This is a genomic window from Pseudoalteromonas aquimarina (assembly GCF_049257255.1).
In the GTDB taxonomy this organism is placed as follows: Bacteria; Pseudomonadota; Gammaproteobacteria; order Enterobacterales; family Alteromonadaceae; genus Pseudoalteromonas.
Window position 1 is genome coordinate 1 of record NZ_JBMMUG010000006.1, and the last position, 230,686, is coordinate 230,686.

207 protein-coding genes, 1 tRNA gene and 1 pseudogene (1 of these 209 cut by a window edge) are annotated in these 230,686 nt (G+C 40.5%); 93 read left to right on the forward strand and 116 right to left on the reverse strand.

The window, feature by feature from the left end; translation table 11 throughout:
- Window positions 1-463: 463 nt before the first annotated feature.
- Window positions 464-1,321, reverse strand: coding sequence for a tetratricopeptide repeat protein (locus AAEU29_RS15185; protein ID WP_421974110.1), 858 nt, complete (start codon window positions 1,319-1,321; stop codon window positions 464-466).
- Between the two features lie 80 nt (window positions 1,322-1,401).
- Between AAEU29_RS15185 and AAEU29_RS15190 the strand changes: the two genes are divergently transcribed.
- Together AAEU29_RS15190 and AAEU29_RS15195 are read left to right on the forward strand one after the other, a co-directional pair.
- The gene (locus AAEU29_RS15190) at window positions 1,402-2,709 is read left to right on the forward strand and encodes an amidohydrolase (RefSeq protein WP_421974111.1); all 1,308 of its coding nucleotides are present in this window, start codon (window positions 1,402-1,404) and stop codon (window positions 2,707-2,709) included.
- Between the two features lie 12 nt (window positions 2,710-2,721).
- A complete protein-coding gene (locus AAEU29_RS15195) occupies window positions 2,722-3,096 on the forward strand; it encodes a rhodanese-like domain-containing protein (RefSeq protein WP_421974112.1) in 375 nt (124 codons plus the stop codon).
- A gap of 77 nt (window positions 3,097-3,173) precedes the next feature.
- Here the strand turns inward: AAEU29_RS15195 and AAEU29_RS15200 are convergent, their stop codons facing one another.
- From AAEU29_RS15200 to AAEU29_RS15210, 3 genes are all read right to left on the reverse strand, one after another.
- Window positions 3,174-3,827: a GntR family transcriptional regulator gene (locus AAEU29_RS15200; protein WP_274763102.1), complete on the reverse strand. Its 654-nt coding sequence runs from the start codon at window positions 3,825-3,827 to the stop codon at window positions 3,174-3,176.
- Between the two features lie 116 nt (window positions 3,828-3,943).
- The gene (locus tag AAEU29_RS15205) at window positions 3,944-5,422 is read right to left on the reverse strand and encodes an aldehyde dehydrogenase (NADP(+)) (RefSeq protein ID WP_421974113.1); all 1,479 of its coding nucleotides are present in this window, start codon (window positions 5,420-5,422) and stop codon (window positions 3,944-3,946) included.
- Window positions 5,423-5,433: 11 nt separating this feature from the next.
- Window positions 5,434-6,435 carry a 4-hydroxyproline epimerase gene (locus AAEU29_RS15210; protein ID WP_421974114.1) on the reverse strand — a complete coding sequence of 334 codons (1,002 nt, stop codon included), beginning with the start codon at window positions 6,433-6,435 and terminating at the stop codon, window positions 5,434-5,436.
- A gap of 434 nt (window positions 6,436-6,869) precedes the next feature.
- Here AAEU29_RS15210 and AAEU29_RS15215 point away from each other — a divergent pair, with 434 nt between their 5' ends.
- Window positions 6,870-8,132, forward strand: a complete 1,263-nt coding sequence (locus AAEU29_RS15215) for an NAD(P)/FAD-dependent oxidoreductase (protein WP_421974115.1) — start codon at window positions 6,870-6,872, stop codon at window positions 8,130-8,132.
- On the opposite strand, the gene AAEU29_RS15220 is transcribed toward AAEU29_RS15215, so the two are convergent.
- The 11 genes from AAEU29_RS15220 to AAEU29_RS15270 form a co-directional block, all read right to left on the reverse strand.
- Window positions 8,125-9,423 carry a sensor histidine kinase gene (locus AAEU29_RS15220; RefSeq protein WP_421974116.1) on the reverse strand — a complete coding sequence of 433 codons (1,299 nt, stop codon included), beginning with the start codon at window positions 9,421-9,423 and terminating at the stop codon, window positions 8,125-8,127. The two genes, AAEU29_RS15215 and AAEU29_RS15220, sit on opposite strands and share 8 nt — an antisense overlap.
- 2 nt (window positions 9,424-9,425) lie before the next feature.
- The gene (locus AAEU29_RS15225) at window positions 9,426-10,802 is read right to left on the reverse strand and encodes a sigma-54-dependent transcriptional regulator (RefSeq protein ID WP_421974117.1); all 1,377 of its coding nucleotides are present in this window, start codon (window positions 10,800-10,802) and stop codon (window positions 9,426-9,428) included.
- Between the two features lie 446 nt (window positions 10,803-11,248).
- The gene (locus tag AAEU29_RS15230; protein ID WP_421974118.1) at window positions 11,249-13,672 is read right to left on the reverse strand and encodes an ABC transporter permease; all 2,424 of its coding nucleotides are present in this window, start codon (window positions 13,670-13,672) and stop codon (window positions 11,249-11,251) included.
- A gap of 11 nt (window positions 13,673-13,683) precedes the next feature.
- Complete coding sequence (locus AAEU29_RS15235; RefSeq protein ID WP_421974119.1) at window positions 13,684-14,385, reverse strand: ABC transporter ATP-binding protein; 702 nt, start codon at window positions 14,383-14,385, stop codon at window positions 13,684-13,686.
- A gap of 41 nt (window positions 14,386-14,426) precedes the next feature.
- Entirely contained in the window at window positions 14,427-15,683 is a 1,257-nt protein-coding gene (locus AAEU29_RS15240; RefSeq protein WP_421974120.1) for an efflux RND transporter periplasmic adaptor subunit, read from the reverse strand.
- A gap of 179 nt (window positions 15,684-15,862) precedes the next feature.
- Window positions 15,863-17,773 (reverse strand): DNA topoisomerase III, encoded by a 1,911-nt coding sequence (locus tag AAEU29_RS15245; RefSeq protein WP_421974121.1) that lies wholly within the window; start codon window positions 17,771-17,773, stop codon window positions 15,863-15,865.
- Between the two features lie 69 nt (window positions 17,774-17,842).
- Window positions 17,843-18,325, reverse strand: coding sequence for a hypothetical protein (locus tag AAEU29_RS15250; protein ID WP_421974122.1), 483 nt, complete (start codon window positions 18,323-18,325; stop codon window positions 17,843-17,845).
- A gap of 331 nt (window positions 18,326-18,656) precedes the next feature.
- Entirely contained in the window at window positions 18,657-19,139 is a 483-nt protein-coding gene (locus AAEU29_RS15255; protein WP_421974123.1) for a hypothetical protein, read from the reverse strand.
- Between the two features lie 238 nt (window positions 19,140-19,377).
- Window positions 19,378-20,997 carry a PepSY-associated TM helix domain-containing protein gene (locus AAEU29_RS15260; RefSeq protein ID WP_421974124.1) on the reverse strand — a complete coding sequence of 540 codons (1,620 nt, stop codon included), beginning with the start codon at window positions 20,995-20,997 and terminating at the stop codon, window positions 19,378-19,380.
- Complete coding sequence (locus tag AAEU29_RS15265) at window positions 20,994-21,320, reverse strand: hypothetical protein (RefSeq protein ID WP_421974125.1); 327 nt, start codon at window positions 21,318-21,320, stop codon at window positions 20,994-20,996. Before AAEU29_RS15265 ends, AAEU29_RS15260 begins: the two co-directional genes overlap by 4 nt.
- The gene (locus AAEU29_RS15270; protein ID WP_421974126.1) at window positions 21,313-21,582 is read right to left on the reverse strand and encodes a hypothetical protein; all 270 of its coding nucleotides are present in this window, start codon (window positions 21,580-21,582) and stop codon (window positions 21,313-21,315) included. The genes AAEU29_RS15265 and AAEU29_RS15270 overlap by 8 nt, the downstream gene beginning before the upstream one ends.
- A gap of 120 nt (window positions 21,583-21,702) precedes the next feature.
- On the opposite strand from AAEU29_RS15270, the gene AAEU29_RS15275 reads away from it, so the two are divergent.
- Window positions 21,703-23,757 carry a TonB-dependent receptor gene (locus AAEU29_RS15275; RefSeq protein ID WP_421974127.1) on the forward strand — a complete coding sequence of 685 codons (2,055 nt, stop codon included), beginning with the start codon at window positions 21,703-21,705 and terminating at the stop codon, window positions 23,755-23,757.
- Between the two features lie 89 nt (window positions 23,758-23,846).
- On the opposite strand, the gene AAEU29_RS15280 is transcribed toward AAEU29_RS15275, so the two are convergent.
- On the reverse strand, window positions 23,847-24,758 hold the full coding sequence (locus AAEU29_RS15280; RefSeq protein WP_421974128.1) for a flagellar motor protein MotB: 912 nt from the start codon (window positions 24,756-24,758) through the stop codon (window positions 23,847-23,849).
- A gap of 3 nt (window positions 24,759-24,761) precedes the next feature.
- Window positions 24,762-25,523, reverse strand: coding sequence for a flagellar motor protein PomA (gene pomA, locus AAEU29_RS15285; RefSeq protein WP_421974129.1), 762 nt, complete (start codon window positions 25,521-25,523; stop codon window positions 24,762-24,764).
- A gap of 235 nt (window positions 25,524-25,758) precedes the next feature.
- On the opposite strand from pomA, the gene xseB reads away from it, so the two are divergent.
- The 3 genes from xseB (at window position 25,759) to dxs (ending at window position 28,826) form a co-directional block, all read left to right on the forward strand.
- Window positions 25,759-25,992, forward strand: a complete 234-nt coding sequence (gene xseB / locus AAEU29_RS15290; protein ID WP_421974130.1) for an exodeoxyribonuclease VII small subunit — start codon at window positions 25,759-25,761, stop codon at window positions 25,990-25,992.
- A 26-nt stretch (window positions 25,993-26,018) separates the two neighbouring features.
- Entirely contained in the window at window positions 26,019-26,891 is an 873-nt protein-coding gene (gene ispA / locus AAEU29_RS15295; RefSeq protein ID WP_421974372.1) for a (2E,6E)-farnesyl diphosphate synthase, read from the forward strand.
- Between the two features lie 69 nt (window positions 26,892-26,960).
- Window positions 26,961-28,826 (forward strand): 1-deoxy-D-xylulose-5-phosphate synthase, encoded by a 1,866-nt coding sequence (gene dxs / locus AAEU29_RS15300; protein ID WP_421974131.1) that lies wholly within the window; start codon window positions 26,961-26,963, stop codon window positions 28,824-28,826.
- A gap of 71 nt (window positions 28,827-28,897) precedes the next feature.
- Here the strand turns inward: dxs and AAEU29_RS15305 are convergent, their stop codons facing one another.
- The 11 genes from AAEU29_RS15305 to AAEU29_RS15355 form a co-directional block, all read right to left on the reverse strand.
- On the reverse strand, window positions 28,898-32,017 hold the full coding sequence (locus AAEU29_RS15305) for a diguanylate cyclase domain-containing protein (RefSeq protein ID WP_421974132.1): 3,120 nt from the start codon (window positions 32,015-32,017) through the stop codon (window positions 28,898-28,900).
- 14 nt (window positions 32,018-32,031) lie between these two features.
- Complete coding sequence (locus AAEU29_RS15310; RefSeq protein WP_421974133.1) at window positions 32,032-32,502, reverse strand: phosphatidylglycerophosphatase A family protein; 471 nt, start codon at window positions 32,500-32,502, stop codon at window positions 32,032-32,034.
- A gap of 11 nt (window positions 32,503-32,513) precedes the next feature.
- Complete coding sequence (gene thiL / locus AAEU29_RS15315) at window positions 32,514-33,482, reverse strand: thiamine-phosphate kinase (protein WP_421974134.1); 969 nt, start codon at window positions 33,480-33,482, stop codon at window positions 32,514-32,516.
- A 34-nt stretch (window positions 33,483-33,516) separates the two neighbouring features.
- A complete protein-coding gene (gene nusB, locus AAEU29_RS15320; RefSeq protein ID WP_421974135.1) occupies window positions 33,517-33,930 on the reverse strand; it encodes a transcription antitermination factor NusB in 414 nt (137 codons plus the stop codon).
- Between the two features lie 9 nt (window positions 33,931-33,939).
- A complete protein-coding gene (gene ribH, locus AAEU29_RS15325) occupies window positions 33,940-34,404 on the reverse strand; it encodes a 6,7-dimethyl-8-ribityllumazine synthase (RefSeq protein WP_274762547.1) in 465 nt (154 codons plus the stop codon).
- Between the two features lie 97 nt (window positions 34,405-34,501).
- Window positions 34,502-35,614 carry a bifunctional 3,4-dihydroxy-2-butanone-4-phosphate synthase/GTP cyclohydrolase II gene (ribBA, locus tag AAEU29_RS15330; RefSeq protein ID WP_421974136.1) on the reverse strand — a complete coding sequence of 371 codons (1,113 nt, stop codon included), beginning with the start codon at window positions 35,612-35,614 and terminating at the stop codon, window positions 34,502-34,504.
- A gap of 24 nt (window positions 35,615-35,638) precedes the next feature.
- Window positions 35,639-36,298, reverse strand: a complete 660-nt coding sequence (locus AAEU29_RS15335) for a riboflavin synthase (RefSeq protein ID WP_421974137.1) — start codon at window positions 36,296-36,298, stop codon at window positions 35,639-35,641.
- Between the two features lies 1 nt (window position 36,299).
- Window positions 36,300-37,421 (reverse strand): bifunctional diaminohydroxyphosphoribosylaminopyrimidine deaminase/5-amino-6-(5-phosphoribosylamino)uracil reductase RibD, encoded by a 1,122-nt coding sequence (ribD, locus tag AAEU29_RS15340; protein WP_421974138.1) that lies wholly within the window; start codon window positions 37,419-37,421, stop codon window positions 36,300-36,302.
- A 4-nt stretch (window positions 37,422-37,425) separates the two neighbouring features.
- Window positions 37,426-37,875: a transcriptional regulator NrdR gene (nrdR, locus tag AAEU29_RS15345; RefSeq protein WP_038642469.1), complete on the reverse strand. Its 450-nt coding sequence runs from the start codon at window positions 37,873-37,875 to the stop codon at window positions 37,426-37,428.
- A 70-nt stretch (window positions 37,876-37,945) separates the two neighbouring features.
- Window positions 37,946-39,202, reverse strand: a complete 1,257-nt coding sequence (gene glyA, locus AAEU29_RS15350; protein ID WP_010561692.1) for a serine hydroxymethyltransferase — start codon at window positions 39,200-39,202, stop codon at window positions 37,946-37,948.
- Between the two features lie 199 nt (window positions 39,203-39,401).
- Complete coding sequence (locus tag AAEU29_RS15355; RefSeq protein WP_421974139.1) at window positions 39,402-41,630, reverse strand: patatin-like phospholipase family protein; 2,229 nt, start codon at window positions 41,628-41,630, stop codon at window positions 39,402-39,404.
- Window positions 41,631-41,774: 144 nt separating this feature from the next.
- Between AAEU29_RS15355 and ettA the strand changes: the two genes are divergently transcribed.
- Window positions 41,775-43,448, forward strand: a complete 1,674-nt coding sequence (gene ettA, locus AAEU29_RS15360; protein WP_421974140.1) for an energy-dependent translational throttle protein EttA — start codon at window positions 41,775-41,777, stop codon at window positions 43,446-43,448.
- A 62-nt stretch (window positions 43,449-43,510) separates the two neighbouring features.
- On the opposite strand, the gene AAEU29_RS15365 is transcribed toward ettA, so the two are convergent.
- Window positions 43,511-44,593, reverse strand: a complete 1,083-nt coding sequence (locus AAEU29_RS15365; protein WP_421974141.1) for a rhomboid family intramembrane serine protease — start codon at window positions 44,591-44,593, stop codon at window positions 43,511-43,513.
- 6 nt (window positions 44,594-44,599) lie between these two features.
- Complete coding sequence (locus AAEU29_RS15370; RefSeq protein WP_421974142.1) at window positions 44,600-45,187, reverse strand: hypothetical protein; 588 nt, start codon at window positions 45,185-45,187, stop codon at window positions 44,600-44,602.
- 124 nt (window positions 45,188-45,311) lie between these two features.
- Between AAEU29_RS15370 and AAEU29_RS15375 the strand changes: the two genes are divergently transcribed.
- The 5 genes from AAEU29_RS15375 (at window position 45,312) to AAEU29_RS15395 (ending at window position 48,286) form a co-directional block, all read left to right on the forward strand.
- Window positions 45,312-45,683 (forward strand): PilZ domain-containing protein, encoded by a 372-nt coding sequence (locus AAEU29_RS15375; RefSeq protein ID WP_421974143.1) that lies wholly within the window; start codon window positions 45,312-45,314, stop codon window positions 45,681-45,683.
- Window positions 45,684-45,761: 78 nt separating this feature from the next.
- Complete coding sequence (locus tag AAEU29_RS15380) at window positions 45,762-46,160, forward strand: DUF350 domain-containing protein (protein WP_421974144.1); 399 nt, start codon at window positions 45,762-45,764, stop codon at window positions 46,158-46,160.
- 8 nt (window positions 46,161-46,168) lie between these two features.
- Window positions 46,169-46,756 carry a DUF1190 domain-containing protein gene (locus AAEU29_RS15385; RefSeq protein ID WP_421974145.1) on the forward strand — a complete coding sequence of 196 codons (588 nt, stop codon included), beginning with the start codon at window positions 46,169-46,171 and terminating at the stop codon, window positions 46,754-46,756.
- The gene (locus AAEU29_RS15390; protein WP_421974146.1) at window positions 46,756-47,913 is read left to right on the forward strand and encodes a glutathionylspermidine synthase family protein; all 1,158 of its coding nucleotides are present in this window, start codon (window positions 46,756-46,758) and stop codon (window positions 47,911-47,913) included. The genes AAEU29_RS15385 and AAEU29_RS15390 overlap by 1 nt, the downstream gene beginning before the upstream one ends.
- Window positions 47,914-48,001: 88 nt before the next feature.
- Window positions 48,002-48,286 carry a hypothetical protein gene (locus AAEU29_RS15395; RefSeq protein ID WP_421974147.1) on the forward strand — a complete coding sequence of 95 codons (285 nt, stop codon included), beginning with the start codon at window positions 48,002-48,004 and terminating at the stop codon, window positions 48,284-48,286.
- A 51-nt stretch (window positions 48,287-48,337) separates the two neighbouring features.
- Here AAEU29_RS15395 and rraB read toward each other — a convergent pair whose 3' ends face one another.
- The 8 genes from rraB to AAEU29_RS15435 all read right to left on the reverse strand — a co-directional run bounded on the left by rraB (window position 48,338) and on the right by AAEU29_RS15435 (window position 56,254).
- Window positions 48,338-48,673, reverse strand: coding sequence for a ribonuclease E inhibitor RraB (rraB, locus tag AAEU29_RS15400; RefSeq protein ID WP_010561698.1), 336 nt, complete (start codon window positions 48,671-48,673; stop codon window positions 48,338-48,340).
- On the reverse strand, window positions 48,651-49,385 hold the full coding sequence (locus AAEU29_RS15405; RefSeq protein WP_421974373.1) for a 1-acylglycerol-3-phosphate O-acyltransferase: 735 nt from the start codon (window positions 49,383-49,385) through the stop codon (window positions 48,651-48,653). The genes rraB and AAEU29_RS15405 overlap by 23 nt, the downstream gene beginning before the upstream one ends.
- A 154-nt stretch (window positions 49,386-49,539) precedes the next feature.
- Window positions 49,540-51,846, reverse strand: a complete 2,307-nt coding sequence (gene parC / locus AAEU29_RS15410) for a DNA topoisomerase IV subunit A (RefSeq protein ID WP_421974148.1) — start codon at window positions 51,844-51,846, stop codon at window positions 49,540-49,542.
- 28 nt (window positions 51,847-51,874) lie between these two features.
- Complete coding sequence (gene parE, locus AAEU29_RS15415; RefSeq protein WP_421974149.1) at window positions 51,875-53,773, reverse strand: DNA topoisomerase IV subunit B; 1,899 nt, start codon at window positions 53,771-53,773, stop codon at window positions 51,875-51,877.
- Window positions 53,774-53,873: 100 nt separating this feature from the next.
- Window positions 53,874-54,440, reverse strand: coding sequence for a YqiA/YcfP family alpha/beta fold hydrolase (locus AAEU29_RS15420; RefSeq protein WP_421974150.1), 567 nt, complete (start codon window positions 54,438-54,440; stop codon window positions 53,874-53,876).
- The gene (locus AAEU29_RS15425; RefSeq protein ID WP_421974151.1) at window positions 54,422-55,204 is read right to left on the reverse strand and encodes a metallophosphoesterase; all 783 of its coding nucleotides are present in this window, start codon (window positions 55,202-55,204) and stop codon (window positions 54,422-54,424) included. The genes AAEU29_RS15420 and AAEU29_RS15425 overlap by 19 nt, the downstream gene beginning before the upstream one ends.
- Entirely contained in the window at window positions 55,191-55,637 is a 447-nt protein-coding gene (locus AAEU29_RS15430; RefSeq protein WP_274761629.1) for a DUF1249 domain-containing protein, read from the reverse strand. The genes AAEU29_RS15425 and AAEU29_RS15430 overlap by 14 nt, the downstream gene beginning before the upstream one ends.
- Window positions 55,631-56,254: an NUDIX domain-containing protein gene (locus AAEU29_RS15435; RefSeq protein ID WP_421974152.1), complete on the reverse strand. Its 624-nt coding sequence runs from the start codon at window positions 56,252-56,254 to the stop codon at window positions 55,631-55,633. The genes AAEU29_RS15430 and AAEU29_RS15435 overlap by 7 nt, the downstream gene beginning before the upstream one ends.
- Window positions 56,255-56,447: 193 nt before the next feature.
- Here AAEU29_RS15435 and tolC point away from each other — a divergent pair, with 193 nt between their 5' ends.
- The 3 genes from tolC to AAEU29_RS15450 all read left to right on the forward strand — a co-directional run bounded on the left by tolC (window position 56,448) and on the right by AAEU29_RS15450 (window position 59,543).
- Entirely contained in the window at window positions 56,448-57,728 is a 1,281-nt protein-coding gene (gene tolC, locus AAEU29_RS15440; RefSeq protein WP_421974153.1) for an outer membrane channel protein TolC, read from the forward strand.
- 99 nt (window positions 57,729-57,827) lie between these two features.
- Window positions 57,828-58,754 carry an LpxL/LpxP family Kdo(2)-lipid IV(A) lauroyl/palmitoleoyl acyltransferase gene (gene lpxL / locus AAEU29_RS15445; RefSeq protein ID WP_421974154.1) on the forward strand — a complete coding sequence of 309 codons (927 nt, stop codon included), beginning with the start codon at window positions 57,828-57,830 and terminating at the stop codon, window positions 58,752-58,754.
- A 219-nt stretch (window positions 58,755-58,973) separates the two neighbouring features.
- Window positions 58,974-59,543, forward strand: a complete 570-nt coding sequence (locus tag AAEU29_RS15450) for a TcpQ domain-containing protein (RefSeq protein ID WP_421974155.1) — start codon at window positions 58,974-58,976, stop codon at window positions 59,541-59,543.
- A 23-nt stretch (window positions 59,544-59,566) separates the two neighbouring features.
- Here AAEU29_RS15450 and glnE read toward each other — a convergent pair whose 3' ends face one another.
- Window positions 59,567-62,356, reverse strand: a complete 2,790-nt coding sequence (gene glnE, locus AAEU29_RS15455) for a bifunctional [glutamate--ammonia ligase]-adenylyl-L-tyrosine phosphorylase/[glutamate--ammonia-ligase] adenylyltransferase (protein WP_421974156.1) — start codon at window positions 62,354-62,356, stop codon at window positions 59,567-59,569.
- Window positions 62,357-62,428: 72 nt separating this feature from the next.
- On the opposite strand from glnE, the gene AAEU29_RS15460 reads away from it, so the two are divergent.
- The gene (locus AAEU29_RS15460) at window positions 62,429-63,325 is read left to right on the forward strand and encodes a DUF350 domain-containing protein (protein ID WP_421974157.1); all 897 of its coding nucleotides are present in this window, start codon (window positions 62,429-62,431) and stop codon (window positions 63,323-63,325) included.
- On the opposite strand, the gene AAEU29_RS15465 is transcribed toward AAEU29_RS15460, so the two are convergent.
- The 3 genes from AAEU29_RS15465 to AAEU29_RS15475 form a co-directional block, all read right to left on the reverse strand.
- Entirely contained in the window at window positions 63,322-63,768 is a 447-nt protein-coding gene (locus AAEU29_RS15465; protein WP_274761621.1) for a globin family protein, read from the reverse strand. The two genes, AAEU29_RS15460 and AAEU29_RS15465, sit on opposite strands and share 4 nt — an antisense overlap.
- An 83-nt stretch (window positions 63,769-63,851) precedes the next feature.
- Complete coding sequence (locus tag AAEU29_RS15470) at window positions 63,852-64,868, reverse strand: ABC transporter permease (protein WP_421974158.1); 1,017 nt, start codon at window positions 64,866-64,868, stop codon at window positions 63,852-63,854.
- On the reverse strand, window positions 64,861-65,760 hold the full coding sequence (locus tag AAEU29_RS15475) for an ABC transporter ATP-binding protein (RefSeq protein ID WP_421974159.1): 900 nt from the start codon (window positions 65,758-65,760) through the stop codon (window positions 64,861-64,863). The genes AAEU29_RS15470 and AAEU29_RS15475 overlap by 8 nt, the downstream gene beginning before the upstream one ends.
- 73 nt (window positions 65,761-65,833) lie before the next feature.
- Between AAEU29_RS15475 and rsmE the strand changes: the two genes are divergently transcribed.
- Genes rsmE through ruvX form a run of 4 tightly spaced genes read left to right on the forward strand, consistent with a single transcriptional unit; the run spans window position 65,834 to window position 68,625 of the window.
- Complete coding sequence (gene rsmE, locus AAEU29_RS15480) at window positions 65,834-66,577, forward strand: 16S rRNA (uracil(1498)-N(3))-methyltransferase (RefSeq protein ID WP_421974160.1); 744 nt, start codon at window positions 65,834-65,836, stop codon at window positions 66,575-66,577.
- A 54-nt stretch (window positions 66,578-66,631) separates the two neighbouring features.
- On the forward strand, window positions 66,632-67,591 hold the full coding sequence (gene gshB, locus AAEU29_RS15485) for a glutathione synthase (protein WP_421974161.1): 960 nt from the start codon (window positions 66,632-66,634) through the stop codon (window positions 67,589-67,591).
- A gap of 24 nt (window positions 67,592-67,615) precedes the next feature.
- Window positions 67,616-68,185 carry a YqgE/AlgH family protein gene (locus AAEU29_RS15490; RefSeq protein ID WP_421974162.1) on the forward strand — a complete coding sequence of 190 codons (570 nt, stop codon included), beginning with the start codon at window positions 67,616-67,618 and terminating at the stop codon, window positions 68,183-68,185.
- Complete coding sequence (ruvX, locus tag AAEU29_RS15495; protein ID WP_421974163.1) at window positions 68,185-68,625, forward strand: Holliday junction resolvase RuvX; 441 nt, start codon at window positions 68,185-68,187, stop codon at window positions 68,623-68,625. Before AAEU29_RS15490 ends, ruvX begins: the two co-directional genes overlap by 1 nt.
- Before the next feature lie 8 nt (window positions 68,626-68,633).
- Here ruvX and AAEU29_RS15500 read toward each other — a convergent pair whose 3' ends face one another.
- The 3 genes from AAEU29_RS15500 to AAEU29_RS15510 are packed head-to-tail and all read right to left on the reverse strand — an operon-like array spanning window position 68,634 to window position 71,740.
- Window positions 68,634-69,530, reverse strand: coding sequence for a hypothetical protein (locus AAEU29_RS15500; protein WP_421974164.1), 897 nt, complete (start codon window positions 69,528-69,530; stop codon window positions 68,634-68,636).
- Between the two features lie 14 nt (window positions 69,531-69,544).
- Window positions 69,545-70,675 (reverse strand): PilT/PilU family type 4a pilus ATPase, encoded by a 1,131-nt coding sequence (locus AAEU29_RS15505; RefSeq protein WP_421974165.1) that lies wholly within the window; start codon window positions 70,673-70,675, stop codon window positions 69,545-69,547.
- 15 nt (window positions 70,676-70,690) lie between these two features.
- Window positions 70,691-71,740 (reverse strand): type IV pilus twitching motility protein PilT, encoded by a 1,050-nt coding sequence (locus AAEU29_RS15510; protein ID WP_421974166.1) that lies wholly within the window; start codon window positions 71,738-71,740, stop codon window positions 70,691-70,693.
- 37 nt (window positions 71,741-71,777) lie between these two features.
- Here AAEU29_RS15510 and AAEU29_RS15515 point away from each other — a divergent pair, with 37 nt between their 5' ends.
- From AAEU29_RS15515 to AAEU29_RS15530, 4 genes are all read left to right on the forward strand, one after another.
- On the forward strand, window positions 71,778-72,464 hold the full coding sequence (locus tag AAEU29_RS15515; RefSeq protein WP_421974167.1) for a YggS family pyridoxal phosphate-dependent enzyme: 687 nt from the start codon (window positions 71,778-71,780) through the stop codon (window positions 72,462-72,464).
- A gap of 23 nt (window positions 72,465-72,487) precedes the next feature.
- Window positions 72,488-73,309: a pyrroline-5-carboxylate reductase gene (gene proC, locus AAEU29_RS15520; protein WP_421974168.1), complete on the forward strand. Its 822-nt coding sequence runs from the start codon at window positions 72,488-72,490 to the stop codon at window positions 73,307-73,309.
- Window positions 73,309-73,845, forward strand: coding sequence for a YggT family protein (locus AAEU29_RS15525; RefSeq protein ID WP_421974169.1), 537 nt, complete (start codon window positions 73,309-73,311; stop codon window positions 73,843-73,845). Before proC ends, AAEU29_RS15525 begins: the two co-directional genes overlap by 1 nt.
- A gap of 93 nt (window positions 73,846-73,938) precedes the next feature.
- Window positions 73,939-74,379 (forward strand): DUF4426 domain-containing protein, encoded by a 441-nt coding sequence (locus tag AAEU29_RS15530; RefSeq protein ID WP_421974170.1) that lies wholly within the window; start codon window positions 73,939-73,941, stop codon window positions 74,377-74,379.
- A 68-nt stretch (window positions 74,380-74,447) separates the two neighbouring features.
- On the opposite strand, the gene AAEU29_RS15535 is transcribed toward AAEU29_RS15530, so the two are convergent.
- Window positions 74,448-76,127, reverse strand: coding sequence for an alkaline phosphatase (locus AAEU29_RS15535; protein WP_421974171.1), 1,680 nt, complete (start codon window positions 76,125-76,127; stop codon window positions 74,448-74,450).
- A 196-nt stretch (window positions 76,128-76,323) separates the two neighbouring features.
- On the opposite strand from AAEU29_RS15535, the gene rdgB reads away from it, so the two are divergent.
- The 3 genes from rdgB to AAEU29_RS15550 all read left to right on the forward strand — a co-directional run bounded on the left by rdgB (window position 76,324) and on the right by AAEU29_RS15550 (window position 79,969).
- Entirely contained in the window at window positions 76,324-76,923 is a 600-nt protein-coding gene (rdgB, locus tag AAEU29_RS15540) for an RdgB/HAM1 family non-canonical purine NTP pyrophosphatase (RefSeq protein ID WP_421974172.1), read from the forward strand.
- Window positions 76,923-78,059, forward strand: coding sequence for a radical SAM family heme chaperone HemW (gene hemW, locus AAEU29_RS15545; protein WP_421974173.1), 1,137 nt, complete (start codon window positions 76,923-76,925; stop codon window positions 78,057-78,059). The genes rdgB and hemW overlap by 1 nt, the downstream gene beginning before the upstream one ends.
- Window positions 78,060-78,142: 83 nt before the next feature.
- Window positions 78,143-79,969, forward strand: a complete 1,827-nt coding sequence (locus AAEU29_RS15550) for a DUF885 domain-containing protein (RefSeq protein ID WP_421974174.1) — start codon at window positions 78,143-78,145, stop codon at window positions 79,967-79,969.
- 104 nt (window positions 79,970-80,073) lie between these two features.
- Here the strand turns inward: AAEU29_RS15550 and mdh are convergent, their stop codons facing one another.
- A complete protein-coding gene (mdh, locus tag AAEU29_RS15555; protein ID WP_421974175.1) occupies window positions 80,074-81,012 on the reverse strand; it encodes a malate dehydrogenase in 939 nt (312 codons plus the stop codon).
- A gap of 287 nt (window positions 81,013-81,299) precedes the next feature.
- Here mdh and argR point away from each other — a divergent pair, with 287 nt between their 5' ends.
- Complete coding sequence (gene argR / locus AAEU29_RS15560) at window positions 81,300-81,767, forward strand: transcriptional regulator ArgR (RefSeq protein WP_274761597.1); 468 nt, start codon at window positions 81,300-81,302, stop codon at window positions 81,765-81,767.
- A gap of 55 nt (window positions 81,768-81,822) precedes the next feature.
- Here the strand turns inward: argR and AAEU29_RS15565 are convergent, their stop codons facing one another.
- The 12 genes from AAEU29_RS15565 to ampD all read right to left on the reverse strand — a co-directional run bounded on the left by AAEU29_RS15565 (window position 81,823) and on the right by ampD (window position 98,994).
- Complete coding sequence (locus AAEU29_RS15565; protein ID WP_421974176.1) at window positions 81,823-82,734, reverse strand: Dyp-type peroxidase; 912 nt, start codon at window positions 82,732-82,734, stop codon at window positions 81,823-81,825.
- 15 nt (window positions 82,735-82,749) lie between these two features.
- Entirely contained in the window at window positions 82,750-83,808 is a 1,059-nt protein-coding gene (locus AAEU29_RS15570; protein ID WP_421974177.1) for an ABC transporter ATP-binding protein, read from the reverse strand.
- Window positions 83,801-85,447 carry an ABC transporter permease gene (locus AAEU29_RS15575; protein ID WP_421974178.1) on the reverse strand — a complete coding sequence of 549 codons (1,647 nt, stop codon included), beginning with the start codon at window positions 85,445-85,447 and terminating at the stop codon, window positions 83,801-83,803. Before AAEU29_RS15575 ends, AAEU29_RS15570 begins: the two co-directional genes overlap by 8 nt.
- Window positions 85,447-86,448 carry a Fe(3+) ABC transporter substrate-binding protein gene (locus tag AAEU29_RS15580; RefSeq protein WP_421974179.1) on the reverse strand — a complete coding sequence of 334 codons (1,002 nt, stop codon included), beginning with the start codon at window positions 86,446-86,448 and terminating at the stop codon, window positions 85,447-85,449. The genes AAEU29_RS15575 and AAEU29_RS15580 overlap by 1 nt, the downstream gene beginning before the upstream one ends.
- A 798-nt stretch (window positions 86,449-87,246) precedes the next feature.
- Window positions 87,247-87,918, reverse strand: coding sequence for a tRNA-uridine aminocarboxypropyltransferase (locus AAEU29_RS15585; protein ID WP_421974180.1), 672 nt, complete (start codon window positions 87,916-87,918; stop codon window positions 87,247-87,249).
- Window positions 87,919-87,976: 58 nt separating this feature from the next.
- Window positions 87,977-90,013, reverse strand: coding sequence for a TonB-dependent receptor plug domain-containing protein (locus AAEU29_RS15590; RefSeq protein WP_421974181.1), 2,037 nt, complete (start codon window positions 90,011-90,013; stop codon window positions 87,977-87,979).
- 87 nt (window positions 90,014-90,100) lie between these two features.
- The gene (gene lpdA, locus AAEU29_RS15595) at window positions 90,101-91,525 is read right to left on the reverse strand and encodes a dihydrolipoyl dehydrogenase (RefSeq protein WP_237129875.1); all 1,425 of its coding nucleotides are present in this window, start codon (window positions 91,523-91,525) and stop codon (window positions 90,101-90,103) included.
- Window positions 91,526-91,757: 232 nt separating this feature from the next.
- Window positions 91,758-93,650, reverse strand: a complete 1,893-nt coding sequence (gene aceF, locus AAEU29_RS15600; protein WP_421974182.1) for a pyruvate dehydrogenase complex dihydrolipoyllysine-residue acetyltransferase — start codon at window positions 93,648-93,650, stop codon at window positions 91,758-91,760.
- Between the two features lie 12 nt (window positions 93,651-93,662).
- The gene (gene aceE, locus AAEU29_RS15605; protein WP_421974183.1) at window positions 93,663-96,329 is read right to left on the reverse strand and encodes a pyruvate dehydrogenase (acetyl-transferring), homodimeric type; all 2,667 of its coding nucleotides are present in this window, start codon (window positions 96,327-96,329) and stop codon (window positions 93,663-93,665) included.
- 69 nt (window positions 96,330-96,398) lie between these two features.
- Window positions 96,399-97,145 carry a pyruvate dehydrogenase complex transcriptional repressor PdhR gene (gene pdhR / locus AAEU29_RS15610; RefSeq protein ID WP_274761587.1) on the reverse strand — a complete coding sequence of 249 codons (747 nt, stop codon included), beginning with the start codon at window positions 97,143-97,145 and terminating at the stop codon, window positions 96,399-96,401.
- A 446-nt stretch (window positions 97,146-97,591) separates the two neighbouring features.
- Window positions 97,592-98,440, reverse strand: a complete 849-nt coding sequence (ampE, locus tag AAEU29_RS15615) for a beta-lactamase regulator AmpE (RefSeq protein ID WP_421974184.1) — start codon at window positions 98,438-98,440, stop codon at window positions 97,592-97,594.
- 8 nt (window positions 98,441-98,448) lie between these two features.
- The gene (gene ampD / locus AAEU29_RS15620; RefSeq protein WP_421974185.1) at window positions 98,449-98,994 is read right to left on the reverse strand and encodes a 1,6-anhydro-N-acetylmuramyl-L-alanine amidase AmpD; all 546 of its coding nucleotides are present in this window, start codon (window positions 98,992-98,994) and stop codon (window positions 98,449-98,451) included.
- Between the two features lie 250 nt (window positions 98,995-99,244).
- Here ampD and nadC point away from each other — a divergent pair, with 250 nt between their 5' ends.
- The 8 genes and pseudogenes from nadC (at window position 99,245) to yacG (ending at window position 107,559) form a co-directional block, all read left to right on the forward strand.
- Window positions 99,245-100,099, forward strand: coding sequence for a carboxylating nicotinate-nucleotide diphosphorylase (gene nadC / locus AAEU29_RS15625; protein ID WP_421974186.1), 855 nt, complete (start codon window positions 99,245-99,247; stop codon window positions 100,097-100,099).
- Window positions 100,100-100,497: 398 nt separating this feature from the next.
- Window positions 100,498-100,605: pseudogene (locus tag AAEU29_RS15630) on the forward strand (pilin); the annotation flags it as partial.
- A gap of 346 nt (window positions 100,606-100,951) precedes the next feature.
- A complete protein-coding gene (pilB, locus tag AAEU29_RS15635; RefSeq protein WP_421974187.1) occupies window positions 100,952-102,634 on the forward strand; it encodes a type IV-A pilus assembly ATPase PilB in 1,683 nt (560 codons plus the stop codon).
- A 75-nt stretch (window positions 102,635-102,709) separates the two neighbouring features.
- Entirely contained in the window at window positions 102,710-103,945 is a 1,236-nt protein-coding gene (locus tag AAEU29_RS15640) for a type II secretion system F family protein (protein WP_421974188.1), read from the forward strand.
- A 6-nt stretch (window positions 103,946-103,951) separates the two neighbouring features.
- Window positions 103,952-104,836, forward strand: coding sequence for a prepilin peptidase (locus tag AAEU29_RS15645; protein WP_421974189.1), 885 nt, complete (start codon window positions 103,952-103,954; stop codon window positions 104,834-104,836).
- 1 nt (window position 104,837) lies between these two features.
- Window positions 104,838-105,431: a dephospho-CoA kinase gene (coaE, locus tag AAEU29_RS15650; RefSeq protein ID WP_421974190.1), complete on the forward strand. Its 594-nt coding sequence runs from the start codon at window positions 104,838-104,840 to the stop codon at window positions 105,429-105,431.
- 104 nt (window positions 105,432-105,535) lie between these two features.
- On the forward strand, window positions 105,536-107,218 hold the full coding sequence (pilB, locus tag AAEU29_RS15655) for a type IV-A pilus assembly ATPase PilB (protein WP_421974191.1): 1,683 nt from the start codon (window positions 105,536-105,538) through the stop codon (window positions 107,216-107,218).
- Window positions 107,219-107,325: 107 nt separating this feature from the next.
- Complete coding sequence (gene yacG / locus AAEU29_RS15660; RefSeq protein ID WP_421974192.1) at window positions 107,326-107,559, forward strand: DNA gyrase inhibitor YacG; 234 nt, start codon at window positions 107,326-107,328, stop codon at window positions 107,557-107,559.
- Between the two features lie 45 nt (window positions 107,560-107,604).
- Here the strand turns inward: yacG and AAEU29_RS15665 are convergent, their stop codons facing one another.
- On the reverse strand, window positions 107,605-108,060 hold the full coding sequence (locus AAEU29_RS15665) for a Spy/CpxP family protein refolding chaperone (protein WP_421974193.1): 456 nt from the start codon (window positions 108,058-108,060) through the stop codon (window positions 107,605-107,607).
- 156 nt (window positions 108,061-108,216) lie between these two features.
- Between AAEU29_RS15665 and AAEU29_RS15670 the strand changes: the two genes are divergently transcribed.
- The 3 genes from AAEU29_RS15670 to AAEU29_RS15680 all read left to right on the forward strand — a co-directional run bounded on the left by AAEU29_RS15670 (window position 108,217) and on the right by AAEU29_RS15680 (window position 111,189).
- Complete coding sequence (locus AAEU29_RS15670) at window positions 108,217-108,900, forward strand: response regulator (RefSeq protein WP_421974194.1); 684 nt, start codon at window positions 108,217-108,219, stop codon at window positions 108,898-108,900.
- Between the two features lie 194 nt (window positions 108,901-109,094).
- Complete coding sequence (locus AAEU29_RS15675) at window positions 109,095-110,285, forward strand: ATP-binding protein (protein WP_421974195.1); 1,191 nt, start codon at window positions 109,095-109,097, stop codon at window positions 110,283-110,285.
- Complete coding sequence (locus tag AAEU29_RS15680; RefSeq protein WP_421974196.1) at window positions 110,272-111,189, forward strand: alpha/beta fold hydrolase; 918 nt, start codon at window positions 110,272-110,274, stop codon at window positions 111,187-111,189. The genes AAEU29_RS15675 and AAEU29_RS15680 overlap by 14 nt, the downstream gene beginning before the upstream one ends.
- Here the strand turns inward: AAEU29_RS15680 and AAEU29_RS15685 are convergent.
- Complete coding sequence (locus AAEU29_RS15685; protein WP_421974197.1) at window positions 111,167-112,036, reverse strand: cation diffusion facilitator family transporter; 870 nt, start codon at window positions 112,034-112,036, stop codon at window positions 111,167-111,169. The genes AAEU29_RS15680 and AAEU29_RS15685 overlap by 23 nt on opposite strands.
- 113 nt (window positions 112,037-112,149) lie before the next feature.
- Here AAEU29_RS15685 and trmL point away from each other — a divergent pair, with 113 nt between their 5' ends.
- Together trmL and AAEU29_RS15695 are read left to right on the forward strand one after the other, a co-directional pair.
- A complete protein-coding gene (gene trmL, locus AAEU29_RS15690) occupies window positions 112,150-112,614 on the forward strand; it encodes a tRNA (uridine(34)/cytosine(34)/5-carboxymethylaminomethyluridine(34)-2'-O)-methyltransferase TrmL (RefSeq protein ID WP_421974198.1) in 465 nt (154 codons plus the stop codon).
- Window positions 112,615-112,909: 295 nt separating this feature from the next.
- Entirely contained in the window at window positions 112,910-116,479 is a 3,570-nt protein-coding gene (locus tag AAEU29_RS15695; RefSeq protein WP_421974199.1) for an EAL domain-containing protein, read from the forward strand.
- Window positions 116,480-116,513: 34 nt separating this feature from the next.
- Here AAEU29_RS15695 and gpsA read toward each other — a convergent pair whose 3' ends face one another.
- From gpsA to AAEU29_RS15715, 4 genes are read right to left on the reverse strand one after another with little or no spacing between them, the layout of a single operon-like run.
- Window positions 116,514-117,527, reverse strand: a complete 1,014-nt coding sequence (gene gpsA, locus AAEU29_RS15700; protein WP_421974200.1) for an NAD(P)H-dependent glycerol-3-phosphate dehydrogenase — start codon at window positions 117,525-117,527, stop codon at window positions 116,514-116,516.
- 6 nt (window positions 117,528-117,533) lie between these two features.
- On the reverse strand, window positions 117,534-118,013 hold the full coding sequence (gene secB, locus AAEU29_RS15705) for a protein-export chaperone SecB (protein ID WP_372766515.1): 480 nt from the start codon (window positions 118,011-118,013) through the stop codon (window positions 117,534-117,536).
- A gap of 21 nt (window positions 118,014-118,034) precedes the next feature.
- Entirely contained in the window at window positions 118,035-118,289 is a 255-nt protein-coding gene (gene grxC / locus AAEU29_RS15710; RefSeq protein WP_274761026.1) for a glutaredoxin 3, read from the reverse strand.
- 2 nt (window positions 118,290-118,291) lie between these two features.
- A complete protein-coding gene (locus AAEU29_RS15715; RefSeq protein ID WP_421974201.1) occupies window positions 118,292-118,723 on the reverse strand; it encodes a rhodanese-like domain-containing protein in 432 nt (143 codons plus the stop codon).
- 204 nt (window positions 118,724-118,927) lie between these two features.
- Between AAEU29_RS15715 and gpmM the strand changes: the two genes are divergently transcribed.
- The 4 genes from gpmM (at window position 118,928) to AAEU29_RS15735 (ending at window position 123,644) form a co-directional block, all read left to right on the forward strand.
- Window positions 118,928-120,469: a 2,3-bisphosphoglycerate-independent phosphoglycerate mutase gene (gpmM, locus tag AAEU29_RS15720; protein ID WP_421974202.1), complete on the forward strand. Its 1,542-nt coding sequence runs from the start codon at window positions 118,928-118,930 to the stop codon at window positions 120,467-120,469.
- Between the two features lie 3 nt (window positions 120,470-120,472).
- Window positions 120,473-121,597, forward strand: a complete 1,125-nt coding sequence (locus AAEU29_RS15725; protein WP_421974203.1) for a murein hydrolase activator EnvC family protein — start codon at window positions 120,473-120,475, stop codon at window positions 121,595-121,597.
- Between the two features lie 39 nt (window positions 121,598-121,636).
- On the forward strand, window positions 121,637-122,818 hold the full coding sequence (locus AAEU29_RS15730) for a S41 family peptidase (RefSeq protein WP_421974204.1): 1,182 nt from the start codon (window positions 121,637-121,639) through the stop codon (window positions 122,816-122,818).
- Window positions 122,819-122,930: 112 nt separating this feature from the next.
- Window positions 122,931-123,644, forward strand: a complete 714-nt coding sequence (locus AAEU29_RS15735) for a divergent polysaccharide deacetylase family protein (RefSeq protein ID WP_421974374.1) — start codon at window positions 122,931-122,933, stop codon at window positions 123,642-123,644.
- A 66-nt stretch (window positions 123,645-123,710) separates the two neighbouring features.
- Here the strand turns inward: AAEU29_RS15735 and AAEU29_RS15740 are convergent, their stop codons facing one another.
- Window positions 123,711-124,550 (reverse strand): HDOD domain-containing protein, encoded by an 840-nt coding sequence (locus AAEU29_RS15740; protein WP_421974205.1) that lies wholly within the window; start codon window positions 124,548-124,550, stop codon window positions 123,711-123,713.
- A gap of 177 nt (window positions 124,551-124,727) precedes the next feature.
- Entirely contained in the window at window positions 124,728-125,126 is a 399-nt protein-coding gene (locus tag AAEU29_RS15745; RefSeq protein WP_421974206.1) for an HIT domain-containing protein, read from the reverse strand.
- A 107-nt stretch (window positions 125,127-125,233) separates the two neighbouring features.
- On the opposite strand from AAEU29_RS15745, the gene AAEU29_RS15750 reads away from it, so the two are divergent.
- Window positions 125,234-127,447, forward strand: coding sequence for a S9 family peptidase (locus tag AAEU29_RS15750; RefSeq protein ID WP_421974207.1), 2,214 nt, complete (start codon window positions 125,234-125,236; stop codon window positions 127,445-127,447).
- Window positions 127,448-127,588: 141 nt separating this feature from the next.
- Window positions 127,589-129,226 carry a methyl-accepting chemotaxis protein gene (locus AAEU29_RS15755; RefSeq protein ID WP_421974208.1) on the forward strand — a complete coding sequence of 546 codons (1,638 nt, stop codon included), beginning with the start codon at window positions 127,589-127,591 and terminating at the stop codon, window positions 129,224-129,226.
- A gap of 51 nt (window positions 129,227-129,277) precedes the next feature.
- Here AAEU29_RS15755 and AAEU29_RS15760 read toward each other — a convergent pair whose 3' ends face one another.
- Window positions 129,278-130,804: a M17 family metallopeptidase gene (locus AAEU29_RS15760; protein ID WP_421974209.1), complete on the reverse strand. Its 1,527-nt coding sequence runs from the start codon at window positions 130,802-130,804 to the stop codon at window positions 129,278-129,280.
- A 90-nt stretch (window positions 130,805-130,894) separates the two neighbouring features.
- A complete protein-coding gene (gene dinB / locus AAEU29_RS15765) occupies window positions 130,895-131,950 on the reverse strand; it encodes a DNA polymerase IV (protein WP_421974210.1) in 1,056 nt (351 codons plus the stop codon).
- A 219-nt stretch (window positions 131,951-132,169) separates the two neighbouring features.
- On the opposite strand from dinB, the gene AAEU29_RS15770 reads away from it, so the two are divergent.
- From AAEU29_RS15770 to AAEU29_RS15785, 4 genes are all read left to right on the forward strand, one after another.
- A complete protein-coding gene (locus AAEU29_RS15770; protein WP_274761016.1) occupies window positions 132,170-132,535 on the forward strand; it encodes a DUF3192 domain-containing protein in 366 nt (121 codons plus the stop codon).
- 146 nt (window positions 132,536-132,681) lie between these two features.
- Entirely contained in the window at window positions 132,682-133,434 is a 753-nt protein-coding gene (locus AAEU29_RS15775) for a LytR/AlgR family response regulator transcription factor (RefSeq protein ID WP_421974211.1), read from the forward strand.
- A 54-nt stretch (window positions 133,435-133,488) separates the two neighbouring features.
- The gene (locus AAEU29_RS15780; protein ID WP_274761013.1) at window positions 133,489-133,872 is read left to right on the forward strand and encodes a BlaI/MecI/CopY family transcriptional regulator; all 384 of its coding nucleotides are present in this window, start codon (window positions 133,489-133,491) and stop codon (window positions 133,870-133,872) included.
- A 9-nt stretch (window positions 133,873-133,881) separates the two neighbouring features.
- Window positions 133,882-135,765 carry a M56 family metallopeptidase gene (locus AAEU29_RS15785; RefSeq protein ID WP_421974212.1) on the forward strand — a complete coding sequence of 628 codons (1,884 nt, stop codon included), beginning with the start codon at window positions 133,882-133,884 and terminating at the stop codon, window positions 135,763-135,765.
- A gap of 73 nt (window positions 135,766-135,838) precedes the next feature.
- Here the strand turns inward: AAEU29_RS15785 and nqrM are convergent, their stop codons facing one another.
- The 14 genes from nqrM to AAEU29_RS15855 all read right to left on the reverse strand — a co-directional run bounded on the left by nqrM (window position 135,839) and on the right by AAEU29_RS15855 (window position 148,923).
- Window positions 135,839-136,051 carry a (Na+)-NQR maturation NqrM gene (gene nqrM, locus AAEU29_RS15790; protein WP_010561776.1) on the reverse strand — a complete coding sequence of 71 codons (213 nt, stop codon included), beginning with the start codon at window positions 136,049-136,051 and terminating at the stop codon, window positions 135,839-135,841.
- Between the two features lie 161 nt (window positions 136,052-136,212).
- Window positions 136,213-137,235: an FAD:protein FMN transferase gene (locus tag AAEU29_RS15795; protein WP_421974213.1), complete on the reverse strand. Its 1,023-nt coding sequence runs from the start codon at window positions 137,233-137,235 to the stop codon at window positions 136,213-136,215.
- Window positions 137,236-137,329: 94 nt separating this feature from the next.
- A complete protein-coding gene (gene nqrF, locus AAEU29_RS15800) occupies window positions 137,330-138,556 on the reverse strand; it encodes an NADH:ubiquinone reductase (Na(+)-transporting) subunit F (RefSeq protein ID WP_421974214.1) in 1,227 nt (408 codons plus the stop codon).
- 20 nt (window positions 138,557-138,576) lie between these two features.
- Window positions 138,577-139,185 (reverse strand): NADH:ubiquinone reductase (Na(+)-transporting) subunit E, encoded by a 609-nt coding sequence (gene nqrE, locus AAEU29_RS15805; RefSeq protein WP_010561779.1) that lies wholly within the window; start codon window positions 139,183-139,185, stop codon window positions 138,577-138,579.
- Between the two features lie 10 nt (window positions 139,186-139,195).
- Window positions 139,196-139,825 carry an NADH:ubiquinone reductase (Na(+)-transporting) subunit D gene (locus AAEU29_RS15810; RefSeq protein ID WP_054980658.1) on the reverse strand — a complete coding sequence of 210 codons (630 nt, stop codon included), beginning with the start codon at window positions 139,823-139,825 and terminating at the stop codon, window positions 139,196-139,198.
- Entirely contained in the window at window positions 139,825-140,571 is a 747-nt protein-coding gene (locus tag AAEU29_RS15815) for a Na(+)-translocating NADH-quinone reductase subunit C (RefSeq protein ID WP_421974215.1), read from the reverse strand. Before AAEU29_RS15815 ends, AAEU29_RS15810 begins: the two co-directional genes overlap by 1 nt.
- The gene (locus AAEU29_RS15820; protein WP_372766480.1) at window positions 140,564-141,763 is read right to left on the reverse strand and encodes an NADH:ubiquinone reductase (Na(+)-transporting) subunit B; all 1,200 of its coding nucleotides are present in this window, start codon (window positions 141,761-141,763) and stop codon (window positions 140,564-140,566) included. Before AAEU29_RS15820 ends, AAEU29_RS15815 begins: the two co-directional genes overlap by 8 nt.
- A gap of 4 nt (window positions 141,764-141,767) precedes the next feature.
- Complete coding sequence (locus tag AAEU29_RS15825; RefSeq protein ID WP_421974216.1) at window positions 141,768-143,111, reverse strand: Na(+)-translocating NADH-quinone reductase subunit A; 1,344 nt, start codon at window positions 143,109-143,111, stop codon at window positions 141,768-141,770.
- A gap of 374 nt (window positions 143,112-143,485) precedes the next feature.
- A complete protein-coding gene (gene fabV / locus AAEU29_RS15830; protein WP_421974217.1) occupies window positions 143,486-144,673 on the reverse strand; it encodes an enoyl-ACP reductase FabV in 1,188 nt (395 codons plus the stop codon).
- Between the two features lie 133 nt (window positions 144,674-144,806).
- A complete protein-coding gene (locus AAEU29_RS15835; protein ID WP_421974218.1) occupies window positions 144,807-145,904 on the reverse strand; it encodes a TRAP transporter substrate-binding protein in 1,098 nt (365 codons plus the stop codon).
- 33 nt (window positions 145,905-145,937) lie between these two features.
- Entirely contained in the window at window positions 145,938-147,317 is a 1,380-nt protein-coding gene (locus tag AAEU29_RS15840; RefSeq protein ID WP_421974219.1) for a TRAP transporter large permease, read from the reverse strand.
- A complete protein-coding gene (locus AAEU29_RS15845; RefSeq protein ID WP_274761002.1) occupies window positions 147,317-147,859 on the reverse strand; it encodes a TRAP transporter small permease subunit in 543 nt (180 codons plus the stop codon). Before AAEU29_RS15845 ends, AAEU29_RS15840 begins: the two co-directional genes overlap by 1 nt.
- Window positions 147,860-147,974: 115 nt before the next feature.
- Window positions 147,975-148,283 carry a BolA family protein gene (locus AAEU29_RS15850; protein ID WP_274761001.1) on the reverse strand — a complete coding sequence of 103 codons (309 nt, stop codon included), beginning with the start codon at window positions 148,281-148,283 and terminating at the stop codon, window positions 147,975-147,977.
- 28 nt (window positions 148,284-148,311) lie between these two features.
- A complete protein-coding gene (locus AAEU29_RS15855) occupies window positions 148,312-148,923 on the reverse strand; it encodes an alpha-ketoglutarate-dependent dioxygenase AlkB family protein (protein WP_421974220.1) in 612 nt (203 codons plus the stop codon).
- 41 nt (window positions 148,924-148,964) lie between these two features.
- On the opposite strand from AAEU29_RS15855, the gene AAEU29_RS15860 reads away from it, so the two are divergent.
- From AAEU29_RS15860 to AAEU29_RS15875, 4 genes are read left to right on the forward strand one after another with little or no spacing between them, the layout of a single operon-like run.
- On the forward strand, window positions 148,965-150,134 hold the full coding sequence (locus AAEU29_RS15860; protein ID WP_421974221.1) for a methyltransferase: 1,170 nt from the start codon (window positions 148,965-148,967) through the stop codon (window positions 150,132-150,134).
- Window positions 150,135-150,136: 2 nt separating this feature from the next.
- Window positions 150,137-150,697, forward strand: a complete 561-nt coding sequence (locus AAEU29_RS15865; protein WP_421974222.1) for a YajG family lipoprotein — start codon at window positions 150,137-150,139, stop codon at window positions 150,695-150,697.
- A 12-nt stretch (window positions 150,698-150,709) separates the two neighbouring features.
- Window positions 150,710-151,330, forward strand: coding sequence for a peptidylprolyl isomerase (locus AAEU29_RS15870; RefSeq protein ID WP_421974223.1), 621 nt, complete (start codon window positions 150,710-150,712; stop codon window positions 151,328-151,330).
- Between the two features lie 35 nt (window positions 151,331-151,365).
- Window positions 151,366-152,730: an AmpG family muropeptide MFS transporter gene (locus AAEU29_RS15875; RefSeq protein WP_421974375.1), complete on the forward strand. Its 1,365-nt coding sequence runs from the start codon at window positions 151,366-151,368 to the stop codon at window positions 152,728-152,730.
- A 43-nt stretch (window positions 152,731-152,773) separates the two neighbouring features.
- Here AAEU29_RS15875 and AAEU29_RS15880 read toward each other — a convergent pair whose 3' ends face one another.
- Window positions 152,774-153,013: a helix-turn-helix domain-containing protein gene (locus AAEU29_RS15880; RefSeq protein ID WP_038642742.1), complete on the reverse strand. Its 240-nt coding sequence runs from the start codon at window positions 153,011-153,013 to the stop codon at window positions 152,774-152,776.
- A gap of 747 nt (window positions 153,014-153,760) precedes the next feature.
- Here AAEU29_RS15880 and AAEU29_RS15885 point away from each other — a divergent pair.
- Complete coding sequence (locus AAEU29_RS15885; protein ID WP_421974224.1) at window positions 153,761-153,901, forward strand: hypothetical protein; 141 nt, start codon at window positions 153,761-153,763, stop codon at window positions 153,899-153,901.
- Between the two features lies 1 nt (window position 153,902).
- Here the strand turns inward: AAEU29_RS15885 and AAEU29_RS15890 are convergent, their stop codons facing one another.
- From AAEU29_RS15890 to erpA, 3 genes are all read right to left on the reverse strand, one after another.
- The gene (locus AAEU29_RS15890) at window positions 153,903-157,019 is read right to left on the reverse strand and encodes an efflux RND transporter permease subunit (protein WP_421974225.1); all 3,117 of its coding nucleotides are present in this window, start codon (window positions 157,017-157,019) and stop codon (window positions 153,903-153,905) included.
- Window positions 157,020-157,028: 9 nt separating this feature from the next.
- Complete coding sequence (locus tag AAEU29_RS15895; protein WP_421974226.1) at window positions 157,029-158,117, reverse strand: efflux RND transporter periplasmic adaptor subunit; 1,089 nt, start codon at window positions 158,115-158,117, stop codon at window positions 157,029-157,031.
- Between the two features lie 182 nt (window positions 158,118-158,299).
- Complete coding sequence (gene erpA, locus AAEU29_RS15900) at window positions 158,300-158,638, reverse strand: iron-sulfur cluster insertion protein ErpA (RefSeq protein WP_038642748.1); 339 nt, start codon at window positions 158,636-158,638, stop codon at window positions 158,300-158,302.
- 218 nt (window positions 158,639-158,856) lie between these two features.
- Here erpA and AAEU29_RS15905 point away from each other — a divergent pair, with 218 nt between their 5' ends.
- The 5 genes from AAEU29_RS15905 (at window position 158,857) to AAEU29_RS15925 (ending at window position 165,352) form a co-directional block, all read left to right on the forward strand.
- Window positions 158,857-160,563: a chloride channel protein gene (locus AAEU29_RS15905; protein WP_421974227.1), complete on the forward strand. Its 1,707-nt coding sequence runs from the start codon at window positions 158,857-158,859 to the stop codon at window positions 160,561-160,563.
- 12 nt (window positions 160,564-160,575) lie between these two features.
- A complete protein-coding gene (locus tag AAEU29_RS15910) occupies window positions 160,576-161,010 on the forward strand; it encodes a CopD family protein (RefSeq protein WP_274760992.1) in 435 nt (144 codons plus the stop codon).
- A 48-nt stretch (window positions 161,011-161,058) separates the two neighbouring features.
- Window positions 161,059-162,075, forward strand: coding sequence for an aspartate carbamoyltransferase (locus tag AAEU29_RS15915; protein WP_372770992.1), 1,017 nt, complete (start codon window positions 161,059-161,061; stop codon window positions 162,073-162,075).
- A gap of 19 nt (window positions 162,076-162,094) precedes the next feature.
- Window positions 162,095-163,375 (forward strand): glutamate-1-semialdehyde 2,1-aminomutase, encoded by a 1,281-nt coding sequence (hemL, locus tag AAEU29_RS15920; RefSeq protein ID WP_421974228.1) that lies wholly within the window; start codon window positions 162,095-162,097, stop codon window positions 163,373-163,375.
- Between the two features lie 147 nt (window positions 163,376-163,522).
- Complete coding sequence (locus tag AAEU29_RS15925; RefSeq protein ID WP_421974229.1) at window positions 163,523-165,352, forward strand: methyl-accepting chemotaxis protein; 1,830 nt, start codon at window positions 163,523-163,525, stop codon at window positions 165,350-165,352.
- 31 nt (window positions 165,353-165,383) lie between these two features.
- On the opposite strand, the gene mrcB is transcribed toward AAEU29_RS15925, so the two are convergent.
- Window positions 165,384-167,696 carry a penicillin-binding protein 1B gene (gene mrcB, locus AAEU29_RS15930; RefSeq protein ID WP_421974230.1) on the reverse strand — a complete coding sequence of 771 codons (2,313 nt, stop codon included), beginning with the start codon at window positions 167,694-167,696 and terminating at the stop codon, window positions 165,384-165,386.
- Between the two features lie 215 nt (window positions 167,697-167,911).
- Here mrcB and AAEU29_RS15935 point away from each other — a divergent pair, with 215 nt between their 5' ends.
- Window positions 167,912-168,964 (forward strand): aldo/keto reductase, encoded by a 1,053-nt coding sequence (locus AAEU29_RS15935; protein WP_421974231.1) that lies wholly within the window; start codon window positions 167,912-167,914, stop codon window positions 168,962-168,964.
- A 1-nt stretch (window position 168,965) separates the two neighbouring features.
- Here AAEU29_RS15935 and AAEU29_RS15940 read toward each other — a convergent pair whose 3' ends face one another.
- On the reverse strand, window positions 168,966-169,658 hold the full coding sequence (locus AAEU29_RS15940; protein WP_421974232.1) for a hypothetical protein: 693 nt from the start codon (window positions 169,656-169,658) through the stop codon (window positions 168,966-168,968).
- A 130-nt stretch (window positions 169,659-169,788) separates the two neighbouring features.
- On the opposite strand from AAEU29_RS15940, the gene AAEU29_RS15945 reads away from it, so the two are divergent.
- Window positions 169,789-170,211: a DUF3429 domain-containing protein gene (locus AAEU29_RS15945; RefSeq protein WP_421974233.1), complete on the forward strand. Its 423-nt coding sequence runs from the start codon at window positions 169,789-169,791 to the stop codon at window positions 170,209-170,211.
- A gap of 27 nt (window positions 170,212-170,238) precedes the next feature.
- On the opposite strand, the gene hrpB is transcribed toward AAEU29_RS15945, so the two are convergent.
- The 4 genes from hrpB to AAEU29_RS15965 form a co-directional block, all read right to left on the reverse strand.
- On the reverse strand, window positions 170,239-172,680 hold the full coding sequence (gene hrpB / locus AAEU29_RS15950; protein ID WP_421974234.1) for an ATP-dependent helicase HrpB: 2,442 nt from the start codon (window positions 172,678-172,680) through the stop codon (window positions 170,239-170,241).
- A 30-nt stretch (window positions 172,681-172,710) separates the two neighbouring features.
- Window positions 172,711-173,919 (reverse strand): organoarsenical effux MFS transporter ArsJ, encoded by a 1,209-nt coding sequence (gene arsJ, locus AAEU29_RS15955; RefSeq protein WP_421974235.1) that lies wholly within the window; start codon window positions 173,917-173,919, stop codon window positions 172,711-172,713.
- A 91-nt stretch (window positions 173,920-174,010) separates the two neighbouring features.
- Window positions 174,011-175,009: an ArsJ-associated glyceraldehyde-3-phosphate dehydrogenase gene (locus AAEU29_RS15960; protein WP_421974236.1), complete on the reverse strand. Its 999-nt coding sequence runs from the start codon at window positions 175,007-175,009 to the stop codon at window positions 174,011-174,013.
- A gap of 10 nt (window positions 175,010-175,019) precedes the next feature.
- Complete coding sequence (locus AAEU29_RS15965; RefSeq protein ID WP_421974237.1) at window positions 175,020-175,343, reverse strand: ArsR/SmtB family transcription factor; 324 nt, start codon at window positions 175,341-175,343, stop codon at window positions 175,020-175,022.
- Window positions 175,344-175,385: 42 nt separating this feature from the next.
- Here AAEU29_RS15965 and thpR point away from each other — a divergent pair, with 42 nt between their 5' ends.
- Window positions 175,386-175,925, forward strand: a complete 540-nt coding sequence (gene thpR, locus AAEU29_RS15970) for an RNA 2',3'-cyclic phosphodiesterase (protein ID WP_421974238.1) — start codon at window positions 175,386-175,388, stop codon at window positions 175,923-175,925.
- A gap of 1 nt (window position 175,926) precedes the next feature.
- On the opposite strand, the gene AAEU29_RS15975 is transcribed toward thpR, so the two are convergent.
- The 3 genes from AAEU29_RS15975 to AAEU29_RS15985 form a co-directional block, all read right to left on the reverse strand.
- Entirely contained in the window at window positions 175,927-177,024 is a 1,098-nt protein-coding gene (locus AAEU29_RS15975; RefSeq protein ID WP_421974239.1) for a response regulator, read from the reverse strand.
- Between the two features lie 127 nt (window positions 177,025-177,151).
- Window positions 177,152-178,384: an ammonium transporter gene (locus AAEU29_RS15980; protein ID WP_421974240.1), complete on the reverse strand. Its 1,233-nt coding sequence runs from the start codon at window positions 178,382-178,384 to the stop codon at window positions 177,152-177,154.
- A gap of 10 nt (window positions 178,385-178,394) precedes the next feature.
- Entirely contained in the window at window positions 178,395-178,733 is a 339-nt protein-coding gene (locus AAEU29_RS15985) for a P-II family nitrogen regulator (RefSeq protein ID WP_038642771.1), read from the reverse strand.
- A gap of 299 nt (window positions 178,734-179,032) precedes the next feature.
- On the opposite strand from AAEU29_RS15985, the gene AAEU29_RS15990 reads away from it, so the two are divergent.
- The 4 genes from AAEU29_RS15990 (at window position 179,033) to AAEU29_RS16005 (ending at window position 182,734) form a co-directional block, all read left to right on the forward strand.
- The gene (locus AAEU29_RS15990) at window positions 179,033-180,241 is read left to right on the forward strand and encodes a sensor histidine kinase (protein WP_421974241.1); all 1,209 of its coding nucleotides are present in this window, start codon (window positions 179,033-179,035) and stop codon (window positions 180,239-180,241) included.
- A gap of 20 nt (window positions 180,242-180,261) precedes the next feature.
- Window positions 180,262-181,365 (forward strand): histidine kinase, encoded by a 1,104-nt coding sequence (locus AAEU29_RS15995; protein WP_421974242.1) that lies wholly within the window; start codon window positions 180,262-180,264, stop codon window positions 181,363-181,365.
- Window positions 181,366-181,467: 102 nt separating this feature from the next.
- On the forward strand, window positions 181,468-182,022 hold the full coding sequence (locus AAEU29_RS16000) for a histidine kinase (RefSeq protein ID WP_421974243.1): 555 nt from the start codon (window positions 181,468-181,470) through the stop codon (window positions 182,020-182,022).
- On the forward strand, window positions 182,012-182,734 hold the full coding sequence (locus AAEU29_RS16005; protein ID WP_372768169.1) for a LytR/AlgR family response regulator transcription factor: 723 nt from the start codon (window positions 182,012-182,014) through the stop codon (window positions 182,732-182,734). The genes AAEU29_RS16000 and AAEU29_RS16005 overlap by 11 nt, the downstream gene beginning before the upstream one ends.
- A 104-nt stretch (window positions 182,735-182,838) precedes the next feature.
- On the opposite strand, the gene AAEU29_RS16010 is transcribed toward AAEU29_RS16005, so the two are convergent.
- A complete protein-coding gene (locus AAEU29_RS16010; RefSeq protein WP_421974244.1) occupies window positions 182,839-184,071 on the reverse strand; it encodes a GGDEF domain-containing response regulator in 1,233 nt (410 codons plus the stop codon).
- A gap of 120 nt (window positions 184,072-184,191) precedes the next feature.
- On the reverse strand, window positions 184,192-184,971 hold the full coding sequence (locus AAEU29_RS16015; protein WP_421974245.1) for a DUF2189 domain-containing protein: 780 nt from the start codon (window positions 184,969-184,971) through the stop codon (window positions 184,192-184,194).
- A 314-nt stretch (window positions 184,972-185,285) separates the two neighbouring features.
- Here AAEU29_RS16015 and AAEU29_RS16020 point away from each other — a divergent pair, with 314 nt between their 5' ends.
- From AAEU29_RS16020 to serA, 5 genes are all read left to right on the forward strand, one after another.
- On the forward strand, window positions 185,286-186,785 hold the full coding sequence (locus tag AAEU29_RS16020; protein WP_421974246.1) for a S10 family peptidase: 1,500 nt from the start codon (window positions 185,286-185,288) through the stop codon (window positions 186,783-186,785).
- A 109-nt stretch (window positions 186,786-186,894) separates the two neighbouring features.
- Window positions 186,895-187,428 carry a hypothetical protein gene (locus tag AAEU29_RS16025; protein WP_421974247.1) on the forward strand — a complete coding sequence of 178 codons (534 nt, stop codon included), beginning with the start codon at window positions 186,895-186,897 and terminating at the stop codon, window positions 187,426-187,428.
- A 15-nt stretch (window positions 187,429-187,443) separates the two neighbouring features.
- The gene (locus AAEU29_RS16030) at window positions 187,444-188,025 is read left to right on the forward strand and encodes a 5-formyltetrahydrofolate cyclo-ligase (RefSeq protein WP_421974248.1); all 582 of its coding nucleotides are present in this window, start codon (window positions 187,444-187,446) and stop codon (window positions 188,023-188,025) included.
- A gap of 64 nt (window positions 188,026-188,089) precedes the next feature.
- Window positions 188,090-188,746 (forward strand): ribose-5-phosphate isomerase RpiA, encoded by a 657-nt coding sequence (gene rpiA / locus AAEU29_RS16035; protein ID WP_274762282.1) that lies wholly within the window; start codon window positions 188,090-188,092, stop codon window positions 188,744-188,746.
- Window positions 188,747-188,761: 15 nt separating this feature from the next.
- Complete coding sequence (gene serA, locus AAEU29_RS16040; RefSeq protein ID WP_421974249.1) at window positions 188,762-189,991, forward strand: phosphoglycerate dehydrogenase; 1,230 nt, start codon at window positions 188,762-188,764, stop codon at window positions 189,989-189,991.
- A 62-nt stretch (window positions 189,992-190,053) separates the two neighbouring features.
- Here serA and radA read toward each other — a convergent pair whose 3' ends face one another.
- Window positions 190,054-191,424 carry a DNA repair protein RadA gene (gene radA / locus AAEU29_RS16045; protein WP_274762280.1) on the reverse strand — a complete coding sequence of 457 codons (1,371 nt, stop codon included), beginning with the start codon at window positions 191,422-191,424 and terminating at the stop codon, window positions 190,054-190,056.
- Window positions 191,425-191,629: 205 nt separating this feature from the next.
- Here radA and AAEU29_RS16050 point away from each other — a divergent pair, with 205 nt between their 5' ends.
- The gene (locus AAEU29_RS16050; protein ID WP_421974250.1) at window positions 191,630-194,158 is read left to right on the forward strand and encodes a PilZ domain-containing protein; all 2,529 of its coding nucleotides are present in this window, start codon (window positions 191,630-191,632) and stop codon (window positions 194,156-194,158) included.
- Between the two features lie 80 nt (window positions 194,159-194,238).
- Here the strand turns inward: AAEU29_RS16050 and serB are convergent, their stop codons facing one another.
- The gene (serB, locus tag AAEU29_RS16055) at window positions 194,239-195,213 is read right to left on the reverse strand and encodes a phosphoserine phosphatase SerB (RefSeq protein ID WP_421974251.1); all 975 of its coding nucleotides are present in this window, start codon (window positions 195,211-195,213) and stop codon (window positions 194,239-194,241) included.
- Between the two features lie 83 nt (window positions 195,214-195,296).
- Here serB and AAEU29_RS16060 point away from each other — a divergent pair, with 83 nt between their 5' ends.
- A complete protein-coding gene (locus AAEU29_RS16060) occupies window positions 195,297-195,914 on the forward strand; it encodes an AhpA/YtjB family protein (RefSeq protein WP_421974252.1) in 618 nt (205 codons plus the stop codon).
- On the opposite strand, the gene AAEU29_RS16065 is transcribed toward AAEU29_RS16060, so the two are convergent.
- The 5 genes from AAEU29_RS16065 to prfC all read right to left on the reverse strand — a co-directional run bounded on the left by AAEU29_RS16065 (window position 195,881) and on the right by prfC (window position 202,588).
- Window positions 195,881-196,660, reverse strand: a complete 780-nt coding sequence (locus AAEU29_RS16065) for a TatD family hydrolase (RefSeq protein ID WP_421974253.1) — start codon at window positions 196,658-196,660, stop codon at window positions 195,881-195,883. The genes AAEU29_RS16060 and AAEU29_RS16065 overlap by 34 nt on opposite strands.
- A gap of 1 nt (window position 196,661) precedes the next feature.
- Complete coding sequence (gene pdxH / locus AAEU29_RS16070; RefSeq protein ID WP_421974254.1) at window positions 196,662-197,297, reverse strand: pyridoxamine 5'-phosphate oxidase; 636 nt, start codon at window positions 197,295-197,297, stop codon at window positions 196,662-196,664.
- A gap of 831 nt (window positions 197,298-198,128) precedes the next feature.
- Entirely contained in the window at window positions 198,129-198,569 is a 441-nt protein-coding gene (locus tag AAEU29_RS16075; protein WP_421974255.1) for an energy transducer TonB, read from the reverse strand.
- Window positions 198,570-198,981: 412 nt separating this feature from the next.
- Window positions 198,982-200,724: an arginine--tRNA ligase gene (argS, locus tag AAEU29_RS16080; RefSeq protein WP_421974256.1), complete on the reverse strand. Its 1,743-nt coding sequence runs from the start codon at window positions 200,722-200,724 to the stop codon at window positions 198,982-198,984.
- A 280-nt stretch (window positions 200,725-201,004) separates the two neighbouring features.
- A complete protein-coding gene (gene prfC, locus AAEU29_RS16085) occupies window positions 201,005-202,588 on the reverse strand; it encodes a peptide chain release factor 3 (RefSeq protein ID WP_421974257.1) in 1,584 nt (527 codons plus the stop codon).
- A 280-nt stretch (window positions 202,589-202,868) separates the two neighbouring features.
- Here prfC and AAEU29_RS16090 point away from each other — a divergent pair, with 280 nt between their 5' ends.
- Genes AAEU29_RS16090 through AAEU29_RS16110 form a run of 5 tightly spaced genes read left to right on the forward strand, consistent with a single transcriptional unit; the run spans window position 202,869 to window position 206,877 of the window.
- Window positions 202,869-203,774, forward strand: coding sequence for an ABC transporter ATP-binding protein (locus tag AAEU29_RS16090; protein ID WP_421974258.1), 906 nt, complete (start codon window positions 202,869-202,871; stop codon window positions 203,772-203,774).
- Window positions 203,771-204,922 (forward strand): ABC transporter permease, encoded by a 1,152-nt coding sequence (locus AAEU29_RS16095; RefSeq protein WP_421974259.1) that lies wholly within the window; start codon window positions 203,771-203,773, stop codon window positions 204,920-204,922. The genes AAEU29_RS16090 and AAEU29_RS16095 overlap by 4 nt, the downstream gene beginning before the upstream one ends.
- The gene (locus AAEU29_RS16100; protein ID WP_274762268.1) at window positions 204,913-205,194 is read left to right on the forward strand and encodes a phosphopantetheine-binding protein; all 282 of its coding nucleotides are present in this window, start codon (window positions 204,913-204,915) and stop codon (window positions 205,192-205,194) included. The genes AAEU29_RS16095 and AAEU29_RS16100 overlap by 10 nt, the downstream gene beginning before the upstream one ends.
- Window positions 205,169-206,290, forward strand: a complete 1,122-nt coding sequence (locus tag AAEU29_RS16105) for a beta-ketoacyl synthase N-terminal-like domain-containing protein (protein ID WP_421974260.1) — start codon at window positions 205,169-205,171, stop codon at window positions 206,288-206,290. The genes AAEU29_RS16100 and AAEU29_RS16105 overlap by 26 nt, the downstream gene beginning before the upstream one ends.
- Window positions 206,287-206,877: a hypothetical protein gene (locus AAEU29_RS16110; RefSeq protein ID WP_421974261.1), complete on the forward strand. Its 591-nt coding sequence runs from the start codon at window positions 206,287-206,289 to the stop codon at window positions 206,875-206,877. Before AAEU29_RS16105 ends, AAEU29_RS16110 begins: the two co-directional genes overlap by 4 nt.
- A gap of 28 nt (window positions 206,878-206,905) precedes the next feature.
- Here the strand turns inward: AAEU29_RS16110 and AAEU29_RS16115 are convergent, their stop codons facing one another.
- The gene (locus AAEU29_RS16115; RefSeq protein ID WP_421974262.1) at window positions 206,906-207,358 is read right to left on the reverse strand and encodes a DUF2141 domain-containing protein; all 453 of its coding nucleotides are present in this window, start codon (window positions 207,356-207,358) and stop codon (window positions 206,906-206,908) included.
- Window positions 207,359-207,444: 86 nt separating this feature from the next.
- On the opposite strand from AAEU29_RS16115, the gene AAEU29_RS16120 reads away from it, so the two are divergent.
- The 5 genes from AAEU29_RS16120 to AAEU29_RS16140 all read left to right on the forward strand — a co-directional run bounded on the left by AAEU29_RS16120 (window position 207,445) and on the right by AAEU29_RS16140 (window position 213,361).
- Window positions 207,445-208,359: a flavodoxin family protein gene (locus AAEU29_RS16120; RefSeq protein ID WP_421974263.1), complete on the forward strand. Its 915-nt coding sequence runs from the start codon at window positions 207,445-207,447 to the stop codon at window positions 208,357-208,359.
- A gap of 6 nt (window positions 208,360-208,365) precedes the next feature.
- A complete protein-coding gene (locus tag AAEU29_RS16125; protein ID WP_421974264.1) occupies window positions 208,366-209,514 on the forward strand; it encodes a beta-ketoacyl-ACP synthase III in 1,149 nt (382 codons plus the stop codon).
- Between the two features lie 2 nt (window positions 209,515-209,516).
- Complete coding sequence (locus AAEU29_RS16130) at window positions 209,517-209,948, forward strand: DarG family dialkylresorcinol biosynthesis protein (protein WP_421974265.1); 432 nt, start codon at window positions 209,517-209,519, stop codon at window positions 209,946-209,948.
- A complete protein-coding gene (gene darH / locus AAEU29_RS16135; RefSeq protein ID WP_421974266.1) occupies window positions 209,917-210,927 on the forward strand; it encodes a BtrH-related acyltransferase DarH in 1,011 nt (336 codons plus the stop codon). Before AAEU29_RS16130 ends, darH begins: the two co-directional genes overlap by 32 nt.
- A gap of 163 nt (window positions 210,928-211,090) precedes the next feature.
- On the forward strand, window positions 211,091-213,361 hold the full coding sequence (locus AAEU29_RS16140; RefSeq protein ID WP_421974267.1) for a TonB-dependent receptor plug domain-containing protein: 2,271 nt from the start codon (window positions 211,091-211,093) through the stop codon (window positions 213,359-213,361).
- 57 nt (window positions 213,362-213,418) lie between these two features.
- Here the strand turns inward: AAEU29_RS16140 and AAEU29_RS16145 are convergent, their stop codons facing one another.
- Window positions 213,419-213,937, reverse strand: a complete 519-nt coding sequence (locus AAEU29_RS16145; protein WP_421974268.1) for a YfiR/HmsC family protein — start codon at window positions 213,935-213,937, stop codon at window positions 213,419-213,421.
- Between the two features lie 190 nt (window positions 213,938-214,127).
- Here AAEU29_RS16145 and AAEU29_RS16150 point away from each other — a divergent pair, with 190 nt between their 5' ends.
- Window positions 214,128-216,800, forward strand: a complete 2,673-nt coding sequence (locus AAEU29_RS16150) for a hybrid sensor histidine kinase/response regulator (protein ID WP_421974269.1) — start codon at window positions 214,128-214,130, stop codon at window positions 216,798-216,800.
- Here AAEU29_RS16150 and rimI read toward each other — a convergent pair.
- From rimI to AAEU29_RS16165, 3 genes are all read right to left on the reverse strand, one after another.
- Window positions 216,797-217,255: a ribosomal protein S18-alanine N-acetyltransferase gene (gene rimI / locus AAEU29_RS16155; protein WP_421974270.1), complete on the reverse strand. Its 459-nt coding sequence runs from the start codon at window positions 217,253-217,255 to the stop codon at window positions 216,797-216,799. The two genes, AAEU29_RS16150 and rimI, sit on opposite strands and share 4 nt — an antisense overlap.
- Complete coding sequence (locus AAEU29_RS16160) at window positions 217,225-217,485, reverse strand: hypothetical protein (protein ID WP_421974271.1); 261 nt, start codon at window positions 217,483-217,485, stop codon at window positions 217,225-217,227. Before AAEU29_RS16160 ends, rimI begins: the two co-directional genes overlap by 31 nt.
- Window positions 217,486-217,529: 44 nt before the next feature.
- A tRNA-Trp gene (locus AAEU29_RS16165) sits at window positions 217,530-217,606 on the reverse strand.
- A gap of 179 nt (window positions 217,607-217,785) precedes the next feature.
- Between AAEU29_RS16165 and AAEU29_RS16170 the strand changes: the two genes are divergently transcribed.
- Window positions 217,786-218,805 (forward strand): GGDEF domain-containing protein, encoded by a 1,020-nt coding sequence (locus tag AAEU29_RS16170; RefSeq protein ID WP_421974376.1) that lies wholly within the window; start codon window positions 217,786-217,788, stop codon window positions 218,803-218,805.
- A gap of 56 nt (window positions 218,806-218,861) precedes the next feature.
- Here the strand turns inward: AAEU29_RS16170 and guaA are convergent, their stop codons facing one another.
- Both guaA and guaB read right to left on the reverse strand, forming a co-directional pair.
- Entirely contained in the window at window positions 218,862-220,436 is a 1,575-nt protein-coding gene (guaA, locus tag AAEU29_RS16175; RefSeq protein WP_421974272.1) for a glutamine-hydrolyzing GMP synthase, read from the reverse strand.
- Window positions 220,437-220,549: 113 nt separating this feature from the next.
- Window positions 220,550-222,019: an IMP dehydrogenase gene (gene guaB, locus AAEU29_RS16180; protein WP_421974273.1), complete on the reverse strand. Its 1,470-nt coding sequence runs from the start codon at window positions 222,017-222,019 to the stop codon at window positions 220,550-220,552.
- Between the two features lie 131 nt (window positions 222,020-222,150).
- On the opposite strand from guaB, the gene xseA reads away from it, so the two are divergent.
- From xseA to AAEU29_RS16195, 3 genes are all read left to right on the forward strand, one after another.
- Window positions 222,151-223,503: an exodeoxyribonuclease VII large subunit gene (gene xseA / locus AAEU29_RS16185; RefSeq protein ID WP_421974274.1), complete on the forward strand. Its 1,353-nt coding sequence runs from the start codon at window positions 222,151-222,153 to the stop codon at window positions 223,501-223,503.
- Window positions 223,493-223,969 carry a transcription elongation factor GreAB gene (locus AAEU29_RS16190; protein ID WP_421974275.1) on the forward strand — a complete coding sequence of 159 codons (477 nt, stop codon included), beginning with the start codon at window positions 223,493-223,495 and terminating at the stop codon, window positions 223,967-223,969. The genes xseA and AAEU29_RS16190 overlap by 11 nt, the downstream gene beginning before the upstream one ends.
- A gap of 124 nt (window positions 223,970-224,093) precedes the next feature.
- Complete coding sequence (locus AAEU29_RS16195) at window positions 224,094-224,876, forward strand: substrate-binding periplasmic protein (protein WP_421974276.1); 783 nt, start codon at window positions 224,094-224,096, stop codon at window positions 224,874-224,876.
- Here AAEU29_RS16195 and cysE read toward each other — a convergent pair.
- On the reverse strand, window positions 224,813-225,634 hold the full coding sequence (gene cysE, locus AAEU29_RS16200) for a serine O-acetyltransferase (protein WP_421974277.1): 822 nt from the start codon (window positions 225,632-225,634) through the stop codon (window positions 224,813-224,815). The two genes, AAEU29_RS16195 and cysE, sit on opposite strands and share 64 nt — an antisense overlap.
- A 176-nt stretch (window positions 225,635-225,810) precedes the next feature.
- Between cysE and AAEU29_RS16205 the strand changes: the two genes are divergently transcribed.
- Window positions 225,811-226,992: an MFS transporter gene (locus AAEU29_RS16205; RefSeq protein WP_421974278.1), complete on the forward strand. Its 1,182-nt coding sequence runs from the start codon at window positions 225,811-225,813 to the stop codon at window positions 226,990-226,992.
- Between the two features lie 314 nt (window positions 226,993-227,306).
- Here the strand turns inward: AAEU29_RS16205 and AAEU29_RS16210 are convergent, their stop codons facing one another.
- Window positions 227,307-228,179 carry a LysR family transcriptional regulator gene (locus AAEU29_RS16210; RefSeq protein ID WP_421974279.1) on the reverse strand — a complete coding sequence of 291 codons (873 nt, stop codon included), beginning with the start codon at window positions 228,177-228,179 and terminating at the stop codon, window positions 227,307-227,309.
- Window positions 228,180-228,283: 104 nt separating this feature from the next.
- On the opposite strand from AAEU29_RS16210, the gene AAEU29_RS16215 reads away from it, so the two are divergent.
- The gene (locus AAEU29_RS16215; protein WP_421974280.1) at window positions 228,284-228,757 is read left to right on the forward strand and encodes an OsmC family protein; all 474 of its coding nucleotides are present in this window, start codon (window positions 228,284-228,286) and stop codon (window positions 228,755-228,757) included.
- Between the two features lie 13 nt (window positions 228,758-228,770).
- Here AAEU29_RS16215 and AAEU29_RS16220 read toward each other — a convergent pair whose 3' ends face one another.
- Window positions 228,771-229,151 carry a hypothetical protein gene (locus AAEU29_RS16220; protein ID WP_421974281.1) on the reverse strand — a complete coding sequence of 127 codons (381 nt, stop codon included), beginning with the start codon at window positions 229,149-229,151 and terminating at the stop codon, window positions 228,771-228,773.
- Between the two features lie 288 nt (window positions 229,152-229,439).
- Window positions 229,440-230,686, reverse strand: partial view of a M16 family metallopeptidase gene (locus AAEU29_RS16225; RefSeq protein WP_421974282.1) — the 3' end only. Its footprint extends 1,627 nt past the window's final position; only the last 1,247 of its 2,874 coding nucleotides appear in the window; the start codon falls outside the window, past its right edge; the stop codon is at window positions 229,440-229,442.

Here is a 230,686-nt window from a genome sequence, read left to right on the forward strand (position 1 = left end):
ATTGCTTAAATTTTTAAAGAACAGTGCAAACAACCTTGTGTTTGCCGCGACGCTTTGTCGCTGTTAGGGCTGCGTATGTTACGCTTTCCTATTTTTTTGTCAACACTTAATTTTGATTATTTTTAAAAACTTTCAAAACTGAGTTTTACTTGACTCAACCAACTCGTGATTCGCTGCTATGCTGCGTCGTTCCCCGTGTTGGTGGAGGCGCATTATAGAGAGATCCGAATTTGGATCAACCCTTTTTTTTAAGTTTTTTGTAAAAAATAGCGATTTAATTCTAAATTTAACATCAAGGCTACAAAACCGTATGTTTAACGTACGATTTTGGGCATTTGAACTCAAAAAGAGGAATTTAAGTATCGAACAATCTTTCAGGATTGCAAATTTATATGTCAGATTTTTTAAAACAATATGAAATAAAAAAGGAGCCTTTTGGTTCCTTTCATTAATCAGCTAACTATTAATATAAGATACTGTATAGCTTACGACGGTATCTAGCCGCTAATTCATCACCATCTGGTAAGGTTGCTATTACATCAAGATACATTTTACGCGCATCGCCAAATGCTAAATCTTTTTGTAATACAGAAAACAATGTTTCTAAAGCTTCTTCTTTACGCCCTACTTGATCATATTGAACAGCTAATTTAACTTTTGCGTCAAAGTTAGTTTCGTCGTTGGCAATGTCTGCTTCTAATTGCTTTATCTCTGGCGAGTCTTTTGCCTGCTGAGCTAACTCAACCTTTGCCTTTAAGTTGTTAAAGTAGGCATCTTGGTCAACCATTGGGATCGTTGCAAGTAATGCATCTGCATCATCCACTTTTTGTATATTTAAGCAGATATCAGCAAGAATTAGTTTAACCTTACTATTTTGTGCATTTACATCATAAGCCTGCTTTGCTTTTGTATAGGCTTCTGAGAAATTGCCTTGACTTAAAAGTTGTTGTGCTTGGGTTACTAATAAGTCTTCTGCATTTGGTAAATGCTTTTCAAGTGCAGCATCTAGCATTTCTTGTGTTTGCGGACCTGGCAACATATCAACCGGAGTGCCGCCTTTTAAAAGTAAAATTGCAGGAATACCTTGCAGACCAATTTGCTGCGCAAGTTGAGATGCTAATGCTTGCTCTACATCACAATTAAGCTTAGCTAAAAGTAAGTTCTGTGAGTACTGCACTGCTTTCGCTTCAAGCATTGATGTCATCTCTGCACATTCAGGTGCTTGCTGAGTATAAAAGTATAATGCGATTAATGTTTCTGGAGCGGTCTCTGAAATGACCTGTGAAAAGCTATCTGCTGTTAGTTCAATAATATTGTTCATATTAATTAATTATTAACTTTAATTAGTGTCAATATGGAGGCAATATAATTAAAAAACAATGCTGAATAAGAGAATAGCAAATGAAATTTGTATTACTTAGCGCTTTAATCATCACAAGCAGTGCCGTTACAGCCAATCAATATACACCCGATATCTCCCAGCAAAACGCATTAAACTCACTTTATAAACATCTTCATCAACACCCTGAACTTTCATACCAAGAAAAACAAACTGCAAATAAGCTTGCTAAAGAATTAACTCATCTTGGTTTTAGTGTTACTGAAAATGTTGGCGGTTTTGGCGTAGTTGGTATTTTCAAAAATGGTAATGGACCAACGGTCATGCTACGAGCAGATACCGATGGTCTACCAATAATAGAAGAAACTAATAAAGATTACGCTTCAAAAGTAACCGTGATAAATAAAAGCGGTAATAAAGTAGGTGTGATGCATGGTTGTGGTCATGATATTCATATGACGAGTTTTATAGGTACAGCTCAACAGCTAGTAGAACACAAAGATGATTGGCAAGGTACATTAATGATGGTTGCGCAACCAGCTGAAGAAGTTGGTGGCGGTGCAAAGGCTATGTTAAAAGAAGGCCTTTATTCTAAATTTGCCAAACCTGACTATGTTGTTGGCCTACACGTAAGTGCATCAGCACCTGCAGGTAAAGTCGCTATTGCTCCAGGTTATGCGCTAGCAAATGTTGACTCTGTCGATGTAATTATAAAAGGTCGCGGTGGCCATGGCGCTTATCCTCATACGACTATTGACCCCGTGGTACTTGCCTCACGTACTGTACTTGCATTACAAACCATTGCTAGCCGAGAAATCTCACCGTTAGAACCTAGCGTGATTACTGTGGGTTCGATCCATGGTGGCTCAAAACACAACATCATTTCTAATCAAGTAAAGTTGCAGCTGACATTACGCTCGTATAACCCCGATGTACGTAATCAACAAATTGCAGCAATTAAGCGAATTACTAAAGGGATTGCACTTAGTGCCGGTCTTTCAGAAAACGAGTTACCTGAAGTAATCGTACATGAATCTGAAAGTATTCCGTCTACTTACAATAATCCAGAGCTTGCAACACGTGTCACCGCGAGTATTAAAAAAGCCATTGGTGAAGCCAATATATTAAAAGCTGAACCAGTAATGGCGGGTGAGGATTTTGGTCTGTTTGGCCGCACCGATGAAAATGTGCCAATCACTATTTTTTGGCTTGGCGGAGTTAATCCTACAGAATACGAGAACGCAATGAAAAATGGCGCTAAACTACCTTCACTTCATTCAAGTAAGTTTGCTCCGGATTACCCACTGACCATTAAAACAGGGGTAACCGCCATGAGCCAAGCAGCAGTCGATTTATTTAATAATAACTAAAGGACAACACACATGAAACATATTTTATTTATCGCATCGCTACTATTTAGTGTTGCATGTTTTGCTAATACACCTGTTATTAGCCAACAACAGTTATTAGAAAACCAAATGTCTGACAATGCCTATACGATTATCGATGTTCGCTCAGTTGAAGAATTTAATGACGGGCATGTTAAAGGCGCACTCAATATTCCTCATAATCAAATTGAAGAAAATATGTCGGTATTGGAATCGTTAAAAGACAAAACCCTGGTTGTGTATTGCCGTTCTGGCCGTCGTGCAGGTTTATTTGAAAAGGCATTGTCTGAAAAAGGATTTAAATTAAAACATTTAGAAGGTGACTACCTTGCTTGGAGTGAGAAGCAGTTACCATTAATTAAAAAGTAATTGCTCTGGGCTTTTGCAACTAAGCATTAAAACAAAAAACCAGCCACATCAGGCTGGTTTTTTTAATTCTCTTGATTTTATTCTTCAATCAGTAACGCTTTGATTTCTTCTTTAGCACCAAGAATATGCTGCTTAAGTAATTGGCATGCGTTACTTGTATCACCAGCACGGCAATAGTCAATTAACTGCTTATGCTCGCCACCCGCCTTTTTAATACCACCAGCCAATAATAAATGCATGCGAATATAGCGGTCAGAGTTCTTATTTAAAATATTAACTACTTCTAACGTTTGCGGGCGTTCAGCGGCTTGGTATAAGTAAGTGTGAAAGCTAGTATTAAGATCAGCCCATAAGTTTGCGCTGTCTTCATGAGTTAATGCTTCATCTAACTTTGCCAAAAGCGTTTCTGCATGATCAAAATCTTCAGGATTCATATTTGGAATTGAACGCGCTAGTAAATCGGCTTCTAACATGGCACGCAATTCAAATAATTCATCAACATGTGCTGCATTTAACTCAGTCACAATTGCGCCTTTGTGCGCTTGGAATTTAACTAAGCCTTCAGCTTCAAGTTGTAATAGGGCCTCACGTACAGGAATACGGCTCACATCTAGTTCTTCAGCAAGCGCCGCTTGGCGTAATGGCTGACCGGCTTTTACTTCGCCTTTTAAGATTTTTTCACGAATCGCATCAACCACAAATTCGGTACGTGTTTTATATGCTAGCCCCATTTTATCTCTTTGTATTTTGTATAAACTTGGCAATAGTTTATACAAATTATAAAAAAAGGCCAGCATAGCTGGCCTTTTACCTTAGAACGGGAACACACAATTATTTCATACGAACTCTAAAAGGCATTTTGTATACATAGAGGACGCAAGAATCGTTCTATTGCTTGGCTACCTACAGAAGTACTACGTACATCTGTTGAACTTGGGAATGGACCACCATGCATCATCGCATCGCACACTTCCACACCCGTTGGCATTTGGTTGTATATTAAACGGCCAACCGCATAACTTAACGCATCCACAATGTCAGCGTGTTGCTGAACCAATGCTTCACTACCATGAATGGTTGCAGTTAATTGACCTTCTAGTTCATCAATTAAAGCGACAAGCTCATCGTTTGATGAATACGTTACCATTAACGCAGCAGGCCCGAATACTTCTTCATGTAATGCTTTGTTGTTTCTAAATTCTGTTGCAGTCGTGGCAAATACTTGCGTACTACAACGAAGCTCTTCAGATTGACCACTTGCAACAAGCGTTGCATTATTTGCGAAGTTTTCACATCCTGATTTATACGCTTTTAAAATCGCAGGCGTTAACATGGCTTGCGGAGCAGAAACTTCCACCTCTTTAGCCACAGCTTGTTTGAAACTTTCAGCTTCTTCTTCAGCAATAAGCCATAAACCTGGGTTTGTACAAAATTGGCCTGCGCCCATATTTAGCGATGCAATAAATGTAGCCGCTAGTTTTTCTTCTTGGCCTTTAACAAAACCAGAAAGCAATACTTGCGGATTAGTAGAGCCCAGCTCGCCATAAAATGGAATTTGCTGCTTGCGTTGTTTAATGCTGTCTTGCAGTGCCATACCCACACCAAACGAACCAGTAAAACCAACTGCTTGGATTTTTGGATTTTTCACTAATTCATGACTTACATCGTAGCTTTTCGAATGAAGTAACTGGTAAACACCTTTTGGCATATCGCATTTAGTAATTGCCGCTTCAATCGCACGTACCACAATTTCACTGGTACCAGGGTGTGCCGAGTGAGATTTATAAACCACAGGGCAACCTGCCGCTAATGCCGATGCTGTATCACCACCTGCCGCACTAAAGGCAAGAGGGAAATTACTTGCACCAAAAACCGCTACCGGACCAATAGCAATTTTTGCCATTTTTAATGTTGGACGCGGTAAAGGCTGACGCTCAGGTAATGCTGCATCTTCAGCGATAAACTCAGCGTCTTTTTCTAAATTTGCAGCAAATAAACGTAACTGACCAACAGTACGACCTAGCTCACCTTTAATACGCATTTCAGGTAAACCCGTTTCTAGTGGTGTGCGTGCAACCAGCTCATCTTCTTTGCTTGCAAGCTCATCAGCAATCGTATTTAAAAACGCAGCACGCTGGGCTTTAGTGGTTTTACGATAAATCTTAAATGCAGCATCTGCCACATCACATGCTTGTGCTAACTGCTCAAGGCTACAGTTTTTAAATGCAGGCTCAAGTGGCGTATGGTCAAATGCATTTATTGCGTTAAACGAACCTTCACCTTGTGAAGACCATTCGTTATTAATAAAGCTTAATCCTGTAAACATTTACTCTCCCCTTAAACAAGTTGGAAACCATTTACGTAGGGATCATCATCATCCACTAGTATCTGGTTGTATCCGGTAATTTTTGCCCAACCTTGAATTGATGGCTTAATCGCAGTGATACCACCAATTTCAGTTACGGCTTCGATGGTGCCAACAAACTGGCTACCAATAATACTTTCATGAACAAACTTTTCGCCTGGCTTTAATAAACCTTTGGCATGCAGCTGCGCCATACGTGCTGATGTACCTGTACCACAAGGGCTTCGATCTATGGCTTTATCACCATAAAACACTGCATTAGCAACAGTAGAACCTTCAGTTTTTGGCGCACCTGTCCATAAAACGTGAGAAAGTCCTTTGACATTACGATCTTCTGGGTGAACACACTCCACTGCACGACCCGCAATTTCACGTACCAAAGGACTAAATTTTAAAATATCGCCAGGTGTCCACTTATCAATGCCAGGGAAGTTTTCCTGAGGCTCAACAATCGCGTAAAAATTACCACCGTAGGCAATATCAAGTTTGATTTTGCCAAGTTCTGGCACGTCAATTTCAATATCTCGATGCGCTAAATAAGCAGCAACATTATAAATTTTTACCCAATCAACTTTATTATTCGTCATTTGGTAATCAACATTAATCTGCCCTGCTGGCACATCAATTACTAATTTACCCGGTACTCTTGGTTGGATAAGGCCCGCTTCTAAACCTGCGGTTAAGGTACCAATAGTGCCGTGTCCACACATTGGTAAGCAGCCTGAGGTCTCAATAAATAAAATTGATGCATCAGCATTATCTGAGCAAGGTGGATACAAAAATGCACCCGACATCATGTCATGGCCGCGAGGTTCAAACATCAACGACTGGCGGATCCAGTCATATTCGCGCATGAAGTGCATGCGTTTTTCGCCCATCGTTTTACCTTCAAGCACAGGGTGGCCTGACGTAACTAATCTGACTGGATTGCCACAGGTATGGGCATCAATACAAAAATAGGTCCCTTTTTTCACTTGCTGCACTCCTATTTATTTTTACTTCACTTTATTCGAAATAGGCGCGCAAAAAATTGCGCACCTCGGCTAAAGGGGAAAGCCTAATTTTTTAAAAAACATATTTTGCTATAGCTACATAATTGCAATTGCTTTAAATACGTTTCACCAATGCTTTTTAGCATCCACTTTTGACATAAAAAGAATTGTGGTTGTTAACAACCATAACCGCTAATTTTCTTCAGTATTTGATGCTAAACAAAAAGCTTAAGCACAGTATCTAAAGCTAGTAGAGGTAAGAACCAACGCCAAATTCCAGATGATTCTGTGTAACGGCTGTATTGTGTAATAGCCTATTTGGTTAATTTGTTTTTACTTCGAAAAGTGATACTGTACATTGTATACCGATTAAGTTAATGTATATTGTATGCAAAGTAAAGTTATATTTTTATCAAATGAAAAACATCTCTAGCTCGGTTAATCAAAACGTTGCTGTTATTGGCGCTGGTGTAATCGGTATTTCAACCGCGATTCAACTACAACAACAAGGCTTTCAAGTAACACTGCTTGATAGCAAAGGTATTAGTGAAGGCTGTTCAAAAGGTAATGCCGGGCATTTTGCTACAGAGCAGGTATTTCCACTCGCGCAGGTATCTTTATTACCACAACTACCAAAAATGTTGCTCGACCCAAAAGGCGCTCTGCGAATTAGCCCGAGTTATTTGTTTAAAGCACTGCCTTGGTTTATGCGTTTTTTAGCAAATATGCGTCCGCGTGTATTTAATCGCAATAAAGATGCATTAAAACAGTTAAATCAGTCGGCAATTAACGCATGGCAGCGTTTAACTAAAACAACAAATACCGAGTCACTATTCCATTTAAATGGCAGCTTACTTACCTTCGAGTCAGAGTCTCGTAAAGATGCACTAGCAACACGTGCTCACTATAAAAAAGAAGGCGTAAACGTAAAGTTATTAGAAAGACACGAATTAGATGAGTTGCAACCGGGGTTACACCCAGCAATTACACACGCTCTTTACTTTACCGATGTAGGTCATACTTGTAGCCCGTATAAATTGAACATAGCACTGTTTGACTATGCAAAATCATTAGGCGTTAATTTTAAGCAAGTTGAAGTGACATCGCTTTTTTCAAGCGACTCTGGTGTGACCGTAAATGCCAAAGACGATGCGCTAGTATTCGATAAATTAATAATGTGTACCGGCGCACACTCAAAAGCACTTTGCAAACAGCTTGGTTATAAAGTACCTATCGACACAGAGCGTGGCTACCACTATATGGTATCCAGTGAGAAAATGCCCACCATGCCAGTTGTATCATTTGAGAAGAAATTTATTCTAACCCCAATGCAAGAAGGGCTTCGCCTTGCGGGTACAGTAGAATTTGCAGGTCTTTCAAAAGCACCAACCTACCGCCGTGCCGATATGTTAAAGCAGCTTGGCGAATCTATTTGGCCAAATATGGTAGACGACCACCCTGAGCAAGATAAAAAGTGGATGGGTTTTCGCCCTACACTACCCGACTCACTGCCTGTGATCGGGCGCGCACCTAAACACAACAATGTGTTTTTTAACTTTGGCCACCAGCACCTGGGCTTAACCTTAGCGGCCATTAGTGCTGAACTAATATCAGCAGAAGTACAAGACGCAAAACCGCAAATTGACCTTACGCCTTATTCCATCGCCCGTTTTAACTAAGCGGTAATACTACTTTCGCGACGCAACCACTTTCTGGGTGGTTGCTAAGTGAAATCACCCCATTATGCGCTGATACAATTTGGCGACACAGCGCAAGGCCTGTACCTGTGCCTTGTTTTTTGGTGGTGTATAAAGGCACAAAAAGGTTGTCAGGGTTACTTATCCCTGCGCCTAAATCTCTGATTTCAATTACCACTTGTTGCGCATCTTGTTTAAGTGAGACGTCTATCGTTTGCTGTGGCGCTGCTTCATGGGCATTTTTCAATAAATTAATTAAACACTGCTCTAGTTGGGCGGCATCCACTTCAAGTATGCAGTTGTCAGCTAAATGTAAATTACAGGGATACCCTAGTAACTCTGTACTACTTGAGATTATTTTTACTAAATCATGCGGTTTCTTTTGCGGCTCTGGCAAGGTAGCAAGTTGACGATAACCCTGAATAAAGGATTTTAAGCGGGTTGCACGTTCGCCAATAATGGTTAAGCCACCTTGAATATCTTCTTTGTCTTCGCCGTCAATCGGCAAACTCGATGATATTTTATTTATCGTGTCGGTTAAGCTAATAATGGGTGACAGCGAATTATTAATTTCATGACTTAACACACGCACTAAGTCTTTCCATGCTTTTTGCTCTTGATGGCTCAGTACAGTTTCTAAATCCGATAAAATAAATAAGTTATGCTGCTTACCTGCTTCTCTAAAATTATCACGATATAAGTGCAAGCGAGATGATGCTTGTTTATTGGCAACCATCACTAACTGATTATTTGGCGCATCTACAAGATCAACCAAATTTAAATCCGCAAGTGTATGGTTAATCAACTTGGACTCAGATTTTTCAAAAAAGCGCTCTGCCGCAGGGTTTGCCAAGGTAATTTTTTGATTTTCATCACAGGCGAAAATAATCACACCAATTTGTTTAATCAGTTTCGCTAATAACAACTGACTTTCTTTGTATTCAAAGCGAGTGGTAGATAAGTTATCCGCAAGTCGGTTAATCTGCTGAACTAAATCGCCGAACGCCGATGACTCAGCCGCCCCTTTGGCGCGCAAGGTGTAATCACCTGCATTTAACGCTTCAACTAAATTTGCTAACGATAAAAACTGCTCGTTTAATTTATCAAACAAATAATAAAGATTAATCGCCACCACTAAAATTAGTAACAAACTCACCAGTGCTTGCAAATAAATGCTGAAATCTGCCTGCCATATCATCACCAAGGCAATAAAATTACCCGGAAGCGCTGCCCACAACACTGAACGTTGTAGCTGATTAAAAAAGCTTTTCACGACTAAATACCAAATTTATCGAGGCGACGATAAAACGCACTGCGACTTAAACCAAGCGATTTTGCTGTATCTAGTGCATTACCTTGATATTCCATTAAGCGCTGTTCAATCACAGCTTTTTCAATTTCATCCATTGTGCCTTGGTACTTAGCGGTTATTTGTTCCTGAGCCTGTGGAACTTGAGTTGCAGTCGGCGTTAGCATTAAATGCTCTGGGCTGATTTCGCTTACAGCAAGTAACGTCGCACGCTCTAACGTATGAGAAAGTTCACGTACATTGCCCGGCCAATCGTATGCCAAAAGTGCATCACACGCAGCAGACGATAAACTCGGTGCTGGTTTGTTAAAACGTTTGGCAGCTTTAGCAATAAAGTTATTTGCCATTGGCAAGATGTCATCTTTACGCTCAGCTAAGCTTGGTAAACGCACCACAAACGTGTTTAACCGGTAAAGTAAATCTTGGCGAAACGTAGCATCTTCTACCATCGCATCTAAATTGGCATTGGTTGCTGAAATTAATCGAATGTTCGCTGTTTGCGTTTTACTTGAACCAACTTTTTCAAATTGGTGTTCTTCCAATAAGCGCAGTAATTTTGCTTGTTGTGGCAGTGGAATATTACCAATTTCGTCCATAAACAAGGTGCCTTTTTCGGCAAGCTCAACGCGGCCAATACGATTTTCCTTAGCATCGGTAAAGGCGCCTTTTACATGGCCAAATAGTTCAGACTCAAATAAACTTTCGCTGATTGCGCCCATATTTACCGAAACAAAACGCTCGTTATTGCGGTTACTCAAATTATGAATATGCTGCGCGAGTAAACTTTTACCGGTGCCATTTGGTCCTGTGATCAACACATTGATATCGGCTTTGGCGATTTGTTCTAGTTGTGCCAGCAGGGCTTTCATTGGGGCAGATTCAACAATCAGCTCACCATCACTTTGTGCTAGTTCGCTTTTTAAGTTTTGGTTTTCTTGGTTAAGCACTTGGTTTTGCAGCTTTTGCTCGCGCAGTTTCAGCTGATTGGTGATCACCGTTAATAAGCGTTCGTTTTCCCACGGCTTTTCGACAAAATCGCCCGCTCCGGCTTTCATTACCTCCACGGCGATTTCAACACTTGCCCACCCGGTCATACACACAATTGCCAAGCTTTCATCAAGGCTTGCAAGCTGTTCGGTAAGATTAATACCTTCCTGACCTGAGGTGGTATCAGCGTGATAATTTAAATCGATTAAAGCGAGATCAATGTCGTTTTGTTTTACAAAGAAAACAGCTTCTGCTGGTGAACTTGCTGTAGTGACTTTAAACCCTTCGCTCTTTAAAAATAGGCGAAGTGCGGCAACAATACTGGGATCGTCATCAGCAATTAAAATATGAGACACAATTTATCCTTTACTGCGTTAATTCTTGTTTGCTTATAAGAGCACAAAGGCTACTAGGGTCTGTTGACCTTTGCTGTTCTATTTTTGTTCTCTTTAAGCGTGCTTTTATCGCGGCGCTCGATGTGTGGCCTAGTAATCTAAGCGAATATCGAGCAACAATGATAAAAGTGCGCTCAAAAGAACCATTCGGCAGCGCTTGATTGGCTTTTCTACTGTGTTATCGGCTGACTCACATAGAATAACTATGCCACGCAGCCTCTGCCTTGTATAAAACCCAATCAAACTGCTGCAAAAACGAACTTGAAAGGTCAACAGACCCTAGACATAAGCGGGATAGTGGTTTTAGGGTAAAAGTTAACTTGGGTTAAATCAATAAATAATACCAATCCTTATAAATAATTAGGATTGAAAAAAGCCAGTGCAAGCACTGGCTTTTTAAGTTTTATCTATTCGTGTCTAAGTGCACTTGATGGTTCCATATTAAGTGCGTTACGAACTGGTAGCACAACTGCAAGAACAATTACCAAGCTAATTAACACGGGTACACCAATATAAACAAGCATCGAGCCCTCAGCCATACTGCCTTGCTCTAGCATTTTTATTAATAGCACACCAGCTGGAATACCTAAAATTAAGCCTGCCACTAGCTGCTTTGTCGCTTGCATTAAGTAGTGGTTATACACGTTGCTGTTATCTGCACCAAGCGCTCGGCGAACACCAATTTCTTGTGTTTTTTGCACAATAGAGTTAGCCATAACACCGTAAATTCCACTAAATGCAATCACCATTGACGAGATAGCAAACAAGATAAAGATGTTAGCAATAAAGTTCATACCCGATAAACGGCTATCAATGCCAGCTTGTACATCGGTAATACTGTAAGGTGCAACATCGGCATCTAATTCAACCGCTGCTTTATTTAATAAGCTTACAGGGTTATGCGTTGCAGGAGCTGTTGACGCACTTTTAATTACCGCATTCATATTCAAACGAGGAAACTGCTGATAAGCCAAAAACATCGATGCTTTATCACTATTGTGCTCAAAAGGTTGGCCGAATATGACATTGTTAGTAACACCTACAATTGTGACTACTGCATTATCCATTTCCATTAATTTAATACGCTTGCCAATTGGGTTTTCACCCGCTAAATGTTTTTCAGCAAAGTTTTTAGTAACAACCGCATTTAGACTTGCTCCTGCTGCATCGCTGTTATTGAAAAAGCGCCCTTCCAGTAATGTCATTTCCATTGCTGAAAAATAGTTGTTCATAACAATGCTGACGTTAGAACCTGGATAACTTGGGTTTTTGCCATAATCTATTCCCTCAACCGAGATATTTTGGAAAATACCCCAGGTATGCGGCAATGACTGGCTAAAAGTAACAGTTTCAACTGCAGGGTTTGCAGTTAGCTTTTCTTCAAGTGATTGATAGTACTGTTTTGCTCTTTCAATGTTTTCTTTTCCGTAGCGTTCGCTTGGTAGTGCAATTCGCGCTGCAACACGGTTATCAACCGCAACACCATAATCAGCGTCATTCATTTTGCTTACTAAATTAAGCATCGCCGCTGAAAGCATAATCAGCGCACATGATAAAGTTACTTCTAAACCAACAATGACCTTGCTAAGTAGACCCGCCGTTTTGCTTTGCGCACCGCGTGTACCGTCACGCAATACTGCATTAATATCGGTTTTAGTTGCACGCCATGCTGGTAAGCCACCAGTAATTAGTACTGTGCTTAACACTGTTACCACAGTAATCATTAAGCTTGTTTGCGTAAGCCCTGCTTGCCACCAAAATGGCGGTTCAATTGGCAGTGAATTTAAAAAGTAGTCAAACGTTAAATCTAACCCATAGCCTGCAATTAATACTGCTAAACAGCCAGAAAGCACACTAATAATTAAGCTTTCACACATTAATTGGCGAATAAGTACCGAACGTGGTGCACCAAGCGCTGTACGAATGGCACTTTCTTTGTTGCGTTCAATCGCGCGAGATAACAACAAGTTACCCACGTTCACACACGCAAGAACTAAAATAAACATCACAGCTAACGCCATAGCAAGTACCAGCGCATCGCCGCCTTTACCAATTTTTTCCATTTGGAAAGTCCAAACAAAGCCAATTTTTGTTGAGTTTAGTTCTGGATACTGGCGTGCAAATTCCGCAAAAATGGTCTCCATTTCGCGATTTGCCTGCTGCTCAGAAACACCTTCTTTTAGTACACCGTAAACTGCTACGAAGTTAGAATCTTCTCGTGCAATACCTTGGCTTTCAACTTTAAAAGGCATATACATTTGGGCAAAGTCAGGAAAACGATAACCAGGCTCTGTTACCCCTACCACTGTATGGTTTTTACCATCGATACGAACTTTTTGACCGACGATTGTTGGGTCTGACGCAAACATTTCACGCCACACTAAATCACCTAACACCACCACACGCTCATTGCTAGTAGAGTCAGCTTTTGTTAATAAGCGACCAAGCGCTGGTTTTGCCTCTGATACTTTAAAGAATTCTTCACTTACAAAGTGTGATGAATAGCGAATAGCACGGTCACTGGTTGAAACGGTTACTGTGTAAGTATCGTAAGCATCTAGAAACTCAAAGCTGGTTTGTTGATTTACAATGTCCAAGTATTCTTGGTAACGCACTGAAGTACCATCATACGCCACACCGTTTACTACCGTTGTCACTTTGCGTAAACGCTCGCCATCTTCAAGTGGGATAGTGCCGCTTAGCGTATTGAAAATAAAGCTAAACATATAAATACATAAGCTTAAACCAATGGTCATAACAAAGGTGGTTAGCGCTGCAAAACGTGGGTTTTTAAGCATCCCACGAACAGCATATAAAATATCGTCTAACATGGTATTTCTCCTTATGCTACTGCAACTTGCGCTTGCGTATCGCCAACAATGCGGCCATCAAATACTTCTACAATACGTTCTGCACGTTTTGCACCACGCGGGTCATGAGTAACCATACAAATGGTGGTGCCCTCTGCATGTAACTTGTCTAGCAACGCCATTACTAGCTCTGCATTTTTCGAATCAAGGTTACCGGTTGGTTCATCCGCAAGAATAATTGAAGGGTTACCAACAATGGCACGCGCTACAGCAACACGTTGCTGCTGACCACCTGAAAGTTGCGCTGGGTAATGCTTTGCTCTGTGGCTCATATCAACTTTTTCAAGCGCCGCTAGCGCCATTTGCTTACGCTCTGCTTTACTTAAGTCTTTACGATAAGTTAGTGGCAACGTAACGTTTTCTTCTACCGTTAAATCGCTAATCAGGTTAAACGATTGAAATACAAAACCGATTTCTTTGTTACGAATATATGCGCGCTGTTTGTGATCAAGCCCAGCAACCTGATGACCATTTAATTCAAAGCTGCCACCTGAGCAGGTATCCAGTAAGCCTAAAATTGATAGTAAGGTTGATTTACCACAACCTGAAGGGCCTGAAATTGATACGTACTCGCCTTGTTTAATATCTAAATTAATCTCGCTTAGTGCGTGAGTTTCAACTTCGTCAGTAGCAAATACTTTTTTTAGGTTTGTTAGTTTAATTAATGTATTCATATTATTATTCCTTCAAAATTCGTTATTAATGTGGTTTTGGATTAGTTAAGCGCAACACGTGCATGACGTGAAAATTCGCTTTGCTCAGAGATGACCACCTGATCACCCACGGCTAATCCAGTTACAATTTCAATTTCGGTACTTGATGCTTTACCGTAGGTCACCGCCACTTTTTCAGCGTAACGGCCATTTTCAACCAGTTTAAAAGCACTTAGGGTGCGCTCAGCTTGCGAAAATGCTGGGCGGCGAACATATAAGGTGTTACTTTTTTTAGCGACTATGATGTCGCCATCAACAGAAAGATCTGGACGCGCTTCTTGTGGTAATGGAGTTTCAAGCTCAACATCCACTTGCACTGTACCTTCTACAACTGCAGGGTCGATGCGTTTCACTATGCCCATAATGGTGTTAAAGCGAGTATCAATCGATACACTCTGCCCAAGCGCGATAGCGGATGCTTTAAGCTCTGGGATTTTTAATTCAGCAATTAAATCATCTTGCTTAGCAAATTTAGCAACATTACTACCAAGCGATACTCGCTGACCTAATTCAAGCGGCATTGCCTGTAAAATACCTGAAACTGGCGCCAGTACTTTTAGTGATGCAAGCTGAAATTCGGCACGCTCAATGGTTTTGTTTAGCTTTTCCAAACGCGCTTGCTGCGCGGTAAGGTTGGCCTTTAAATTTTCACCAAGTTGCATTTCACGGCGTTTATCAATCGCAAGGGTTTCTTTTAACTGTGACACAGTTAATTTTGAGCTTTCGTAATCAAGGCGAGACACCGTAGCGTTGCCTTTTTGAATTAATTGCTCTTCTGCTTGCAAACGCATATTGGCTTTATCGTAGGCCATTTTGGTTTGCAGCAAGCTTGCCTGCATATCCAGTAATTTGGTTTGTTGGCTTACTTTTAGTGCAGCTAGCTCTGCTTCAAGCGCTGTGCGCTCCCACTGTAACTCTTCCACTTTTTGCTTTAGTTCAGGGTTAGCAAGTTCAACAATTAAGTCGCCTTGATTAACCGCTGCGCCTGGCTTCATAAGAATTTTTTCTACTTTACCCTCAACATTACTGGCAACCCAGCGCACATCGCGCGGCGCTAATACACCGTGACCCGATACCTTAATTGTAAATTCACCAGCTTTAACTTCTGCTGTAAGAAGGTTTGAACGTTTAACAGTTGCACTTGCAAAATCCACCTTCGCAACGCCATAGACGGCGCCTGCAAAAAGTGCAGCTGCCATTGAAAATACTACTGCTTTCTTTTTGTAAAACGGTGTTTTTTTAGTTTTGATAATGTCCATTTTAAATGCCTAATCTGTTTGCATTGGTAATAGACTTGTATCAAAGAGCGTGCCAAACAATAAAAATAAATATTAACAATAAGTTATAGTTAATTTACGGTTTTAAGTTTTTTACTACATCCCACTTTTGGGATGACTTTTAAAAAACTACATCCCAAAAGTGGGATGTGGTTTTTTACTTAACTGGTTGTTTTTGCTTTGCGTTTATAGCGGCGCTTAAACGGTTTTTGTTTTGGCGGGGGTAAATGATTAAAGCCACTAACAGGTGTTTTACAGGCAAGTTCAATATGCCCTTGTAGCTCATTAAGTAGAGGTGACATAAAACTAGTATAACTACCATGCTTTTCAGCGATTTGCGTTAATTGTGCTTCCCAAAGCGCTGTCATATCGGGCTTTGTTAATTTTTCAGGTAATACATTAATGAGGGCTTTGCCGGTTTCGGTGGCTAATATGTGTTTACCTTGACGCTCTAAAAAACCGCGTTTAAACAGCAATTCAATAATGCCAGCGCGTGTGGCCTCAGTGCCTAGGCCGTCGGTGTCACGCAGGATTTTTTTTATTTCAGCGTCGTCCACATAGCGCGCAATACCCGTCATGGCACTTAACAAGGTGGCATCGTTAAAATGTTGCGGTGGCTCTGTTTGCTTTTCAACTAAGCGCCCTTGTTGGCAGGTAAATCGTTGTCCTTTTGAAAGCGCAGGCAGAGTGACTTCATCTTTTAATTCGCTTTTACCCATCAGCACTTTAAATCCTAGCTGGCTTTCGCGCTTTGCCGTCGCTTTAAATTTACCGCCAGCAATTTCAACCAACACGGTTGTGTCGTGATAAATATAATCAGGGTAAAACAGTGCTAAATATTGGCGGCAAATAAGACCGTAAATTTTTTCTTCTTCAAAGCCTAAGCTCGCACTTTTAAGCTTTTTACTGGTGGGAATAATAGCGTGGTGCGCCTCTACTTTTTTATCATTCCAACACTTATGCTTGAGCGAGGTATCTGCGTTTCCAATCAGCTCGCTTGTTTGCCCTTTGTTATTTTCCATTGCGCTAAGCACTTGTGGCGCTTCAAAAAAATGCTCATTTGGTAAATAGCGATTATCTGAACGTGGGTACGTAATCAACTTGTGCTTTTCATACAAGCTTTGGCAAATATCCAATACTTTTTTGGCTGGCATTTTAAATAGCTTTGCCGCATCAATCTGTAGTGCCGATAAATTATAAGGTAAAGGCGGCGCTTGTTTTTTAGTTTTTTCTTCAACAGATAACACCTGCCCTTGCTGCCCCGTTATCCGGCTAATCACATTTTCACAGAGGCCCTTATGCAACACACGGCCATCTTCATCTTGATATGGCAAGCACGCCTCACTTGGCAGCCATTTAGCTTGAAATTGCTCACCTTGTTCTGTGATATTCTCGGCGATTACTTCAAAAAAAGAGCGGCTAACAAAGTTTTCGATTTCTAAATCGCGACGTACAACTAAGCCTAAAATAGGTGTTTGCACACGACCCACTGATAGCACTCCGCTATAACCGCCTTGTTTACCTTTAATGGTATAAGCACGGGTTAAATTCATGCCAATTAACCAATCGGCACGAGAACGCGCTAACGCAGAAACAGACAGCGGTATAAAATCACGATTCGACTTTAAATTGGCAAGCGATTTTTTAACGGCATTTAAATTAAGGTCGCTAATCAGCAAACGTTCGGTACTATCAAGTTTTGTTTTTGATACTTTTGCCTCACTAATTACTTCATCCACCAGCAATTGTCCTTCTCGGTCAGGGTCGCCTGCATGCACAAGCTGGCTGGCTTGCTTAATTAGCTTTTTGAGCAGGGTAAGTTGTTTGCGAGTTTTGGCTTTGGCTTTTAATTGCCAACTGTCAGGCGCGATAGGTAAATCAGCTAAATTCCACTTTTTATAGCGTTCATGGTATTCGTCGGGTTCTGCAAGTTCCAGTAAATGACCAATACACCACGACACCACATCACCATTACCCACAATAATATGGCCATCCATTTTTTTATGAGGTTTTGGCAGCGCATCTGCGATAGCTCGCCCTAAAGACGGTTTTTCTGCAATATAGAGTTTCAAATCAAAATAAATAACTGTATATAATTACAGTTAACTATATCGCATTACAGAATAAATGCTAATAAAGAATTAAGCAGGTTGTGGTTTTGCAAAGAGTTTGTTTTTTAAATAAACAAAAATCGGTAACCAGCAGAGCGCTACAATCGCTGTTTCAAACACAGGGTATATAAATTGATATGGTACAAGTGAAAAGTTAAAGCTATTAAAGCCCATATCCATCGCTCGAAAAGCATTAAGACAAATAATAGGAATGCAAAAAAGCTGACCAAGCACAGATTGACGCCAAGAGACTTTATCTTTTAACCCTAAATAAGCGATAGTTCCCATCCAAGTTAAATCATGCATTAACCAAACAAAATAACGATATAAATTGCCAGAGTCCCATTCGATTAAATAGGGGAAATAAAAATTAGCGAGTAAAAAGAAAAAAGCGGTAGTTCCAGCAAAGATTGCTCCTTGTTTTTGCTTTAAAATAACAAGAAGTATAAATGAGAGAATAACTAATAAAGTGTGATATCTGCCTAATGAAATAAGCAGCTCGTTAAGTTGCATGCTTTATTCTTTTTTTATCAGTTCCATTACCGCCAGAACCATTATCACCACCCGAGCCACCGGTACCTGGCATATACGAATACTTATCTACTGTTTTCATAATTATCTTCCTGTAGTTGCTTTACCTTAAGGCACTTTACAAATTTCTTTATATGCTCAAAAACACAATTATTTTTAAGAGTGATAAGTTAGTTTCGGGTTTAGGCAGTGTATGCGCAATAGCACGTCCTAAATAAGGTTTTTCTACACTATAGAGTTTCAAGGTTAACAAGTTAACTGTATATAATTACATCTAACTATATCGCATTACAGAATAGATGCTAATAAAGAATTACGCGGGTTGTGGTTTTGTAAAGAGTTTGTTTTTTAAATAAACAAAAATCGGTAGCCAGCATAACAACACAATTGCAACCTCGCATAGAGGGTAAACAATCCTATAAGCAGTTGTTGATATATACATTTGAATAAATTGCATATCCAATGCTCTAAAAAAATTAACTGCAAGTAGAGGTATGCAAAACAGCTGACCAAGAACTGACTGGCGCCAATGTATTTTATCCTTTAGCCCTAGATAAGCTATTAACCCCATCCACAAAGTATCGTGTAAAATCCAAATAGGATATCTGTAAAGTTTATTAGAGTCCCATTCGATCAAAAACGGATAATAAGTTATCCCAATGAAAAAGAATACAAAAGTTACAAAGGCAAATAACGCTGATTCCTTATCTTTAAGCAGAAAAAGAATAATAGCTGCAATAAAAATAATGGAAGTATAATAGTTGCCCGTTATAACGAGCAACTCAACAAGATTCACTTTGAAATCTACTTTTTATCTGGATCACCGCCTGAACCACCGGTACCTGGCATATAAGAATACTTATCTACTGTTTTCATAATTATCTCCTTGTAGTTGTTTTGCCTTAAGGCACCTTACAAATTACTGAATATGCTAAAAAACACAAGTATTTTTTAATGAAAAGTTATTTCATTATATTACAAATACACGCGCAACTAAGTTTGTTAGCGTGTATTTGGTTATAACTACTATTAAGCTACTTTGTGACAGTGAGAGGTACTTCAATAGCCTGTGTTTGTTGGTTTGCCGAAGCCCAAATGCTATTTTGCTCGCCTGAGTAGAAACGTTTTACACATTTTTGATGTGCTTTAAAGTAAATAAAGGCACACAGCAGCGCAAAAAGCTCTATACCAATTTGTGATAACCCGTTTGCAGGCCAAATGCCAAAAGAGGGTATAAATAACGCAATAATCGATGTTAATGGCACCCATAAACACGCCACAATACTGACTTTAATTAAACTTATCGCGGCTTTTGCTGCACCAATTGAATAGCTTAAAGCAAGCGCCCCTATAAAGCAGCTATAGTAAATCCACATGTAGGCATGGTTAATATTTATGCTAGTCATGCTTAGCCATTTAGTGAGGGCAAAACAACTTATGACCCCAAGTAATGAGCCCAAGCACACCCCAATGGTGAGTTTTGCCATAAATTGCACTGACTTCGTTTGTTTACCTTGCTTTTGCCTGCGCTTTTCAAGCCAAAGTAAGTTGCCAGTGTAGAACAAAAATGCGCCGGCAAGCCCCATCACAAAATACAACCAACGGCCAAAGTTACCGCCATAACTGCCAAAATGCAGCGCAAAGTAAGTACTTACCGCATTAACCCAAACACCTTGATCACCACTTGAGATACTGCTGGTTTGAATGTCGAGGGTGTAAGGGTGCATAAAAATAAAATCGGTATTTGGCCCGCGCATTACTTCATTTTCGTTTACTAGTGAAATCGCCGCATTGGCACGCGCACCACTTAGCCCCGACAAACGAATTTCACTCACTTGGTAACCGGGCGCATAAGCTGCAGCTGTTTCAAAATAATCTGACAGCGTTGGTAATTGGTCTAGCGCGTATACCTGTTTGTTAGGTGGATCACTTGGGAACAGTTCATTATCGCCATACACTTGCGAAAGCCCCGCATAGAAGAAATCGTGAAAAGCAAACACCACAGCAGTAAAAGCAATAATGATATGAAATGGCAAACTGGCAATACCCACTAGATTATGACTATCAAGCCAAAAACGATTGGCGCCTTTTGCGCTACGAAGAGCAAAAAATGACTTAGTTAATGTGGGTAATAGGAAAATAACTCCAGACACTAACGCAATAAAATACAAAAGCGCAGCAAAACCCATAATAAATTCACCCAACATATGGTGCCCTGCTACTTCACCTAAAATACCGCCAGTGCGATGCAACATATCAACCAAACCAGAGAGTTCATTTACGGTGGCATCTTGAGTGATAATCTCACCCTGTTCATCAACTGTAGCGTGCACTGTTTGGTCATCAAGCCTCAATCCACGACCACCGCCTTGGCTGTACCAAGTAAAGGGTGATTGCGTATTTTCAAAGCTGATAACTAACTCTTTTTGTGCTTCGGGGTAATTGGCGAGCACTTTCGGTAATGCGGCTTCGATGCTTGCTAAATCAGTTTGTGGCAGCTGATAACTTGGCGGTGTTGCCCAATCATCAATTGCTGAGCGAAACATGGTAATACTGCCAGCAAAAAATCCAATAAACAAAAATAGCCCTGCGACAATACCTGTCCAAGTGTGTACGTTTTGGTATGTCCTTAAAATATCGCTTTTGATTTTCATAGCGCACTCCTTAATACCATCCAAACGCCATAAATAACTAAATTTGCTAAACCCAGTTTGAGCCATGCCTGCTTGCCACTTCTAAACAAGTAAATCAGTGACAATACACACATCCAAATTGGTGCAACCAACCACATATTAAATTGCACTCGCCATAACGCGCGTTCATTTGAAATAGTTTGATTAACATTGTCTGGACCAAACCACGCAAATAGCGCAATTAAGCCATAGCTCAGCAACAGTCCAAGAAAAATACCCGCTAAGGTTTTAGACCACCAATCAGCTTGCATTTTGATTTGTTGCTTACCTGCATAATCACTCATTTGTTTTTCCTTTAGTTAAATGGGCGAACGTGGGAAGCAAAATAATGCTTAACATAATCACCATTAAGCTAATAAATATTGCTGCCGAAAGTGCATATTTAAGTGCCATAGTGGTGATTGCCACGATAATAAGCAGATAGGCAACAGGCCTTAATTGTTTAGGCCAAGTTTTGGCAAACACCATTTGATGTTTATTAGAAAAATACAACAACGCGACTGCTAACAGCATTATTGCTATTGGCAGCACAGAAAAATAATCCATTTTTGCCCCTTCGAGTGTTGTGAATAAGAGATAAGTTATAATTTACATGATAATCATTTGCATTTAGAATAGCGTTTTTTAACTCTACTTTCAATCTCTTATAAAAAGGAATTACCCCAAATGCCTAACGTTAAAACGATTGGTGATTTTAAACTACACACGCTTTCTTTACTTGTTTTAACTTCTTTGTACTCAACGGCTAGCAAAGCCGAAGATGATCAAACTCTCGAATCAATAGAAAAAATTATTGTGATTGGTGAAAAAGCAGACCGCACCTTAAAAGATACAGCTTCGAGTGTGTCAGTCATTGCAGAAGAAACACTGCGTTCATTACAACACATAACCATTAGCCAAGCGGTATCTGAAATTCCTAACGTGGTAACACTTACAGGCTCCGTACCGGATATTCGCGGTGTTACAGGCAATGGTTCTGCAAGTGGATTTAATGGCGTAACTGGTGGTGCTCGTGCGCGTGTTTCAACATCAATTGACGGTGTAACTGAACCCTTTATGGCTGATTTAACAGGCGACAGCGGCATTTGGGATATTGAACAAATCGAGGTGTTTCGCGGACCGCAATCAACAAATAACGGTCGCAATAGTTTAGGTGGTTTAATTTACATAAAAACCAAAGATCCAAGCTACGACTGGGAAGGTGCAGCAAGGTTAGGCTATCGCAATCAAAACCAATATGTTGACAGTTCATTTATGGTATCGGGTCCGTTAATTGATGAGCAACTGGCATTTCGCTTTACTGGGCAACTGCTTGATGGTGAATCATTTGATAACAGTGTTATTTACGATACGCATAAGCCAGATTTTGACTTAAACGAATTAAAAACGACCCGTATAAAAGCAAAATTATTATGGCAGCCAAGCGCTGTTAAAGATTTTTCAGCCTTAGTTACGCTCTCGGATAATCAAGAAAAAGGCGATAGCGGCCGAAAATACTACACTGCGGATGACCCGTGGAATTACATTCCAACTGGTCAACGTTATATGGATACCGACTCAACCACGTTAAGTGTAAAACTCGACTATCAGCTTTCAAATAGCATCGCATTTGATTTATTAGTAGCGGGTATGGATTATCAATGGGGCTTTGACAGCTACGATATGAATATTGCTAACCAGCAAAGCCTAACGGTAGATGAAGACAACCTAACACTTGATGGCAAAATGCGTTTTGGATTAAACAATGCACAATTTTATGGCTTTGTTGGCCTTGCCTACTTTGAACGTGAACAAGATTATCAAAGTATTGGTGGCTCAATTTACCATGGCCACGATGAAAGCGACTCTAAAGCCATTTATGGTGAAGCTAGCTTCGTATTTGCTGACGATTTTACCTTAATTGCAGGTGGCCGTGTTGAGCGTGAGTCACAGTATCGCGATTTTGTGATGGATCAAGCGTCAGTGCTTGACCAAGCAAATACCATTACCTTACCTAAACTGGTTTTACAGTATGCAATTTCAAACAACACAACGGCAACAGTAAGTGCGCGCAAAGGGTATAACGGCGCTGGCGGTGCACTGGATTGGTATGCTGGTGAATATTACTACTACGATTCTGAATCGGTAAATACGTTTGAAGCGGGTGTACGTTCAAGCCTTAACAGTGGCAATATCAACCTAAGTGCAAACCTCTTCTATAACGACTATTCAGACTACCAAGCAACTGACTATAACCGTCGAATTTCTAATATTGATACTGTTACAACATTTGGTTTTGAAGCAGAGGCAAGCGCAATGCTAACTCAAGACTTTAAAGTAAATGCAGGCCTTGGCTTAATGCGCTCTGAAATTAAAGACTCCAGCCCTGAGTACGAACATGTTAACGGCAATGAACTAAGCTCAGCGCCAGGCATTACTGCTAACTTAGGCGCAAGTTACTGGCTAACCGATGCTTTATCGGCGCAAGCATCAATTAATTATGTCGATGAATATTATGGTGAAATCACTAATAGTGAAGAGCGTATGGCGGGTAATTATAGCGTTGCCCGTGTGTCGCTAAATTACGAACTGGAAAACTGGATTATTAATGCGTTTGTTAACAACCTGACAGATAAACAAGCGACAACAGTGTTTGAGCCTGCGGGCAGACGCTACCCTGATGGTTACGCAGCAATTATTGACCCACGCACAGTTGGTGGTTCGGTAACTTATCGCTTCTAATTTAGCTAACTGTCTATCCAAAGTTAATATTAGTTAAGCAAAAGGCCTCATAGTAATGAGGCCTTTTTTGTATCAACTGTGGTTTATGTTTACTGTAAATCGATTGGTGTCGACTCTTTTGCCTTACCTTGCATAATTGAGATTTCAACACGACGATTTCGGCGGCGCGACTCGTCATCTACATTTGGCTCTATCGGCCTTGTATCTGCTCGGCCAATCACCACCATACGGCCTTTATCAAACGACGGTGCTTTTTGCATTTCAGTTGCTACTGCAACCGCTCGTTTTGCTGATAAATCCCAGTTATTGGTATACAGCTCATTACTTACCTGAAAATCGTCAGTATGACCTGATACTGTGATTTCACCTGGTACATCATTAAGTAATACTGCGATTTCTTGAATAATTGGCTTAAATTGCGGTTGTAAAAACGCACTGCCCGATGGGAATGAGCCATTTTCACGAATGCGAATAATAATTTGCTGCCCTAATGATTCAAGTTCAATTGCACCATCAATAATTTGTTGTTCAAGTTGCTGCGCTATTTTCTTCAGCAGCTCATTAGTTTTTTCTTGTTGTGCTTCACTGGCAGTTTCTTTTGAGGTACTTGATGATTCACCACCGCGACGATTACCGCGTTGCTCTTGCCTACCACCGGCACTGTCTTCTTCACCCGCTTGAAACTCCAACATTTGCTGAGTCATTTCAACGGTTTGCTGTTGAATGGTTTCAATTGGTGTAGGGTCAGGCTTACCAGGGCGAAATTCCATAGCGATTACACTGGTACCCTTTGGAATGTCTTTTACTTCGATTTTGTTTTGTACACCAAATGCAAACTTCATCGAGCCAGCAATTTGCTTGAATTTCAACACATCCATTTCTGAAAACGCTAATAATAATACGAAGAAGCACATTAAAAGCGACATCAGATCAGCAAAGGTGCCCATCCAAGCCGGCAGTCCGGGGGGCGGGCATTTACATTCTTCAGCTTCGTCCGACATAACTTACCCCTCGGTATCTACTGCACGTTTAGATTCAGCTAGGTAGTTTTTCAAAATACCTTCAATTACTTTTGGGTTTTGTCCATCTTGAATACCTAAAATCGCATCTAAGATAAGTTTTTGGTTTAATGCTTCTTCATCCTTACGGTTTTCAAGTTTAGCTTGAATAGGAATGGCAATTACGTTGGCAAGGAACGCACCATACAGGGTTGTTAAAAGAGCTACCGCCATCGCAGGACCAATCGCTTTTGGGTCATCCATGTTAGATAACATCGCAACCAGACCAATCAAGGTACCAATCATGCCCATTGCAGGGGCAACGTCACCCAGTGCTTTAAATAAACCAGCGCCGGCTTCGTGCCTTGTGGTAGTAAGGCTGATGTCTTTTTGTAGTGTAGCACGTACCACATCTGCGTCGTGGCCATCTACCAACATATCAATGCCTTTACGCATAAATTGATTGGGAATTTCTGCTTCTTCAAGCGCTAAAAAGCCCCCTTTACGGGCTGCATCTGCAAGCTCTACTGATTTTTCGATTAACTCTTCTGGCGCTTCAATTTTAAACATAAAGGCTTTGCCAGCCACTTTACCTATGCCAAAAAATTGCCCCATCGTGTAGTTTGAAAGCACTACGAATAATGAACCACAAAATACAATTAATACTGATGGCACATCGACAAACATGCCAAGATCACCACCCATTACCATTGCCATCACAATGAAACCGACTGCGCCGACAATGCCTATAACCGTTGCTAAATCCACTTTGACTCCCAGTTGTAATGCTTATAAACCAAGTTTGGGTTTTAAAATTTGAGGCTCAATATGCTTACTCAAAGGTAAGATATCGTAACTATTATAATAATTTACTTTTATTTATCGGCAAGCGCTAGCAAAGTATTAGTGAAATTATTTTGCCTATTTAACAAGTTAAATTGAATTAGCGAGTCAATAACCATAAAATTAGGCCTCTTTATTTTAATTGCGTGACAGGTATCCCATGGCGAGCAAAAAACCCGAGAATTTAAGCTTTGAAGAAGCCATTTCTGAACTTTCTACCATAGTGAATGAAATGGAACGCGGTGACTTGCCACTGGAAACAGCGTTAAAGCACTTTGAACGCGGCATAGCATTAGCTTCTGTCTCATCAAGTAAACTTGAACAAGCGCAACAAAAGGTGCAAATCTTGATGGGCCAAAATGATTCGGCCCAACTCGTCGATTTTAACCAATAGGCTGTCAATTGAACTCTATTGAAACAATTATTTCTGCGTATTTACCACGTATAGAAAAAAATCTCAGCGAACTCACACCAAACACGCTCGAAAGTGACGAAAAACTCGTTGCAGCGTGTCGCTATAGCTTATTAAATGGCGGCAAGCGACTACGCCCAATTTTAGTGTATTTAACCGGTGAGCTATTCGCTGCTAAAGATGAAGATTTAGATCGCATCGCCTCTGCCATTGAATGTATTCATAGCTATTCATTGGTGCATGACGATTTACCCGCAATGGATGATGATGATTTACGCCGCGGCCGCCCCACTTGTCATATTGCATTTGATGAAGCGACCGCTATCTTAGTAGGTGATGCTCTACAATGCCTTGCGTTTGAAACCATAACCGAAGCGCCATTTGTAAGCACATCAGCACAAAACCAATTGAAAATTGTGCATACTTTGGCGAATGCATCTGGCTTAGTAGGCATGTGTGGCGGACAAGCCCTTGATATAGCTGCAACCGATTCAGTGATTTCCCTTGCACAACTGGAACGTGTTCATAAGCTAAAAACAGGGGCACTATTAAAGTCAGCAATTACTATGGGCGCACTTGCAGGTAATGCAAGTGAGATAGAAATTGCGGCGTTAGCGCGTTATGCTGAATCAATTGGCCTTGCCTTCCAAGTGCAAGATGACATTCTTGATATTGAAGGCGATACGCAGACGTTAGGCAAACCGCAAGGTTCAGACCTTGAAGCAAATAAAGCCACATACCCTGCACTACTGGGATTACAAGGCGCAAAAGAAAAAGCGCACTCGCTTGTGAACCAAGCAATTGATGCTTTGTCAGAAATAGACGCCGATACAGGTCGACTCAAAGCCATTGCAGAATATATAATTGCTAGAGATCACTGATCCCTAGTGCGCCAAATAACTTACAACAATAAATTGGCGACTTATTTTTAGGATAGAATTTAAAACATCATGACATTTGATAGTAGCAAGTATCCGTTATTAAGCTTAGCCAATACGCCGGAAGAACTGCGTGATATTCCGCAGCAAAACCTTGCTGAGCTCAGTAACGAACTGAGAGATTACTTACTTAATTCCGTTTCACAAAGCAGCGGCCACTTGGCATCTGGCTTAGGTACTGTTGAATTAACAGTTGCCCTGCATTATGTGTACAACACACCGTTTGACCGTTTAATTTGGGATGTTGGCCATCAGGCTTACCCACATAAAATTTTAACGGGTCGCCGTGAGCAAATGCACACCATTCGTCAAAAAGACGGCCTACACCCGTTCCCTTTCCGTGAAGAAAGCGAATACGACACATTCAGCGTTGGTCACTCAAGTACCTCAATTTCTGCTGCGCTTGGTATGGCACTTGCCGCAGAAAAAGAAGGCCAAGACCGTAAAGTTGTGGCGGTAATTGGTGATGGTGCTATGACTGCTGGTATGGCATTTGAAGCGATGAATCACGCAGGTGACTTAAACCCAGATATGCTGGTTATTTTGAACGACAATGAAATGTCGATTTCAGAAAACGTGGGCGCGCTTAACAACCACTTTGCACGTATTCTTTCAGGTAGTTTTTATACCAATATTCGCGAAGGCGGTAAAAAGTTACTTTCAGGCATGCCACCAGTAAAAGAGCTGGCAAGTCGTATGGAAGAGCACCTTAAAGGTATGGTAATTCCAGGCACCTTCTTTGAAGAGCTTGGCTTTAACTATATTGGCCCGATTGATGGCCACGACGTTGGCATGTTAACTGACACTCTTCGCAATATGCGTAACTTAAAAGGGCCTCAGCTGCTTCATGTTCGTACGCAAAAAGGTAAAGGCTACAAACCAGCGGAAGCTGATCCAATTGGCTACCACGGCGTACCAAAGTTTGACCCAAGTGAAACGAGCTTACCTAAGTCAAAACCAAGTGCACCGACTTTCTCAAAAGTATTTGGGGATTGGTTATGTGATATGGCAGCAAAAGACCCTAAACTAATGGCTATTACACCTGCCATGCGTGAAGGTTCAGGCATGGTACGCTTTTCAAAAGAATTCCCAAATCAGTATTACGATGCAGCAATCGCCGAGCAGCACGCTGTTACGCTTGGTGCAGGTTTAGCGTGTGAAGGGTTAACGCCTGTTGTCGCGATTTATTCGAGCTTTTTACAGCGTGGATACGATCAACTTATTCACGATGTCGCACTGCAAAACTTACCAGTGATGTTTGCCATTGACCGTGCAGGCCTTGTTGGTGCCGATGGTGAAACTCACCAAGGTGCTTACGACTTAAGCTTTATGCGCTGTATTCCAAATATGGTGATTATGGCGCCAAGTGATTTAGATGAATGTCGTCAAATGCTTTACACAGGTCATCTTCATCAAGGGCCAAGTGCCGTGCGCTATCCTCGTGGCAGTGCTGGCGAGTTATTACCAAATGACACCATGACAACACTTGAAATTGGTAAAGCCAAAGTCGTTCGTGAAGGCAAAGACACAGCTATTCTAAGTTTTGGTACTTTACTCGATGAAGCTAAGAAAGTTGCAGAAGAGCTTGATGCAACACTATTAGATATGCGCTTTGTTAAACCGCTTGATGGTGATGCAATTAAGCAACTGACTGAAACTCATAGCACACTAGTTACACTTGAAGATAATGCGCTAATGGGTGGTGCAGGCTCTGCGGTTAATGAATTTGTTATGGCTGAAAAGTTAAATATTCCTGTGCTTAACTTAGGCCTACCAGATGTGTTTATTAAACATGGTACGCAACAAGAGATGCATGCGGAGCTTGGCTTAGATGCCAACGGTATTGCACAAAGTATCAAAGACTACCTTTCTAAGTAGCCTATCTTATTAGAGTTCAGGTTTCAGAAACTTTCTGAAATCTGAATTCTTAATCCTGACACTCAACAATTTTAAATTTCTGAAATATGTAGCTTAGCTTGCTCAGTTTCAAGCAGCATTTCTAGCTGACTCGCAATGCGTTCACTGTCTTCAAATTCAAATGCATCTATATTATCTGAAAAGCTAAAATAGGCCACACTGCCCGGTTTTTTCGCCTTCGCTTTTTGCAGCGCAATGTCCGCAATTTTAATTGAAGTTTCCCAGCTAATAATTTGCCCACCCAGTAATGGAAGTGGATAAAACGCCCAGCCCACAGAGCCTGTTAATTTGGCTTTGCGGCCATCAGGCATCACAAACTCTTGCTCTGCAAGTTGGTGACTAATACTGCGCGCAAACTGATGCACAGCCCCTTTTTGCATGTCTCTGAGTAGAATAAGAAACTCATCGCCACTCCAGCGAACAACATAGTCGGCACCAAGCACTTGCTCAGTTAGCATCGAGGCAATTTGCTGCAAACAGTTATCACCAGCGAAAGAGCCAAACACATCATTCACATGGCTAAATTTATCTAAATTCAAAATCAGTAACGCCATACATTTACCCTGAATTTCAAGGCTTTCGCGGTTACTTTGGAAATGTTCGATATCTTTTGGCAGCTGGTCAAACAAGAAGCGACGGCTGCGAAGACCGGTCAATTCATCTGAGTGACTGACCAGTTTTAACCGATCATTTGCTTCATTAAGCTGCTCGTTCGCTGAGATAAGGGCTTGGGTACGCGTCTCAACTAAACGCTCTAGTTCTTCTTGCTTACGGCGCTCTTGATTGCGATAGAACAGAAACACAATATACAGAGCAAGAATAAACGACATGACTACGATTAAACGAAACACCACGGTTTCATCAAACGCTTTTGGAATGATGAGCGTTTGCGAAATGGTATCGGCGCTACTCCAATCTTGCGCTGGACGCTTTGCTTGTAACTCAAATACAAACTTACCAGCAGGTAAATTCGCATAGTTTGCTTCGCGACTGTTATTTGCTTCACGCCACGCACCATCAAGGCCAACCAAACGATAACGGAAATCGATATTCGACGCCGACTGATAATTTATTGCGGTATAACCGAGCGTTAGATTTCGCTCTTGGGTTTTGAGTGTCAAAGTATCCATTTCTGGCACTGGGTAAACATGTTGTTCACCACTATTATCGGCAGTTACGGTTTCAATAATCGGCCTAATGTCACTTTCGCTAAAAAGGCGGATATTCGTTGGAATTTCAACTAACCCCGATTTACTCGGATACCATAAACTCGAATCTAGTGATGCAATCGCCCCGAGTGCATAACCTGAACAACATTGACTGGTTTTGCCATCAAGTTGTTTATTGTATGGCGAAATAACTTGTTCTACTTGCAGTGAATGGGCGTTCTCTTCAAATTGTTTTACCGGCATACGGTAAACGCCTTTGCTGGTACTGACCCATAAATGTTGTAAAGCCTCGTCAAAATACAAACTTAAAATAGGGCCATACGGTAAACCATTTGAAACATCTAATTGACGCCAAACACGCTTATCACTGCGGTAAAAAAGACCGTTATTCTGGGTTGCAACAAACAATTTATTTTCAACTGGCAAAATAAAACTGATATGCGATTCTGCAAGGGCACTGCCCATTGCTAAACGTTCAATGCCACGCTCATTGAAAAAGTAAGCGCCGCGTGAAGTGCCTAAATAGCCATTACCATTTTGTTCATTGATAAAGGTGATATATTTGCTATCAAGAAACGAGTTATAAACAAACGAGCGAAGGCCATTAAATGCGAGGCGATACAAACCTCTGTCAGTCGCAATCCATAAACCGCCTTGTTCTGCACTTTCGATTGCAAACACCGCTGTAGAACGAAGTGCCGCAGCATCGAGTTTACGAAGCTCTTTATTATCGTAGACAAAAGCACCTCGGTTGGTGGCTATAAATAAACGCCCGCCTTGAAAATGCAAGTCATGTACAGTTAAACCGCCCAATTTGGCAGCAGCGATTTCAAGCGTAAACTTGTCTTTATCATCGAGATAACCAATGCCGCTGCTAGTAGCAAGCCACAGCTGATTATCTTGACCAAACTTTAGTGTGGTGACTGGCTGATTTAATCCTTTGCTGTCACGGTGACGTTTCACTTGGCTTGGACGCGCTTGCCATAAACCTTCCGTTAAACTAGCGAGCCAAATGTTATCGTCTTGGTCACGGAAAATATCTGAAAACCAGATGGTTTGTTCAAGATCAGATGGCTCAATCCATTGCCAAATACCACTGCTATCGCGATACAGCAAGCGTCCTTTGGTTGAGACCCACAGCGACCCATCCGAGTCATACATAAACTTATATACTGTGGCGTTATTTGCATAGGGCAATGAAAAAGGTCTTAACTCTTGGTCAATATCTAAAAAGTAAGCGCCCACTTCCGATGCAATAAACAAATCACCCTCAAGCCAAGCCATATCATACAGTACTGACTGGGCTAAGCGTTGTGGCAGTGAAATACGCTCTGTGATTTCAAAACGGATTTTACCAGTTGTGGCATTTGCCAAACTTTGTAAACGAAGCAAAAAGCGATCGTTAATCAACCAAATACCATCTGGCGAAAGTGCCATTTTGCGCACTTCACCAATCAGTTTTACTAACGCGTTACGTTTATTGCTGAAGTTATTATTGGTGTCGCTCACACCCAGCAGTTGAGAGATGGTATTGAGTTTTTTGTTGGAGTACAGATAAAGGCTGTTTGATGCAATCCAGATACGACCGTTGTTATCTTGTACAATATCGCGAACTGGACCATTTAAGCTAAAGCGTTCAAAGCTAAGCTCACTTGGGCTAAATTTTACGAGCCCATTGTCAGTACCAATCCACAGAAAACCATCGTTGTCGAGCAATAAGCTGTTAATTGCATTACTGGGAAGAAAGTCACTGTTGTTAACATTGAAATTGGTGAAGCGGTTACCGTCAAAACGGCTTAAACCAAACTGAGAGCCAATCCATAAATAGCCCTGCTGGTCTTGTACAATATTTTTAAGTGATTGTGATGCAAGTCCGTGCTGAATATGCCACTGCTTAACCACATAATCATCAAGCGATGCGTAGGCAAATTTAAAGGTACTTAAAAGTACTAAGGTTAATAACAGTATTAAGCGAAACAGCACGGTTTATCTCATTATTAAATTAGCCCGTAATAAAGCACTAACTGTAAGCACCCTAGGGAAAATATTCCAGCTAGAATATCGTCCACCATAATGCCAAAGCCACCTTTTACGTGTTTATCGAGCAACTTGATCGGCCAAGGTTTAACAATATCGAAAAAGCGGAATAAGATAAAGCCAACCAGCAAGGTTTGCCAAGAAATAGCCGCGCCAATCATGGTGATATAAAACCCAGCAACCTCATCCCAGACAATGGAGGGATGATCATGAACGCCAGCATCGCGACTTGCCACATCGCAAAACCAAATACCAATGCCACAAATTGCAACAGCCACAATCAACTGCAACCAAAGAGGCGACATCATCGTTAGTAAAATAAAAGGGATTGCTGCAAACGTACCGAATGTACCTGGTGCTTTAGGTGCAAGGCCTAAACCAAAACCTAGTGCACAAAAATGCGAAAACTTTTTTAAATTAAATTGTGCCACGCACACTCCTATTACTCTGCATTAAAATGCTCAAAACCACCCTGTTCAAGAGCGAAAGGCTTACCATTTAATGTTAATTCTACTTTGCCTGTGTAATTTGTAATTTGGCCAACACAACTTATTGCAACACCATATTGTTTAAGCGTCATTTCAACGGTGGTTCTGTGCTCTTCTGGCACGGTGAACAACAATTGATATTCATCACCATAAGCTAATGCATAATTAAGCGCAGCTTCAAGTGGCAACACTTCTTTAACCGTTGCAGCCAGCGGAATATTTTCAGCAAACAGTTTTGCGCCCACACCTGACATCTGACAAATGTGACCAATATCGGCAATTAAACCATCCGAAATATCAATACAGCTAGTTGCTTTGCCACGTAACATTTGCCCTGCTGCCACTTGTGGCGTTGGGTAATCAAATGCTTTATTGGCATCATTGAATTGCTGCTCAGTAAGCGATACCTTGCCATACTTGCTATCAATGGCAAGCCCTGCATCACCAAGTGTGCCAGTAACAAAAATCCAGTCACCATTTTTTGCACCACTTCGCGTCAGCGCGCAGCCATTTGGCACGAAACCTTTAGCACAAATACTAATCGTCAACGGGCCTTGCGTAGTGTCACCACCAACAATTTGCACATTGTAGTACTCAGCAATTTCATGCATTCCCTGCGTGAATTGCTCAAGCCATTGAGCCTCTGCTTTTGGCAAGGTAAGCGCCACAGAAATCCACGCAGGCTCAGCTCCCATAGCAGCGAGATCACTAAGGTTTACGGCAAGTGCACGATAACCAAGTGCTTTTGGGTCAATATCTTTAAAGAAATGAACCCCTTCAACAAGGGTATCGGTGGTTACTGCCAACTGGCAGTTTTCTGGCACATTAATTAGCGCCGCATCATCACCAATACTTAGTGACACATCCTTGCGTGCGACACCGCGCCCTTTGAAAAAGTGAGAGATTAATTCAAATTCTTGCATGCACAAAAAAGCCGGCCTAAAGCCGGCTCTCCAATTATTTTTTTCTAAGCTGATTTTGGGTCTTGTCTAGCACCCCATTAACAAACTTATGGCTATCTTCAGCGGCAAATAATTTTGCCAGCTCAATACCTTCGTTGATAGCAACTTTGTAAGGTACGTCTTCACGGAACTTAAGTTCATAACAAGATAGACGCAAAATCGCTTTTTCGATTAAATCGATGTCGTCAAAAGGACGATCTAAATGCGGCGTAACAGCCTCATCTAGCGCCTTATGATTTACCGCAACACCACGCGCTAAGTCTTTAAAGTAATCAACGTCAATTTTGCTTACATCGTTTTCAACAAGCATTTGTTGTTCGATATCTGCAACCGGATTACCGCTTACTTGCCATGAATAAATTGCTTGTAACGCCAGTTTACGGGCTTTACGTCTAGCTGCTGGTTTCATTAAGTACCCTTAAATTTGTTCTAACAGGTTAACCATTTCAAGTGCGCCAAGTGCAGCTTCGCCGCCTTTGTTGCCCATTTTGGTGCCTGCACGCTCAATCGCTTGTTCGATGTTTTCAGTTGTTAAAACACCAAACGCTACAGGAATATCATAGTCTAGCGATACACTTGCTAGGCCTTTATTTGACTCGTTAGCAACTAAGTCAAAGTGCGGTGTACCACCGCGGATAATCACACCAAGTGAAATGATTGCATCGAATTCTTTCTTTGCTGCGATGCGCTTTGCTGCTAAAGGAAGCTCTACAGCACCCGGTACATAAACAACGGTAATATCGTCATCGTTTACGTTACCAATACGCTTTAAGGTATCAACTGCACCATCAAGTAAGCTTTTACCAATGAAATCGTTAAAGCGAGAAATAACGATAGCAAACTTTTTCCCTTGAGCGTTTAATTTACCTTCAATCACTTTCATTTTATGCCCTTCTCTTTGGCTAATTCATTTATCGCGCAATCGCAAAGGCGCGGATTTTATCATACTAAATTAAATTTTTTTAGGCTTATTTTTAAGCTTATTTCGGCTCAACGTATTCAACAACTTCAAGACCAAAACCTGAAATTGCATGATACTTTTTCGGCATGCTCATTAAGCGCATTTTATGAATGCCTAAATCAGCCAAAATTTGTGAACCAACACCTACAGTACGCGAGGTGCCTTGGAACTTACGCACACTTGGGCTTTCACCTTTGTCTTGCGCTTCAAACGCTTTAAATAACGCTTCTAAATCTTCTGGATTTTCGTGTCTTGCTAAAATAACTAACACGCCTTCATTTTCGGCAATGTACTTCATCGCGCCTGAAAGCGTCCAGCTGCGATCAGATGCGCGATCTGAAAGCAAGATATCATTAAACGTACTTTGTAAGTGAACACGTACTAAGGTTGCATCGTTCTCTTTAACGTCACCCTTTTTCATCGCATAGTGAAGCTCACCGTCAATAGTGTCTTTGTAGGTGATTAAATCAAACTCACCGTGCTCTGTAGGTAGCTTACATTCAGCAACACGTTCAATAGTGGCTTCATTTAAGTTGCGGTACTCAATTAAATCAGCAATGGTGCCCATTTTTAAACCGTGCTCTTTAGCAAATACTTCTAAGTCTGGACGACGCGCCATGGTGCCATCTGGATTTAGAATTTCGACAATTACTGACGATGGCTCACAACCTGCTAATCGCGCTAAATCACAACCCGCTTCAGTGTGTCCTGCACGGGTTAAAACACCACCTGGCTGCGCCATAATTGGGAAAATATGACCCGGCTGTACAATATCTTCAGGCACTGCACCTTTTGCCACAGCCGCTTGCACTGTGCGTGCGCGATCTGCTGCTGAAATACCCGTTGTTACACCTTTTGCCGCTTCAATCGACATCGTAAAATTAGTCGAAAACTGTGCACCATTATTGCTTACCATCAGCGGTAAATTAAGCTGCTGACAACGCTCTTGTGTAAGCGTTAAACAAATCAAACCACGGCCGTGAGTCGCCATAAAGTTAATTGCATCGGCACTAATGTGCTCAGATGCCATAATTAAATCGCCTTCATTTTCACGGTCTTCGTCATCCATCAGAATGACCATTTTACCTTGGCGGATATCTTCAATAATTTCTGCTGCAGTGTGTAAGCTCATTTTGTTACCTTTGCTTGCGACTGGTTATCGATTCATAAAGCCAGCTTGCGCTAGAAGCTCATGAGTGAGAGTGCTTGTCGGTTTTGATTCTTGTTGTGGCATCAGTAATTGCTCTAAATAACGAGCAAGTTGATCCACTTCTAAATTCACTTTGCTACCTACTTTAAAGCCACGAATAGTGGTTTCGCCTGCAGTGTGAGGCACAATAGTTAGCTTAAATTCATTGCTGTTTATTTCGTTTACAGTAAGGCTAATCCCATCAATACATACAGAACCTTTATACGGGATGTATTTGACTAGATGTGAAGGTGCACTCAGCCAGTACTCAGTAGCACGTGCATTAGGTTCAATACGGGTGACGGTTGCAATACCATCAATGTGACCCGAAACTAAATGCCCGCCCAAACGCGACTGCGGCATTAAGGCTTTTTCAAGGTTAACCGTTTGTCCAACTTGGTAGCTTTCAAAGTTGGTGAGAGATAGGGTTTCTTTTGACACATCAGCAACATAACCTTGCCCGGTTAATGCAATCACGGTTAAACATACGCCGTTAGTTGCGATGCTATCACCTAATTTAACGTCGCCTAAATCCAGTTTGCCTGAGTTAATAGTAACGCGCATATCACCTGCAATCATTTCAATTGCAGCAACAGTACCCGTTGCTTCTATAATGCCTGTAAACATATTAATTTCTTTTTACCAATGCATGCAGGCAAATATCCTGCCCTACATGTTTAAGGGTTTTAATTTCAAGTTCAGGAACTTGAGACATGGCGTCAAACGCAGGCAAATTAATTAAACTTTTGCTGGTATGACCCATTAATTTAGGCGCCATAAATAGCACAAGCTCATCCACTAAATTCGCTTCAAACATTTTGCCTGCCAGTGTCGCACCTGCTTCTAGCAACACTAAGTTAATACTACGCTCAGCTAGCATTGCCATTAATGCGGGTAAATCAACTTTGCTATTGTTATCTTTCACCACAACTTGTTCAACAAAATGCGGCCAAGTGTGTGAATTATCAAGTGTTGTACGTGCAATAATTATTTTAGATTGTTGCTGAAATAACGCGAGGTCGGGTGTTAAACGATTTTGCGAATCAATAATCACGCGTATTGGCTGGCGAGGACTGTGTTTTGCATCATGCTCATCAAGTTCATCAAAGCGCACATTTAATTTCGCGTTATCGATGATCACAGTATCGGCGCCCGACAGCACTGCACAGCTTTCGGCGCGTAATGCTTGTACAACACGGCGCGATTCACTGGAGGTAATCCACTTACTTTCGCCATTATGCAAAGCAGTTTTGCCATCTAGGCTGGCTGCAAGCTTACAGCGCACATACGGCAAGTTAGCACGCATGCGTTTTAAAAAGCCTAAATTGAGTGCTTCTGCTTCATCGTTTAGTAAGCCAAAATCGGTTTCGATTCCGGCATCTTCGAGTATTTTTAAACCACGACCTGCGACTTCTGGGTTTGGATCAACCATAGCAGCAACTACGCGGCTAACACCCGCATTAATTAGGCCTTCAGCACATGGCGGCGTGCGACCATAGTGTGAACACGGCTCAAGCGTAACATACGCGGTTGCGCCTTTGGCATTGTCACCTGCCATTTTAAGCGCATGCACCTCAGCATGAGGGCCACCCGCTTGAATATGGAAACCTTCTCCAATAATCTGGTCATCTTTTACAATCACACATCCCACATTCGGGTTAGGTGTTGTGGTGAAACGACCACGTTTGGCAAGTTCGATAGCACGTGACATAAAAAAATGGTCACGTTCAGAAAAACGACTATCTAACATCTAATTATTCACCCAAACGCGCGATTTCTTCGCCAAATTCTTTAATATCTTCAAATGAGCGATATACGGAAGCAAAGCGCACATAGGCCACTTTATCGAGTTTTTTCAGCGCTTCCATAATAAACTCGCCAACCGTTTTACTGGCGACTTCACGTTCGCCCGTCGCACGCAGTTGTGATTTTATTTGATGCACCACTTCTTCTACTTGTTCGGTGCTAACAGGGCGTTTTTCGAGTGCACGGCGTAAACCATTGCGAAGTTTGTCTTCATTAAAGGGCTCGCGGCTGCCATCTTGCTTAATTACATGGGGCATCACCAGTTCCGCGCCTTCAAAAGTAGTAAAACGTTCGTGACATTCATTGCATTCGCGACGACGACGCACCTGATGACCACCACCCACTAAACGCGAGTCTATTACCTTAGTGTCATTAGCTGTACAAAATGGACAATGCATAAACAATTCCCGAAATAAAAAAGGCCGCAAAAAAGCGGCCTTATCATAACATGTTAACTATGAGAAAACATTATGCGTAAACAGGGTGTTTCGCACAAATTGCTTTAACTTTCTCACGAACTTCGTCTTGTACTTTAGTATCTTCGATGTTGTCTAGAACATCACAGATCCAACCTGTTAACTCTTTCGCTTCTGCTTCTTTAAAGCCACGACGCGTGATAGCAGGTGAACCAATACGTAGACCTGATGTTACAAACGGAGAACGTGGGTCGTTAGGTACTGAGTTTTTGTTAACTGTAATGTATGCATTACCTAGCGCTGCGTCAGCATCTTTACCTGTGATATCTTTGTTGATTAGATCAAGTAAGAATAGGTGGTTGTCTGTTTTACCAGAAACAACGTCGTAGCCGCGTGCTTTGAATACTTCTACCATAGCTTGTGCGTTCTTAACAACTTGTGTTTGGTATGCTTTGAACTCAGGCTCTAGTGCTTCTTTAAATGCAACCGCTTTAGCAGCGATAACGTGACATAGAGGACCACCTTGGCCACCTGGGAATACCGCAGAGTTTAACTTTTTGTAAATCTCTTCGTCGCCACAGTTAGACACGATTAGACCACCACGAGGACCCGCTAATGTTTTGTGCGTAGTTGTAGTAACAACGTGTGCAAATGGTACTGGGCTTGGGTAAACGCCAGCAGCAACAAGGCCTGCAACGTGTGCCATATCAACTAGTAGGTAAGCACCTACTTTGTCAGCGATTTCACGGAACTTAGCCCAATCAACAATACCTGAGTATGCTGAGAAACCACCGATGATCATTTTTGGTTTGTGCTCTAGTGCTAGCGCTTCAACTTGTGCGTAGTCGATTTCGCCTGTTTCTTCATTTAGGCCGTACTGAACTGCGTTGTACGTTTTACCTGAGAAGTTTACGTGTGAACCGTGAGTTAGGTGACCGCCGTGTGCAAGGCTCATACCTAAAACTGTGTCGCCCGGCTGAAGTAACGCTTGGAATACAGCTGCGTTAGCTTGCGAACCTGCGTGCGGTTGTACGTTTGCGTAGTCAGTGCCAAATAATTCGTTTGCGCGATCAATTGCTAATTGCTCAACAACATCAACGTGCTCACAACCACCGTAGTAACGCTTGTAAGGGTAACCTTCCGCGTATTTGTTAGTTAACTGAGAACCTTGTGCTTCAAGTACACGCGGGCTACAGTAGTTTTCAGACGCGATAAGTTCGATGTGCTCTTCTTGACGCTGCTTTTCTTTTTCCATTGCGCCAAATAGTTCTGGATCAAAATCCGAGATATTCATGCTACGTTCTAACATGGTTACTCCTAAATAGAAGATGGTTGTGGGATAAAGGGCGTATTGTACGCTTAAAAAGCGCCCTTGCCTACTTTGTCTATGTGAAGTTATTTAAACAGGGATTGAAAAATTTTCACAGTGTATTTTTAATGATATTTTTAAATCCATACATAAAAATTTAAAATACAAAAAAGAAGTTTCATTTAAATTAATTATAAAACTACCAATGTTTACCTAATGAAACAAAAAAGCTCGACTCGCCATCATCACTAAAACCAAAACCCACGGCTGCAGGGCCAAAACGGGTATCTGTACCGACGAATAAACTGCTGGCAAAAATCAGTTCTGATAAATCAACGCTTTGATTTACATTCCACACATTGCCTGCCTCTGCACTAATGCCCAAGTAAAGTGGCATGCTGGTCATATTGAGCATATCTCGGCCAAGATCATATTGGTAAATTGCCGCACCAAAGGCTTTTTTCGGACCATTTAAAACATTTTTGCCATAGCCCGATAAATTCAAAAATCCGCCAAGACCTTCGGTATTCACTGTAAACAGGCCATCTGAGTGATAGTTCGCAAATGACATAGTCCCGACCAGTGCGTGGTGTTTTATTGAAAATGCACCGCGCCAGTCAATTTTGTATTTTGAGCTGTAACGACTGCTTGCTGGGTCTAACCTGTCATCATAAGCTTCATTAAAACGACCATAATAAACTCGAAATCGATTGCCTTGGGTCGGAAAACTAATGCTGTCTAAACTGTCATACATCAAGGTCGAGAATACCCCCGTTTGATCATAAGGGAATTTATCATTAACAATCGATTTTTGTTCGAGCTCTCCAACATCGCGCAATGTTCCCACTTCAAAGCGCCAAAAATTATTGAGGTTATATCCTGCCGCTAAGTTGGCGCGAAGGTGATTTTTTTCTAAGTCAAAGTAAGCTTGGCTTACAGTTTGTAATTTATAGCGGTCTTGAATAAATGCGATACGGGCGCGAGCATAATAATCATCCTCGGCATTTAATGGTTGATAAAACTCTGTGGCAAAATACTCTTCAAAGCCAAGTGAAACCTCATTTCGCCATAAACCACCCAGCTCATTAATTCCAGTGCGGGTATATGCCATATCAATTGAAAGCACTGAATTAACAGTCACATCACTTTGATAATTGGCACCAAAATCTAAGTAATTTGGCCCCCAAGATTTACCCACGGTTTTTAATACTAACACTCGCCCTTGCTCGGTATCCTTAAACTCGGTCTCAACACGTTCAAACTCATTGAGCGCATATACTCGACCAACAGCTTGCTGTACATCGTGTTCAGAAGGCGTATCACCAGGTTTAATTGAAAAGTGTTTTAAAATTAGCTTGTTATGCACGTTAGAGTGATTATCTAGGGAAATCGCTAATACTGGGTTGTTAATTGGGTTAAACCATTGCTTACTGCGCTCTTGTTTATCTAAAACATAAGCTTGAAATTCACTGTCTGAAACTGATAGCGCCTTAAACCGGTGCACCGCATTTTCTGCGGCTTTAACACCACGATTTAACGATTCAGCTAAATCCGCCCAATCTGTAGTACTTAAATCATCAATGTCTGGACGAATATAAATATCTTTATCGCTCAGTAAACGTTTTTGCCATTGGGTCGATGCGTTAGTTAAAATAGTTGAAAGCTGGCCAAGCACTTCAACCGTTGAGGTAAACTCATTTGAACTGGCAAGTGCTGCACCGATATCAACGGCAATAATAATGTCAGCGCCCATTGCTTTTACAACATCAATTGGCAAATTATTGGCAATACCGCCATCCACTAATAAACGACCATCAATTTCAGTAGGCTGAACTGCACCAGGTACAGACGCAGATGCCTGCATCGCTTCGGCAATGCTGCCAGATGAAATCACCACTGCTTCACTGGTCGAAAGATCAGTAGCGATAGCACGGTATGGAATGGCAAGTTGGTCAAAATCGTCAAACAAATGTACAGTGCGCGTTGAGTTGCGTAGTAAACGACTCATACTTTGACCAACCAAAAGTCCTGTAGATGCGGTTATGGCGCCATTTTGAATACCAAGATTAAGCTTTAAATTATATTTATCTCGCAGTTCTTTATCGCGATAGCGCAAAATTTGCCTTGGAATATCATCAGAGTAACCTTGATCCCAATCTTCATTCAGCATAAATGCTTCAATTTCATCTGCTGAATAACCGAGGGCATACATACCTGCAACATAAGCACCAATGCTGGTGCCCGCAATATAATCAACTTTTACATTATTAGATTCGAGCACGCGCAAAACACCGATATGTGCGCCCCCTTTAGCACCACCACCGCCAAGCACTAAACCAACTTTAGGTTTCGCTTCAGCAAACACGGGCAAGCTTAAAATCAGTGAAGAAACCAATATAAAAACAGGGATTTTGCGAGCAGCCAACATAGTTAAGCAATTTCTATAATTTTTTTAATACCTTACCTTAACTTAATAGAATGTCATTTTAAATACATCACGACATTGAATGACCCCATTTATCGCACTACAATATGCAGCAATTAAATTACTAGAATCACTATAGGATTATTCATGCCTTTACCGGATAAGTTTATCTACACGATGCACCGTGTAAGTAAAGTAGTGCCGCCAAAGCGTACTATTTTAAAAGATATCTCGCTTTCATTTTTCCCTGGCGCAAAAATTGGTGTGCTTGGTTTAAACGGTGCAGGTAAATCTACCTTGCTTCGTATTATGGCGGGCGTTGACACTGAATTTGAAGGTGAAGCGCGCGCGTTCCCTGATACAAAAATTGGTTACCTGCCGCAGGAACCAGTATTAGACGAAAACAAAACTGTTCGCGAAACAGTTGAAGAAGCCGTTTCTGAAGTTAAAAACGCCCTTGCGCGTTTAGACGAAGTTTACGCTGAATACGCAATGGACGGTGCTGATTTTGATGCGCTAGCAAAAGAGCAAGGTGAACTTGAAGCAATTATTCAAGCGCACGATGGTCACAATCTGGATAACGCACTAGAGCGTGCTGCTGATGCACTTCGTTTACCTGAGTGGGACACACCTATTAAAGTACTTTCAGGTGGTGAGCGTCGCCGTGTGGCAATTTGTCGTTTATTACTTGAAAAGCCAGACATGCTATTACTCGACGAACCTACTAACCACTTAGATGCTGAATCAGTAGCATGGTTAGAGCGTTTCTTACACGATTACGAAGGCACTGTTGTAGCGATTACCCACGACCGTTATTTCCTAGATAACGTAGCTGGTTGGATTTTAGAGCTAGACCGCGGTGAAGGTATTCCTTGGGAAGGCAACTACTCATCATGGCTTGAACAAAAAGATGCGCGTTTGAAGCAAGAAGAAAAAGCGGAAAAAGCACGTCAGAAATCAATTGCGCAAGAGCTTGAGTGGGTTCGTTCAAATCCGAAAGGCCGTCAGGCTAAATCAAAAGCGCGTATGGCACAATTCTCAGAGCTACAGCAGTCTGATTATCAAAAACGTAACGAAACTAACGAGTTATTTATTCCACCAGGTCCTCGCCTAGGTGATAAAGTACTTGAAGTAAGTAACATCAAAAAAGGCTACGGTGATCGTGTGCTGATTGATGATTTAAGCTTCTCAGTACCAAAAGGCGCTATCGTTGGTATTATCGGTGCTAACGGTGCAGGTAAATCAACTTTATTCCGTATGCTTAGCGGTCAAGAAACGCCAGATGCAGGTAACTTTGAACTTGGTGAAACGGTTCAGCTTGCAACGGTTGATCAGTTCCGTGACGATTTAGACGGCTCAAAAACGGTATTCCAAGAACTTTCTGAAGGCCAAGATGTACTGAAAATTGGTAACTTTGAAATTGCCAGCCGTGCTTATGTATCGCGCTTTAATTTCAAAGGCAATGACCAACAGAAATACGTTAAAGACTTATCAGGTGGTGAGCGTAACCGTCTTCACTTAGCTAAGCTTCTAAAAGCTGGCGGTAACATGATCTTACTCGATGAGCCTACCAATGACCTCGATGTTGAAACACTACGTGCCCTTGAGAATGCGATTTTAGAATTCCCAGGCTGTGTAATGTGTATCTCGCACGACCGTTGGTTCCTTGACCGTATTGCTACGCATATTCTTGATTACCGTGATGAAGGTCAAGTTAACTTCTTCGAAGGTAACTACACCGAATACGAAGCATGGCTTAAGAAAACGCTTGGTGCAGAAGCTGCGCAACCTAAACGTATTAAGTACAAGAAAATCGGTTAATAGGTTTTCACGCAATACAAAAAAAGCCCGCACATTTGCGGGCTTTTTTAATCCGTTTAATGCTAACGTTTTAATACTGCTTCAGGCTGATTAAGTAGTTTAATCAGCGGATTGTCAGCAAGTACTTTCTCTTTTAAGAAATAACCGATAATTAAGCCCACAACAAATCCACCAATGTGTGCGCCATAATCAACACCGTCTTGTAGCGCAACTAGACCAAAAATATTTATCGCAATCCAAATCGCAAAGAACCAAACCGCGCTAAGCTTTTTCTGATAAATAATAAACATAAAGGTCAGGCTAGCGTGTCTAAACCACATTAAATACATACCGAATAAACCAGCGATTGCACCACTTGCACCAACCGATGGAATATTTGGATTTTGTGATAAAAGCAAACTAAATAACGAAGCGCCTAAGCCACATATAAGGTAATAAGCAAGGTACTTTTTATGGCCTAACGCATCTTCTAAATTGTCACCAATGATATAGAGAAAATACATATTCCCTACCAAATGCATTACCGAGCCATGCAAAAACACACAGGTCAATAATGTCCATACTTCTTGACCATTCATCACATCTTTAGGGGTAAGTGCAAACGTTTCAATAACAAAATTAAAGCTTTCGATATTAAAGAAATAAGCACAAAAAATGATGATATTAAGGGCGATTAACGACCAGTTAACCCAAGGTTTTGATTTCGTTTTTAAGTTATATTCCACTGGCATTTGCGTTAAAAACTGAAACAAATAGGTTTTCCAAGACACCTTTTTATTCAGTTCATCTAACGCGCTACGCAGTTCTGGACTATTTTCTACCGAAGTTAGCTCGTCTTTATCAATCCAACTGCCATCACATTTGCGGCAAACATCAAGCTCGGTTTCATAATCTTTTAATAGATGCACCGCTTCTAAGTGCTCGCCACAATCAGGGCAATTTAACTCTGTTTTACCAAGTAGCTCACCAAAATGATGGCTATAACATTCACCAATCGGGCCATCATTAATCTCTTCAATCATGCGGTTAACTTGGTTTTTCTCAAACCATAATCCACCACATTGACGACACACATCGATTTCTTCACCGCAATAATGTGTCACTTCTAACGCCACATTAATACATTTAGGACAACGTTTGGTCATGGCTCATTACTCTCCTTTTAATACGCCAATTTGTATATCTTCTTTTGCAAGTAATCGTTTAAGGTCATCGGCACTTGCTTTTAATGTGAGCAACGGGCCATTTTTAAAATATTCCGTTTGTTCTAATAATAATTTTGAAGCATGTTTTGAACCAATCGCCCAACGACCCACCTGATCTATCGTCCGATCGGCTTTGCCGTAAAAACGGCGCACTTCCGATAAAATTTCGCTCGGTGTTTCTAGCGTTGTTGGGTTATATTTCATTGTTTGCCAAACATATTTGTCTAGCATTGGGCGCTGCTCAAGAATCACGTTTTTAGGTGGGCTTTTAGCGAGTATTTGTGCGTAGGCTTCTAATTCAATCACCGCATCATTTAATTCATCGTATAACGACATGCGAAGATAATAGTTGTCTTCCATTTTACTTAGCGTATCGAATTTTAGCGCTTGTTCTAAACCGCTTTGCGCGGCCAAAAACACCCCAACAATGGTCGATACAATCATAAATACTTGGTTTAACCAAAAGCCGGTTTTTTTCAATTCACCGTGGTCAATCTTTTGTTTTTCAATGCATTCTGTCACTTGTTCTGACATGATTTTTCCCTGTAAATTTTAATTCCATAATTGGCGCCCGCTATTTAAACATATCAGCATGAAAATATTTAATATTTTTTGTTAATCAGCTATGCTTTAGTGATGACGATAAGGAGCGTACCTAATGCAAGAAAGACGACAGTTCACCCGTATTATTTATCGCACCCCTGCCACCTTAACTTTTCAAGGTGTTGAGTACAGTGCTGAGCTTTTGGACCTTTCACTAAAAGGTGCACTGATTAAAAAACCTGAAAACTGGCCTACGGCGTGTGATCTTGCTAAAAGTGCAACGCTATCGTTTCAGTTATCAAACAGCGATATTATTATTGAAATGATGGTTTCACTTGCGCATGTTGAAAACACACAATTGGGATTACGCTGTGAACAAATTGAAATCGACAGTGTGACCCACTTAAAACGCCTTATCGAATTGAACATGGGAGATGAAGAAGAGCTTTATCGCGAGCTTGAACATTTATCTGTGCTACAAGACTAACCTGCCTCAGTATGCGTAAAACATTAACTTAATCCTCGCATACTGCTATTTGTTTTTTGGAGTATAACAATAATGATTATGGATTCACTTGCGGGCTTTGTTCCGTTTTTGCTTTATTTTGCCCTTGGTTATGTATTAATTCTTGGCTTTATTTTTATCTACACACTGGTTACCCCACACTGTGAATGGACCTTAATGAAGCAAAATAACCGCACAGCTGCAGTTGCCTTTGCCGGTGCGTTTTTAGGTTTTACCCTACCTGTTGCCAGTGCCGCTATAAACTCTGTATCAATTATTGATTTCTCGATTTGGGGTGTTATTGCCTGCGTAATGCAACTAATCACCTTTTTTGCTGTTAAAATTTATATGCCTAAAATTACTGAGCGCATTAATAACGATGAAATCAGCGCTGGTATCTTTTTAGCCGTTGCTTCACTTGCAACTGGAATTTTAAATGCCGCCTGTATGACTTACTAGGAGGCACCATGAAGCGAACTAGTAAACTCAAACTCACACTAATGCTCGGTGCTGGTTTTGGATTGACCGGCTGTGGCGAAAGCGATGAATCCGCGCTGTTATTCAAAGATGTTGATGACTGCGAACAATGGGGTGTTGAACGCTTAGAGTGTGAAGTACAATATCAAGAAGCCCTTGCTAATCATCTTGTTGAAGCACCTAAATACACATCCGAATCTAACTGTGAAAGTGATTTTGGCTTTGACCAATGCGAGCGTGATAACAACAGTATTTGGCGACCTATTATGGCTGGTTTTATGATTGGCCTTGTCGCTGAAGCAGTTGATGAAGCACTGGATTACGCGAAAAAGAAAAAGCGTAAAAAATATGCCTACTTTGGCGGTAGTTCTTATGGTGGCAGTAAGCCGCTGTATCGCTCAAAAGATGACTTTTTTAACTTCCGCAATAGCAATAACCAACTGATTGGCTCGATTAACAACCGTGGCACAGTTATGGTTAAAAAGTCGAAAGTAAAATTTACTTCGAAACCTAAATCGGTGTCGCGTTCTCGCGGAGGATTCGGTAGCCGCGCTTCTTCACGGAGCTATGGCGGTTAATGTTTCGCCGTAATGCACCTATTCGGCCTGATCTTAAACAGCAGGCCGAATACTTTGGCTTTGAATTTTCGACGATTGATGGCGAAGTTTACTGGGATGAATCTGCTTATTATCAGTTTACCCTAGCGCAAATCGAAAACGATATTGAAGATCCAACCAATGAACTTGAGCAAATGTGCTTACAAGCCGTCGAAAAGGTAATTAACGATGAGTATTGGTTAACACAATTTGCCATTCCTGAAGACTTTTGGTCATTGATAAAGCGCAGCTGGCAACAAAAAGAACCAAGCCTATATGGCCGCATGGATTTTTCTTACCATGGTAAGGGCCCTGCAAAACTATTGGAATATAATGCCGACACGCCAACTTCAATTTACGAAGCTGCGTTTTTCCAATGGATGTGGTTAGAGCAACAAGTTGACCGAGCTGTACTTCCCCGTCAGGCTGATCAATTTAACAGCATTCAAGAACGTTTAATTAACCGCTTTAGCGAACTCAATTTAAAGCATCAGCTGAGTTTTTGCTATTCAGAGGGGTCGCTCGAAGATAAAGGCACTGTCAGCTATCTTCAAGATTGCGCATATCAGGCAGGCATTGCAACAGCACGCTTTCCAATTGAAGAAATTGGGGTTGATCATAAAGGGCAATTACTTGATCCCGAAGATACGCCAATCAATCACTTATTTAAGCTCTACCCTTGGGAAGACTTGTTTAAGGACGCGTTTGCCAAACACATAATAACGACCCATACCCGCTTTATTGAGCCTGAGTGGAAAGCAATTCTGTCGAACAAAGCCTTGCTGCCGCTACTGTGGCAAATGTTTCCTAATCATCCCAACTTGTTACCTGCCTATTTTGCAAATAATATCGGTGATGGTTTAGATAATGGTTATGTGCAAAAACCGATTTTTGGCCGTGAAGGTGCTAACATCACTTGGCATCATCCAACCAAAGGTCGAGTGCACAGTGAGGGTTGCTACGGTGAAGAAGGCTATATTGTGCAAGCACTTGCGCCACTACCTGTTTTTGATGGCAATCATACCTTAATCGGCAGTTGGCTGGTGAATCATCAAAGTTGCGGCTTAACTATTCGCGAAGATAGCTCGCCAATCACCCAAGATACCTCCCGATTTATACCTCACATTATCCTAGGTTAAATTTAATTGATAATAGTTATCATTTTTATTGACTTGAAAATCTAAGCAATATACTCTTACTTCCATAAAGCCTTTGCAGGAAATAACCATGGAAGTTTTATTGATTGCTTTTTCATTTGTGACGGTAGTCATCGCAATGTCGTGTTATTGCAAAAGTAACCAGTGTGCTGAAAGTATGCGACTTGATAGTAATAGCCCCATCGGCCTTTATTGGTTATTAGCGGTGGTATCTTCGGCGCTTGCGTTATTTACAGCGGTAACAGCACTGGGCGTTTATGAGGGTACACTTGCTTGGTTATCCATTCATACGCTTATTTTAGTGCCGATTCTATTGTTCTCCCCGTTCAATCTCTCACAAGATGACAGCCAATAAAAATAGCGCCATAAGGCGCTATTTTTTGTATTCGATTGATGATTTCAGTACTTACTCTTGAAAGTAAGTGCCCCAGCCATCGTATTCCACACCCGCTTTTGCAGCGAGGTCGATAAGTTTATCAACATCTTCAAGAATAAGTTCTGCATCAAGTTCGCACTCTACAACAACGTCAAAGCCCCAAATTTTGCTGCCATCTTCTAATTCAAGTTCAGCTGGGTCTTCAACATCAAAGCCAAGTTTAAAAGCAGCAAGCGCAGCTTCTTCTAACTTATCAAAATCTTCACATACAAAGTGGTGTTCTACTTCATATAATTTGTCTGGATTTGAGCCATCTTCTAATAATGACTCAACAATATCTTCACTAATTTCGCGCCAGTTTTCCACAATCGCTCTCTACTTTAGCATCTAGCTGTTCAATCTTATTTTGCATCATAGCATGGATTCGTTTCGCATGCTCTCTTGCTGATACATCCTTATCTAATGAGATTGGATCAAGCAACTCAACATAAATAGTTGGATTTGACCAACGATTTAATTTAATACGGCCTGTTGTGGTGCTCATACACACCGGAACCACTTCCACTTCAGCTTGCATTGCAGTATGAAACGCGCCCGTTTTAAACGGCAATAGTCCTCGGCCATAACTGCGTGTGCCTTCAGGAAATAACCAGACTGAAATTTTATCGTTTTTGATTTTTGATGCCGCTTTATCAATCGTGCCTTTGGCTTTAGATTTGTTATTACGGTCAATTAAAATATTTCCCGAGAGCCAGTAAAGCTGGCCAAAAAACGGAATAAAACGAATGCTTTTTTTGCCAATGCTTACGGTATTCTCTGGTACCGCATTGGTTACGGTGAATAAGTCATAATTATTTTGATGATTCGAGACAAACACGTATGACTTTTCTTTATCTAATTTATCAAGTCCTTTGATATCTACTTTTGCACCCAAAAGTACATGCATACTACCGTACCAAGAAGCAAAACGGTGTACATGGTTTCGGTTGAATGGCATGACTAAACACAACAGCAAACCAAAAATCGCACTGAAAAAGATAAAAATCGCAAGCAGTACTAAGCGAACAGCAAATATCAAAATAACATCTCCAATAACTAAGCGCGCCATTATACGAATTTTAGCTAACATGTGTAAGCTAAAAAACACAGTTTATAAAAAAACCAGTCCCAAATTGAGACTGGTTTTCGCTATTTTAACGTTTTTCGACGCTTTTCGGCACTAAGCTTTGTTACTACTCTCCGGTATTTTCCGGATCAATAGCCTCGTCGATCAGTTCTTGTGCGGTGGTAAACTCAACTTCCATTAAGTCCACACGCTGTAAACCACGCGGTAACTTATTACCTCGTCTGCCACGCTCACCATAGTAATGTTCTAAATCACTCGGTTTAAGTGTGAGTTTACGCTTACCAGCATGTAAAGTAACAGATGCGCCATCAGGCACAATACCCAGCACTTTAACAAACTCTTCACGCGCCTTAACGCGGGCACTAGGAATAGAGATAATCTTATTACCTTTACCTTTGCCTAGTTTTGGTAAATCACGAATTGGGAAGATCAGCATGCGCCCTTCGTTCGAGATTGCTAAACAGCGGTCAGATGTAATATCGTGAATTGGTTGCGGCGTCAGTAAAAGTGCAGCTTCTGGAATACTTACCAGAGCTTTACCATTTTTATTTTTACTGACTAAATCATTAAATTCAGCAATAAAGCCATAGCCCGCATCAGATGCCATTAAGAAGTTTGCTTTTTCTTCACCCATCACAACGTGTTCAAGGTTAGCACCAGGAGCAAGGTTAAAGCGGCCTGTCATAGGTTCGCCTTGGCTTCGCGCCGACGGTAAACTATGGGTTTCAGTTGCAAAAGCACGGCCTGAGCTATCTAAGAATACACTCGGCTGATTGCTGCGACCTTTAGCTAGCGACTTAAAGCTGTCGCCTGCTCTGTAGCTTAAGCCCTCTGCATCAATATCATGGCCTTTAGCAAATCGTGCCCAGCCTTTTTCAGAAAGCACTACTGTTACACTTTCTGACGGCATTAAGTCTTTTTCACTTAGCGCTTTTGCTTCGCCACGCTCAACTACAGGTGAGCGACGCTCATCACCATAAAGCTCAGCTGCTTCTTGAATTTCTTTTTTCAGTAAGGTCGACATACGACGTTCTGAACCAAGTGTTAATTCAAGCTTATCACGCTCTTTGGCAAGCTCATCTTGCTCACCGCGAATTTTCATTTCTTCTAATTTAGCAAGATGGCGAAGTTTAAGTTCTAAAATCGCTTCTGCTTGAGTTTCGGTGATACCAAAACGCGCCATTAGTACTGGCTTTGGTTCATCTTCCGTGCGGATGATTTCAATCACTTCGTCGATATTTAAAAAGGCAATAAGTAAGCCTTCTAAAATATGTAAACGCGCCAACACTTTATCCAAGCGATATTGTAAACGGCGACGCACTGTTTCGCGTCTAAATACTAACCACTCAGATAAAATTGTTTTTAAATCTTTAACTTGCGGGCGGCCATTTAAACCAAGCATATTTAAGTTAACACGGTAACTGCGTTCAAGATCTGTCGTTGCAAACAAGTGCGCCATTAATGGCTCAGCTTTAATGCGATTTGAACGTGGTACAATTACAATACGTGTTGGGTTTTCATGGTCTGATTCATCACGTAAATCAGCTACCATTGGCAATTTTTTCGCACGCATTTGCGCTGCGATTTGCTCAAGCACTTTCGCACCGGAACACTGATGTGGTAAAGCCGTAATTACAATATCGCCCTGCTCTTCGGTATACACCGCGCGCATTTTGATAGAGCCTTTACCAGTTTGATACATTTTGCGAATTTCAGCCTTCGGCGTGATAATTTCTGCATCAGTCGGATAATCAGGGGCAATTACCATATCTAAAATGGTTTCAAGTTCAGTCTTTGGCTGATCCAATAGCGTACAACAGGCATTAGCTACTTCACGCACATTGTGCGGTGGGATGTCTGTTGCCATACCTACTGCAATACCGGTTATCCCGTTAAGTAAAATATGCGGTAATCGTGCAGGTAATACTTCAGGCTCTTTCATAGTGCCATCGAAGTTAGGGATCCAATCAACTGTGCCTTGGCCTAGTTCTTTTAATAAAACCTCAGAGAACTTAGATAAACGCGCTTCGGTGTAACGCATTGCGGCAAATGATTTAGGATCATCTGCCGCACCCCAGTTTCCTTGACCATCCACCAGCGGGTAGCGGTAAGAAAACGGCTGCGCCATCAGTACCATGGCTTCGTAACACGCACTATCACCATGAGGGTGATATTTACCGAGTACATCACCCACGGTACGGGCTGATTTTTTATATTTAGCTGCTGCTGATAAGCCTAGTTCACTCATCGCATACACAATTCGACGCTGTACTGGTTTTAAACCGTCGCCAATATGTGGCAGTGCACGGTCTTTAATTACATACATCGAGTAATTTAAGTAGGCGCTTTGCGTAAACTGCGCCATTGTTTGTTGTTCTATCCCTTGCATTGCGAGGGTATCGAGATCTGACATGCTCGTTTACCTAAATTTTTTATGCTTGTTATGAGTTCCACGAATCCGCTTGGTCACCACTGGTTTCTAGCCATTCACGACGATCGCCTGAGCGCTTTTTGGCAAGTAACATATCCATTACTTCTAGCGTGTCTTCATCGCCGGCTAAGCTTAATTGCACTAAGCGACGGGTATTTGGATCCATTGTCGTCTCACGCAGCTGAATTGGGTTCATTTCACCCAAACCTTTAAAGCGTTGTACATTCACCTTGCCGCGTTTTTTCTCTGCTTCAATGCGGTCTAAGATGCCGACTTTTTCATCTTCATCAAGGGCATAGTAAACCTCTTTACCTACATCGATACGATAAAGTGGCGGCATTGCTACATACACATGACCTTGCTCAACCAAAATAGGGAAATGCTTCACAAACAGCGCACACAATAGTGTTGCGATGTGCAGTCCGTCGGAATCCGCATCCGCTAAAATACAAATCTTGTGATAACGTAAATTTGATAAGTCGCTTGAATCTGGGTCCATACCAATCGCCACCGAAATATCATGTACTTCTTGTGACGCAAGGATTTGGCCTGATTCCACTTCCCAAGTATTAAGAATTTTACCGCGCAGTGGCATCACCGCTTGGAATTCACGGTCGCGGGCTTGTTTTGCCGAACCACCCGCAGAGTCACCCTCTACTAAAAAGAGTTCACTGCGTTCACTTTCTTGCGTACTACAATCGGTTAATTTTCCCGGTAAAGCTGGGCCTGAGGTGACTTTTTTACGCACTACTTTTTTCGCAGCACGCATACGTTTTTGTGCGTTGCTAATACAAATTTCAGCAAGTAATTCGGCAATATCAGTGTGTTCATTTAGCCATAAACTAAATGAGTCTTTCACGACACCAGAGACAAACGCAGAGGTTGAACGCGACGATAGTTTTTCTTTGGTTTGACCTGCAAATTGCGGGTCTTGCATTTTCACAGACAATACATAGCTACAGCGATCCCAAATATCATCAGGGGTTAATTTAACACCGCGAGGCAATAAATTACGGAATTCACAGAATTCACGCATCGCTTCTAGTAGGCCTTGGCGTAATCCATTTACATGAGTACCACCTTGTGCCGTAGGAATAAGGTTTACATAACTTTCAGAAACCCCTTCGCCACCTTCTGGTAACCATAACACAGCCCAATCAACACCTTCGGTGGAGCCCGCAAACTCACCCGTAAATGGCTGTTTAGGCAAGACTTCATATTCTTTTAATGCATCTGCTAAATAGTCTTTTAAGCCATCTTCAAAGAACCATTCAATCGTTTCTTTGCTTTGCTTATTAACAAAACGAATGCGTAATCCAGGGCACAGAACCGCTTTTGCTTTTAATAAATGCTTTAGCTTACTCAGTGAGAAGTTGGCAGAATCAAAGTAACTGGCATCAGGCCAAAAATGAACAGAAGTACCTGTGTTGCGCTTACCCACAGTGCCAACTTCGGTTAAATCTTGTACCTTGTCGCCATTTTCAAAAGCAATTTCATACACTTTGGCATCACGACGAACTGTAACCAACACGCGTGTTGATAAGGCATTTACTACCGAGATACCAACCCCGTGTAAACCACCTGAAAATTGGTAGTTTTTATTAGAGAACTTACCACCGGCGTGTAGTTTAGTAAGGATCAGTTCTACCCCAGGTATACCTTCTTCTGGGTGAATATCAATCGGCATACCACGGCCATCATCGATTACTTCCAGTGAATTATCTTCATGGAGAATGACATCTATTTTTGATGCATGCCCCGCTAAAGCTTCATCCACACTGTTATCGATAACTTCTTGACCAAGGTGGTTAGGACGGGTGGTATCGGTATACATGCCAGGGCGGCGTTTTACCGGTTCAAGTCCATTTAATACCTCAATGGCTTCTGCATTGTAATCTTGTGTCGTCATGAAATGCGGTTCTTTTTATATTAATTATCTTTGGTGACCTAGTTTCCCTTGTGGGTAAAAAATTCTAGGTTTTAGCGCGTTTTTTAAAGTTATAACTGTTTTACGATATTTTCAGGAAATCTACAATATCTGGGAAATAACGTTCGAACCCAATAAAACTGTGATCGCCAGCAAATTCAATACGCTGACGGCAGTTTTTATAATAATCGACCGCCTGTGAAAAATCTAATACTTCATCGCCCATCTGCTGTAAAAGTAAAATCAACTCAGGCTGAGACAAGTTTGCAATGTAAAACTGCTTTAACTGCTCAACATGACGTTCAGTCACATCGTAATAGTAATCTTGATACGGGTTGTACTGCGTACCTAGGTAATCATGCATTAGGTCAAATGGTGCAACAGCCGGATTAACAACCACCGCTGGTAGTTGATAACGCTCGGATAAAATAGTTGCAAAGTATCCGCCCAATGAACTACCTATTAATTTTGTATTAGGTGTTATTAACGCTTCGAGCGTCAGCAAAATTTCTCGTGGTTCGTGGTTTAGTTTTGGTACTAAATACTCAACATCATGATGTTTCGCTAAATACTGACCAAATTGTTGTGCTTTAAATGATTCTGGTGAGCTATTAAAACCATGAATGTAAATTACGCGTTGTTTAGCCATACGACCTGTGTGCTTAAACTGCCATTTTGTTGTAATCGTATCACACGAAACGCCGGACCTAAGTCAACTTGCTGCCAATCTGGGGTATTTTTCTCAAACTGAATTGATGTGGCAGGCGTTGCAAATACCGCAAAACCGTCAAATAACCAGCTGTATTCATTGTGCACATGACCATGAACAAGGCCTTTCACATGACTATGACGTGATAGCAAACTAAGCAGCTCATCGCCATTTTCTAAAATGTGTTTGTCGAGATAACCATTAATGGCAATGGGGTGATGATGTGTAAATACTAAGGTAAATTTTTCGCTATTGTTAAGCTCAGATGCAATTTCAGTGAAGTGCGTTTCACTAATAAGCCCCGCGGGTGTTGGCCCTTTGGAATTTGCCAATAACACTTGCCAATAAGCGTTTTGCAACAACTTGCAACTGACAATACCATACTGCGTAAACACGCGGTTATAGACATCAAGTTCATCATGATTGCCCGGCAGCCAAAAAAACTTGTCAGCAAGCCCCGCTTCCACCACAAGTTGCGCGAACAAGTGATACGATTCTTCGCTGTGATCTTGCGTTAAATCACCACCAAAAATAATCGCATCACAGTCAATAGACTTTATACGCTCGAGAGTTTTACGAAGATAATTTGCCGTATTAACATTAAAATATTCACCCTCGTGATTAGCAAAAACATGGCTATCGGTGATATGAATCAGTGTTAATTGGTTACTCTCAATCTGCGCTTTTTGCTCAAACCACGCCATGGTCGGTATCCCAATGAAATGTACTTCTGCCTTGGTTGATACAGTATTCCAACCAATCTTTTAAAAACGCATTAAGTTGATATTTTTCATCTTTTTGGTGCATATCTGGGTTGGGGTAACCATATGCAGGTTTAACCCGTTTTGGATAATATTTACATACTACTTCAGCGACTTTTGCATCATGATACACACGCACATTTAAGTCGGGACGTGTAAACCCAATTACTTGATTGTCAGTCTGCTTTAACGACACTAGATTTGTATATGGCGATGCTTCTAACACGGTTAAGGTAAATTCAAAACCGCCAACTAATACTTTATTTACAGCGCCTTTATCATTTTGTTTTGGCAACAGGCGGTTTATGCGCGCATAATTTTGCTCACATAAACGAATATATTTCGGTAAATTTTGTCGATAAGCCTGTGCTAACACGTAAGATACTTCTCTCTTATTGCTTCAATATTCAGTTTAAGCCATTGCAAACAAATCACAGTTGCTGCGTTATCCATTTCACCTTCATCAAGTAACTGAAACGCCTGTTTAACCGGTAAAACATGCACTTTAATGTCTTCACCTTCATCAGGCACACCGAAAAGCCCACCCGCTTGTGATAAATCCGCTTCAGCATAATATAAGTATAAACGCTCAGAGGTACCACCGGGGCTTGAAAGGTACGATAACATAAACTCAAGATTACTAAGCTCAATACCCGACTCTTCTTTCGCTTCTTTTTTGACTACGCTTTCGTAATCGGTACTGCCATCTGTCATCCCGGCGATCACTTCCAATAGCCATGGCGATTTCTTGTCACTCAGTGCACCAATGCGAATTTGCTCGATAAGTAATACCGCATCCAATTTTGGGTCATAGGGTAAGACCGCAACCGCATCGCCACGTTCAAAAATTTCACGAACAACAATATCGGACTGGCCGCCAGCAAATAATGCATGACGAAAATGGTATTCGTCTATTTTGAAGAAACCGTTAAATGTGCGCTTTTTAGCGACTATTTCTACATCTGATTGGTTGAATTTTGTAATTTTGGCCATATTAAACGAATCAATTAGTTTAAAATCTATTCGATAATCTATCGATTTTTCGGTATTTTAGCTTAATAAGTCAATAAAACGAATTTTTCATATTCTGTTACACTTGAATACTTTGTTTTACTGTATTGTTTTTCTAATCAATAAAAAAACACGCTAAGATGCTTTCAAAAATTGTCTGGGGATGACAACAACTATGAAAAAGAAACTATTATCTGCGCTTGTTGCATTAACATGTGGCTTTTCAGTAACGCATGCAAATGCAGAAGACTTAATGCAAGTATACGAAATCGCACTTGCTAACGACCCTGTAGTATTAAAAGCGAAAGCAACACGCGACGCTCAAGAATACAGCACTGATATCGCAATGGCTCGTTTACTACCGCAAATCGGTGCAACAATGGGTTATGAAAAAACAGACGGTGACCTGGGTGACTCGGATGTATTTAGCCGCGGTATTAGATTAGACCAAGACCTATTCAATTTAGGCTCGTGGAAATCACTAAATATTGCAGAGAAGCAAGCACTTCAAGCAGATGCAAGCTATCAGCTAGCACAGCAAAATCTCATTGTTCGTGTTTCAAATGCCTATTTTAACGTGCTTGCACGCCAAGACGATTTAGAGTTTGTTCGTGCAGAAAAACGTGCAATTGAACGCCAGCTTGAGCAAACAAAACAGCGCCATGCGGTAGGTCTTACAGCAATTACTGACGTACATGAAGCACAAGCTCAATACGATAACGCTGTAGCACGTGAAATTGTTGCAATTAACGATGTTGAAACAGCGCGTGAAAACCTTGGTGAAATCACTGGTAAGTATCACGAAAAGCTAAATGCACTTAACACAGATAAATTTTCAACAGTAAAACCTGCTCGTAAGAGTGCTGAATTTGTTGAATCTGCAAAAGAAAATAATATTTCCCTGCAAGTATCTCGCGTATCTGTGGACATTGCGAAAGAGCAAATTGAACAAGCTAAAGCTGGCCACTACCCAAAGCTGACACTATCAGCTTCTTATGGTGATAGTCTTGGCGAAACTGGCCCTCGTAAAGATCAAACTAAAGTAGGTTTAGGTTTCTCTGTGCCAATTTACCAAGGTGGTGGTACACAAGCTGCGGTAAACCAAGCAACTGAATACTTTGTTGCTGCTAGCCAAGAATTTGAAAGTGCATACCGTAATGTTAACAAGCAGGTACGCACATCTTACAACCAAGTAGTATCAGATATCGCAACTTACCGTGCACTTGAGCAAGCAGTAGTATCTGCAGAAAGTGCGCTGCAAGCAACAGAAGCGGGTTTTGAAGTGGGTACACGTACTATTGTTGACGTATTACTTAGTACTCGTAACTTATACGATGCAAGCCGTAATTTATCAGCGGTGCGTTACCGTTATGTAGTATCAACTTTAGGCTTAAAGCTTGCAGAAGGTACCCTGTCTCGCAGTGATATTGAAGCAATTAACCGCGGTTTAAACTAAGCTCGGTAATGTAATTTTTCGTGGGAATAAATCTATTCCCACGTTTTCCTTTCTTTTTGATATACTCGCGCTAATTTTTTACTTTTTGCAAATGATATTGTGATCACTAAAGCGCCTTTTTCATACTCTTTTCTCGCTCCTAAATATTGGCTCACTTGGTTAAGTGTACTTATTCTCTATTTGCTTTCGTGGTTACCATACAAGCTACAAATTGGCCTTGGTAAATTACTTGGTCGTTTAGTTTATCGTTTTGTCAAAAAACGCCGCAAAATTGCCGAGGTCAACATTGCACTGGCATTTCCTGAATTAGATAAAACGGCACAAGCCAAACTTGTAAAAGAAAATCTAGAAAATACCGGCATTGCCATTTTTGAATCGGGTATGGCGTGGTGGTGGCCCCAGTGGCGCGCCAATAAACACTTTGGCGGCATTACCGGTTACCATCATATTGAAAATGCGATTAACAGTGGCAAAGGTGTATTGATGTTAGTGCCACATATGATGCACCTCGAAGTTGCAGGTCGTATGATGGGCATTCAAAATACCGGTGTAGGTTTTTATCGCCCCCATAATAACCCGTTAATGGAATACATCATTGTTAATGGTCGCCTGCGTTTTAGTGAGGCGTTAGTTACCAAACGTGATGTAAAGAACTTATTAAAGGCACTCAGCAAACAAAAACTTTGTTACTACTTGCCGGACCAAGACTATGGCCGAAAACGTTCTGAATTTGTGCCATTTTTTGCAGTAGAAGAAACCTGCACCACAACGGGCACCCTAATTTTTGCCAGCAGTAAAAACAGTGAAACAGTCGCACTTTCAACTTATCGTAAAGACGGTAAATACTTCTTAGATGTCAGCCCAGTATTTGAAAACTTCCCAACGGGCAATGATATTGATGACGTTACCCGTGTAAACAAAGCAATGGAAGACGCGATTCGTAAAGCGCCTGAGCAGTACTTGTGGTTGCACCGCCGCTTTAAAACACAAAAAGATCCAAACGCTGAATCTCATTATAAAAAGTAACCTTTATTAGTTTGCCCAAATAGCAATACTGTTTACTATTTGGGCACAACTTATCTCACATATACCAGTAAAAATGCTTTTTAGCTGCTGCTAATAACCAACTAAGCTCTTATATTAATTTAAATTTCAACTTAAAATACGAAATTAGTATTATGCAAATTAGTATTAGGTTAAAGCTATTATTGACCTGCTTTAATTTTAAACATTGTGAGTGTTGTTGTGTGGTTTTGGCTTAAACATTTATCCCTAGGTATTATCTTAGTTGCAGCTGCACTGTACTTACTGCTGGGTAAAGGCCCGGTTTTTGATACAAATACAAAATCCAATCCCGCGGCTGAAGGCCTTTCAAATTTTTATAATAGTTTTCGCAGCACACTTAACTCGATGACCGAGCGGGAAAAGTACGTAATCCTTTTAGGTGAACCAGAAGTATCACTGGCTGAAAAACTAAAACAACGCAGCACTTCAAATAAAATCCCAGCTAACTGGCGTGGCGAAATTAAAGCGCGCCGCTTTGCTAAAGGTGAAACCCTTAAAGAGGTACTTTCTGAATTTGCTGAGCAAGAAGGTATTGAGTTTTTATGGTATCTCGATAAAGACTACATCATTAAAGACAACTTCCGTGTCGACGAAACGTTTATCACCACACTTTACCAAGTATCAAAAGCCATCGACAGTGACTTTGAAAATGATGTCTTTGGCTTCTTTTGTTATAAACATGGTACTGCGGTAATCACCGAAAATCCTACCCGATATGTGCGTGATAACTGTGTAAAAGCAACGCTTTAACACAATTATCACTTACCATAAACTCACGCTAAGTACTTTTGCCAAATAGCAATTATTGCTTGAGTTTTATCTTGAACAGTTGCCACGCTAACAAGTTTAGCCTCTTGGCGTAAACTTACTTGATGGTATAACTCGCGTAGCTCACAATAAGCTGATGTAAGCGACAACTTTTCATTTTGCTCAATTAAACCAAGTTCCGCTGCGCGCTCAAAAATACGAATGTTATCCGAATACTCAGAGATCAACGGCTGTTGATGGGCATTTGCTAGTACAAAATATTGGGCTAAAAATTCAATATCAGCCATACCACCTAGCCCCTGTTTAATATCAAAAAATACCTCATCCCCTTTCATAAGGTGATCGCGCATTTTTTGTCTCATATTAACAACGTCATCTTTTAGCTTTTGTTGTTCACGTGTCAGCGACAAGACTTCTTTTCGAATAGCATTAAAGCGTTCTTGTAATTGAGTTTGACCATAGGTCATTCTGGCACGCACTAAGGCCTGATGCTCCCAAGTCCATGCTTGTTTCAGTTGATACTCTCGGAAGGTTTCAATATTAATTGCTAATAAGCCAGACGCTCCTTCTGGGCGTAAACGGGTATCAAGTTCATAAAGAATGCCTGAAGCTGTGCGTGTATTAAATAAATGCAGTAAGCGCTGAGCAAGCTTTAAATAAAACTGGCGAGCATCAATTTGCTTGTCGCCATTGGTTTGACCATTACCGTCACTATTATGCACAAAGACTAAATCAAGGTCTGAATCATAACCTAGCTCAATGCCACCAGCTTTGCCATAAGCTATCACTGCAAAGCCTTTTTCATCGTCATTTGCAGCAGGCGGATAACCAAAACGTGCTACCATTTGCTGCCATGCTAAGTTAACGCACTGACTTACAATGGCTTCTGAAAGCGCTGTTAAGTGGTCACTTACTTTCATAACATCAAGTACACCTGTGGCATCAGCTGCCGCAATTTTTAATTGATGTGTTTGTTTAAATTGACGCAACGCCTCCATTTGCATTTCAAGGTCATTTTCGTCAATTCTTAAGAAATACTGACGGATTTCTTGTTCATAACCACTCAGTGGCAGCGTGCGATAAAGCTGCGCTGGGTCGATTAATTCATCAAGCAAAATTGGATAGCAGGCTAAATGATCGCCAATCCATTTACTATGTGCACACAGTTTAAATAGTTGATTCAGAGCACCTGGGTTTTCTAGCAATAATTCTAGATAGGCAGTACGTGAAATTACCTTCTCGATTACCGCTAGAACTCGTTTCAAAATGCTTGGCTGACAGCCGCATTTATCCGCTTGCTGCAATAATTTAGGCAGTAGTTTATCAAGCACATCGCGGCCGCGACCGCCGAGTTTTCGTTTACTGCTAAGCACTTTAAAATCATGCAAAACACTATAAAAATCAGTATCTCCAGCAAATAATTGGTGCGATGAAATCACCTCAATGCTGGGTTTTTCCCAAAGTAATTCATAGCGCGAATCAACTTCTTGCTCATCATCCTCTTCTGAACCAATCATGGCGTTAAATTCAGTATGAATAATTGCCATTTGAGCGTTTATCTCAGCGATGGTATCAGCATACTGCTGCTTACCTAGTAAGGCACTTAAGCGTTGCTGGCCAAGTTCATCTTGTGGCAAGGTTTGCGTTTGCTTATCATCAAATTGCTGTAAATATTGTTCAATTCGGCGTAAAAACAGATAACCATCGGTCAGTGTAGCGGCAACATCTTCTGGTACTTCATTAAGCTTAGCAAGTGCTTCCAGTGCACTGCAAAACGATTGCACTTGTAGACTTGGCTCACGCCCACCTCGGATCATTTGTAGCGCTTGCACCACAAACTCTGCTTCGCGTATTCCACCAGCACCAAGCTTAATATTTTCCGTTAACCCCTTGCGTCTCACATCTTGAGCAATCAATGCTTTCATTTTTCTAAGTGATTCAATCACCGAAAAATCAATATACTTACGATATACAAACGGCCTTAAAAGGTCATAAAATTGCTGCCAATAGGATGATTCACTTCCCAATAACCTCGCCTTCAACATGGCGTAGCGCTCCCAGTCGCGGCCCTGCTCTTGGTAATACTCTTCCATGGCGTTAAAGCTCATAACTAAAGGACCACTGTCGCCAAATGGACGCAAACGCATATCCACCCGAAATACTTGCCCTTCAGGCGTTACTTGATTAAGTGCAGCAATGGTTTTTTGTGCAACCTTAGTAAAGAAAACCTGTGCTTCGCACGACTTTCGCCCGCCTTGTGTTTCAACTTGGTAGGGATAGGTAAAGATCAAATCAATATCAGATGAATAATTCAGTTCAAACCCGCCAAGTTTACCCATGCCGAGGATCAACATAGGCATTGCTAGCCCGTCACTATCGATGGGGTTTCCCCAAACACTCGCTACTTGCGCATAGGCCCAGCGATAGGCTGAATCAATCAGGGTTTCACTTAACTGAGAGGTATAACTGATGCTGTCGCGAATATCGTTGCCATCAACCAAGTCTAAGTAGGCTAATTTAAGCCAGTATAAGTTGCGGTATTCTCTTAAGGCTTGAAAAGCTGCACCTTCATCGATTGTCTCAAGTGATTGTTGAAAAACCTCTGGCGTATGTCGCGTTGCAAGCCAAGTTTGGTCTTGTAAGTAATTAATAAAGTTTGGGTGCTGCTCTAAAATACGAAAAGCAAAATCACTTAATGACAATAGCGTCACAATTTTAGGATCTACCTTGTCTTCACCAAACAGTTCAGCAAAACGCTGCTGCCCGAGCTGTTGTAAACCTTGTGCTAACTCCATAACTTACTTACACTCTTAACAATTAATTTTTCATGCTAGGTTAGTATCTTAGCAAAAAAGAACGCTATTTTTATGTCTTATATCACGCTCTCGAACGATCTTTTAGTCGCATTTGCCATTACCGGCTTATTAGTATTATTAGTGCTTATGGTGGTAAAGAAGCAATTACGCGCTTCAAGCTCTGATTACGACTTAATGAATGAACTCGCCAAGAAAGACAACTTTGCGATGGGCATCAGCTATGCCTCATCAATTTTCAGTATTATTTTAGTAGTGGGGTTTATCGCAAGAGAATTTAACCTTGCACAGTGGCAAGAAAGCCTACCTCATCTTGCCTTAGCACTCGCATTAGCATTGAGTTTTATCTGGCTAGGTAAGTGGATCCATAACAAACTTATTTTGGCAGACTTCAATGAAGCTAGAGCAATTGAAAAACGAAATATGTGCGCTGCATTAATAGATACTGGCGTATTACTGGCAAATTCAATCGTGGTATTAGGTTTATACAAATGGTCAAAAGCAACCAATTTAAATACCTTTCTTACCGATATTATTGCTTTTAGCGCGATTCAAATTGTTATCTTACTGCACACTCGTTGGCAAGAGCGAGGCTTTTCAGCAACTAACCAAGGTGCATCACTGCAAACCTATTTTGCCTATGATAATACCTCGCTAGGGCTTCGCTTTGCAGCCCGTATGATTGCGTTATCACTGGCGATATTTGCTGCATTGTCGAGCATTGAATTTATTCCAGGCAACTTTATCGACAACATCATTATGATTTTGCTGAATGTAATTGTATTTGTTGCACTGCATCAGATTACTGCATTTTTGGTACTTAAATTAGCGCTGCCAAAAGTGCAAACCAATATAGAGGTTGAGCAACAAGATAATATCGGCATTGCAAATATTGAACTTGCAGTGCATCTTGCAATTGGTATTTTGCTTATACGCTTATTCTCAATTTAGCCTTGTTCTGCTTTCCAAAGCGAAAAATTCGCATAGGGATAATCGGCGCCAGCCTGCATTACACTTGCAAGTAATGTGTAGGCGCCAACCCAAGCTTCTTTTGTTTGCACAGTGAAATCTGCACCTAAGCCCTGCTCTAGTGTCCAAAGCAGCGCTTCAGCAACGGGCTGGTAGTCGGGCATCGAGACGCCATAGGCAATATGACGTCGTCCTAATTGCCATACAGCCATCTCTAACTTATCAAGTTGCTTAAGCCCTCGCACCACAGTGGTTAAAATGGTGGCAAGCTTCTTTCCCTGCTCTTCAATATCGCCTTTAAACAAGGGTTTTAAGTGTGGCGCTATGGTAAATAAGCGCTGATAGAACATGGTGGTTGCGTCACTGGCAATCGGCACGACTTTTTCCCAAGACGATTGCACGAGTTCGATTTGTTGTGGCGTCATAGCATTATTATTTTGTTTTTGATAACAAAAGCCTAGTCCAGTTAGCTAAGAATACCAACTTGTACTGGGCGAAAATAAATAAGCTAACGTGTTTGCCCTTTCCAACGGAACAACAGCGAACCTAACAGCAAAAATAAGATACTCTGGCCAACTAAAATAAAAATTTGCGGTGCAATTTCAACAAAGCCTGCGCCTTCAAGCATGACCGCTCGTGCCCCAATCAACATTTGCGTAAGCGGGAAGATTTGCGAAATTGCTTGTACAAATGCGGGGCTACCTTCTAGGGAAAACCACACCCCAGATAACATCATCATCGGCCACGATACTAAATTTAAAATACCCCCCGTAAATTCTTCAGACTCCGAGCGACAGGCAATCAATAATGAAAGTGAAATAAGTGCAAAAGCACCTAATATGCAAAGCAGCAATAACCACCACATATTACCCAACAAATAAAAATCAAAGATAAAATTACAAGCGACAAAAATGCCTGAGGTGAGCGCAACCACTATCAGTAAGCGCGACACAATTTGCGCCGCTAAAAACTCAACAGGTTTTAATGGTGTTGCACTTAAACGCTTTAACACCGCATTTTTACGATAGCGTACAATCACATAACCTACACCATACAAGCATGAGAACATCATATTCATTGCTAAAATTCCGGGCACTACCCAATCTAAATAACGAATTTCCTGCCCTTCGATGGTCTCTTTGATAAACTCACTAGTGTGATGTTGTGTAGTTTCTGCAAGCAGCAGTTTTTCGGCAATATAGCCATTAGCTGAGCTTGCATTAACCCAATATTGGCTATCATGAAAACTCACTAATAAATCCAGTTTATGCTGCCTAAGCTTATCAATCGCATTTGATTTATCGCTATATTCAATAAATTCTAAATGTTTATACTGACTAATACTGTGCTGTTGCAAATCGCCTAAATAACCAATTTTAAACAAGGTTGGATTATCATTTTTAAAAATAAACGCAAAGCCAACCACTAACAAAATTGGGAAAGCAAGGTTCCAACCGAGCGCTGAGCGATCGCGGAAAAACTCGTAGTTTCGCGCCACAAGCACCGCTAAAAATCGTTTAAACATGTTGCGGCTCTCCTTCATTTTGTAGCGCATGCCCCGTTAATTTGAGGAACAAATCATCCAAATTAGCCGATTTAATTTGCAGCCCTTGCAATGAAATTTGCTGCGCTAACAAGCTCGCAATTGTGGTTTCGGTATCGTCGGTATGAATAAGCGCACTGTCTTGACTAAACTGCACATTGCTTATCTGATGTGATGGCGGCAGGTTCTCTTTCGGTAAAGAAATAAGCGCACCTTTAAAGTGTTCGCGTAATAGGTTTTCTGGGCTATTCATCGCTATCACTTTTCCCTTATCCATAATCGCGATTTGATCACATAAATACTCAGCTTCATCCATATAATGCGTCGTGAGTAAAATCGTTTTACCTTGTGCTTTTATGTCATTTACTAAATCCCAAAATAAGCGACGACTGTGGGGGTCAAGCCCCGTTGTCGGTTCATCTAAAAAGATAAGTTCTGGATCATTAATTAGTGCCAGTGCCAGCAATAAACGCTGTTTTTGCCCTCCAGAAAGTTTACGGTGATCTACATTAATAAAATCACTCAGCTGACATTGAGCTATTAAGGTTTCAAGAGGTACAGTTTTGCTATAAAAAGAGGAAAATAAATTAAGTGTCTCGCGCACCGTTAAATAATCTTGCAGCGCGGTATGTTGAAACTGAATACCTAATTTCTGAAAATCGTCACGGGTGATCTGCTCACCATTAAATAAAATTTCACCTGAGCTCGGGGTTAATATCCCTTCCAGCATTTCGATTGTGGTGGTTTTGCCTGCACCATTTGGTCCAAGTAACCCAAAGCAAGACCCTTTTGCCACTTTAAAATCGATTTTATCGACCGCATAAAAATCAGAAAACTGTTTGCTGAGCTGCTTTACTTCAAGAATTGTTGTCATAAGCGCCTTTAATACTTGCCTTTATTGATTGGCTTTTCATACCATATAAGCATATTAATCTTCGAGAGTCATTATGCGCATTCCCCATATTTATCAAGATGGTCCAATTGTTGTCGGCACAGAACTGCAACTTGGCGACGATGCCGCTGGACATATAGGCCGCGTTTTAAGAATGCAGCAAGGGCAACAGGTTAGCCTATTTAATGGCGAAGGCGGTGAATACCTTTGTACCATCTCACAAGCGAATAAGAAAAATGTGTTTGTGACGGTAGATGAATTTCACGATGTAAGCAGTGAATCACCGCTAAAAATCCATTTAGGCCAAGGGATTTCTCGCGGTGAAAAAATGGATTTTACCATTCAAAAATCGGTTGAATTGGGCATTACAGAAATCACCCCGCTTTTTAGCGAACGCTGTGGTGTTAAACTGCAAGGTGAGCGCCTTGATAAAAAGCACCAGCAATGGCAAAAAATTGCAATTGCTGCAGCAGAGCAGTCTGGCCGTAATTTTGTGCCAGTTGTTCATCCTCCTATTAAACTGGAGCAATGGCTTGCACAACTAACAGATGAAACCAAACTGACGTTACACCCGCGTGCCGAGCACAGCATTAAAACCATTGATAGCATCAGCAACTTCAATCGTCAGAACATGCGTTTTGTGGTTGGGCCTGAGGGAGGTTTTACCGATGGCGAAATCCAAGCAACGAAAGCTGCCAATTTTATCGACATTAAACTTGGGCCACGTGTACTTCGTACTGAAACCGCAGCGCTCACTGTTTTATCAGCATTGCAACTTGCTTATGGGGATTTAGCTTGATTTAAACCTTAAGCATCCCCATAACATAGAGAGTTGAAAATAAAGGAAACTAACATGACGATTAAGCTTGGCATTATTTCAGATCCCATTTCAGGATTTAATATTAAAAAAGACACCGGCTTCGCCATGATGCTCGAAGCGCAAAAACGTGGTTTTGAAATTCATTATATGGAAATGAATGACCTGTTTTTACGTGGTGGGCAAAGTTTCGCAACGTCGTCAGTTGCTACTGTGTTTGATAATACAGAAAAATGGTATGAACTTGAAGAGAAGCAAACAATCGCCCTTGCTGATTTAGACGTTATTTTAATGCGTAAAGATCCACCATTTGATACCGAATATATTTATGCTACTTATCTATTAGAGCGTGCAGAGCAAGCAGGTACGCTGGTTATTAATAAACCGCAAAGCTTACGTGATGCTAACGAAAAGTTATTTACTGCGTGGTTTAGTGAACATACCCCAGATACATTAGTAACGCGTGAGCAATCACATATCCGTGCATTTCTAGAAGAGCACAAAGACATTATTCTTAAACCGCTCGATGGCATGGGTGGTGCATCAATTTTCCGAGTTAAACAAGACGACCCAAACATTGGTGTTATTTGCGAAACACTTACTGCACACGGCAGCCAATATGCGATGGCGCAAAACTTTATTCCAGCAATTAAAGACGGTGACAAACGTGTGCTTGTGGTCAATGGCGAGGTAATTCCCTACTGCTTAGCACGTATTCCACAAGGCGGTGAAACACGTGGCAACCTTGCTGCCGGTGGCCGTGGTGAAGCACGTCCAATCACCGAAGTTGAGCGTAAAATTGCCGAAGCTGTTGCGCCAACATTAATTGAAAAAGGCCTTATTTTTGTTGGTCTAGACATTATTGGTGACAAACTCACCGAAATTAATGTAACAGCACCCACTTGTGTGAAAGAAATTGAAGCAGCTTATGATATTTCAATTACTGGTAAGCTATTCGACGCAATTGAGCAAAAACTAGCGCATACTAAAAGCTAAAGATAAGGCAAAAGGTGCTAATCGATGAGTAAGCAAACCGAGTCATTACAAAATACCTTTTTAGTTGCAATGCCAAACATGCCCGACCCACGCTTTAAACACAGTGTGACTTACATTTGTGAGCACAACGAAGATGGCGCAATGGGGCTTGTTATCAATCAACCAACCAATTTAACCGTTGGTGAATTACTCGACCAGATTGATATTGAAAATAACAAAATGGCAAGTAATAGCAGTATTGCGGTAATGTCTGGAGGACCGGTTCATACCGACCGCGGTTTTGTATTACACAGCAGCAAGCCTGGTTACAGCTCAAGCTCTGCCATCAGCTCTGAAATCATGATAACCACATCAAAAGATGTATTACATGAGTTAACAAGCCATGATGCACCTGATCAATTTCTCATTACGTTAGGCTATGCTGGCTGGGATCCCGGTCAGCTTGAGCGTGAGTTAATTGAAAATACCTGGCTTACTGTGCCAGCTGACCCAGAAATAATTTTTAACACCCCAGCGCATTTACGTTGGCAAAAAGCGATAGAAAGTTTAGGTATTGATGTAAATAAACTTTCGCTTTATTCAGGACACGCTTAATGAGTAAAAATCCAATAGGTCAACGCACCTTTATGGGCTTTGATTTTGGTACTAAAAGTATTGGTATTGCTGTAGGGCAAGAGGTATCGGGAACTGCAACGGCACTCAATGCATTGCCTGCGAAAGACGGTATTCCTAACTGGGATAATTTAAAGAAGATACTTGATGAATGGCAACCCGATCTATTAATTGTTGGCCTACCACTGAATATGGACGGCACCAATCAAGAGGTAACATTTAAAGCGAAAAAGTTTGCTAAACGTTTACATGGCATGTTTGGTTACAACGTTGAAGTGCAAGACGAACGTTTAACCACAGCAGATGCAAAGGCGCGCTTATTTGACCATGGCGGTTATCGCAATCTCGCCAAAGGCAAAGTAGACAGTATGTCGGCACAAATTATTTTAGAAAGCTATTTTGAAAGCCTTTATGGAGACTAAGCACTTGCTTAGTCTTTATTTATCAACTCACTATTTAACACTTTCACACTCCCTTCTTCAGGAATAAAACCCGCCTCAATATACGCAGATTTAATACGCTTTTGCTCGGCAAGAATAGCCAAACCTTTTTGCAGTGCAGCAAACGCCACTTCGCCATCAGGGTGGTTTTTACTCACTACAAAATGACGACTGTCGTTAAATGTAAGCGCGATACCAGGTACTGCTAGTAATTCAAGAGAATGCAATTTATAGCGATTATTTACTGCTGGCATAAAAGGCAGTAAAACAAAATCAGCCCACTTTTTATCAACTGCGCGAATTTGCTGCAACCACTCATCATCTTGGTATAGTTTTTTAAGCTTCAAGCTCTTAAGAGTTTCCCAATCTGCATGCCAGCGTGGTGTTGAAATTGACGAGAATTTTCTGAAGTCGTCAAGGCTATCAATAGCAAATACCTTACGGTTTTCAGGATGCGCAAATACGCCTGCTAGATATTCGCCTTTGCGAAACACAGGTTCTGAGATATAAGCATATTCAGCAATTTTTTCAGCATCAGCATACCAATAAGTATCAAAACTAAGCAGCTGTTTGCCACGCTCTAAAATATTGGTATTTCTGAGCGTGACTTTACCAACTTGGTAGTTAAACTCTTTGTTAAAGCCGCCAAGTTTAAGTGCTTGCAAAGCAAGCACCATATCCACTACATCACGGCGCATGCGATAACCTGTAAAAGAGGTAATTTCATGCACATCACGACCTGCAACAAACGCCTGAAAATCAACATACACATCATCTCTGATATACATATCAATCTCATTGGGTGCTTTTGCAGCATATGCAGCAAAACCTGTTAACAGATTAAATAAAATGAATACTAAAACTTTAAAACGGCATAACTTCAACATAGACGCTTCACTTACTACTGATTTTTATCTCCATCAAGACCATCAACAGTTACACCTTGTAAGAAGCCGGCACCCTGCTGTTCATTATTACGCAGCTTGATCATCAAACGTAAATCATTTGGCGAATCAGCATGATGCAGTGCATCCGCGTAATTAATACGGTGTTGCTGATAAAGATCAAAGAGCGCTTGGTCAAATGTTTGCATACCCATATCACGTGATTTAGACATGGTTTCTTTGATTGCACCTACCTCACCACGTTTAATAAGCTCTGCCACCATTGGCGAATTAAGTAATATTTCAATGGCAGCTGCACGGCCATGGCCGTCACTGGTAGGTACTAATTGCTGCGCCACAATAGCGCGTAAATTAAGTGCTAAATCGTATTTTAACTTGTCGTGTTTTTCTTTAGGTACTAAGTGCATAATACGGTCAATTGCTTGGTTCGCGTTATTGGCGTGCAGTGTTGCCACACATAAGTGACCTGTTTCAGCAAATGACAATGCATATTCCATGGTTTCTTGCGAGCGGATCTCACCAATCAAGATAACATCAGGCGCCTGACGAAGAGAACTTTTCAGCGCAGATTCAAAACTATCAGTATCAAGCCCCACTTCTCGCTGAGTTACAATGCTCTTTTGGTGTTCGTGTACGAATTCAATTGGGTCTTCAATAGTTAAAATATGCCCACGTTGATTACGGTTACGATAGCCTAAAAGCGCTGCTAGTGATGTAGACTTACCGGTACCTGTACCACCCACAAATAGCACTAAACCACGTTTTGACATAATCACGTCTGTTAGTACTGTCGGTAAACCAAGGTCTTGTACCTCAGGAATAGTGGTTACAATACGACGAATAACCATACCCGCATTATCACGTTGCCAAAAAGCGGATACACGGAAACGACCTGAATCACGTGCAATCGCGAAGTTACACTCTTTAGTTTCGTGGAACTCTTTAATTTGCTTTTCCGTCATAGCCGATTCAACCATAGCAAGTGCTTCATCTTCAGATAAATCAGCTTGGCCAATTGGACGTAATTCACCATTTACTTTGGCACTTACCGGTAGATGTGTTGAAACGAATAAATCCGATGCTTCGTTCTCTACCATTTGTCTTAAAAAATGATCAAGATTGTACATAAATACCTCTACAAACTATCGAGCACCTGCCCCGAAGTTATTCTTATCATGCGCTTTTGCATAAGCATCTTGCTGTGTAATTAAACCGCGGTTAAGTAGATTAGCTAAACACTGATCCATCGTTTGCATACCATGCGATGCACCCGTTTGAAGCGACGAATACATTTGCGCGATTTTGTCTTCACGAATAAGGTTACGAATCGCAGGGGTACCAATCATAATTTCGTGCGCCGCAATACGTCCGCCACCTACTTTTTTCACAAGGGTTTGTGAGATTACTGCGCGTAATGATTCAGAGAGCATTGAACGTACCATGTCTTTCTCTTCACCTGGAAATACGTCAATAATACGGTCGATGGTTTTTGGCGCAGAGGTGGTGTGAAGTGTGCCAAACACTAAGTGACCCGTTTCTGCTGCCGTCATTGCAAGGCGAATGGTTTCAAGGTCACGTAATTCACCAACCAGAATAACATCGGGGTCTTCACGCAGCGCTGAGCGAAGCGCATTGCTAAAGCTGTGCGTATCTCGGTGTACCTCACGCTGGTTAATTAAGCTTTGTTTGTTGTTGTGTACGAATTCGATTGGATCTTCGATAGTTAAAACGTGGTGATGCTTGTGCGCATTAATGTAATCGATCATTGCAGCAAGTGTGGTTGACTTACCCGAACCTGTAGGCCCTGTTACCAACACTAAACCACGCGGGTTGTTTGAAATATCTTTAAAAATCTCAGGGCATCCTAAGTCTTCAAGGGTTAAAACCGTGCTTGGGATAGTACGAAATACAGCTGCTGGACCACGGTTTGAATTAAAGGCATTAACACGGAAGCGCGCTAGGTTAGGAACTTCGAAAGAAAAGTCACATTCTAGGTTTTCTTCGTATTCTTTTCGCTGCTTATCATTCATAATATCATACACTAAGCCGTTTACGTCTTTTGGTCCAAGTGCGGGGATATTAATTCGTCTTACGTCGCCATCAACGCGGATCATAGGTGAAACACCTGATGATAAGTGTAAATCTGATGCATTATGTTGCACACTGAATGCCAGTAATTCAGTAATGTCCATTGGATTGCTCCACTAAGTTACTTATTTGAATAATTATATGATTACAATAGCAGAACGACTTAAAATAGCCTATGACAGAATCGCAAAAGCGATAAAAAATTCTCACATTTCAGGGCAAAAAGTGGCTTTATTGGCGGTCAGTAAAACAAAGCCTAGTACTTTAATCCGAGAAGCCTACCATGCAGGTCAGCGTCAATTTGGCGAATCATATGTGCAAGAAGCCGTGGATAAAATCAATGAGTTATCTGAATTAAACGATATTGAATGGCATTTTATCGGCCCTATCCAATCAAATAAAAGTGCACTTGTAGCAACTCATTTTGATTGGGTACAAAGTGTTGACCGTATCAAAATCGCCAGACGACTTAATGAGCAACGCCCGCAAAATAGCGCCAAATTAAATATCCTTATCCAAATTAACATTGATGATGAAGACACAAAATCAGGTTGCACAATTGACGAATTACCCGAAATTGCCGCCTTTGTTGCCAATGCAGAGAATTTAGTACTGCGTGGTGTAATGGCAATACCAAAGAAAAGCGAAGCAACCAGCGAGCAACAAGCCAGCTTTGCCAAACTTCACGGTTGTTTTACAGAGTTAAAATCCCAATATCCAACTATAGATACGCTTTCAATGGGCATGAGCAACGATGTTGAAGCTGCCATCAGTCAAGGCAGTACCATGGTGCGAATTGGCACAGATATCTTCGGCCCAAGAAACTAACTTAACACTAAAAGAGAGTCCTTATGTCACAAAAAACCATTGCATTTATTGGTACCGGAAATATGAGTTACGCCATTATTGGCGGTCTTGTTAACAGTGGCTTCAGCCCAGATCATATTATCGCAACCAACCGCAATGCAGAGAAATTGGCTAAAGTTGGCGATGACTTTGGTATTCAAGTTACTAGCGATAATATTCAAGCCATTAATCAAGCAGATTTTGTTGTGCTCTCGGTTAAACCACAGATGATGGAAGCGTTATGTCAAACAATTAAAGATTCTGGCATCGCTTACCAAGACAAAGTGTTTATCTCCGTTGCTGCGGGTATTAAAGTTGCACGTTTACAAGAGATGTTAGATCACCCAGTTAAAATGATACGCTGCATGCCAAATACGCCAAGCCTTCAAGGAAAAGGCGTTAGCGGGTTATTTAGTAACAATACGAGCGATGAAGAAAGACTGTTTGCAACTGAAGTATTCAGTGCAACCGGTATTGTCATGTGGCTTGATAAAGAAGAGCAAATTAACGATATCATTGCAGTAACAGGCTCATCACCTGCTTATGTTTTCTTATTTTTAGAAGCGTTAGAGCAAAAAGCTATGTCACTTGGTTTTGATGCCGAGCAAGCCCGCCAATTAGTACAACAGGTAGCAGTGGGTGCTAGCGATATGGTGGCAAAATCTCCTGACTTATCAATCAGTCAGTTACGTGCTAATGTTACTTCAAAAGGTGGCACAACGGCCGCGGCCATTGCGCATTTAGAGCAGCAAAACTTAGCACAAACAGTTGCAGATGCGATGGATGCGTGTATCGCTCGCGCACAACAAATGGAGCTAGAATTCTAATGAATGATGCATTTCGATTTTTAGTCGAAGTCATTTTTGACTTGTATTTAATGGTAGTTTTACTGCGTTTTTGGCTGCAAACAGCACGCGCCGATTTTTATAATCCGCTCAGTCAATTTGTAGTAAAAGCCACCAGCCCGTTATTAAACCCTATTCGTAAAGTAATACCTGGACTTGGCGGTTTCGACCTTGCATCCTTGGTACTTGCTTTTATTATTGCCGGTTTAAAAATCACCACGATTTCACTGCTTTTCTTCTCGGTGTTTGAGCCGGTAACTGTGCTTATTGGTAGCGTGATTACAGTAATAAAAGAAGGCTTAAATTTAGTATTTTGGGTATTAATTATCCGCGCTATTTTAAGCTGGGTAAGCCAAGGCTATAATCCAATTGAAGCTATTTTCCACCAGCTAACAGAGCCAATGCTTCGTCCAATTCGCAAAATTATTCCGCCAATTGGCGGGTTAGATTTATCGATTCTTATTTTAATTATCGGATTACAGTTCTTACAAATCCTATTCCTTGATTTATTTAGATAAAAACGAATAAATTCAGGTAGAATAAAAAAGCCGCAGAGTGCGGCTTTTTTGTCATCTATACTAATATTAATTTTTCCATTTAAGGGGCGAATTATGAAAACCCTCATTTCACTTTGTTTAGCATGTTGTGCATTTATAACCACAACTGTTTTCGCCAATACCGAACAAGGTGGTCAATATAAAGAGCTTGGCAATTGGCAAGTACATTACATTGCGTTTCCATCAACTGTTTTACAACCTAAAATAGCTCAGCACTACGGTATTGAACGAAGCAATTATAATGCTGTTATCAATATTTCAGTGCTCGATAAAAAAAGCAAAGAAGCGCAAAAAGTAAGTATTTCTGGCACTGCAAAAAATTTATTGGGGCACACAGAAAAGCTCTCTTTTAAAGAGATTGTTGATGGTGAAGCCATTTATTACATTGCCGAGCTTGGCTATAGCAATGAAGAGCTTTATCGCTTCAACCTTGATATTAAAGGACAAAACAAAACTGAAGTATTGAAGTTTCAACAAAAATTCTATGTTGACTAAAACTTTAGTAAACACCTTAGTTTAAACATTAAAAAAGCGCCTTTCGGCGCTTTTTTAATTAGCAATACTTACAAGCCAAGTGCTGCCATCATTTTCTGACCAATATCAACATGGTGCTGCATTGTTGAAAATTGCTTAGTTACACCTTCAGGACCAAATGCGTATACCGGCACTGGCGCAGCTGTATGCGTACCTGTACCCCACACCACATTTTGGTGATGCGCTAAAGCACGACCAATTTTTGCAGTGTGATCTTCGTCTGCATAAACATAAAACTCGTTAAAGTCTTCAAATTTAGGTGTTACGTCAGCACTTTGATAAGAATGACCTGGTGTGTAGTAAGGGTTATTTTCACGCTCACCTACTTTTTCAGCTTCTTGCAACGTTACCTTATAAGCACTGTAATTATTGATTGCAGTCATCCAATCATTGGCTGTTGCCGCATCAAAGTTCCAATCTGCATTTGCCATATCTAGCATGTCAAAGAATGTACCCGACTGCTTGTACAGCATTTCTAAATGGCTTAAATCACCAAAGTTAAAGTTTGGCTTATAGTCACGACCTTGCATACCGTCACCAGGCAGTGTTGTTGCCTCTGGCATATTGTAACGCGAGTAACTAAAACCAAAACTACCCGTTTCATGGTCAGCGGTAACAACTACTAATGTGTCATTACGGTCTTTCACCCATTCATGAACAGCTTCAACAGCTTCATCGAACTTAAGTAGCTCATGTAGCATCCAACCTGCATCATTAGCGTGACCTGCCCAGTCAATTTGACCACCTTCAATCATTAAGAAGAAGCCATCTTCATCTTTTGATAGCACATCCAATGCTTTCATTGTCATTTCTTTTAAAGAAGGCTGAGAGCAATTATCAGCTTCTTTACACGCAGAATATGCAATACCGTCTGCCATACCTGAGTTAGCGAATAAACCAAGTAGTTTTGTTGTTTCAGTTGCGTTTAGCTGCGCTTTATCAAATGCAAGCTCATAACCAAACTGCTCTTTCGCTTCAACAACAAGGTTGCGGTCATCACTACGCTTTGATTTTTTATAAACTGATTCTGGTGCGCCTAATGCCTTCATTACGTCACGATCTGCCGCATCTGTTTTAATATCTGATGGTAAAAATACACGAGCACCACCTGAAAGTAATACATCGACATTGCCACTTGCAATTAGCTCTTCAGCAATTTCAGGTTCTAATGAGCGGTGCGGTTGGTGCGCAGCAAATGCAGCGGGTGTAGCGTGAGTAATACGTGTATCAGATACTAAACCCGTTGCTTTACCTGCTTTTTTCGCTTTTTCTAAAATAGTCTCAACAATATTACCTTGTTCATCTAGACCAACCATTTCTGAACCGGCAGCAAGGCCTGTTGCCAATTGTGTTGCAGAACATGCTGAGTCAACAACTAGTTTGCCATTAGCACCGTGTGGGGCATTTAGAGATAATCCCATAACACCTTGATTAGCAAATTTCGAAAGCGCTGTTACACCATTTTTACTTTGGTATGTTGAGTTTGGTGCGCGGCGTGCATATTCTTCTAAAAGACCAACTTGTTGAGGACCCATGCCATCGCCAATCATTAAAATCACATTTTTTACTTCAGTGATTACGGCCGGTGGTACTTCAACCTCTTTAATCACTTCAACTTCTTTGATTACTTCAACAATTTCCTTGTCGTCTGAACCACAACCCGTCATGAATAAGCTAGCAATTGCTAGGGCGACACATGTTTTTTTCATTATTTTGTACCCATTTGAATTAAATTTTGCGATAGCCTACTCACCAATTGTTAAACTAAGATTTCATATTTATGGCATTTAGAATAATCACTCAGCACTTAACTCATTGAAAAGTAACTATATAACATTTCAAAAATCTACTAAGCATTCACTCTTTGCAATTGATATAATAAGCAAATAGTCACCCTATACAGATATGAATATGACATTTGAAAAAATTGTGTTGGCAACAGGCAACAAAGGTAAAGTAGCTGAACTTGCCGACAAACTTGCAAGCTTAAATATTGACGTTATTGCACAGTCAGAGTTTTATGTACCCGAAGTTGCAGAGACTGGCACAACCTTCATTGAAAACGCGATTATTAAAGCAAGGCATGCCGCAAAAGTAACTGGCCTACCAGCAATTGCTGATGATTCAGGTCTTGAAGTAGAAGCCCTAGGCGGTGCACCCGGTATTTATTCCGCACGTTTTGCCGGTGTTAATGCCAATGACTCCGACAATATCGACAAACTATTAGCCGAACTTGGTGACAACCCAAACCGCACTGCGCGTTTTTGGTGTGTACTAGTGCTTATGCGCCACGCTGATGACCCAACCCCTATTATTTGCCAAGGTGTATGGCAAGGAGAGATTTTAACTGAGCGTCAAGGCGAGCAAGGCTTTGGCTATGACCCTGTGTTTTTTAGTAAAGAAATGAACTGCAGCGCTGCAATGCTAGATAAAGCTACCAAAAATAGCTTAAGTCATCGTGGAAAAGCACTTAGTCTATTACTTGAACAATTAAAGGCGTTGTAATGAAACTGCCACCGCTTAGCCTTTACGTCCATATTCCTTGGTGTGTGCAAAAATGCCCCTACTGCGACTTTAATAGTCATGGTTTAAAATCGGATATTCCCGAATCTGCCTATGTACAGCACCTACTTGATGATTTAAAAACTGACTTAAGTTATGTGCAAGGGCGCAAGCTGACAAGTATTTTTATCGGTGGGGGCACTCCCAGTTTATTTACTGAACAAGCGATTTCAGATTTACTTACTGGCATCGAACGCCTTATCCCTTTTGCCAACAATATTGAAATTACCTTAGAAGCCAACCCTGGTACCGTAGAGGCCGAGCGATTTATTGGCTATCGTGCTGCTGGCGTAAACCGTATTTCAATTGGCGTGCAATCACTGCAGCAAGACAAACTGAAAAGCCTTGGTCGAATTCATGATGCTGATGAAGCTATTAACGCTGCCAAACTTGCTAAAACAATTGGTTTAAATAGTTTCAATATGGACTTAATGCACGGTTTGCCCGATCAATCCATTGATGATGCACTTAGTGATTTAAAGCAAGTGATTGCACTAAATCCTCCCCATATTTCTTGGTATCAACTCACCTTAGAGCCAAATACGCAATTTGCCTCGAAACCACCGGTGCTGCCAGAAGATGAAACTTTATGGCAAATTCAAGAGCAAGGTCATCAATTACTAAGCGATGCCGGTTACCAGCAATATGAAATATCAGGTTATGCCAAACCAGGGTTTCAATGTCAGCATAACTTGAATTATTGGCGCTTTGGCGACTATTTAGGTATTGGCTGTGGTGCTCATGGCAAAATAACCGACTTAGCCAGCAATCAAATTACTCGTACCGTAAAGGTTAAGCACCCTAAAGGTTATATGGATTTAACCCGCCCGTATCTGTTTGATAGTTGGCAAGTTGACGCTGACGAACTGCCTTTTGAATATTTTATGAATCGTCTGCGTTTGCAAGAGGCATTCAATATCAATGAATTTGTTGAGTTAACAGGCTTGCCTATTGAGCAGGTGCGTTCTAATTTAAATCAAGCAATAAATGCAGGATTAATGCAACAAAACGACAATATCTGGCAAGTTACCGCAAAAGGTCACCGCTTTTTAAATGACTTGTTACAATTATTTGTGTAACGTCGTTGCAGCGACCCATGCAAAACAGTAACGTTTGTTTAATCACTTCGTTATAAACTTCATAACTATAAAGGTAAAACACAATGCTTAAGCGCTCATTAATTGCAGCAGCAATCAGCTCTGTTTTTTTAGTTGGTTGTCAATCACCAGCAACAACACAAGATACAACTGCTGAAGTAGTTAAACAACAATCTGAAAGTGAACGTGCTAACGCGTTCTTTGAAGAAGTATTTATGCGTGGTGTAATGCGCAGCCCAGTTTATCAAACCTATATGGGCATCAAAAAAGACTACGATAAATGGGATGATGGCTCTGAAGCACGTGCACTAGAAAATTTAGCCCTTGCTAAGCAAGACCTTATCACGCTTCGTGCATTTGACCGCAGCAAACTAGATGCGACAACACAAGTAAGCTACGACCTAATGGAACAAGGCTTAGAGCAAACTATTAGCGACTTTAAGTGGCGCCATCACACCTACCCTGTTAATCAAATGTACGGCACACATTCGATGATCCCGGCATTTTTAATTAACCAACATCAAATTACCGATGTATCTGATGCTAAAGCGTATATTTCACGTTTAAATGGTGTGCCAACGGTATTTACACAGCTTGAAAAAGACTTAGAAACACGTGCTGAAAAAGGCATTATTGCACCTAAGTTTGTATTCCCACATGTAATTGACTCAAGCAAAAACATCTTAAAAGGCGCACCATTTACCACAGGTGAAGACTCAACTTTACTTGCTGACTTTAAACGTAAAGTGGCAAAGCTTGAAATCGCACAAGATGAAAAAGATGCACTTGTTACAGATGCGACAAAAGCACTTAAAGCATCTGTAGGCCCTGCTTATGAATCGCTGATTAGCTATTTAATTGGTTTAGAATCTCGCGCAGATAATCGCGATGGTGCATGGAAGTTCCCAGAAGGCGAAGCTTACTACAACAACGCATTAGCGCGCACAACAACCACTGAATTAACAGCTAAAGAGATCCATGCAATTGGTTTATCTGAAGTTGCACGTATTCATGATGAAATGCGTGAAATTAAAGATAAAGTTGGCTTTAAAGGCGACTTAAAAGCATTCATGGAATTCATGAAAACGGATAAGCAGTTCTACTTGCCAAACACTGAAGAAGGTAAAGCAAAGTACCTTGCTGATGCTACAGCGATGATCGACAACATGAAGTCGCGTCTTGATGAGTTATTTATCGTTAAGCCAAAAGCAGACATGATTGTTAAACGTGTAGAAGCATTCCGTGAAAAAGCAGCGGGTAAAGCATTTTATCAACAACCTGCACCAGATGGTTCGCGCCCTGGTATTTACTATGCCAACCTATACGATATGGAAGCGATGCCAACTTACCAAATGGAAGCACTTGCTTACCATGAAGGTATTCCAGGTCACCATATGCAAATTGCTATCGCACAAGAATTAGAAGGCATTCCTAAGTTCCGTAAATTTGGCGGTTACACAGCATACGTTGAAGGCTGGGGCTTATACTCAGAGTTAGTACCAAAAGAAATGGGCTTGTATGAAGACCCTTATTCAGATTTTGGTCGTCTTGCGATGGAATTATGGCGTGCATGTCGTTTAGTTGTGGATACAGGTATTCACGCAATGAAATGGACACGCCAACAAGGTATCGACTACTACGTAAATAATACGCCAAATGCAACATCAGACGGCGTTAAAATGGTAGAACGTCACATTGTAATGCCTTCACAAGCAACGGCATACAAAATCGGTATGATCAAGATTGTTGAACTACGTGAAAACGCGAAGAAACAGCTTGGCGAAAAGTTCGATATTCGTGAATTCCACGATGTTGTGCTTAAGAGTGGTCCAGTACCACTTAACACTCTTGAAGGCTTTGTAAACGAGTGGGTAGCAAGCAAACAAGGTTAATAAGCGATAAAAATAAAAGGCGTATAAAACGCCTTTTATTTGTTATCAATTAAGATACAAAAAAGGCCGCAATTGCGGCCTTTTTTAATCTTTTCTCAACGCGATTAACCGTTGATGAAGTCGATACCTTCTTGAATGTCTTTGTTAAGCGTTTCAAGCATGTCGTTCTTCGCTTTCTCTTCGAATGCGCTAAGCTCACCGTAAGAAAGAATTTCTTCAACACCGTTTTTACCTAAACGTACTGGGTGTGCGAAGTAAGCAGCATCACCCCCTTCAACAGCAACGTATGCGTAATCGATAACACCTTCTTCACCTTGTAAGCCTTTAACTAAAGACTGAGTGAAACGTGCAGCTGCTGCACCCATTGAAAGTGTTGCTGAACCGCCACCCGCTTTTGCGTTAACAACTTCAGTACCTGCGTTTTGAATACGTGGAGTAAGTGCTTCAACTTCTTCTGCTGTAAACTCAACACCTTCAACTTGTGAAAGAAGTGGAAGAATAGTTGTACCTGAGTGGCCACCGATTACTGGCACTTTAACTGTTGCAACGTCTACGCCTTTAAGTTCAGCAATGAACGCTTCTGAACGGATAACGTCTAGTGTCGTTACACCGAATACACGGTTAGCTTCGTAAGTACCTGCTTTTTTGAATACTTCAGCAACGATTGGTACAGTGCCGTTTACAGGGTTAGTGATAACACCTACAAGCGCCTTAGGACAGTTTTTAACAATGCCTTCAGCAAGAGTTTTAATAATGCTTGCATTAACATTGAATAAGTCAGCACGGTCCATACCTGGCTTACGAGGCATACCCGCTGGAATGATTACGATATCAGCATCAACTAACGCTGCGTCTAAATCGTCTTTACCAAAACCTTCAACTTTAACTGCAGTTGGGATATGTGATAGGTCAACAGCAACACCTGGAACAACTGGTGCAACATCGTATAACGATAGTTCAGAACCAGCTGGTAATTGTGTTTTAAGTAATAAAGAAAGGGCCTGGCCGATACCACCAGCTGCGCCTAAAACTGCAACTTTCATGTGAATTCTCCGTGATTAGAGGTAGGTATTTAAAAAAGTGCCATAAAGATAATGAAAAGTGCGCATAAAAACAAATAAAACAGCCATTTTTTATATAAATAGCGACCATAGTTGTAAACTTTATACGGCCCGATTAGTTGACAACGCTATCAATTAAAAAAATCCGGTTTTTCTTGAGATTTATTCAACCCTAATTAAATTAAGATTACGATTTTATTAATGCAATTCACCTTAACTTGTGTAGAATTTAGCATAACGTCCATCAATTGGTTAAACAGCCCGTTCACATGCAAATACAAGACAAACAAGAAGCGCTGGTTAAAGCGTTCAAAGCCCTTTTAAAAGAAGAAAATTTTGGTTCACAAGGTGAAATTGTTGATGCCTTAAAAGACATGGGTTTTGACAATATTAGTCAGAGTAAAGTGTCTCGCATGTTGAGCAAATTTGGAGCTGTGCGCACTCGTAATGCTAAGCAAGAGATGGTGTATTGTTTACCTGCTGAAATGGGCGTACCAACCGCGAAAAGCCCTCTACGCCAACTGGTAATCGATATTATGCATAATGAAATGATGATCATCATTCGTACCAGCCCAGGTGCGGCGCAGCTTATTGCCCGTTTACTTGATTCACTCGGTAAAGCAGACGGCGTACTTGGCACTATTGCAGGTGATGACACTATTTTTATCGCACCAGCGAAAATATCAGAAATTGACGTTACGCTTGAGAAAGTTAAAAACTTATTTGAAACGGTATAACAGTCAATTAAGAGAGTTTTGTAAAACAAAACTCTCAAACCCCACTTTGTTATACCTACCGCGCTAACTCTCTTAACATATTCACCGAAGGTGCAAAAAACGCCGCGCCAAAATCACTTTTAGCAAACTCCAGCCACATATCAGGACCATTATCATCAATGTAGCCTAATCGATGCTTTAATAGCGTTTGAAAGGCGTAACCGTTATTAGCGCAACTAATAAATAAAAACCCTTGCTGGTTAATATCAGCAAACGGCATACCTTGATTTAAAAACAGCGCATTGCCATGCTCGTCATAAAGCTCTGTACGTTCACTGTGGCTGTTTTCAGGGGCACAACTCACCTTTTGATTAGCACTTGCAGTACGTCCCATTACCACTTCTTGCTCTGCTTTAGAAATTTCTTGCCACGCTTTTAAATCGTATCGATAACGCTGCACATGAATATAACTTCCTGCAGCAAACGCTAAATCTTCATCACCTACCAGCGCCACGGTTTGTTTTTTACGGCCATGGGGATTAGCAATACCATAAATAAAACCATTTAAGTCACGACCATCTAAGTAATGAAAACACTTAACTTGCTCAATCAGTTCAATATCGCCACTGAGTAGCTCAATCACTTCCATTACAAATAGATGCACTACATCAAGGCGGTCAGCACGAATTTGGATCATTAAATCAATCGGCCTTGATGGCGTGGCGTGTTCAAGGTGTTCAAATTGGGGAAAGCCAGCGAGCGTTTTAGGCATTTTACTCGGGTAAATATGCGGCCAAAATTGCGAGCCTATTGCTACAACACATGAAACAAGTGCTTCAGAAAACTCATGATCAAAGCGTTCTTGAATATCAAGAATACGTGCGAGTTTGCCTGAAATACTGAGTTCTTGCCCATCTAATACATTTAAAAACAGATGAACACCATGCAAGTTAGCTTCAGCACAAACTCCTGATTGCGCTTGTGGCATACTTAGCTTCCTATTTTAATTTTTATTAGTATAGGCGAAATAATTAACTAAATGTGGCTTAACATCAATAGCTAATCGTTGACCAGGCTGATAACTTTGATGTTCCGCACACGGTACCTCAAGCTCTTGCTGATCTAATTTCACACGGCACAAGTAGCGATTGCCTACAAAACGGCTAGCAACAAATTCGCCCTGCCCTTGGTCATCGGCACTAAGAGATAGGTACTGAGGTTTTAAATAAATACAGCCTTTACCTGAAACAGGCCCCTGCCCGTTCATCACAGGCTCCAGTGAATTAATAGTACCGAAATTGGTATTAAACTCCGTGCCCGACTGTGCATCAGCGTCAATAAAAATACCTGCACTTAAGAAGGCCGCTACGCCTTTGGTTGCAGGTTTTCGATAAAGTGCCTCTGGCGTGCCTAATTGAGCAATTTTACCTTCTTCCATAATTGCTAATTTATCAGCAAAAGCGAAGGCTTCTTCTTTGGAATGGGTAACGAAAATAGCAGAGACTTGCTGATCTTTAATGATACGGCGAATATCATCAATTAATTGAAAGCGAACTTGATGGTCAATATTTGAAAATGGCTCATCGAGTAATAACAAACTTGGCTTGTATGCAAGAGCGCGGGCAATCGCAACGCGCTGCTGCTGACCACCAGATAGTTGATGCGGGTAACGCTCTGCAAATTCATCCAGTTTAATTAACGAAAGCATCTCTTTAACACGTTCTTTTCGAACGGCAGCACTTTCTTGATGAAGGCCAAAGGCAATATTTTGCTCAACAGTTAAGTGCGGAAACAGCGCATAATCTTGAAACATCATACCAATATTGCGCTTTTGTGGAGGCACATACAGCCCTTCAGCATTAACCGCAACTTGTGCAATTGAAATATCCCCTTTGCTAGGTTTTAAAAGCCCAGCAATAGCTTTAAGTGTGGTTGTTTTACCGCAACCACTAGCACCCAGTAAGCACACAATTTCATTGTCTTTCACCTGCAATGACAAATCCTTCAAAATAGGTTTGCCATTGTAGCTATATTCCAAATTGTTAATCGACAAATTACTCATGAGACGCTTTGGTTTCCATTGTGTTATTAACTAAATATAAAGGGATTAACCCAACTAAAACAATAAATAATGCCGACACTGAGGCCAACTCTAATTGTTCGTCACTGACATATTGATAGACGTAAGTTGCCAGTGTTTCAAAGTCAAATGGGCGAAGTAACAGTGCCGCTGGCAACTCTTTCATGCATTCGATAAATACGATTAAGCCCGCAGTTAACATCCCTCGTTTAAGCAGCGGTAAGTGTACAAGTCTTAATGTTTTTCCTTCACTGACCCCCATCGAGTGGCTCGCCATATCAAGCGATGGCGAAATGCGCGCATAACTCGATTCTATTGCACCTTGTGAGATTGCGTAAAAACGCACAACATAGGCAAACATGAGCGCAAACAGCGTACCACTGAAAATTAAACCTGGCTCTTCAAACCACCCCGTTGACTCAGCAAATATATTTAATTTTTCATCAAACACAGTAAGCGGTAACAACACGGCAATGGCAAGTACTGTGCCGGGTAATGCATAGCCTGTACTCGAAATTTTACCTGGGAATACTGCCCAACGAGAATTTGAAATGCGCTGATAAAAATTAATAAGTACACTTAAGGCAACGCAAATTACACTGACAATTAGCGCTATTTTAAGGCTTTGCCATGCATACAAAAATGCATCACTATTCCATGCTTGGCTAAAGTAACTCACAGCATAATTAGCGAGAATTAAGATAGGTAACAAAAATCCAGCAAATAAAACTAAACAACAATAAAGTGTTGCAGCCCAAGCCGATGTGCCTGAAAGGTAATATAATGGCCCAGTATTTTCACTTGCAGAACGCTCAAAGACAGCTTGATTACGACGACTAAACTTTTCTACGCCAATTACAACAAATAAAAACAGTAACATTATGCCAGAAATTTTAGCCGCAGCGGTTAATGAGTAGTAACCAAGCCAAGTATCGTAAACGGCTGTTGTGAGGGTGCTTACAGCAAAATAATTAACGGTCGCAAAATCAGCCATAGTTTCCATACTGATTAAAGCGAGCGCAGCCGCTATAGCCCCTCGACCAAGCGGTATAGACACCTTAAAAAAGCTCTTTACGGGCGAATAACCCATCACCTGGCTAGCTTGCACAAGTTTATATGATTGTTCTTTTAACGCGGTTTTAAAGATTAGAAAGAGATATGGGTATAACACCAACGCAATCATCACCATTGCACCGCCCAGTGTGCGAATATCGAAAAACCAATAATCGTCTGGTGATTGCCAGCCAAATACCGCACGCAGCCATGATTGCACAGGGCCTGCATAATCAAATAAATCAGTATAAACGTAGGCAATAATGTAGGTAGGCATAGCTAGTGGCAACATCAGCGCCCATTCGAAATGCTTTTTACCCGGAAAATCACTATAGGCACAAAGCCACGCAAGCGGCAGTGCAATTATGCTACTGAGCAGACAAACGCCAAAAATAAGCACCACGGTATTGTAGGTATAGTCCCACAAAACGGTCTGTTTTAAATGCTCAAATACCTCGGTATCAGGTTGAAACGATTCAAAAATCAGGAACAATAACGGAAGCGACAGGCAAAAGCCTGTCGCATAAGCAATTAACTGCCATTTAGACAGTGAGAAGTTAAAGCGCATTAAAGATCAAATTTTACCTCGTCGATCAGCTTCAATGCCAATGGACGGTATTCACTTACCTTTGTTAATGGCAGCGCATCTTCCTTAAATTTGCCCCAAGACGCCACTAACTCAGAAACTTCAACATCCGGTTTTACCGGATATTCCATATTCACAGAAGCATACATATTCTGAGCTTTATTGTCAGTCATAAATTCGATTAATTTTAACGCGTTAGCCGTGTTTTTACCGTGTTTGGTTAAAACCGCACCAGAAACGTTAATATGTGAACCGCGATTCGTCTGATTCGGGAAGTTAATGTATACAGATTCAGCCCATGGCACCTGTTTTGGGTCATTCAGCATTTTGCCAAAATAGTAGCTGTTACCTAGTGCAATATCACAAAGACCTTCTTTAACGGCTTTTACTTGTGCGCGGTCATTACCTTGTGGCTTACGTGCTAAGTTAGCTTTTAACCCTTTTAGCCATTCACGCGCCTCGGCTTCGCCGTGGTGAGCGATCATAGAAGCTACCAGCCCTAAGTTATAAGGGTGCTTACCTGAGCGCATGCAGATTTTGCCTTTGTATTCTGGTTTTGCTAAGTCTTCGTATGTTAGAGAGTCCAGCTTGCCCACACGGTCTTTAGACGAGTAAACATTGCGAACACGTTTAGTTAACGCAACCCAGCTGCCTTCATCATCTCTAAATTGTGCTGGAACATTCTTTTCAACAACGTTACTTTCAATTGGTTGCACTAAGCCTTCATCTTCTAATTGCAGTAACGCACTAAAGTTAGATGTAAGGACCATATCAGCTTTAGTGTACTTACCCTCTTTTTTAAGCTTTTCAATTAAGCCTTTTTTGGCAAATACAACTTTGGTTTCAATACCGGTTTGTTTTGTGAACTCTTGTAGTATCGGCTCAATTAAAAAACCCTGACGATACGAGTAAATATTAACAACATCTTTTGCTGCAACTTCACCAGCTGCAAGTAACGCGAGTAATGCGATTGCTTTTTTCATATTGAAGAACCATAAATAAGAAGTATTATCACTTGAATTGTATCTATCTGATGTTGAATGTACAGTAATAAATTGAGCTGATTTAAAATTAGGTCAATTAACTAAAACAAAATACCAAAAACGACATCGCCTAATTTTTTCGTGAGATATATCTCACAGAACTCTCATCCTTTTCTCAAAAACATCTCTGCACCACCCCACACAAAAACACCAAGCGTTTGTTTTATATAGATTAAACCTCTAAATTCAGTGTATTTCAGTAATAAAACAAATTCCTTAAGTGATTTATCTAGTTTTCTTCAACAACGAATTCTCTAAAATTAACACTGTCAAAAGGAAATGGACTGAATTGACCTTACTTAGGATTAGTAAGCGGCAGGAGCTGGTAGGATTTACTAGATGGAATTTGGGCTAGGATGCCAAGGGAATTGATGGTTTACAGGATGTGAACCTTAAAAGGATTTTCTTACAGGACTGTAATTTGGATTGATGGACTGAGCAAGGAATTAGCTCATTGACGAGTCACGTCAAAATAAGGATATCAAGGATTGCAATTATACAAACAACGCATATTTGCATAGCAGGATGCTAAAAAGATTCCGTTAAGGCGCAGCTTCAAGCTGCGCTTTTTATTTGCCTAAAATTTATCTCACAAAAACTCAACAAGCTGATGTTGCTAATTTAAGGCATTACTTAACTCACTTCCCTTTTAAGAAATTACTCATTTCTAAAATCAGCAAAATAACATGCTAGGTTCTGCAATGGCCCAAGTTTATCACGCAAGTTTTAATCGTGTTATTACGGCACTAATTTACTGCGCTTACCTTTTAAATACGCATTTCTAAAATCTATAAAATGACGCTCTAGTTTTTGTGATGCATCAAGCTCACCTGCAAGCTCTAACACCATTATTGCAACCTCAGCAGTACCAAGTTGATGTTCAAAGGCAGCAACACGCAAATGATATTCTGAAAGCTTTTCAGGGCTTATAGATAATATTGGGAAACCGTCAAGATAAGGACTCTTTCGGATCATTTTCTTGGCTTCACGCCAAGTACCATCAAGAAAAACAAATAATGGCTTTTTGCCTGCGACTCGTTCAACCTGTTTTACAACCCGCTCGGCAGGCATATTTTCTTCAGGAAAAACAATAAAAGGCTGGTAAATATCACTTTGTAATAAACTTAAAAGTGCATCGTCCGGTTCGGTTCTATCCCAGCGAAACGCATAGTTTTCTGGCACAATATCCGCAATTAAACGGCCGGTATTTGATGGCTTGAAACTCTCATTGTGATACATCAACAAACAAACAGCTGCATCGCAATTTGCCTTTTCAATACCATGGCAAATACATAAGGTTTCAGATAACAAACAATGCTCACAACGCGATAATTTTGAACCACGCGCCTTATATTCACGCTTCGCTGCGGCAATTTGTTTCTGTCTTAAAGCTAAAACGGAGTTATTCAAACCAATACCATTGAAAATAAAAAGCGGCAGTCTATAGGCAATTTCAATTAAACTCTAGTTAAAAGTTAAAATTGAAATTCACAGAAAAAGATCTTTGCATCATAGGTATTTTAGCTACCCCCGACACAGGATAAAATGTTTCTTCATCAAGTAAATTAGTCGCCTTAAATGTGATAGAACTATCACTGCTTAACTGCGCCTTTAATGCATAATCTAATTGTGCGTTGTTGAATTCACTGTGTTCATAATCCGACTGGTTACGATAAATAATTACAGAATTAAATACACCCAAAGACCAATTTGCATTAATTTGCCATGTCCTTTTTGGTAAATCCTGAATTATTTCCTGCGGCGTATCTGAAGAAAATAATTGAGTCGCGTACGCTGAAAGTAAGACGTTTTCAAATAGATGATAGGAAAAATTCAACTCCACACCATTTACTCTTAACTCATCGGAACGATTACTAAATAAATTCCGCCTAACTATCTCCCCCTCAGTATTTTGATATTCAACTGGCTTCCCGTCTAACGCTTTCTCAGTTAAGTTTGAAAATAGGTTCGCACCTACTTGCCATGTATCTTGCTGATAATTGAGAGCAAGCTCAATTGAGCTAAATTCTTCGGGAGATAAACTTGCTGAAATCTCTGATAGCACCCCCTCAACATCGAATGCTTGCGCTGCTACAAAGCTACGGGTCTCATCATTTAATAAATACTCTTTTAGTCCCGGCGCACGCAATGCCGTGTTGTAGAGTAGTTTGCTTGTTAATCGCTCAGAAATAGACCACACCCAACTTGCCCGTGGTGAAAACACCGCAAAGCTATCTTCTTTGTATTCGCCACTGTCGTATCGCCCACCCAGTGTAAAATAATTGTTTTTCAGTGCTTTAAGCGTAAATTGATACTGCGCTAAATAACTTAAGAGTTTTACATCATCGGAGGCTTCTCGCGCTTTCTTAAATGCACTCTCATCTACATTTGAAAGGGCGATATTTGAGGCAAAATAGCCACCTCTATCAACTCGCCAATCCGAGTTAACTCCAACAATTAAGTTATCACTATTATTGATTTGCCAATTAAGATTTAACTCCACCTTTTTTGATTTAACATCAACATGATACTGATCAAATGTATCTGAACTGCCCGCAATTTTTTGTGCTCGACTGAGATTGACAGCCAAACCAGATTCCAGCGATTTATTTTCACTATAATTCAGGTCCAGATTTAATTGCTCATTAATTGGCAGTACCCATTGTAAGTAGTTGACTTGAGTGCGCCATTTAATTTGGTTCTCAGGAACAGAATAATCATTTTGCCAATGTTCGCCTAAACCAGAATCTCTTGCTAACCTTATGAATGCATAACGTAATTTTCCAATTTTTTCATCATTCACCTGATGACGAAAATAAACCATACTGGCTGATTGCTCATCATAATAACGCTGTAATTCAGAAAAGTTAGGCCCGACATATTGTTCTGACGATTCTTTATGAGAGCGACTAACGGTGATACTTGATTGCCCTAATTTGGAATCTGTTGCTGCCTGAAACCCTGCTAAAACGCCATCTTGGCTATCATGGCGTAACAGCACATCTACTGAGTTACTTTTGGGCTTAGAGACTAGCGATACAACACCGTAAAACGCACCATCTCCGTATAATGAGGATGCAGGCCCTGTGAGCATTTCAACTTGGTCAACAAAGAAAAGTGGCAGCTCATATTCTATAGGCGCCTTATTTGCTCTAGCATGATTAATCTCAATGCCATCCAATAGCATTAAGTGCTTATTATTTTCAAAACTTCCTGCTTTTTGCCCGCGCGTAGTGAGTATTCGCTCGCCATATAAACTATAAGTAGAATAACTAGGTGAAATATCAGCTAGCTCAGCAATTGTTGGTACAGCTAATGCGCTGATGTCTTGCTGGTTAAACACATTAACAGTGCCTGGAGCCAAATAGAGAGGTGTTTCAGTTTTTGTTGCGGATGTAACTTTAACAACTAATAGCTCATCGATACTTAAATCATATAAATCAATTTCATCCCCATGCGCTACAGAACAAAAAAGTAGTAACGATAAACCAGATATGCCTCGCATACTAATACCCGAATTAAGCGCTTTTAGTTAATTATAGACAATAAAAAACCCAGCACAGTGGCTGGGTTTTTCTAAAGAAGAATTAGATTACTTCTTTTTAACTGCTTTTTTGTTTGGAAGGTCAGTGATTGAACCTTCGAAAATTTCAGCAGCAAGACCGATTGACTCGTTCAGTGTTGGGTGAGCGTGAATTGTTAACGCTAGGTCTTCACCATCTGCGCCCATTTCAACCGCTAGGCCGATTTCACCAAGCATTTCACCTGCGTTGATACCAACCATTGCACCACCGATAACGCGACCTGAGTCTTTATCGAAGATAAGTTTAGTTGAACCTTCAGTACGTGCTGAAGCGATTGCACGGCCAGATGCAGCCCACGGGAATACCGCAGTTTCAATGTTAAGGCCTTGCTCTTTTGCTTCTTTCTCAGTTACACCAACCCATGCGATTTCTGGATCTGTGTATGCGATTGAAGGAATACACTTAGGATCGAAGTAATGCTTCTTACCAGAGATAACTTCAGCAGCAACGTGTGCTTCGTGAACAGCTTTGTGTGCAAGCATTGGTTGACCAACGATATCACCAATCGCGAAGATGTGGTTTACGTTTGTCTTCATTTGCTTGTCAGTGTTGATAAAGCCACGCTCATCAACTGCAACGCCTGCTTTTTCAGCGTCAAGTAGTTTACCGTTCGGTGTACGGCCAACAGCAACAAGTACTTTGTCGTAACGAACAGCTTCAGCTGGTGCGTTTTTACCTTCAAATGAAACGTATAGACCGTCTTCTTTCGCTTCAACAGCAACCACTTTCGTAGAAAGCATGACGTTGAACTTGTTCTTAACGTACTTTTGGTAAATCTTGATAACGTCTTTATCAGCTGCTGGTACTAGTTGGTCAGCAAATTCAACAACGTCGATTTGTGAACCTAGTGCACGGTAAACAGTACCCATCTCAAGACCGATGATACCACCACCAAGTACTAATAACTTTTCAGGAACATCTTTAAGTTCAAGCGCGCCTGTTGAGTCAATTACACGATCATCTTCTGGGATGAAAGGTAAGTTAACTGGCTGAGAGCCTGCAGCAATAATTGCGTTGTCAAAAGTAACAGTAGTAGTACCGTTTTCGCCTTCAACAGCAATTGTGTTAGAGCCTGTGAATTTGCCGTAACCGTTAACTACGTTAACTTTACGCATTTTCGCCATACCGTCTAGGCCGCCAGTAAGTTGACCAATTACAGACTCTTTCCATGAACGGATTTTGTCTAGGTCGATTTGAGGAGCACCGAAAGTAACACCGTGAGACGCCATTTCAGCTGCGTCATCAATAACTTTAGCTACGTGTAAAAGTGCTTTTGAAGGAATACAACCTACGTTTAAGCACACACCACCTAAAGTATTGCGTGATTCGATTAATGTTACATCTAAACCTAAATCAGCAGCACGGAATGCTGCAGAGTAACCACCAGGACCACCGCCTAGTACAACAACTTGAGTTTTGATTTCGTTGCTCATGTTATTACCTTAACTGTTATTCGAACGGGATAATACGAGAATTGTATCACCCAAACTCCTGCCTATTTATCTCAATTAACAAGACTTTGGGCAGATAAATTAATATTGCGCGAAATTCTAGCATTGCCGTTTACATATGTCGTGCAATTTTCAAGAGATTTCGTTCAATTAATACTATTTGCTATAAACAAAACGCATAACCGAAGTTATGCGTTTAAGTTCGCTGCAATTTTTACATTACTAACTGGCGAATGTCGCTCAGGTAAGCTGCAAGTGTTGCAGTAAAGCGTGCTGCTAACGCACCGTCAATTACACGGTGGTCGTATGAACAGCTTAGCGGCACCATTAAGCGCGGCTCAAATTCTTTACCATTCCACTTCGGCTTCATGTCTGACTTAGATACACCTAAAATAGCAACTTCTGGTGCATTTACGATAGGCGTAAACGCAGTACCACCGATGCCACCCAGGCTAGAAATAGTGAAACAACCGCCCTGCATATCTGATGCAGTTAACTTGCCATCACGTGCTTTAGCAGAGATTTCCATCAATTCGCGTGAAAGCTCAATGATGCCTTTTTTGTTCACGTCACGTACAACAGGAACAACTAGACCATTTGGCGTGTCAACCGCGATACCAATGTTTACATACTTCTTAAGAATTAAGCTTTCGCCATCTTCAGACAGTGATGAGTTAAACGTTGGGAACTCTTCTAGTGCTTTAGCCGCTGCTTTCATTACGAATACTAATGGAGTGATCTTCACACCCATTTTCTTCTTTTCAGCCAGTACATTCTGCTCTTTACGGAATGCTTCTAGCGTGGTGATGTCTGCTTCGTCAAACTGTGTAACGTGTGGGATCTGTACCCAGTTACGGTGAAGGTTTGCACCAGAAAGCTTTTGAATACGAGAAAGTTTCTTCTCTTCAACTTCACCAAACTTGCTGAAGTCTACTTTCGGCCAAGGAATTAGGTTTAGCTCGCCACCACCGGTGTTGCCACTTTTAGATAGTTGACCTGATTCAACTTGCTTCACTAACTCTTTCACATAGTTTTGTACGTCTTCTTTAAGTACACGATTCTTACGACCCGTACCTTTAACGCGTGCTAGGTTTACACCAAACTCACGTGCTAGACGACGAACAACAGGTGACGCGTGTGCGTATTGGTCGTTCGCTACAAACTCATCTTTTTGTGCTGATGCTGCAGGTGCCGTTGCTGGCGCTGATTTTGCCGCAGGTGCTGCCGGAGCCGCTTGTGCAGGTGCTGCCGCTACAGGAGCTGCAGCAGATGCAGAGCCTTGCGTTTCAAATACAAATACCAGTGAGCCAGTCGATACTTTACCGCCAACTGCAACCTTAATTTCTTTAACCGTACCTGCAAATGGTGCTGGTACTTCCATAGAAGCCTTGTCGCCTTCTACGTTTAAGATTGATTGGTCAGCTTCAACCACATCGCCTACTGCAACCATAATCTCAGTGACTTCAACTTCGTCGCCGCCAATGTCAGGTACGTGAACTTCTTTAAGTTCTGCCGCAGCTGGTGCTGCTGGAGCAGGCGCCGCTGCAACTGGTGCTGCAGGTGCTGATGCACCTGTCTCAAATACGAATACTAGCGAGCCCGTTGACACTTTGCCGCCAACCGCAACCTTAATTTCTCTAACCGTACCTGCAAATGGCGCTGGTACTTCCATAGAAGCCTTATCGCCTTCTACGTTTAAGATTGATTGGTCAGTTTCAACCACGTCGCCTACTGCAACTAAGATTTCAGTAACTTCAACCTCGTCACCACCAATATCTGGTACGTGAACTTCAACTAATTCAGATGCCGCTGCTGGAGCAGGCGCAGCCGCTGGGGCTGTTGATGCTTCAGGCTCGGCCTCTGCAGGTGCATCACCCGCAGCATCAAAAATCATAATTAAAGAGCCAGTTGCAACTTTGTCGCCTTCAGCTACTTTAATTTCTTTTACTGTACCCGCTTGTGCAGCTGGCACTTCCATTGAAGCTTTATCACCTTCAACTGAAATAAGAGATTGATCAACTTCAACTGTGTCACCTACTTTAACTAGGATCTCAGTTACTTCAACCTCATCTGCACCAATGTCTGGAACATGAATTTCGATTGCCATTCTATCTGCCTCTTATGCGTATAGTGGGTTAGTTTTGGTTGCGTCGATATCAAATTTCTTGATAGCGTCAGCCACAACTGTTGCGTCAACTTTGCCTTGCTTAACAAGTTCAGTTAACGCAGCTACAACAACGTAACCTGCGTTCACTTCGAAGTGACGACGTAAGTTTTCACGGCTGTCTGAACGACCGTAACCATCCGTACCAAGTACTTTGTAAGATGCGCTTGGCATAAATGCACGTACTTGATCAGCGTAGTTCTTCATGTAGTCAGTTGCCGCAATCGCTGGCGAATCACCTAGTACAGATGTGATGTACGGTACTTTTTGCTCTGATGTTGGGTTAAGCATGTTGAAACGTTCAACATCTTGACCGTCACGCGCAAGCTCATTGAATGAAGTTACCGAGAATACATCTGAACCAATGCCATACTCTTCGCTTAAGATCTGACCTGCTTTACGTACTTCGTTTAAGATAGTACCTGAACCCATTAGCTGAACGTGTGCTTTGTCGCCTGCATTTTCTTCAAGCTTGTAGATACCCTTACGAATACCTTCTTCTGCACCTTCAGGCATTGCAGGTTGAGCGTAGTTTTCGTTCATTAGCGTTAGGTAGTAGAACACATTCTCTTGCTCAGGACCGTACATACGGCGAATACCATCTTGTAAGATAACCGCTACTTCAAATACGAATGTTGGGTCGTAAGAAATACAGTTAGGAATAGTACCCGCTTGAATGTGCGAGTGACCGTCTTCGTGCTGTAGACCTTCACCGTTAAGCGTTGTACGACCAGCCGTTGCACCTAGTAAGAAACCACGTGCCTGTTGGTCACCTGCCATCCATGCCATATCGCCAACACGTTGGAAACCAAACATAGAGTAGTAGATGTAGAATGGGATCATCGGCAGGTCATTCGTTGAGTATGACGTTGCAGCAGCAACCCATGAAGACATTGCACCTAACTCGTTGATACCTTCTTGTAATACCTGACCTGATGTTGCTTCTTTATAGTAAGAAACGATGTCACGGTCTTGAGGCGTGTAGTTTTGGCCATGTGGGTTGTAAATACCGATTTGACGGAATAAACCTTCCATACCAAAGGTACGCGCTTCGTCAGCAATAATAGGAACGATGTTTTTACCTACGCCTTTATCTTTTAATAAGATATTTAGCGCACGTACATAACCCATTGTTGTTGAGATATCACGTTTTTGCTCTTCAAGTAGCGGCTGGAACTGTTCAAGTGTTGGCAGTTCAAGGGCTTGCGTGAAGTTAGGTAAACGCTGTGGCGTGTAACCGTGTAATGCTTTACGACGCGCATGTAAGTATTCGTACTCAGCTGAACCTTCTTCAAGTTTCAGATAAGGAAGCTCAACTAATTGCTCGTCAGATACCAAGTCTTCAAGACCAAGACGTGAACGCAGGTGGGCAACGTGCGTCATGTCCATTTTCTTAACTTGGTGCGCGATGTTTTTACCTTCAGCCGCTTCACCCATGCCGTAACCTTTAACAGTCTTAGCTAGGATAACTGTTGGACGACCTTTCGTTTCTTGCGCTGCTTTAAATGCTGCGAACAGTTTTGAAGGTTCATGACCACCACGCTTAAGTGCGAAGATCTCTTCGTCAGTCATATCAGCAACTAATGCTGCTGTTTCTGGGTAACGACCGAAGAAATGTTCACGTACGTATGCACCATCTTTTGACTTGTAAGTCTGATAGTCACCGTCGATTGTTTCGTTCATAAGCTGTAACAGCTTACCAGTGGTGTCTTTCGCAAGTAGTAGATCCCAACCAGAACCCCAAACTACTTTGATAACGTTCCAGCCAGCACCTTTAAATAGACCTTCAAGCTCTTGAATGATCTTACCGTTACCCATTACAGGGCCATCTAGGCGCTGTAGGTTACAGTTGATTAGGTAACATAAGTTATCTAGCTTCTCACGCGCAGCGAAAGAAATGGCACCACGTGATTCTGGCTCATCCATCTCACCGTCACCTAAGAACGCGTATACGCGCTGCTCGTTCGTCTCTTTAAGACCACGACCTTCTAAGTATTTAAGGAAACGCGCTTGATAGATTGACGCGATTGGGCCAAGACCCATAGATACCGTTGGGAACTGCCAGAATTCAGGCATTAATTTAGGGTGCGGGTATGAAGAAATACCGTTGCCATCAACTTCTTGACGGAAGTTATCAAGCTGCGCTTCTGTTAGACGACCTTCTAAGAAAGCACGTGCGTAGATACCCGGTGAGATGTGACCTTGGTAATAAACTAAATCACCACCGTCTTTCTCGTTTGGTGCACGGAAGAAGTGGTTAAAACACATTTCGTAGAATGCAGCTGAAGACTGGTAAGACGCCATGTGGCCGCCTAACTCTAGGTCTTTTTTAGATGCACGTAATACGATCATGATTGCATTCCAGCGCACGATTGAACGAATACGACGTTCAATTGTAGTGTCACCTGGGTATGCAGGTTCTTGATCTGCAGGGATAGTATTCACATAGTTAGTTGTGATACCAGTTGGCATATCTACGCCATCAAGACGAGCTTGCTCTAGAACTTGTTCAAGTAAAAATTGTGCGCGTTCAACGCCTTCTTCTTTTACTACTGACTCAAGCGCTTGCAACCACTCTTGGGTTTCTAACGCGTCAACGTCAATTTTATTGACTTCAGACATATGGAGTGTTCCTTATGTTTAAATTCAAATTTATCCCTAACAGATAAATCGAGTTATGTTTCAAATCGTTTAATTTTTTTGCGAACGGCGTAAACTGCGCTCAATACGAGAGTGCTCTTTACCCGCTTGCAATAAAGCTTCTTCAATAAAGGCCAAGTGAGCATTACTTGCATCACGTGCTTTATCTGGTTCACCTGTAATCACAGCATCAAATAAGGCTTTTCGGTGTTCTGCCAGCTGCGTTTTAACATCTGATTTTTGCACTAACACCATTAAATTCTGCTGAATATTTTGCTCAAGTAATGATTTCATACCGCGGATCAAATGCAATAACACCACGTTATGTGATGCCTCTGCTACGGCAAAATGAAAGGCATTGATCATTTTAGCTTGTGTTTCAATATCATCTGCTGTTGCAATGGCATCAAAACATTTAGAAATATATTCAAAATCTGTGTCTGTTCCGCGCAGTGCCGCATAGTATGCAGCAATCCCTTCTAAAGCATGACGAAACTCAAGCAGATCAAATTGTGATTCAGGGTGTTTCGAAATCAAATCAAAGAGCGGATCTGTCATGCCACCTTCGAGCTGATTTTTTACATAAGTACCACCGCCTTGACGACGGGTAACTAAGCCCCTTGCTTCAAGCTTTTGAATTGCTTCACGTAAAGAAGGACGAGAGACTTCGAATTGCTTTGCTAATTCGCGTTCAGGCGGTAGCTTTTGACCAGGCGCAAGCGAGCCCTCAAGAATCATATTCTCAAGTTGCTCTAAAATAACATCCGACAGCTTAGCTGCTTTTATCTTAAATGACATAGGCTTATAAGGTAACCTTCTGTTTTCCTGTTCCTAATCAAACAAATATAGTGTTAAATTTGCGAAAGGTAAATTGGTCATACCAAAATTAGCGATTAAATTATCAGAAATACGGTGAATAGTCAAAATTATCAAGATTAATGGCATAACTATTCAAAGCCACAATTTTGACTAAGTTTTTAATTGTTAATGTAAGGTAAAAAGCGTTACTGGCCATCGTATTAATGGCAAAACAAATATAAAGGTAGACAAAATTTACCAGAAGAAAGGGTAAAAGAATAAAAAAGTAAAATGGTCAGACCAGATGAAAATAAGGTTCAGGGTTCAGGGTTCAGGGTTCAGGGTTCAGGGTTCAGGGTTCAGGGTTCAGGGTTCAGGGTTCAGGGTTCAGGGTTCAGGGTTCAGCAAAAATTCTGAAACCTAAACTCTGAAATCTCAATTCTTTTTTAACCAACCGAACCAAGCAAGGTCAAAATTGCTATCGCAGCTAGCATCAAAAGCATATTTCGTTTAACAAGGCGCACCATACATTTCGCTTCAAAACTACAGCCAATAAACTCTTTTTCTACGCGCTCTGCGGCAAGAGCAATATCACCTATTACACGTCTATTGGGCACCGAAAAGTTAAATACGTATTTAAGGTAGGTGGATGTACCTTGTGAAAAGTTACCAATAATCAAGTAGCCAAAACTTACGATTCGTGCTGGCATCCAATCTAACCAGTAAAGTGTTTTATGCAGAATTTTTTTGTGAGCTTTAAAAGCCGAATCTGATTCATTTCGTGTTATATCAGCAAAGCTTCGAATTAATGAATAAGCAAGTGCACCACACACACCGAATACCACAAACCAAAATATCACCGCGCCGTAATAACGGAAATTAATCCACGCAATTGTTTGCCCTAAAGTTTCACCGCCTTGTTGCTCAGTACGTTTTTGGCCTAATTGCATTGCATATAAGGTAGCTGCTTCTGTGTCTTGCCTTTGTAACGCATTTAAATAGCCTTTATATTTAGCACGTAAGTAAGCACAGCCAAAGCACACTAAAAGCACAACCACATTAATTGCCAGTTCAAGAAGCACAAAATCAAATGTTTCGCTTACAGCAAAAAGTAATAAAACAGGAAGCAGCAACCAAACGAAAAAATCAGCGCGCCTTTTATAGATACCTTTAAATAAGCTATTTGATTCACTCACGCTAATGTAATGCTTTATATAGGTGCTCAATTGCCATGCATCTTCTTTCGCGGCAAGTCGCTCTATAATAAGTGCCAAAATTATCGAAATTAAAATCATTATTTGCTCTACAAACTAATTGAAGCGCGAAAGCGCTGCCAGTCAAAATAAGGGCCAGGGTCAGTTTTACGCCCTGGCGCAATATCACTATGACCAGTTATATTATGCTCACTCAACGTAGGATAATGTTTTATAAGCGTTTTGACTAGTTGTTCTAAACTAGCATACTGCACATTTGTGAAAGGAACATGATCGCTTCCTTCAAGCTCAATACCAATACTAAAATCATTACACCCTTGCCTACCCTCATATTCCGACACACCCGCATGCCATGCGCGTTTATTAAACGGCACATATTGAATAATTTCCCCATCACGACGAATCAAACAATGCGCTGATACTTCAAGGCCTTGAAGTTCTTTAAAGCTTGCATCAGCAGTACAGTCCAAGCAACCTAAAAATAAGTCTGTAATGTAAGGTAACCCGAATTGCCCTGCTGGTAAGGAAATATTGTGAAGAACAATTAAAGAAATATTTTGTTCATCAGGACGCTCATTAAAATGAGGAGAAGGCAAAAAGCAAATACCTTGCAATACGTGTTGTTCTATTTTCATGTTTTTAGAGAGAGTTCAGATTTTAGTGCCCAGATTAACAGGTCTTAACATTGGCTGAAAGAAATCTACATGCTAAAACCCTGAAATCTGAAATCTGAAATCTGAAATCTGAAATCTGAAATCTGAAATCTGAAATCTGAAATCTGAAATCTGAAATCTGAAATCTGAAATCTGAAATCCAATAAAATCATAGCCAACTTAAAATCAACACGATAAAATTATTGCAACATTCATTATTTGTAATTTCACTATGGCTCTCTCTCAACAATTAATTTCTCAACTTGTTAAATCTGCACTCGACGAAGACTTAAACTACCAAAGTGCTGATGGCGATATCACTGCACAGCTTATTCCGGCAACACAACAAGCAAACGCAAAAGTAATCACCCGAGAAGCAGGTGTATTTTGTGGCAAGCAACTTATTTTAGAAGTGTTTGAACAAGTTGACTCGAGTGTTGAAGTAAACGTACTTGTTGAAGATGGCGATACCATCGAAGAAAAGCAAACATTATTTACTGCCGTTGGTAATGCACGTGCAATTTTAACTGCTGAACGCACCGCACTTAACTTTGTACAAACCCTTTCAGGCACGGCAACCACTACTGCCCACTATGTAAAAGAGCTAGCTGGTACAGGCACACAACTACTGGATACTCGCAAGACCATTCCGGGCTTACGCTTACTACAGAAGTATGCCGTAAAATGTGGTGGTGGCGAAAATCACCGCATTGGCTTATTTGATGCCTTCCTTATAAAAGAAAACCATATTGCCGCTTGTGGCGGTATTGAAAATGCGGTTTCACAAGCAAAAGCCAACCACCCAGATAAAAAAGTCGAAGTGGAAGTAGAAAACCTTGAAGAACTGCAGTTAGCGCTAGATGCTGGCGCAGACATCATCATGCTAGATAATTTCACTGTTGAGATGATTAACAAAGCAGTTACAATTACTGATAAACGCGCCAAATTAGAGGTGTCGGGCAATATGACATTAGAGACCTTACGCACCTTTTCACAAGCTGGCGTCGACTTTATTTCATCAGGCGCTTTGACAAAACATGTAAAAGCGCTTGATTTATCAATGCGTTTTGAAAATAATGGCGTTTAATTAGCGAGTTGAAACTTTTTCATACTTTAAAACATCATGCTTAAGTATGATTTTAGGAACATGTAAGCTAATTGTAAAAAAAGAAGCTACACAAGCGCAAAGTCTCGTGCTAGCATCTAATTAGAAATAGCGAGTACAGGATGTACAGGCTAACAATAAGGAATTAGTTTTGTGCTTAATTAACCAACTAAGCAATACCTTTGAGTGGTTTTTTAGGGCAAATTAATAATTTTTTATGGTTTTGTATTAATCGCTTAGGGAAAAGTTACTAATACTTACTTTCTCATTTGAGAAAGTTAACTATACTAATGATGGAATGAGTAAATTCAGGCTTACTGCATTGCTCTTTTATATAACTTAGCCCCATAAACACTCGTTAGAGGTACATTATGAAAAACATGAAACAAACAGCCCAGAAGGGTTTTACACTTATCGAATTAATGATCGTTGTTGCAATTATCGGTATTCTTGCAGCAGTAGCACTTCCTGCTTATAACGACTACACACGCGACAGTGCAAACAAAGCATGTTTAGCTGAAGCTTCAGCTTTTGTTCGCGCAGGTATTGTTCATACATCAAACACTGGTACAGCATGGGCAAACGGTACTGCAGAGCGTTGTGTAGGTCTGACAGGTTTTGCTCCAGCAGCTTCAGGTGCAGCTCAATTTGACGCAAAAGCTCCTGGTGAAGCTGCTTCAGTTGAGTGTGAACTATCTTCAGGTAGCTGTAAGCTTCTTAAATAATTATATTTTATATTATAAAACTCGGCTTTCGCCGAGTTTTTTTTTATAGACACTCAGCATTACCTTATTTATAGTAATTTAGCATTTCCATGATTTTGAATTAAACAGCATGCAACTCTCTTCACCTCTAATAAGAAAACTTTCAAGCTATGGTTTCCTTGATATTAAGAAGCTATCATCTGATTATTCAGGTTCTTTAGCTGAACATATTTGCCAGATTAGTAATATTTCACCTCACGAGCTAGCTAAGAAAGCGGCAGCGCTATTTCAAACGCCATTTTTATCAATAAAATGTATTGATTTGGACATGCTTCCAGATGGTAAAGAGCGCAATGAAAAACTTATTAAAAAGCATCGCGTTTTACCAATTTCAAAAAAAGGCAAAACTCTTTATTTAGCAAGCGCAGATCCCACCAATTTTGATGCCTTTGAGGATTATGAATTTAATACAGGGTTGCAAACTGAAGTCGTTGTCGTTGCTCATGATGAATTAGAAAGTGTTATTGATTCTCTATTCGAAAAAAATGACGGAATTGAATTAAATGATGAACAACTAAATGAACTTAGTGGCGTTAGCGCTGATATTGATACACATGCTCAAGAAGAGAATGATATCAATAACAAAGAAGAAGATGCTCCGATTATTGTTTACATTAATAAAATTTTAATGGATGCAATTAAACGAGGGGCTTCCGACTTACACTTTGAACCTTATGAGCATGTTTACCGTATTCGCTTTCGGGTTGACGGAGTATTACATGAAGTGGCTAACCCACCTATTGGGTTAGAAAGTCGAATTTCTGCTCGTATCAAGGTAATGTCTCAACTGGACCTTGCAGAAAAACGAAAGCCTCAAGATGGACGCATAAAATTAAAAATTACCGCGAAAAAAAGTATCGATTTTCGTGTATCTACTCTACCAACCCTTTGGGGTGAGAAAATTGTAATGCGTATTCTTGATTCATCAAGCGCTATGTTAGGCATTGATGTACTGGGATATGAGCCAGAACAAAAAGAACTCTATTTAAATGCCCTTGCACAACCTCAAGGCATGATACTCGTAACAGGTCCAACGGGTTCTGGTAAAACAGTATCTCTTTATACCGGCCTTAATATATTAAACAAACCTGAGCGAAATATTTCAACAGCTGAAGATCCAGTTGAAATCAATTTAATGGGTATAAACCAAGTACAAATAAACCCAAGAGCGGATATGACCTTCGCTAATGCGTTACGCGCATTTTTACGTCAAGACCCCGATATTGTAATGGTTGGTGAGATACGTGATTTAGAAACTGCTGAGATTTCCATAAAAGCCGCGCAAACGGGTCACTTAGTGTTAAGTACGCTGCATACCAACTCAGCTCCTGAAACACTAACCCGTTTAATGAATATGGGTGTGCCATCATATAACATTGCTAGTTCAGTTAGTTTAATTATTGCCCAGCGCCTTGCTAGACGTCTCTGCCCAGTTTGTAAAGAACCAGAAACTCTTCCTGAGCAAGAACTTTTAAAATTAGGTTTTGATTCAGAACAAATATCATCGATGCAACTATATAAAGCCGTAGGTTGTGATAAATGTACTGAAGGATATAAAGGCCGAGTTGGTATATATGAAGTGATGCCAATTACACCAAGAATTGCTGAAGTAATAATGCAAGGTGGGAATTCATTGCAAATTGCACAAATTGCAGAGCAAGAAGGCATTAATAATTTAAGAAAATCAGGTTTAGTTAAAGCAGCTTCAGGTGTTACGAGTATTGTCGAAATAAATCGTGTTACTAGTTATTAAACTAGATCCTCTCGTTTAATAACGCTAAACTGATGAGTTATAATCGTCCTGCAGGTGGTTAATTAAGGATAAACAATGGCAAAAAAAGATAAAAAAAATAGCCTTACTACATTCGCTTGGGTTGGTGTGAATGCGCGAGGCAAAAAAATGGAAGGTGAATTAAATGGGCCAAGTGTGGCTATTGTAAAAGCCCAGCTGCGAAAACAAGGCATTATTCCTTCTAAAGTTAAGAAAAAAGCTCAACCTCTTTTCGGCTTAAATAATGAAAAGCCAATTAAACCAAAAGATATTGCTGTTTTCACTCGACAACTCGCGACAATGCTACTTGCTGGTGTTTCATTAATTCAAGCATTGGATATGATTGCTAATGGCTCTGAAAACAAATCACTACAAAAATTGATTACTAAAATTGCAGATGAAGTGAAAGCCGGTGACCCTTTGAGTAATGCTCTTAGAGCGCATCCTAAGTATTTTGATGATCTTTATTGTGACCTTGTTGAGTCTGGTGAACAATCGGGTGCTCTTGATAGAATATTTGACCGAGTTGCACTTTACAAAGAAAAGGCTGAAGCCCTTAAGTCAAAAATTAAAAAAGCAATGTTTTATCCAATAGCAGTTCTTACAATTGCATTTATTGTTACTGTGATTCTATTAATATTCGTTGTTCCTCAGTTTGAACAAGTATTTGCTGGCTTTGGTGCAGAGTTACCAGCATTTACTCAGTTTGTTATAGGAATATCTGAATTTATGCAAGCTTATTGGTGGATAGTTTTTGGAGTGTTATTCATCGGAATAATGCTCTTTAAAAGAGCCCATCAATCAAGTAAAAAAGTCCGTGATAATACAGACAAAGCTGTTTTAAAGTTTCCAGTTGTAGGAACAATTCTGCACAAGGCTGCTGTGGCCCGTTATGCACGAACATTATCGACTACATTTGCAGCAGGTGTACCTTTAGTTGATGCACTAGATTCAGCCGCTGGAGCCTCTGGCAATGCATTATATCGTGATGCGATTCTAGACATAAAAAATGAAGTAAGTTCAGGTAATCAAATGAACTTTGCTATGAAAAACTCAGGGGTTTTTCCTGATATGGTTGTTCAGATGGTTGCCATTGGTGAGGAATCAGGGTCATTAGATGAAATGCTTGGTAAAGTTGCTAGTATTTATGAATCAGAAGTTGATGATGCTGTTGACGGCCTTTCAAGCTTACTCGAACCACTGATTATGGCTGTTTTGGGTGTTCTTGTTGGCGGTTTGATTGTTGCAATGTATCTACCTATCTTCCAATTAGGTAAGATTGTAGGTGGTTAAGTTCTAATGAGCAGTATCTTAGAGACTTTTACAAACACAGCTTGGTTTTATTATTCGACAGTATTTTTTGTAAGTATTTGCATTGGCAGCTTTCTAAATGTTGTTATCTATCGTTTACCTAAAATGATGGAAAACGAGTGGAAAGCTGAATGCAGTTTATTGCTTGCTGACAACTTAAAAACGCCTTATGAAGCTAGTTCAAAGGCATTTAACTTGATAACGCCAAGCTCTACTTGCCCGCACTGTAATACGCAAATTAAACCTTGGTTCAATTTGCCAGTATTTGGTTGGTTATTTTTACGTGGTAAAGCCGCCTGCTGTGGTAACAAAATATCGGTTAGATATCCGAGCATTGAGCTTTTAACGGGTCTTGCTGGCCTTGTTATTGCTTACAATTACGGCGTGACTGAGCAAGCTGGTTTGTATTTAATTCTTACTTACGCATTAATAGCACTTATATTCATTGATATTGACCATATGCTATTGCCCGACCAAATTACTTTACCGCTACTTTGGTTGGTGTTGCTAGCGTCAGTAGTGGGGCTAACCATCGATCCAGCTCAGGCGATTATTGGGGCTGCTGTTGGTTACTTAGTTTTCTGGTCTGTCTATTGGGTATTTAAACTACTGACAGGTAAGGAAGGTATGGGCTATGGCGACTTTAAGCTCATGGCTGTCTTTGGTGCATTGTTAGGTTGGCAGTATCTACCTATGATAGTGTTAATGTCGAGTTTAGTTGGTGCTGTAATTGGCATCACACTGCTTTCAATGCAAGGTAAAGACAAAGCTACCCCTATTCCATTTGGCCCTTACATTGCCATTGCTGGGTGGATATCACTAATATGGGGCGAATCAATTCAATCGGCATATTTAAATTTGCTTGCTGGTTAATATGGCTATTCCTATTTTAGGGCTTACCGGTGGCATCGCTACTGGTAAGTCGACTGTTTCGAACTTTTTCAAAAATTTGGGTATTACAATTGTTGATGCTGATTTAATCGCCCGTGAAGTAGTTGCCCCGGATACTCCAGCCCTTAAAGAAATTGCAAAGCAGTTTGGTCCAGAAATATTGCTTGATAATAGTGAACTCAATCGCACTAAGTTACGCCAAATTATTTTTAAAAACGAGTCAGATAAATCATGGCTAAATAATTTGCTGCATCCCATTATTCGCCAAGAAATTATAAAACAATTAAGTGAAGCAAAAGGGCCATATGTTATTTTAGATGCCCCACTGCTGTTAGAAAATGGCTTAGACCAACTCTGTGTTAAAACCATCGTAGTGGATATTCCAACAGAGCAGCAAATTGAACGCGCAACATCTAGAGATAATGTAACTAAAGAGCAAATTATAAAGATAATTGAGTCTCAAATGCCTCGAGCTGAAAAACTCGAAAAAGCTGATTTAATCATTGATAATTCAGGTTCGATTGAAAATACTCAAAACCAAGTATTAACTATTCATAATTCATTACTACCGAATTAACTTTTCCCTGCAACAAACTTACTTTTAAAACATCTTACCAACCAAAACTTGCAATCTTCATTTTCTCAACAACACTTAAGTATATGAAAAATTGGGGGCAAGTTATGAATGTAAACTCTCCGCTTATTCGTAAGTGTGTTGCACTTGGCTTTATTCCAAGTGATAAAGTATCTGTTGCATCAACGGCTAATATTCACACAAGTGAGTTTATTCTCAATAACAGTAACCTTTCATCCAAAGAGTTAGCCAAACATTGCGCGTTATGGTTCAACCTACCAAGTCTTGATCTGACAAAAGTAGATCCAAGCAATGTACCACTCGATAATATCAGTGAGGAGCTTGTAAAAAAGCATCACCTAATCCCTTTATCGAAAAGAGGTAGAACCCTCTTTTTAGCAACTTCAGACCCAACTGATTTTGATGCCTTTGAAGATTTTGAATTTAATACTGGCCTGCAAACAGAAGCCATCGTTGTTGATTACAATTCTCTAGAACAATTTATTGAATCTATTTTTAGTAAAGCTGATGCGCTAGATCTTTCAGAAGATGAGTTTGAACAATTTGGCGATATTGAGGTATCAGATACAGAGGCTAACTTATCAGAAGATAGCTCAACTGATAAAGATGATGCGCCCATCATTGTTTATATAAATAAAATATTGATGGATGCCATTCGTAAAGGTGCATCGGATTTGCACTTTGAACCTTACGAAAAAACCTATCGTATCCGTTTTCGCATCGATGGCATTTTGCATGAAGTGGCAACACCACCACAAATGCTTTCATCACGAATATCCGCACGTGTAAAAGTTATGTCACGATTGGACATTGCAGAAAAGCGTAAACCGCAAGATGGCCGCATTAAGCTAAAAATAACAGCGAAAAAAAGCATTGATTTCCGTGTATCAACATTACCAACCCTCTGGGGTGAAAAAATTGTAATGCGGATTTTAGACTCCAGCAGCGCTATGCTCGGCATTGATGTTTTAGGTTATGAGCCAAACCAAAAAGCAATGTATCTCGATGCTTTATCACAACCTCAGGGCATGATTTTAGTAACGGGTCCTACAGGTTCCGGTAAAACGGTATCGCTTTACACCGGCCTTAATATTTTAAATAAACCCGAGGTAAATATTTCTACCGCAGAAGATCCTGTAGAGATTAACTTGGTAGGCGTTAATCAAGTGCAAATTAACCCAAAAGCCGATATGACTTTTGCTAACGCACTCCGAGCTTTTTTACGTCAGGATCCTGATATTGTCATGGTGGGCGAAATACGTGATTTAGAAACAGCTGAAATCGCAATTAAAGCAGCGCAAACTGGTCACTTAGTTTTAAGTACACTGCATACTAATTCAGCTCCAGAAACCCTTACTCGCTTACTAAATATGGGCGTACCTGCTTATAATGTTGCAAGTTCAATCAGCCTCATTATTGCGCAGAGACTTGCTAGGCGCTTATGCAACAACTGTAAAGAACCTGAATCTCTACCATTTGAGGAATTAAAATCACAAGGGTTTTCTGACGAGCAAATAGCTTCTATAACCCTTTATAAAGCCGTTGGTTGTGAGCATTGCACTGAGGGTTACAAAGGTCGTGTGGGTGTTTATGAGGTAATGAAGATAACACCTGAAATATCACAAATTATAATGTCAGGTGGGAACTCACTGGATATAGCAAAAGCATCATTGGAGAGCGGTTTTAATAGCTTAAGAATATCAGGCTTAGAGAAAGCGGCAAAAGGGGTTACCAGTCTTGCTGAAATTAACCGAGTAACAAGTTATTAAAATGCGTTTTGATATTTCGTATTAATAGCAAAGCTCTTTTATCTAAACTTTACTCTAGTAAGTTTATTCTCTAACATTCTTTTAAAATAATACATCGGATAACTGTAGTGCCAACATCTGTAAACTGCCCAACATGTAAAAAAGAAGTTTTATGGCAAGCTTCATCTGAATTTCGCCCTTTTTGCTCAAAGCGCTGTCAACTGATTGATTTAGGCGAATGGTCTGAAGAAAATCACAAAATTTCAACACCACTTACCCCTGAGCAAGCATTTACACCAGAAAACATTGAAGATATCGAGGCTATGCTTGCAGCTAATCAAGAAGGTTTTTTCAAAGAATAACACAGTTAAAAAAGTGCAACCCTAGGATTGCACTTTTTCGTATTCTTAACTTTCTTTCTTGTGCTGTTTTGCCATTTTTGTTTTGCGCTTTTTCATCATCTTTTCAAATTTTTCTTGCTGCTCTGAAGTAAGCGTATTCCAAACCGCGTTTTTATTTTTCGCCTTTAACACAGCCATTTCCACTCTTTCGCTTTGACCTTTGGCAAACGCTTGACGAAAAGCAGTTTCATCAAAAATTTCAGCATGAACAAGCGCTTTAATCTCGCTGCGCTTGTTTGGATGTGCTTTTTTAAACCCTTCCATTGCTGCTTTTTCAGATTCAGCAATCGTTTTAATTTTCTCTTGCTGAGTGGTTGTCAAGTCAAGGCGTTCAACTGCTCGCTCAGATAGCAACATTCGATAAATATTCATACCTGCATTATGAGGTTTCGCTTCTAGGGCTGTACTTGCAAACGCTGCAATTGAAATTGCCGCAGCTGATATTAAAAGTTTTAAGTTCATAACATTCTCCAGTTAGGTCTCGTTTAATGTTATGGTTACTTTAACAAGCCCAATGAAAAGCAACGCAAAGCAATGTAAAGGTTATGTAAATTGCTTTTTGCCGTGTAAAAATGCACTTAAAATACACTTATTAGCTGTACATAATTAGGTATTAACATGAAAGTACTCTTAATAGATGATGATATAGAACTTGTTGAGTTATTAACTGAATACCTTTCATCGCACGGATTTTCAATCACCGCTTATCATCGGGGTGACACCGGCTTATCACACGCACAAACACATGATTATGACGTGATATTATTAGACGTGATGCTTCCAGGCATTGATGGCTTTGAAGTGCTAAAACAGCTGCGCCAAACCAAATTAACGCCGGTTATCATGCTAACAGCTAAGGGCGAAGATTTTGACCGAATTTTTGGCCTAGAACTCGGCGCCGACGATTATCTAGCAAAACCGTTTAACCACCGAGAGCTATTGGCGCGTGTAAAAGCCATTACACGACGAATCGAAAATATCCAGCAACTTCAAGCCAATAATTCGTTAGAAGAAAATGGTATACGCCTTACGCCGCATACACGAGAAGCTTTCGTTGCTGAGAATAAAATTGAATTAACAGGTACTGAGTTTGAAATCTTGTTTTTATTACTGAACAATCAAGGCGAAATTGTAAGTAAAGAAGCAATTAGCGAACAAGTACTTGGCAGAAAATTAGCCCCTTTTGACCGCTCAATTGATATGCATGTAAGTAATATTCGCAAAAAGATTGCGGAGCACATTGAACAAGAAAAAATAAAAACAGTCCGCGGTGCTGGCTATATTTTACTTGGGAGCGCCTAATGCTAAAGCTTTTTAATCCCAGGAATTATCTATTTTTTAAGATATTTGGTTGGTTTTGGCTCACTATTTTATGCACTTTTTCAGTGCTTTTCTTGCTTAGTCAGTTAACTGAGACTAGCGTTGATAGTCATACACTTCACGGGCCTAAGCTATTAAACCTCAAACGTCTAGCAAGCGGCTTAGAAAGAGCGCAATTGAAAAAGCCCGAAAAAACACTAGAACAATTGGCATCTCAGCCACGCATCTCACGTCATCGCTTACTTTATTTTATGCTGCCTGACAGCAATATTGCTTTTTTTAATCAACAAGCTAAAGAGCAACCTGATGTCAGCTTATTGGCATTCACCCAGCAACTTGCGCCACAAATCATAACAACAGCGCAGTATCGCGCTATGGGGCCTATTAAGGTGAATTATCAAAACCAAGACTACCTTATGTACGATATCGAGCCTTGGCGTTCACCTCCTTTAGGTATTCGCATCGTGTTAATGCCGTTATGGCTAAAACTACTCGTTGTTATTGGCGCAACTCTGTTACTCAGCTTGTTCTTTAGCCGAGTTCTAATTAAACCAATAAATGCGTTAAAACATGCGACCTCACAATTAGCAAATGGGCAACTCGATACTCGCGTAGAGATTACTAATAAGTCAGGAGATGAGCTTACAACGTTAGCAAAAGACTTTAACCAAATGGCACAGCGACTTGAGTCTTTAGTTACTAGCCAAAAACGGCTTATGGCAGATATCTCTCATGAATTACGTTCACCACTTACACGGCTTCAAATGGCAACGGGGCTTGCTCAACTAAAGCAATCAAGTGAACAAGAAAGTTATTTGGCCCGCATTGAAAAAGAGGCAAATAATTTAGATAAAATGATATCTGATGTATTAAAGCTATCACGGTTAGAAGCGAATAATCAGTATATTGAAAAAGAGCTGCAACCTTTACAATCTATTTTACAACAGGTGCTTAAAGATGCTGAATTCGAGTCTGAACAACAACAAAAAACACTCACAATTAGCGGTGCTAGTCAAAAACAGCTACCACTAGATGCTGCATTAATCGCCAGTGCTTTTGAGAACATATTAAGAAATGCAATTAAGTATGCTAAGTCTGCTATTCACTGCACTATTGATGACAGCGAAAATAACACCATTATTACCATCTGTGACGATGGTGATGGCGTAAGTGACGCAGATTTACCTTATTTACTAGAACCGTTTTACCGGGTTTCACAATCACGTGAAAGGCAAAGCGGCGGCGCAGGGCTTGGTTTGGCAATCGCCAAACAGGCAATTGAATTACATCAAGGTACTATCTCATTAGCAAATCAACCAAACTCTGGGTTAAAAGTAACCATAACGCTAAACAATGAAACAAAATAATATTGACCAATTTTGGCAAAATGTAACGCATGCAAAATTTAGCTTTCATGGTAACCAACTTAGTTACGCATTTATTATTCCAGAAAACGCCAAAGCGGCCATAACAATCGTTAATGGCCGCTGCGAGAGCTATCTAAAATACCAAGAGGTCGCATACGATTTTTATCGCCAAGGATTTGCCATTTTTATGTTTGATCATTTGGGCCAAGGCCTTTCTAGCCGTTTACTTCCAGTAGCTGATAAAGGTTATATTCATCACTTTAATGATTATATTGAAGGTTTAGCGCTCTTTGTAAACCAAGTTGTAAAAGCAAACTGGCAAGGCACTCATTTTTTACTGGCGCACTCTATGGGCGCTGCTATTAGCTACCTATATCTTGCAAATCACCCTCACCCTTTCAAAAAAGCGGCGCTTAGTGCCCCAATGTTTGGTATTCCAACCCAAGGCTTGCCCTATTCAATTGCAAAATTTTTAGTAAAATTATTAAATGCGATTGGATTCAACACTCGTTATTTTTTTGGTCAAGCGGGTTACCAAGAAAAGCCATTTTTAAATAACCAACTGATGAAAAGTGAGCCGCGTTACGCAGCATTTAGAAGACTTTATAAAGAAAACCCTGGCTTAAAATTAGGTGGTGTAACTGTAGGCTGGTTAGCACAAGCCTTTAGCGCAATTGATCAAATAAGCAAAACGCCAGCCGCTTTACCAATCTTATTACTGCAAGCAGAAAAAGACTCCATTGTAGAAAATAGCGCCCAAGATGAAGTGGTGCATAACAACTCCCTCATCCTAAAGAAAGTATATTCAAATAGCTGGCACGAAATTCTGTTTGAGCAAGACCACATACGCAGCCTTGCCTTAAATGATATTTGTGATTTTTTTAAAACGGATCTTTGTGAATAAGTACGTCGACTTCACCTTCAATTATTTTATGAATAGCGGCTTCAACCTCTTCAGATATTCGATGAGCATGCGCTAAAGTTAAATTGCTATCTAGCTCTAAATGCATCTGAATAAACTTAGTTGGACCACTTTGACGCGTTCTGAGCTCATGAAAGCCCAATACTTCTGTATGCGCTAAAATAGCTTGTTCAATCTCAGTTTTAACGTCATCATCCAGCTCTTTATCCATCAGGTAGTCTGTCGCCTCGCGAGCAACATCATAGGCATTATAAAAAAGGTAACCTGAAATAAGCAGGGTAAAAATACCATCACTATAAACCCAGCCGATGTTAGCCAGTACAAGCGCCACAATGACACTCAGGTTTAACAGTAAATCCCCTTTGTAATGTACCGAATCAGCTTTAATCGCAACTGATTTAGTTTGCCTTAGCGCCCAATGCTGAATAGTGATTATTAACAAAGTACAAAACAGTGCATAAACACTCACTGCTACACCCGTCATTACCGATTCACTAACAACTGGGTTTAACAAACGCTCCACACCGTAAAAGGCAAGTAAACACGCACTACCAGCAATAAACGCAGCTTGCCCCAATCCTACTAAAGATTCAGCTTTGCCATGACCGAAACGGTGGTCATCATCGGCCGGAACTAAAGCAATTCTAAGTACCCAAAAATTAATTGCCGATGCAGTTATATCGAGTAAAGAATCCGTCAAAGAACCAAGCATGGTCGTAGAACCAGTACTAAGCCACGCCCAAAACTTTGCAGCAACCATGGTGCTTGCTAACACTAACGTTAGGCTACTAGAGAGCTTAACCCAATATGCGTAATCTTTTTCTTTCATTATAAACTGTGTTGCCCCTGTGAAATTTGAGCAAAGAACTATTGCTATTACTTATAGTATCGAACCTGAAAGCTTTGATAAACTAGTATAAAACACTTAATCGTAGGTTAAACATGTTAGATATCGTGCTGTACCAGCCAGAAATACCACCAAACACAGGTAACATTATTCGCTTATGTGCAAATACCGGCTTTAAACTACATTTGATCGAGCCGTTGGGTTTTGATTGGGATGATAAGCGCGTGCGTCGTGCGGGTTTAGATTACCATGAATTTAGTCATGTAGAACGCCACGCCAACTTAGAAGCTTTTTTAGAAAAAACCCAACCTAAACGAGTGTTTGCTTGTACCACCAAAGGTTCTGGGCACTATCATAAAGCACAATTTGAACGCGGTGATTGCCTTTTATTTGGTCCAGAAACACGCGGATTACCAAATGACCTCATTGAATCATTACCAAATGAGCAACGTTTACGCATCCCAATGATGCCAGACAGCCGCAGTATGAACTTATCAAATGCCGTAGCTGTTTTCGTGTATGAAGCTTGGCGACAGTTTGATTTTGAGGGCGCTATTTAATAAAAAATTAATTTCACATCTCAATAAGGCGCTTTTAACTCGCACTTTGCAAAAATTAAACTAAGCTCAATTTAAAAACACTTGCTAGACAGTTTAATTGAAGCGCCCTACTCTTTTTCATTGTTGCTTAACGTTATTTATATGCCTATTTGTCATATTCAAAAGCGATGCAGATGATATTTCATCACAAAGATTAATAGCGTTAACCGATTTTAAGCAACAGAATATTACTATCAATGATATTGCATCATTAAAAAATGGTGCATCGTTAATTGCGAGCTCGCAAGGCTTGTACATGTTCACGCCTAATAAGCTAGTAAAAGTCAGTGATGACACCTTAAAACACTTAAGTAAGTCCTCATTCCATCAAATTGAGCGTGTAAATAACCTCCTATTTTTAGCGACTGATAATCAACTTTTAGAATACAACCTTGAAAATCCAGCACTTGAAACACGCTATAGTGAACATGTTTCAAAGCTAGCTAGTGCACATAATCAATTGTTTTTTATTAGTAAAGGGCGACTATTAAACTACCAATCAGGATGGCAGAAACCTGAAAATCTCACCGCAGCACTTAGTGAATTCGTACTTGATTACCAAATCGTTAATGACCATACATTTTGGCTTACAACAAGTTCAAATAAATTACTCTATTTTGAAAAAACAAAAAATATTAAGAAAACATTTAACTTATCAAACCCAATAAAATCACTTTTTATCGACAGAAAGAACAGACTTTGGTTTACCCAAAATAAGGCTCTTTATTTTATTAGCCCTAGCACATTAGAGATTGAAACCACTGAAGTTAATATTGAAATTGATGCCATTTATTCTATTGGCGGATCTTCCTTATTGCTTGAAAGTAAGGGAGATATTTATCAATATCATTTTGACATTGGCAAAGTGAATGCTTTGAACCTTTCCCTAGTTAGTAACATTTATCCTCTCTTAAATGGCGATATTTTATTAAAACATCAAAACACCAATTGGTATTTAACTTCACTAAACGCACTCAATATCACACCATCAAAATTAGAAAATGTGTTTCGGGAGCAATTCTCAGATTACAATTTTGAACAAATTCAGTGGCATGGAGAGTATTTTTACTTACAGAACAAATTTGGTTTATGGCGCTACCACATTGCCAGCAATCAGCTTTCACATCTTATACAACAGCAAAACATTGAGCATTTTTACTTAAACAATCAAGGTGAGTTATGGTTTTCAGATGCGCAATATATTTACACTTTTGATCTTAAAAGCCACCAACAGCAAACTAAATTCCCTTTTACCCATTCGGTTGCCCTGATTGGTGATGGAAAAAGCCCACCCTTCGTTGTCACCACAAAGGGCATTTACCGAAACACGGGCGATGTTACATTTGCGTTTTTTAATACGCCTCAACACGTTGGCGAAATCGTATCTGCTAGTTTTTATAATGGCCTGTTTTTCTTAGCAACAAATAACGGTTTTTGGCAAATCAAAAAAACGGCAAATGAATGGCATTATGAGCTTTTATTTAAAAACACTGTGCACAGCTTTACGCATCAACAAGAGCGCTTTATCTGGCTTCATACAGATGAACAAGTGCTGTTGTTTGATATCGAGTTAAAGCAAGTTGCTGCCAGGTTCGATACCACAGCGTTTTTGCATAGCAGTTTTAACTTTTACTACGATAAGCAGCATTTTGTTAAAGATAATCAAATTTTCTCTTACCCAGTTACAAATTCAGCTGCTATCTATCCACTTACTGGGTTAGCAGTTAGAGAAATCAATTTAAATCAGCAAAGCAGTCATTTAAGCACCGATACGCTTGTCCTTACACAGCAAGAAACAAATATCGTCATTTCGCTTTTTGATAATGATATACCAGCTAACGCGATTGCCCTCAGCTATCGGTTTTCAGTGGATATGCCTTGGGTAAACTTACCACAAGGACAAGATACGATTGCACTCCTTGTGAATAATAAAGCATTGCAACAAATCTCAATTTATAACCGTAATGGTTTAACTCAGCAGCCCATATCAATTAATTTTTCACATAATTATTTTCAACTTAATGCTTGGCAAGCTGCTACACTATTGCTGCTTTTTAGCCTGTTTATCATCTCGTTTCTTTGGTGGTTTAAACACCGCAAAGATGCTCAATATGGGCTAACATCTGCCCTTCTTGCTCAAACCCAAGAAGCTGTTTGGATCAGTGATGAAGCGCTCAAAGTACTTAATGTAAACAAAACGTTTTACACCATTACCGGTTTTAGCCAAGCGGATGTTAAAGGAAAGCAACTCAAAGTATTTGATGGCGAATCCCGTAACACAAAACTTGAGCAAATTATTAAACACGCAATTAAAGATAAAGGCTCATGGTCTGGTGAGATTTGGAGCAAACGTAAAAATGCTGAGTTAATTGCCATTTCATTGAACATTACCAAAATCAAGCTGCCAAGTAAGTTAGGTCTTGATACCGAAATTCATTATGTTGGCATGTTCAAAGATATCACTCAGCAAAAACAACAAGAAAAACAACTAAGGGACTTAGCCACACGGGATCGAATTACCGGGCTACTAAACCGCACAGTGTTTATTGAACAACTTAACTTGGCAATTAATGCAAGTTCAAGTAACCAACCTGAATTCTGCGTCTTGATTATCAATCTAGATAACTTTTATAAGATAAATGATGCACTTGGCCATAGTTACGGCGATAGAGTTTTAAAAATGGCCGCCCAGCGACTTGAACAAACAATTTCGCCAAATTTCACACTTGCGAGCTTAGGTGGTGATGAGTTTGGTATTTTATTGCCACCTCATGTTTTCACACCATTGAATATTTTTAATATTAAGCGACTTTGTGAAAAGCTTCTTTCTGAGCTGTCGCGCACCATGTTATTAGATGATTTGGACTTATGTTTATCTGCCAGTATAGGCGCTGCAATTTACCCCGATAATGGCTATGATAGTGAATCAATATTACGTAGCGCTGACTCGGCACTGCAGCATGCAAAATCTAACGGCAAAAATACTTTTCAAATATTTAATCGTGCTGTAAAAACCCATTCGCCTGCATCACTTTCAATCGAAAATGAAATTAATCGCGCTATTGTTGAGAAAGAATTTATCTTGTATTACCAACCTAAATTTAATACCCGAACCAATCAAATTTGTGGTGTAGAAGCGCTTGCTCGCTGGCCTGATGGCAATCAAGAGATCCGCAGCCCCGCTCAGTTTATCTCCGTTGCAGAAGCCAATAACGCCATTATTCCATTAACTCGAGTATTGATTGAGGTGTGCTGCCAACAAATAAAACAATGGCAACAAAAAGGGGTAAAGCTCAACGGTCGTGTGGCATTAAATTTATCAGCTATTCATTTTCAGCGCTCAGATTTAATTGAGGACTTAACAAATTACCTGCAAAAATACCAAATATCAGGGGACACCATGGAGCTTGAGATTACCGAAAGTGTCATGATGAATGACCCTGAATTTGCACTGCAGCAAATGCTCAAGTTAAAGCGTTTGGGATTTACCATAGCCCTTGATGATTTTGGCACTGGCCATTCGTCATTAAGTTATCTTAAACAGTTCCCGATTGATCGCCTTAAAATAGACCGTTCATTTGTGATTGATATCGAAAAGTCAGAACAAGATAGAAATATCACCGCAACCATTATCCGTTTAGCGAAATATTTGAATATTGATGTTGTTGCCGAAGGGGTTGAAACCGAAGCGCAATCTTATTTCTTGCATGTAATGGGATGTGATGTTGTGCAAGGTTACTTTTTTAGTAAACCGCTACCCTGCGATCAGTTAGAAAAGTTTATCGAACAAACTAAGGTACTAATAAATCATCCTAAATCAAATTAAAAAGGCTTTAACCTAAGTTAAAGCCTTTTTTAAATTAAGCTTCTGCTTTTTTCTGTCGACCAAGCAAATTCATAGCGGCCAGTTTTACATCCTGCCCTTTATAAAGCACATTGTAAATCTGTTCACAAATTGGCATTTCAATGCCTGTTCGCTCAGCAAGCAAAAACACTTCTTTGGTATTGCGGTAACCTTCTACCACTTGACCAATTTCTTGTTGTGCTTGCTCAACAGTTTGACCTTTACCAAGTGCTAAACCAAATCGACGGTTACGCGATTGATTGTCGGTACAAGTTAGGATTAAATCACCGAGGCCCGCCATACCCATAAAGGTTTCTTGTTTTGCTCCTAGAGCAACGCCAAGACGTGTCATTTCCGCAAGACCGCGCGTAATTAACGCAGTACGTGCATTAGCGCCAAAGCCAAAGCCGTCAGAAATACCCGCGCCAATTGCAATCACATTTTTAATTGCACCACCGAGTTGCACACCAACCAAGTCATCATTGGAATACACGCGGAAAGAACGACCACAGTGCAGCATTTCAGAAACATCTTCAACTAACTTAGTATCCGCTGAAGAAAGAGAAATCGCTGTTGGTAATCCAATAGCCATCTCTTTGGCAAATGTTGGCCCAGATAACACACCGAGGCTAACATCATCGCCTAGTACTTCTGCAGCTAATTGCTGCAATAAACGACCAGTGTTAGGCTCAAGCCCTTTGGTTGCCCATAAAACTCGTGCTGTCGGTCTTAAATGCGGTTTAATTGCCGTTAATGTTTCGGCAAATGCATGGCTAGGTACAACCACCAGCACCACATCTGATGATGAAACTGTCTTAGCAAGATCATCATTTAATGCCAAGGTATCTGGAAACGCTGCACCAGGTAAATAACGCTGGTTTTCACGCGCTGTTGCGAGCTCTTCAATTTGTGCCTTATTGCGTCCCCATAGAACCACATCATGTCCATTTCGGGCAAAACAAATAGCAAGGGCGGTCCCGTAAGAGCCCGCCCCTAGTACTGCAACAGCATTATCTGCTGAAGTAGTCATAACAAATTATGCGTCAGCAGCTTGTGATGCTTGTTGTTGCACGTATTGCGCAAATAATGCATCAAAGTTAACTGGAGCAAGGTTTAACTGTGGGAACGTACCACGGTTAACCATGTTTGAAACGGCTTCACGTGCGTATGGGAATAATACGTTAGGACAGAAAGCACCTAGCATGTGTGCAAGTTGACCTTCGTTAGCAACGCCAATTGCGAAAATACCCGCCTGCTGTACTTCACATAAGAACGCAGTTTCTTCACCAATTGTAGCGTGAACAGTTACAGAAAGAACTACTTCAAAAACACCGTCGTCAAGTTTGTTTGAGCGTGTATCTAGGTCTAATTTAACTTCTGGCGCCCACTCTTTTTGGAAAATAGCTGGTGAGTTTGGCGTTTCAAATGATACGTCTTTTACATAAATACGTTGAACTGCAAACTGAGGACCTTCTGCTTGTTGTTCTGCGCCTAAGTTTTGATTCTCTTCTGTCATTTTAATTTCCTAAAATTTATTTTATACAAGCAAACTGTCAAGACGACCAGACTGTTCTAACGCCATCATATCATCACAACCACCAATGTGTTGATTGTTAATGAAAATTTGCGGAACAGTGTAACCACCGTTTGCTTTTTCAATCATTTCATCGCGAAGTTCAGGCTGAGCTGCAATATCAAACTCAGTAAACTCAACACCTTTTTGCGTTAAAAGCATTTTCGCTCTTACACAAAATGGGCATGTTGGTTTTGTGTAGATAACAATATTCGCCATGATTATTTTCCGGTTGTAAGCGGTAAGTTAGCGCTTTGCCAAGAAGTAATACCACCTGATAAAACATTTACCTGCTCATAACCTGCTTTAACCAGTCCATTTGCAATAGACTGTGCAGTCATACCTGAAACACATACCAAGATAATTGGGTCAGATTTAAACTTTTCAAGGCCTACAAACTCACCTTGTTTTGCTTTTTCTGCTGCAAGGTGAACACTGCCCGCAATATGACCTTGGTTAAAGTCTTTTAAGGCACGAATATCAACAACATGGCCGTTTTCACGGTTGACTAAATGCGTCAGTTGTTGAGGGCTAACCTGTTTCACAGCTGAAAAGCGAGATTTAAACCACCCAAGTACAATGGCGCCCAATAAGCCAACCCAAATTAAACATAAAATCAGGTTGTTAGTAACAAATTCGACAAATTGTGCCATCACTTTCTCAATTTTTCTTTACATTAAAAGTGGCCAAGTATACACGGATGATATGAATAAATTCTAGCTCTGCTAGGGTTTCAATTGAAAATTTTAAAAGCACATAGCTTAACTGCTGAATCTGTGGTGAAAAAATGATATAAAAGACGCGCTATTTTGTGCGCTGTGCTTATACGCGCAATTCTATTTGAATGAGGAATGAGAATGTCGTTACAGAAAAAACCATTAGTACTGATTATCTTAGATGGTTGGGGATACAGTGAAAAAACCGAGAGCAATGCTATTTTAGCAGCAAACACCCCGGTAATGGATCGTTTGTGGAAAGAATACCCAAGCACACTTATTTCAGGTTCTGGTTTAGATGTAGGCTTACCTCATGGTCAAATGGGTAATTCTGAAGTGGGCCATGTGAATTTAGGTGCTGGCCGCATTGTTTACCAAGACTTTACACGTATTACTAAAGCAATTGACGATGGCGAGTTTGCCGAAAACCCTGCCATTGTAAATGCGATTGATAAAGCCGTTGCTAACGACAAAGCAGTTCACCTATTAGGCCTTTTAAGCCCAGGTGGCGTGCACTCTCATCATGAACATATTATTGCTGCTATTGAAGTTGCAGCAAAACGTGGCGCTAAGAAAATCTACGTTCACGGCTTTTTAGACGGCCGTGATACAGCACCGCGCAGCGCAGAACAACCAATTAAAGATATCATAGCAAAATGTGAAGCACTTGGCGTTGGTCAAATTGCCAGCTTAGTTGGCCGTTATTTCGCAATGGATCGTGATAACCGCTGGGATCGCGTCGAAAAAGCCTATAACTTAATGACACAAGGTAGCGCTGAATACAGTTTCAACTGCCCATTAGTCGCATTAAATGCAGCTTATGAACGCAACGAAAATGATGAATTTGTATCTGCTTCAGCTATTTTAGATGGCGACAAGGCTGCAACCATCAATGATGGCGACGCAGTGTTATTTATGAACTTCCGTGCTGACCGCGCTCGTCAAATGACACGTGCATTTGTTGATGCTGACTTTGCTGGTTTTGCCAAACAAAAAACTCCTGCTCTTGCTGATTTTGTTATGCTGACTGAATACGCCGCAGATATCAAAACTAGCGTTGCTTTCCCACCAGAAAAACTCGCAAATGTGTTTGGTGAATGGTTAGAAAAACACAACAAAACCCAACTTCGTATTTCTGAAACAGAAAAATACGCACACGTTACGTTTTTCTTCAGTGGCGGTCGTGAAGCGGAGTTTGAAGGTGAGGAGCGTGTTTTAATTCCATCACCTCAAGTTGCAACGTACGATCTGCAACCAGAAATGAACTCGGCAATGCTAACCGACAAATTAGTTGAAGCAATCGAGTCTGGTAAATACGATGCAATTATTTGTAACTACCCGAACGGTGATATGGTTGGTCACTCAGGAGTATTTGATGCTGCAGTTAGAGCGTGTGAAGCTGTAGATAGTTGTATTGGTCGTGTAGTTGACGCGTTAGAAAAAACAGGTGCAGAAGCACTTATCACTGCCGACCACGGTAATGCTGAGCAAATGGTTAACCCTACAACGGGTCAAGCGCACACAGCACACACCAGTGAGCCTGTACCTTTTATTTATGTTGGACGAAATGCGACACCACTTGAAGGCAAAAAACTAAGTGATGTAGCGCCAACAATGCTTCACCTGATGGGCATGGAGCAACCAAGCGAAATGACTGGCGAAACCATTATGAAGTTGAACTAAACCATGCGCGGCTCTGTTTTATTAGCTGTTATATTTGTATTAGCTTGCCAAGTGCAAGCTAATACCGAGCGTACTAAAGACGACCTCAACCAAGTTCAGCAGCAACTTAAAGACACCAATAAAACATTTAAAGAGCAGCAAATTCTGCTTAGTCAAATCGAACAAGATCTCAAAAGTGCAGATGCAGCTATTGCTGCCAGTTCAAAAAAACTAAAACAACTTAAATTTGATGTTGAATTAAATCTCACCGAGCAGGCAACCTTAAAAGACAAAATAAAATCACTAGAAAACGATAAAACAAATCAGCAAGCAGCTCTTGCGGCACAGCTTAAAAGTGCGTTTATGACGGGTAATCATGACTATGGCAAATTATTACTCAGCCAAGACCAAGTTCAACATGTAGAACGCACATTAAATTACTATCAATACCTTAATAATGCGCGCATAAAAGAGCTTGAAAAATTAAAAGCAACACTCATTGAACTAGAAAATAGCCGCCAACTGCTTGCACAAAATCAATCACAACTCGAAGCCTTGCTAAAAACGCAAGAAGAGCAGCAAAACGCGCTGCTAGCAGCCAAAAAAGAACAAAAAGAAAAATACCAAACATTAAAAAATACGTTGCAAAAAACCCAATCACAATTGGTTTATCTCAAACAAAATGAGCAAGTTTTAAAACAAACTCTAGAGCAGCTCAGCCGAGATTTAGCGCAAAGTGAAGTTAAACTTGATGGCTTACAAGCGCGTAAAGGCAAACTCGATTGGCCCTCTCGCGGTAAACTTACCCACCGTTTTGGCCAGAATAAGCATGGTAGCCTGAAATGGAAAGGCGTTTTAATGAGCGGCAAAGAAGGAGCGCCGGTTAAAACTATTGCTGATGGTCAGGTTCTTTTTGCTGACTGGTTAAAAGGGTTTGGCTGGGTTATTGTGGTTGATCATGGTAAAGGATTTATGAGCCTTTATGGCCATAGCCAAGCACTTTTAAAAGAAGTTGGTGACAAAGTGAAAGCCGGTGAACAAATTGCTTTAGTAGGACAAAGCGGTGGACAATCAAATCCTAGTCTATACTTTGAAATACGGCATAAGGGAAGAGCGGTAAACCCTGTTAAATGGTGTAGACGAATTTAGGATTCAAAATTGGCTACACCTCATTTGAGGAGTGAGCCAATGACTTTTTTTCTTAACACATTAAAAATAAGCATATTGGTTTGTGTTATTTCGATAACACCTGCATGGGCTGAATCAAAAGCAGCCGCACAAGTTTCAATTGCTGAAGTTTTAGCAAATATCCAACATTTTTATGTTGATGATATTGATGCTCAAAAACTCAATCAACATGCAATTGAGTCAATTTTCAAACAGCTCGACCCACATTCTGAATTTCTCGATCAAAACGAACTTGAAGCGTTATTCAATGTTGCCAATGGCCGCTACACCGGTCTTGGTATTGAAGTTGAACAGCGTGAAGAGCACATTGTTATTGTTGCAGCAGTGGAAAACTCGCCAGCCCATACTGCTGGATTAACCAAAGGTGACATTCTGTTAAAAGTGAATGGCACTTCGGTAATTAATCAAACCATTAAACACGTTTCACAGTTAATCAATCAAAAACAGCAGCCACAAGTCACCCTGACAATCGCACGAAGTGGACACGTGGACCCGCTGTTTTTTGAGGTAGAACGTAAAAAAATCGACCTTAAAAGTGTGCGCGGTAGCATCAATAATCAAGGTATCGCTTACCTTCGCATTATAAACTTTAACAACCACACACTTTACGATGTTGCAAAAGAATTGGCACATTTGTCGCAAATTGTGGCGGGAGATATAAACGGCCTCATTATTGATTTACGTGACAACCCAGGTGGCATATTAGACAGCGCTATAGAAGTATCTGATTTATTTTTAGAAAGTGGCGTAATTGTTAGTACTAAAGGACGTTTTGCTGAAGCCAATCAGGAATATTATGCACAAGAAGGTGACGTATTAAGTGGCGCACCAATCATTGTTTTAATTAATGAAGGCTCTGCATCCGCTGCTGAAATATTAGCGGGCGCACTGCAAGACAACCAGAGAGCGCAATTAGTTGGTACTCGTTCTTATGGTAAGGGTTCGGTGCAATCACTTATCCCGCTTGGCGATGGTCAGACAGCATTGAAACTAACCACGGCTAAATATTATACGCCTAGTGGTCGTTCAATCGAGGGCACGGGCATTTTGCCGGATTACCCAGTTTTACAAAATGAATTAGCGCGAAATGAACGTTTTTCTGCGCTTAAGGCCGACACCTTCGTTAATGCGAAAGTGCATGATCTTCAACTTGAAAAAGCATGGCAATTATTGGAAAAATAAGTCATCATAAATTAGGTTTCGAGAGGGGCTCATGATGAGCCCACACTAAAATATAAGAATAATAAGAATACGTGTGCGCCCATTTATTTACTTCGTTTTACTAATATTAAACATATATAGTGTGCAATGCTTTGCTGCCCGTGTTGCCATTCTCATTGACGATATCGGCAATCATGCGAATGATCTGACTGCATTAGATATATCAGGGCAATTGTCATACGCTATTTTACCTTTCACGCCGTATGCGAATTCATTTTCAAAACGTGCCGCCACACTCTCTCGCGATGTAATACTGCACGTTCCGATGGAAGCTATAAGCGGAAAAGCACTCGGTCCTGGCGCTTTAACTTCTAATATGGACAAAGATGCACTGCAAAAACAGTTAAATGCCGCTCTAGATAACTACCCTCAAGTGATTGGCGTAAATAACCATATGGGTTCGTTTTTAACGCAGAAAGTTGTGCCTATGGCATGGACCATGGAAGTGCTTCGCGACCGCTCTTTATTTTTTATTGACAGCAAAACATCAAAAGATAGCCAAGCACAAAATATGGCAAAGCTTTTTGGAGTTGCTAATGCCTCTCGTCAGGTGTTTTTGGATAATATTCCGAACGAAAAGCAGATGATGTTTAGACTTAGGCAATTAATTCATATTGCTAAAAAGTCAGGTTCAGGCATCGCTATTGCACACCCCTACCCTGAAACAATCAAGTTTTTACCCAATGCCATCACGGCATTAAAAGAAGAAGGTATTGAATTAGTACCAGTGTCGGATTTGATTGTGGACAAACCGATTAGACTGGCTAATCAGTCAAATGCTGATTAATTAACCGATTAACAAGAAGATAAAGCAATAAGTGTTTATCTTATTGCTTTATTTGAAAATTAAACCTTACGCAAACATTGTTTTCGCGTCACTGAGTAACTCTTTGTACACATCGCTTTCTAAAACACTGATATCTGCAAGTACACCTTTATCAACATACGTTTGAAGTGCAGCTTCTTGGTCCTTCACATTGAGTAAACCTTCGCTGATTGCCGCAATACGAATAAAATCGACATAACACGGTTTTTCAGGCTTGTACTCTGGGCTTGCCCAAAGTTCTGCGACTTCAACAAAGTCATCTGTAAAATCCCAAGCGCGCATAATCTGACCACCAATCCTGCCACCCAGCTTTTGAATGGCTTGTGCTAAAAACTGTGGGTTAGCAAATACATCCTGATGACGCTCAGCTTCGGTAAGAATTGGTAAAATACCAATGTTGTATACAAGCGATGCCAATGTGATTGTGTCGATATTAAGCGAGCTGTGTTTATTTTCTTTTAAATGTAAGTTCAACAAAGTGATTGCTGATGAAGCAACATCAACTGTTTTTTGCCAACTTTTAGAAAGGTACTCTTTTACAATTTTATTTTTAGAAACAAACAGTTGCTCCATCGCCATTGCTGTTGCAATGTTTTTAATTTGTCTTAAACCAATACGTGTTACAGCTTGATTTAGTGTTGATACCTTAACAGCGCGTCCTAAAAATGCACTGTTGGCTACTTTTATCATGCGTGCCGATAATGCAGGATCATGAGCGATAACATCGCTCATTTCCATTAAATTAATCTCGGGGTTGTCTGCAGCTTCTCTTACCTTAACTGCAACTTCAGGAAGGGTTGGTAACACGAGCGTATCGTTGTTAATTTTCTCAACTAAAATGGTAAGTAATGCGTTTTCTGTAGACATATAAAAATCGTCCTTTTTATAATTTTCTGTTTGCCCGAGCGAACTCGTTGCACCAAGTAACCAACAGGTTTCAACCAACATATTTAATATTTAAGCAAATTTTGATTATAGTTTTATGTTATATTTCAAAGCTCTTCAAAATAAGCTTAGCCTAAATATCGCACTGCGTTAAACAATTTATTCGGTTAAATTAAATTGTTCAATTAATGCGAGTAATTGCTCGTTACTATATGGTTTCGCTGGAAAAGTTCCCCAGACCGGTTTTGGCCATGCAACATCATTTTGGTAACGCGCAATATGATGAATATGTAATTGTTCAACAACGTTACCAAGTGCAGCAACGTTTAATTTATAAGGTGAGAATACATCACGGATCAAATGCTGTAATTGACGTGACTCATGTTGCAGGTCATCTTGTTGAGCATCATTTAAATCAATAATATCTCGCGCACCTTCAACCTTAGGTACCAAAATAAACCAAGGATATTGACTATCATTCATTAAGAGCACTTTACAAAGTGACCAATCAGCTATTTCAATACAGTCTCTTTGTAACTCTTTTGCTAACTCAAACATTACATTACCTTTTTGAATATTTACGTCGTTTATAGCAATTAGTTGCCATTAGATCTATATCTTCATACCATTTGGCAATCACACATAACTGTAACTAAGAGTAAATAATGAATAAGACATTGATTGCTTTAGCAGGGGCAAGTTTAATAAGCGCTTCAGCTTACGCTGAGCCACTAACCCTTGAGCGCATATTTTCTGACCCAAGTTTGGCAGGTAAAGCCCCTGTAAAACTAAAGTTTTCCCCTGATGGAAGCCGTGTTACTTACCTACAAGGTAAAAAAGAAGACTATAACCGTTACGATCTTTGGGAATACAATTTAAAAGACAAAACCAATCGTTTATTAGTTGATTCAAACAGTATTTTCTCTGGCCCTGAAACTTTATCAGATGAAGAAAAAGCACGCCGTGAACGCATGCGTGTATTTGGTAAAGGCATCATGGAATACATCTGGTCTAAAGATGGCAAAGCACTTCTTTTCCCATTAAACGGTGATATTTATTACTACGATCTTGCAAAACAGCAATCTCGTAAACTGACTAACACACCTGAATTTGAAACAGACGCTAAAATTTCACCTAAAGGCAATTTTGTTTCATACATTCGAGCGCAAAACCTATTTGTACAAAACTTAGCTACAGGACAAGAAATTCAATTAACCAAAGATGGCGCTGATACCATTAAAAATGGTATGGCTGAGTTTGTTGCGCAAGAAGAAATGAGCCGAATGACAGGCTATTGGTGGAGCGGCAATGAAGAAAAAATTGCATTTACACGTATTGATGAATCACCTGTAGCGGAAGCTATTCGTAACGAAATTTACGCTGATGAAGTAAAGCTATTTAACCAACGTTACCCATTTACCGGCACTAATAACGTCGATATTCAACTGGGAGTTGTTAGCCTTAACTCACAGCAAATTGATTGGGTTGATATGGGTGAGGATAAAGACATTTATCTTGCCAGAGCACAATGGCTAAAAGATGATAAAACACTGTCTTACCAATGGCAAAATCGCTCGCAACAACGTTTAGAACTGCGTTTTTATAACAGTGATAGCAAAAAACAAAAAACAGCACTGACAGAAACAAGTAACACTTGGATTAACCTGCATTTTGATTTGCGTTTTCTTGATGACAAAAAGCACTTTGTTTGGGCATCTGAGCGTGATGGCTTTAAACACCTTTATCTATACAAAGTAGATGGCACCTTAGTACGCCAAATTACACAAGGTGATTGGATTGTTGAGAGTATCAAAAGCATTGATGAAAAAAATGGCTTAGTTTACTTCTCAGGCCGCGCAGATACACCGCTTGAAAGTCACTTATATTCAGTAAAACTATTTGAAAAATCAAAACCTCGTCGTTTAACTGAAACAGGTAAATTCCATTCAGTTGTCATGGCTAAAGATAACCAAACCTTTATTGACCGAAGCTCTAGTGTAAACCAGCCTGCACAAGTATCACTGCGCGATAATTTAGGTAACTTTATTACTTGGTTAGAACCAAATCGCCTTGATAATAATCACCCATTAACACCTTATCTAAATGATTTAGTAGAGCCAGAATACGGCACATTAAAAGCTGATGACGGCCAACAAATGCATTATCGTTTATTTAAGCCTAAAGCGCTTGAGGCTGGTAAAAAGTATCCTGTAATGGTGAATGTCTATGGCGGACCTCATGCGCAACGTGTTACCAACAGCTGGCGTAGTAAAAACCTCTATTTCCAATATATGGTGCAGCAAGGTTACATTGTATTCCAACTAGATAATCGTGGTTCATATAATCGTGGTAAAAAGTTTGAAGATCCTATCTACAAACACTTAGGTGAAATTGAAGTACAAGACCAAATTAAAGGTGTTGAATTCTTACGCACTCTTGATTACGTAGATGCTGAACGAATTGGTATTTATGGCCATAGCTATGGTGGCTATATGGCACTAATGACAATGTTTAAAGCGGGTGACTACTTTAAAGCTGGCGTATCCGGTGCACCGGTAACAGATTGGGCACTTTACGACACTCATTACACTGAGCGCTACTTAGGTCACCCAGACACAAATGCACAAGGTTACGAAAAGAGTGCTGTATTCCCTTATGCAGAGGGCTTATCTGGTCCATTAATGATTTATCATGGCATGGCCGACGATAACGTATTGTTTACCCATGCAACTAAGTTATTTAAACAATTACAAGATAACGCTCAACAGTTTGAAATGATGACTTACCCAGGCTCTAAGCACAGCCTGCGAGGCAAAAAAGTGCAAACACATTTGCATCAGACAATTACTGATTTCTTTAATCGTCACTTCCAAAAATAACGACTAAACAATTAGTCTTATCAATAAAAAGCGGGCTTGCCCGCTTTTTCTCTTTCTTTTATAAAATAATGTCTTAGGTCAAATTATATTTCGAAAAATATAGTCTAATATTAAAACAACAAATCAAATAAGGGTGGCATTATGACAACACTTCGCCGCATCACTATTCAACAACGTTTAGCCATTCTGGTTGGCTTAATTGTACTCGGCTTGGCATTATTAAGCGCCGCCACATTAAACTCTCAATATCATTTATTAAAAGATGAGTCATATCAAAAAACTCAAAGCATAGTGGAGGCTGCGCACAGTATTATTACTGCTTTTCATAACAAGCAAATAAATGGCGAATTAACTGAAGAACAAGCCAAACAAGCAGCAAAATCTGCTATTAGTGAAATGCGTTATGAAGGAAACAATTATTATTGGATCAATGATACGTCGCCTACCATGATCATGCATCCAATGAAGCCAGAATTAAATGGCAAGTCATTAGCGAATGTTAAAGATCCAAATGGTGTAGCCCTATTTGTTGAAATGGCCAATATCGTTAGGCAAAAAGGAGAAGGCTTTGTACCTTACCAATGGCCGATGCCTGGCGCTAAAGATCCTGTTGATAAAATATCATATGTAAAAGGGTTTAAACCTTGGGGATGGATCATTGGTTCAGGCATTTACTTGGATAATCTCGATGAACTTTTTGCCGAGCAAGCAACCAAATTGTTAATACAAACTATCGTTATCATTTTACTTGTTGGCGCATTAGCTTATTTTATTGGCAAAAGCATCATCGCTCCAACTATCCAAGCTACCAAGTTAATGAAAGATGTAGCGCAAGGTGAAGGTGATTTAACGCGTAAACTCTCAACCGATGGTAACGATGAAATCGCCCGTTTATCAGCATACTTTAATGAGTTCTCAGATAAAATGAGGGATTCCCTGAAGCAAGTCGCTAATGCATCACAACAAGTGTTACACCAAGCAAATATGGTGGCACAAACGAGCGATAACAGCCAAGAATATATCCAAATGCAGTCAGACAATACCACACAAGTTGCTACTGCTATGGAACAAATGACCGCACAAATAAGAGAAGTAAGCGATAATGCGAACGCAGCGGAACAAGCTGCAAATCAAGCTCGAGAAAACACCCAGGCCGGTAAAGATGTTGTAACTCAAACAATTGGTCAGATTGAATCACTCTCAAATAACATAGACCATGTAAGTGAAGTAGTAGCATCACTGGCCGCTGAAAGTGACAACATTGGTGCCGTGCTTGATGTTATTAGAGGAATTGCGGAACAAACTAATTTACTGGCGTTAAATGCTGCAATTGAAGCTGCTCGCGCCGGTGAGCAAGGACGTGGTTTTGCTGTTGTAGCAGATGAGGTGAGAACACTTGCAAGTCGAACTGGGCAAAGCACAGAAGAAATTCAACAGATGATTCAAAAACTGCAACACGGTGCTCAAGAAGCGGTTTCCGCGGTAACAGCTTCACAATCAACATCAAAAGAAACGGTGACTCAAGCAAGTCAGGCAGATGAAGTACTCAATCAAATTGATGAACTAATGAATGTTATTTCAGAAATGAACAGTCAAATTGCTCGCGCCACAGATGAACAAAGCCAAGCAGCAAGTGAAGCTAATATGCGCATAAACGAATTAGCGGGTATGGCCGATGAATCATTAAATAACACCCATCAACTCAACGCTGCAAGTAGTGAATTAATTGCAAGCAGTGAAGAAATGAGTTCGGTTGTAAATCGCTTTAAATTGGATTAAACAAAAAAGGCCAAACTGAATTTGGCCTTTTTTATTGCGCTTCTAATTTAATTAAGCACAGAATGTCGCATAAATACTCGCTAGTGATGCAGCGGTTGGTTTACCATGTTGCCAATCGCCACCTTCAACGCCACTTCCAGCAATGTCCACATGTATATATGGAATAGGTAATTCTGAGCTTGCACCGTGTTTATCTAAACCAGAAGCCACAGCTAAAAATGCCATTGGGAACTGGTGGCCACGTGCAGTAATTGCTGATGGTGCATTGTTACTTGAAAGTACATCATCTGCTAATGTTTTAGGTGCGATAAAGCTGTAGTCTTCACGGCGCTCACGCGAAACTTCTGAGCCATCTGCCCATAAATCACCTTGCGCTGCGATGTTATGCGATAAGTTAAGTGCTCTTGATGCACCATTTTCAACCAGCGCAGTATAAGGCCCCATAGCGCGTGCGGCGTGACCTGTTAGTGTTGCAACAGTAAATACAACCGGATTCACTTCACCTTTTGCAACATCTTTAATTTCACTTAGCAAATCACCCATTGCTAAACGACCTTCAGCATCGGTGTTACCAATACGTACGCGTACACCTTCACGGCTAGTTATAATTTCATCTGGTACAAAACAGTCAGAACCGATTGAATTACGAACAACAGCTAAGTACGCGATTACTTTAACGCCTTTAGGTTGATGTTCTGCTAGACTTTTCATAAAGCCCGCAACAGATGCTGCACCACCTTTATCTCGACTCATACCAGCCATTGCGCCACCTACTTTTAAGTCAGCACCACCGGTATCATATACAAGGCCTTTACCTACAAATAAAAGTGTTCTTTCAATATCACCTTGCGGTACATATTCAAGTTTAATTACTCTTGGATGGTGGCGTTCAACCGCATATGAAGCACGCGCAACGGTGCTAAGCATCGGGTAATTCTTATCTATAAATTGTGTATCTGAAATCACCTCTACCGAAACCGAGGTATTTTCAAATAAGGCTTCACAATACTCAGCAAATCTAGGCGGAGCCATACGCTCTGGCTCTGTACCACATAGATCGCGAGCAGCATACTGACCCATTGCAATGGCATGAGCATAATGACTATCAAACTCACCAATCATAGTAATTGACTGAATTGGTTCAATTTCAGCACCATGAAATTCTCGTGCTTCAAGTGGTTGCCATAATGCTTGGCAGGCACCTAAATAAGATACAGTTATTGCTTGCTGATAGCGCGCATCATGATTGCCAAGCACTAGAATCGCGGGGTTTGTTGAGCCGGCTTGTTTTGCTTCTAAAATCCCTTGTTTTGCTGCATCAAAATAACGACGCACATCATCATAGTCACGGTTTAATGGACCTGTTGGCGCTAAAATTAGACGCTTACCAGGCGCTTCATCATTTACCAATAAAAGTGATTTTTGCCCAATACGTCTGTCGTACTGAGCCGTCTTTAAAACACTTTCTTTAAATTCATCTGGTAAAAGAGATAAGTCTGGCGAGATAATAATTAAGCCATCAACGTATTGAGGTAAATCTGAAATAGATGTCGCTTGAAGCGCCTTAGGTGAAGTCATTTTTAAACCTTACTGAACGAATTATAACGCTGTTTAATATCGCGTTAGTTTAGAAAAGATGGCTTAAATATGGGGTTAAATTTATAAAATTCAAGTTTCAAACATAGCAAGCTGCTCATGAGCACATTGACTATCAGCAATGCCAACGCCTATACCCAATAATCTCACTCCTTTATTTGCCCCGCGCTGGTAGGCTTTTTCAATTAAGCTAGCAAAAATTCCGTCGTCTAATTGATTACAACTATAATCAGCTGTGGTGCTCACAAAATCATTAAATTTAACTTTAACTGACAACTTAGATACTTTATTTATCAAACCTTTAGCCTCAAGTCGCTTATTAAGCTCAGCACGAAGTTTTGGCAGTTCTTGCAAACACTGCTCAAGAGATGTTTTGTCGTATTCATAAGTATGTTCAACTGAAAGTGATTTTCTAATTCGAGACATATTAATACTGCCAATCACTTCCCCATTACACTTTTTAAAAAGCTCAGCCCCCCAATTGCCAAACTTAACCTGCATTTGGTTTAATCCCAAATTAAGCACGTCTTCCCCAACAAATAAGCCAGATGCATTTAATTTCTCCAGAGTCACTTTTCCTACCCCTGGAATTTTTTTGAGGTTGAGCGACTTCAGAAATGTATTTACGCGGTGAGGTGGAATTAAGCAATAACCGTTAGGTTTATTTTCATCACTGGCGATTTTAGCTACGAACTTAATTGGCGCAATTCCAGCAGAGGCTGTTAACCCCGTTGTTTGATAAATTTCGTCTCGAATAGCATTGGCAATTAACGTTGCGCTACCAGAATGAAGTTTGCAATCTGTTACATCAAGATAAGCCTCATCTAATGACAGTGGCTCTATTAAATCCGTGTATTTAGCAAAAATCTCGCGCACTTGGCATGAAACTTCTTTATAAACCGACATTCGACCTGGCACAATCAGTAAGTCTGGGCACAATTGCAATGCTTTATAGTTAGACATAGCAGAACGAACACCATACTGGCGCGCAATATAATTTGCAGTAGCCAACACCCCTCTTCGGTGTTTACCACCTATAGCGATGGGCTTATCTCTTAAATCGGGATTGTCACGCATTTCAACAGCGGCATAAAAACAATCCATATCGATATGTATAAATTTTTTCAAAATAAAAACACTGTTTATATATACAGTTCTATTATGAACTATTTAAATAACTTTCAGCAAGCCTATATTTTTAGTCAAAATCCCTAACATTTAGCTTTAAACACTAAACACATCACATAATTAAAAATCAAACTATTGATAAATATGACAATAATTTATGGCACCGTTTCTGCTTTAGAAATGAAAATTATAATATTTGAAATTTATTCAAGGATTTTTATGAAATACTTAGTTTTAGCATCAGCACTTACTCTTCCATTACTAACAGGTTGCGTTGTCGCTGTTGGTGGAGATGGCAAAACCAGCCATACTTCTAGCTGGGAAAGAACCCATGAGAACAATCGTAAAGCAATCGCAAATATGGAACTTGGTAAAGAGTACCAACAAGTAATAAATAAATTGGGAACACCAAGTTTTTCTGAATTAGTTAAACAAGGCGATACTGAATTTCGTGTACTTTATTACGCAACAAACTCAATTCATTCTGATGGAAAAACCACTAAGGACGAATGTACACCGCTTGTTTTTAAAAATAATCAGTTAACTGGTTGGGGCGAAAATGCGTTAAACCAACTTAAAAACTAGTCAATTCAAAGGAGCAACTAAGTTTGCTCCTTCCTTCTAAAAACTCCAAAAAACTATTCATTTATAAGCATTTACAATTAACCATTGACTATTACGATAAGTTTCGTAATATTAAATACGAAAGGCATCGTAATTAGGTGGATAAAATGGATAGATTTAATCTGGTAATTGGTCATAACGACCCAGCATTCAAAGACATTATCTCAAAACAAATTGATAACTCGCTTTTTGCATTAAGTAATGTTGAATCTTGTTTTACGAATTTAATAAAAGCCTGTAAAGAAACAAGCGCCAAAGTACTCTTTATTCAAAATGAGCTAATCAAAGAAAACGATTGGATTACATTACAATCGTTGGCAAGTTCAACTGAAATAGTACTGTTATCTAATAATCGAATTGATGCCGCTAAGGCATTTGAGTTTGATTTATTTGATTTTATATTGGAGCCTATTGCGAGTTCTCGTCTTGGCAAAACATTTGATAAATTAGCTCGCTTGCTTTCCCCTGAGAAAAAGCAGTTTGACCTTGTGAGTTCATTAATGCAAAAGCTTACCCCAAATAAGCCAGATGATCGTCAAATTGTTCTAAAAGACGCTGGTCGCATTAAATTTTTAACACCTGATGAAATTTCATGGGTTGGCGGTGCTGGCAACTACGTTGAACTGCATTTAAGTGAAAACGAACGCACTATTCTTCATCGTCAAACATTGTCTTCAATGGAACAACAGCTATTGCCTTACGGGTTTATACGAATTCACCGCTCTGCAATTATTAAGAAGCAAGCTATTCGCGAAATACGCCCAACTGACAACGGTGACTATATTGTAACGCTTAAAAATGGGGCTAATCTCAACCTGTCTCGACGTTACAAACAAAATATGCACGAGTTAATTTGTTGACAAATTAACTCAATCACTTAGAGTAAAGATTAATCTACGAAAAGTGACGTAATTATGAATAAAAATAAACGCGTACCTACCAGTGCTGAGCTAAATATTTTAAATGTGCTTTGGCGTATTCAGCCTGCTACGGTACGAACGTTACATGAACATATCAGTGAAACGCAAAAAATTGGTTACACCACTGTTCTAAAAATGCTGCAAATTATGCATGAAAAAGGGCTTGTCACCCGTGATGAATCAACCCGAGCTCATGTTTATTCTGCAGCTAACTCTGTGGAGCAAACACAATCTTCTTTGCTGTCTGATATTGTCAATAAAGCATTTGGTGGTTCACGTTTTGATCTTGTTATGCGCGCACTTGGCGACAAAGCAAGTTCAGAAGAAATCAGTGAAATTCGTACTCTTTTAGACTCTCTTGAAAAAAATAATAAGTAAGCAAACACTATGGATATATTGCCCTCATTATTAGAAAGTGACCTTCTGCATTCTATTTCTCTAACTCTTTTACACTTTTTATGGCAAGGTTTAGCAATTGCTGGCATTCTTTTGTGTGTTAAAAAACTCACAAGCAATAAACACAGCGAGCTTCGTTATTTAGTTTCGTTATTAAGTTTAACACTGTGCGTTATTGCCCCTACAATTACCTTCTTGCTTATATCACAACCAGAGCAGACAAGTTTAGCAGCTCCCGCCCTTGCAAGTTCAAGCGTGATTTCCGTTGCAACTCAAGCTGATGTCATAGGTCAATTGTACCTATCCGATTTCACACCGCTGATTGCTGTCGCTTGGATGTGTGGTGTTGCCTTGCTAAGTGTGCGACTTGGCTGGCAAATGTTGCAAGTTCATAAATTGACTACAACTAACATCGTGCAGCCTTCAGACAAACTGGAACAGATCTTTAATCAACTTAAGCTGCAACTATCTGTTGCTAAACGCTCGCGCTTAGTTATTTCATTAACAGCACAAGTTCCTATGGCTATTGGTTGGATTAAACCTGTCGTACTTTTACCCGCGAATTTAGCGAGTGGACTTACTATTGCCCAACTAGAAATGTTAATGGCACATGAGCTTGCTCATATTAAGCGCTACGACTACTTGGTAAATTTGATTCAAACGTTTGTCGAATTAGTATTATTTTTCCACCCCGCAGTAAAATGGATCTCAAAACAAATTCGTATTGAACGTGAATATTGTTGTGATGATATTGCGCTACATCATTGTGGTAATCACTTACACTACGCACGCGCGCTTACTGAAGCCGAAGTACTGAGACAAAACATTCCAGAACTTGCCATGGCTGCTACTGGCGGTGATCTGAAGTCACGTATTCACCGTGCAGTTGGTCAACATAGTTGTGCACCGCGTTATGGTAATCAGTGGCTTGCAGCTTTAGCTGCTGTACTTGTGATCCCAAGTATTTTCACTGCTTCAAAAGTAATTGCAATGACTCAAGCTGAGCCTATCAAGACAACCCCGCTTGAGAATCAACATGTGATGGTACTCGATGCAAAACCTGTTGAAACTAAAAAAGTCGAAGCATCAAAACCTTTAACTAAAAATGAACAAGTTTCGAGCAATACCGTTTTAGATAGTGCAAATAATAAAACCGAATTGAAAGAAACCGTTTCTTCGCAAGTAAGTCAATCTGCTTCATACGAACTGCCAGAATCTGAATCTGCCGCCCCAATTGCACAAGCAGACATAGTAAATAAACAAACTGCCTACGAACAATTAGCTGAAGTTGTTGAAGCGCCAGAAATCGTTTCACTTGCCACTAAGGATGCTGTTAACACAGAAGTTGAATTTGTAGAGAACCAAGAGCTTGCTATTGAAACTCAAGATTCAAAAGAAGAAGTACAAACGTCAGTTAACTTAGAGATGACTAATGTAACTACACGTGCCTTTGAGCAATCCCAGCCTGTAATTGTTGAAGAGCAAACATTAACATCATCTGAAATTACTGAAACAGAAGTGCTAACTGAGGCTGTTTCAACTCCTATTGAGAAAACAAAATTTGTCGAGGCAAAACTGCTTGAGTCAGTAATGCCTGAGTACCCAAGAGTTTTTTCTAACTTACAAGGCCAAGAAGATATCTCTGTTACATTTACAGTTGATGTAAACGGTAAAATTACAGACATAGAATATCAATCTGGTGTACCTAGAAACTTTAAGCGTACAATTTCTAGAGCGTTACAAAAATGGCGTTTTGAACCTGCATTACAAGGTAATACAAAGGTTGAATCTAAAGTTAGCAAAGTCTTCAGTTTTAATGACCCAAGCCAATTCTTGAGACCAGTTACCGGAAGTAGAATTGCTAGAAGATTTTAATAAAACACTTCAATAACATAATAAAAAGGCCATCATATGATGGCCTTTTTATTCATTAAAATTTTTTAGTCTTCTAAATAATACGGTCTTTATTCCAGCGACGCTCTTTTGCTAAGCGCTGTTTACGTGCTTCGCACGGATCGTCACAGTCACATACCTTGTCTATACCCATTGCACCTAAACCACCACAGCTACTCGCCATTGATTTCTTTTGCACAATAACACCTACAGCCATTGCAAGTGCGATAATAACTAATAATCCAAATGTAAGAAAAAAGATAGACATAGTTGGCCCCTTAAAAAAGTGGTGCAATTATACGACTTAATAGTAAAAAATGTAATAACGAATTGGTGAATAGTTAAGCCAAAGCAAGCTCTGACAACACCTAGCATAAAAGAAGAAAAGTTGGGTAGTTTAAAAATCTAAACTACCCAACAGAAAAAAACTTATAGGTATGGCTCAAAAGCCTTACTTGCGAAAGTGACAAGGCCTTCAGGGGTCTTACTAATTAAGTAAACAGGAAGGTTATGCTGTTCAGCATAGAGTTTAGCTTGCTCTGTACCCATCACTGTGAGCGCTGTAGCAAGTCCATCAGCCGTCATTGCAGATGAGTGTAGTACAGTAACCGAAACTAAATCTTGGCGCACTGGCTTGCCTGTTTCAGGGTGAATTAAATGAGAATAATGCACACCATCAACATCATAAAAAATGCGATAATCGCCAGATGTTGCCATCGCAATATCATTTACTCTAATTAACTTATGAAACTCACGAGTACCCGGCGCTGCATCCGGTTGTTCAATTGCTAACACCCAAGGAGAGTGATTTGGTTTATGGCCTGATGTACGAATTTCACCGCCAATTTCAACCATATAATTAGTGAGAGAAAGTGAATCTAAATACTCTGCAACTTTATCAATGCCATACCCTTTCGCTGTCGCAGAGTAACTAACTTCAAGTCCATCTACAGTTTTCATAAGGCCATTAGGTGTCAGTTTTAGTTTATCAACACCAATACGCTGCTTAATTTCAGCAATTACAGCATCACTTGGAATCGTTTCAGGGCGATTATCAGGACCAAAGCCCCACAAATCAATTAAAGGGCCCATAGTTACATCTAGCGTGCCTGTACTTACCCCTAAGCGAATAGACTCTGCTGTTACACGGCGAAAATCTTCAGAAATAACAAAGTTCTGGCCGGCAGGTAAGCGATTGAACTGATTGATTTCCGAATCTGGGATATAAGTAGACATTGATTGATTAACGTCTTTTAAAATCTTAGTAACATCACTAAATAAGCTTAGCTCAGTTACTTTTTCTTCAGGCACAAACACCTTAATTGTAAAGGTGGTACCCATAGTTTTTCCTTGAAGTAATACTTCTTGCATCTTGGATTGACTAGGTGCCTGGTCACAGCCTATCAATAAAAAAAGAAATAAGAAAAAAACTGAGTAATAAAATCGTTTCATAAATTTTCAATCTTGCATAAAAAAGCTCCTAAACCATTATAGCTGATTTAGGAGCCTGAACTGTATCGTAAAAATTTATCTTTTTACGTTAAAATTAACCACCGAAGTCATCAAGTAGGATGTTTTCATCTTCAACACCCAAGTCTTTCAGCATGTTAATTACTGCCGCGTTCATCATCGGCGGACCACACATGTAGTATTCACAGTCTTCCGGTGCTTCATGATCACGTAAGTAGTTCTCATAAAGTACATTGTGGATAAAGCCTGTGTAACCTTCCCAGTTATCTTCTGGTTGTGGATCTGATAATGCACAGTGCCATACGAAGTTATCATTTTCAGCTTGTAGGCCGTCAAAATCTTCAACGTAGAACATTTCACGCTTAGAACGCGCACCGTACCAGAAGCTCATCTTACGGTCAGAGTTAAGACGCTTAAGTTGGTCGAAAATATGCGAACGCATTGGCGCCATACCAGCACCACCACCAACGAATACCATTTCTGCGTCTGTGTCTTTCGCAAAGAACTCACCGAACGGACCAGAAATTGTCACCTTGTCACCTTCTTTAAGTGACCAAATGTAAGATGACATCTTACCGCAAGGTAAGCTTAAATCACGCGGTGGCGGCGTAGCGATACGCACGTTAAGCATGATAATGCCTTCTTCTTCTGGGTAGTTAGCCATTGAGTATGCACGGATAGTTTCTTCGTCAACTTTTGACTCAAGTGCAAAGAAGCCGAAGTGTTCCCAATCACCACGATACTCTTCTGGAATATCATAGTCTGCATATTTAACGTGGTGAGCTGGCGCTTCAATCTGGATGTAACCACCTGCACGGAAAGGTACAGATTCGCCATCAGGAATTGCAAGCTTAAGCTCTTTGATGAATGTTGCTTTGTTATCGTTAGAGATAACTGTACATTCCCACTTTTTAACACCGAAAATTGACTCTTCTAGTTCAATTTCCATGTCGCCTTTAACAGCAACCTGACATGCTAAACGACAACCTTCACGCGCTTCACCTTTAGTAATATGGTCAAGCTCAGTTGGTAGAATATCACCACCACCTGAATGAACGTCTACGCGACACTGGCCACATGAACCACCGCCACCACATGCTGAAGATACGAAAATGCCCGCATCAGCAAGTGCGCCTAATAGCTTAGAGCCAGGCTGAGTAACGATCGCTTTTTCAGGATCGCCATTAATTCCAATTGTTACGTTGCCGCTTGGTACTAGCTTAGATTTAGCTGCAATAATCACTAAAACTAACACTACAACAATAGCGACGAACATGCTTACGCCTAATACAACAGTTTCCATCGTATAGTTTCCTCGCTACCTTAAAGTGAAATACCAGAGAATGACATAAAGCCAAGACCCATAAGACCTACAGTGATGAAGGTAATACCTAAACCACGTAAACCATCAGGAATATCAGCATACTTCATCTTCTCACGAATACCTGCTAATGCAACAATCGCAAGCGCCCAACCCACACCAGAACCGATACCAAATACCACTGATTCTGTGAAGTTATAGTTACGCTCAACCATGAATGCTACTGCACCAAAAATCGCACAGTTAACAGTAATTAGCGGTAAGAAGATACCCAGCGCGTTGTATAGCGGTGGGAAAAACTTATCTAATGCCATTTCAAGGATCTGAACAAGTGCAGCAATAACACCGATGAATGTTAGGAACTTAAGGAAGCTTAAGTCAGCTTCTGGGTAACCTAACCACTCAAGCGCACCTGGAGCAAGCAAGTTGTGGTAAACCAAGTTGTTTACTGGTACTGCAACACCAAGAACGAAGATTACAGCAACACCAAGACCTAAAGAGGTAGTAACTTTCTTTGATACAGCTAGGAATGTACACATACCTAGGAAGAAAGAAAGCGCTAAGTTTTCAATGAAAACCGCTTTGATAAATAGATTAATATAATGTTCCATCTCTTACCTCTTACGCTTTCTCTACTTGGTCTTTCTTATAAGTACGAAGTACCCAAATGAATAAACCAATAATGAAGAAAGAACTTGGTGGAAGAATTAGAAGACCCATTGGCTGATAGAAACCACCTTCAGAAACTAAAGGTAAGATTTCAACATCAAACAGCGTACCTTTACCGAATAGTTCACGAATGAAACCAACTGTAAGTAGTACTACTGAGTAACCAAGACCATTACCAATACCGTCTAGGAAAGACATCATTGGTGGTGACTTCATTGCATATGCTTCCGCACGGCCCATTACAATACAGTTAGTAATGATTAGACCAACGAATACCGAAAGCTCTTTCGCTGTTGCGTAAACAAACGCTTGTAGAGTTTGGTCAACAACGATTACTAATGATGCAATAATCGTCATCTGTACGATAATACGTACGCTTGATGGAATATGGTTACGGATCATCGAGATGAATAAGCTCGAGAAAGCCGTTACTAATGTCAATGCGATTGACATGATAAGCGCATTTTTAAGGCTTGAAGTTACTGCTAGTGCAGAACAAATACCCAGTACTTGAAGTGCAATTGGGTTGTTCGCAAAAACAGGACCAAACAAGACTTCTTTCATTTCTTTAGAATTAGCCATTAGTTCAATGCTCCTTCACGTACTTTCGCAAGGAATGGACCAAACGCTTTTTCGCTTGTCCAGAACTTGAATGTGTTATCAACACCAACCGAAGTAAGCGTCGCACCTGATAAACCATCCACTTTATGCACGTCAGAACCTGCTGTACCTTTAACGATATCAACTGGTAACTGCTTTTCTTTCCACTGAGCAGTCCACTTAGGGTTTTGGATTTCACCACCAAGACCTGGAGTTTCGTTGTGCTTGTAGAAGTTAATCGCTTTAACTGTTTTAGTGTCAGTATCTAACGCTAAGAAACCATACATAATACCCCAAAGGCCGTAACCTTGAACTGGTAGAATAATAGTTTCAACTTTACCGCTGTCATTTTTTGCAAAATAAACTGGCGATTCAGTTGTCATACGCTGAACACCTGCTTTGTCATCTTTCTTGTCTAATTTAACGCTGCGTTTAGCGTCAAACTTAGTCATTTCAAAATCAAAGCTGTTTGGATCTGTGTCAACAAACTCACCTGTTTTCATATCAACAACGCGAGCTTCAATGTTTGCATTGAACGTAGCAGACACATCTTTCACGTCAGCAAAACCAGCAGCAGCTAGAATATTACGCTGAACGTCTTGTGTTTTGTTTGCTTGCTGTAGAGGACGAAGTTGAACAGCTGCCATAGATACAACAACCGCACACACTAAACATAGGCCAACTACAACACCAAGTGTTTTGCCGATAGATTCGTTATTACTAGCCACGAGCCAATCTCCTCTTGATGTTCGACTGAACTACAAAGTGGTCGAATAACGGCGCAAACAAGTTAGCAAATAGAATCGCTAGCATCATACCTTCTGGGTATGCAGGGTTTACTACACGGATTAAAACAACCATTACACCAATAAGAATACCGTAAGCCCACTTACCTTTATCTGTGAAAGATGCAGAAACTGGGTCGGTCGCCATGAAGAACATACCAAATGCGAAGCCACCTAGGACAAGGTGCCAATGCCAAGGCATTGCAAACATGTTATTGGTTTCAGAACCGATACCATTTAGTAGGAATGACGTAGCAACCATACCAGCAAACACACCTAGTACGATGCGCCATGAAGCGATACGGAAATAGATTAGTGCTAAACCACCAATCATAAGCGCTAGCGTTGATGTCTCACCCACAGAACCTTGAATAAAGCCGTAGAATGCATTTAACCATAGTTCCATGTTGTTGTAGTCGATGCTACCAACAACAGCTTGACCTAGGTAAGTTGCACCTGAGAAACCATCTACCGCAGTCCACACAGTATCACCTGAGATTTGTGCTGGATATGCAAAGAATAAGAACGCACGACCTGCTAATGCTGGGTTTAAGAAGTTACGGCCTGTACCACCAAATACTTCTTTCGCCATTACTACACCAAAGGTAATACCTAGTGCCACTTGCCAAAGCGGAATTGTCGCAGGCAAGATAAGAGCGAATAGTACTGATGTTACGAAGAAGCCTTCGTTAACTTCGTGCTTACGAACTGATGCAAATAGTACTTCCCAGAAACCACCTACCGCAAACACAGTTGCGTAGATTGGTAGGAAGAAACAGGCACCATAGAACATTTTCGCGCCCCAACCAGAAGTAGCGGTTAAATCACCACCAAAAAGTTGGAATAACGCAACCTGCCATGAATCACCTAAAGCAAAACCATTAGCAAGCGCGATTGACGCTTGATGACCAATGTTAAACATACCAAAGAACATAGCTGGGAATGTTGCCATCCATACTAAGATCATAATACGTTTAAGGTCGATATTATCACGTACGTGAGAGCCAGTTTTTGTTACATGACCTGGTGTATAGAAAATTGTCGCAGCTGCTTCATACAGTGCATACCATTTTTCGTGTTTACCACCTGGTTCAAAATGCGGCTCGATATCTTCAAGAAACTTCTTTAAGCCCATGGGATTAACCTTCCTTCTCAATAGTAGTCAGGCGTTCACGAAGGATTGGACCATACTCGTATTTACCTGGACAAACGAAGGTACATAGCGCTAAATCTTCTTCATCTAGCTCAAGTGCACCTAGCGAAATCGCACCATCTAAATCACCCGCGATTAAATCACGAAGTAATAATGTAGGAAGGATATCTAAAGGCATAATGCGCTCATAGTTGCCGATTGGCACCATAGAACGGCTTGAGCCACCTGTTGATGTCGTCATTTTAAATAAACGACTAGGCGCTAAATGCGATAGGAAAGTACGTGTTACTGAGAACTTCTTCGCACCTGGAGCGATCCAGCCAAATAGTTCTTTTTCACGACCTTCTAACAATGCAGTGATCTGGTTGTGGTAACGACCTAAGAAAGCATGAGGACCGCTAGCCGTAGTACCCGAAAGTACAGAACCTGAAATCACACGGTTTTCGCCATCTTCTAACTCACCTGCAACGATGTCATCAGTAGATGCACCTAGTTGAGTTTTGATTAAACGTGGGTTTTTAACTGTAGGACCAGCTAAAGACACAACACGATCAGTGAAGATTTCACCTGTTAGAAATAGCTTACCGAATGCAATCACATCTTGGTAACCTAAGTGCCATACTTGCTTGTTAGCAGAAACAGCATCTAAGAAGTGAATGTGAGTACCAACTAGACCTGCGGGGTGCTTACCACCGAACTCATGTACTTCTACTTGAGCTACAGATGAAGAAGGAACTGTTGCACCAGGCGCTTTACAAACAAACACTTTACCGTCAGTTAAGCGAGAAACAACCGCAAGGCCTGCTTCAAATGCTTCAGCTTGCTCAGCAATAACAATTGCTGGATCCGCTGCTAATGGGTTTGTGTCAATTGCAGTAACAAAAATCGAGCTTGGCGTTGCATCCAAAGCTGGAACTTTGCTAAATGGACGGGTACGAAGCGCCGGCCATTGACCTGATTCAACCAGTACTTCTTGCACTTTTGCACGGTCAAGGTTCGCTAGCTCACCTGCCGAGAAAGACGCAAACGTCACTTGCTCACTGCCGTTAACTTCAATAACAACAGATTGCAAAACACGCTTAGCACCGCGGTTGATTTCCTTAACAACACCAGAAGCTGGTGCAGTATATTTAACGCCAGGAGTCTTTTTGTCTTCAAAAAGAACTTGGCCTTTTTTGACTTGGTCATCCACACGAACATGCATGGTAGGACGCATACCAATAAATTCTTCACCTAGCACAGCGACTCGTTTAACGGCAGAACCGTCATGAATCACCTGCGAAGGTGCGCCTTCAATTGGCAAGTCCAGACCTTTTTTTATGTTGATCATACGCACTTGCATTACATTAATGAAAAGAAACTGAAAAATCTAACCATGTACCACCAAACATTCACAAAAGTGCAAATATTAGGCAATACAATCGAATCTATACATATTCCCCGAATTTTAACATTAATTCGGTTGACTATGCGAGTCTAAATTGAAATTTATGCTTACAAATTAAAGCCTAAAATTTGTACTTTACAAGTATCTAAACGCACTAATCTTCTGGGTCGATCACCAATTTAAGGAAATCAATTAGCCAAAAGTGTTACGTGAGAATTTTTCAGCAGGGATAAGATAAATAGAAATGAGAATTAAGAGTCCAGAATATCGGCGCTCTACACACCAACCTTCTGAACTCTAAATAAGAGAATCTGAGTTTACACTAACTCGATATCTGCAACTGGGTTTACATCAGCGTCATAATCTACGCTATCAATACCAAAACCGAATAACTTTAAAAACTCATTGTGATAGCTCACGTAGTCAGTTAATTCGTCAATTGTATCTGTATCTACTGTATCCCAAATTGTTTGAACGCGTGCTTGAACATCATCTTCCAATTCTTTGTAGTTTTGGAATAAATGACCACCATCATCAAAACGCGGATTGTCACCGTAAAGGTTCTCACGGAATAAGCCATCAATTTGTTCAATTGTGCCTTCGTAAGTGCCATCTTCTTTCATTACTTTGAAAAGACCTGAAATGTAAAGTGGCATAATCGGAATTGCAGAGCTTGCTTGGGTTACAACAGCATTTAAAGAAGAAACATACGCTTCCCCTTTAAGGTTAGCTGTTTTCTCTTTAATCGCTGCTGCTGCACGGTCTAAATCTTCTTTCGCTTTACCAATTGTTGCATGACCGTAAATTGGCCATGTTAATTCTTTACCAATGTAGGTATAAGCAGATGTTTTAAAGCCATCAGCAAGAACGTCAGCCTGTTGTAGCGCATCAAGCCACATTTCCCAGTCTTCACCGCCCATTACTTTTACAGTATTTGCGATTTCTTCTTCGTTTGCTGCTTCAACCGTCACTTCATCAATAACACGCTTAGAAGTATTTAAGTTTTTGGTTGTTACAGAGTTACCAATTGGCTTAAGTACTGATGAATACGTTTCACCCGTATTAGGATCGGTACGACGCGGCGACGCTAAGCTGTAAATTATAAGGTCTACTTTGCCAATCTCTTCTTTAATGGTTGCAATCGTTTTTTCTTTTAATTCATTAGAAAATGCATCGCCATTAATATTTTTTGACCAAAGACCAGCCGCTTCAGCTTCAGCCTGAAACGCAGCAGTGTTATACCAACCCGCTGAGCCTGTTTTTTTCTCTGTACCTTCTTTTTCAAAAAAGATACCTAACGTCTTCGCACCAGCACCAAATGCTGCTGTAATACGAGATGCAAGGCCGTAACCTGTTGATGCACCGATCACAAGTACATTTTTAGGACCGTTTTCTAACTGGCCTTGTGACTTCACATATTCAATCTGTTCTTTTACATGAGCAGCACAGCCAACAGGGTGTGCATTTGTACAAATAAAACCACGAATTTTAGGCTTGATAACCATAAGTTAATTCCACTTTTACCTAATAAAATCTTTTAAAATTGTTGCTAGTTTAAAGCAAAGCACTGATAAACAGGTCTGATCAGCAAATAATTTTCATAAAAAAGGGGCTTACGCCCCCTAACATCTTATCTTGTTATCGATTCGAATAATATTCCATTTCCGAAATCTGATGGTACGCCTTAACTTGCTGAAGAAACTCAGAGTAAGAACGCCATACTTTGGCAACCGCTTCATCATTGCGCGCTTGCTCGCTAATTACTTCCATAGTGGCTGCTTTTAGCGCCTGCATTACTTCTGGCGAGAATTTACGCAGCTTAACATTGTGCTTGTTTTTCAGCTGATCAAGCGCTGTGTTATTGCGTGCAGTGTATTCATCAAGCATATCTTGATTAGCAGTACGCATCGCTGAGGTGACAATAGCTTGTAAATCACTTGGTAATGAAGCAAACGCCTCTTTGTTAATTAAAAACTCTAAATTTGCGCCAGGTTCGTGCCAGCCAGAATAGTAATAAAACTCTGCTGCTTTATTTAAACCAAATGCTAAGTCATTGTATGGACCAACCCATTCCGTCGCATCAATAGCACCAGTTTGCAGCGCAGTGAAAATCTCTCCGCCTGTCAGCGATAATGGCACGCCACCGAGTTTTTCAAGCACTTCACCGCCTAAACCTGGAATACGCATTTTTAGGCCTTTTAAATCCTCAACGCTATTTACTTCTTTTTTAAACCAGCCTGCCATTTGCACACCAGTATTACCACCAGCCGCAGGAATTAAGTTATAAGGTGCATAAAGCTCTTTCCATAATTCCATACCACCACCGTGGTGTAGCCAACCGTTAACTTCTTGCGCGTTCATACCAAATGGGATTGCCGTAAAAAATTGTGCAGCAGGAATTTTACCTTTCCAATAATAAGCAGCACTATGACCCATCTCAGCGGTACCACTTGAAACCGTATCAAATACTTCAAACCCAGGCACTAACTCGCCCGCGCCATAGACTTTAATTTTTAAGCGGCCATTACTCATCGCTTCTACATTTTCTGCAAAACGCTCTGGCGCTGTACCGAGCCCAGGGTAATTTTTTGGCCAACTGGTTACCAACTTCCATTTAAAGTTTTGTTGAACTTCAGCTGTATTTGTTGTTGCATTACTTGTTTGTTGTTCTTGACCACAACCACTTAAACCAATTGCCAAGGCAATCGAAGTGATTAATGTACTGAGTTTTTTCATGCTTCCTCCGTGCGTTTTATTTCAACCGATAAGCTAAGCGTAGAGTTTGCCTGGTAACCAAGTTACTAAGCTTGGATATGCAGCCATTAACGCCAATAAAATCAATTGAATAATAATAAAAGGTATCACGCCTTTGTAAATTTGCGAGGTCAACACTGATTTTGGTGCAACACCGCGTAAATAAAATAGTGCAAAGCCAAATGGCGGGGTTAAAAACGAGGTTTGTAGATTCACCGCTATCATAATGCCAAGCCAAATAGGATCAGCCCCCATCATTAATAAAATTGGCGCAACGATTGGCACAACCACAAAGGTGATTTCAATAAAATCCAAAATAAAGCCAAGTAAAAACATCACCAACATTACAACAAACATCGCGCCAAATAAGCCACCGGGTAATGCTTCAAACATTTCTGCAATCAGCTCTTCGCCACCAAATCCTCTAAAAACCAGTGAAAACAGTGATGCACCGATTAAAATCATAAACACCATGGCGGTGACTTTGGTGGTGCTTTGCATTACCGCGTTTAGATTTGTGAGGTTAAACTGCTTTTGCCAAATGGCTAAAATAATCGCACCAAATGCCCCCACTCCAGCGGCTTCTGTTGGTGTAGCAATACCAAACAAAATGGAGCCAAGTACAATAAAAATCAGCATAAGTGGCGGCACAAGCGCTACAAATAGCGATACTTGCTTACGCTTTTTAATATGCTCAATGTCTTCATCAAGTAATGCTGGAACTTGTTCGGGTTTAAATATCGCAACAAACACTGAGTACAGAATATAAAGCCCTACTAAAATCATGCCGGGGATCACAGCACCTGCGAACAAATCCCCTACACTGACATTTTCAGGTGAAAAAATTCCCATATTAAGTTGTGCTTGCTGATAGCTACTCGATAGCACATCACCTAACAATACCAGGGCAATTGAAGGCGGAATGATCTGACCTAGTGTGCCGGTTGCAGTGATAATACCGCAGCTATATTGCTCGCTATATCCGCGCTTTAACATCGTCGGTAGTGCAAGTAATCCCATGGTAACAACTGTTGCGCCTACAATGCCGGTACTTGCAGCGAGTAACATTCCAACTAAGGTTACCGCTATGCCCATGCCCGCTTTGCGTTTACCCATAACCACGGCCATGGCATCTAGTAAATTTTCAGCAACTTTCGATTTTTCCAGCATCACGCCCATAAATACAAATAACGGCACGGCAATTAAGGTGCTATTAGTGACTATGCCAAATAAGCGATTTGGTAGAGCGTGTAAAAACGCGCCATCAAAAATACCAAAAAGACTGCCAATTCCGGCAAAGATAAGTGCAGTACCGGCAAGTGAAAATGCCACAGGGAAGCCTAACAATAAGACTAAACAAACACACACAAAGAGAAGAATAGCCATGTATTCCATTAGCTTTCTCCTTTTTTAAGCAGCACATTTAAACTTTTACAAAGCTCACTCACACTTTGTATCAGTAATAAAATACTCATCGCTGGAATTAAGCTTTTAAGAAGATAGACAAAAGGTAAACCGCCAGCCTCTTGAGACTGCTCTTTAATTTGCCAAGACACAGCGACATAATCAAAACTCACTAGCAAAATAAAAATAGCCACAGGCCACAGCAAAATTAAATGACCAAGTAGATTCACCAGGGCTTTTTTAAAGGGGGAAAAACGGCGGTAAAACACATCAACACGCACATGCTCATCATGTTTAAGTGCATAGCTACAGCCGAGCATAAACAAATAAGCATGGAGATAAAGAACAGACTCTTGCAGTGCAATCCAGCCAAGGCTAAAACCATAGCGTAAAAGCACAATGGCAAACATTAATATCACCATGGCAAAACTAAACCAAGCAATACTTCGCCCGATAAATTCAATAAAATTATCGAGCTTATTGGCTATTTTAAGTAAGTTTGACGAAGGCGAATTGGAACTGACTGCATCCATGTTAATTATTGTTATCGTTTCAAAAGGGAAAATGTAACACTTAATTAACAGGGTTAAAAGTCCAACCTGTTGAGCATACACGGCTGGACACAAGCATATTGATAGTATTGTTTAGTTACATATCAAATTTAGAGCCACCTAAACATTTTGGCGAATTGGGAATATCAGCATTTTGCCACTGTGTTGGCGTGTAAGTATGAATTGCTAACGCATGGATATGATTTGCTAATTCATCCGCCAATACGTCATTGATCATACGATGACATTGCAGTAGTCGCTTACCTTCAAAATCATTGCTGACAAGAATCACCTTAAAATGAGATTCAGTGCCACGGCTGTGCATATGGCTTTCATTAATTACCTCTAGGTGATCATACGTAAACGCATTTTTCAGTTTTGATTCGATTTGCTCTAACATCGACATAAGTGTGCCTCTTAAATATTTTTCGCCATTATACGCCACAAACATTGCGAAAAGTCAGGTTTATTCGTCCATCAACAACCCGTTTTTGCACGGGTAACGAATGCTGATAATTCTCCTGACTACGTCCGGTCATTAATAAGCAGCTACCATTAGCAAGCGGTAAGTCAGTTACTTGTTTTGTGTTATTTTCTCGTATCTTAAACTTGCGCACAGCACCAAGTGAGACAGACGCAATAATTGGTGAAAAGCCAAGTTCAGCTTCATCATCTGCATGCCAACCCATTTTATCTTCACCACAGCGATACCAATTAAGTAACACAGCATTAAATTGTGTACCAAACCAATTATTTAAGGTGTTTTTTAAATTAAGCACACTGGCATGCCAAGGTTCTGGTAAAAACAACTGGTGAGAATAGCGATATCCAGTGCCTTTATCCCCCATATAAACTTGCTTGCGAGGAATCGTATGCGCTTTATTAAATATGGTTAATGTTGGTTGCTGCCAATTGAGTGATAGTAATTGTTGATATAGCGCATTTGCTTTGGGCTCAGCAATAAAGTGCTCAAAATAGTAAAAATCTGGCAATACGCACTTTGCCTTTTTTATTCGCTCAATGCTGTTAGGATCATTCCAAGCCATGATAAACTATGCACCTTTACAACTAAATTAATAACGTCGTTATGTCGCAATACCCTTCAGACCAGCAGGTAAATGAAATCGCACAGCTTGGCGAAAAAACCTTTACTCTTTCTCGCTTTCCGCTAAAACAAAAAAATGCGAGCCTTCAAGCATGGGACGCTGCAGACGAATATTTAGTTAATTATATTGAAGAACACCATCAGGTCACAAGTAACACAAAAGTACTTGTTATAAATGATGGGTTTGGCGCGCTCGCTTGTGCATTTAATAATGCATTTATTTACCATTTGAATGATTCGTTTGTTGCAGAGCAAGCTGCCCAATACAACTTAGAGCAAAATCAGCTTGATAGCGACAATACCGTTTTTCTAAAAAGTTTAGACACTCTGCCAAGTGACATTGATTTAGTACTGATAAAAGTGCCAAAAAACGCGGGATACCTTACCTTTTTACTCAGTCAGTTAAGCAAAGTATTACGCCAAGACACGCCAATTATTGCAGCGGGTAAAGTAAAAGACATTCACTCTTCGACAATTCAATTATTTGAGCGTTTTTCTGGGCCAAGTTCAACGACCTTAGCGGTAAAAAAAGCCCGTTTAATTTTAACTAAGCAACATAACAAAGCCCAAGATTGTAAATTCCCTGTAGTTTGGCCACTGGAAAAATCACCTTTCACTATTACGAATCACGCGAATGTATTTAGCCGTGACTCGCTAGATATTGGTGCTCGCTTTTTTATTAATTACTTACCCCAAGGGAACAAAAAGCAGCGTATCGTTGATTTAGGCTGTGGTAATGGTGTAATTGGGTTAACAACTCTTGAGCGCTGCCCTAACGCACTGGTGACCTTTGTTGATGAATCAGCTATGGCGGTTGCTTCAGCTAAGCACAATGTCACAACAAATCTGCCAGAACAGCTAGAAAACTGCACTTTTTTACACAATGACTGTCTGACAGGCTTAGAAAGTAACAGTGCCGATTTAATTTTATGTAATCCACCATTTCACCAACAACAAGCCGTTACAGACCATATTGCATGGCAAATGTTTGTTGATAGCTTCCGCTGTTTACGTGAAGGTGGCGAATTACGTATTGTTGGCAACCGTCATTTAAATTACCATGAAAAGTTAAAACGCCTATTTGGTGGCTACAAACTATTAGGCTCAAATAAGAAATTTGTCGTTTTAAGCGCTAAAAAGAGAGCATTATAACTATGAACTCAAAATATAAAATTACCCTATTCGCCCTAACAATGGGTTTAATGGCTGGCTGTAGCTCAACTTCACAGCAATTTATTTTCAGCCCGAATTACACGCAAACACACCAAAAATCAGCACAGCAAGATGTGAGCTTATCAGTCAATGATAAACGTGCCAGCTTTACTACGGTGACTATCAAAAACAGCGATGGTACAAAAGCACTTGCAGATAAATACCTTGCAGATTCAATTACACCTGCTGTAGAACAAGCATTAGCCCAAGTTGGCGCTAATAACAGCGGTATGGGCAAAGCGCTCGACGTTAATATTCAGCAACTTAATACTGTCATTAATCAGCAGTTGCACAAGCACACAACTACCACAAAAGCTGAATTAGAGGTGGTTATCGAAACCACTGAACACCGTTTTGCAAAACGCTATAAAGGTAACAAACAAAGCGAAGCACCGCTTGGCTTTGATAAAGCCAAAGTAGAGCAACAAGTAAATCGCTTACTTGAAGAGATGATCACTCGCATTGTGACCGACCCTGAATTTATTAACGCAATCAACCGCTAGGAGTAAAGGTTAATGAAATACTTAATATCACTACTGATTGCGCTAACAAGTTTTGCCAGCAGCGCCAACCTTGTTAAGAAAGGCGAATTTGTTCAAAAAGATAACGCTTATCCAATGGTAAAACTCACTACCACTATGGGTGATATTGTGGTTGAGCTAAACCGCCGTAAAGCGCCTATCACAGTGAATAACTTTTTAGGTTATGTGGTAGATGGAGGTTACGAAGATACCGTTTTCCATCGTGTTGAACATGATGCCGAACAAGAGCGCGACTTTGTTATTCAAGGTGGTGGCTATGATAAAAAATACGACGGCGCTTATATGGGTCCTGAAATTCCCAACGAAAGCGGTAACGGTCTTAAAAATGACATGTATACCATCGCGATGGCTTACCAAGACCGAAAACCACATTCAGCTACACGCCAATTCTTTTTTAATATGAATGACAATGATCATTTAAACCCTGGTCGTGAATGGGGTTTTGCAGTATTTGGTTATGTTACTGAAGGCGCTGAAACGCTTGATAAAATAATGCGTGTAGAAACAGGATGCCACGATAAACTTGGCTGGTGTTTTGTACCAAAAGAGCCCGTTGTTATTTTAAAAGCGCAAGTACTTGAACCAGCTCAATAAGCACGTAATTTAATAATAAGAATAACAGGTTAAACATAACAACTATGGTTACAGTGTCAGAGTATCTTGGCTATTTTAAAGACCGCCGATTAATCAATATTTTTGCCTTTGGCATTACCAGTGGATTTCCTTGGGTATTAATCGGCTCAGTTATGTCTGCCTGGCTGAAAGATGAAGGCCTTTCACGCTCAATGATTGGCCTTTTTGGTATTGTATTTGTTTGTTATAGCGTTAACTTTTTGTGGTCACCTTTAGTCGATCGCGTAAAGCTCCCTTTGTTACACAAACAGCTCGGTCAACGCCGCAGTTGGATTTTACTAAGCCAAGTATGCATCTTGTTTGCAACGCTGTGGCTAAGCCAAGTAGATATTCAAAGTCAGTTGTATTCTGTGGCACTGTGCTGCTTTGTTATTGCGCTGGCAGGTGCGACACAAGATATTGCTATCGATGCTTTTCGGATTGATACCCTTGATGAAAATGAAACCCACAAAACCACAGCGGCCGCCACGATGGCGACCTCCGGTTGGTGGACAGGTTATGCATTATTAGGCGCTTTACCATTTTATATTGCTGATTTACCAAATTGGCAATGGACACAAGTTTACTTGGTTTTAGCCTTGGTTATGTTGATGTTGATGCTAGGTGTATTTTTCGCAAAAGAACCAAAGTCCAATCGTGAATACGTACATAAAGCACTTGAAGCAGAGTTTATTCAAAACGATTCCTCTCTAGTTAAACGTATTGGTGCCTGGCTTTGGGTGACCGTTGCTGCACCAATCAGTTCATTCTTCAATCGAAACGGCATTAAAACTGCCCTTGCCCTGCTGGCGTTTATTTTTCTTTTTAAAATTGGTGAGGCCTTTTTAGGGCGCATGTCGATTGTATTTTACAAAGAAGTTGGTTTTTCTAATTCTCAAATTGCCACTTATTCAAAGCTTGGCACCGGCTTAATTACGATAATTTTTGCCTTTCTTGGCAGTTTATTTAACTCTCGCTATGGCATTGTGAAAGGCTTATTTATTAGTGGCATTGCTATGGCTGCATCGAATCTGATGTTCTCATTAATAGCCATGGTTGGACCAAAAGAAAGTCTTTATGCTATGGCTATTTTGGTAGATGGCTTTACTCAAGCTTGGTCACTGGTTGCTATGGTCGCGTTTATTTCAATGCTATGTGATCGTGCCTTTAGTGCTACACATTATGCATTATTAGCATCACTGGGAAATTTAGGCAGAACGTTATTGTCGGGTTCTTCAGGGTATCTGGTCGATTTTCTTGAGGGTAATTGGGCGCTGTTTTTCTTAATTACAGCCTTGATGGTGATCCCATCATTGATATTTTTATATTTGATAAAAGATCGCTTAATGGCATTAGAAGTTGACTTCTACAAAAAGCAATAATGCATCCATGCATCATTAAAATCTATTTTATTAAAGTGAATGATTATTCACTTTTTAAAATAGTTAAGCCTTCAATTGGGTCAATTTCAAGCGCTTGGCAGTAACGAATAAATTCAACTACGTCTAATCGACGCTCTTGATTTTCAATTTTACCAACAAATGAATGCGGTGTACCAAGTACCTGTGCAAGGCTGCGCATAGTGTGGCCTTTCTCTTGGCGTTTGACTTTAAGCCATTGTGTTAGGCGCGAATTCTCTTCAGATGCAACCGTTTTCCCCATCATGATTACTTCTCCTATTGATGATTGGAAATACTTTTTTTATCTACCAAACAAAACCACACTTAGAATATTGATTAAAATATACAATATCTAGTATAAATTTTAGTTAAGGCATTCTACCTATTTTGAGTAATTGCCCTATAAAGTTTGCGGTTAATCCACAAAGAATAGCGACTAAATGCAAAAAACAGAAATATTTAATATAAGTAATTATTAAAAGTGCATAAAAATTTAGTATTAATATTTTTCTATATAACCCTTATTAACTAGCTTTTAGTAAGCAACAATTTCCCCTACTGGCAGCATTGAGTTTTTTGCTATACCCTATTAAAACAATAACTAAGTATTCATCTATATGATTAGACTGTTTTTTATACTCCCTATTCTATTGTGCTTTGCGTGGTATTACTTTTTAAAAGTGAACAACATCCCTTTAAAACAAGGCAAGAAAGGGTTTTTCTATATTTTGGCCTTAAGTTGCATCATTTTAGGCTTTTTCACCTTAATGCTACATATCACAAAAACGAACTGACAAAAAAAGAGCATCAAATGATGCTCTTTTTTAGTTATATACCCAAGCCACCTGAAGATGCATGCTTCAGAGCTATCACAGCGCTTTCAAGTCAAGGCGTGTTAATGAAGGAATGTAGGTACCTTTCAAATTAACACAACGTAGGATTGAATGTGCTGTGAAGCTCCTAAAGGGCAAGGTTAAAAAGCATTTATACCGCGTTGCCCTACAAGGTGACAATGCAGGAGCACATTGTCTTTATTGATCTTGAAAAGGGAACACCATTCCCTGCAATCAATGCCTTGTCTAAATGCTTTTTATCTCTTGCTGAAATAAAGTATCTTCAGGTGACTTGGGTATATGTATTTTCAATTCGCTAAATTAGCTTGCTAGTTTGTGCTCCACAATTTCAGCTTCGTGGTATTTAACAGGCTTTTTTCGAAGTGCTAATAAACAAGGTGTTAAAACCAAAGTAAGCACAGTAGCAAACGCCAACCCTCCTGCAACAGCAGTTGAGAGTTGCACCCACCATTGCGTAGATGGTGCACCAAATGCAATCTCACGGTTAAATAAGTCTATATTGACCTGAAGCACCATAGGCATTAAACCCAAAATAGTGGTTACCGTTGTAAGTAACACAGGTCTTAAACGCTGTGCCCCTGTACGAAGTATTGCTTCATGTTGCGCCATGCCCTGCTTGCGAAGTACATTATAGGTATCAATTAATACAATATTATTGTTCACCACAATTCCCGCTAGTGAAATAACACCGATACCTGACATCACAATACCAAAAGGTTGCTGCAGAATGATAAGCCCCAAGAACACACCTACGGTTGAGAAAAGAACCGCACTTAAAATAAGCATGGCTTGATAGAAGCTATTAAACTGGGTAACTAAAATAATGCCCATCACAAAAAGCGCCACTAAAAAGGCTTTTTCTAAGAACACCATCGATTCATCTTGCTCTTCATTTTCACCGCGCACTTTAAGTTTTACACGCGGATCTAAGCCTTGCGCTTCTAATTGCGCCTGCAAACGAGGTAACGCCTTAGAAAGCTGCTCCCCCGCTTTAACATCTGCATTTACCGTTACAACGCGATGACTATCAACACGGTTGATAGTATCGACTTTTTGCACCGCTTTTCGCTCAATGAAATGAGTTATGGGCACTTGGCCATGTTGTGTTTTAACACGCAATGTTTCAAGTCTGCCTAAATCACGTTTATCTGCTGGAAAGCGAACGCGAATATCAATTTCATCGTCCACATCATCAGGGCGGTATTCACCAAGTTTAAGGCCATTTGTCACCATTTGAACATTGGCACCAAGCATGGTTGCATCCGCACCAAAACGCGCAGCATCTGCACGGTTAAGTTTCAATTGCCACTCAATGCCTGGTTTTGAACCTGAATCATCGACATTAATAAACGCACCATCATTTTCTATCGCATTACGAATTCGACGCGCTTCTTCATTAAGTGCATCTGGGAATTTAGAACTGAGTTCAATTGATAAATCCTTACCCCCTCCAGGGCCGTTTTCATCCTTGCGAATTTCAATTTCGACGCCAGCTAAATCTGATGTATTACCTAACACTTCTTCAATAATTTGATCAGCCGGACGGCGCTCATCCCAGTCTTTTAGATTCATACGAAGTGAACCTACAATGTCCTTGCCGCCAGAGCGAGAATAGAGCGTTTTAATGCCTTCAACAGGTAAAATACGTTGCTCAATATCTTTCATGATTTGGTCTTTTTCATAAATCGACAAATCACCGTAACTGCGTACTTTTAAATTAATACCATTAGGTTCAACATCTGGGAAGAATTCCATACCCAAACCTGAAAAACCGTAAGCAATAAATACCAATATTGAAAAACCGATTGCAGCAAATAAACTTAGTAATGGGCGTTTAATTGCACGGTCTAGTAAACGTACATAACGCCCTGTCACACCTTGCAACTGTGTTAAATTGCCTTCTTCTGCTACCAATAAATTTTGCTTTTGCTCAGCTGTAAGCGGGCGCACTTTCCCAATCAGGCTACCAATAGTCGGTACAAACACTAACGCCATCACAAGTGATGCAGACAATGTCGCTATTAGAGTGATTGGTAAGTATTTCATAAACTCACCCATCATACCCGGCCAGAAAATTAGCGGCGCGAATGCAGCTAAGGTAGTGGCGGTTGAAGCAATAATTGGCCATGCCATGCGTTTAGCAGCAACCGCATAGGCTTTTTTACGCGGCATGCCTTCACTCATCATGCGATCAGCAAATTCACTCACTACGATGGCACCATCTACCAACATGCCCACAGCCATAATTAAAGCAAAAAGCACAACGATGTTGACGGTTAAGCCAAAAATCGCAATCACTAAAATACCCGTTAAGAAAGAGCCTGGAATTGCTACACCCACTAAAAATGCTGAGCGCGTGCCAAGAATCGCAATAATCACAATCACCACTAAAAGTACGGCAGAAAGTACATTATTTTGTAAGTCTGAAAGCATGTCTTTTACGTCTTTACTCATATCACCGGTGTAAGTCACCTTAATATGATTCGGCCAAATTGCTTTGCTTTCTTCTACTTTGGCTTTTACTTGATCAACCGTGTCGATAATATTTTCACCAGCACGTTTTTTAACTTCCAGTGATACGGCTTGTTGACCATTAATACGAGCAATTGAGTTTGGATCTTTATAAGAACGCCTAATTTGCGCTACATCCATAAAGCGCACAACTTTATCGCCCGACACTTTAACCGGTTGTTCCATAACATCTTGAATGGTTTCAAAAACGGAAGGGATTTTTACCGCAAAACGGCCTTTACCTGTATCGAGTGTGCCCGCTGCCACTAAGCGGTTATTATTTGTTAATAAGCTATAAATATCATTTTGGTCAAGGCCATACGATTCCATTAGAAGTGGATCGACAACAATCTCAACCATATCTTCTCGCTCACCACCAATTTCCACTTCAAGCACGCTCGAAATTGATTCAAGTTCGTCTTTTAAATTACGTGCAATGGTCAGTAATCCGCGTTCAGGAATATCGCCTGACAGTGTTAAAGTAATCGTTGGCTGCTGATCTTCCATCAGCACTTCGTGTACTTCTGGCTCTTCAGTTTCTGAAGGCAACTTAGCTTTTGCCAGTGACACTTTATCGCGCACATCGGCAAGTGCCTCTTTGGGATCAGTACCAGCAAAAAATTCAAGCGTAACAGAAGCATGACCCTCGCTTGCCACAGCGGTCATTTCCTTCACACCTTCTATAGCACGCAGTTCAATTTCCATGGGACGAACCAATAGACGCTCGGCATCTTCAGGCGAAATACCATCGTGCACTATCGACACATAAATAAACGGAATGGTTACATCTGGATTTGCTTCTTTTGGAATGTTTTTATAAGTCACCCAGCCAGAAATAATTAACAATATAAAAATTGATAATACCGTACGGGTACGACTTAATGAGGCATCAATCAGGGTACGCATAGATAACCTCTACTCTTGCTCTGTAGCAAAAACCGGCTCAACGGTGTCACCAATGCGCACAAATCCTTGCCCTAAAGTAATCACATTTGCTTTGTCGCCAAGCCCTGCCATCCACACACCGGATGCTTCTGATTTAACAACATCAATTTGGGAGAACACAACACGGTTTTCACTATCAACCGTTTTTACGCCGATATTGCCATCTTCATCAAGCGCCATAAATGCAGGACTTAAATGAATCGCCTTCACTTCATCATAGGTAATATCAAGTTGGGTTGAAAATCCTGCACGATATTGCATATTTGGGTTTTCAAATGCGGCTTCAATTTTAAATGTATTCGTATTGTCATCAGCGACAGATGCAATATAACGAATTTTACCTGAGTACGTTTTATTATTAATAAATAAACCAGAGACGTCTTGCCCTACTTTTAGCCCCATCACTTCTTTTTGCGTAACGTTAGCGCGCACAATTAAAGGGTTTAAATCTGCTAGCTCTAAAATTGGGTCGCCACGGCCTAAGTAATCACCTAGTTCAACTAAACGCTGGTTAATTACTCCTGAAAATGGTGCACGAATTTCGGTGCGTGCTAACGAAAGCTCTAAATTAGCTAAGTTAGCTTTTGCTTGCTCAAGACTCGCTTTTGCTCTTGCTAATGCTGATTGATCATTTAAGCCTTTTTGCTTGAGTTTTAACGCACCTTGATATTCAACTTCACTTTGCGCTAAAGAGGCTTTAGCAGCTGTGATCTGTTGGTCTAAATCAGATTTATCCAATTTAAGAATCACCGTACCACGCTCAACGAATTGGCCTTCTTTTACCAAAATTTCAATTACTTCACCTTCTTGGCGTGCAGCAACACGGGCAACTTTATTTGGTTCAGTGCGACCATAAAGTTGAAGCGAGCGATTAATTGGCTTGGCATAAAGGGTTTCTACTTTCACCTTAGCAATGCGTTGCTCTTTTTTTTCTGTCGATTGTTCGCTTGCGTTTGAGCCACCCGACATCATCCACAAAATAATAAAAATCGTTATAAACACAGCAATAATGTAAGGTTTTTCGTTGAGCTGAGTACTCAGTTTTTTGAATAGGTGCATTCCCTTCTCCAGCACATATAGGCAGCAATTTCTCAATAGATGATAATCTTTCTCAACAGTATATGTAAGTTAAAAAATGTAACATCTTCAACATATTTACTTCATTTTATTGCCCAGAGCCTAAAAACAAAAATGCCACTGTAAAAGTGGCATTTTTAAATTTAGTTTGTAAACCCATTTAGTTAAACACTAAACGATGCTCCACAACCACATGTAGTTGTTGCATTAGGGTTATTTACGAAGAAACGAGAACCTTCTAAACCTTCGGTATAGTCAACTTCACCGTCAACTAAGTACTGCAAACTCATAGGATCAACCACAAGAGTTACACCGCTTTTCTCTATTTCTAGGTCACCCGGATTGGTTTTCTCATCAAATGTAAAACCATATTGGAAACCTGAACACCCACCACCTGTTACATATACACGTAATTTTAATGCTGGGTTTTCTTCTTCCTCGATAAGCTGCTTAACTTTATCTGCAGCTTTGTCGCTAAATTTAATTGGTAATTGATCAGACATACTTCGACCCATCTATATGAATGGGCGAATTATCTAATACCTGACCAATTTAATCAAGTTTAGCGCTATCGCCTTTTGTACTAATTAAGTCGTTATGTATCTAAACCATTTTATTGCGTTAGATCATTAACTATTGGGTAAATTATCTTATTTTTTATTACTATTATGCTGTTATAATTAGAGCACTATTAACCCACTGAATTTCCGACAACAAGCGCATGACATTTAGCCAAAAAGTAACTAATAATTTGGCGACCTTACGTAGGGTCGTGGCTCGTCCTAAATCGAGTATTCAATTAGCGTTACTTGGTGTTCTTGCCGGTCTTGTTGCTGCGATGTTGATTATTATGTTTCGCTTAGTGGTATTAATTGGCCAAAGCGGCTTTATTAGCGAATACGATAACTTCACTCAACTTCCTGAAACTGAAAGATTAATATTACCAATTCTCGCCGCAGTATTTATTGCAACTTTCGCTTACCTAACTGGTTTTAAGCATTATCGCCTAGGTATTCCCTACGTTATTCACCGCATTAAACAAAATTATGGGCAAATGCCGATTTGGAATGCGGTAAACCAATTTGTTGGTGGTGCGATTGCATTAATTAGTGGCTTTTCGGTTGGGCGAGAAGGTCCTTCCGTTCACATGGGTGCCGCAGGTGCCAGTGTTATTGCCAGTTATTTACACCTACCTTATAACGCAATGCGTACCTTAACTGGTTGTGGTGTAGCAGCTGGTATATCCGCTTCATTTAATACGCCGCTTGCCGCGGTTATTTTTGTAATGGAAGTCGTGCTTAGAGAATATAAAGTACATATTTTCGTGCCGGTTATTCTTGCATCGGTAACAGGTGCGATTACTACGCAGTTTGTATTTGGCTCAGACTCTGAGCTGGCGCTGATTCAAGTTGAGTCTATTCCGCCTTGGCATTACCCATATTTAATTGTTTGTGGCATTGTGCTCGGTGCAGTCGCTTATGGTTTTAACAAAAACTTGATGCTAATAATTCGCACGTTTAAATCGGTAAATATGTTCCCGCGTTTAATCTTGGCAGGCATTATTACTGGCGCGATTGGCTACTTAGTGCCACAAGCAATGGGTTCTGGCATGAGCGCCATTGATATTGCCGTGAGTTCACCTGAACAAGTGCAACTACTGACCACCATTTTAATTGCTAAGCTATTAGCAACCTTATTTGCATTAGGTTTAGGTATCCCAGGCGGAATTATTGGCCCCGTCATTGGATTAGGCGTTATCTTGGGCTCATTAATGAGTTATTTTGCGCACTTTATAAATCCTGAAGTAAATATTACTGGCACCTACGCTGTACTTGGCATGGCGGGTTTATTGGCAGCCACTTTAAATGCGCCACTTGCAGCACTGATGACAGTAATGGAGCTAACCGCGAGTCCGACTATTATCGTGCCAGCCATGTTAGTGATTGTGTCTGCTTATTTAACAGCACTTCAAGGTTTTGGAAACCGCTCTATCTTTTTGCAACAGCTGGATTTCCAGGGTTTAAAATATCAAGTATCACCAGCGGTTGAAGCACTGCAAAAAGTTGGGGTGTTGGTTGAGATGAGTGATAAATTCAATTTACTTTACAGCGATGATAAATCGCTTATCGCAGAATCTTTAGATGCGGCTGATGCCCAAACTCCATTAATTGTCTTTGACGAAGAAAATGGCTATCGCCTAGCTGAATATGACTTGAACTTAACCGCAGAAGAAAGCGTTACTATTCGCTACATTGAAATGCAAGGCGTATCGAGTCAAGCCACTTTAGGTGATGCCTTTGAAATACTCAGAGACAACCGTTCTGGTGTTATCTACGTATATGATCAGCTAAAAGACAATGATATTTTAGGCATTATTCGCTGGGACGATATTCGCCAGATTTTAATGATCCGCAATGCACTGCTTTAGGACCTAACAATAATGAATACCCTTTTACTAATAAAAGCACTACATATCTTTTTTATGGTGGCTTGGTTTGCAGGCATATTTTACCTTCCCCGTTTATTTGTTTATCACGCAATGACAGAGGAACGCAGCAATAGCGCCATGCTTAAAATTATGGAACGTCGTCTGCTGTTTTTTGTTACCCCATTTGCTGTTTTAACAGGTGTGTTTGGTATTGCCCTTATGCATATGTACGGTATGGAGTGGGTAAAATTAAGTATTTGGCTTCACATTAAACTGAAGCTGGTACTACTGCTTTATATCTATCATGGCTATTGCTTTAAATTACTTGCTGATTTTAAGCATGATAGAAACAAACGAAGCGATAGGTTTTATCGCATTTTCAATGAATTACCTGTTTTAATATTGCTAGCGATTGTGATCTTAGCAGTAATGAAACCAAGTTTTTAAAAAATCTGCTATATTAGCGCCCGAAAACAACTGCTCAGGACCTAAATCATGTCAAACTTTGTTGGCCAACATATTCTGTCTGTAAATGAGTTAAACCGCGATGCGATTGAAACCATTTTCGATGTTGCTCGAAAAATGGAACCGTATGCGAAAAAGCAAAAACGCACAAAGGTACTTGAAGGTGCCATTCTTGCGAATTTATTTTTCGAGCCAAGCACGCGAACTCGTGTAAGTTTTGGTACAGCATTTAATTTACTCGGCGGACTCGTTCGTGAAACAACGGGAATGCAATCTTCTGCGCTAGCAAAAGGTGAGTCACTTTATGATACTGCTCGCGTAATTTCATCATACGCTGATGCCGTTGCAATGCGTCACCCAGATGCGCACTCAGTTTCTGAGTTTGCTAGCGGTTCGACAGTACCTGTTCTTAATGGTGGCGACGGTCCGAATGAACACCCAACACAAGCGTTACTTGATTTATTAACGATTGATAAAGAACTTGCCCGTTTTGACCGTAAAGTTGACGGCATGCACATTGCCCTTGTAGGTGATTTAAAATACGGCCGTACCGTACATTCGCTATCAAAGCTTTTATGTCACTACAAGGATATCAAGTTTTCACTTGTTGCCCCTGATGGTCTGCAAATGCCAGATTACATTGTTGATGCAGTCACTAATGCTGGTCACCAAGTTGATATCGTGAGCCAAATGGAAGGCAACCTTGCTGCTGATATCGTGTATCAAACACGTATTCAAGAAGAGCGCTTCCCATCGCAAGAAGAAGCAAATAAATACCGCGGTGGTTTCCGTATCAGCCAAGCAATTTATGACGCCCACTGCAAACCTAACTCAGTATTGATGCACCCACTACCGCGTGACAGCCGTGGTGATGCCAATGAGCTTGATAACGACTTAAACAGTAACGATAACCTAGCGATTTTCCGTCAAGTACAAAATGGTGTACTGGTACGTATGGCGCTGTTTGCATTAACGCTAGGTGTTGACGGTCTCGTCGACAAATATGAAACCGAAGTGCCATGGTTTAGCCGTAAGCAAAATACCTAACCCTTAGCTGGAACAAATTATGACAATTAGCCAAGATTTATTTGATAGAGCACAAGCCTCTATCCCAGGTGGTGTTAACTCACCAGTGCGCGCATTTAATGGTGTAGGTGGCACACCACGCTTTATCACTAAAGCTGAAGGTGCATTTACGTATGACGCCGACAATAACAAGTACATTGACTATGTTGGCTCTTGGGGCCCAATGATTTTAGGCCATAATCACAGTGAAATTAAGCAAGCAGTGCTTGAAGCCGTTGAAAACGGTTTAAGCTACGGCGCGCCTACTGAAGCTGAAATTTTAATGGCCGAAAAAGTAAAAGCACTAGTACCATCAATCGAAAAAGTACGCATGGTTAGCTCAGGAACTGAAGCCACCATGAGTGCTATTCGCCTAGCACGTGGTTTTACCGGCAAAGATAAAATCTTAAAGTTTGAAGGTTGCTACCACGGTCACGCTGATTCACTCTTGGTAAAAGCGGGTTCTGGCGCACTGACTATGGGCGTACCAAATTCACCGGGTATTCCTGAAGACTTTGCCAAGCACACGCTTACTGTCTCGTTCAACAAACTTGATGAAGTAAAAGAAATCTTCGCAAAATTTGGTGATGATATCGCGTGTATCATCGTTGAGCCTGTTGCAGGTAATATGAACTGTATCCCACCAGTTGAAGGCTTCTTAGAAGGATTACGCGCCGTTTGTGACGAATACAAATCAGTACTTATTTTTGATGAAGTAATGACTGGCTTCCGCGTTGCAAAAGGTGGTGCACAAGCATATTACAACATCACGCCAGACCTAACTTGTTTAGGTAAAGTAATCGGCGGCGGCATGCCAGTAGGTGCTTTTGGTGGTAAAACTGAAATCATGGATTACATCGCACCAATTGGCCCTGTTTATCAAGCGGGTACGCTTTCAGGTAACCCAATTGCTATGGCTGCTGGTTTAAAAGCTCTTGAGCTATTAGATGTTGACGGTCTTCACGACGAGCTTGAAGCGAAAAGTAAGCGTATTTGTGAAGGCTTTAAAGCAGCGGCTGAAAAAGCCGGTATTGAGCTCACTACTAACTACGCTGGCGGCATGTACGGCTTCTTCTTTACATCTGAAGAAACAGTAACCACTTACCAGCAAGCAACAGAATGTGATTTAGAACGCTTTAAAAAGTTCTTCCACTTAATGCTTGATGAAGGTGTTTATCTTGCACCAAGTGCGTTTGAAGCAGGCTTTGTTTCAACAGCACACGGTGATGCTGAAATTGAAGCAACTATCGCAGCTGCAGAGCGTGCATTTGCTAAACTTTAAGCAAAACCTAATTCATTAATTTTAAAACCACGCAAAAGCGTGGTTTTTTTTTGAATAAAAAACAGCAAAAACTCGTTCTTCTTATAGACTTAAAACTAATTAACTTGAGCTCAGGTTAACTTCCCCAACGCTAAAGGATGCGAGTTTATGTCTCAGCCTAATCGCTTTATTCTTCCTGCCATTAATTTGATGGGAAAACTGAATTACTCAACCAAAATTATTACTGTCGTCTGCGTATTAATAATTCCACTTGCGATTAGTTTGCTATTCCTAAATTTACAACTTAATCATCAAATTTCTCAGCACCAAAAAGAACTAACAGGAGTTAAAAATTACATCCCTTTACTGAATGCAATCATAAACAATGAGCTTAGTTATTCGGCGAAAAACGACTTTAATGTTCGTGCAAATAGTCCATCTGAAGCCCTTACTGAAATATCAATCCAAAGCCAACTTGCAACCGATAACAACTTAGCAAGTAACTTTCTAAACCGTGCCATAGTTGAGGATTTCCCACTACTGGTAACCAATGTTTATGCAGTAAAACAAGCTACTCAAACAGTATTAAATGAGGGAAGTTTTACACCTGATACGTTTATCCAATTATCAAATCAAACCAAAGCGCTACCGCGCTTAGTTACCAATTTAGAAAATAAAGTGTTAGTTGCGATGCGCCATAACAAAGAAACAAAAACAGCATTGCAAAACTCTTTAGAAAACACAAAAAAAGCGCTTTCTAAATATCAGCAAACCATAAAAACTCAAGTACTCGACCCTGATAGCATCGCACTATCAACAATTGCGTTTAACTCTTTAAACCAACAAACCATTTCAGCACTAAAAGAGTTTACCGATACGCTACTGCCACAACTAAAAGACACTGTGACAAAGCAGATGTCGAGTGCGCAACTGATCCGTACTAGTGTTTTGATTGCTTCTGTTAGCTTTATTGCATTAGCGCTTTACTTAGTAACTGGATTCTACTTTGCTGTTGTGCGCACATTAAGCAAGCTTTCAACGACAGTAGAGCAAGCCGCTAATGGCGCACTAAACATCAAAATTGACCTTGAAAGCGAAGATGAATTAGCTGACATAGGCCATCAAATTAACTTTATGCTGACACAATTTTCAGCACTTGTTGAACAATCGCAGCAAGCTGCACTTGAACTCAATCAAGCAACATCACTTTTAGCAAATGCCAGTGATGCAAGCCAACAAGATGCGATGCAACAAGAACAAAAAATTGCGGAAATTGCCCATCAACTCAATGAAATGAGCAATTCAGCACAAGCTGTTGAGCAACAAGCCACGGATGCCCAAACACTTGCTAAAGAAGCCAGTGTTCATGTGCAACAAGGCAGTCACAACACCTTAAATTTGAGCCAGCATATGGCAGAGTTACAACTCGATTTTAAAGAAAGCCAAGCCGCACTTAACAAACTCGCGGAAGATACGCAAAACATTAGTAATGTAAGTGTCGCAATCAGTGAAATTGCAGATCAAACCAACTTACTGGCACTTAATGCCGCAATTGAAGCAGCGCGCGCTGGAGAGCAAGGTCGAGGCTTTGCCGTTGTGGCTGACGAAGTTAGAACGCTTGCTGCGCGCACTCAACAACAAACGCAAGAAATTCACACCATAGTTAGTACCTTGCAAATAGCAGCGAAAGATACCCAACAAAAAATGCAAAACAGTGTTGATAAGATGGAACAAGGAGTATCGCAAGCTAATCAAACTCGCGATATTTTAGCCAATGCCGAACATGATATGACATCAATAGATCATTCTGGTGCAGCCATTATGGAACAAGCTAGTTTACAAACCAGTAATACACTTAATGTCGTTGCACATAGTGAAGAAATCAGCCAACTTGCCAAGCACAGTTTAGGCTCAGCTCAAAGCACTGCGGCAGAAGCCAATCACATAGTGCAGATTACCGAAAAGTTAAAACTCGCCCTAGGGCAATTTAAATTATAACCATTGCAACTGTAAAAGCAGCCGAGCTGTATTAATTACAGCGCGGCCTCGCATTAAATTGCTCTGCAGGAATTGGTAATTTTAAAACCGTGCCACAGCCTGGTGGTGCTTGCTTACCTGTTTCTGTATTTACAAACGCCCATTTTATTGAAGGAGGGCGTGCCGTCGCAATTGACTCTGGATTGAGCTTTCTTAAATAGCGAATATACAATTCAAGCGCCCCTACACTTCCGGTAAGCTTAGTTGGTTTGTTGTCATCACGACCCACCCAAGTAACCGTTACCGTGTTTTGATCAAAACCTGCGTACCAACTATCTCGTAAGTTGTTGGTTGACCCTGTTTTACCCGCTAGCTGAATAGTTGGGAAATGCTGTTTTAAACGTTTCGCTGTGCCTTCACGCGTCACTTTCTGCATTGCATACTTGGTCATATAGCTAGTAGCTGGTGAAAAACGTCTTATCGGAGTGCTTTGATGCTGATAAATCAACTCACCAACCGCATTCGTAATTGCTGCAACTGAGGTGATTTTGCGGTAGTCACCATCAAACGCAATGGTTGAATACATCTGTGCAACATCAATAGGCGAAAGCTCTTGTGCGCCTAGTAATAACGACGGGTATTGATTAATAGACTGCTCAACCCCTAAGCGTTTAATCGACTCAGTGACAGCTGGTAAGCCAAGATCTAAACCAACCGCCACTGCTGGCATATTAATACTTTGACTAAACGCCTGATAAAGTGGCATTTTACCGCGGAATTTTTGGTCAAAATTAGACGGTGACCAAGTATGACCGGCTTCATCACCAATTTCCATTGGCTCATCGTCAACCAAACTGCCTAAGGTATATTTACCTGACTCAAATGCCGTCATATAGATGGCTGGCTTAACTAATGAGCCTATATTACGTTTGGTATCTAACGCGCGATTAAAACCATTAAAATCACTGTCCCTAGCGCCCACTAATGCTGAAACACCGCCATATTTGATGTTTACCGATAACATCGCAGCTTCTAAATTTGACGTTGATTTTAAACGTTCTAAATAAGGTAAGCCACTTTCAAACGAGCTTTCCATTGCAGCTTGTTTTTGTAAATCGAAATACGTAAATACCCGTACCCCAGCATCAATAGTGTCTTTCGAATCAAGAATATCCTGTAGTTCGCGGCGCACTAAATCCATATAACCTGGATGCTGATTAATATCAAAACGCGACAGCGGCTCTATTTTAATGTCACGCGCAAGTGCCAGTTTGTAGCTTTTCGTTGAGATTAAACCGTTTTCAACCATTAAACGCAGCACTAAATCACGCCTTTCCATCGTACGCTCTTTAAAACGACGCGGATTGTAGTAACTCGGCCCTTTGACCATCGCTACTAATAAAGCAACTTGGTCGTATTCAATTTCATTTAGCGGTTTACCAAAGTAAAACTCACTGGCAAGACCAAACCCGTGTACTCCTTGTGAGCGCGACTGACCAAGGTATACCTCATTCAAATAGGCTTCTAAAATCTCATCTTTGCTGTATCTAAAGTCTAGAATTAAGGCAATTAGCGCTTCGTTAATTTTACGCGTTAGGGTGCGGTCACGACTTAAATAAAAGTTCTTAGCTAATTGTTGCGTCAGCGTGCTACCACCTTGTACTGTGCGACCAGCACGGATATTAGCCACAAGGGCACGGACAATTGACCATACTGAAACACCATGGTGTTGATAAAAGTCGCGGTCTTCAACCAAAAGTAAGGTTTCTTGCACTACTTTAGGAATATGACTGAGCGGCACAAACTCACGATCTTGTTTGGTTTCGTTAGCAAGACGCGCCAGTTGCACTGGCTCTAATCGCGCCATAGACAAGCTTTCCCCTTGCTCACCTTTAATCGCTGCAAGCTTTTTAGGGCCAAAAATTAAATCAAACCCCAGTTGCTGCTCAGCACCATCATAAAACTCAAAAGCGCGGCGATAAATGCGGATGGAGTTGCCTTTAATAACATATTGCCCAGTATTATTAATACGATTAACTTCAGAGTAATTTAAACGCTGCAATTCCCAAATTACTTCATCTTTTGATAAATACTGGCCGGGATAGAATGTCATCGCACGCGCGTAAATCTGCGCTGGCAACTGCCATTTGTTGCCTTCAAATTTGTGGCTTATTTTGCTATCTAAGTAAATCAAATAAAGGGCAAGTGCCAAACATAGGCCAATACCAAGCTTAAATGAAAAAACAGCAATACGTTTAATCCAACTCGGTTGATTACGTGTTGGAGCTTGCTTTTTAGCGCGAGGTTTCTTTTTGCTGGCCGTTTTTGCTGTTGTGGCTTTAGCTGGTTTCTTTTTATCTGTCATTGCACTTAGAATTGAGAAAAATCGTGTTAATCATACCGATTTTTGTATCGCATTTCATTGCCAATACCACTTTAAACCCCCATTATAACTTTCAAATGATTCTTTGTTGTACATTAAATAAACTGCGCTTGGTAACAGGCTCATACAAAATCATCAGAATTAATAACAGCAAAGCGTTACTCTAAAAACTCATTCTAAAAATCAGAAGGCTAGCTATGAAATACGCAAAATTAGGCAGTTCCAATCTTGATGTTTCTCGTATTTGTTTAGGCACCATGACATGGGGTGTGCAAAACAACCAACAAGATGCCGATCAGCAAATTGATTTTGCCAGTGAATGTGGTATCAACTTTATGGATACAGCTGAAATGTATGCTGTGCCCCCCACACCAGAAACTTACGGTAAAACAGAAGAGATCATTGGTAATTACTTTGCTAAAAACCCACAGAAACGAAATGACTGGGTGATTGCAACCAAAATTGCAGGCAATGGCTTACCTTGGGTAAGAAATGGTTCAGACATCACTGGTCAAGCGGTTATTGACGCTGTTGATGCATCTTTAAAACGCCTACAAATCGATACCATCGACGTATATCAGTTACATTGGCCAAATCGTACTTCACCGCATTTCGCAAAGCATAGACCAAATCAGATTAGTTTTACTGATGTCGATACAAAGGCACATAAAGCACAAATGCTCGATATTTTGCAGGGGCTTAACCACTGTATTAAAGCTGGGAAAATCCGCCATTTTGGTCTGTCAGATGACACCACTTGGGGTATTCATACGTTTATTGAGCTTGCCAAAGAGCATAATTTGCCAAGACCGGTATCGATTCAGAATGAGTTTAATTTACTGCACGCAAAAGATTGGCCGTATTTAATTGAGCACTGCGTGCACGAAGACATTGCCTATTTACCTTGGTCGCCACTGGCAACTGGCATGCTAAGCGGTAAATACCTCAATAATGCACGCCCTGAAGGCAGCCGCTGGACACTTATTCAGCGTCAAGGGTTATTTAGAGATACAGAGTTTTCACAGCAAGCCGTTGCTGAATATTGTCAACTTGCCAAAAAGTTAGGCATTACACCTAGCCAACTGGCACTGGCATGGTGCGATAAAGTTGATGGCGTAACATCGACCATCATTGGCGCAACGACACTTAAACAATTGCAAGAAAACGTGGCAGCATTTGAACTCGACTTGCCAGCTGACTTTATGGCACAAGTGGATGAAATTTGGCGTAAATACCCGCTGCCTTACTAGTCTACTTAAAAAGTGTAAGCACTAACTGCTTTAGGTTTACGGGAATAATAACAAACAACGCAATCCCAGATGTAAAATCTGGGTTTGCATTACAATAAAAGGTAATTTCAGGTTTATCACTTGAAAAAAAGGCGTCTAGCTCTTGTGCATTGTAATTACTGCTGCGCCCTGTTTTCACTAAACACGTGGTTTTTGTATAGCTACTCTCTATGCCTGAAGCGTTAAACAACGCAAACAAAGATTGCCCAGCGTTTAAAAACTGCTTGCTGGGATAAACAATTGCCACACGTTTAGCTATTGCGCGATACATTGCTGGGCTGAGCATAGTATCGGCATAATAAATTTGCTGCCAAGGATGCGTTAACCAGTATTTAAATGCCTGCTGGATTGAAAATGAAAGGGTATTGCCACCTTGTCGGAATTTAGGATAAAACCCCGCAGATGCACGAATTAAAACCTTTTTATTTGAGCGTTCAAAGGTAAGTAAGCAATAACCGACAATACGCTCATCAGCATAATACAGTCGCAGCACGCGCTTAAACGCTTTGCTATCTTCAAAGTACTTTAAATAATACTCATCGCATGAAATGCCTTTAAAACAACTAGCAAAAATTAATTTTAGTTCGCTAATATGTGCATCATTAAGCCAGTTATTAGGCCAGCTAAAATCTTGCGTTTGTTGAAGAGTACCCACTTAACCGCCAAAATAGAGCTTAAACTCTAAACAGCATAACAAAGCTAGTTTATCCAAATCCATAATAAACTAAACAAATTTGACTATTCTCGCGTACAATCACTATTAATCTCAATTGCGAAGTATGCTTATGTCTAAATACAACAATCAAACATTTTTGGGCTATCTTGGCTTAGTGCCATTTTTATTGTTAGTAGGTGCCCACTTTTTATTTGAACACCCATTATTAAGCCAAGCGTTTTTATTTTACAGCATTAGCATTATGAGTTTTGTGGCTGGCAGCCTATGGCGTACATCAAATAGCAATAAGTTTAATTGGCTGGTAGTGTTACCGACAATTCCAACGCTGGCACTTGCCCTCTTCGATACAAAACTTGCCCTACTCTATTTAGGTGCATGCTATGTGTTTATACTGGCATTGCAAAAGCGCACAGAGGATTGGCCGATTTTAGCGCCTGATTATCAGCGCATGCGTGAACGCATTACTGGGGTAGTATTAGTGTGTCATTTATTCTTTGCAGCACAACTGCATCATAACGTGACCCAAATTTAACTTATACCGCAAAAAAGCAGAGTGAAATTACATTCTGCTTTTTACTTTGTTAGTTGCCTTGGCATTAGCGGGATCATCCGGCCAGAAATGTTTAGGGTAGCGTCCTTTCATTTCTTTTTGCACTTCGCGATAGCTCGATGCCCAAAAACCTGCTAAGTCCTGAGTAATTTGCAGTGGCCTCATGGCGGGTGACAGTAGCTCGATAGCAAGCGCTAAATGACCACTAGCAAGGGTTGGCGTAGTGGCAACACCATACATCTCCTGCATTTTCACAGCGAGCTTTGCTGGTCCATCAACTTGATACTGAATTTTTAGTTTTGACCCGGTTGGTACAGCAAGACGTTCGGGCAACAGCTCATCTAAACGCGTTTGCTGTTGCCAATCAATTAGGTTTTTGAGCGCAGGTAAAATCGCTACTTTTTTTAGGGCGTTCAGGCTATTTACGTCGCGTAGATAAGGTGCCAACCAGCTTGCCAAGCTCTCAAATAAACACTGTTTATTGATGGCTGGAAATTCATTTGGCAAATATTTATGCGCAAGCGTTAGTCTCACTATATATTGCTCAGCATCTTCATCTAAGGTAATTAATTGCCACCCTTTTTTAGCGATAATGCTGCACCACGCAGTGGCTTTTTCATCCGCACTTAAGGTTTTACAGCTTGGTTTTCGCGAAAGCACGAGTTGCCCTAAACAGTAATGGGTTTCAGCAATAAAGCGCCCAGCATTTTCATCATACTGCGCAATCTCTTTATTGGTAAACAAATAAGGCAATACACTTTCAATCAGTGTTAAATCACATTTACAGGCATTAAATATATGCTGCCCAGTGGCACCGCCCATATCGCCTATACAAAGCAAAGGGTCTTGCAGCGGGAAATCGGAATGTAACGTGGCACCTGCACCGTTAGCTAAACGCAGGCCATTTCCGCGCTTTTGTGCAATTCTATCGGGAAATGCAAGCGCCATAACGAGCGATAAATACTCAAGGGAAAGGGTTCGAACCGCTTTTAACTTTAAGCGTTTAAGCCAAAGTGTCAGCTCTTTTTCAAAACTCCCATGCGGCGTATTAAGTTGCAGGGTCAGACCTGTAGCAATATCACTGCTGCGATTCGTTTGACTGGTAAAAAGTGCGACCAAGTAGACAGCTAAATGATAAATACCAGAGTAATTCGCATCGAGCTGCTCAGCTTTAATCAGCATATGGGCAAAGCGAAGTTCAGTACCATAACTTAACATTTTTCTGCCAAGCGTAGTGATTTTGCCATCAGCATCTATCGCCTCAAGCATCAGCAATAACTCGGTTGCTGCAGATATTTGTTTTGCGCTTGGTTTATCAAGCAAGACTAAATCGTTGATGTGCGTGCCCCAATTAGCGCACTCTAAAACAAGTTGGCTAATATCGCTTCGCAATATTTCTGGGGTTGCATGATTAGCACGGCGTTCAAACAGCTCTTTACTACCAAGGCGATAAACAACACCCGCTTCGATTCGACCCGCACGACCCGCACGCTGAATCGCTGACGACTTTGCAATATTCACAGTAAGTAATTGGCTGATGCCATTTTTAACATTGTATTGGGTAATTTTCTCTTTCCCAGAGTCCACCACAATTCGAATGCCATCAATGGTCAAACTGGTTTCAGCAACATTCGTGGTAAGCACGATTTTGCGTTTGTCACCGTCACATGGTTTTAATGCTGCTTGCTGCGTTTTTTTATCTTGCTTGCCAAAAAGCGCATAAATAGCCGTATTTTGCTCAATAAGCCCTGCATTTTTAGCATCAAGTAAGGCGCTTTCAACGGCTTTAATTTCTTTCACACCCGGTAAAAAAACTAAAGCACTGCCCGTTTGCTCAGCCATGGCTTTAAGTGTAAGCGGCGCAATGTGTGACAGCCAATCAGCTTCATTAGTAAGCGGCGTATAAACTTCAGAAATTGGAAACTGACGGCCTTCACTTTGTACTAAAGGCGCATCAAACTCTGCTGATAGCCGCTCGCCATCTAAGGTTGCAGACATGATCAGCAATTTTAAATCGTCGCGATACGCCAGTTGCACCTCAAATGCCAGTGCCAATGCTGTTTCAGCCTGAATTGAGCGCTCGTGAAACTCATCGAAAATAACTAAATCGACCCCGTTTAACTCAGGATCGTCTTGTAACATGCGAGTGAGCATGCCTTCGGTGACAATTTCTAGGCGTGTTTGTTTGCTAACAATACTTTCACCTCGAATGCGTAAACCAATGATTTGCCCTAATGGTTCATCTAAGCATTCAGCCAGAAAGCTTGCGATATTACGCGCAGCGAGCCTACGTGGCTCAAGCATAATAATACGTTTAAAGTGGTTATCTTTGATTAGCTGTAATGGCAACCAAGTTGATTTACCGGCACCCGGTGGTGCCTGCAATACAACTCGCTCGTTATTTGATAATTCAGTAACTAGTGTGTGATAAACACTTTGAATGGGTAGCAAAACTAACGTCCAACAATTTTTTGCTGAAGTTTAACTGTTTTGCGTTAATTTCGCAGTAATCGGCAAGCAAATCGCTATAAATAAGCCGCTAACAATCAAACAAGCCACTAGCCCAAACTGCTGATAAATCACTCCTGAAAGCACAGTCCCAAATAACCTGCCGCAAGCATTCGCCATATAATAAAGCCCCACATCCATTGATGCGCCTTCATCACGGGCATAATGCACAATCAAAAAAGAATGAATAGCAGAGTTAATGGCAAAAATAATTGCAAAGAGTATCAGTCCTAAAATAGCGATATCAACTAATGGCACTCTTAGGTAAGAAGCTAACAGCATTAGTAATATCACCATTAACAGCGCGATTGCAGCAATCAACGCAGCGCGCGCATTGGCTTGCTTATTCAATAGCTTAAACGCTTTTGGCGTAGTTGACTGAAAGATGCCATAAATAATAACCCAAGCTGCCATCATGGTGCCCACTTCTGTACTTGTCCAACCGGCTTGCATGGTTAAAAAAACGGGTAATGCAACAACAAACCATACATCGCGACTGGCAAATAAAAAACAGCGGGCAAACGAGAGTAAGTTTACTTTGTTGCTTGATGAAAATATTTGACTGAATTTGGGTTTAAACGCTTTTGCTTCTAAGCTCCCTTTTAATTGCAAAGCCACCAGCAATGTAATTACGCCAAGCCCTGATGCTAAAATATATAAACTGTGTTGATAACCAAATACCGCTAACAACAACCCACCTAAAAAGAAACCGCAGCCTTTTAACGTATTCTTTGATCCAGTTAGCAGTGCAACCCATTTAAATAGCGTGCTATTTTCATTTTTAGGTACCAACTGTTTAATTGCGGTTTTAGCACTCATTTTATTGAGGTCTTTAGCAATACCCGATATGGCCTGCAATGCCATGACATAAGCAACACTCAACCACTGAATTTGCGCCAGTAACACCAGCGCACTTATTTGCAAAAACAGTCCACTAAACAAAGTGATCTTCAAACCAAAGCGCGCACCTAACCAACCGCCAAAAAGGTTTGTCACAATGCCAAAAAATTCGTAAAACAAAAACAGCATGGCAACTTCAATCGGTGAATAACCAAGTGTATGAAAGTAAAGCACCACCAACATGCGCAGCGCGCCATCGGTTAACGTAAACCCCCAATAAGCAAAGGTGATTTGAATATAGTCTTTGATACCCTGATTAACTGTTTTTGTTGCTGCTAACATAGTTTTAAGTTTGAGATATAAGAGAGTTTTAGCGCCTAAACCAAGGCGTTTTCACGCCAAGGTTTAGCAGAAGGTGTCAATATGAGGCAATTTAAGAAGCCGCAATCATATTCACAATATCGTTCATACGCGATACATAGTTTATTTCGTTGTCGTACCATGCAAGCACCTTAACAAGGTGACTATCAATTACTTGTGTTGATAATCCATCAACAATTGCACTATGGCTATCACCGACAAAATCAACAGAAACAAGCGGACGCATTTCAATATCTAAAATTCCTTTTAGTTCACCGTTTTTAGCTTCTTCAAAAGCATTATTAATTGCTTCAACGCTGGTCGGCTTTTCCGTTTCAATAACTAAGTCTACTAACGAGCCGCTTAATAAAGGTACGCGAACTGCTAAACCATCAAGCTTACCTTGCAGCTCAGGAAAAATCGTCATAATTGCCGTTGTTGAGCCAGAACTTGTTGGAATAAGCGACTCACCACAGGCACGAGCACGGCGTAAATCTTTATGCGCTTTATCAACAATCGTCTGCGTATTGGTAATGTCGTGAATGGTGGTCATAGAACCACGTTTAATACCCACCGTTTCTTTTAGCACTTTAATCACAGGGGCTAAGCAGTTGGTGGTACATGATGCTGCCGTTACTACTTGATGCTTATCCGCTTGGTATAAATCGTGATTTACGCCATAGACTAAATTAATCGCGCCTTCGTCTTTAACTGGGCACGATACCAACACACGCTCTAATCCTTTATCAAGTAACGGCTGAAACAGTGTTGATTGACGATATAAACCAGAACAGTCAATCAGTAAGTCGATATTGTCTACCGGTAATGCGGTTAACTCTTTTTCATGTAATAACGCTATTTTATGCTCTTCAACATAAAGAAACGCGTCATCAGCATGAATTGCATTGTCTTTAAAACGCCCTTGAACCGAATCAAACGCTAATAAATGTGCAATCGCTTCATTGCTGGCAGCTGGGTCGTTAATATAAACCAGCTGATGATTTCCCTCTGCAAGCACAATACGTGCTAACAACTTACCCATACGGCCAAAGCCATTAATCGCAATTTTCATAATAATCAGCCTAACAATTTGAAGATTTAAAAGACGTTAAGTCGCGCTGCACTTGGCAATCGCTTTTGAGTGAATCGAGCGTAAGCTTTAATATCGTTAATAATGGCTCTGTCATCGCTTGATTAAGTTGATAAAAACGCCACGTACCGCGAGTAACTGACTCAACTAACCCTGATTTTTTTAGATAACTTAAATGACGACTTACCGATCCTTGTGGCATTTCAAGTACAGTAACGAGATCACAGACACACACTTCGTTATGTTCTAAAATTAACGCCATAATTCTGAGGCGTGTTTGCTCACTGAGCGCTTTGTGAAATTGTGCAACAGCCATAAATTCGCTTAGCCATATATACGCATAAGCAAATATTAAAAGATGATAGATAAAAATCAAGAAAATAAACGGTTATTTTTTGGCTTAGATTTTAGCCAAGAAAACAAAGCGCACATATTCAATTGGTTATCACACCAAGTTGATGATAAACGTAAGTCTGTGTTGCAAAGCAACTTACATTTAACCCTAGCATTTTTACCAAATGTGTCGCCTGCAAATGAATTGCTACTTATTGAATATGCAAAAAGCCTAACATTTTCCTCATTTAAATTACGCTTTGCAGAGACGGGCTATTGGCCAAATACGGGGATTTTCTTTTTAAAGCCATGCGAATTAGTCACACCGCTGAATGTGCTTGCAACCTCACTGCGCACTGAGGGAGAGCGTTTGGGTATTTATCAAAATCCGTTTGATTTTCATCCCCATGTAACGCTTAAAAGAAATTGCAAACAGCAACCTGAAATAAAAAAGGCTATAACGCCCTTCGAAGTAGAATTTAAAGAGTTTAAGTTATTTCACTCAACACGGGTAAATAACCAGTTACGTTACCTACCCATGAAAAGCTTTAAACTAACGTGCTGAATTAAGAAAGCTGACGTTTAAAATCTTTAATGACGTTATTTAACGTGTTGATGATTTTTACATGACTAAATGCAAGCTCTTCAAACTTTAAAAGTGTTTCATCTGTTACTTTTGTCAGTTTTGCTTCTTCATCGTTAGTGAGTTCTAATTGACTAAAAATCTCAAAAAAAGCCAATGATTGGTTGCTTTGAATTTTTTGAGTCTGCTCGGTAAAGTGCCCCATTTTTTGTTGAAGATCATCCAATTCAAAGGCTATTTTCTTAAAATAAAGCTGCTTTACATACTCTTGATTAAGGGTATTAATTTGATGATTAGCACACTCAATATAGGCTGCTACCACATCTAAAATTTGACCTTTGCGAACCTCATCTTCAGGCATATTTTTTATCAAAATACAGATATTATTGTCTTTGAAGAAGTATCTGCGCCCAGCATTGATGATGCGGTCATCACGTTGCATTACCAATTTAAAGAGATCTTCTTCCATACCGCTGGCACGTGCTGAAGGACTGTCCCAATAGCTGATTTTGGTGTTTTCACTGTATGCAACAGAAGCCGTTAGCTCTAAGCTCTGTAAATAAGAAAAGATCTGCAGTAAAAATTCATCATAATTAGTACATGATAAGCACGCTTGAATAGCTCTTGCGGTGTTACCCCACATAAATGAATCAGACATAGCTGAAAACACCGCTGTGTTGGCATTTTGTTCTGCTATTTTAAGGGCATCGAACTCTTGCTGGTTGGCTAACGCTTTTTTAATTTTAATCATTAACAGTGGCGGAATAAACGTACGTTTATCAATCCAATCTGCGGCACCTGCATCAAAAGCAGCCATTTTTACCTCAAGCTCTTCAGAGGCACTTAAAAAAATAATTATCGGGGGATTGGTTTGTTTTTTAACGTACTTAATTAACTCAACACCATTACCATCAGGAAAGTAATAATCTAATACAATGACACTAAAATCCGATTGTTCACATAATGATTTCGCCTGCTCTAAGCTATACGCTTGTGATACTTGGTATTCTTCTGTGAGACTTGAAGCAACGAGGTCATTTAAACAGACATCATCTTCGGCGATTAATAAGTTAATTTTCATAATCTAAGCACGTTTTTAACTACAACTTTAAGCATAGGATAATATCACAAATTAAAAAGCCCAATAGCAATAAGCATTGGGCTTTTAAAGAACTTTGTAACTTAACGTTACGCTTTTAATTTACGACTTAGATATTGCCTCTTACAGTCACAAATTCAGGGTATGCATCTACACCACAATCATGTTGGTCCATACCGTTAATTTCTTCTTCTTCGCCAACACGAATACCCATGGTTTTCTTAAGTACTGCCCAAACAATATAAGAGCTAACAAAAACAAAGCCAAAGATAACAAGTGCACCAATAAGTTGATTAACAAAGGTTGCATCGCTATTGGAAAACGGCACTAACATAAGACCTAAGAAACCACACACACCGTGTACAGAAATTGCACCAACTGGGTCGTCAATTTTCGCCTTATCAAGTGCTACAATGCTAAATACAACTAAGCTACCACCTAAAGCACCGCCTAATACCGCAAGTAATGGGCTTGGTGATGCAGGCTCTGCTGTGATTACCACAAGACCTGCTAATGCACCGTTTAACACCATGGTTAAATCAGCCTTGCGCCATAACACTTTACAAAGTAGTAAAGCGGCAATTGCACCAGCTGCAGCTGCTGCGTTGGTATTCAGTAAAATTTGGCTTACTGCAGTTGCATTTTCTTTGTCTGAAAGTAGTAATTGAGAACCACCGTTAAAACCAAACCAACCCATCCACAAAATAAACGTACCAAGCGTTGCTAATGGCAAGTTAGAGCCTGGAATTGGATAGATCTCACCGTTTTTGCCGTATTTACCTTTACGTGCACCTAAAAGTAATACACCTGCAAGCGCAGCTGCTGCACCCGCCATATGTACGATGCCTGAACCTGCAAAATCAACAAAACCCATCGCAGATAAGAAACCACCACCCCATGTCCAGTAGCCTTCAAGTGGATAAATAAAGCCTGTTAAAACAACACAAAATACTAAGAAAGACCATAACTTCATGCGCTCAGCAACAGCACCAGAGACAATTGACATTGCCGTTGCAACAAACACTACTTGGAAGAAGAAGTCTGATTGTAATGAGTGATTTGCATCCGAAGCTTCAGTACCAATTAGTGCACCTAGTGAAGGTAAAAAACCGCCTTCAGCGTTGTCCACATACATAATGTTGTAGCCAACAATTAAATATACGGTACATGCAATTGCATAAAGTGCCACGTTTTTCGTTAAGATTTCAGTGGTGTTTTTAGAGCGAACTAAACCAGCCTCTAACATGGCAAAACCTGCTGCCATCCACATTACTAATACGCCCGACATTAAAAAGTAAAAAGTATCGAGTGCAAATTTCAATTCAACTACTGTATTTTCCATGACATTCCCCTTAAATTGCTGCTTCGTCTAGTTCGCCCGTACGAATACGAACAATTTGTTCTAGGTCGTATACAAAAATTTTGCCATCACCAATTTTACCGGTTTGTGCCACGTTGCTAATTGCTTCAATAACACGGTCTACATTGTCACTTTGTGTTGCAATTTCCACTTTGATCTTTGGAATAAAATCAACTTGGTATTCTGCACCACGATATAATTCAGTATGCCCACGTTGACGGCCAAAACCTTTAACATCAACTACTGTCATGCCCTCAATGCCAAGATCTGACATTGCCTCTCTCACATCATCAAGCTTAAATGGCTTAATAATCGCACTGATCATTTTCATAAGATGTACCTGTTGTCGTTTTTTTAATTTGTACAAGTTAAATCCAACCTTTGTGCCAATAATATTTTTTTATCTAATTCATAAGGTTAAGTAATTTACAATGTGTTACAAGAAAGTTAACGCACCACAAGGGTGCATAAACATTGGCTTTATGAACGTTTTGGTGCAAAAAGAGAAATATTGAAAACTTGCTTTAGTAGCCGTTTTTGACACAATATGAACCAACGGAGTTGGTATATAACCCTGAACTTTACCAACTCAATGGAATTAAAAATCAATAACAAAGGATATATAAGCACATGGCTTATTGGGTTATCCAAGCGCTTATCGCGGTCATTCTGCTAGTTGGTGGTTTGTCAGATATTGACACTGACAAAGACATGCATGGCATAGCGAACATACTTGCTTATACAGGTGTGAGAATCTGCATTTTTTTTATCATCACTCACTTTTTAATTCGAGCCCCTCTACAATTCCTGCGTGAAAAAGACACAGGAATATTAAAAAGATTATTATGTGGTTTCGTACTTGTTTTAATTGGTAGCATTATTGGCACCAATGTACGTGAAGTAAGTCGCAATTATTTTGTGCCAATTCATAACGAAATCGCTTACTACCAAGCTAACCCTGATAAAGATCCGCTAAATCAACCCATAGAAGAAAAAGAAGAAACTGAAGACACTCAAAGCAAAGAGCAACCTGATGCCGATACATCTGCTAAAGCTGAATTTAAAAAAGGCTTTAAAGAGGGTTTTGATCAAGCACACATCAATGCACGAAAAGAGCTCGATAAAATTCATCAGGGCGACCAAGAAGCGATTGACCGCGCTTATTCAAAGCGATTTAAATCTCAGCTTGGCTTCTTTTCTCTATGGTTACTTTTTTATTTCCCACTCTCTGCATTGAAACGTGGTTTTCAAGTTAAAAACCAACTAAAACAAAGCCAAATTGCCTTATTAATGAGTCAGCTTAATCCGCATTTTCTGTTTAATTCACTTAACAGTATTCGTGGCATGATTTTCGAAGATAAGCAACTCGCCAAAGAGCTGATAGATAAACTTAATGAGCTGTTTCGCTACAATTTAACTGCAAATAAACATCCCACTGTAAAATTAAAAGAAGAACTGCGTATTTGTGAGTTTTACCTCGATATTGAGCATATCCGCTTGGAAGAACGTTTGTTAATTGAAATGCACGTAGATGAAACCTGCTTAAACATTAAAGTGCCTACCATGGGCATTCTAACCTTGATAGAAAACTCTATTAAACATGGTATTGCACCAAGGCAAGAGCAAAGCTTGTTGGTTGTTGATATTTCAAAGCATAAAAACCAATTAGTGGTTACCGTAAGCAACCCCACTTACACCGGTAACTACAAAGTAGAAAGTACAGGTACTGGCCAAGAAAACCTGATTAAACGCTTACAGCTAATGTACAACGAAAACGCTTCACTAAACGCCGCGTTAAAAGACGATAAATACGTTGCGTGTTTAACGTTACCACTTTAATAAAAGGTCCTAATACGGTTATGAATTTCAGTTATATTCGAAATACCAGCCCTAATTATTGGCGTTATCAAGGGCCTATTTTAGTTATTTCATTCTTAGTAAGTTATTTAGGTATCTGGGGTGTGTTTCACGAGCCTGATGCTGAATCAATGCCAATTATTCAACTTGGTTTAGTTGGCGCGTTGATACTCACCACATATCAATTAATCATGATCTTTGCAGTATTTCATATTGTGCTGCGCGGTATTTATAAGCATTACAAAAACTTTGCAACAACCAAGTGGAAGTCGTTTTTACTCATTTTGGCGAGCTCTACTGTGACCGCTTTGGTGATTATTGCTTTAGACTTTTTACCAATTTTAGTCTCGCTTACACCCTACTCTTTAGAAGAGTATGTGAATAGCATTATGCACCTAGACACTTTAGGTGAATCGCTAGTTGCTTATGTAATTTACAATGTTGTTTTTATTGTTGTTTGGGCTTACTTTTATGTTTTTGCCGCCGGCATTTCTAACTACAAACAACTTGCTCTGTTGTTAAAGAAACAAAAACTGCAAATTTTAACTAATCGCGTTAATCCGGAGTTTTTGTTTGATACCATGGAAGCGATTAAGCAACAAATTGATATTGATGAAGAAAAGGCGGCAGAGCTGGTTACTAAGGCGTCTGATTTGTTTCGTTACAACTTAATGTCCAGTAAAGCTGCTGATGCAAAACTAAATGATGAAGTCACCAGTTTAGTTAATTACCTTGATTTATTAAAAGAGCAAAAACGTGCGCCCGTAAGCCATAATATAAAACTTCATGACGAAGCGGTTGGACCAAATGTGCCAAGCATGTCATTAATTTTTATCTGTTCGTTTTTACTCAATACCGCGCGCCAACGTGATGGTGAGCTCAGTATTGTTGGATTTATTAAACACAATAAATATCGATTAGAAATAGCCCACCAAAGTCATGGTAAATTCTTTTTAGATACAGAACATTACGATAATGTAAAAAGCCGCTTAGAGCATATGTATGCGCAAGAAGCGAGCATGGTAATGGTGAAAAAAGGTAAACATAGAAAAGTGATTATTGAGTTGCCGATTGATTGGCAACAGCAACTCGAAAAAACAGCGTAACCACTCATCTTACTTTTTTGCCGTTTATCATTTTAATTGGCGAGATAATTATAAAATCGATAGACTCAAAATAGTCTGTCAAAAAAGAGACTTTCTTTTTATATGTTTGAAAAAAATGCGGAAGCACCATTAAATCCACACTTCTTGTTTAATAGCATGAATGCTATCCGCTATATGATTTTCGAAAATCAAGATTTAGCGAGCGACTTACTAGGCAAATTAGCCGAGCTAATTCGTTATCAACTGAATGATGGTGTAACAAATACAAGCTTTAGCGATGATTTAACACAGCTTGAACATTTGCTTGAGCTCGAAGCGCTGCGCTTAGAAGAAAGGTTTACCCTGACAAAACATTTATGCAAACTGGTAAGCCCTCACCCATTGCCTTGCTCAGTACTTTTACCCTTAGTTGAGTATGTGTTTATCAAAAAAGATATTTACAGCGTTAGTCACAACGAACTCATTATCACAACAAAAGAAGTTGGCAGCGCTGTTGTTTTTACACTTAACTTAACACAATCACCCAGAATCAAGTCAGGCGATTTACCGCTAGATAACCTAATTACCCAATTAGGCATGGGCAATATTTGCAGTGCAACACAAACATGTGATGCAAACACTTACACGATGGAGTTAACTTTTAACAATGAGTATTAGAATAATAATTGTTGATGACGAACGTCTTGCACGCAGTGAATTAAAGCGCCTGCTGTCAAAGCACAGCCAAATTGAAATTGTTGATGAAGCCAAAAATGCTGAAGAAGCAAGTGAAAAGATTGCAGAGCATAAACCAGACGCTATCTTCCTAGACATTCACATGCCTGGCGCTACGGGTTTAGAGTTAGCCGAATCTCTTGGTGATGATGTAAACATTATTTTCTGTACTGCGTATGACCAATTTGCTGTTGAAGCATTTTCGTTAAATGCCATGGATTACTTAGTAAAACCTGTAAACCCAGCGCGATTAGCCGAAAGCATTGAAAAACTCGAAAAGCGTATTGAACAAAATGCATCCAACACGGGTTTACCTGATGACCATAAATTAATGGTAAAATATGGCGAAACCATGCGCATTATCGAACTTCGTGAAATTATTCGTTTTGAGTCAATTGGTAACCATGCAGCAATTTACACACCACATGGTAAAGCATACCTACACAGCTCATTAAACAAAATTGAAGCTAAATTAGACGAAAGACATTACTTTAGAGCAAGCCGTTCAGATATTATTCGACTTGACGCTATCGAAAGCATGGAACAAGCTATTAGCTACGGTTTAACTGCAACTTTAAGCAATGGTCAAACTGTGGAAATTTCTCGCAGACAGGCAACAAAATTAAGACAACTGCTTGAGTTTACGCAGCTGTAAAAGATTTCAGATTTCAGATTTCAGATTTCAGATTTCAGATTTCAGCATATTAAAAGCTAAGAGCGTCGATTATGGGCTCTTAGCTTTACGCTTAAAACGTTTCTTTATTGGTGGATCACCACCTGATTACGCCCACCACCTTTAGCATCATAAAGCGCAACATCGGCGCGATTAATAAGCTCTGTAAGCTCTTCATCTTGTTGCAACTGTGCAACACCAGCACTGATTGAGAAACTAATAAACTGACCAGCTGCTTCAACTTGCATATTGGCAAGTGAAAAACGCAATTCATCGAGCTTTTCAAATGCGCTGTCTTGATCTTCGTTATTAAACAAAACGGCAAATTCTTCACCGCCTAGACGCGCCATCAATACATTGCCAAATTGCTCAGCCATTTTGTTTGATAAAAAGCTCAGCACTTCATCACCGGCTTGATGACCATAGGTATCATTAATTTGTTTAAAGTGATCAATATCTATTACCGCTATACTTAGTACAGATTGCTCAGCGACTTTTTGCTCTGCTGCTTGATAGAAATAACGGCGGTTATATAACCCAGTTAAATAATCTTTATTTGCAGCATCTTTAATGGTTTCAATTAAGTTTAGTTGCTCCATTGTCATCATTACACGGCAATGAAACTCTTCTGGCGCAAAAGGTTTTGTTAAGAAATCATTTGCACCATGCTTAATAAACTTTGCAGATAAGCTTTGGCTGCCAGAGCCCGAAATTCCGATAATACCTAAACTGTCACGCCCACGTTTGGCTCGAATACTTTTAACCAGCTCAAAACCATCTTTCTTTGGCATCGCATAATCAGTTAGTAAAAGCTTTATCGTCTCATCAGCTAATAATTTTTGATACGCCTGCTCGCCGTCTTCTGCCTCTTCGACATGATAAAGCAAACGTTCAAGGTTTTGGCGCATCATAGTTCGGCTAGTTTGCGAGTCATCCGCCACCAACACCTTAGTTCCTTGATTCCCAAGCAACTGAGCGAGTTGCTTTACCGCATAAGTATAAGAGTCACGGTTTTCTTTTAACACATAGTCAACAACACCCATTTCAAGCATTTGCTGGCGTTTAAATTCATCGATACTGCCAGTAAGTACAAGTGTTGGAATACCACAACGTAAGGTTAACGTTGCAACTTCACCATTACTGGCGTCAGGTAGGTTTAAATCAACAAGAGCAAGGGTATATTTGTTGTTTTTAATCAGTCCCGCAGACTCACGTAATGATGCGGCAAAATCTACCGGCACTGATAAATATTGTGATACCAAGTGACGCAGCACTTGCTGCACCATTTTGCTGTCTTCAACGATTAAAATACGTTGCATAGTTACACTCCAACTAAGCTTAGCTGCCTTTATATAGGCTTATTATTTTCACACCCTTATACCATAGAACCATTAAAAAAAGGGTAACAAACGTCACCCTTTTTATTAAAATCCATGAGATTATTCGTAACCACGAGGGCCTTTATGTTTAATTATGGCGATATAACCGTGCCAACTGGCGTAGCTAAGTAGCGGCATAATTACAATAAATCCGGTTGCACCGGTTACAAAGCCAAGAGCAACTAATGCAACAATACAAAATGCCCAAACAATCATTGCACCTATATTTTCTTTCACTGCATTAATAGATGACACCACGGCTGTCATTATATCGACTCGGCGCTCCATCATAATTTGTGGGGTAAATGCTGAAATGGCAAATACACTACCAAGCATTATTGCACCTATAAATGACCCTAGGGTAAGAAAAGCTGATAGTTCTTCTAACGTTGGATTTACACTATTTGGATAAAGCGCATGCACTAAGGCCGCTAAACGCATCCAAATAATCATCACCACCATAAGTAAAATTGCAAACCCCCACTCCCCAACAGGGTTACGGAACATCGATTTTAAACTGTGACTCAAGGTGGGTTTATGTTGTTTTTCAAGCTCCCATGCAATGTCATATAAACCAACAGCAAAGGCTGGGCCAATCAAGGCAAATGCTACGGTTGCAGGTAAAATCACTAAGTGCGTGCCAGATTGATAAACAAAATACAAAATAGCAATGGGAATAATACTAAATATTACCCCGTAAAACAGGCTTAAAATGGGTGCACTTGCCATATCTTTAAAGCCAAGCGCGAGCCAATGCAGGGGGGCAAAAAGTCCAACTTTATTACATTCTAAACATCTGGCAAAAGTCGTATGCTTATCTGCTACTGGAGTTTGAGGCATAACTTTCTCCTTATTTGAATCAGTTAGCTGAGACAGAATTTATCGTTTTAATATACGTAACTGGGAGCTTTATAAGTTCAGCTTTATTTTCAGTGTGTTCTCAACTGCAAAAGCAACCATTAACTTCGCTTTAAGTGACTAAATAACCTTACAGATAATTACTCACAGTTTTTAAGCGCTATTAACCAGTATAGGGTAGTTTTAGTAATTCAACGAAAAAATGCCTATATTGGTCTCACTCTCTTTGACCTAGTAAGTTGAAATTAAGTAGTCTGTTTATTAACTCAACAAACTATTTTATAGGCAGTGCCAACATGAAAAGACTTTTCCAGTTATTTGTTTTTTCTGCACTTGTGATAAGTAGCCAATCACACGCGACAGAAAGAAAAATAACCATAGACGATAAGCAAACTTCCAACCATCAAGCTAAAATCTTAGGTAAAAAGATCAAATACAGCGCAACGGTTGGCACGCAGCCAGTGTGGGATAAACAAGGCAACCCTATTGCCAGTTTGCATTATACCTACTACCAAAAATCAGATGTTGAAGACTACAGCAAACGCCCTTTATTGATTTCATTTAATGGCGGGCCAGGCTCTGCATCAGTATGGATGCACTTAGCCTACACAGGGCCAAAAATTCTAAATATTGATGATGAAGGTTACCCAGTCCAACCATATGGTGTAAAAAGCAACCCTTATTCAGTACTTGATGTTGCCGATATTGTTTACGTAAACCCTGTAAACACAGGCTACTCTCGCATACTTGAAAACGACAAAGGTGAGCTGCCAAGCAAAGACAAACAAAAAGAGCTATTTTTTGGTGTTAATGCCGATATCGAATACCTTGCTGAATGGATCAATACCTTTGTAACGCGCAATAATCGCTGGTTATCACCAAAGTTTTTAATTGGTGAAAGCTACGGTACAACCCGTGTTTCAGGCCTTGCCCTTGAACTGCAAAACCGCCAATGGATGTATTTGAACGGGGTGATTTTAGTATCACCAACGGAAATCGGCATTAAACGTGAAGGCCCGGTTGAAGCTGCTAACCGTATTCCTTATTTTGCCGCAACGGCTTGGTATCACAACAAGCTAGATGCCAAATATCAAAACATGCCACTAACAACGTTTTTAGCCGAAGTTGAAGATTTCACTATCAATAAAGCCATTCCTGCTATTAGCAAAGGTGGCTTTATCGATACAAACGAAAAGCAGCAAATTGCCGCAACAATTGCTAACTACACCGCATTAAGCGAAACCTTTGTACTACGTAATAACTTGGATATTCCAAATGATGCATTCTGGAAAGAGTTATTGCGTGAAGAAGGTTTTACGGTAGGTCGTTTAGATTCTCGTTATAAAGGCATTGATAAACGTGATGCAGGAAGCCGCCCTGATTACTGGGCTGAATTAACGTCTTGGCTACACTCATTCACCCCAGCAATTAACTATTATTTACAGCAAGAACTGGGCTACAAAACTGACCTTAAATACAACATGTTTGGCTCTGTTCATCCATGGGATCGCACAAATAATAAAACCGGTGAAAACCTGCGTTTAGCTATGGCGCAAAACCCTTATCTTAAAGTGATGGTGCAGTCTGGTTATTTTGACGGTGCAACGAACTACTTTGATGCCAAATACACCATGTGGCAGTTAGACCCAAGTGGCAAGATGCGTGAACGCTTAAGCTTTAAAGGCTACGAGAGCGGCCATATGATGTACCTTCGCCGCGCTGATTTAGAAACTTCCAACCAAGATGTACGTGAATTTATTTTAAACGCGCTGCCTACAGGTGCCGCTAAATACTAAAAGAATTCTCAACTCAACCACCAAAGCGGCATCTAATGCCGCTTTTTAACTTTGCAAAAAAGCTTTTAACAACTATATACTTAGCAAAACAATAAAATTTGCCTTGTATATGAGCTATCGCATTCAATTCGCACAATTAAATAACGGTGTATCAGCCGAGCAAGCGAAGTCTATTTTAACCACAAAACTTAAGCTTTCAGACGCGAAGGCAAGTCAGTTTCTTGCGGGCAAGCAAATATTCAGCCCCATAGCTCATGAAAAAGCGGTTAAACAGCAAAAAACGTTTGCGGCATTAGGTATTCAAGTAGACATTATCAGCACCAGCAAATCAAACGCGCAAGAACGCACAAATGATGTAGATGAACGCATCTTAGCTGCGCTTGACTACATCACCACTTCGATAATTCGCTTAGAAGAAAAAGTAGATGATTTAGCTCGTTTACAACAACTGCAAAATGGTGAAACGGATCTTGAGCTTGAAGTTGAAAACACAAATAGCTGGGGCGACGATTTAGAATTTGATGAAACGCTCGAAACCACTAGCAAATCAAAGAATATCAATTGGTTATTCATTATTTTGATTGTTATTCTGCTTTCTCTTTTAGGCGTAGTAATCGCATTCCCAGACTTACTCCCTTTTTAAATACTGATAAACACCATGGATCGTCAAAATATTCGCAAGTTAATGCGAGAACGTCGTACTGCGCTTTCAGAAAATGAACAACTGGAAGCCGCGAAAAAAATTAAAGTGAACATTTTTCAACACTTAAAAAACCCGAATATCAACCGTGTTGGCATTTATTTATCAAACGACAGCGAAATCGATACTTCCTTGATAATTGAGGAGTTATGGCAAAGAAACATTGCTGTTTACCTGCCTGTACTTCACCCCTTTTGTAGCGGTTACCTACTCTTTCAAAGGTATGAGAAAAATTCACCCATGGCGCCAAATCGCTATGGTATCTTGGAACCCAAGTTAAATTGTAGTCAGGTTTGTCCGGTTGAAGACTTAGATGTGCTATGCACACCACTTGTTGCTTTCGACCTACAAGGTAACCGCCTTGGAATGGGTGGCGGCTATTATGATCGCACCCTCGCAAAATATTACCGCGAGACGCTAAGCAAGCCAGAAATAGTTGGTCTTGCCCATAATTGCCAACAAGTTGACCAGTTACCAATTGAAAGTTGGGATGTACCACTTAAAACCATCGTAACACCAAAAAAGTGTTATTTATGGTAAGCATGTAACAGCCAACTAGGTATAATAACAACTCTATTTCCGTTCAAAAATTAGGCCTTTATCTATGACTCAAGATGAAATGAAAAAAGCAGCTGCATGGGCTGCACTCGAATACGTTGAAAAAGACAGCATTGTTGGTGTTGGTACAGGTTCAACGGTAAACCACTTTATTGATGCACTGGCGACGATGAAAGATGATATCCGCGGTGCCGTTTCGAGTTCAGAAGCGTCAACTGAAAAGTTAAAAGCGCTTGGTATTGAAATTTTCGAACTCAACGATGTTGATAGCTTAAGTGTGTATGTTGATGGCGCAGATGAAATCAACACTCTTAACGAAATGATCAAAGGTGGTGGTGCAGCTTTAACACGTGAAAAAATCGTGGCAGCAGTAGCAAAACAGTTTGTATGTATTGTTGATGAGACAAAGCTTGTCGACGTACTTGGTAAGTTTCCGTTACCTGTTGAAGTGATTCCAATGGCACGCAGCTATGTCGCCAGAGAATTAGTAGAGCTTGGCGGTGATCCTGTTTATCGCGAAGGGGTTGTAACGGATAACGGCAATGTCATTTTAGATGTGCACAATATGCATATCGACAATGCCAAACAGTTTGAAGAAAAAATAAATCAAATTGTTGGTGTAGTAACCAACGGTTTATTTGCCCACCGCGGCGCAAACACAGTGATTGTAGGCACTCCAGAGGGTCCTAAAACACTGAAGTAATTTTTAGGAAAGGTTATGAGCAAGGTATCGTTAGCAAAAGACAAAATTAAAATTTTACTGCTTGAAGGCGTGCACCAAAGTGCCGTTGAAACGCTTAAGCGTAATGGTTACACCAACATTGATTATGTTAAAACGTCCTTGCCAGAGCCAGAACTAATTGAGCGCTTACGCGATGCCCACTTTGTTGGTATTCGCTCGCGCACTCACCTAACAGAAGCAGTACTTGAGCAAGCAGACAAGCTGGTTGCAATCGGCTGCTTTTGTATTGGTACCAACCAAGTATCACTCGATGCTGCACAAAAATTTGGTATTCCAGTTTTTAATGCACCATTTTCAAACACACGTTCAGTAGCTGAGCTAGTTTTAGGTGAAATCCTATTGCTATTACGCGGTATTCCTGAGAAGAACGCAAAAGCGCACCGTGGCGAGTGGGATAAATCAGCCGCAGGTTCATTTGAAGCGCGTGGCAAAACCTTAGGTATTATTGGTTACGGCCATATCGGTACACAGCTCAGCATCATGGCTGAAAACATTGGTATGAAAGTACAATTCTTTGATATTGAAGATAAGCTTGTACTTGGTAACGCAACGCAAGTGGCTAACCTAACCCAATTATTACAAACTTCAGATGTTATCAGTTTGCATGTACCTGAAACTGCGCAAACCAAAAACCTAATTGGCGCTGCAGAATTAGAAATTATGAAGCAAGGCGCGATTTTAATAAACGCATCACGTGGTACCGTAGTGGATATTGATGCACTTGCCAGCAGCCTGCAAGAAAAGCGACTTTCCGGTGCTGCAATCGATGTATTCCCGGTTGAGCCAAAAGGCAATAACGAAGAATTTGTCTCACCACTGCGTGAATTCGACAATGTAATCTTAACGCCGCACATCGGCGGTTCTACACAAGAAGCGCAAGAAAACATTGGTGTTGAAGTTGCTGGTAAGATGGCAAAATACTCAGATAACGGTTCAACTGTTTCAGCGGTTAACTTCCCTGAAGTATCTTTACCTGAGCTTGCAAACCGCAGTCGTTTACTACACATCCACCACAACCGCCCAGGTGTATTAACGCAAATTAACCAAGCGTTTACCCAGCACGGCATTAACATTGCAGCGCAGTACTTACAAACCAATGAAAATATTGGTTACGTGGTAATTGATGTAGAGACAGATCATTCAGAAATTGCACTTAAAGAATTACGCGCCATTGACGGTACTATCCGTGCCCGTATTCTTCACTAACTGCAGTATTAAAACAGCATAAAAAAGCAGCATTACGCTGCTTTTTTTATGCCAAAGCAAATTTAGAAAAGCGCTTCCAGTGCTTGTGACAATGAACTTACACCAATGACTTCCATGCCTTCAATTTGCTCTTTTGGTTTATTGGCTATTGGTACAATGGCGCGTTTAAAACCATGTTTAGCCGCTTCTTTTAAACGTTCTACACCGCTTGGCACAGGGCGAATTTCACCGCCTAAACCCACTTCACCGAAAACCACAAGCTCACGAGCCAATGAGGCATTTTTAAAACTTGATACAAGTGCCGTGATCAAGGCTAAATCGGCACTGGTTTCAGTGACCTTTACACCACCTACTACATTAACAAAGACATCTTGATCAGACACTTGTAGACCGCCATGACGGTGAAGCACCGCCAATAACATCGCCAAACGATTTTGCTCAAGACCAACAGTAACACGCCTTGGATTGCCGAGCTGCGAATAATCCACCAGCGCTTGCACCTCAACTAATAATGGGCGCGTACCTTCCCAAATAACCATTACCAGCGAGCCCGGAGTTTGTTCATCAGAGCGGTTTAAGAAAATAGCCGATGGGTTACTTACTTCTTTTAAGCCTTGTCCCGTCATGGCAAATACGCCCAGCTCATTCACTGCACCAAAGCGGTTTTTATTGCCACGCAACGTTCTAAAGCGGCTATCACTACTGCCTTCAAGTAAAATAGAGCAGTCGATACAGTGTTCTAACACTTTAGGACCGGCAAGAGTGCCATCTTTAGTCACGTGGCCGACCATAATAATCGCCACTTGGTTTTGCTTAGCAAAACGCGTTAAGTAAGCCGCACCTTCGCGCACTTGAGATACACTGCCCGGCGCCGACTGAATATCGGCCATATGCATGACTTGAATAGAGTCAATAACCATAATTTGTGGCTTTTCTCTAAGCGCTAATTGGCAAATTGTTTCGACGTTAGTTTCGGCAAGTGTCTTAAGCTTATCTGTTGGTAAACCAAGGCGTTTTGCACGCATAGCAACTTGCTGTAATGATTCTTCACCAGTGACATACAAGGTATTCATGGTTTGCGCGAGTAAACACATGGTTTGCAGTAATAAAGTACTTTTACCCGCCCCCGGTGAGCCGCCAATCAATATTGCACTGCCAGGGACCACACCACCACCAAGTACACGATCAAACTCGGTAAAGCCAGTGGTAAAACGCGGTAACTGTTCTAAGTTAACTTCATCCAGTGTTTGTACTTTTGCTTCAATGGCACCAGCATAACCTGATGTAGCACCTGCTCGTGGCGTTTGCTTTATCGAAGGTACTCGAAATTCAGTCACCGTATTCCACGATTTACACTCACCACATTGCCCTTGCCAACGCGCGAATTCTGCGCCACACTCACTGCAAACAAACGCTGTTTTATTTTTACCCATAAAAACCGACTCTTATAAGTTTGAACGCAATTGCTGCCAACCACGTATAGATCAACATAAGTTGCTAGGATACTGGTATAGTAATTGCTTTACTTATTTAATGATGCTTAACCGCATTGTGCGACAAGCTAAAATAAAAATTGTCTGGTATCTTAACCTATTCACGCAGGCAGAATAATAAAAAAATAAGGAACGCTTCTTTTTTATGGCTGAAGATGTATTGATAAAGTATCAATCGCTTATCGAAGAACTAAAGCGGGATTTAGGCCGCCCAAATTTCGATGCGGTTTTTGCTAAAAAGACCAAAACATTAAGCAGTTCAGACAGATTCCTCATTAAAATGGAGATGAATCGTCTTCTCCAGCCTATCAATCGCTTTATTGATTTACGTGGCCAAGTTACCGGCGAAGTGCGTGCTTATACCTATAACGGCAAGCAACACTTTATGGATGAAACCGCCATCAATGTATTTGAGGCAGGAATTCGCCGCTATAAGCGATATACCCTTGCCGTTTATGAAGCGGTTATGAATACCGAAAATAATCACAAAGTGATGCAGCGTAAAGCGCAAGAACGCGGTGAGCTTGCACCTCAACCAACCACAGCCAAAACAAAAGAAGAAAAGCCAAGCATTAACTGGGTGTCGTTTGCCTCTTATGAGTCGCGCTCTGAAGAGCGTATGAATTACTCTATTAAAGTAAAACTCTATTTAAGTTCTGGCAGCGAAATAGAAGCGTCGACGTCAGATATTTCTGTCAGCGGCTGTAAAGTAAAACTACATTCGCGTTACCAGCTTGCTAAAGGCGAAACACTCAGAATGCGCTTAGTTGGGTTGGAGCAAGATTTTGAGCTTGGTATTAAAAACGGCCTCGAGTACGAAGTTGTCGCGGTAGAAAAAATCAATGCGGACCACAATTATGTGCGTATGAAGCGTACTTTCAATAACGAAAGTAAAACCATTGATGATTTTCTAAAAAGCTTTATTCATGGCAACAAACGCCGCTACAAAGTTAACCTCGATAACACCCTTGATGCAGTGATCGTTAAAGGTTACGAGCAGTATTACCTGCCGCGCGTTTCGTCATTATTTTTATTTTTAAGCGTTAAAGATGCGCGCGTTAGTCCCTCTTTAGTTCTGACAAATGAAAACAACCTTAATGTGGCGCGCTATTTTAACGACGAAAACCGAAATTCGGTGCTGCCGCAAGTACTTAATCCTGCGCGTATTAATCAGCTAATTAAGTCACCGGGCGATGTAAAGCAACTCAACTTATTTTGTTTTACCCACACCAATAGTGGAAAACTATTTTTTTATTCCGCTAGTGAGCAAGAGCTCAATAACACCCCTAACTTACGCAATTTATTTTGGGGTTTTGCCAGCCAAAAACCTAGTTTTCGTATTTTTAATGTGCAGTTAATGCCGTGCTCAAGTGAAGATAGTTATATACCGCTCTCATTACCCGATAGTGCCAGTAGCGAAATAGCTAAGCTCAACAAACCTCCCTCACCACGAGTGCAAGGTATTGTTAAAGATGCAAAATATTTAGCTCTGATCACAGATATTACGAGTACGTCTTCAACTGAACAATTTAAACAAATTACCTTTGATAAAAGCCATGTAAATCATTTAAAACAGTATGGCCATCAAAAACTGCGCAGCTATCCAAGCCTTGAATTTGTTGCTCTTGATTATATTAATTTACGTAACGAAACCCGTTATTTGTATAAAACGCCAATTCAATTAGAGCAAGAAGAAAAAGGCGACTTAACAGGGCATACCCTTGATTTTTCAATTAATGGCTTACAACTTGAGCTTGCCTCTCCAACCGATTATGAAAAAGGGGATTTGCTGCTGGTAGCATTACCAGAATTGCAAAAGCTCACCAAAAAGTTTCAGCTAAGCAAGTTACCCTATGAAGTGATGGCGGTTAGTAAAACAAAAACCATTGTTAATTTACGTAGCTATAAACCAACGACAGATACAGATCACCAAGGTGTTCGCTTTTTTAATCAGCTCATTGCTAATAATAAATCTAAGCTGGTTGCATCAGAAGAATCACCAAAAACGCCAGGGCTTTCAACCGCACTGCGAAATATGGTGACTAAAAACGTTTGTCAGTTCCCGTTTTATCTACACAAACGTGGCACGCAAATCAAAGTGGGCGCAATTGCTAAAGGGGTTTATCCAAACACCTGTCATTTACTGTTAAGCCATATCGCAGGGCTAAATAAGCCATTTGAGTTTAAACAGCTGATAAAACACGATGATTTTGAAAATATGATTGCACTACCATTAAAAGAAATGGCACGTCATGATGCGCCATTACAATTTGATTTGTATGTGCGTTTACAACCAAAAGAGCGCGATGCGGATAAAGCATTTATCACTGAGCTACTTGATTTCAAAGCACTAAACGACCGTAGTAACTTTGTTAAAGCGAGCGTAGCAGAAGAGCTGTTTTTTGCTTTCCGTTTATATATTTCGCGTACCGGTCGCCCCGACACTGACTATATAGCCAAAGAGCTTAGCTATATCAGCCAATATGCCCAGCATAAAGCTAAAGATTTAGAGGAAGAGCTGTGGTCGGTTATTGGTGTTGGTGACGCGGTGGATATCACCCAAGAAGTATTAACCCGTTATGGCGTTTCTGCTGATGTGCAAGAAAGCCTTAATAAACGCAAGGCGCTTTGGTCAAAAACAGCGCAGTACCAGTTAAGCAATTTGTTTGAGTAGGTTTAACTAATTAGATTTAAAGCGCTGCGATGTTATTCAGCCTGAGTTAGTAAGCCTAATTCAGGCCGAAGTTCACTTACCTATTCAGGCAAAGAAATAAAATACAGCACCTGTAGAAGGCTGCCAAAATTGACTGCCACATCAGCTGTTTCAGCAACAAGCGGCTTGCCATGAACCGCCACACCAAGGCCACTTGCCGCCATCATCACTAAATCATTTGCACCATCGCCCATCGCAATCGTTTGTGAAATAGGCAAATTTAGCTCATTTGCATAGTGAGTTAAAAAACGCGCTTTTTCGTCAGCGTCGACAATCGTACCCAGCACTTTACCTGTAAGCTCTGCGCCGTTGTCTTCTAAGGTATTCGCGTGAATTGCATCTAGCTGCAGAAGTGTTTGTACGCGCTCAGCAAATGGCACAAAACCACCTGATGCAATGGCAAGTTTCCAGCCTTTTTCCTTCAGGTGCTGACACAGTGCCTTAACCCCAGGCATTAATGGCAAGTTATCTTTAAGCTCTGCCATTAACTCAAGCGATACCCCCTCAAGCTTGGCAACACGCTTTCGCAAACTTTCAGAAAACGGTAATGCCCCTTGCATTGCTTGGCGTGTCACACTGGCCACTTCCTCATAGACATTTGCTAAACGGGCTATTTCATCAATACACTCAATTTGAATGGCCGTTGAATCCATATCCATCACAAGCAAGCCTGGTTGATTTATAGAAGGCGCATTTGCAAATACATTAACTTCCACCACTTCACTTGGCGCTAAAAACGCTTTAAGCACCTCTTTTGTGTTTTGTAGCGATGCCTGAACATGCAACGCAAGTGCATTTGGCAACTCTGGATGAGGCGCAACTTTTGCGATTTTAGCAACCGATAAACTCGCAAGAGCCGCTAATAATTCATCGCTTATAGCAAGGTTTGACTGGGTTGTTGAAAGTAACACGTAACAAGTCGCGTTTTCTTGATTATTAAATTCAGCAACTTGATGCCATTGATTGGTGTGAATATGCGAGAAAAATTGCTCAAATTCCGCCATACTTTCAAACATAAGAGACTCTCTTACAGCTAGACTTTGGTGTTGTTGCAATTTAACCAAGAAAACAGCACACTGTCCAAAAGGCATTGAGCAATATGAAAAAAAACCAAGACCGCAATCCGGCTTTCGCCTCCACATATCAGAGAATATCGCGCTTAATGATAGCTGCGATATGCCTTATTGCGCTCACCCATATTGGTTTTAATACTAGCTTTAAAGGCCACCAAATCCTCGATAAACAAAGCAAAACCACTGCGCAAGGGCTTGCTCAGCAACTCGCTTTAGGTGCGCGCTTTGCAATTCAAGAAGAAAACAACAAATCACTTAATCGCTTAGTAAATAATTTTGCCCAAGATGAATTTATTCAAACTGCCGCAGTTTTCGATAAGTACGGTAATTTACTTGCTCAAAGTAACTTTGCAGCGTCGTATCAAGATTTACTAAAAACCCCTAATGCCTTGCCTGGGTTATCAAAATTAGCAACCCCTGTGATAAGTGACGTATTCGTGCAAGGCAAACGCGTTGGTTTTGTTAGGCTCACTTATACTTTTCCAGCAGCAATTCGCGAAGGTCATGACTACCTTCACGAAGTAAGTAAGCAAATTGCCCTTATGTTGATTTTAAGTGTGGTACTTACTTGGGTGTTAGCGCGTAAGATCAAGCGCTGGCAAGTTAAACGTTATATACGCAATACCGAGCAAGAAGAAGCATAAAGCTGCTCGGCAACAAGGTGTCGCGCACTTTGCGTTTCAACACCTTTTAATTCACACAGCATATCAAATACACGAATAATCTGCGTTGGCACATTACGCTGCCCCTGAAAACCATAAAGCGGCATTGATGGCGCATCAGTTTCAAGCACTAAGTGCTCAATTGGCATATTAGCAATTACATCGCGGGTTTTCTCGGCACGTGAATAAGTGATTGTGCCTCCAACACCTAACTTAAACCCTTGCTCAACGTAGTAATTAGCAACCTGAGCTGAACCACTAAACGCATGGATGATGCCACCAAACTTTGGTTTTAGTGTTTTAAATGCTTCAGCAATTAAATCATGACTTTTTCGGTGATGCACCACCAGCGGCAATGACAACTGATTTGCAAGTTCAATATGCTGTAGAAAAAGCTGCTGTTGGTCATCGAGCTTTTCGATACTACGGTCGATACCGCACTCACCTATTGCCACCAATGACTCGCGATGACTTTTGGCAAGCGTTGCAAGGCGTTCGAAATCGCCTTCTTCATACTCATTTAAAAAATACGGGTGCAACCCAAGGGCTTTGTAAAACGTAATGCCCTGGGTATTTTCAAAGGAAAGTAGCTTGTCGCTTTGTGCAAACGTTACGCCCGGCACCAGCATGTGCGACACATTAAAGTGTGCCGCATCTGCTAACACCTTGTCACGGTCATTTTCAAACTCGTCAAAGTCGATATGACAGTGCGTATCAAAAAACGCCATATTATGGATTTAAGCGCTGTTTAGTCCACACGCCACCTTCAAGTTTATACATAAAGCGGTCGTGCAAACGGTTTGCACCGCCTTGCCAAAACTCAATTTGATGCGGCTCAATGCAGTAGCCACCCCAAAATGACGGCAATGGTACTTCGCCTTCACTAAACTTATTTTTAATTTGCTGGAATTTTTCCATCAGCACTTTACGCGATGAAACCGGGCGACTTTGCGCCGATGCCCACGCAGCAAGTTGACTCTCTTTAGGACGTGATAAAAAGTACTTAGTCACCGCCAAATTTGATAATGGCTTTGCCGTACCATAAACAATCACCTGACGCTCCAAGCTGTGCCAAGGAAAATGCAAACTCACCTTGTTATTGCCCGCAATTTCCTGCGCCTTACGCGACTCAGTATTGGTAAAAAAGACAAACCCATTTGGATTTACATCTTTTAATAACACAATACGCTGCGACGGCTGACCATTGCTATCTACCGTTGCCACAACCATGGCTGTTGGGTCATCTAGCTTAGCGTCTACCGCTAATTGCAACCACGATTCAAACTGCTCAATTGGATTGTCTAACAACTTCTCTTCAGACAAACCATCCTTTAAATACTCACGGCGAATATCATCAATTTTCATCATCTTTTCCAAAAGATATTGTATAAGCTTATGGTAAACAGATACGTGTGAAATACCAATAAAGATTGGTTATATAGTTGATTTAAAATAAAGGATTGGGGTTAGATAGTTACCAAAGTGTTCAGCATCTTCATCTCAACAGCAGTGTAGTTTGACAGCATATTTGTCGCGCTGGCGACGACAGCCAAAGGGCGGCATGCGCCGGCCTCCCTTTGGAATCCCTCGGCGCCCCAAAATCAAACTAATTCTTCAAATACAATTTAAAAGTGAACATAAACGCCATGAAGCAACGCGCTAAACATCCTTGTACGCTTTCCAGCTCGAAGTCCTTTTCTCGCGTTCATAGCTAGCCGAACTTCGTTCGTCTCAAGACGCTATTCACCCATGCCTACATGGCTTGCTCGACCGCTTCGCTCCCTGTCTCGCATTATTCATTTAAATTGTATTTTCAGGTTTGATTTAATGGATGACGAAAGACCGAAGCAACGCTTCGCAGCTTGAGGAAGTGAGGCGTGTGGCCTACAAGGACGTAGGGCATTAGAATAATGCAGGAGCGATTATCGAGATGACCGATGGAACCAAACTTCATGGATTAATTATTAACTCAAGTCTATAAATTGTTAGTTATTCTAAAATAACCAATTACCGTAACTGTGGGATACAACGTACTGCACAATTAACGACTCAAATCCATTAATTTAGCGACCTAGCCTATTTATGAATTTTCGCTGCTATTGAAGACAGTAAAAAACAAAGCTTTGCTTCTAATAAAACATAATAATCAAGAAGCCAATGCCATTACTGTCATCGGCTTTGACTTACTATTTGATGTTATGAAGCACTGCAATTATATTGTGATTGTTTAAGACAAATTGCTTCAGCCTCTTCAACTGACTCACCGCCTAAACAATAATCAAGGCGAATTAACTTTTCTTCAGCGACAGCGTTACCATTTTGAGCCTGCACCCAATTCCATTTTCTAATGATTTTCTTACTTGGTTTATATATTACTTTTTCAGGAACGCTTTGAATAAGTTCGACAGAGTCTGTTTTACCTTGCTCATTAACAACCACCTTAAAAATCCCACAACCCGCGATGCCTTTTTTCGCTAATGATATCGGATATTTTGGCGTTACTTGTTTTTCCCTAATCCAGTTTGCTTTTTCTTGCGTAGGCTCCAAGTGTGTCAATTTAACATCAGCAAAAAGTGTTTTTGCATTTAAAGTAAAACACTGTACAGACAACATAATGAGTAAAATCGCTTTTTTCACACTTATTCCTTGCTTATTTAGCTTCCTTTGAATGAACTTATAAATTACACACTTTTATTAAGCTTTTCAATAAACTAAGCATAGTTGTATTGAAGCCCATAATAACACCTAGCAAGAAAGCAAGAAAGCAAGAAAGCAAGAAAGCAAGAAAGCAAGAAAGCAAGAAAGCAAGAAAGCAAGAAAGCAAGAAAGCAAGAAACTCATAAAATCTTATTTAGAGAGAAGATTCAAGCAGCTAAGCATACTTTAATATGTGATTCGGAAATTATTGAAGAAGAAAATTGATGCCATTTGCAAACTAGTTCGCATTTAAACAAGAAAGGTTTTTAATCTAGCCCCATGAGCATAGCCTGCTATGTGATTGGGGTAGATTAAAAACCTGACGCAGTATTAATGCGAAGTAGGAAGCAAATTACATTTGCTCCATTACTTCGATGCCTAGCAGATCCAAACCTTTTGCCAATGTCTTCGCCACTAAATTACACAGCATTAAGCGGCTTTCTTTAGTTGCTGTCTCTACACCCTCTTTTAGTACCGGACATGCTTCGTAGAAGCTCATATATAGGCTTGCTAGTTCATATAAGTAGCTACATAGAACGTGCGGCGTCGCGTCACCAATCATTTGATCTAGCACTTCTTCAAACTGGATTAGTTTGATTGCTAGCGCCTTTTCTTGCGCTTCAACAATTGAAATTGGTGCATTTAAGCTTGCAGCATCAATACCTGCTTTACGGAAGATACTGCGCACACGCGTGTATGCATACTGTAAGTAAGGCGCTGTTGCACCTTCAAAGCTCAGCATGGTATCCCAGTTGAAGATATAATCGCTGGTACGGTTCTTCGAAAGATCCGCGTATTTCACAGCACCAATACCTACTTTACGAGCGATTTCAGCGCGTTCTTCTGCGCTTAGGTCTGATTCACGTTCTGCTAGTTTGTCAGTTGCGCGACTTACTGCTTCTTCTAATAGTTCAGCTAGTTTAACTGTGCCACCAGTGCGGGTTTTAAATGGTTTACCATCTTCACCCATCATAGTGCCGAATGGGCAGAACTCATACGTGGTTTCATCACGTAACAGGCCTGCTTTACGTGCAGTTAATTCAACTTGATTGAAGTGTAAGCTTTGACGCGCATCTACAAAGATTAAAATACGATCTGCGCCTAGTTTGTTAGAACGGTAATCACACGCTGCTAAGTCGGTAGTTGCATATAGGAAGCCGCCACCTGATTTTTGCACGATAAATACAGATGGTTCACCGTCTTTATTTGCAAGCTCATCAAGGAATACTACTTGTGCACCTTGGTCTTCAACGGCAATGCCTTTTTCTTTAAGTAATGCAATCACACCTTGCAGCGCATCGTTATAAGCACTTTCAGCTTTAATATCTTCAGGCTTAAGCGTAACGTTTAGCTTTGCGTACACTTCTTCAGAGTGTTTTACTGACGTATCAATAAATAGTTTCCACAGCTTTTCACAGTGTGCATCGCCACCTTGTAGTTTAACTACGTAGTCACGTGCTTTATCAGCAAAACCGTCTTCATCGTCAAAACGTTTTTTCGCATCGCGGTAGAAAGTTTCTAAATCAGCTAAAGCTACTGATTCAAGATCAACACCTTGGTTAAGTAAGTCTTCTAAGTGCGCAATCAACATACCAAATTGCGTACCCCAGTCACCTACGTGGTTTTGACGTGTAACTTTGTCGCCGCGAAACTCAAGTGCACGTACTACCGCATCACCAATAATGGTTGAGCGTAAATGACCAACGTGCATTTCTTTTGCAAGGTTTGGTGATGAGTAATCTACTACCACGTTTTGTGCGCTAGCGTGCTCAGCTACACCTAGTTTTTCATCTTGGTTTGCAGATACAAGCGTTTCGGCTAAAAACTCTGGCTTTAAGTGAATATTAATAAAACCTGGGCCGGCAATTTCAGTGTGAGAAGCAATATCGCTCACGTCTAGATTGTCGATAATTTTTTGCGCTAGCTCACGTGGGTTAACACCTAGCTTTTTAGCCGCACCCATAGCACCATTAATTTGGTAATCACCAAACTGCGGGCGGGTACTTTGCGTTACCGCTGGATTGGTATCTTCTGGCAAGCCTGCTGCAACAAGTGCTGCAACGGCCTTTTCTACTAATATCTGACGAATATTCATTCTCTATTTCCTGTTACACACCGCTTAGGAGTAATCTCAACCAAGCCATGTCATTTTTATTCGTTTTAAAACTGATAACTACACACATCAGGTTATCAATGTAACTTAACTTTTTTACTAAATAAATGCTTCTAAAGCCAAGTACTTAACCTTTCCATCGGTAATTTATCAATTGTTGTAACGCAGCCGCCGAAGTTTTGGGCGTTAGGAGTTTAGTCCGCTAAATGACTAATGCCAAAACTGACGGCAATAAAGTTACAACACTTTGATAATAAGCCGATTAGTGTTCACGCGTCTGATGGAACACTACTTCCGGATAACGCTCTTGCGACAAGTTTAAGTTAACACGTGTTGGCGCGATGTACGTTAGGTTATCACCACCATCGAGTGCTAAGTTTACTTCGCACTTACGGCGGAATTCTTCTAACTTTTTCGCATCATCACAGGTTACCCAGCGCGCTGTTGCAACACTTACACCTTCGTACATGGCGTCTACGTTGTATTCCGCTTTTAAGCGCGCTACAACTACATCAAACTGAAGCACACCTACCGCACCTACGATTAAGTCGTTATTTTGCAGCGGTCTAAATACCTGTACTGCACCTTCTTCCGAAAGCTGGATAAGGCCCTTAAGTAGCTGTTTTTGCTTAAGCGGGTCGCGTAAGCGAATACGACGGAATAATTCTGGCGCAAAGTTTGGAATACCACTGAACTTAAGCTTTTCACCTTGCGTGAAGGTATCACCAATTTGAATTGTACCGTGGTTGTGAAGACCAATAATATCCCCTGCGTATGCTTCAGCTGCGCGCTCACGGTCGCCAGCCATAAAGGTTACCGCATCAGAAATGCTGACCTTTTTACCAATACGCACATGGTCCATCTTCATACCTTGCTCATATTTGCCCGATACAATACGCATAAAGGCAATACGGTCACGGTGTTTCGGATCCATGTTTGCTTGAATTTTAAATACAAAGCCTGAGAACTTTTCTTCTTCAGCAGTAACAACGCGATCATCTGTTTGACGCGGCAGTGGTGATGGTGCCCACTCGGTTAAACCGTCAAGCATATGGTCAACACCAAAATTACCAAGTGCAGTACCAAAGAATACCGGCGTTAATTCACCTGCAAGGAAAAGCTCTTTATCAAATTCGTGCGATGCACCCACAACAAGCTCAAGCTCTTCACGCAGTAACTCTGCTAACTCTTCGCCAACTGCTGCATCAAGCTCAGGGTTGTCTAACCCTTTAACAATACGTACTTCTTGAATTGTATGGCCTTGACCTGTTTGATATAAAATTGTTTCATCGCGGTGAAGATGGTAAACACCTTTAAACTCTTTACCACAACCAATTGGCCATGTGATTGGTGCACAGGCAATGTTAAGTTCGCTTTCAACTTCGTCCATTACTTCCATTGGGTCACGGATATCACGGTCAAGTTTGTTCATAAAGGTAACAATTGGCGTATCGCGCAGGCGCGTAACTTCCATTAGCTTACGGGTACGGTCTTCTACACCTTTCGCGGCATCAATTACCATTAGGCACGAGTCAACCGCGGTAAGTGTACGGTAAGTATCTTCCGAGAAGTCTTCGTGTCCTGGGGTATCAAGTAGGTTTACCAAACAGTTATTGTACGGGAATTGCATTACAGACGTAGTAACCGAGATACCACGCTCTTTTTCCATTTCCATCCAGTCTGATTTAGCATGTTGATTCGAACCACGACCTTTTACTGTACCTGCTTTTTGCAGAGCTTGTCCGAAAAGAAGTACCTTTTCGGTAATGGTTGTTTTACCCGCATCCGGGTGGGAGATAATCGCAAAGGTGCGACGTTTGCCAACTTCAGTTGAAATACTGGACATGAATACCCGCCAATCGCTTAAAATTCAAGGTTAAAAATGGGGCGAAATTATACCTGTTTACCCACTTAGAGTGCAATTAAAGCGTAGCCAATATGTGTGTTTTTTCGCTGAAATTAGGTTTTTAATTTTATATCCAACTTAAAGCCATAAAATTTCAATTAAATTCCTCTGAAAAAATTACCGTGTTGAATTTTATTGCCCGTGTTAGAATCATTTTTGGTACGCATATTATTGGTTTAATTAATTTTTGCACCAAAACATAATCGCCAGGGAGGTTTAGGTGACAAGCAAAGACGTGTTAATACAGCTCGCAAATTTACGCTTTCGATATCAAAGCAATGACTTTGATACATTGCATAACATCTCGCTGACCATCTCTGCTGGTGAATGTATTGGCTTAATTGGACCAAATGGTGCCGGCAAATCAACGCTTATTTCGTTAATTACTGGGTTACTGCAACCTTCTGCGGGTTCACTTTTTTACCAACAAAGCGAAGCTCAACAAGCCTTTATTAAACAGTACTTAGCCCTTGTACCGCAGGAATACGCGTTTTATGAAAAGCTTACCGTTATGCAAAACCTTCATTTCTTTGCTAGTTTACTGACAAATATTGATGAAAAATCAATTCTTGAAGAAGCACTCATTAAATGCCAATTAGACGCTGTTGCTACAAAAAAAGCACAGCATTTATCAGGTGGTTATAAACGCCGCTTAAATTTAGCGATTGCACTGCTTAAACATCCTAAAGTACTCATTCTTGATGAACCAACGGTGGGTATCGATCCCATTTCCCGCGAGTTAATTTTGACTTTATTGGCAGATTTAAAGCAGCAAGGTACCACCATTATTTATACCTCACACTTATTGTCAGAGGTGGAGCAAATCTGCGATCGCATATATGGTTTAAAGCGCGGCGAATTAATCAATATTAATGCCATTGGTGATAATGCACCGCTGCAAATCAGTTTTGCTGAAACTATCAGCAATAGCACCTTTTCTGAAATTTCTGCGCTTATCCCAAATGTAGTTAAAACAGGTGACAGTCAATTAACCATTGAACGATGCAAAGAGCCGCTATTTATACTGGCGCAACTTAATCAACTTTCGCTGCCAACCATCTGCGAGATAAATTTCTCAACGCTGCATTTAGAAAACTATTACAAAGAGTTATTTACAGAACAATGATTAAAGCCAGCATCACCAAAGAATTTAGGCTGATTTTTAGCGACTTACATAGTTTAGCTGTGCTTTTTTTAATGCCTATCAGCTTTATGTTGATAATGACATTTGCGCTCAGTAACAAAGCGCAAGACATCACGCAATCGGTCACTATCAATATTAGCAGCAATAGCACAAATCAAGCCGAAGCCTTACTTAACGTGTATTTAGATAATGCCGGGTTTAAGCTTAATGAAGCAACTAAGCCTGATGTCAGCTTGATTTTATCAGCGCAATTTGAACAAGCCCTGTTTCAAGATGAGCCTGAAAAAGTGGTGTTGTTTAGTAAAAAAAATTCGCTTTCTCCCCAAATTGCAAGCTTGGTAGAGCAGCACCTACAAATTGCGCTAGCCAAAGTGAAACTGCATTTGTACTTACTTGATACTGGACAAATATCAGAGTCACAGCCACTTAGCGAACAAATAGCTAGCGTGACATCACAAACAGATCAACTCAAGTTAGTTGAGTTTAGTCATCAAGTGAGTTATCAAGCCGTGCAACACAGCATTCCCTCATGGCTTGTGTTTGGCGTGTTTTTTATTGTGTTACCTATTTCAATCACGCTTATCAGTGAAACACACAACGGCACTTTAATCCGAGTAACGACTTTTCCTATTTCAAATAAGCACTATTTTGCGGCCAAATTACTCGCTTTTTATCTAGTAAGCCTAGCGCAAGGTTTAGTGTTACTGGTTATTGGTTTTTGCTTTATTCCGCTCCTTGTTGATGTGCCAAGCGTCAGTATCGGACATTTAATTTATGCTCTGCCCTTTTTAGCTATTACCTGTGCCAGCGCAGTGACATTTGGTGCGCTTATCGCAAGCCAAATTCAAACTCACGAACAAGCTATTGTGGTAGGTGGTGGCACCAATATTTTACTTGCAGCAATAAGCGGCTTAATGGTGCCACTAGACATTATGCCTAAGGCCATGCAATCTATTGCGCAGCTTTCGCCGATGCATTACGCATCAACCGGACTTAAGAATTTATTTATCTCTCACTCAGAGTTACTCACATTTAATACTAGCCTGCCTTTGATTGTGTTTTCAGTGGTTTGCGGCGTGTTTGCATTGTGGTTATTTGAGTTAAAAGTTAGGAAGTTAAAATGGAAATAGAAGAATTAAAAAACAAACTAAAACAACTTATTGTTGAAGAATGTGACAAGGAAGACGAGATAGAATGGCACGAAATTGAAGACGATGCGCCACTTTTTGGTAATGACTCTAAAGTGGGTTTAGACTCGCTTGATGCACTGCAACTTGCGCTTATTATCAAACAGCACTTTGGCATTCGTGTCGAAAGCTCAAAAGAAAGCCGTAAAGATCTGCATTCAATCAATAGCATTGTTGCTTTAATTCAACGTGAAAAAAGTAAAGAACTTGCCTAGTTACATCATTGCAGCTGATTCGTGGTCGGCATGTGGCCGCGGTGATGCTATCACCTTTTCAACGTCACAGTATCAAACCGTATTAACGGCTGAACAAATAAGTGTGCCGTTTTTTGCGATGCAAGATTTAGCGGTAGATACCGATGAAGCTCGTATTTTTGAAGCGCTTCATACGGTTGTTGCAAGTGCCATAGCAAAGGCCGAGCTTACGCCATCGCAACTAGCAAATACAGCGGTTGTGCTTGGCTCAACGAGCTTAGATGTTAGCAGCGTAAAGGCAAAACCTGAGCAAACTATTTGGCTTACCGACACCGACAGGTTAAGTGGTTATTTAAAAGCACAATTTGCCACCTCAGATCTGCACTTAACCATAAATACGGCATGTACCGCAGGTACAAACGCGGTTATTTTAGCCGACCAGCTGTTAACGCATAACAGAGCTGAATTTGTTATTGTGGTTGGTTGTGAGTTTTATAACCCACTCACCGTCGAAGGTTTTTATTCACTTGATTTACAAAGTGCAAACGGCCTCAAAACCTTTAGTGAAGCGCGCTCAGGTTTAGTGCTTGGCGAAGGTGTAGCTGCGCTGGTTATGGCTAAAACCGCCAGTAAACAGAAACAAATGAAAGTACTTGGTTATGGCACAGGTTGTGATCATTACAGCTTAACCATGACACAAGAGTCGGGTGAGCATATAAACACAATTATTGATCAGGCGCTCAACAAGGCACAGTTAAACGCTGAAAACATTGACCTGATAAAAGTGCACGGTACCGCCACATTAAATAACGACCAAGCAGAGCTTAACGCATTTAACCAAGGCTTAACCCACGCTCCTATTTTTGCTTTTAAGCCTTTTACAGGTCATACCTTGGGGGCATGTGGCGTTTTAGAATTAGCATTAATGGATCATTTACTAAAAACACAAAGCGTTATTCCACTGCCAGATTATGTGCATAAAGAGACGGTTTTAAAACCATTTAGCCAAGATAAAACGCTAAGTGATTATCAGCATATTTTGTTAAACCACTGTGGTTTTGGTGGTAATAATGCCGCCATTATTGTTGAGGTCAATAATTGTGGAGGTCAATTATGACCATTAAAATTATCGACTACGCAGTAATCACTGAGCCTCGTGAAAAAACCAATAAGCAACTTCGCCAAGAGCTAAAAAGTGAATTTGGCATTAGTGGCCGCCGCTTAGATAATTTTACGTTAACTGCGATGAAAGCCTTGGCAAACGTACAAACCAGTTTAAAACCAGAGTGTAAATATTCATTATTCAGTGCCGCACAGTATTTTTCTTTGGAATTATTGCAAAGTTTATTACTCGACTTAGCCAAAGATATAGCACTAAAACCACTCGACTTTGTTGCCACTGTTGGTAATGCAGCTAACTACTATTTAGCGAAAGAATTTAAATTACATGGCAGCAATTTATTTTTGGGCTGTAGCGAGCAAAAACTGGCTAAAACCTTACTCACTGCTGAGCTTGATTTACTCGAAAAGAATTCAGATGCTGCGGTATTATTACTCTGGCATGAAACTGAAACAACTCGCCGCTGCGATTGTTTAATCATTGAGTTAACAGATGAAGCGCACGCTTCAGCATTGATAACTGATATTAACGAGTTAACAGAGTTAATAGCTAAAGGCGTAAAACCACCCTTTAATTATCGCTAATGTGCAGACAAACCCTATAAAAGTAATTTTATTTACGTTTGTCTTTAACTAAACGAATATCACTTTGCTGGTTGTTTGTTAGCTGAAAACTGGTTTTATTAATGGCTGGTTTGCCACGAAAAAGCATTGGGTTATTTGAAAAACCTACCGCTTCTTTAGGAATGCCTGCACGTGAGAGGTCGAGCGTTTGATTGGCGTTTTCATCGACATATAAACGCACTGCGTACCATGCGTTCGGTAATTGCGTAAATTCAACACTGATATTTTGACCATTTATAGGCAAATGTTTTTCAGCAAGTGCGCTAAGTTTACTCCAATCTTTAAGCTCGTTTGCAAATGGCGTTTCTGATTGGAAAAGTTGAACATGTAAGGTACCTATTGCAGCAACTTCATTTTCAATATTCAGTGACAAAGTGTTGGCCATTGCAGCGGAATTAAACCAGCCGGCTAATAAAAAAGCAGTACACTTTAACACTCTCATACAAATCATCGCTCAAATAAGATTCACTTAAATATTAATGTTTTATATAATAACTTCTTTTTAATGGAATAAATACTGTCTTAACAATGCGCAAAGTTCTTACTGTTAACTTCTCTCAAACTGGACAACTCTCGAGCATTTTGCAATCAGTTGTTGGGCCTATCAAGGAAAATAAAGACATTACTGTTGACCACTTGGTGATCAAACCTAAAGTAAACTTTCCTTTTCCTTGGCCGTTTGGTCAGTTCTTTCGTGTATTTCCTGAAACTGTCGCAATGGACCCGATTGAGTTAGAACCCTTTACCACTCAGTTTGAACAGTACGACTTAATCATTCTTAGCTACCAAGTGTGGTTTTTAACGCCCTCGCTGCCTATTTCATCATTTATGCAACTGCCACAAACCAAAAAGCTATTTAACAACACTCCTGTTGTTACTGTAATTGGCTGCCGTGGTATGTGGTTATCAGCACAAGAAAAAATGAAGAAATTATTAGCGGATGCCAATGCAAAACTGGTTGATAACGTTGTACTGAGTGATGACTGTGGCGCGGCGTTTAGCTTTTTAGCAACACCGCTATGGATGATGACAGGTAAGAAAAAACCGCTTAGCTGGGTACCTGCTGCTGGGGTATCTGAAAGTGACATTACAAATGCTCGACGTTTTGGCGTAGCGATAAATCAACGTTTAATGTATGACGAAAGCGCTATTACAAGCCCAATGTTAAGTGGTTTAAACGCTGTTAAGATAAATGAAAAATTAATTGCAAGTGAAAGAGTTGGCAATCACAGCTTTTCTATTTGGTCGAAAATTTTAAAAAAATTTGGCTCTCAGCAAAGTATTGGTCGCGCCATCGGTTTAAGTATCTATGTGGTGTTTTTAGTTACACTTATTCTTACCGTTGTACCTATCACTGCAATTATCAAAAAGCTAATAGCGCCTTTAACTCGCAATAAAATTGCAAAACAAAAAGCCTATTTCGCTGAACCCTCAGGAGAGTAGTATCATATGGGAAGCCCTGTTTATATTACAGCGATGGCTGATGCTTTACCGAATAAGCCAGTCTCAAATAAAGAAATGGAAAATCTGCTCGGAATGGCTGGTAACAGACCTTCAAGAGCACGCGCAGTGATTTTGCGCAGTAATAAAATTAAGCAACGATATTACGCGATTGACCCAGAAACAAACGAATTTACACATACCAATGCCGCCCTTGCAGCTGAAGCAGTACGCGGACTTTTTCAACATGAAGATGAGCTTAAGCAAATTCAAAGTTTAATTGCCAGCACCAGCCAAGCGGATCAAACTCTGCCTAATCATGGCGTAATGGTACACGGAGAGCTTAACAATCCTCCTTGTGAAGTTGTTTCAACTTCGGGTATTTGTTTGTGTGGTGTAACTGCGCTTAAATATGCTTACCTCAATATAAAGGCACAAGAAGTCGAAAACAGTGTGGTCGTTGCCAGTGAAATTGCCTCTAGCATGATGACGGCTAAAAACTTTGAACAAGAGTGCCAACACAAAGTAGACACCCTAGAGCAAAACCCTGAAGTAGCCTTTGAAAAAGACTTTTTACGTTGGATGCTATCTGATGGTGCAGGCGCAGCATTTTTACAAAATAAACCTGTTGCGGGGCAGCTAAACCTACGCATTGATTGGATTGATATTATTTCATATGCCAATGAATTAGAAACCTGCATGTATGCAGGTGCGGTGAAAAATGACGATGGAAAGCTCACCAGTTGGACGCGCTTTTCAGCGGAAGAAGTTGCACAGCAATCAATGATGACTGTAAAGCAAGATGTGCGTTTACTCAATGACAATATCGTTAAATATACCGTTGAAGATGCCCTTAGCCGCATTATTCAAAAACGTAAACTGATTGCCAGCGATTACGCGTTATTTGTACCGCACTACTCATCAGGTTATTTCCGTGAGCGCTTATATGCTGGGCTTGAAAATATTGACTTCGCTATCCCTTATGAAAAATGGTACACCAACCTAACAGAGCGCGGTAATACCGGTTCTGCATCAATATTTATTATGCTGTCAGAACTCTTGCGTTCGGATAAATTAGTCAAAGGGCAACAACTGCTTTGCTACATTCCTGAAAGCGGTCGTTTTTCCAGTGGCTTTATGCAATTAACGGTTGAATAGCGGTGAAAAAAGAGCACGTCCCACAGGACAATTCGAAAATTTACCAAGGCCAGTCAAAACTGGTTTATGCAGTTGATGAAAGTGGGCACTACGCAGGCGTAAAATCATCAGGTTGGGAAATTGAATCGTTCGCTACGCAATATGCTGTGGACGACTTAAATGAACAAGCTGTAAGTGCACTTTTGGATGCACAGCAAGATAAAGTTTCTCCTTTGAAATACCATATGCTGTGCGCAAGACACGACGTGTTATCGTTATCGCAAGTGACGGGCTTGTTCCAATGGCGCATTAAACGCCACTTTAAACCCAAAGTGTTTAACACACTTTCAGCTAACATTCTCTCACGCTATTGCGAAGCACTTGCTATTAGCGAACAGCAATTAAAGGATTTACCAGAGCATCATGATGCCAGTTTTAAACAACCTAGTGCATAAGCAATCGTCACATTGTGAAAGCGGTGTAGTGTCGAACATGTTGTCGACGAATGGCCTTACTATTTCAGAGCCTATGGCATTTGGTATTGCATCCGCAATGAGCTTTGCCTATTTACCTTTTGTAAAAGTTGCTGGTATGCCGTTAATTGCGTATCGCATGCCGCCAAAAACGATCATTAACACGGTCAGTAAAAAACTGGGTATTAAGTTACACCGTGAAAAGTTTTCGAGCGCCGAAAAAGGCATGAAAAAACTAGATGAGGTTTTAGCCGAGGGAAAAGTTGTCGGCCTACAAACGTCTGTGTACTGGTTGCCTTATTTTCCTGATGAAATGCGTTTTCATTTTAATGCTCACAATTTAATGGTGTACGGCATTGATGAACACAATAATTACCAAATCAGCGATCCGGTGTTTGAAAATACCGTAACCTGTCCTAAACGCGATTTGGAAAAAGCCCGTTTTAGTAAGGGCGCGCTTGCACCAAAAGGGTTAATGTATTGGGTTGATAATGTACCCAGTGAAGTCGATTTAACACCACATATTTACTCTGGCATTAAAAAAACAGCAAAAATGATGGCTGGTTTGCCTGTACCCGGCATTAACTTGTTTGGTACCCAAGGCATGGAAAAGCTTGCAAAAGATATTGAGCGATTAGATCGAAAACCGAAAAAATATCGCCATTTATTTCTAGCACATATTGTGCGCATGCAAGAAGAAATTGGCACCGGTGGTGCGGGCTTTCGCTTTATGTTTGCCAGCTTTTTAGATGAGGCTGCAGCCTATACAAACAACCAAGCAATGTTTGAAGCGTCACAAATGGCGACAGATATTGGCGATAATTGGCGTAACTTAGCCTCACTTGCAGTAAACCATTGCCGCAGCAAAACACCTGTGCCACTGAGTGATATTGCAGCGCAATTACGTGATTGTGCAAAGCAAGAAACAGCGCTTAGAACTCGCCTACTGGCAATTAAATAACCGCTTAATTGCTCTCAAATTTTGACCTATGTGCTTGGTTGTTTACAACCTATCACATAGGCTTTTCGCATAAATACCTATTGCAATTAAACTGTGCTATGGTTGAGCTATAAATCTAATAAATGTCGAACCAAATTTCGCAATTATGGCTAGCCGAATTAATTTGCTTACGTCTGCAATCCTGTTATCAGTTTCTGCACCTGCAGCATTTGCTTCAAATGCTGATTATGATCTTGATGCCTTACAAGCGCTTAGCTTAAAAGATTTACTAAATGTACAAGTGCAAACTGCTAGCCTTAAACATCAGTCTTTATTAGATGCCCCTGCCAATATAAAAATCGTCACTGCTGAGCAAATAAAACAACGTGGCTATCAAAACTTAATTGATATTTTACGCGACGTACCGGGGTTTGATTTTGCCAATCACCAAGATGCGGCTGGGGAATACACCAGTCATAGTATCAACCGCGGTATTGGTGGTACTCCTGGTAATGTTCAATTACTAATTATGATTGATGGCATTGTGCAAAATCACATTGCCTTTAATTGGTCTCAACCTTGGGGAAATCAGCAAATTTTAGCTGATATTGAGCGTATTGAAATAGTGCAAGGCCCTGGCTCTGCAAGCTATGGTGCCAATGCTTATTCTGGTGTAATCCACTTTATTACCAAAAAAGCGCAGCAATCATCTGGACAACGCTTAAGCGTGCTTGCAGGTGAACATGGTGAGCGTTCAATGCAGTTTATGCTTAACCAAAATATCTCTGAATTTAGCTTACAATTAGCTGGGCGTTATTTCACCCGTGATGGTGACTCTGGTTTAGAAAGTTATGATCCAGCTGGTTATTTTACCAATCACCTATACCCTAATTATTTAACGCAGCAGTATGTTAACGGTAATTATATTGCTGATGGTTTAAACCCACTGGCGGGGCAATATCAACAGGCTGGATTTAATAACCAAAGTGATGATTCTGCACTAAGAGGTAAGCTCGTATGGCAAAACCCTGCAAGGCATAACGCGGGGATTAGTCATTTTGAAATCGGTTTTAATAGTTGGGAACAGGAACAAGGACTTGCGAGTTATGTTACTGGATTTGAATACCAAACACGCGATGCTTCCTACAAAAAACACCACAGTGCACAACATTATTATATTGATTTAGACTATCAGTTTTCACATCAGCTCGAACTTTCTAGCCGCCTATGGCAAAGAGAAAATAAACAAGAGCCCGATACCGGCTTTAAGTACAGCTATCGCTTTGTTGATTTAGTTAAAAGTTATCATAGCCTGAGCAAACAAAGAGCGTTTGAACAACAGCTTAATATTTCAAAATGGCACGATATTGACTGGCAACTCGGTTACCGTTTAATGCGCTCAGAAAAAATGGGGCAAATAGTCTCACTGGGTGATTATCAAATTGGTAAACAAGCTTCAACCTCATCAGATTGGTTGCTAGCAGAAGCAGGACTTGGTCTTGGTAATTATACCGAATCCCCAGTTGAGCAAATAGACGAAGAAGCGCTTTACGCTGAGGCACAAGGCTATATTACCGATAAACTTAACTACACCCTTGGTTTTAGATACGACCGAAGCGATGCATTTGGCACAACCACTAATCCTCGTGCAGCAATTAACTTTAATGCCAGTCAAAACCTTGTATTTAAACTACTTTATGGCGAAGCGTTTCGTGAACCAAGCGTATTTGAGTTAAATGACGAATTTCGCGGTAATGCAAATTTAAAACCAGAACAAATAAAAACGACCGAGTTAGTTAGTCATTACTTTTATGAACAATCAAAGCATCAATTAGATTTTAAAACTGCATTATTTTATAGCCAAGAAGATAACCGTATCACCCTTGATGTGCATGATGCTGATGCTAGTTTCCGCTTTGCAACAGCAAGCACAGTAAGCTATGAAAATGCAAAAAACAGTGATTATTGGGGCGTCACATTAGATACCAGCTATAGCTATAATCAATTGGTATCAGCTTATTTTAATTATCATTATTCAGATGGTGATCAGGATTTAGCTGCAAATGCACTTAACCACACGACAGATCATAAAATTAACTGGGGAATTAACTACCGTTTAATGCCGCATTTAACCATTGATTTTAGAGCAAATCATTTGTTCGGCCGTAACGCCCCTCTTAGCAATGCCTATTTTTCAAATAATGTGGAAAACCTTTCACTTTATAATTTAGTACTTTCTGCGCCTAATTTAAGCTTTTCTGGTGTAACGCTTACTCCACAACTTATTGTTAAAAACCTCTTTGATAAACAGTATGTGTTAGTTGGCAGACAAGACGGTGCAAGTGATGTAAACGCATATGATATTAACAATAATGCAGACCCAAATGGCTTTACACCTGCATATCATCCGCAACTTGGTCGTACACTTGCATTTCAGTTGTTAGTTAGTTTTTAAAAGAAAATAAAGAGTTAGCAGTTAGCAGTTAGCAGTTAGCAGTTAGCACACAAAGCTTTAATTATAGAGCGTTGCAATATCAAGTACTGTTTTATCCCAACTGAGTCCGGTAGCATCACTGCTTTTTTTATTTAGATAAAACATGGGACGGCCATTTTTCACACTTAGACCTAAAGTAATACCCTGCTTAACCATATCGATATCATTGGTCACTAATAAGCTTGAATGTTTAAGGCTGTAAATAAGCGCATCACTTAAATTGATCTGCTCATCAAGATAAACAATATCATATCCTTCTGATGGTAGTTCTGTGCCATATTTGATGGCACCAAGCTGCTGATTACGCTGTTTTGCTTTTAGCAAATTAAACGCTTGATATACATCTTGGTTATTCACGACAAAAATTGACAGTTTTGGCTTTTCAGAAAGGGCCTTTTCATAAGGCATTAATTTAGAAAGCAGTACAACCTGCAAGTTCGCAGGTAGCTCATTGGCAATAATTTGCCAAGATAAGCTGAGCAGCATCAAAAAAGAGGCTACAAATAAGCTATTTTTCCATTTTAAGTTTAGCAACACAGTTCTATTGTCACCTAGCTGTAAACCTTATACATACGCTTATTTAAACTCTCCCTATCAATAAGCTATCGCACTCCAAAACGACCATGCAACATACACGCAAATTATTGTACTGATTGTAATTATATTCTTATACTAGTACAAAAATATGCTAGATTATAGAAGAACTTTTGTTGAAAAATGGAAAACGATGAATAACAACAAGTTGAGCGTAAGGCTGCTGTGGTATATTACCCCGCTTGTGATTATTCCAATGGCAATACAAGGGATTTTTTCCCTGACGAATGTAACAAGCTCTTCTGAAAAACAAGCAGAAGCTATTGTTACACGCTTTGTTGAGCAGCAAGTTAATAAGAGCCAAAATTTTACCCAATTTTATAACTCAATAATTGAGTTACTTTCTGCCTCGCCTGTTTTAAACAATTACCTTATCTATAGCTATGATGAAAATGACAAACCATCAAAAGAGCGCACTAAACTTGTATCATCATTAGTTGACGAATTTGGTAACTACGTTGACTCATTTCCACATATATTAAGTATCGGGGTAATTAACCCGCAAGGCGATGTACTTAGTTATTATCCTAAAGCTGTATTAGAAACCCGCGATAGCTACCCATTTAGCAATCAACTGACAAATAACCGTAAGCAGCAAAATATTTTCTTTATTTCTGAGAACGATGAAACGTCAATTTACCTCACTTATCGCTTATTTGATTCACGCTTTACGCTCGACTCACCAAAAGTACTAGGCTATTTAATTTTCCATATAGATAGCGATGAAATCGCCAGAAGTGTTGCCAATGATTACTTTTCTGACACAGTCAATTTTATTATGGACAATTCAGGTAAGATCCTGTTTTGCAATCAAACTGACCTCAACAATAACTATGTGTCAGAATACGAATTACAACTGCTAAAGAAAACTGCCAACACTGAAGAGTTTAATCAGCTTTCGCTACATACACTTGCTGACGATACCCGCATGATTTTAGCTAACTCAATGGGTAATGATCTGTACTTTGTGACCGCACTTAATAAAAATTCGCTCTATAAAGCTGGTCAAACAATCACCATGTATACTGCCCTGCTCATTTTATCTACTGCGATATTTTTACCAGGTATTATCTTCTTAGTTGTACGCCGCATGCTGCTTAAGCCCATCGAATCTCTTGCTGAAGCCAGCCATAAAGTGGGAGATGGCAATTTAAATGTGAAGTTACCGCAAGATCGAAAAGACGAACTTGGTATGCTATTTCGTGATTTTAATCACATGGTTAATCAAATTAAACAATACCAAACTGAGCTTCTTGATTACCGTGAGCACCTCGAAGAAAAAGTGGTTACCCGTACCCAAGCAATTGCAAAAATTAATAAAAAGTTAGAAAAAGCAATTGTTGAAGCGGAGCAAGCAAACCACCTAAAAAGTCGTTTTCTTGCCAATATGAGCCATGAAATTCGCACGCCACTTACAGCAATCATGGGCTTCACTGAAACCATTTTAGGGCAAGAATCTAACAATAAAAAAGCAAAATACTTAAGCACGGTTTTACGTAACTCTAAACACCTGCTTGAACTAATAAACAACATTCTCGACTTATCAAAAATTGAAGCCGATAAACTGGAAGTTGAAACGCGTGTGGTTGAGCTTGTGCCATTTATCAATGACATAAAAAGCATCATTGAACCAATGGCCCTTGATAAAGAGCTCGCTCTCTCGCTGAATATTGACTACCCGCTGCCAAGCATTATTCACAGTGATGAAACCCGTCTAAAGCAAGTTCTACTTAACATTTGTACCAATGCGGTTAAGTTTACTGAGAAAGGCGAAGTAGCCATTAATGTGCGCTATTCACCTTCAACAGAAAAGTTGATTTTCACTGTCACCGATAGCGGTATCGGCATGTCACAACAAGAACAAGAAAGAGCTTTTAAACCGTTCGAGCAAGCAGATATTAGCACCACTCGTAAGTTTGGTGGTACAGGGCTTGGGTTGTGTATAGCGAAAAACCTAGCGCAAATTTTAGGTGGTGACATAACTGTAACCAGTAAGCTTAGCGAAGGTAGTAAGTTTGAAATAATCGTTGCTACCAATAACCAAAACCATAAAGTTGAAATGGTTAGTAGTGCGCATTCAGCAAAAGCAATGCTTAAAGAAGAATCGATTGCGCATGCTCAGCAGTTTGAGGGCAATATTTTGGTTGCTGAAGATAACAAAGATAACCAAGATTTGATCCGCTTATTACTAAGCCAATGGGGCATTTCGCCAGATTTTGCCAACAACGGTGCTGAAGCCGTAGAGCAAGCGCTCACCAATGACTACGACTTAATCCTAATGGATATGCAAATGCCTGTAATGGGTGGTTTAGAAGCCACGCAAATGCTTCGTAATGCGGCATATGATGGCCCAATAGTGGCACTTACCGCTAATGTGATGAAAAACGATGTAGATGCCTACCTTGAAGCAGGTTGTGATAAAGCACTAGCAAAACCAATTGATAAAGTTCAGCTTGAACAAACGTTACAACAATACTTATCACTTGAACGAGATAGTCAGCAAAATTGGGAAGAGTTATTCCAAGGCGAGCGTTTTAAACAAATCAGTGAGAACTATAAATCGAAGCTGCCAAATTTATTAAAACAAATTGCTCAACTTAATGAACAGCAAGACCTTAACGAGCTATTAGCCCTTGCACACAGTATTAAAGGCAGTGCAGGTTGTTTCGGCTTTAATCACATTAGTGATGCAGCTGCTGAGTTAGAGTCTTGTATACGAGAGCATAACGAAGAAGGTCTTGATTACCACATTCTAAAATTAGAGCAGGCGATAATTTTTATATTAAATCTAAACGAAGACGACTAAACGGTAAGTGCCATTAAAATAGCGTCTTCGCGACCATTCTGGCTTGGGTAGTAACCCTTACGAATACCTACCTCGACAAAACCCATACAATTATACAAGCCAATGGCACTTTGGTTTGATTCGCGCACTTCTAAGAAAATATTCTCGCCTTGTGCATTACTCACACTTGCCAATAAATGATTGAGCATTTGTTTAGCAAGGCCTGTTCCTTGATAATTTGGGCTTACACAAATATCCGTTAAGGTATAATCAGGCCCTACTTGCTCCACAATATAAAAAGCAATTAGCTCATCGTTATTAAAACAGCCATAAGCACTGTAACGCCCAGATAAACACGACAGCATTAACTTTTCTGACATCGGGAATTGATGACATTGTGTCTCTATCGTCATCAGATGTGAGATATGAGTGTGATCTAATTTAATTAAGGTAGTTGCTGCCATAGTGTTTGCCATAACGCTCTTTTTTGTGAGCTTGTCAGTCCTTGATTATTCACTTTGAGTCGCTTACTTTCAACTTCAAATGGAACAGGTAATGTGCAAAATTCGAGTTTAATGTTATGCGACGTTAACACTAATTGTAAGTCTTTTTGCAGCTGGATTAACTCAGGTTTTAGTGATTTATTCTTTTGCTTTAATTGCAGCAATTCAATATCTAAAAGTGAACAAAGCCAATCAATGTGCATAAAGTGATTAATTTTTTGGAACAAAAGAATATTTAGAAAGGAAGTGGCAGGGGCGACAGGACTCGAACCCGTAACCGTCGGTTTTGGAGACCGCTGTTCTACCAATTGGAACTACGCCCCTGCAATGACGTCGCATTATAAGGACTCTTTGCTAAAGGTAAAGAAAAAAATTCAGAAAAAAACTCACTTGCTCAATTTACAAGCAAATATTACAATTCACGATTGACCTTGCTCATAGTTTGTCCGAAAATTAGGTAAGTGCTTAATCAATTCGGAATGGAATCTGAAGCAGAGGTAATTTTGCAAAAAGATCTCTTAAACTCCGTAGTAAAAATAACAAAACATCGCGATGTAGACTCTTTAGAATTAAGTCTACTGTCAACCATAAGTGAGTTTTTATCCCCCACTGAAGCCGCCCTTTATAAAGATCTATCGCGCTTTAATAGCGCTGGCATTGAGAAAAGCGCATCCATTGAGCTCGATAAAACTGGCGCACTGAAGTGGTCATCTCGAAAGATTATTTCAAACCCAAGCAAAGAGCTTAGTTGCTGTATTGAGTCTGCTTGCACTATTAGTTTACAAGACAAGCAAGGCAATGAAAGACGCTGGATCCCCGTCATTATTGATGACCAAGTTTTGGGGGCTGTTTATTTAGTTGTTAAGCATTTAACGTCAACAGAACAAGTTACACTCAACGCCCTTTGCCGCATCTATGAAAATTATTTAACCATTTTAAATGAAAGTGAGCGCGACAAGTTAACGGGTCTTTTAAACCGTCAAACGTTTGATAGAAAAATTAAACTGTTGCTTGAAGACCAACTACATTCGCATAATTCGCCTGTAGAAAAAGGTATTCGCAATAAACACTATGATGAATCTTCTTGGTTAGCAATTCTTGATATCGACCATTTTAAACAAGTGAATGATACTTATGGCCATGTATGTGGTGATGAAGTTTTACTAACCTTATCACAAAAAATGCAGCAATTTTTCCGCGCGAGTGATCTTATTTTCCGCTTTGGTGGTGAAGAGTTTGTAATTGTATTTGAACCGACTACTTTACTTCATATCGCTACTAAACTCGCTCATTTTCAAGACTTCATTAGCGATCAAAAATTTCCTTTTGTTGAAGAGCTCACGTTAAGTATTGGTTTCGCGCGAATGAGTCCTTATGACTTTCCTATTTCAGTTATCGAAAATGCCGATAAAGCTCTTTATGTGGCCAAAAATAACGGTCGCAATCAGTGTATTTATTACGGTGATATTATTAAATCAGAAAACGAAAATAACCCTCCAACTCACGATATTGAATTGTTTTAATCAAATAAAAAACGCCAGCATTAAGCTGGCGTTTTTTATTATCTTTTATGTAGGGTTTATTCCCACTCAATTGTCGCTGGCGGCTTACCAGAAATATCGTAAACCACACGCGAAATACCATCGATTTCGTTGATGATACGGTTTGATACTAAACCCAAGAAATCATACGGTAAGTGTGACCAACGCGCTGTCATAAAGTCGATTGTTTCTACACAACGAAGTGATACAACCCAATCATATTTACGCGCATCACCCATTACACCTACTGACTTAACCGGTAGGAAAACGGTAAATGCTTGTGACACTTTATGATAAAGATCTGCTTTATGAAGCTCTTCAATAAAGATAGCATCAGCACGACGAAGTAAGTCACAGTATTCTTTCTTAATTTCACCAAGAACACGTACACCTAGGCCAGGACCTGGGAATGGGTGACGGTATAGCATGTCGTATGGCAGACCTAATTCAAGACCAATCTTACGTACTTCATCTTTAAATAGCTCACGCAGTGGCTCAACAAGGCCCATTTCCATATCTTCAGGTAAACCACCTACGTTATGGTGAGACTTAATTACGTGCGCTTTACCTGTTGCTGATGCAGCAGATTCAATTACGTCTGGGTAAATTGTACCTTGCGCTAACCATTTAGCATTTTGGCGTTTGCCAGCTTCTTCATCGAATACTTCAATGAAAGTATGACCAATTGATTTACGCTTAGCTTCTGGCTCATCAATACCTGCAAGGTTCGCTAAGAAACGATCTTCAGCGTCTACCTTAATGATGTTTAAGCCAAACTTATCGCCAAACATATCCATTACTTGCTGACCTTCGTTTAAACGAAGTAAACCGTTATCAACAAATACACAGGTTAGCTTGTCACCGATAGCACGGTTAATTAGCATCGCTACAACCGATGAATCAACACCGCCAGATAGGCCAAGAATAACTTCATCATCACCTACTTTTTCTTTAATACGCGCAACGGCATCTTCAATAATTGATGCTGGTGTCCATAATTTTTCACAGCCACAGATATCAATTACGAAACGCTCTAATAAACGTAAACCTTGATGCGTATGTGTTACTTCTGGGTGGAATTGCACACCGTAGAACTTTTTCTCTTCCCAAGACATTGCTGCATGTGGGCACGTATCAGTTTTAGCAGTTGTGGTAAACGTCTCTGGGATTTCTACCACCTTGTCACCGTGGCTCATCCAAACGTCAAGTTTGCCAATGCCATCTTCGATGTGATCTTCAATTGCATCAAATAATGCGCAGTTGCCTACTTTTTCAACTTTCGCGTAACCAAACTCTTTTTTATCAGAGCTGTGTACTTGACCACCAAGTTGCATTGCCATTGTTTGCATGCCGTAACAAATACCAAGTACAGGTACGCCAGCATTAAATACATACTCAGGAGCACGCGGGCTGTTTTCTTCAGTAGTGGACTCTGGGCCACCCGATAAAATAATACCTTGTGGGTTAAATTCGCGGATTTGCTCTTCGGTTACATCCCATGCCCATAGTTCACAGTAAACACCGATTTCACGGATGCGACGGGCGATAAGCTGAGTGTATTGCGAACCGAAATCTAAAATCAGAACGCGAGAATCATGAATATTTTTGCTCATTAGTTGTCTCTTTCTAAAAATCCAACAACTCGATTGAAAACGGCAATTTCAATCGGGATACAATTAACTAAGGCTAGCAAAAAGCTAGCCTTATCGATAAATAAAAGCGCGAATTAACCTAAACGGTAGTTAGGAGCTTCTTTTGTGATTTGTACGTCGTGAACGTGCGATTCACCCATACCTGCTGCGGTAACACGTACAAATTGCGGCTTAGTATTAAGCTCTTCAATTGTTGCACAGCCAGTAAGACCCATAGCGCTGCGAATACCACCAACCTGTTGGTGAATAATGTTTGCAATAGGACCTTTATAAGCAACGCGACCTTCAATACCTTCTGGCACTAGCTTCTCTTCAGATTTTGCATCTTGGAAATAACGGTCAGATGAACCTTCTTTTTGGTTCATTGCACCTAAGCTACCCATACCACGGTAAGACTTGTAGTAACGGCCTTGATAAAGCTCTACTTCACCTGGTGCTTCTTCAGTACCTGCTAGCATTGAACCAACCATTACCAGTGATGCACCAGCAACAAGTGCTTTAGCAATATCACCAGAGAAACGAATACCACCGTCAGCAATAACTGGAATATCACGACCTTTTAAGCCTTCAACTGCATCTGAAATCGCGGTAATTTGAGGCACACCACAACCCGTTACAATACGTGTTGTACAAATTGAACCTGGGCCGATACCTACTTTAACAGCATTCGCACCAGCATCAGCAAGTGCTACCGCACCTTCTGCTGTTGCAACATTACCCGCAACGATTTGTAAGTCTGGGTATGCTTCACGTGTTGCTTTAACGCGGTCGATAACACCTTGTGAGTGACCATGCGAAGTATCGATAAGTAGAATATCAACACCTGCTTCAACTAACGCAGCAATACGCTCATCAGTGCCAGCGCCAACGCCAACAGCTGCACCTACGCGTAAACGACCTTGTTCATCTTTACACGCATTTGGTTTTTCTTGTGCTTTTTGGTAATCCTTAACTGTGATCATGCCTTTAAGTTTAAAGTCATCATTCACAACTAAGATTTTTTCGATACGGTGCTCATGCATAAGACCTAAAATAGTTTCACGGTCAGCACCTTCTTTAACAGTTACTAGCTGATCTTTTTTCGTCATTACAGTCGAAATAGGCTGGTCTAGTTTTGTTTCAAAACGCATATCGCGGCTTGTTACAATACCAACTAGATTGTTATCAGTATCAACTACAGGGAAACCTGAGAAACCTTTATCGTGTGCTAATTGAAGTGCACCTGCGATAGTCAGGTCAGCAGTAACAGTAACAGGATGAGAAACAATGCCCGCCTCATACGTTTTAACTTTACGTACGTTGGCAGCTTGCTCAGCAATTGTCATATTTTTGTGGATAAAACCAAGACCACCTTCTTGCGCTAACGCAATCGCTAAACGCGCTTCAGTAACTGTATCCATAGATGCAGAAACGATTGGCAGATTTAGTTCAATTGTTTTCGTTAGACGAGTTTTAAGGTTAGCTGTATGTGGTAATACAGTTGAGTGGCCTGGTACTAATAGTACGTCATCAAAGGTTAAAGCTTCTTTAGCGATCCTAAGCATTTGCAACTTCTCATGATATATGTGGGTATAGGGAGTTGCGGGTGGATTTTATCAGCGAATCTCGTTCTAGTAAAATAAAATTTGATATTTTGTGTTAGAATATTTTCCATTCAGCGCTAAATCAAACTGTTATGTTGCAAAATCAGATACAAAAAATTTATACCGTTTCCCTGTTAAACAAAGAGATCCGCTATTTACTTGAGCAAAATTTCTTTTCATTGCAACTGACAGGTGAAATTTCAAATTTTATTGCGCCAAGTTCGGGCCATTGGTATTTCAGTTTAAAAGACGATAATGCACAAATTCGCGCTGCCATGTGGCGCGGCAATAACCGTAGCGCAACTTTCAAACCAAAAAACGGTGACCAAGTTTTAGTTCGCGCACGTGTATCACTTTACGAGCCCCGTGGTGATTATCAATTAATAGTTGAACATATTGAGCCAGCAGGTGAAGGCCAGCTAAAGCAAGAGTTTGATGCGCTTAAAATCAAACTGGCTGGTGAAGGTTTATTTGCCAGTGAATTTAAAAAGCCACTACCCAATAACATTCGCCGTTTAGGTGTCATCACTTCGCCTACTGGCGCTGCGATTAAAGATATCCTTACGGTACTGGAAAAACGCGCCCCCCAACTAGAGGTGGTAATTTACCCTACGCTAGTGCAAGGAAATGAAGCACATTTACAGTTAATTGAACAATTACAGCTTGCTAATCAGCGCAATGAAGTGGATGTTATTATTATTGGCCGCGGTGGTGGCTCAATGGAAGATTTATGGTGTTTTAACCACGAAATGCTTGCACGTGCAATTTTCGCATCTCAGCTACCAGTTGTAAGTGCTGTTGGTCATGAAATTGATACTACTATTTCTGATTATGTTGCCGACTTACGTGCAGCAACACCATCACAAGCAGCGGAAATTGTAAGCCCAGACAAAAACCATTTAACTCAGCACATTGATGTACTGCAAAGCCAATTACATCAACACATGGTTAAGCATTTACAAGTTGCATCGCATAATTACCAAGTACTTGAACAACGCCTATTACGATATCACCCTAACAACCGTTTAAACCAACAAGCACAGCTACGAGATGAGCTTGAAATTCGTTTACTGAACAGTATTAGCCGCCAACTTGAATCCGCTAAATATAATCAGCACGCATTAAAAGCAAGATTAGAAAAAGCGACGCCTCAAACCAAGCTTACTCATGCGTCGCAAAATCTACAAAACCTTGTAACACGGCTGCATTCAAGCCAAGCCAAGCAATTAGAGTTTTCTGAAAAACAACTTGCGGTATTGGCTGCAAAATTAAATGCCACCAGCCCACTTGCAGTATTAGCGCGCGGCTACTCAATGACGCAAAAAGACAATAAGGTTGTTAACTCTGTTGAACAACTAAACGAAGGTGATCACCTTATAACTCAATTTGCCGATGGCCATATCCAAAGCACTGTTACACAGGTATCAAAGCGCGATGATAAATAAACAACAGGTGATTGAAACGCTGATATCACAACTTGAAAATAGCCTAGAAATTGCTGTGCAGTCGGCAAAACACGCTCACCAAGATGCCACTCATGAGCAAAGCAAGGCTGAAACGCAATACGACAGTTTAGGCATAGAAATGGCGTACCTTGCTGAAGGACAAAGTAAACGTATAGAGTCACTTAGACAAGATATTCATGTACTTAAAGAAACGCAGTTTCCAAATCAACACGAGCAAGTAAAGCTCGGCCATCTTGTTCACCTCGTTGATTGCCAAGCAGACACGCCATTATGGGTGTTCATTTTACCCGTTGCTGGCGGCAATAAAGTAGTACTAGATGATGTCGTGTGCCAAATTGTGACACCGAATGCGCCAATTGCAAAAAAGCTATTAAAGCAATTTGTTGGTGATGAAGTTCGTTTTGATTGGTTAACTAAAGAGTACGAAATTTACGAACTTATTTGAGTATAAAATCAGAATGTGCTTTTATTAATAAATATTAATGTTTAAGTGTAACCTGATGTATCGCTTATCTTTTTTGTTTTTTCTGATATTCAGCAGCAGCCTTGCCTTTAGCTGTGAAATTATTATGGGTTACCGCACAAGTGCACGCTTACCTTTAATAGATGCCATGCCCTCAGATAACGGACTTTACAACGCAATTTTTAAACGTGCAGCAGAAAGTATTAACTGCACATTAAAAGTTAAAAGAGCCCCCAAAAAACGCATTATCAAATTACTCAAAGAAGGGCATGTCGATTTTTACCCAGGTTATGGGTTTAGCAAAGAGCGCAGTAACGATATTTATTTTTTTGAAAATGGCTTAACCAGCCATAGCGTTATACTGACACACAAGGATATACCCGAGGTAAAATCGCTCGATGACCTAAATAATAAAGTGTTACTAAAACCCTATGGTGGTAGAAAGTTAGAAGTTGAGCAACAAGATATTTTAGTGCGTTACGGGCAAGATTTAAGTATAAGCGATGCTGTTAAAGTGCTTGAGAAAAAGCAGGCTGATTTTTTTATCTACAACAAAGCATCGATAACCTATTACTTAGCAAACAACACTAAAGCACAAGTAAAAATTCATGAATGCTGTTCTGACGCAAAACCGATGTATTTAGGATTTTCCAAAAAATCAAAGCACTTCAATGCAATAAAAAATGAAAATTACCAAGCGGATAAAGCCACTTCAATCGATAATTTACCTTATAAAATGGATGAACGTTCAAAAGCCAGCGCATTTGCTAAAGCAATTAATGCGCTGTCTGAAAGTGGAGAGATTGCGAAATTAGAAAAGCAGTATTACAGTGCAGCACTCGATAGCGAGCAAACGGCTTCATCCGACATATCTGATACAAAGCACTGATCCATTGTCTCTGCTGGGCACTCTGTAGTTGGCTTACCAACCACTTTCGCAGGCACACCTACAACAGTTGTGTGCTCTGCTACATCAGCCACGACAACAGAGCCTGCGCCAATTTTAGCGCCTTCGCCTACTTCAAGATTACCTAGCACTTTGGCACCTGCACCAATCATCACACCGTGGCGAATTTTCGGGTGACGGTCGCCCTGCTCGTTACCAGTACCACCTAACGTAACCCCTTGTAAAATTGATACGTTATCTTCAATAACTGCTGTTTCACCTACAACAATACCCGTTGCATGGTCAAACATGATGCCTTTACCCACTTTACATGCAGGGTGAATATCAACACCGAACACTTCTGAATTACGACTTTGAATAAATTGCGCAAGTTCTTTTCGGTCTTGACGCCATAAGCAGTGTGCTAAACGATGTACCTGAATCGACTGAAAACCTTTAAGGTTTAAAAGCACCGTTAAGTAATTATCAACCGCAGGGTCGCGGTCTCGCACCGCTTTAATATCGTGCGCAACGTTATCAAGCATGGTGTCGCAATTAACAAACGCTTGGTCAAATAGCTCACGGAAAGTAAAGGCTGACACCACGGCATCTGATAACTTATTCGCCACAATAAAGCTTAACGCAGAACCTAAACACTCGTGATTTAATACGCACGAATAAACGTGGCTCGCCAGTAACGGCTCTTTTCTCACTAAGGCTTCTGCTTCTTTACGTAATTCTTGCCAAATATTATGACGCATAACAACACCAATCACTTTAACTACTTTTAGCTCTATAGCTTAATTTTAAACGAGTTTAACGCTTTTTGTTAACTTGGGTAAGTAATTAAAGATAAGTTGTTAGACTGATTTATTTGCCTTTAGATAAATGTGTGCTAGAAATGGTGCCCCCTAATCAAAAATAACCGAATACTTAAATGAATAAGAATGTTGTACTTTTGGCCTTTTGCCAAGGACTTATAACCACAGGAAATATTTTACTTGTCACCATTTCCGCGTTGGTTGGCCAAGCATTAAGTCCAAGTACAACCTTTATTACGTTTCCTGTGGCAATGCAAATGCTCGGGCTTTTAGTGACCACCATCCCAGCATCATTAATTATGGCCAAAACAGGCAGAAAACTTGGATTTAGCCTTGGTAATAGCATAGGCATTTGCGGTGCTGTGCTTGGTTATTTTAGTTTGATGCAAAGCCAGTTTTGGCTATTTAGTTTTGCCACATTTTTAATCGGTATTGGAATTGGCTTTGCCACGCTTTATCGCTTTGCTGCAATTGAAGCAAGCGACAAACCAGCCGTGGCAATCTCAACCGTAATGGCAAGTGGTGTGGTAGCTGCAATACTTGGCCCTAATCTAGCCGTTTGGGTAAACCATCACTACCCTACGCTCAATTATGCTAATGCATTTATTGCACTCGCATTTTTATATTCCATCGCGCTAATGCTACTACAGCTAGTTAAATTTAATGAGGTTTCACATAGCCAAAATAATGGGGAAAGCCGACCATTAAAAACCATTATTACAGCACCTAAATTTATGACCGCTGTTTTTATTGCCATGGTAAGTTATACGGTTATGAACTTACTCATGACAGCAACACCATTGGCGATGCATCGCCATGGCTTTGACTTAGCACAGTCGGCACTGGTGATTGAATGGCATGTACTAGGCATGTTTTTACCTTCATTTTTTAGCGGTAAATTAATTGAGCGTTTTGGCCAAGTCACCATGATGTATGCAGGAATTGTATTAATAGCGCTCTGCTGCTTAGTAAATTTACTGAGTTTAAGCCATTGGCACTTTTTAGCAGCATTATTTTTACTCGGTGTCGGTTGGAATTTTATGTTTATCAGTGCGACTCAAATGGTAAGCCAAACATATTTACCCCATGAACGGGCTAAAGCCCAAGCGACTAACGAGTTTTTAGTGTTTAGCATGGTGACGCTTTCTGCGTTAAGCGCAGGTTGGTTAGAAGCCACTGTAGGTTGGCAAACATTAAACCTAGTTACCTTACCTATTTTAGTAGTAACAATGACTTGGTTAACTGTTTATAAAATAAAGCAAAAAGCGCAGCTAAAGGTTAATTTAACGACAAGCTAATACCCTTTTTAGCTAGGGCCTGTTGACCTTTCAAGTTCGTTTTTGCAGCAGTTTGATTGGGGTTTATACAAGGCAGAGGCTGCGTGGCATAGTTATTCTATGTGAGTCAGCCGATAACACAGTAGAAAACCCAATCAAGCGCTGCCGAACGGTTCTTTTGAGCGCACTTTTCTCATTGTTGCCTGCATGGATGCAGGTAAGGGGCGTTAGCAGGACGCGGAAGCTTTGCTCGATATTCGCTTAGATTGCTAGGCCACACATCAAGCGCCGCGATAAAAGCACGCTCAAAAAGAACAAAAATAGAACAGCAAAGATCAACAGGCCCTAGTAAATTGTGCTTGCAACCATTGATATAAAATCGTGAGTTCAGCTCGCTGGGTATGGCATTTAGGTGTGACAAAGTAATAACTAAATGGCAATGTGATTTGCGCTTCACCAATGCGTTTTAGTTGCTTATCGTTAATTAAAGGTTTTACTAGCTGATGCCAAGCGAGTGCTTTACCTACACCATTTTTAGCCGCATTTAATGTAAGGCCTACTTCATCAAACACAAATTGGGCTGGCATTGAGGGTAGCTGAAAATGCTTTTGCCAATGCTGCCAACTTATGCCACCGGGCTTGTCTTCCATTCCTGCAGCATAATGAATCAAAGGCAATTCATGCTGCATTTCATAAACATTTGGCGCACATACCGGATAAACCACTTCATTTGCCAGTTTTTCAGCAACACCATTCGCATATTTGCCATTACCAAAATGAATATGACAGTCAATATTTTGCTGCTCAAAATTAACGATTTGATGTTGGCTAATAAAATGAATTTGAAAATCAGGTAGTAAAGTTTGCAGCTCAGCTAAGTTATTTACTAATACACAAGAAACAACACTTGGGATTGCCGCTATAACCAGCTTTTTTACTTTCGGAGCTTGCGCTTTCTCAATACCAAATTCTAGCTCTGAAAAGGCTTTTTTAACTGAGCTATAAAGCTGTTTAGCTTCGCTGGTAAGCGCTACACCTTTTGATTGGCGAATAAACAATTTTACATCTAAATGCGTTTCTAGCTGCTTCATTTGATGGCTTACGGCGCTTGGTGTCAGATGTAGTAAATCACTGGCCCGGCTAAAATTAAGTTGCTCAGCAACAACAATAAAGGTGTATAAATTGGGTAATTGGCTGCTAATCGACATTTATGATTCAAATTTAATTCATATCACTTAAAATTATTATCACTTTATTTAACAACATATAACAAGCAGAATTCACCTCAACAGGTTATTAATAAGGAAATAAAATGTCGCAACACAGCGCCATAATTGAATGGCAAAAAGCGCCAAATGAGATGTTTATTGATGGTAAATATAATCGTGCGCATCAATGGCATTTTGATGGTGGTTTTTCAATGCCTGCATCGCCCTCTCCTATGATAGTACCGATGCCTTTTTCAAACCCTGAATTTGTTGACCCTGAAGAAGCTTTTATTGCCTCGCTCGCAAGTTGCCATATGTTGTTTTTCTTACATTTTGCTGCCGATAAAGGTATTGTGATTGAGCGTTACTCAGATAACGCAATTGGCGAACTTGCTAAAAATGATAATGGAAAACTGTGTATTACGGGTGTGACGTTAAAACCTGAGGTGATATTGGCTGAGCAATCAATTGCGCATAAAAAAAGCTTGGAGGATTTACACCACCAAGCTCATGAAGCCTGCTTTCTAGCGCATTCAGTTAATTTTGAAATTACGATAGAAAGCCAAAAGACAAGCTAACGCCCGTCGATAATCAGTAAAATAGTTGATTATCAATTGAACGGCTGAGGTTATTCATCCATTGGCCGTATTTTTTATGAATTGAGTCACCATCATACTTCATATTCATTGAATCTTTGTATTTAAGGCTATACGATTTTTCATCATATACGATATCAATTTTTACTTGATGCTTTCTTACATCAAGCAAACCTGCAATCGTGCCTTCACTAGTAGCTTTACACATCCAGCCACGTTGCTGACACGCACTAATAATAGCTTTTTCAACATCTTTTTTAGTAAGCGTTTTGTTTGCTGATGAGGTAATTTGGTGTTCATAATCACGAACAGGAATACTTTTACAAGCAGCAAGAGAGAGAGTAACAGCTGCGATCAGCGCAATTTTCTTAAACATTATTGAGTCCTTTTAATTTTGACGATGACATTTCCATCGTAAGGTGCGAATTATTTCATTGAAGTGCTTAATAATCCAGCGCATTTTTTAAAATAACAGATGCTGATAGAGCATTTAATAGCCTGGTGCTATGAGAAGAAAGTTAAGGCCTGTATACCCGTATTGATATATTTAGTAACAGCCATAAGCTTTGGTTTGTGCTCAAAAACGTATTTCTCCGCGCTTTAAATAATTTATCTAGATGAAAAAAAGCCCGCCATTGCGCGGGCTTTTTAACTTTAACAACGTTTACTTAAATACGTCTTTCACATCCATCACTTCGATATTGGCTTTATCGATAGCTAGCTTGTAGCTTTCAATCACCTTATCTTCATCGGTAAGTGATTTTGGTTTTTCAGCATTGTATTTAAGCGGCGAAACCGTTTCGTTTGCTAAGCGCGCTTTCATGTCTTTTGCATCACCGGTAATAAATACATAGTGAATGTTTTTATTTTGCAGGTTGTCACGAATAACACGATTTACATCTTCAACAGTTAAGCTCGCAAGCTGCTTACGCACATACGCAACAAACTCATCGGTATTGTAGAACTTGCTATCGAGTGCATAACCTAGCTGGCGATCTTGGCTTGCAACCATTTGCGGCACAAAGTTAGTTAAGAAGTTACGAGTTGATTCGAAATCTTCTTTGCTCATGCCATTTTCAATTAGCTTATCAAGCTCGTATTGCGCAACACGTGTTGCAAAATGCGCATCATTGTTAGAACGCAGTGGGCGTAACCAAATTTGGAAAATCTGCTCAGAGCGACCTAAGTTAGCATCTGGTTTGGTTTGATACATACCACGCGGGAAGTATTCAATATACGCATAATCACCATAGTTCATACCACGAATTTGGCGAATACGCTGATACAAGAAGCTGTTTGAGTTACGGTGCTCACCAAAATAAGAACGCATTAGCCAAAGTGCCGCCCAATCTTTATCGCTACGGATCGTATCGATCGGGAAACCAAAGCTCACCGCTGTTGATTTAGCTGGCTTTTCTACGATGGTTGCATGACGACCTTCCAACTTAGGCGCATCAGCAATCCTTAAGCGCTGTTCACTGCCTTCAGGAAGTGTGCTTAAGTCTTTAAGCAGTTTTGCTTTTGCTGCATCCGACATAGCGCCTGAGATACCGACATTTAATTTAGCTTGAGTAAATTCAGCTTTATAAAATGCTTTTAAGTCTTCAAGTGTGAGTGCTTCTAAATCAGAAATATCACCATAGTTGTAGCTTTCATAAACGTGACCTTGGTAAAGCTTGCTGTATAACACTTCTTTGCCAAGTTCTTCATCGTTAGATGCTTTTAGACCCGCTTTAATACCATCTAGCTGCTCTTTCTTTAAACGCTTAAAGTCATCTTCACGCCAGCCAGGATTAAGTAGTTGGTCACTAACAATTTTGTACCACTCGTCTACCTTGTCTTTATTAACACGACCACGGAACGACACCATTTCTTTATCAATTTGTACCCCAAAGCTACCAGCAATTGGGT

Bases quoted from the DNA above. Each gene is read 5' to 3' on its own strand.
- AAEU29_RS15185 (WP_421974110.1), bottom strand. From the start codon at position 1,321: ATGAACAATATTATTGAACTAACAGCAGATAGCTTTTCACAGGTCATT.
- AAEU29_RS15190 (WP_421974111.1), top strand. From the start codon at position 1,402: ATGAAATTTGTATTACTTAGCGCTTTAATCATCACAAGCAGTGCCGTT.
- AAEU29_RS15195 (WP_421974112.1), top strand. From the start codon at position 2,722: ATGAAACATATTTTATTTATCGCATCGCTACTATTTAGTGTTGCATGT.
- AAEU29_RS15200 (WP_274763102.1), bottom strand. From the start codon at position 3,827: ATGGGGCTAGCATATAAAACACGTACCGAATTTGTGGTTGATGCGATT.
- AAEU29_RS15205 (WP_421974113.1), bottom strand. From the start codon at position 5,422: ATGTTTACAGGATTAAGCTTTATTAATAACGAATGGTCTTCACAAGGT.
- AAEU29_RS15215 (WP_421974115.1), top strand. From the start codon at position 6,870: ATGAAAAACATCTCTAGCTCGGTTAATCAAAACGTTGCTGTTATTGGC.
- AAEU29_RS15230 (WP_421974118.1), bottom strand. From the start codon at position 13,672: ATGTTAGACGATATTTTATATGCTGTTCGTGGGATGCTTAAAAACCCA.
- AAEU29_RS15235 (WP_421974119.1), bottom strand. From the start codon at position 14,385: ATGAATACATTAATTAAACTAACAAACCTAAAAAAAGTATTTGCTACT.
- AAEU29_RS15240 (WP_421974120.1), bottom strand. From the start codon at position 15,683: ATGGACATTATCAAAACTAAAAAAACACCGTTTTACAAAAAGAAAGCA.
- AAEU29_RS15250 (WP_421974122.1), bottom strand. From the start codon at position 18,325: ATGCAACTTAACGAGCTGCTTATTTCATTAGGCAGATATCACACTTTA.
- AAEU29_RS15260 (WP_421974124.1), bottom strand. From the start codon at position 20,997: ATGAAAATCAAAAGCGATATTTTAAGGACATACCAAAACGTACACACT.
- AAEU29_RS15265 (WP_421974125.1), bottom strand. From the start codon at position 21,320: ATGAGTGATTATGCAGGTAAGCAACAAATCAAAATGCAAGCTGATTGG.
- AAEU29_RS15270 (WP_421974126.1), bottom strand. From the start codon at position 21,582: ATGGATTATTTTTCTGTGCTGCCAATAGCAATAATGCTGTTAGCAGTC.
- AAEU29_RS15275 (WP_421974127.1), top strand. From the start codon at position 21,703: ATGCCTAACGTTAAAACGATTGGTGATTTTAAACTACACACGCTTTCT.
- AAEU29_RS15280 (WP_421974128.1), bottom strand. From the start codon at position 24,758: ATGTCGGACGAAGCTGAAGAATGTAAATGCCCGCCCCCCGGACTGCCG.
- xseB (WP_421974130.1), top strand. From the start codon at position 25,759: ATGGCGAGCAAAAAACCCGAGAATTTAAGCTTTGAAGAAGCCATTTCT.
- dxs (WP_421974131.1), top strand. From the start codon at position 26,961: ATGACATTTGATAGTAGCAAGTATCCGTTATTAAGCTTAGCCAATACG.
- thiL (WP_421974134.1), bottom strand. From the start codon at position 33,482: ATGCAAGAATTTGAATTAATCTCTCACTTTTTCAAAGGGCGCGGTGTC.
- nusB (WP_421974135.1), bottom strand. From the start codon at position 33,930: ATGAAACCAGCAGCTAGACGTAAAGCCCGTAAACTGGCGTTACAAGCA.
- ribH (WP_274762547.1), bottom strand. From the start codon at position 34,404: ATGAAAGTGATTGAAGGTAAATTAAACGCTCAAGGGAAAAAGTTTGCT.
- ribBA (WP_421974136.1), bottom strand. From the start codon at position 35,614: ATGAGCTTACACACTGCAGCAGAAATTATTGAAGATATCCGCCAAGGT.
- AAEU29_RS15335 (WP_421974137.1), bottom strand. From the start codon at position 36,298: ATGTTTACAGGCATTATAGAAGCAACGGGTACTGTTGCTGCAATTGAA.
- ribD (WP_421974138.1), bottom strand. From the start codon at position 37,421: ATGTTAGATAGTCGTTTTTCTGAACGTGACCATTTTTTTATGTCACGT.
- nrdR (WP_038642469.1), bottom strand. From the start codon at position 37,875: ATGCATTGTCCATTTTGTACAGCTAATGACACTAAGGTAATAGACTCG.
- glyA (WP_010561692.1), bottom strand. From the start codon at position 39,202: ATGTTAGAACGTAGCATGAATATCTCGGATTTTGATCCAGAACTATTT.
- AAEU29_RS15355 (WP_421974139.1), bottom strand. From the start codon at position 41,630: ATGTTGGCTGCTCGCAAAATCCCTGTTTTTATATTGGTTTCTTCACTG.
- ettA (WP_421974140.1), top strand. From the start codon at position 41,775: ATGCCTTTACCGGATAAGTTTATCTACACGATGCACCGTGTAAGTAAA.
- AAEU29_RS15365 (WP_421974141.1), bottom strand. From the start codon at position 44,593: ATGACCAAACGTTGTCCTAAATGTATTAATGTGGCGTTAGAAGTGACA.
- AAEU29_RS15370 (WP_421974142.1), bottom strand. From the start codon at position 45,187: ATGTCAGAACAAGTGACAGAATGCATTGAAAAACAAAAGATTGACCAC.
- AAEU29_RS15375 (WP_421974143.1), top strand. From the start codon at position 45,312: ATGCAAGAAAGACGACAGTTCACCCGTATTATTTATCGCACCCCTGCC.
- AAEU29_RS15380 (WP_421974144.1), top strand. From the start codon at position 45,762: ATGGATTCACTTGCGGGCTTTGTTCCGTTTTTGCTTTATTTTGCCCTT.
- AAEU29_RS15385 (WP_421974145.1), top strand. From the start codon at position 46,169: ATGAAGCGAACTAGTAAACTCAAACTCACACTAATGCTCGGTGCTGGT.
- AAEU29_RS15390 (WP_421974146.1), top strand. From the start codon at position 46,756: ATGTTTCGCCGTAATGCACCTATTCGGCCTGATCTTAAACAGCAGGCC.
- AAEU29_RS15395 (WP_421974147.1), top strand. From the start codon at position 48,002: ATGGAAGTTTTATTGATTGCTTTTTCATTTGTGACGGTAGTCATCGCA.
- parC (WP_421974148.1), bottom strand. From the start codon at position 51,846: ATGTCAGATCTCGATACCCTCGCAATGCAAGGGATAGAACAACAAACA.
- parE (WP_421974149.1), bottom strand. From the start codon at position 53,773: ATGACGACACAAGATTACAATGCAGAAGCCATTGAGGTATTAAATGGA.
- AAEU29_RS15420 (WP_421974150.1), bottom strand. From the start codon at position 54,440: ATGGCTAAACAACGCGTAATTTACATTCATGGTTTTAATAGCTCACCA.
- AAEU29_RS15425 (WP_421974151.1), bottom strand. From the start codon at position 55,204: ATGGCGTGGTTTGAGCAAAAAGCGCAGATTGAGAGTAACCAATTAACA.
- AAEU29_RS15435 (WP_421974152.1), bottom strand. From the start codon at position 56,254: ATGGCCAAAATTACAAAATTCAACCAATCAGATGTAGAAATAGTCGCT.
- tolC (WP_421974153.1), top strand. From the start codon at position 56,448: ATGAAAAAGAAACTATTATCTGCGCTTGTTGCATTAACATGTGGCTTT.
- glnE (WP_421974156.1), bottom strand. From the start codon at position 62,356: ATGGAGTTAGCACAAGGTTTACAACAGCTCGGGCAGCAGCGTTTTGCT.
- AAEU29_RS15460 (WP_421974157.1), top strand. From the start codon at position 62,429: ATGTCTTATATCACGCTCTCGAACGATCTTTTAGTCGCATTTGCCATT.
- AAEU29_RS15465 (WP_274761621.1), bottom strand. From the start codon at position 63,768: ATGACGCCACAACAAATCGAACTCGTGCAATCGTCTTGGGAAAAAGTC.
- AAEU29_RS15470 (WP_421974158.1), bottom strand. From the start codon at position 64,868: ATGTTTAAACGATTTTTAGCGGTGCTTGTGGCGCGAAACTACGAGTTT.
- AAEU29_RS15475 (WP_421974159.1), bottom strand. From the start codon at position 65,760: ATGACAACAATTCTTGAAGTAAAGCAGCTCAGCAAACAGTTTTCTGAT.
- rsmE (WP_421974160.1), top strand. From the start codon at position 65,834: ATGCGCATTCCCCATATTTATCAAGATGGTCCAATTGTTGTCGGCACA.
- gshB (WP_421974161.1), top strand. From the start codon at position 66,632: ATGACGATTAAGCTTGGCATTATTTCAGATCCCATTTCAGGATTTAAT.
- AAEU29_RS15490 (WP_421974162.1), top strand. From the start codon at position 67,616: ATGAGTAAGCAAACCGAGTCATTACAAAATACCTTTTTAGTTGCAATG.
- ruvX (WP_421974163.1), top strand. From the start codon at position 68,185: ATGAGTAAAAATCCAATAGGTCAACGCACCTTTATGGGCTTTGATTTT.
- AAEU29_RS15500 (WP_421974164.1), bottom strand. From the start codon at position 69,530: ATGTTGAAGTTATGCCGTTTTAAAGTTTTAGTATTCATTTTATTTAAT.
- AAEU29_RS15505 (WP_421974165.1), bottom strand. From the start codon at position 70,675: ATGTACAATCTTGATCATTTTTTAAGACAAATGGTAGAGAACGAAGCA.
- AAEU29_RS15510 (WP_421974166.1), bottom strand. From the start codon at position 71,740: ATGGACATTACTGAATTACTGGCATTCAGTGTGCAACATAATGCATCA.
- AAEU29_RS15515 (WP_421974167.1), top strand. From the start codon at position 71,778: ATGATTACAATAGCAGAACGACTTAAAATAGCCTATGACAGAATCGCA.
- proC (WP_421974168.1), top strand. From the start codon at position 72,488: ATGTCACAAAAAACCATTGCATTTATTGGTACCGGAAATATGAGTTAC.
- AAEU29_RS15525 (WP_421974169.1), top strand. From the start codon at position 73,309: ATGAATGATGCATTTCGATTTTTAGTCGAAGTCATTTTTGACTTGTAT.
- AAEU29_RS15530 (WP_421974170.1), top strand. From the start codon at position 73,939: ATGAAAACCCTCATTTCACTTTGTTTAGCATGTTGTGCATTTATAACC.
- AAEU29_RS15535 (WP_421974171.1), bottom strand. From the start codon at position 76,127: ATGAAAAAAACATGTGTCGCCCTAGCAATTGCTAGCTTATTCATGACG.
- rdgB (WP_421974172.1), top strand. From the start codon at position 76,324: ATGAATATGACATTTGAAAAAATTGTGTTGGCAACAGGCAACAAAGGT.
- hemW (WP_421974173.1), top strand. From the start codon at position 76,923: ATGAAACTGCCACCGCTTAGCCTTTACGTCCATATTCCTTGGTGTGTG.
- AAEU29_RS15550 (WP_421974174.1), top strand. From the start codon at position 78,143: ATGCTTAAGCGCTCATTAATTGCAGCAGCAATCAGCTCTGTTTTTTTA.
- mdh (WP_421974175.1), bottom strand. From the start codon at position 81,012: ATGAAAGTTGCAGTTTTAGGCGCAGCTGGTGGTATCGGCCAGGCCCTT.
- argR (WP_274761597.1), top strand. From the start codon at position 81,300: ATGCAAATACAAGACAAACAAGAAGCGCTGGTTAAAGCGTTCAAAGCC.
- AAEU29_RS15565 (WP_421974176.1), bottom strand. From the start codon at position 82,734: ATGCCACAAGCGCAATCAGGAGTTTGTGCTGAAGCTAACTTGCATGGT.
- AAEU29_RS15570 (WP_421974177.1), bottom strand. From the start codon at position 83,808: ATGAGTAATTTGTCGATTAACAATTTGGAATATAGCTACAATGGCAAA.
- AAEU29_RS15575 (WP_421974178.1), bottom strand. From the start codon at position 85,447: ATGCGCTTTAACTTCTCACTGTCTAAATGGCAGTTAATTGCTTATGCG.
- AAEU29_RS15580 (WP_421974179.1), bottom strand. From the start codon at position 86,448: ATGAAAAAAGCAATCGCATTACTCGCGTTACTTGCAGCTGGTGAAGTT.
- AAEU29_RS15590 (WP_421974181.1), bottom strand. From the start codon at position 90,013: ATGCGAGGCATATCTGGTTTATCGTTACTACTTTTTTGTTCTGTAGCG.
- lpdA (WP_237129875.1), bottom strand. From the start codon at position 91,525: ATGAGCAACGAAATCAAAACTCAAGTTGTTGTACTAGGCGGTGGTCCT.
- aceF (WP_421974182.1), bottom strand. From the start codon at position 93,650: ATGGCAATCGAAATTCATGTTCCAGACATTGGTGCAGATGAGGTTGAA.
- aceE (WP_421974183.1), bottom strand. From the start codon at position 96,329: ATGTCTGAAGTCAATAAAATTGACGTTGACGCGTTAGAAACCCAAGAG.
- pdhR (WP_274761587.1), bottom strand. From the start codon at position 97,145: ATGTCATTTAAGATAAAAGCAGCTAAGCTGTCGGATGTTATTTTAGAG.
- ampE (WP_421974184.1), bottom strand. From the start codon at position 98,440: ATGATTTTAATTTCGATAATTTTGGCACTTATTATAGAGCGACTTGCC.
- ampD (WP_421974185.1), bottom strand. From the start codon at position 98,994: ATGAAAATAGAACAACACGTATTGCAAGGTATTTGCTTTTTGCCTTCT.
- nadC (WP_421974186.1), top strand. From the start codon at position 99,245: ATGGCTCTCTCTCAACAATTAATTTCTCAACTTGTTAAATCTGCACTC.
- pilB (WP_421974187.1), top strand. From the start codon at position 100,952: ATGCAACTCTCTTCACCTCTAATAAGAAAACTTTCAAGCTATGGTTTC.
- AAEU29_RS15640 (WP_421974188.1), top strand. From the start codon at position 102,710: ATGGCAAAAAAAGATAAAAAAAATAGCCTTACTACATTCGCTTGGGTT.
- AAEU29_RS15645 (WP_421974189.1), top strand. From the start codon at position 103,952: ATGAGCAGTATCTTAGAGACTTTTACAAACACAGCTTGGTTTTATTAT.
- coaE (WP_421974190.1), top strand. From the start codon at position 104,838: ATGGCTATTCCTATTTTAGGGCTTACCGGTGGCATCGCTACTGGTAAG.
- pilB (WP_421974191.1), top strand. From the start codon at position 105,536: ATGAATGTAAACTCTCCGCTTATTCGTAAGTGTGTTGCACTTGGCTTT.
- AAEU29_RS15665 (WP_421974193.1), bottom strand. From the start codon at position 108,060: ATGAACTTAAAACTTTTAATATCAGCTGCGGCAATTTCAATTGCAGCG.
- AAEU29_RS15670 (WP_421974194.1), top strand. From the start codon at position 108,217: ATGAAAGTACTCTTAATAGATGATGATATAGAACTTGTTGAGTTATTA.
- AAEU29_RS15680 (WP_421974196.1), top strand. From the start codon at position 110,272: ATGAAACAAAATAATATTGACCAATTTTGGCAAAATGTAACGCATGCA.
- AAEU29_RS15685 (WP_421974197.1), bottom strand. From the start codon at position 112,036: ATGAAAGAAAAAGATTACGCATATTGGGTTAAGCTCTCTAGTAGCCTA.
- trmL (WP_421974198.1), top strand. From the start codon at position 112,150: ATGTTAGATATCGTGCTGTACCAGCCAGAAATACCACCAAACACAGGT.
- AAEU29_RS15695 (WP_421974199.1), top strand. From the start codon at position 112,910: ATGTTCACGCCTAATAAGCTAGTAAAAGTCAGTGATGACACCTTAAAA.
- gpsA (WP_421974200.1), bottom strand. From the start codon at position 117,527: ATGACTACTTCAGCAGATAATGCTGTTGCAGTACTAGGGGCGGGCTCT.
- secB (WP_372766515.1), bottom strand. From the start codon at position 118,013: ATGACAGAAGAGAATCAAAACTTAGGCGCAGAACAACAAGCAGAAGGT.
- grxC (WP_274761026.1), bottom strand. From the start codon at position 118,289: ATGGCGAATATTGTTATCTACACAAAACCAACATGCCCATTTTGTGTA.
- AAEU29_RS15715 (WP_421974201.1), bottom strand. From the start codon at position 118,723: ATGGCACAATTTGTCGAATTTGTTACTAACAACCTGATTTTATGTTTA.
- gpmM (WP_421974202.1), top strand. From the start codon at position 118,928: ATGTCGTTACAGAAAAAACCATTAGTACTGATTATCTTAGATGGTTGG.
- AAEU29_RS15725 (WP_421974203.1), top strand. From the start codon at position 120,473: ATGCGCGGCTCTGTTTTATTAGCTGTTATATTTGTATTAGCTTGCCAA.
- AAEU29_RS15730 (WP_421974204.1), top strand. From the start codon at position 121,637: ATGACTTTTTTTCTTAACACATTAAAAATAAGCATATTGGTTTGTGTT.
- AAEU29_RS15740 (WP_421974205.1), bottom strand. From the start codon at position 124,550: ATGTCTACAGAAAACGCATTACTTACCATTTTAGTTGAGAAAATTAAC.
- AAEU29_RS15745 (WP_421974206.1), bottom strand. From the start codon at position 125,126: ATGTTTGAGTTAGCAAAAGAGTTACAAAGAGACTGTATTGAAATAGCT.
- AAEU29_RS15750 (WP_421974207.1), top strand. From the start codon at position 125,234: ATGAATAAGACATTGATTGCTTTAGCAGGGGCAAGTTTAATAAGCGCT.
- AAEU29_RS15755 (WP_421974208.1), top strand. From the start codon at position 127,589: ATGACAACACTTCGCCGCATCACTATTCAACAACGTTTAGCCATTCTG.
- AAEU29_RS15760 (WP_421974209.1), bottom strand. From the start codon at position 130,804: ATGACTTCACCTAAGGCGCTTCAAGCGACATCTATTTCAGATTTACCT.
- AAEU29_RS15770 (WP_274761016.1), top strand. From the start codon at position 132,170: ATGAAATACTTAGTTTTAGCATCAGCACTTACTCTTCCATTACTAACA.
- AAEU29_RS15775 (WP_421974211.1), top strand. From the start codon at position 132,682: ATGGATAGATTTAATCTGGTAATTGGTCATAACGACCCAGCATTCAAA.
- AAEU29_RS15780 (WP_274761013.1), top strand. From the start codon at position 133,489: ATGAATAAAAATAAACGCGTACCTACCAGTGCTGAGCTAAATATTTTA.
- AAEU29_RS15785 (WP_421974212.1), top strand. From the start codon at position 133,882: ATGGATATATTGCCCTCATTATTAGAAAGTGACCTTCTGCATTCTATT.
- nqrM (WP_010561776.1), bottom strand. From the start codon at position 136,051: ATGTCTATCTTTTTTCTTACATTTGGATTATTAGTTATTATCGCACTT.
- AAEU29_RS15795 (WP_421974213.1), bottom strand. From the start codon at position 137,235: ATGAAACGATTTTATTACTCAGTTTTTTTCTTATTTCTTTTTTTATTG.
- nqrF (WP_421974214.1), bottom strand. From the start codon at position 138,556: ATGGAAACTGTTGTATTAGGCGTAAGCATGTTCGTCGCTATTGTTGTA.
- nqrE (WP_010561779.1), bottom strand. From the start codon at position 139,185: ATGGAACATTATATTAATCTATTTATCAAAGCGGTTTTCATTGAAAAC.
- AAEU29_RS15810 (WP_054980658.1), bottom strand. From the start codon at position 139,825: ATGGCTAATTCTAAAGAAATGAAAGAAGTCTTGTTTGGTCCTGTTTTT.
- AAEU29_RS15820 (WP_372766480.1), bottom strand. From the start codon at position 141,763: ATGGGCTTAAAGAAGTTTCTTGAAGATATCGAGCCGCATTTTGAACCA.
- AAEU29_RS15825 (WP_421974216.1), bottom strand. From the start codon at position 143,111: ATGATCAACATAAAAAAAGGTCTGGACTTGCCAATTGAAGGCGCACCT.
- fabV (WP_421974217.1), bottom strand. From the start codon at position 144,673: ATGGTTATCAAGCCTAAAATTCGTGGTTTTATTTGTACAAATGCACAC.
- AAEU29_RS15835 (WP_421974218.1), bottom strand. From the start codon at position 145,904: ATGAAAAAACTCAGTACATTAATCACTTCGATTGCCTTGGCAATTGGT.
- AAEU29_RS15840 (WP_421974219.1), bottom strand. From the start codon at position 147,317: ATGGAATACATGGCTATTCTTCTCTTTGTGTGTGTTTGTTTAGTCTTA.
- AAEU29_RS15845 (WP_274761002.1), bottom strand. From the start codon at position 147,859: ATGGATGCAGTCAGTTCCAATTCGCCTTCGTCAAACTTACTTAAAATA.
- AAEU29_RS15850 (WP_274761001.1), bottom strand. From the start codon at position 148,283: ATGTCGATGTTAGAGCAAATCGAATCAAAACTGAAAAATGCGTTTACG.
- AAEU29_RS15855 (WP_421974220.1), bottom strand. From the start codon at position 148,923: ATGGCTTGGAATGATCCTAACAGCATTGAGCGAATAAAAAAGGCAAAG.
- AAEU29_RS15860 (WP_421974221.1), top strand. From the start codon at position 148,965: ATGTCGCAATACCCTTCAGACCAGCAGGTAAATGAAATCGCACAGCTT.
- AAEU29_RS15865 (WP_421974222.1), top strand. From the start codon at position 150,137: ATGAACTCAAAATATAAAATTACCCTATTCGCCCTAACAATGGGTTTA.
- AAEU29_RS15870 (WP_421974223.1), top strand. From the start codon at position 150,710: ATGAAATACTTAATATCACTACTGATTGCGCTAACAAGTTTTGCCAGC.
- AAEU29_RS15880 (WP_038642742.1), bottom strand. From the start codon at position 153,013: ATGATGGGGAAAACGGTTGCATCTGAAGAGAATTCGCGCCTAACACAA.
- AAEU29_RS15885 (WP_421974224.1), top strand. From the start codon at position 153,761: ATGCAGGAGCACATTGTCTTTATTGATCTTGAAAAGGGAACACCATTC.
- AAEU29_RS15890 (WP_421974225.1), bottom strand. From the start codon at position 157,019: ATGCGTACCCTGATTGATGCCTCATTAAGTCGTACCCGTACGGTATTA.
- AAEU29_RS15895 (WP_421974226.1), bottom strand. From the start codon at position 158,117: ATGCACCTATTCAAAAAACTGAGTACTCAGCTCAACGAAAAACCTTAC.
- erpA (WP_038642748.1), bottom strand. From the start codon at position 158,638: ATGTCTGATCAATTACCAATTAAATTTAGCGACAAAGCTGCAGATAAA.
- AAEU29_RS15905 (WP_421974227.1), top strand. From the start codon at position 158,857: ATGACATTTAGCCAAAAAGTAACTAATAATTTGGCGACCTTACGTAGG.
- AAEU29_RS15910 (WP_274760992.1), top strand. From the start codon at position 160,576: ATGAATACCCTTTTACTAATAAAAGCACTACATATCTTTTTTATGGTG.
- AAEU29_RS15915 (WP_372770992.1), top strand. From the start codon at position 161,059: ATGTCAAACTTTGTTGGCCAACATATTCTGTCTGTAAATGAGTTAAAC.
- hemL (WP_421974228.1), top strand. From the start codon at position 162,095: ATGACAATTAGCCAAGATTTATTTGATAGAGCACAAGCCTCTATCCCA.
- AAEU29_RS15925 (WP_421974229.1), top strand. From the start codon at position 163,523: ATGTCTCAGCCTAATCGCTTTATTCTTCCTGCCATTAATTTGATGGGA.
- mrcB (WP_421974230.1), bottom strand. From the start codon at position 167,696: ATGACAGATAAAAAGAAACCAGCTAAAGCCACAACAGCAAAAACGGCC.
- AAEU29_RS15935 (WP_421974231.1), top strand. From the start codon at position 167,912: ATGAAATACGCAAAATTAGGCAGTTCCAATCTTGATGTTTCTCGTATT.
- AAEU29_RS15945 (WP_421974233.1), top strand. From the start codon at position 169,789: ATGTCTAAATACAACAATCAAACATTTTTGGGCTATCTTGGCTTAGTG.
- arsJ (WP_421974235.1), bottom strand. From the start codon at position 173,919: ATGTTAGCAGCAACAAAAACAGTTAATCAGGGTATCAAAGACTATATT.
- AAEU29_RS15960 (WP_421974236.1), bottom strand. From the start codon at position 175,009: ATGAAAATTGCGATTAATGGCTTTGGCCGTATGGGTAAGTTGTTAGCA.
- AAEU29_RS15965 (WP_421974237.1), bottom strand. From the start codon at position 175,343: ATGGCTGTTGCACAATTTCACAAAGCGCTCAGTGAGCAAACACGCCTC.
- thpR (WP_421974238.1), top strand. From the start codon at position 175,386: ATGATAGATAAAAATCAAGAAAATAAACGGTTATTTTTTGGCTTAGAT.
- AAEU29_RS15975 (WP_421974239.1), bottom strand. From the start codon at position 177,024: ATGAAAATTAACTTATTAATCGCCGAAGATGATGTCTGTTTAAATGAC.
- AAEU29_RS15980 (WP_421974240.1), bottom strand. From the start codon at position 178,384: ATGGAAAATACAGTAGTTGAATTGAAATTTGCACTCGATACTTTTTAC.
- AAEU29_RS15985 (WP_038642771.1), bottom strand. From the start codon at position 178,733: ATGAAAATGATCAGTGCGATTATTAAGCCATTTAAGCTTGATGATGTG.
- AAEU29_RS15990 (WP_421974241.1), top strand. From the start codon at position 179,033: ATGGCTTATTGGGTTATCCAAGCGCTTATCGCGGTCATTCTGCTAGTT.
- AAEU29_RS15995 (WP_421974242.1), top strand. From the start codon at position 180,262: ATGAATTTCAGTTATATTCGAAATACCAGCCCTAATTATTGGCGTTAT.
- AAEU29_RS16000 (WP_421974243.1), top strand. From the start codon at position 181,468: ATGTTTGAAAAAAATGCGGAAGCACCATTAAATCCACACTTCTTGTTT.
- AAEU29_RS16005 (WP_372768169.1), top strand. From the start codon at position 182,012: ATGAGTATTAGAATAATAATTGTTGATGACGAACGTCTTGCACGCAGT.
- AAEU29_RS16010 (WP_421974244.1), bottom strand. From the start codon at position 184,071: ATGCAACGTATTTTAATCGTTGAAGACAGCAAAATGGTGCAGCAAGTG.
- AAEU29_RS16015 (WP_421974245.1), bottom strand. From the start codon at position 184,971: ATGCCTCAAACTCCAGTAGCAGATAAGCATACGACTTTTGCCAGATGT.
- AAEU29_RS16020 (WP_421974246.1), top strand. From the start codon at position 185,286: ATGAAAAGACTTTTCCAGTTATTTGTTTTTTCTGCACTTGTGATAAGT.
- AAEU29_RS16025 (WP_421974247.1), top strand. From the start codon at position 186,895: ATGAGCTATCGCATTCAATTCGCACAATTAAATAACGGTGTATCAGCC.
- AAEU29_RS16030 (WP_421974248.1), top strand. From the start codon at position 187,444: ATGGATCGTCAAAATATTCGCAAGTTAATGCGAGAACGTCGTACTGCG.
- rpiA (WP_274762282.1), top strand. From the start codon at position 188,090: ATGACTCAAGATGAAATGAAAAAAGCAGCTGCATGGGCTGCACTCGAA.
- serA (WP_421974249.1), top strand. From the start codon at position 188,762: ATGAGCAAGGTATCGTTAGCAAAAGACAAAATTAAAATTTTACTGCTT.
- radA (WP_274762280.1), bottom strand. From the start codon at position 191,424: ATGGGTAAAAATAAAACAGCGTTTGTTTGCAGTGAGTGTGGCGCAGAA.
- AAEU29_RS16050 (WP_421974250.1), top strand. From the start codon at position 191,630: ATGGCTGAAGATGTATTGATAAAGTATCAATCGCTTATCGAAGAACTA.
- serB (WP_421974251.1), bottom strand. From the start codon at position 195,213: ATGTTTGAAAGTATGGCGGAATTTGAGCAATTTTTCTCGCATATTCAC.
- AAEU29_RS16060 (WP_421974252.1), top strand. From the start codon at position 195,297: ATGAAAAAAAACCAAGACCGCAATCCGGCTTTCGCCTCCACATATCAG.
- AAEU29_RS16065 (WP_421974253.1), bottom strand. From the start codon at position 196,660: ATGGCGTTTTTTGATACGCACTGTCATATCGACTTTGACGAGTTTGAA.
- pdxH (WP_421974254.1), bottom strand. From the start codon at position 197,297: ATGAAAATTGATGATATTCGCCGTGAGTATTTAAAGGATGGTTTGTCT.
- argS (WP_421974256.1), bottom strand. From the start codon at position 200,724: ATGAATATTCGTCAGATATTAGTAGAAAAGGCCGTTGCAGCACTTGTT.
- prfC (WP_421974257.1), bottom strand. From the start codon at position 202,588: ATGTCCAGTATTTCAACTGAAGTTGGCAAACGTCGCACCTTTGCGATT.
- AAEU29_RS16095 (WP_421974259.1), top strand. From the start codon at position 203,771: ATGATTAAAGCCAGCATCACCAAAGAATTTAGGCTGATTTTTAGCGAC.
- AAEU29_RS16100 (WP_274762268.1), top strand. From the start codon at position 204,913: ATGGAAATAGAAGAATTAAAAAACAAACTAAAACAACTTATTGTTGAA.
- AAEU29_RS16110 (WP_421974261.1), top strand. From the start codon at position 206,287: ATGACCATTAAAATTATCGACTACGCAGTAATCACTGAGCCTCGTGAA.
- AAEU29_RS16115 (WP_421974262.1), bottom strand. From the start codon at position 207,358: ATGAGAGTGTTAAAGTGTACTGCTTTTTTATTAGCCGGCTGGTTTAAT.
- AAEU29_RS16120 (WP_421974263.1), top strand. From the start codon at position 207,445: ATGCGCAAAGTTCTTACTGTTAACTTCTCTCAAACTGGACAACTCTCG.
- AAEU29_RS16125 (WP_421974264.1), top strand. From the start codon at position 208,366: ATGGGAAGCCCTGTTTATATTACAGCGATGGCTGATGCTTTACCGAAT.
- darH (WP_421974266.1), top strand. From the start codon at position 209,917: ATGATGCCAGTTTTAAACAACCTAGTGCATAAGCAATCGTCACATTGT.
- AAEU29_RS16150 (WP_421974269.1), top strand. From the start codon at position 214,128: ATGAATAACAACAAGTTGAGCGTAAGGCTGCTGTGGTATATTACCCCG.
- rimI (WP_421974270.1), bottom strand. From the start codon at position 217,255: ATGGCAAACACTATGGCAGCAACTACCTTAATTAAATTAGATCACACT.
- AAEU29_RS16160 (WP_421974271.1), bottom strand. From the start codon at position 217,485: ATGCACATTGATTGGCTTTGTTCACTTTTAGATATTGAATTGCTGCAA.
- guaA (WP_421974272.1), bottom strand. From the start codon at position 220,436: ATGAGCAAAAATATTCATGATTCTCGCGTTCTGATTTTAGATTTCGGT.
- guaB (WP_421974273.1), bottom strand. From the start codon at position 222,019: ATGCTTAGGATCGCTAAAGAAGCTTTAACCTTTGATGACGTACTATTA.
- xseA (WP_421974274.1), top strand. From the start codon at position 222,151: ATGTTGCAAAATCAGATACAAAAAATTTATACCGTTTCCCTGTTAAAC.
- AAEU29_RS16190 (WP_421974275.1), top strand. From the start codon at position 223,493: ATGATAAATAAACAACAGGTGATTGAAACGCTGATATCACAACTTGAA.
- AAEU29_RS16195 (WP_421974276.1), top strand. From the start codon at position 224,094: ATGGGTTACCGCACAAGTGCACGCTTACCTTTAATAGATGCCATGCCC.
- cysE (WP_421974277.1), bottom strand. From the start codon at position 225,634: ATGCGTCATAATATTTGGCAAGAATTACGTAAAGAAGCAGAAGCCTTA.
- AAEU29_RS16205 (WP_421974278.1), top strand. From the start codon at position 225,811: ATGAATAAGAATGTTGTACTTTTGGCCTTTTGCCAAGGACTTATAACC.
- AAEU29_RS16210 (WP_421974279.1), bottom strand. From the start codon at position 228,179: ATGTCGATTAGCAGCCAATTACCCAATTTATACACCTTTATTGTTGTT.
- AAEU29_RS16215 (WP_421974280.1), top strand. From the start codon at position 228,284: ATGTCGCAACACAGCGCCATAATTGAATGGCAAAAAGCGCCAAATGAG.
- AAEU29_RS16220 (WP_421974281.1), bottom strand. From the start codon at position 229,151: ATGTTTAAGAAAATTGCGCTGATCGCAGCTGTTACTCTCTCTCTTGCT.